General features: G+C 44.7%; 193 protein-coding genes and 3 pseudogenes (1 of these 196 only partly in view). 104 read left to right on the forward strand and 92 right to left on the reverse strand.

Annotated features, from left to right (window positions below; genetic code table 11):
- Both DPF91_RS03305 and DPF91_RS03310 read left to right on the forward strand, forming a co-directional pair.
- Positions 1-527: the 3' portion of a LysR family transcriptional regulator gene (locus tag DPF91_RS03305; RefSeq protein ID WP_117232998.1), read on the forward strand. The gene continues 346 nt to the left of window position 1, outside the view; only the last 527 of its 873 coding nucleotides appear in the window; the start codon falls outside the window, past its left edge; the stop codon is at positions 525-527.
- Between the two features lie 111 nt (positions 528-638).
- Positions 639-1742 carry an alkene reductase gene (locus tag DPF91_RS03310; RefSeq protein ID WP_117232999.1) on the forward strand — a complete coding sequence of 368 codons (1104 nt, stop codon included), beginning with the start codon at positions 639-641 and terminating at the stop codon, positions 1740-1742.
- Between the two features lie 83 nt (positions 1743-1825).
- On the opposite strand, the gene DPF91_RS03315 is transcribed toward DPF91_RS03310, so the two are convergent.
- From DPF91_RS03315 to DPF91_RS03330, 4 genes are all read right to left on the reverse strand, one after another.
- Positions 1826-2320, reverse strand: a complete 495-nt coding sequence (locus tag DPF91_RS03315) for a peptidylprolyl isomerase (RefSeq protein WP_117233000.1) — start codon at positions 2318-2320, stop codon at positions 1826-1828.
- A gap of 116 nt (positions 2321-2436) precedes the next feature.
- Positions 2437-3021 (reverse strand): GNAT family N-acetyltransferase, encoded by a 585-nt coding sequence (locus DPF91_RS03320; RefSeq protein ID WP_117233001.1) that lies wholly within the window; start codon positions 3019-3021, stop codon positions 2437-2439.
- A gap of 20 nt (positions 3022-3041) precedes the next feature.
- Positions 3042-3764 carry a class I SAM-dependent methyltransferase gene (locus DPF91_RS03325; protein ID WP_117233002.1) on the reverse strand — a complete coding sequence of 241 codons (723 nt, stop codon included), beginning with the start codon at positions 3762-3764 and terminating at the stop codon, positions 3042-3044.
- 83 nt (positions 3765-3847) lie between these two features.
- Positions 3848-4384 (reverse strand): dihydrofolate reductase family protein, encoded by a 537-nt coding sequence (locus tag DPF91_RS03330; protein WP_117233003.1) that lies wholly within the window; start codon positions 4382-4384, stop codon positions 3848-3850.
- Between the two features lie 98 nt (positions 4385-4482).
- On the opposite strand from DPF91_RS03330, the gene DPF91_RS03335 reads away from it, so the two are divergent.
- The 4 genes from DPF91_RS03335 to DPF91_RS03350 all read left to right on the forward strand — a co-directional run bounded on the left by DPF91_RS03335 (position 4483) and on the right by DPF91_RS03350 (position 7946).
- On the forward strand, positions 4483-5067 hold the full coding sequence (locus tag DPF91_RS03335) for a TetR/AcrR family transcriptional regulator (RefSeq protein ID WP_117233004.1): 585 nt from the start codon (positions 4483-4485) through the stop codon (positions 5065-5067).
- On the forward strand, positions 5054-5914 hold the full coding sequence (locus tag DPF91_RS03340) for a helix-turn-helix domain-containing protein (protein ID WP_117233005.1): 861 nt from the start codon (positions 5054-5056) through the stop codon (positions 5912-5914). Before DPF91_RS03335 ends, DPF91_RS03340 begins: the two co-directional genes overlap by 14 nt.
- Positions 5915-6000: 86 nt before the next feature.
- Positions 6001-7341: an MATE family efflux transporter gene (locus tag DPF91_RS03345; RefSeq protein ID WP_117233006.1), complete on the forward strand. Its 1341-nt coding sequence runs from the start codon at positions 6001-6003 to the stop codon at positions 7339-7341.
- 146 nt (positions 7342-7487) lie between these two features.
- Positions 7488-7946 carry a DUF302 domain-containing protein gene (locus DPF91_RS03350; protein ID WP_117233007.1) on the forward strand — a complete coding sequence of 153 codons (459 nt, stop codon included), beginning with the start codon at positions 7488-7490 and terminating at the stop codon, positions 7944-7946.
- A 107-nt stretch (positions 7947-8053) separates the two neighbouring features.
- Here the strand turns inward: DPF91_RS03350 and DPF91_RS03355 are convergent, their stop codons facing one another.
- The 3 genes from DPF91_RS03355 to DPF91_RS03365 are packed head-to-tail and all read right to left on the reverse strand — an operon-like array spanning position 8054 to position 11977.
- Positions 8054-8899: a dimethyl sulfoxide reductase anchor subunit family protein gene (locus DPF91_RS03355; protein WP_117233008.1), complete on the reverse strand. Its 846-nt coding sequence runs from the start codon at positions 8897-8899 to the stop codon at positions 8054-8056.
- 1 nt (position 8900) lies between these two features.
- Positions 8901-9521 carry a DMSO/selenate family reductase complex B subunit gene (locus DPF91_RS03360; RefSeq protein ID WP_117233009.1) on the reverse strand — a complete coding sequence of 207 codons (621 nt, stop codon included), beginning with the start codon at positions 9519-9521 and terminating at the stop codon, positions 8901-8903.
- 11 nt (positions 9522-9532) lie between these two features.
- Positions 9533-11977 (reverse strand): DmsA/YnfE/YnfF family dimethyl sulfoxide reductase, encoded by a 2445-nt coding sequence (locus tag DPF91_RS03365; protein ID WP_117233010.1) that lies wholly within the window; start codon positions 11975-11977, stop codon positions 9533-9535.
- 199 nt (positions 11978-12176) lie between these two features.
- Here DPF91_RS03365 and DPF91_RS03370 point away from each other — a divergent pair, with 199 nt between their 5' ends.
- From DPF91_RS03370 to DPF91_RS03380, 3 genes are all read left to right on the forward strand, one after another.
- Positions 12177-12755, forward strand: coding sequence for a molecular chaperone TorD family protein (locus tag DPF91_RS03370; RefSeq protein ID WP_117233199.1), 579 nt, complete (start codon positions 12177-12179; stop codon positions 12753-12755).
- Positions 12739-13251, forward strand: a complete 513-nt coding sequence (napF, locus tag DPF91_RS03375) for a ferredoxin-type protein NapF (RefSeq protein ID WP_117233011.1) — start codon at positions 12739-12741, stop codon at positions 13249-13251. Before DPF91_RS03370 ends, napF begins: the two co-directional genes overlap by 17 nt.
- A gap of 172 nt (positions 13252-13423) precedes the next feature.
- On the forward strand, positions 13424-15130 hold the full coding sequence (locus DPF91_RS03380; RefSeq protein ID WP_117233012.1) for a hypothetical protein: 1707 nt from the start codon (positions 13424-13426) through the stop codon (positions 15128-15130).
- Between the two features lie 63 nt (positions 15131-15193).
- Here DPF91_RS03380 and DPF91_RS03385 read toward each other — a convergent pair whose 3' ends face one another.
- The 3 genes from DPF91_RS03385 to gloA all read right to left on the reverse strand — a co-directional run bounded on the left by DPF91_RS03385 (position 15194) and on the right by gloA (position 17711).
- Positions 15194-16051, reverse strand: a complete 858-nt coding sequence (locus DPF91_RS03385; RefSeq protein WP_117233013.1) for a DMT family transporter — start codon at positions 16049-16051, stop codon at positions 15194-15196.
- Between the two features lie 135 nt (positions 16052-16186).
- Complete coding sequence (locus tag DPF91_RS03390; RefSeq protein WP_117233014.1) at positions 16187-17284, reverse strand: alkene reductase; 1098 nt, start codon at positions 17282-17284, stop codon at positions 16187-16189.
- Positions 17285-17330: 46 nt separating this feature from the next.
- The gene (gene gloA / locus DPF91_RS03395; protein ID WP_117233015.1) at positions 17331-17711 is read right to left on the reverse strand and encodes a lactoylglutathione lyase; all 381 of its coding nucleotides are present in this window, start codon (positions 17709-17711) and stop codon (positions 17331-17333) included.
- 296 nt (positions 17712-18007) lie between these two features.
- Here gloA and DPF91_RS03400 point away from each other — a divergent pair, with 296 nt between their 5' ends.
- The 10 genes from DPF91_RS03400 (at position 18008) to DPF91_RS03445 (ending at position 30569) form a co-directional block, all read left to right on the forward strand.
- Positions 18008-18922, forward strand: a complete 915-nt coding sequence (locus tag DPF91_RS03400; RefSeq protein WP_117233016.1) for a LysR family transcriptional regulator — start codon at positions 18008-18010, stop codon at positions 18920-18922.
- A 151-nt stretch (positions 18923-19073) separates the two neighbouring features.
- Positions 19074-20051 (forward strand): LacI family DNA-binding transcriptional regulator, encoded by a 978-nt coding sequence (locus tag DPF91_RS03405; protein WP_117233017.1) that lies wholly within the window; start codon positions 19074-19076, stop codon positions 20049-20051.
- A 210-nt stretch (positions 20052-20261) separates the two neighbouring features.
- Positions 20262-21503 carry an extracellular solute-binding protein gene (locus DPF91_RS03410; RefSeq protein WP_117233018.1) on the forward strand — a complete coding sequence of 414 codons (1242 nt, stop codon included), beginning with the start codon at positions 20262-20264 and terminating at the stop codon, positions 21501-21503.
- Positions 21504-21516: 13 nt separating this feature from the next.
- On the forward strand, positions 21517-22611 hold the full coding sequence (locus DPF91_RS03415) for a carbohydrate ABC transporter permease (protein ID WP_117233019.1): 1095 nt from the start codon (positions 21517-21519) through the stop codon (positions 22609-22611).
- Positions 22604-24016 (forward strand): carbohydrate ABC transporter permease, encoded by a 1413-nt coding sequence (locus DPF91_RS03420; protein ID WP_117233020.1) that lies wholly within the window; start codon positions 22604-22606, stop codon positions 24014-24016. Before DPF91_RS03415 ends, DPF91_RS03420 begins: the two co-directional genes overlap by 8 nt.
- Positions 24017-24033: 17 nt before the next feature.
- Positions 24034-26373 (forward strand): glycoside hydrolase family 65 protein, encoded by a 2340-nt coding sequence (locus tag DPF91_RS03425; RefSeq protein WP_117233021.1) that lies wholly within the window; start codon positions 24034-24036, stop codon positions 26371-26373.
- Entirely contained in the window at positions 26366-27007 is a 642-nt protein-coding gene (pgmB, locus tag DPF91_RS03430) for a beta-phosphoglucomutase (RefSeq protein WP_117233022.1), read from the forward strand. The genes DPF91_RS03425 and pgmB overlap by 8 nt, the downstream gene beginning before the upstream one ends.
- Before the next feature lie 9 nt (positions 27008-27016).
- The gene (locus DPF91_RS03435; RefSeq protein WP_117233023.1) at positions 27017-28156 is read left to right on the forward strand and encodes an ABC transporter ATP-binding protein; all 1140 of its coding nucleotides are present in this window, start codon (positions 27017-27019) and stop codon (positions 28154-28156) included.
- Between the two features lie 30 nt (positions 28157-28186).
- Positions 28187-29869 carry a glycoside hydrolase family 13 protein gene (locus tag DPF91_RS03440; RefSeq protein WP_117233024.1) on the forward strand — a complete coding sequence of 561 codons (1683 nt, stop codon included), beginning with the start codon at positions 28187-28189 and terminating at the stop codon, positions 29867-29869.
- Between the two features lie 139 nt (positions 29870-30008).
- Entirely contained in the window at positions 30009-30569 is a 561-nt protein-coding gene (locus DPF91_RS03445; protein ID WP_117233025.1) for a sugar O-acetyltransferase, read from the forward strand.
- A 66-nt stretch (positions 30570-30635) separates the two neighbouring features.
- Here DPF91_RS03445 and DPF91_RS03450 read toward each other — a convergent pair whose 3' ends face one another.
- Together DPF91_RS03450 and glgX are read right to left on the reverse strand one after the other, a co-directional pair.
- Complete coding sequence (locus tag DPF91_RS03450) at positions 30636-32432, reverse strand: sensor domain-containing diguanylate cyclase (RefSeq protein ID WP_206355534.1); 1797 nt, start codon at positions 32430-32432, stop codon at positions 30636-30638.
- 163 nt (positions 32433-32595) lie between these two features.
- Positions 32596-34554, reverse strand: coding sequence for a glycogen debranching protein GlgX (glgX, locus tag DPF91_RS03455; protein ID WP_117233026.1), 1959 nt, complete (start codon positions 34552-34554; stop codon positions 32596-32598).
- A gap of 486 nt (positions 34555-35040) precedes the next feature.
- On the opposite strand from glgX, the gene DPF91_RS03460 reads away from it, so the two are divergent.
- The 3 genes from DPF91_RS03460 (at position 35041) to DPF91_RS03470 (ending at position 38653) form a co-directional block, all read left to right on the forward strand.
- Positions 35041-36369 (forward strand): carbohydrate porin, encoded by a 1329-nt coding sequence (locus tag DPF91_RS03460; protein WP_117233027.1) that lies wholly within the window; start codon positions 35041-35043, stop codon positions 36367-36369.
- A gap of 67 nt (positions 36370-36436) precedes the next feature.
- Positions 36437-37291 carry a MalM family protein gene (locus DPF91_RS03465; RefSeq protein ID WP_117233028.1) on the forward strand — a complete coding sequence of 285 codons (855 nt, stop codon included), beginning with the start codon at positions 36437-36439 and terminating at the stop codon, positions 37289-37291.
- Between the two features lie 276 nt (positions 37292-37567).
- Positions 37568-38653 (forward strand): tetratricopeptide repeat protein, encoded by a 1086-nt coding sequence (locus DPF91_RS03470; RefSeq protein WP_164684020.1) that lies wholly within the window; start codon positions 37568-37570, stop codon positions 38651-38653.
- Between the two features lie 75 nt (positions 38654-38728).
- On the opposite strand, the gene sstT is transcribed toward DPF91_RS03470, so the two are convergent.
- The 7 genes from sstT to malT all read right to left on the reverse strand — a co-directional run bounded on the left by sstT (position 38729) and on the right by malT (position 47902).
- Positions 38729-39949, reverse strand: a complete 1221-nt coding sequence (sstT, locus tag DPF91_RS03475; protein WP_117233030.1) for a serine/threonine transporter SstT — start codon at positions 39947-39949, stop codon at positions 38729-38731.
- 235 nt (positions 39950-40184) lie between these two features.
- Positions 40185-41246 carry a ribosome small subunit-dependent GTPase A gene (gene rsgA, locus DPF91_RS03480; protein WP_117233031.1) on the reverse strand — a complete coding sequence of 354 codons (1062 nt, stop codon included), beginning with the start codon at positions 41244-41246 and terminating at the stop codon, positions 40185-40187.
- A gap of 380 nt (positions 41247-41626) precedes the next feature.
- Positions 41627-42145 carry a copper chaperone PCu(A)C gene (locus DPF91_RS03485; protein WP_241033748.1) on the reverse strand — a complete coding sequence of 173 codons (519 nt, stop codon included), beginning with the start codon at positions 42143-42145 and terminating at the stop codon, positions 41627-41629.
- Positions 42146-42217: 72 nt separating this feature from the next.
- On the reverse strand, positions 42218-42835 hold the full coding sequence (locus DPF91_RS03490; RefSeq protein ID WP_117233032.1) for an SCO family protein: 618 nt from the start codon (positions 42833-42835) through the stop codon (positions 42218-42220).
- Complete coding sequence (locus tag DPF91_RS03495) at positions 42832-43269, reverse strand: hypothetical protein (RefSeq protein WP_117233033.1); 438 nt, start codon at positions 43267-43269, stop codon at positions 42832-42834. Before DPF91_RS03495 ends, DPF91_RS03490 begins: the two co-directional genes overlap by 4 nt.
- A 156-nt stretch (positions 43270-43425) precedes the next feature.
- Entirely contained in the window at positions 43426-44340 is a 915-nt protein-coding gene (locus tag DPF91_RS03500) for a polyprenyl-phosphate transporter (protein WP_117233034.1), read from the reverse strand.
- Between the two features lie 853 nt (positions 44341-45193).
- Entirely contained in the window at positions 45194-47902 is a 2709-nt protein-coding gene (gene malT / locus DPF91_RS03505; RefSeq protein WP_117233035.1) for an HTH-type transcriptional regulator MalT, read from the reverse strand.
- Between the two features lie 501 nt (positions 47903-48403).
- Here malT and DPF91_RS03510 point away from each other — a divergent pair.
- The 7 genes from DPF91_RS03510 (at position 48404) to DPF91_RS03540 (ending at position 59097) form a co-directional block, all read left to right on the forward strand.
- Complete coding sequence (locus tag DPF91_RS03510; protein ID WP_117233036.1) at positions 48404-50857, forward strand: glycogen/starch/alpha-glucan phosphorylase; 2454 nt, start codon at positions 48404-48406, stop codon at positions 50855-50857.
- A gap of 146 nt (positions 50858-51003) precedes the next feature.
- Positions 51004-53184 (forward strand): 4-alpha-glucanotransferase, encoded by a 2181-nt coding sequence (gene malQ / locus DPF91_RS03515; protein WP_117233037.1) that lies wholly within the window; start codon positions 51004-51006, stop codon positions 53182-53184.
- A gap of 147 nt (positions 53185-53331) precedes the next feature.
- On the forward strand, positions 53332-55509 hold the full coding sequence (glgB, locus tag DPF91_RS03520; RefSeq protein WP_420855566.1) for a 1,4-alpha-glucan branching protein GlgB: 2178 nt from the start codon (positions 53332-53334) through the stop codon (positions 55507-55509).
- A 108-nt stretch (positions 55510-55617) separates the two neighbouring features.
- On the forward strand, positions 55618-56979 hold the full coding sequence (locus DPF91_RS03525) for a DUF1800 domain-containing protein (protein ID WP_117233038.1): 1362 nt from the start codon (positions 55618-55620) through the stop codon (positions 56977-56979).
- 44 nt (positions 56980-57023) lie between these two features.
- Positions 57024-58133, forward strand: coding sequence for a DUF1501 domain-containing protein (locus tag DPF91_RS03530; RefSeq protein WP_117233203.1), 1110 nt, complete (start codon positions 57024-57026; stop codon positions 58131-58133).
- A 43-nt stretch (positions 58134-58176) separates the two neighbouring features.
- Positions 58177-58563, forward strand: coding sequence for an MAPEG family protein (locus tag DPF91_RS03535; RefSeq protein WP_117233039.1), 387 nt, complete (start codon positions 58177-58179; stop codon positions 58561-58563).
- Between the two features lie 6 nt (positions 58564-58569).
- Positions 58570-59097 (forward strand): DNA mismatch repair protein, encoded by a 528-nt coding sequence (locus DPF91_RS03540; RefSeq protein ID WP_117233040.1) that lies wholly within the window; start codon positions 58570-58572, stop codon positions 59095-59097.
- 57 nt (positions 59098-59154) lie between these two features.
- Here the strand turns inward: DPF91_RS03540 and DPF91_RS03545 are convergent, their stop codons facing one another.
- From DPF91_RS03545 to DPF91_RS03570, 6 genes are all read right to left on the reverse strand, one after another.
- Positions 59155-60207, reverse strand: a complete 1053-nt coding sequence (locus DPF91_RS03545; protein ID WP_117233041.1) for an acyltransferase — start codon at positions 60205-60207, stop codon at positions 59155-59157.
- A gap of 228 nt (positions 60208-60435) precedes the next feature.
- Positions 60436-62118 (reverse strand): alpha,alpha-phosphotrehalase, encoded by a 1683-nt coding sequence (treC, locus tag DPF91_RS03550; protein WP_206355540.1) that lies wholly within the window; start codon positions 62116-62118, stop codon positions 60436-60438.
- Positions 62119-62214: 96 nt separating this feature from the next.
- Positions 62215-63639 (reverse strand): PTS trehalose transporter subunit IIBC, encoded by a 1425-nt coding sequence (gene treB, locus DPF91_RS03555; protein WP_117233043.1) that lies wholly within the window; start codon positions 63637-63639, stop codon positions 62215-62217.
- 209 nt (positions 63640-63848) lie between these two features.
- Entirely contained in the window at positions 63849-64796 is a 948-nt protein-coding gene (treR, locus tag DPF91_RS03560) for a trehalose operon repressor TreR (protein WP_117233204.1), read from the reverse strand.
- A gap of 190 nt (positions 64797-64986) precedes the next feature.
- Positions 64987-66909, reverse strand: a complete 1923-nt coding sequence (locus DPF91_RS03565) for a PTS fructose transporter subunit IIABC (protein ID WP_117233044.1) — start codon at positions 66907-66909, stop codon at positions 64987-64989.
- A gap of 232 nt (positions 66910-67141) precedes the next feature.
- Positions 67142-68173, reverse strand: a complete 1032-nt coding sequence (locus DPF91_RS03570) for an NHL repeat-containing protein (RefSeq protein WP_117233045.1) — start codon at positions 68171-68173, stop codon at positions 67142-67144.
- Between the two features lie 105 nt (positions 68174-68278).
- Here DPF91_RS03570 and DPF91_RS03575 point away from each other — a divergent pair, with 105 nt between their 5' ends.
- Entirely contained in the window at positions 68279-69079 is an 801-nt protein-coding gene (locus DPF91_RS03575; protein WP_117233046.1) for a phytanoyl-CoA dioxygenase family protein, read from the forward strand.
- A 115-nt stretch (positions 69080-69194) separates the two neighbouring features.
- On the opposite strand, the gene DPF91_RS03580 is transcribed toward DPF91_RS03575, so the two are convergent.
- The gene (locus tag DPF91_RS03580; RefSeq protein ID WP_117233047.1) at positions 69195-69881 is read right to left on the reverse strand and encodes a GntR family transcriptional regulator; all 687 of its coding nucleotides are present in this window, start codon (positions 69879-69881) and stop codon (positions 69195-69197) included.
- A 258-nt stretch (positions 69882-70139) separates the two neighbouring features.
- Between DPF91_RS03580 and DPF91_RS03585 the strand changes: the two genes are divergently transcribed.
- Positions 70140-72452, forward strand: a complete 2313-nt coding sequence (locus tag DPF91_RS03585) for a pyruvate formate lyase family protein (protein ID WP_117233048.1) — start codon at positions 70140-70142, stop codon at positions 72450-72452.
- A 67-nt stretch (positions 72453-72519) separates the two neighbouring features.
- Positions 72520-73422 (forward strand): glycyl-radical enzyme activating protein, encoded by a 903-nt coding sequence (locus tag DPF91_RS03590; protein WP_117233049.1) that lies wholly within the window; start codon positions 72520-72522, stop codon positions 73420-73422.
- Here DPF91_RS03590 and DPF91_RS03595 read toward each other — a convergent pair.
- The 4 genes from DPF91_RS03595 to DPF91_RS03610 form a co-directional block, all read right to left on the reverse strand.
- The gene (locus DPF91_RS03595) at positions 73419-74507 is read right to left on the reverse strand and encodes a lipocalin-like domain-containing protein (RefSeq protein WP_117233050.1); all 1089 of its coding nucleotides are present in this window, start codon (positions 74505-74507) and stop codon (positions 73419-73421) included. The two genes, DPF91_RS03590 and DPF91_RS03595, sit on opposite strands and share 4 nt — an antisense overlap.
- The gene (locus DPF91_RS03600; RefSeq protein ID WP_241033749.1) at positions 74507-76984 is read right to left on the reverse strand and encodes an ABC transporter permease; all 2478 of its coding nucleotides are present in this window, start codon (positions 76982-76984) and stop codon (positions 74507-74509) included. Before DPF91_RS03600 ends, DPF91_RS03595 begins: the two co-directional genes overlap by 1 nt.
- Positions 76971-77678 (reverse strand): ABC transporter ATP-binding protein, encoded by a 708-nt coding sequence (locus DPF91_RS03605; protein ID WP_117233052.1) that lies wholly within the window; start codon positions 77676-77678, stop codon positions 76971-76973. The genes DPF91_RS03600 and DPF91_RS03605 overlap by 14 nt, the downstream gene beginning before the upstream one ends.
- Before the next feature lie 85 nt (positions 77679-77763).
- The gene (locus DPF91_RS03610; protein ID WP_117233205.1) at positions 77764-78660 is read right to left on the reverse strand and encodes an AEC family transporter; all 897 of its coding nucleotides are present in this window, start codon (positions 78658-78660) and stop codon (positions 77764-77766) included.
- A gap of 211 nt (positions 78661-78871) precedes the next feature.
- On the opposite strand from DPF91_RS03610, the gene DPF91_RS03615 reads away from it, so the two are divergent.
- From DPF91_RS03615 to ppnP, 3 genes are all read left to right on the forward strand, one after another.
- A complete protein-coding gene (locus DPF91_RS03615) occupies positions 78872-79507 on the forward strand; it encodes a TetR/AcrR family transcriptional regulator (protein ID WP_117233053.1) in 636 nt (211 codons plus the stop codon).
- Between the two features lie 11 nt (positions 79508-79518).
- Positions 79519-80376, forward strand: coding sequence for an alpha/beta fold hydrolase (locus DPF91_RS03620; protein ID WP_117233054.1), 858 nt, complete (start codon positions 79519-79521; stop codon positions 80374-80376).
- Between the two features lie 133 nt (positions 80377-80509).
- On the forward strand, positions 80510-80791 hold the full coding sequence (gene ppnP, locus DPF91_RS03625; RefSeq protein ID WP_117233055.1) for a pyrimidine/purine nucleoside phosphorylase: 282 nt from the start codon (positions 80510-80512) through the stop codon (positions 80789-80791).
- A 117-nt stretch (positions 80792-80908) separates the two neighbouring features.
- Here the strand turns inward: ppnP and DPF91_RS03630 are convergent, their stop codons facing one another.
- The 3 genes from DPF91_RS03630 to DPF91_RS03640 form a co-directional block, all read right to left on the reverse strand.
- Positions 80909-81316 (reverse strand): hypothetical protein, encoded by a 408-nt coding sequence (locus DPF91_RS03630; protein ID WP_117233056.1) that lies wholly within the window; start codon positions 81314-81316, stop codon positions 80909-80911.
- Positions 81317-81487: 171 nt separating this feature from the next.
- Complete coding sequence (locus tag DPF91_RS03635; protein WP_117233057.1) at positions 81488-82336, reverse strand: pirin family protein; 849 nt, start codon at positions 82334-82336, stop codon at positions 81488-81490.
- A 127-nt stretch (positions 82337-82463) separates the two neighbouring features.
- A complete protein-coding gene (locus DPF91_RS03640) occupies positions 82464-83384 on the reverse strand; it encodes a LysR family transcriptional regulator (RefSeq protein WP_117233058.1) in 921 nt (306 codons plus the stop codon).
- Positions 83385-83531: 147 nt separating this feature from the next.
- Between DPF91_RS03640 and DPF91_RS03645 the strand changes: the two genes are divergently transcribed.
- The 7 genes from DPF91_RS03645 to DPF91_RS03675 all read left to right on the forward strand — a co-directional run bounded on the left by DPF91_RS03645 (position 83532) and on the right by DPF91_RS03675 (position 90501).
- Positions 83532-84815: a purine-cytosine permease family protein gene (locus DPF91_RS03645; RefSeq protein WP_117233206.1), complete on the forward strand. Its 1284-nt coding sequence runs from the start codon at positions 83532-83534 to the stop codon at positions 84813-84815.
- A gap of 64 nt (positions 84816-84879) precedes the next feature.
- Positions 84880-86007 (forward strand): DUF917 domain-containing protein, encoded by a 1128-nt coding sequence (locus DPF91_RS03650; RefSeq protein WP_117233059.1) that lies wholly within the window; start codon positions 84880-84882, stop codon positions 86005-86007.
- A 4-nt stretch (positions 86008-86011) separates the two neighbouring features.
- Positions 86012-87589: a hydantoinase/oxoprolinase N-terminal domain-containing protein gene (locus tag DPF91_RS03655; protein WP_117233060.1), complete on the forward strand. Its 1578-nt coding sequence runs from the start codon at positions 86012-86014 to the stop codon at positions 87587-87589.
- Between the two features lie 181 nt (positions 87590-87770).
- A complete protein-coding gene (locus DPF91_RS03660; protein WP_117233061.1) occupies positions 87771-88280 on the forward strand; it encodes a hypothetical protein in 510 nt (169 codons plus the stop codon).
- A gap of 111 nt (positions 88281-88391) precedes the next feature.
- A complete protein-coding gene (gene yjeH, locus DPF91_RS03665; RefSeq protein ID WP_117233062.1) occupies positions 88392-89642 on the forward strand; it encodes an L-methionine/branched-chain amino acid transporter in 1251 nt (416 codons plus the stop codon).
- Positions 89643-89745: 103 nt separating this feature from the next.
- Entirely contained in the window at positions 89746-90126 is a 381-nt protein-coding gene (locus DPF91_RS03670) for a VOC family protein (RefSeq protein ID WP_117233063.1), read from the forward strand.
- 78 nt (positions 90127-90204) lie between these two features.
- Entirely contained in the window at positions 90205-90501 is a 297-nt protein-coding gene (locus DPF91_RS03675; RefSeq protein WP_123766748.1) for a hypothetical protein, read from the forward strand.
- Between the two features lie 38 nt (positions 90502-90539).
- On the opposite strand, the gene DPF91_RS03680 is transcribed toward DPF91_RS03675, so the two are convergent.
- Positions 90540-91931: a glycoside hydrolase family 1 protein gene (locus DPF91_RS03680; RefSeq protein ID WP_117233065.1), complete on the reverse strand. Its 1392-nt coding sequence runs from the start codon at positions 91929-91931 to the stop codon at positions 90540-90542.
- A 195-nt stretch (positions 91932-92126) separates the two neighbouring features.
- Between DPF91_RS03680 and DPF91_RS03685 the strand changes: the two genes are divergently transcribed.
- Complete coding sequence (locus DPF91_RS03685; RefSeq protein ID WP_117233066.1) at positions 92127-92420, forward strand: hypothetical protein; 294 nt, start codon at positions 92127-92129, stop codon at positions 92418-92420.
- 6 nt (positions 92421-92426) lie between these two features.
- Here DPF91_RS03685 and DPF91_RS03690 read toward each other — a convergent pair whose 3' ends face one another.
- Entirely contained in the window at positions 92427-92756 is a 330-nt protein-coding gene (locus DPF91_RS03690; protein ID WP_117233067.1) for a 2Fe-2S iron-sulfur cluster-binding protein, read from the reverse strand.
- A 91-nt stretch (positions 92757-92847) separates the two neighbouring features.
- Positions 92848-93201: an alternative ribosome rescue aminoacyl-tRNA hydrolase ArfB gene (gene arfB / locus DPF91_RS03695; RefSeq protein WP_117233068.1), complete on the reverse strand. Its 354-nt coding sequence runs from the start codon at positions 93199-93201 to the stop codon at positions 92848-92850.
- Between the two features lie 171 nt (positions 93202-93372).
- Here arfB (DPF91_RS03695) and DPF91_RS22315 point away from each other — a divergent pair.
- The 9 genes and pseudogenes from DPF91_RS22315 to DPF91_RS03730 all read left to right on the forward strand — a co-directional run.
- A pseudogene (locus DPF91_RS22315) lies at positions 93373-93741 on the forward strand (recombinase family protein); the annotation flags it as partial.
- Positions 93742-93759: 18 nt separating this feature from the next.
- Positions 93760-94911 (forward strand): recombinase family protein, encoded by a 1152-nt coding sequence (locus DPF91_RS03700; RefSeq protein WP_277392889.1) that lies wholly within the window; start codon positions 93760-93762, stop codon positions 94909-94911.
- Positions 94912-95221: 310 nt separating this feature from the next.
- A complete protein-coding gene (locus DPF91_RS03705) occupies positions 95222-95938 on the forward strand; it encodes a hypothetical protein (protein WP_123766749.1) in 717 nt (238 codons plus the stop codon).
- Between the two features lie 507 nt (positions 95939-96445).
- On the forward strand, positions 96446-97003 hold the full coding sequence (locus DPF91_RS03710) for a recombinase family protein (protein ID WP_117233071.1): 558 nt from the start codon (positions 96446-96448) through the stop codon (positions 97001-97003).
- A 325-nt stretch (positions 97004-97328) separates the two neighbouring features.
- Entirely contained in the window at positions 97329-97469 is a 141-nt protein-coding gene (locus DPF91_RS22015) for a hypothetical protein (RefSeq protein ID WP_164684026.1), read from the forward strand.
- 19 nt (positions 97470-97488) lie between these two features.
- Positions 97489-98460: an AAA family ATPase gene (locus tag DPF91_RS03715; RefSeq protein WP_164684027.1), complete on the forward strand. Its 972-nt coding sequence runs from the start codon at positions 97489-97491 to the stop codon at positions 98458-98460.
- Complete coding sequence (locus DPF91_RS03720; protein WP_117233073.1) at positions 98457-99023, forward strand: hypothetical protein; 567 nt, start codon at positions 98457-98459, stop codon at positions 99021-99023. The genes DPF91_RS03715 and DPF91_RS03720 overlap by 4 nt, the downstream gene beginning before the upstream one ends.
- 226 nt (positions 99024-99249) lie before the next feature.
- Positions 99250-99471: a hypothetical protein gene (locus DPF91_RS03725; protein WP_117233074.1), complete on the forward strand. Its 222-nt coding sequence runs from the start codon at positions 99250-99252 to the stop codon at positions 99469-99471.
- A 68-nt stretch (positions 99472-99539) separates the two neighbouring features.
- The gene (locus DPF91_RS03730) at positions 99540-99728 is read left to right on the forward strand and encodes a hypothetical protein (protein WP_123766750.1); all 189 of its coding nucleotides are present in this window, start codon (positions 99540-99542) and stop codon (positions 99726-99728) included.
- A gap of 86 nt (positions 99729-99814) precedes the next feature.
- Here the strand turns inward: DPF91_RS03730 and arfB (DPF91_RS03735) are convergent, their stop codons facing one another.
- The gene (gene arfB, locus DPF91_RS03735; protein WP_117233076.1) at positions 99815-100225 is read right to left on the reverse strand and encodes an alternative ribosome rescue aminoacyl-tRNA hydrolase ArfB; all 411 of its coding nucleotides are present in this window, start codon (positions 100223-100225) and stop codon (positions 99815-99817) included.
- Entirely contained in the window at positions 100218-100355 is a 138-nt protein-coding gene (locus DPF91_RS03740) for a hypothetical protein (RefSeq protein WP_117233077.1), read from the reverse strand. The genes arfB (DPF91_RS03735) and DPF91_RS03740 overlap by 8 nt, the downstream gene beginning before the upstream one ends.
- Positions 100356-100512: 157 nt before the next feature.
- On the opposite strand from DPF91_RS03740, the gene DPF91_RS03745 reads away from it, so the two are divergent.
- Complete coding sequence (locus tag DPF91_RS03745; protein WP_117233207.1) at positions 100513-100887, forward strand: VOC family protein; 375 nt, start codon at positions 100513-100515, stop codon at positions 100885-100887.
- Positions 100888-100957: 70 nt separating this feature from the next.
- On the opposite strand, the gene DPF91_RS22235 is transcribed toward DPF91_RS03745, so the two are convergent.
- On the reverse strand, positions 100958-101422 hold the full coding sequence (locus DPF91_RS22235) for a phytanoyl-CoA dioxygenase family protein (protein ID WP_338116856.1): 465 nt from the start codon (positions 101420-101422) through the stop codon (positions 100958-100960).
- 174 nt (positions 101423-101596) lie between these two features.
- Entirely contained in the window at positions 101597-101929 is a 333-nt protein-coding gene (locus DPF91_RS22240; protein WP_241033751.1) for a phytanoyl-CoA dioxygenase family protein, read from the reverse strand.
- Positions 101930-102107: 178 nt separating this feature from the next.
- Here DPF91_RS22240 and DPF91_RS03755 point away from each other — a divergent pair, with 178 nt between their 5' ends.
- Positions 102108-102977: an AraC family transcriptional regulator gene (locus tag DPF91_RS03755; protein ID WP_117233078.1), complete on the forward strand. Its 870-nt coding sequence runs from the start codon at positions 102108-102110 to the stop codon at positions 102975-102977.
- Here the strand turns inward: DPF91_RS03755 and DPF91_RS03760 are convergent.
- Complete coding sequence (locus tag DPF91_RS03760) at positions 102974-103552, reverse strand: DUF1349 domain-containing protein (RefSeq protein ID WP_117233079.1); 579 nt, start codon at positions 103550-103552, stop codon at positions 102974-102976. The two genes, DPF91_RS03755 and DPF91_RS03760, sit on opposite strands and share 4 nt — an antisense overlap.
- Positions 103553-103674: 122 nt before the next feature.
- Entirely contained in the window at positions 103675-104337 is a 663-nt protein-coding gene (locus DPF91_RS03765) for a response regulator transcription factor (protein ID WP_164684028.1), read from the reverse strand.
- Between the two features lie 417 nt (positions 104338-104754).
- Here DPF91_RS03765 and DPF91_RS03770 point away from each other — a divergent pair, with 417 nt between their 5' ends.
- The 7 genes from DPF91_RS03770 to DPF91_RS03800 all read left to right on the forward strand — a co-directional run bounded on the left by DPF91_RS03770 (position 104755) and on the right by DPF91_RS03800 (position 114586).
- Complete coding sequence (locus DPF91_RS03770; protein WP_117233081.1) at positions 104755-105339, forward strand: hypothetical protein; 585 nt, start codon at positions 104755-104757, stop codon at positions 105337-105339.
- Positions 105340-105364: 25 nt separating this feature from the next.
- Positions 105365-109660, forward strand: a complete 4296-nt coding sequence (locus DPF91_RS03775) for a beta strand repeat-containing protein (RefSeq protein ID WP_117233082.1) — start codon at positions 105365-105367, stop codon at positions 109658-109660.
- A 57-nt stretch (positions 109661-109717) separates the two neighbouring features.
- A complete protein-coding gene (locus DPF91_RS03780) occupies positions 109718-110407 on the forward strand; it encodes a C39 family peptidase (RefSeq protein WP_117233083.1) in 690 nt (229 codons plus the stop codon).
- Between the two features lie 10 nt (positions 110408-110417).
- Positions 110418-111110: a hypothetical protein gene (locus DPF91_RS03785; protein WP_117233084.1), complete on the forward strand. Its 693-nt coding sequence runs from the start codon at positions 110418-110420 to the stop codon at positions 111108-111110.
- Positions 111111-111205: 95 nt separating this feature from the next.
- Positions 111206-112606, forward strand: a complete 1401-nt coding sequence (locus DPF91_RS03790) for a transporter (protein WP_117233085.1) — start codon at positions 111206-111208, stop codon at positions 112604-112606.
- Between the two features lie 29 nt (positions 112607-112635).
- The gene (locus DPF91_RS03795; RefSeq protein WP_117233086.1) at positions 112636-114024 is read left to right on the forward strand and encodes a sigma-54 dependent transcriptional regulator; all 1389 of its coding nucleotides are present in this window, start codon (positions 112636-112638) and stop codon (positions 114022-114024) included.
- 58 nt (positions 114025-114082) lie between these two features.
- Positions 114083-114586 carry a hypothetical protein gene (locus tag DPF91_RS03800; protein WP_117233087.1) on the forward strand — a complete coding sequence of 168 codons (504 nt, stop codon included), beginning with the start codon at positions 114083-114085 and terminating at the stop codon, positions 114584-114586.
- On the opposite strand, the gene DPF91_RS03805 is transcribed toward DPF91_RS03800, so the two are convergent.
- Complete coding sequence (locus DPF91_RS03805) at positions 114583-116325, reverse strand: sensor domain-containing diguanylate cyclase (protein ID WP_117233088.1); 1743 nt, start codon at positions 116323-116325, stop codon at positions 114583-114585. The two genes, DPF91_RS03800 and DPF91_RS03805, sit on opposite strands and share 4 nt — an antisense overlap.
- Positions 116326-116621: 296 nt before the next feature.
- Here DPF91_RS03805 and DPF91_RS03810 point away from each other — a divergent pair, with 296 nt between their 5' ends.
- Positions 116622-118982, forward strand: coding sequence for a Lon protease family protein (locus DPF91_RS03810; RefSeq protein WP_117233089.1), 2361 nt, complete (start codon positions 116622-116624; stop codon positions 118980-118982).
- 68 nt (positions 118983-119050) lie between these two features.
- Here the strand turns inward: DPF91_RS03810 and DPF91_RS03815 are convergent, their stop codons facing one another.
- Positions 119051-119785, reverse strand: a complete 735-nt coding sequence (locus DPF91_RS03815; protein ID WP_117233090.1) for a flagellar brake protein — start codon at positions 119783-119785, stop codon at positions 119051-119053.
- Positions 119786-119912: 127 nt separating this feature from the next.
- Here DPF91_RS03815 and DPF91_RS03820 point away from each other — a divergent pair, with 127 nt between their 5' ends.
- Together DPF91_RS03820 and DPF91_RS03825 are read left to right on the forward strand one after the other, a co-directional pair.
- Positions 119913-120194: a GNAT family N-acetyltransferase gene (locus DPF91_RS03820; RefSeq protein WP_117233091.1), complete on the forward strand. Its 282-nt coding sequence runs from the start codon at positions 119913-119915 to the stop codon at positions 120192-120194.
- Positions 120195-120198: 4 nt separating this feature from the next.
- Complete coding sequence (locus tag DPF91_RS03825) at positions 120199-121188, forward strand: phosphotransferase (RefSeq protein ID WP_117233092.1); 990 nt, start codon at positions 120199-120201, stop codon at positions 121186-121188.
- 49 nt (positions 121189-121237) lie between these two features.
- Here DPF91_RS03825 and DPF91_RS03830 read toward each other — a convergent pair whose 3' ends face one another.
- Entirely contained in the window at positions 121238-121729 is a 492-nt protein-coding gene (locus DPF91_RS03830; RefSeq protein ID WP_117233208.1) for a GNAT family N-acetyltransferase, read from the reverse strand.
- Between the two features lie 184 nt (positions 121730-121913).
- On the opposite strand from DPF91_RS03830, the gene DPF91_RS03835 reads away from it, so the two are divergent.
- The gene (locus tag DPF91_RS03835) at positions 121914-123104 is read left to right on the forward strand and encodes an MFS transporter (protein WP_164684029.1); all 1191 of its coding nucleotides are present in this window, start codon (positions 121914-121916) and stop codon (positions 123102-123104) included.
- 52 nt (positions 123105-123156) lie between these two features.
- Complete coding sequence (locus DPF91_RS03840; protein ID WP_117233093.1) at positions 123157-123639, forward strand: GNAT family N-acetyltransferase; 483 nt, start codon at positions 123157-123159, stop codon at positions 123637-123639.
- 56 nt (positions 123640-123695) lie between these two features.
- On the opposite strand, the gene DPF91_RS03845 is transcribed toward DPF91_RS03840, so the two are convergent.
- From DPF91_RS03845 to deoD, 9 genes are all read right to left on the reverse strand, one after another.
- The gene (locus DPF91_RS03845) at positions 123696-124535 is read right to left on the reverse strand and encodes an energy-coupling factor transporter transmembrane component T family protein (protein ID WP_117233094.1); all 840 of its coding nucleotides are present in this window, start codon (positions 124533-124535) and stop codon (positions 123696-123698) included.
- Complete coding sequence (locus DPF91_RS03850; protein ID WP_117233095.1) at positions 124532-126271, reverse strand: ABC transporter ATP-binding protein; 1740 nt, start codon at positions 126269-126271, stop codon at positions 124532-124534. Before DPF91_RS03850 ends, DPF91_RS03845 begins: the two co-directional genes overlap by 4 nt.
- 6 nt (positions 126272-126277) lie before the next feature.
- A complete protein-coding gene (locus DPF91_RS03855) occupies positions 126278-126826 on the reverse strand; it encodes an ECF-type riboflavin transporter substrate-binding protein (RefSeq protein ID WP_117233096.1) in 549 nt (182 codons plus the stop codon).
- A 206-nt stretch (positions 126827-127032) separates the two neighbouring features.
- On the reverse strand, positions 127033-128163 hold the full coding sequence (locus DPF91_RS03860; protein ID WP_117233097.1) for an HlyD family secretion protein: 1131 nt from the start codon (positions 128161-128163) through the stop codon (positions 127033-127035).
- A complete protein-coding gene (locus tag DPF91_RS03865) occupies positions 128163-128576 on the reverse strand; it encodes a DUF3302 domain-containing protein (protein WP_117233098.1) in 414 nt (137 codons plus the stop codon). The genes DPF91_RS03860 and DPF91_RS03865 overlap by 1 nt, the downstream gene beginning before the upstream one ends.
- A 184-nt stretch (positions 128577-128760) precedes the next feature.
- Entirely contained in the window at positions 128761-130338 is a 1578-nt protein-coding gene (locus DPF91_RS03870; protein ID WP_117233099.1) for a GGDEF domain-containing protein, read from the reverse strand.
- 2 nt (positions 130339-130340) lie between these two features.
- A complete protein-coding gene (locus tag DPF91_RS03875) occupies positions 130341-131801 on the reverse strand; it encodes a hypothetical protein (protein WP_117233100.1) in 1461 nt (486 codons plus the stop codon).
- A gap of 242 nt (positions 131802-132043) precedes the next feature.
- The gene (locus DPF91_RS03880; RefSeq protein ID WP_117233210.1) at positions 132044-133528 is read right to left on the reverse strand and encodes an IS1 family transposase; all 1485 of its coding nucleotides are present in this window, start codon (positions 133526-133528) and stop codon (positions 132044-132046) included.
- A 23-nt stretch (positions 133529-133551) separates the two neighbouring features.
- Positions 133552-134262, reverse strand: a complete 711-nt coding sequence (deoD, locus tag DPF91_RS03885) for a purine-nucleoside phosphorylase (protein WP_117233101.1) — start codon at positions 134260-134262, stop codon at positions 133552-133554.
- A gap of 289 nt (positions 134263-134551) precedes the next feature.
- On the opposite strand from deoD, the gene DPF91_RS03890 reads away from it, so the two are divergent.
- The 4 genes from DPF91_RS03890 to DPF91_RS03905 are packed head-to-tail and all read left to right on the forward strand — an operon-like array spanning position 134552 to position 138716.
- On the forward strand, positions 134552-135502 hold the full coding sequence (locus tag DPF91_RS03890; protein WP_117233211.1) for a YbgA family protein: 951 nt from the start codon (positions 134552-134554) through the stop codon (positions 135500-135502).
- A 14-nt stretch (positions 135503-135516) separates the two neighbouring features.
- Entirely contained in the window at positions 135517-136335 is an 819-nt protein-coding gene (locus tag DPF91_RS03895; protein WP_117233102.1) for a MerR family transcriptional regulator, read from the forward strand.
- Positions 136332-137774, forward strand: a complete 1443-nt coding sequence (phrB, locus tag DPF91_RS03900; protein ID WP_117233103.1) for a deoxyribodipyrimidine photo-lyase — start codon at positions 136332-136334, stop codon at positions 137772-137774. The genes DPF91_RS03895 and phrB overlap by 4 nt, the downstream gene beginning before the upstream one ends.
- Before the next feature lie 3 nt (positions 137775-137777).
- The gene (locus DPF91_RS03905) at positions 137778-138716 is read left to right on the forward strand and encodes a L,D-transpeptidase family protein (protein WP_117233104.1); all 939 of its coding nucleotides are present in this window, start codon (positions 137778-137780) and stop codon (positions 138714-138716) included.
- Between the two features lie 56 nt (positions 138717-138772).
- Here DPF91_RS03905 and DPF91_RS03910 read toward each other — a convergent pair whose 3' ends face one another.
- The 13 genes from DPF91_RS03910 to malK form a co-directional block, all read right to left on the reverse strand.
- Positions 138773-139795, reverse strand: coding sequence for an acyltransferase family protein (locus DPF91_RS03910; RefSeq protein WP_117233105.1), 1023 nt, complete (start codon positions 139793-139795; stop codon positions 138773-138775).
- A 39-nt stretch (positions 139796-139834) separates the two neighbouring features.
- On the reverse strand, positions 139835-140875 hold the full coding sequence (locus DPF91_RS03915) for a glycosyltransferase (protein WP_117233106.1): 1041 nt from the start codon (positions 140873-140875) through the stop codon (positions 139835-139837).
- Positions 140876-140929: 54 nt separating this feature from the next.
- A complete protein-coding gene (locus DPF91_RS03920) occupies positions 140930-141316 on the reverse strand; it encodes a VanZ family protein (protein ID WP_117233107.1) in 387 nt (128 codons plus the stop codon).
- 3 nt (positions 141317-141319) lie between these two features.
- On the reverse strand, positions 141320-142618 hold the full coding sequence (locus DPF91_RS03925; protein ID WP_117233108.1) for a lipopolysaccharide biosynthesis protein: 1299 nt from the start codon (positions 142616-142618) through the stop codon (positions 141320-141322).
- The gene (locus tag DPF91_RS03930; protein WP_117233109.1) at positions 142611-143648 is read right to left on the reverse strand and encodes a glycosyltransferase; all 1038 of its coding nucleotides are present in this window, start codon (positions 143646-143648) and stop codon (positions 142611-142613) included. Before DPF91_RS03930 ends, DPF91_RS03925 begins: the two co-directional genes overlap by 8 nt.
- A 14-nt stretch (positions 143649-143662) precedes the next feature.
- On the reverse strand, positions 143663-144478 hold the full coding sequence (locus tag DPF91_RS03935) for a putative capsular polysaccharide synthesis family protein (protein WP_117233110.1): 816 nt from the start codon (positions 144476-144478) through the stop codon (positions 143663-143665).
- Between the two features lie 18 nt (positions 144479-144496).
- Positions 144497-145678 (reverse strand): O-antigen ligase family protein, encoded by a 1182-nt coding sequence (locus tag DPF91_RS03940; RefSeq protein ID WP_117233111.1) that lies wholly within the window; start codon positions 145676-145678, stop codon positions 144497-144499.
- A 7-nt stretch (positions 145679-145685) separates the two neighbouring features.
- Complete coding sequence (locus tag DPF91_RS03945) at positions 145686-146474, reverse strand: putative capsular polysaccharide synthesis family protein (RefSeq protein WP_117233112.1); 789 nt, start codon at positions 146472-146474, stop codon at positions 145686-145688.
- A gap of 14 nt (positions 146475-146488) precedes the next feature.
- Positions 146489-148678: a GumC family protein gene (locus DPF91_RS03950; RefSeq protein WP_117233113.1), complete on the reverse strand. Its 2190-nt coding sequence runs from the start codon at positions 148676-148678 to the stop codon at positions 146489-146491.
- A 21-nt stretch (positions 148679-148699) separates the two neighbouring features.
- Positions 148700-149233 (reverse strand): polysaccharide biosynthesis/export family protein, encoded by a 534-nt coding sequence (locus DPF91_RS03955; protein WP_117233114.1) that lies wholly within the window; start codon positions 149231-149233, stop codon positions 148700-148702.
- A gap of 10 nt (positions 149234-149243) precedes the next feature.
- Positions 149244-150473 (reverse strand): outer membrane beta-barrel protein, encoded by a 1230-nt coding sequence (locus tag DPF91_RS03960; RefSeq protein ID WP_117233115.1) that lies wholly within the window; start codon positions 150471-150473, stop codon positions 149244-149246.
- Complete coding sequence (locus DPF91_RS03965) at positions 150463-151875, reverse strand: undecaprenyl-phosphate glucose phosphotransferase (RefSeq protein ID WP_117233116.1); 1413 nt, start codon at positions 151873-151875, stop codon at positions 150463-150465. Before DPF91_RS03965 ends, DPF91_RS03960 begins: the two co-directional genes overlap by 11 nt.
- Positions 151876-152472: 597 nt before the next feature.
- Positions 152473-153585: a maltose/maltodextrin ABC transporter ATP-binding protein MalK gene (gene malK / locus DPF91_RS03975; RefSeq protein ID WP_117233117.1), complete on the reverse strand. Its 1113-nt coding sequence runs from the start codon at positions 153583-153585 to the stop codon at positions 152473-152475.
- A gap of 645 nt (positions 153586-154230) precedes the next feature.
- Between malK and malE the strand changes: the two genes are divergently transcribed.
- The 3 genes from malE (at position 154231) to malG (ending at position 157979) form a co-directional block, all read left to right on the forward strand.
- The gene (gene malE, locus DPF91_RS03985) at positions 154231-155415 is read left to right on the forward strand and encodes a maltose/maltodextrin ABC transporter substrate-binding protein MalE (protein ID WP_117233119.1); all 1185 of its coding nucleotides are present in this window, start codon (positions 154231-154233) and stop codon (positions 155413-155415) included.
- Between the two features lie 89 nt (positions 155416-155504).
- Complete coding sequence (gene malF / locus DPF91_RS03990) at positions 155505-157076, forward strand: maltose ABC transporter permease MalF (protein ID WP_117233120.1); 1572 nt, start codon at positions 155505-155507, stop codon at positions 157074-157076.
- 12 nt (positions 157077-157088) lie between these two features.
- A complete protein-coding gene (gene malG / locus DPF91_RS03995) occupies positions 157089-157979 on the forward strand; it encodes a maltose ABC transporter permease MalG (RefSeq protein WP_117233121.1) in 891 nt (296 codons plus the stop codon).
- A 314-nt stretch (positions 157980-158293) separates the two neighbouring features.
- Here the strand turns inward: malG and DPF91_RS04000 are convergent, their stop codons facing one another.
- Both DPF91_RS04000 and DPF91_RS04005 read right to left on the reverse strand, forming a co-directional pair.
- Complete coding sequence (locus DPF91_RS04000) at positions 158294-158545, reverse strand: hypothetical protein (protein ID WP_117233122.1); 252 nt, start codon at positions 158543-158545, stop codon at positions 158294-158296.
- 377 nt (positions 158546-158922) lie between these two features.
- Positions 158923-159408, reverse strand: coding sequence for an acyl-CoA thioesterase (locus DPF91_RS04005; protein ID WP_117233123.1), 486 nt, complete (start codon positions 159406-159408; stop codon positions 158923-158925).
- Between the two features lie 156 nt (positions 159409-159564).
- Here DPF91_RS04005 and sbcD point away from each other — a divergent pair, with 156 nt between their 5' ends.
- The 4 genes from sbcD to yghU all read left to right on the forward strand — a co-directional run bounded on the left by sbcD (position 159565) and on the right by yghU (position 166156).
- Positions 159565-160821 carry an exonuclease subunit SbcD gene (gene sbcD / locus DPF91_RS04010; protein WP_117233124.1) on the forward strand — a complete coding sequence of 419 codons (1257 nt, stop codon included), beginning with the start codon at positions 159565-159567 and terminating at the stop codon, positions 160819-160821.
- Positions 160818-164579 carry an AAA family ATPase gene (locus DPF91_RS04015; RefSeq protein ID WP_117233125.1) on the forward strand — a complete coding sequence of 1254 codons (3762 nt, stop codon included), beginning with the start codon at positions 160818-160820 and terminating at the stop codon, positions 164577-164579. The genes sbcD and DPF91_RS04015 overlap by 4 nt, the downstream gene beginning before the upstream one ends.
- Positions 164580-164650: 71 nt before the next feature.
- Positions 164651-165172, forward strand: a complete 522-nt coding sequence (locus DPF91_RS04020) for a GNAT family N-acetyltransferase (protein ID WP_117233126.1) — start codon at positions 164651-164653, stop codon at positions 165170-165172.
- 123 nt (positions 165173-165295) lie between these two features.
- A complete protein-coding gene (yghU, locus tag DPF91_RS04025) occupies positions 165296-166156 on the forward strand; it encodes a glutathione-dependent disulfide-bond oxidoreductase (RefSeq protein ID WP_117233127.1) in 861 nt (286 codons plus the stop codon).
- A 58-nt stretch (positions 166157-166214) separates the two neighbouring features.
- On the opposite strand, the gene DPF91_RS04030 is transcribed toward yghU, so the two are convergent.
- A complete protein-coding gene (locus DPF91_RS04030; protein WP_117233128.1) occupies positions 166215-166790 on the reverse strand; it encodes a class I SAM-dependent methyltransferase in 576 nt (191 codons plus the stop codon).
- A 3-nt stretch (positions 166791-166793) separates the two neighbouring features.
- Positions 166794-167591 (reverse strand): Cof-type HAD-IIB family hydrolase, encoded by a 798-nt coding sequence (locus tag DPF91_RS04035; protein ID WP_117233129.1) that lies wholly within the window; start codon positions 167589-167591, stop codon positions 166794-166796.
- 261 nt (positions 167592-167852) lie between these two features.
- On the opposite strand from DPF91_RS04035, the gene DPF91_RS04040 reads away from it, so the two are divergent.
- Positions 167853-168389 carry a GNAT family N-acetyltransferase gene (locus DPF91_RS04040; RefSeq protein WP_117233130.1) on the forward strand — a complete coding sequence of 179 codons (537 nt, stop codon included), beginning with the start codon at positions 167853-167855 and terminating at the stop codon, positions 168387-168389.
- Positions 168390-168531: 142 nt separating this feature from the next.
- Here the strand turns inward: DPF91_RS04040 and DPF91_RS04045 are convergent, their stop codons facing one another.
- Positions 168532-169494, reverse strand: a complete 963-nt coding sequence (locus DPF91_RS04045) for a LacI family DNA-binding transcriptional regulator (protein WP_117233131.1) — start codon at positions 169492-169494, stop codon at positions 168532-168534.
- Positions 169495-169819: 325 nt separating this feature from the next.
- Here DPF91_RS04045 and DPF91_RS04050 point away from each other — a divergent pair, with 325 nt between their 5' ends.
- From DPF91_RS04050 to DPF91_RS04075, 6 genes are all read left to right on the forward strand, one after another.
- A complete protein-coding gene (locus tag DPF91_RS04050) occupies positions 169820-171091 on the forward strand; it encodes an ABC transporter substrate-binding protein (RefSeq protein ID WP_164684030.1) in 1272 nt (423 codons plus the stop codon).
- Between the two features lie 127 nt (positions 171092-171218).
- Positions 171219-172094, forward strand: coding sequence for a carbohydrate ABC transporter permease (locus DPF91_RS04055; RefSeq protein ID WP_117233133.1), 876 nt, complete (start codon positions 171219-171221; stop codon positions 172092-172094).
- A gap of 3 nt (positions 172095-172097) precedes the next feature.
- Positions 172098-172910, forward strand: coding sequence for a carbohydrate ABC transporter permease (locus DPF91_RS04060; RefSeq protein ID WP_117233134.1), 813 nt, complete (start codon positions 172098-172100; stop codon positions 172908-172910).
- A 79-nt stretch (positions 172911-172989) separates the two neighbouring features.
- Complete coding sequence (locus DPF91_RS04065) at positions 172990-174114, forward strand: ABC transporter ATP-binding protein (RefSeq protein WP_117233135.1); 1125 nt, start codon at positions 172990-172992, stop codon at positions 174112-174114.
- 9 nt (positions 174115-174123) lie between these two features.
- Complete coding sequence (locus DPF91_RS04070; protein ID WP_206355535.1) at positions 174124-176463, forward strand: beta-glucosidase; 2340 nt, start codon at positions 174124-174126, stop codon at positions 176461-176463.
- Positions 176463-177989: an MGH1-like glycoside hydrolase domain-containing protein gene (locus DPF91_RS04075; protein WP_117233136.1), complete on the forward strand. Its 1527-nt coding sequence runs from the start codon at positions 176463-176465 to the stop codon at positions 177987-177989. The genes DPF91_RS04070 and DPF91_RS04075 overlap by 1 nt, the downstream gene beginning before the upstream one ends.
- 105 nt (positions 177990-178094) lie before the next feature.
- Here the strand turns inward: DPF91_RS04075 and DPF91_RS04080 are convergent, their stop codons facing one another.
- The 3 genes from DPF91_RS04080 to DPF91_RS04090 form a co-directional block, all read right to left on the reverse strand.
- On the reverse strand, positions 178095-179636 hold the full coding sequence (locus DPF91_RS04080; RefSeq protein ID WP_117233137.1) for a glutamate synthase-related protein: 1542 nt from the start codon (positions 179634-179636) through the stop codon (positions 178095-178097).
- 206 nt (positions 179637-179842) lie between these two features.
- Positions 179843-180637, reverse strand: coding sequence for an SDR family NAD(P)-dependent oxidoreductase (locus DPF91_RS04085; RefSeq protein ID WP_117233138.1), 795 nt, complete (start codon positions 180635-180637; stop codon positions 179843-179845).
- Positions 180638-180762: 125 nt separating this feature from the next.
- Positions 180763-181425, reverse strand: a complete 663-nt coding sequence (locus DPF91_RS04090; protein ID WP_241033752.1) for an endonuclease III domain-containing protein — start codon at positions 181423-181425, stop codon at positions 180763-180765.
- Between the two features lie 226 nt (positions 181426-181651).
- Between DPF91_RS04090 and DPF91_RS04095 the strand changes: the two genes are divergently transcribed.
- Together DPF91_RS04095 and DPF91_RS04100 are read left to right on the forward strand one after the other, a co-directional pair.
- Positions 181652-182524, forward strand: a complete 873-nt coding sequence (locus DPF91_RS04095; protein WP_117233140.1) for a B12-binding domain-containing radical SAM protein — start codon at positions 181652-181654, stop codon at positions 182522-182524.
- 155 nt (positions 182525-182679) lie between these two features.
- Entirely contained in the window at positions 182680-183930 is a 1251-nt protein-coding gene (locus DPF91_RS04100; protein ID WP_117233141.1) for a DEAD/DEAH box helicase, read from the forward strand.
- 92 nt (positions 183931-184022) lie between these two features.
- Here the strand turns inward: DPF91_RS04100 and DPF91_RS04105 are convergent, their stop codons facing one another.
- Positions 184023-184928: a LysR family transcriptional regulator gene (locus tag DPF91_RS04105; protein ID WP_117233142.1), complete on the reverse strand. Its 906-nt coding sequence runs from the start codon at positions 184926-184928 to the stop codon at positions 184023-184025.
- Between the two features lie 113 nt (positions 184929-185041).
- Here DPF91_RS04105 and DPF91_RS04110 point away from each other — a divergent pair, with 113 nt between their 5' ends.
- Both DPF91_RS04110 and DPF91_RS22020 read left to right on the forward strand, forming a co-directional pair.
- A complete protein-coding gene (locus DPF91_RS04110) occupies positions 185042-185989 on the forward strand; it encodes a LysR family transcriptional regulator (RefSeq protein ID WP_117233143.1) in 948 nt (315 codons plus the stop codon).
- Positions 185990-186241: 252 nt separating this feature from the next.
- Positions 186242-186400 (forward strand): hypothetical protein, encoded by a 159-nt coding sequence (locus tag DPF91_RS22020; protein ID WP_164684031.1) that lies wholly within the window; start codon positions 186242-186244, stop codon positions 186398-186400.
- Between the two features lie 103 nt (positions 186401-186503).
- On the opposite strand, the gene DPF91_RS04115 is transcribed toward DPF91_RS22020, so the two are convergent.
- The 3 genes from DPF91_RS04115 to DPF91_RS04125 form a co-directional block, all read right to left on the reverse strand.
- Positions 186504-188288 (reverse strand): ABC transporter ATP-binding protein, encoded by a 1785-nt coding sequence (locus tag DPF91_RS04115; RefSeq protein WP_117233144.1) that lies wholly within the window; start codon positions 188286-188288, stop codon positions 186504-186506.
- Positions 188282-190045 (reverse strand): ABC transporter ATP-binding protein, encoded by a 1764-nt coding sequence (locus tag DPF91_RS04120; RefSeq protein ID WP_117233145.1) that lies wholly within the window; start codon positions 190043-190045, stop codon positions 188282-188284. The genes DPF91_RS04115 and DPF91_RS04120 overlap by 7 nt, the downstream gene beginning before the upstream one ends.
- A gap of 89 nt (positions 190046-190134) precedes the next feature.
- On the reverse strand, positions 190135-190755 hold the full coding sequence (locus DPF91_RS04125) for an AraC family transcriptional regulator (protein WP_117233146.1): 621 nt from the start codon (positions 190753-190755) through the stop codon (positions 190135-190137).
- 214 nt (positions 190756-190969) lie between these two features.
- Here DPF91_RS04125 and DPF91_RS04130 point away from each other — a divergent pair, with 214 nt between their 5' ends.
- Positions 190970-192076 (forward strand): 1-acyl-sn-glycerol-3-phosphate acyltransferase, encoded by a 1107-nt coding sequence (locus tag DPF91_RS04130; protein ID WP_117233147.1) that lies wholly within the window; start codon positions 190970-190972, stop codon positions 192074-192076.
- 94 nt (positions 192077-192170) lie between these two features.
- On the opposite strand, the gene DPF91_RS04135 is transcribed toward DPF91_RS04130, so the two are convergent.
- Both DPF91_RS04135 and DPF91_RS04140 read right to left on the reverse strand, forming a co-directional pair.
- Positions 192171-192692 (reverse strand): hypothetical protein, encoded by a 522-nt coding sequence (locus tag DPF91_RS04135; protein WP_241033757.1) that lies wholly within the window; start codon positions 192690-192692, stop codon positions 192171-192173.
- Positions 192693-192841: 149 nt separating this feature from the next.
- A complete protein-coding gene (locus tag DPF91_RS04140) occupies positions 192842-193138 on the reverse strand; it encodes a DUF406 family protein (protein ID WP_117233148.1) in 297 nt (98 codons plus the stop codon).
- A 516-nt stretch (positions 193139-193654) separates the two neighbouring features.
- Between DPF91_RS04140 and DPF91_RS04145 the strand changes: the two genes are divergently transcribed.
- Positions 193655-194116 carry a TetR/AcrR family transcriptional regulator gene (locus DPF91_RS04145; RefSeq protein WP_117233149.1) on the forward strand — a complete coding sequence of 154 codons (462 nt, stop codon included), beginning with the start codon at positions 193655-193657 and terminating at the stop codon, positions 194114-194116.
- 90 nt (positions 194117-194206) lie between these two features.
- On the opposite strand, the pseudogene DPF91_RS04150 reads toward DPF91_RS04145, so the two are convergent.
- Positions 194207-194419 (reverse strand): annotated as a pseudogene (locus tag DPF91_RS04150) (substrate-binding domain-containing protein); the annotation flags it as partial.
- On the opposite strand from DPF91_RS04150, the pseudogene DPF91_RS04155 reads away from it, so the two are divergent.
- Both DPF91_RS04155 and DPF91_RS04160 read left to right on the forward strand, forming a co-directional pair.
- Positions 194420-194803 (forward strand): annotated as a pseudogene (locus DPF91_RS04155) (sodium:solute symporter); the annotation flags it as partial.
- A gap of 71 nt (positions 194804-194874) precedes the next feature.
- On the forward strand, positions 194875-196245 hold the full coding sequence (locus tag DPF91_RS04160) for an L-serine ammonia-lyase (protein ID WP_117233151.1): 1371 nt from the start codon (positions 194875-194877) through the stop codon (positions 196243-196245).
- Between the two features lie 117 nt (positions 196246-196362).
- Here DPF91_RS04160 and DPF91_RS04165 read toward each other — a convergent pair whose 3' ends face one another.
- The 6 genes from DPF91_RS04165 to DPF91_RS04190 all read right to left on the reverse strand — a co-directional run bounded on the left by DPF91_RS04165 (position 196363) and on the right by DPF91_RS04190 (position 201290).
- Positions 196363-197175: a heme ABC transporter ATP-binding protein gene (locus DPF91_RS04165; protein WP_117233152.1), complete on the reverse strand. Its 813-nt coding sequence runs from the start codon at positions 197173-197175 to the stop codon at positions 196363-196365.
- Positions 197175-198218, reverse strand: coding sequence for a FecCD family ABC transporter permease (locus DPF91_RS04170; RefSeq protein WP_117233153.1), 1044 nt, complete (start codon positions 198216-198218; stop codon positions 197175-197177). The genes DPF91_RS04165 and DPF91_RS04170 overlap by 1 nt, the downstream gene beginning before the upstream one ends.
- 20 nt (positions 198219-198238) lie before the next feature.
- Positions 198239-199105: a heme/hemin ABC transporter substrate-binding protein gene (locus DPF91_RS04175; RefSeq protein WP_117233154.1), complete on the reverse strand. Its 867-nt coding sequence runs from the start codon at positions 199103-199105 to the stop codon at positions 198239-198241.
- Positions 199106-199300: 195 nt separating this feature from the next.
- A complete protein-coding gene (locus DPF91_RS04180) occupies positions 199301-199714 on the reverse strand; it encodes an ExbD/TolR family protein (protein ID WP_117233155.1) in 414 nt (137 codons plus the stop codon).
- 23 nt (positions 199715-199737) lie between these two features.
- A complete protein-coding gene (locus DPF91_RS04185) occupies positions 199738-200454 on the reverse strand; it encodes a MotA/TolQ/ExbB proton channel family protein (protein WP_117233156.1) in 717 nt (238 codons plus the stop codon).
- 2 nt (positions 200455-200456) lie between these two features.
- Positions 200457-201290, reverse strand: a complete 834-nt coding sequence (locus tag DPF91_RS04190) for an energy transducer TonB (RefSeq protein ID WP_117233157.1) — start codon at positions 201288-201290, stop codon at positions 200457-200459.
- A 223-nt stretch (positions 201291-201513) separates the two neighbouring features.
- On the opposite strand from DPF91_RS04190, the gene hutW reads away from it, so the two are divergent.
- The 4 genes from hutW (at position 201514) to DPF91_RS04210 (ending at position 204402) form a co-directional block, all read left to right on the forward strand.
- Positions 201514-202881, forward strand: a complete 1368-nt coding sequence (gene hutW / locus DPF91_RS04195) for a heme anaerobic degradation radical SAM methyltransferase ChuW/HutW (RefSeq protein ID WP_117233158.1) — start codon at positions 201514-201516, stop codon at positions 202879-202881.
- Between the two features lie 32 nt (positions 202882-202913).
- A complete protein-coding gene (gene hutX, locus DPF91_RS04200; RefSeq protein ID WP_117233159.1) occupies positions 202914-203423 on the forward strand; it encodes a heme utilization cystosolic carrier protein HutX in 510 nt (169 codons plus the stop codon).
- 87 nt (positions 203424-203510) lie between these two features.
- Positions 203511-204041, forward strand: coding sequence for a heme utilization protein HutZ (gene hutZ / locus DPF91_RS04205; RefSeq protein WP_117233160.1), 531 nt, complete (start codon positions 203511-203513; stop codon positions 204039-204041).
- An 82-nt stretch (positions 204042-204123) separates the two neighbouring features.
- Positions 204124-204402, forward strand: a complete 279-nt coding sequence (locus DPF91_RS04210) for a peptidylprolyl isomerase (RefSeq protein WP_117233161.1) — start codon at positions 204124-204126, stop codon at positions 204400-204402.
- Positions 204403-204493: 91 nt separating this feature from the next.
- Here DPF91_RS04210 and DPF91_RS04215 read toward each other — a convergent pair whose 3' ends face one another.
- On the reverse strand, positions 204494-205036 hold the full coding sequence (locus tag DPF91_RS04215) for a porin family protein (RefSeq protein WP_117233162.1): 543 nt from the start codon (positions 205034-205036) through the stop codon (positions 204494-204496).
- A gap of 484 nt (positions 205037-205520) precedes the next feature.
- Here DPF91_RS04215 and DPF91_RS04220 point away from each other — a divergent pair, with 484 nt between their 5' ends.
- From DPF91_RS04220 to DPF91_RS04235, 4 genes are all read left to right on the forward strand, one after another.
- Positions 205521-206954 carry a pilus assembly protein TadG-related protein gene (locus DPF91_RS04220; RefSeq protein ID WP_117233163.1) on the forward strand — a complete coding sequence of 478 codons (1434 nt, stop codon included), beginning with the start codon at positions 205521-205523 and terminating at the stop codon, positions 206952-206954.
- Between the two features lie 15 nt (positions 206955-206969).
- Positions 206970-207470 carry a TadE/TadG family type IV pilus assembly protein gene (locus DPF91_RS04225; RefSeq protein WP_117233164.1) on the forward strand — a complete coding sequence of 167 codons (501 nt, stop codon included), beginning with the start codon at positions 206970-206972 and terminating at the stop codon, positions 207468-207470.
- Positions 207471-207472: 2 nt separating this feature from the next.
- Positions 207473-207913 (forward strand): TadE/TadG family type IV pilus assembly protein, encoded by a 441-nt coding sequence (locus DPF91_RS04230; RefSeq protein ID WP_117233165.1) that lies wholly within the window; start codon positions 207473-207475, stop codon positions 207911-207913.
- A gap of 428 nt (positions 207914-208341) precedes the next feature.
- Complete coding sequence (locus tag DPF91_RS04235; RefSeq protein WP_420855568.1) at positions 208342-209745, forward strand: alpha-amylase family protein; 1404 nt, start codon at positions 208342-208344, stop codon at positions 209743-209745.
- A gap of 72 nt (positions 209746-209817) precedes the next feature.
- On the opposite strand, the gene DPF91_RS04240 is transcribed toward DPF91_RS04235, so the two are convergent.
- From DPF91_RS04240 to DPF91_RS04250, 3 genes are all read right to left on the reverse strand, one after another.
- Positions 209818-211689, reverse strand: a complete 1872-nt coding sequence (locus DPF91_RS04240; protein ID WP_117233166.1) for a methyl-accepting chemotaxis protein — start codon at positions 211687-211689, stop codon at positions 209818-209820.
- 356 nt (positions 211690-212045) lie between these two features.
- The gene (locus DPF91_RS04245; protein WP_117233167.1) at positions 212046-213416 is read right to left on the reverse strand and encodes a YjiH family protein; all 1371 of its coding nucleotides are present in this window, start codon (positions 213414-213416) and stop codon (positions 212046-212048) included.
- 190 nt (positions 213417-213606) lie between these two features.
- Entirely contained in the window at positions 213607-214005 is a 399-nt protein-coding gene (locus DPF91_RS04250) for a GFA family protein (protein ID WP_117233168.1), read from the reverse strand.
- A 75-nt stretch (positions 214006-214080) separates the two neighbouring features.
- Between DPF91_RS04250 and DPF91_RS22025 the strand changes: the two genes are divergently transcribed.
- From DPF91_RS22025 to DPF91_RS04265, 4 genes are all read left to right on the forward strand, one after another.
- Positions 214081-214242, forward strand: coding sequence for a hypothetical protein (locus tag DPF91_RS22025; protein ID WP_164683974.1), 162 nt, complete (start codon positions 214081-214083; stop codon positions 214240-214242).
- Positions 214243-214335: 93 nt separating this feature from the next.
- Complete coding sequence (locus tag DPF91_RS04255) at positions 214336-215658, forward strand: peptidoglycan DD-metalloendopeptidase family protein (RefSeq protein ID WP_241033753.1); 1323 nt, start codon at positions 214336-214338, stop codon at positions 215656-215658.
- 16 nt (positions 215659-215674) lie between these two features.
- Positions 215675-216025: a hypothetical protein gene (locus DPF91_RS04260; protein WP_117233169.1), complete on the forward strand. Its 351-nt coding sequence runs from the start codon at positions 215675-215677 to the stop codon at positions 216023-216025.
- A 169-nt stretch (positions 216026-216194) separates the two neighbouring features.
- The coding region (locus DPF91_RS04265; RefSeq protein WP_206355536.1) for a transposase at positions 216195-216401 on the forward strand (207 nt) is incomplete at its 3' end.

Consider the following 216401-nt stretch of genomic DNA (forward strand, 5'->3'; position numbering starts at 1 on the left):
AGTCCTATCCGAAGTTATTACCTGAAATCATCAGCAGTGATGAGCAGCTTGATTTTTATGAGCATGATATCGACTTAGCCATTCGCGTTGGAACATCGAAAGACAGTAACCTTAAGCAGCGTCGATTGGGGGCATTTAAAGATGTGTTGTGTGCGAACGCAACGGTTAAGCGTGCTGAAATTTTGCCGTACATCGCGAATGCATGGCAGGGAAAGCACATTGTCCATCTGTTCAACTCAGAAAATGGCGATCAAAAGCAATTTGAAGCAGAAGCCCGCTGCGTAACGAATTCATTTCATAGTTGTTTGTCGCTGATTCAGTCAGGTGTGGGGATGGGGTTAGTGCCTGATTTTTATTTGAACAGGGTGGGTTCCAGTTTGCAGCCAGTCTTTCCTGGTTATCATTTGCCGAGTAATCCGGTATATGCCCTGACTCCATTTAACAATCATATACCTTTGTCGGTAGAGGTGTGTATTCAAGTCATTGAGACCCAGTTAATGGAGGTTATGGGCAGTGCTCAGCAATAGGCTGAACTCTAACCTTTGCAAAAATGACAAAAATCTTTTGTGATTTTCTCTCTCAATGATCTTTGTTTGAATCGATAAAATGCCTGCAACAGAAATAGAGAGGGTAATCCCATGACAACTGCATTATTTCAACCGATTCAACTTGGTGACATTACTGCAACCAACCGTATTGCAATGGCGCCGATGACACGCTCGCGTACCACTCAGCCGGGTGATGTGCCAAATGAGATGATGGCGACTTATTATAAGCAACGCGCAAACGCAGGCTTGATTGTGACCGAGGGTTCACCAATCTCGGCAGTTGGTCGTGGTTACTCAATGACTCCAGGTATCTATACTCAAGATCATATCGATGGTTGGAAGAAAGTGACGTCTGCGATCCATGAAGCAGGCAGCAAAGCGTTCATCCAGCTATGGCATGTGGGTCGTCGCAGCCATTCAACAATTTCAGGTGAGCAACCGCTAGCACCTTCAGCAATCAAGGTGCCGGATCAAGTGTTTGGTCCACTACCTGAAGGTGGTTTTGGCATGATTGAAACACAAGAGCCAAAAGCAATGACACAGCAAGATATCGACAATACGATTGCTGATTTCGTTCAAGCGGCGAAGAACTCAATCGCAGCGGGCTTTGATGGAGTGGAGATCCATGCTGCACATGGCTACTTGTTCGATACCTTCATGCGCCTTGAAAGCAACCAACGTGATGATCAATACGGCGGTAGTCAAGAAAACCGTATTCGCTTTCTGAGCGAGACGCTAGAAGCAGTGTGCGACGCTATTGGTAGCGACAAGGTAGCGGTGCGTGTGTCGCCACACGTGATTGAAGGCTTTGCGGATGAAGATCCAGAAATCATCGAGGTGATTCTTAAAGCACTAGAAAAAATGCAGCCGATGAACCTAGCCTATGTTCACTTTTCAGAACGTATCTCTCGTTATGTTGAGGTGCCGGAATCATTCCGTAAGCAAGTGCGTGAAGTGTATTCAAACCGCATTATGGTTGCAGGTAAGCTGACTAAAGAGAGCGCGGCGACGCTGCTGAATAATCAGTATGCTGACCTAGTGGCATTTGGTACACCTTATGTGACTAACCCTGACTTGGTTCAGCGCTTCTCAAATGATTGGCCTTTGGCTGAGTTTGATGCCGATGCGCGTCTGACTTTGTACGGTGGTGATGAGAATGGTTATATTGACTACTCAGAGTACCAACCTGCGTAGTCGTTGAATCCCTGAAACAACAAAGCCCCTAAAGTGTCCTTCACAGATCGCTTTAGGGGCTTTCTTTATTCTTAGCGCTGAGATTAGTCGATGATCGTCACCTTGTTGATCTTGATTGTATCTAACGGTACGTCTTCATGTCCTTTCTTCTTGCCCGTCATTGCTTTACCAATGTTGTTCACCACTTCCATACCTGCCGTTACTTTACCAAATACAGCATAGCCCCAACCTTGATTGGTTTTTCCTGTGTAATTAAGGAAGTCGTTGTCATCTAAGTTGATGAAAAACTGAGAGGTTGCGGAATGCGGTGCATCAGTACGTGCAAAGGCAATGGTACCCGTTAGGTTCTTCAAGCCACGGTTTGCTTCATTCACGATAGGAGCGTGTGCCTCTTTCTCGGTCATATCTTCCGTATGACCACCACCTTGAATCATGAAGCCATCAATCACGCGGTGAAAGATCGTGTCTTCATAAAAGCCTTCTTGGCAGTAGCGTAAGAAGTTTTTTGAGCTCACTGGCGCTTTGTCCAAGTTAAGCTCAATTTCGATGTCGCCATAAGTGGTCGATAGGATGATCATGAAGTTATCGCCTCTAAAATGTGGGATTAGGGTAATTTGATGCTAAGTGTACCCTACACCTTGGCAGCACGCACACTTGGTCTAGGTTTACACTGTAAATGATGGGTTGTATGAGATTAACGGTCGAGTTTATGCAGCAGGCTTTGTTTCACAACTGGCCACTCAGAACTGATGATCGAAAAAATGACCGTATCTCGATAGCCACCATTCGGCATCTTTTGGTGATTGCGTATCACACCGTCTTGTTTGGCACCTAAACGATCAATAGCGGTTCGTGAAGCTTGGTTGTGCCAGTGAGTGGTGAATTGCACCGCAATGGCGTCAAGTATTTCAAAGGCATGGGTGAGTAGTAGTATCTTGCATTCCGTATTGACCGAAGAGCGCTGGTAGCTTTTTGAATACCAGGTATAACCAATTTCTACACGTTGATTCTTACTATCCGCAGTGCAGAAACGCGTAGAGCCAATGATCTTTTGGCTCACTTTGTCGACCACAACAAAAGGTAGGGCAAGTCCTTCGCTTTGCTGTCTTAATGCTTCATCAATATACGCATGAACGTTATCTTGATGAGGTACAGAGGTATACCAAAGCTTCCATAATTCACCATCACTTGCTGCTCTCACTATATCGTCAGCATGATCTTTCCGCATAGGTATCAGTTTGACTGAAGTGGACTCCAACTCCGTTTCTTTTAACCACATGTTCTTTCCTTAGATTAATTTTACAAATTGGGCTTTTCAAACAAGTAAAAACCGTAGCCCATGGTGTCTCGTCCCCACTTTAAGTAGCCATCTAACCAGCGGTCAATGTGCGTCTTTCTTGCGAGCAATTGATCATTGTTTGGGGATTGCTGTAATAGCTTACGGTTCTTAAGTTTATGACTCCACTCAAAGTTATCCCATTCGTCTTGATTACTTGAGGTGGCGTATATCAACTCGAAGCCGTGTTCTTTTGCTTGCACCACATTGCCTCGAAAGTCGTGATAGACGCCAACTGGCTCGCCAATAAATGCTAAGTACTCATCGCTCGGTTGCTGTTTCCAAAAACCTTCGCCAATCAGGAGTAACCCACCTGGTTTAAGTAGATCATAGGCTTTCTTAAGCGTGTTCTGGTACGCATCACGGCCACTGCCAAGCGCATGAGATGAGCCATTACAAATCATAAGGTCGTAGTGATTGGTAGCAAGTTCAGTGTTGTTGATGTCTTGCGCTAAAAACTGTGCTTGAGTGTTGTTAGGTAGAGACTTGGCTTGCTCAATAGCAAGCTCAATGAGTTCGGTATTAAGGTCAAAGCCGACACCTTGAGCCTGATACTTATCGAGGATTTTGAGTAACAACTTACCATTACCACAACCGATCTCTAGCACATTGGCGTTGTGAGGAAGGTTGAGGATTGAAATGAGAGTTTGTTCTTTCTCTGAGCCAAGGGGGCTGTTGTATTCCATTAATAGAGGTCTCCATGATTATCTTGTGCCAAGTTGGCATTATTTGTTGAGCACGGCAACCTCTACCTAGAAACAATATGATATTAATCTCGCTTGCGCTTAAATGTGCTTTGCACCATCTGTCCTAGCAGTACTTCGCTCTTTTCTAGCTCAAAGTTAAGTGGCTCAACAAGGTTGCCAAACAGTGGCGAGCCTCCGCCTAGCAAGGTTGGGATAGTCGAGATGATCAACTCATCAATCAGATCTTGTTTGAGGAAGTTTTGAATCGTTACACCACCATCGATGTAGAGCTCTTTGTAGCCTTGCTGGTGGATCTGATTTAACACTGCTTTAAGTTCACCGTTAACTAGATAGATCTTGTCCTCGTAACCTTCTGGAACTTCAGTAAGAGTATTGCTGAGTACGAATACAGGTTTTGGATACGGCCAGTCGACATCAAAACTGAGAATAGTTTCTAGCGTGTTTCTCCCCATTACGAGAGCATCAACGCGTTCAAGCAATGGGCCAAAGCCGGTGTCTTGATGATCAGGATTTGGAATTGCATGGAGCCAATCAAGACCACCCTCTTTATCCGCAATATAGCCATCTAAGCTGGTGGCGATGAAAACGATATTCGACATGGCAACTCTCCTGAAGAGTGAGATTGGAATCTGAATGAGTATGAATTATAATTTATTCTACAATGTAGAATATCTTTAGATTCTAGCGAGAGGAACGAATGACTGTCAAGACGAAAAAGCGTGGGCGACCGACTGCGGATAAACCTGCTTTGTCTATGGAGAAGATCTTGGAACAGGCGAAGATGTTGATGCAAAGAGAGGGAAAAATACCCAGTATCAGGAGGTTAGCTTCAAGTCTTGAGGTCGATGCAATGGCGATTTATTACTATTTCACTAATAAAGCTGAGTTGCTGGAATCCATCACTGTTTCTCTGGTAGAAGATATTTATGAGCCATACACACAGATTCAACGATCATCATGGCGACTTGAATTGCAACGCTTGTGTGAGAGTTATCTGGGGCTTTTACAGCAGTATCCTGGATTGCTGGAAACTCTCCTTTCGATGGAGTCGTTAGGTCCTGCGCAAATCTTCACTCAACGCTTTGAGCAAGTCATCTCACCATTGGCTCTGAGTCAACAAGACAAAGACAATGCTATTTCTTTGTTGGCTGACTATCTTCATGGCTATGCGTTGGCGTTAAACTGTCAAAAAGCGGGTGCGACATTGACGTTGGAGCACCTAAAGGGACCATTAGAACTGTACTGTACGGGATTGGAAGTGAAGAGCGATGAATCAGATTAAAAAGTTCTACCCCGTTAAAGGCCAACCGTGTGAGGTTATCGATTTTGTTAAGCAACACGACGAAGCAGGCCCTTATGGAGAGCCTTATCTAGGGCCCCATCGCCACGAATATTGGGAACTGGTTTGGTGCTTGGACGACACAGGTGAGCAGCAGATTGATTTTATCGACTACCCAAATAAGAGAGGTCGTATATTTACCATCGCTCCAGGACAGGTGCATCAATCGGCGGATATGGGCAATCAGGTCCGCTTGATTTCGTTTACACCGGGCTTTATCGAGACAGATCACCGCAGTACTCAACTAGTGGAATCTACATTTGGTGTGCACGAAGACCGCCTCCCTTATTTGGATTGCAGCGAAGCCGGTATCGAGTACTTGTCACCTATCTTTAAAATGCTCATTGATGAAAGACAGCGAGAGGATTGTGACTGGAGTTTGGTTGGGTCACTCGTACACTGCTTCTTACGTTATGTATTGCGATTTTCTGTTTCTGAGATTTCCAGGTTAGATAAGAAAGACGCCCGTGTCTCACAGCTTATCAGTTTGATCGAACAGCATTACAAGACACATAAAAAGTGTCAGTTTTATGCTGATGAGCTGGCTTTAACCAGCAAGCGTCTTAACGAGATCGTAAAAGCAGACAAGGGTAAGACCGTCACTCAACTGATTCATGACCGTCTGATTCTTGAAGCCAACCGCAGGCTAATTTTCTCTACCAAAACCATCAAACAAATAGCCTTTGACTTAGGCTTTGACGATCCAGCCTATTTTAGTCGTTTCTATCGCGGGCAAATGAACGAAACCCCCGCTGAATTTCGCTTTAGATGTGCAGATAATGCAACATAACGGGCGGATAATCCCTTTCTTGTGGTCGTTTAGGTGAGGATAATACCCGTCGATTTTATGGTATTGTCCTACCTGAGTAACCAATAATGACGATAAACCTCAAAACTGACCCGGTTTCCAAATCTTTTTATCAATACTTGTGGCCCGCACTGACGGGGATGGTGATCAAATCACTGTTCATCATGGGTGATGCTTGGTTTATAGGCCAAGGGGTTGGGGCAGATGGCTTAGGGGCAATCTCTTTAACTGTACCTGCGTATTCTATTTTCACTGCAATAGCGATGATGATAGGTATTGGTGGGGCAGCCTTTATGTCGATTGAGGTGGGCAAAGGTAACCTTAAGGTAGGCCAAACGTTACTCACGCAATCTTTGCTGATTACAGCTGTGATTACCTCGATTGGTGTTGCTTTGGCTATGTATAACCTTGATGCGATGTTCGCGATGATGGGGGCGAGTGGCAACATCGCAGCGCTGGCGACGGAGTATTTGTCAGTGATGCTACAGTTTTTCGTGCTGTATGCATTGGCATGGGTACTCTCTTGTTTCGTTCGCAACGACGGTAACCCTAAATTGGCCACCTATGCGATGTCACTCGGTGCGATTCTCAACTTAGCCCTGGACTACCTATTTGTACTCGAATTTGGCTGGGGGATGGCTGGTGCGGCATACGCGACCGGTATTTCTCAGCTCGCGATTGCTGGTATCTTATTGAGCCACTTTGTGCGTCAACAGGGACGTCTCAAGCTTGTCTTGGAAGGGGTAGGGTTTAGCCAAACACGCAATATTCTTCAAATTGGGTTGCCAATATTCTTTATTGAAGTGACTTCAGCAATGACCATTGTTTTGTTCAACTATGTGCTACTGCACTACTTCAGCGAGAATCATGTAATTGCTTACGGCATGATGCTAAACGTTGGTGTGTTAGCCTTGTTTGTGATGGTAGGGATCTCCCAAGCTTGTCAGCCAATTATCAGTTTTAATCACGGTGCGAACCGTCCACATCTTGTGGATGAAATTCTGCGTTTAGGGCTCAAAGCAGCAATAGGCAGTGGTGTAGTTTTTCTTGTGGTGGTGTGGTTGTTTTCATCTAATATCGCTGCGCTTTATTTAGGTGAACAACCGGAATTGATTGCGCTCTCTGCAACATCGCTGAGTTTCTACTTTTTTGGTGTGCCATTAATGGGTTTCAATATGGTGGTGGCGAACTTATTTCAAGCGACTGCAAAGCCGATGCAAGCGACGGTGATATCACTGGCTCGTGGCTTTATCTTCGTCGCAATAGGTATTGTTACACTACCTCTATTCTTTCCTGAGGACGGCGTGTGGGCGAGCGTCTTGTTTGCTGAGGCTGTCACGGCTTTGATGAGCCTTGTCATGCTGAGAGCCTATCAACGTCAGAATAACTATCAACCAGCTGTCGCCTAAAGTTTCTAACGCGATTTCTTAAATATCGAGGTTGGAGTAAGAACACGCTAGGTTAGTAAATTTCATATTTGCTTCTACATTAATACTCATAGCCATGCTGAAAAATCAGTATGGCTTTTTATTTACGCCATTACATTTAAGGATAAATGATGAAGAAGTATCTGATTGCGATCTTAGGTTGCTTAGTAATGAGCTCCTTTTCCGCCATTGCCAGTGAGAGTCTGGTTCGAGTCGAGAGCCCATATTCTGTCGACGAGACGGTGAATCGATTTGAAGAGATTGCTCAAAGCAAAGGCTTGAGTTTGTTTGCTCGAATTAACCATCAAGAAAATGCTAGCAAAGTCGATCTAGACCTAAGACCCACTCAGGTGATCATCTTCGGTAATCCCAAGGTCGGGACACCGCTCATGCAGTGTGCTCAAACCATGGCGATAGACCTGCCGCAGAAGGTATTGGTTTATGAAGACGCAGAAGGCAAAGTGTGGCTCTCCTACAACAACCCTGAGTACCTCAAAGAGCGTCATTCAATAGAAGGGTGCGATAAGGTGATAGGTAAGGTTTCTGGCGTGCTGAGTAAGCTATCACAAGCCGCTGTAGCGAAGTGATGAATCGCTGAGCATTACGACTACAATTACAATCTTAGAAATAAAAAACGGCTTGGTGCAAAACACCAAGCCGTTTGTCGTTTAGGGGATTTGTATTTAACCCAAACTTACAGGCCGTAAGTCATGTGCGTGCTGTAGAACAGAGCGCGACCGATGAGCTCAGAAGCCAGTACAAGTACTAGCGCAACCGTTAAGTTGATAGGGTTCACTGTTGATTTGTTAATCATTGGTAGTGCCCAAATCAGTAGGCCCGCCATCAATAGAGCAACCTGAACACCAAGGTACATACCAAGTCCATCAACAAGCTCAGAAGCCTTCACTACTGATGTTTGGATGTCACCTAGTAGGTTTGCTTTGCCCATAGTTACAACAAGGCTTGCCGCCACAGCGATAACCGCAATCATCATGATGTTGCGGTCAACTGAGAAGCGTGTATCGTCTGCCGATACAATTACAAGCTGAGAAAGCAGCAGACCAGCTACAACCATTGTCATGACAAAGCTCATAGGCGTGTAGATGTTGAACCAAGTTGGAACAGTATCAATCATGTATACGCTCACCATCGCATGCATGAAGATAGCACCGAGCACCATGGCTACTACCATGAGTAGTTTTTGGATGCCTGCACCGCCTTTCTTCAACACAGACAGTAGCCACTGAAGACCACCCACCGCAAAGAATGCCGCGCCGAAGAACACTTCGTTAGACAGCCAAGCTGTTCCGAGTTGATTGAACGCATTGAATGCACGCAGAGGCGAACCTAGGTGCGTGGTAGAGAACAAGAAACCCAAGCCCATGATCGCCCACAGGAAGAACATCGGTACTTTGTAGCTGTTGATCTGCTCTTCATCGTGACCTTTTACCAAAGCACGTGCGCTCACTAGTAAGTAAGCACCTACTGCAGTTTGCGCGAATACCGTAAAGAAGATCAAAGAATACTCATGAAAAATCATCTTAAACCTCCTTAGGGTTTGCTAGGAAGCCACTAGTATCACCAGTAGGCTTAGAGTTTTTGTTTAGCTTTAGAACGATGTTTGGCAGCGTTAGGTTTGATGATGGCAGTGGAGCCACATCGGCTGTTGAACCGTACTTCTCGCGCAGTGTATTGATTTCACCAAACTCAAGTGCACGCAGTGGACAAGATTCAACACAGATAGGTTGCTTACCTTCAGCCACACGCTCGTAACAGCCGTCACACTTAGTCATGTGACCTTTCTCTTTATTGAACTGTGGCGCGCCGTAAGGACAAGCATTCGCACAGTGTTGACAACCGATACACACCTCTTCGTTAACCACAACCAAGCCGTCTTCGTCACGCTTGTGCATTGCGCCTGATGGACACACTTTCACACACGCAGGTTTGGTACAGTGGTTACACGCGATAGAAAGGTAGTAAGAGAACACATCTTTCTGTACCCAAGTGTCACCATCTTGTACAAAGCCACCACCTGCGTATTCATATACACGACGGTAGTTACGCTTCACGTCGAGGTCTTTGTAGTCTTTACAAGCAAGCTGGCAAGTCTTACAACCTGTGCATTTACTTGAATCAATGTAAAAGCCGTATTGTTTCATTCCAACCTACCTTATGCTTTCTTAACTGCTTTGATTTGAACAAGGTTCGTATGCTGAGGGTTACCCTTAGCAAGCGGACTTGGGCGCTGAGTGGTGAGTACGTTGATTGAACCACCGTGGTCAACCTTTTTGCCATCTGGCGCGTACCATGCACCTTCACCCAAAGCCACAACGCGCGGAAGAATACGCGGTGTTACCTTAGCTGGAATATGAAGCTCACCACGGTCGTTGTAGATCGCGACCATGTCGCCGTTTTCGATGCCACGCTCGGCTGCATCGATTGGGTTTATCCAGACCTCTTGACGAGCAACGGCTTTGATTTCTGCAACGTTACCGTAGGTTGAGTGACAACGCGCTTTGTAGTGGAAGCCCGTCAATTGCAGTGGGAACTTCGCTGTAAGTGGATCGGTGTGACCTTCTTTTGATTCCACATAGATTGGTAGTGGGTGAATCACGTCGCCCTCTGGTAGAACCCATTCTTTCGCGATGTTTGCTAGCGCTTCAGAGTAGATCTCAATCTTGCCACTTGGAGTTTTCAGTGGATTTGCTTCCGGGTCTTTGCGGAATGATTCGTAAGCAATGAAGTGACGATCGTATTGACGCTTGTAAATGCCAAGCTCTTTCATCTCTTCGAATGTTGGCAGTGATGGGTCTTGCTTGCGAGTTTCAGCGTAAAGGTGCTCAATCCACTCTTCTTGTGTGCGACCTTCTGTGAACTCTTGCTCTACGCCCATGCGCTTCGCAATTTGAGAACACATCTCGTAGATGCTCTTCGCTTCAAACTGAGGCTCAATCGCTTTTTGTGCGTAGATGAAGTAAGGCGCATTCGATGCCTTAGTATCCATTGCCCAGTCATCTTGCTCAGACGTTGTTAGGTCAGGCAGGATGATGTCTGCGTATTTCGCTGAAGAGGTCATGTGGTTATCAATCACCACAATCATTTCACACGCTTTGTCATCTTGTAGGATGTCATGCGTACGGTTGATGTCTGCATGCTGGTTAATCAAACAGTTACCCGCGTAGTTCCAGATCATCTTGATTGGGTTTTCTAGACGCTCGGCACCGCGTACACCGTCTGTCTTGTCTGTCATCTCATGGTGACGGTGAATAGCGTCAGTCCATAGGAACATAGAAATAGAGGTTGATACTGGGTTTGGAACCGTTGGGAAGCGAACAAACGGAATGTTGATGTCACTTTCACGAGCACCTGTTGAACCACCAGAAACGCCCACAGAACCAGTTAGTAGTGATAGCATCGCGATTGCGCGAGAGGCAATTTCACCATTGGCAGTACGTTGTAGCCCCCAACCTTGGTGGATCGCACATGGCTTGTTGTTACCCATTTCACGAGCCAGCTTCACAATGGTATCCACTGGGATGCCTGTGATCTTCGATGCCCACTCTGGTGTTTTCACTACGCCATCTTCACCTTTACCTAGGATGTAAGACTTGTAGTCGCTGTTTGCTGGCGCTGAACCTGGAAGAGTCTTCTCGTCGTAACCAACACAGTATTTGTCTAGGAACGGTTGGTCGACCAAATCTTCCGTGATCATCACGTAAGCAAGGCCAGCCACAAGAGCAGTATCTGTAGAAGGACGAATTGGGATCCACTGATCTTCACGGCCACCGGCTGTATCGGTGTAGCGAGGGTCAATGATGATGGTTCTTACGTTGGACTTGTTCTTGCTCTCAACGTAGTGGTGAATCAGACCGCCACCAGACATACGAGTCTCGGCAGGGTTGTTACCAAACTGAACATTAAGCTTTGCATTTTGTAGGTCAGAGAACGAGTTGTTAGCTGCCCAACCACCATAGGTGTAGCTCAAACCTTTTGCGATTTGTGCTGTAGAGTAGTCACCGTAATGGTTTAGGTAGCCACCACAAAGGTTCATAAGGCGTGCAATCAGCGTCGCTTTTGGCGGCCAAGACTTAGTCACTGTGCCACCTAGCGTACCTGTACCGTAGTTTAGGTAGATAGAGTCGTTGCCGTAATCCTTGATAAGACGTTGCATCGTGCCAGAAACTTCATCGTAAGCTTCTTCCCAGGTAATACGCTTGAATTTACCTTCACCACGTTTACCGACACGCTTCATTGGGTATTTTAGACGGTCAGGGTTGTAAACACGGCGGCGCATTGAGCGACCACGCAGACAAGCACGAACTTGCGTGTTTTCACCGTAAACATCGCTACCGGTGTTATCGGTTTCGACGTATTTGATTTCACCGTCTTGTACATGCATACGCAGTGGGCAGCGAGAGCCACAGTTTACGGTACATGCGCTCCATACGACTTTCTCGTCGCTACTCATGCTCTCAGCAGCGGAAACCGGTTTTGATTTGAATGGTAAGCTAATCCCGCCCGCTAATGCGGCAGCGCTACCTACTGCCGAAGATGCTTTGATAAAGCCTCGGCGAGTTAGGTTCATCACTCCAGATGCATTTTTATTTTTAGTCATACAAAGATGCCTTTTATGTTAGTTATAAACGGCACTCTATAAGCAATGGGTTACAGTGCGCTAACCCTAAAGGATAGGTAGTTGATAAAAATCAAATTAGCGATGAATATAATTATTACTTGTTGTGTTTGTGGGGTAATTAATGGTTTTTTACGTGTAACAGAAATAAAATATATGAAATACTAAGATACAAATGAAAATGATTATCGATTCTGCAAAATTAATTGGTGCGTTATTTTATCAAAAATGTACAAAGGCGGATTTATTTGAATTAACGTCAGCATTAATTGATGAAAATATACTCACCAAAGACACATTAGATTCTATTTCTTCCCTCGACGATGAACAATTAGAGCAAGATTTTTCTATCCTGTTTGAAGGCATTGGCGACATGCCTGTACCGCCTTGGGGCTCTGTATACTTAGATCGCGAGCGAGTACTCTTTGGTAGCTCAGCGGTTGAATACCGCCACTTCTTGCAACGCAATGGTGTCGAATTAGATACGGGCTTACGCGAACCGGAAGATCAATTTGGACTCATGTTGTTGGCATTTGCATACCTGATGGAACAGGGTAAAAATGAGCAAGCAACTGAATTATTAGAACAGCATTTATTCCCTTGGGCTCCAGTTTATTTAAATCAATTAATTAATAAGTCGCCGAATTTGTTCTATAAAAACCTTGCAAATAATATATTGGCTTGGATTGAACGATTAATTTCCGAACAAATGTTAAACGTGGTAGAGAAAAAAATATATCTCAATGACGGAATCGATTAATAACAGTCGCCGAGGATTTTTAACTCGCTTATCTAAGCCTGTTCAAAGCATTCAGCAAGAGCCAGAAAGCACGCCTCGAACTGAGCCTCGTCCACCTCGTGCGGTGGATGAGGCCCTGTTTTTACGCCTGTGTGATGGATGTGGTGAGTGCCAAAAGGCATGCCCAAACAGCGTGATAGATATTCATGAAGGTGCTGCTCGCCTGAACCTCGAGTTTAACGAGTGCAGTTTATGCGGTGAGTGTGTCAATGCTTGCCCAACCGACGCGCTCCATTCCGCTACGCCAATCAGCATCAACTTACGCCCAAGCTTTTCTCAGGGTTGTAATAACTATCTACAAATCGATTGCAAACAGTGCCAATTCGGCTGCCCTCAATCTGCCATTACCGTTGAAGAAGGCGAGTTACCCAAACTCGATATCGAGAAGTGTAATGGCTGTGGACAGTGCCGCAGTAGCTGTTATATGGGTGCTATTTCAATGGAGTTTGTGGCTTAACCTTAATATCAGTTTCTTTTCCAATACCACTTACCTCGCGTCATTTCTATGCTGCAAGATATTACCTTGCTAATGTCTTATAGAAGCATATTGAATCCATTGATAAGTAAAATTGCTTGGCTTTAAAAACCTATATAAAACAATTACTAACCAATGTGAGGAAATACGTGTTATGAACAAAAAGAGCTTATTAGCGACGGCTGTCGCTTTAGTTCTAGCTGGCTGTGGAAGTGATGATTCAGGCTCTAGCTCGTCTAATCCATCGACACCACAGTTACCGACAACAACCAACAAGTTCATCGATGCTGCTGTTGAAGGCATTTACTATTCTACAAGCTCTGGTTTAACTGGCGTTACGGATAGTGAAGGCCAGTTTAATGCTCGCCTCAGCGATACAGTGACTTTCTATATTGGCGGTGAAAACGGTCTGAAAGTAGGTGCAGCATCAAATCGTGATGTTCTAACACCATTCGAAGCGGCAGGTAAATATGATCGAGCAGTTAACCTAGCTATTCTTCTACAGTCTCTTGACAATCAATTTGGTAGCGCTTCAGATGATATTCTGACTATTCCTGAAGGCTTCCGTAACCCAGACCCTATTTCATTGGCTCAGTTGAAAGATCTTAGCTTAGACGATCAAGATAGTGTTGAAGCGTTTCTTGAAGAGGTTGGTGTAACTGCTGAAAACATTGTTTCTGAAGAGCATGCTTTAACTCACATGGATGAGGCATTTGGTTCAATGGAGCGTGGGGTTGCTCAAAGTAACCCATTCTTAGAGATTGGAAAGTATGTACGCTACATCGACGTTACTCAAAATATTGATGATCCATATTCAGGTTATTCTACATATGTGCATGCTGATTTAATGATGGAAGATGAGCTGTTTGAGCGTACGCGTGGAATGACCGAAATGACGTTTTTAGTAAATGCTGAGGATTCAGTAACAAAGTTAAAAGGGTCAAATGATTACTCAATTGCCGATAGTCGAGCGGAACAGTATCTGGCTTGTGTAGCTGAAAGTTTGGAGTGGGATGATGATGAAAAAGTGTGTGAATCGATCCCAAGCAATCCAACAGCTTTTGGCCTAATGGACCACACGAATAATAAATTTGCATACAAACTTCGCGATTCTAATAAATCTTCAAGTGAAGACAAATTATACATTGGTTCTGATATTGAAGGCTGGAAGCCTTTTGATGCAGAAAATGTTTCTCAATTGAACCACTACGCCCCCAATAATGTTTGGAATGATGGGAGTTCGGAGCAACCTAAGTGGATTCGAGACACCACTTCAGGTTCTTATGATCCGATTACCGAGATTTACACTGAAATCGTTAAAAAAGAGATCCTGGAAGATGAAGATAGTGTTGAAGCTTCACGCACGACAGAGAGAGTTGCTTACTACTATGAAGTTGAGTCGGCAAGTCAAGAGCGTTATGTGGATTTTACCGGTACATGGAAAACGACTGGCTACTGTGACAATGGCGAGATTGCAACTTTTACTATGACATTTGATGATACTGGTGCGGTTCTTGACGGTGATGAATGTTCTGGAAACCCTACGGTTCCGGAGAGAATGGAAGATTCAGGTACTCACTACACGTTTGCAGAGTTGAAAGGAGTAGATTATTGGTGGTTTGCTCAAACTGGTCGCGAGTCAAAGGCGACATTAACGGAACTGAATACAGTAGTTCGCTTCTGTGATCAAAGTTCTTATGATGCTGAAAAAGACAACTGTAATGATTACAACGAGTACTTCGTTAAATGGGAGTACCAACCTGCAGGTTCCAACTGGGACGAGGGTCTACTAATTCGCCGTAAGATGGATCGTATGGGCTCAACTGACGGACGTGTCAGCATCATGCAGAAAATTGATTAGAAAATTCATTTGTTTCTAAATATATGATTTGATGAGGCTATCTCAACCGAGATAGCCTCTCTCTTATTTTATTCGATTCGATAACCGTATATACGTCACCAGCGACAACACAATTACTCCGCACCCTAGCAGCTTCTGCATTTCTAGAGATTCACCTAGCCACGTCATGCTAAGTATCAAAGTAAATACCGGTTCGAGAATCATGATCAGCGATGCGGTTTCTATCTTTACCGAAAATTGCCCTAAGGTTTGGGTTAGATAGCGAATGGACGTCGCGACTAACGTTGAAACCGTGAACCAGAAAATTGTGGTTTTGCTAATCTCAAAGTCGGGTAAGGTCTGAGTTGAGGTGTAAAGAAGTCCACTGACACCGACGACGAACAACTGCACGCAAATTGAGGTCAGAGGTGTAATGCCACTTCCCGTTAGGATACGTTTGTTGAGCACAAAATGCAGAGACGCTAAGACCGAAGAGAGTAGGAACACCAGTTGGCTTACTTCCATTGTCCAGCCATTGGTCAGTGTTAATAACATCATGCCCAAGATAGCGATAGGCAGTGAGATCCAGAAAGCCTTGCTTGGTCGGTTGCGAAATAGCGCCCATGCCGTCATAGGAGCAATCAGCATGGCTAGGCTCATGATAAATGCACCCTCAGCTAGTGAGGATGTTATCGAAACAGCAGCAACCCAAGCCTGCAAACATGCAGACATAATCAGCCCCATTCCCGACAAAGCAAGTAAGTGCTTCTTCGACAGCTTGATGACGCGCTTCCAGCAAAATGGTAGCAAGATTAAGCTGGCTAACAAAAAGCGAGTTCCGATAAACAGCTCACCAGGAACGTCAAGAACGACCATTTTAGATGCACCCCACCCAAGGGCTGCGAGAATGGTTGTGAGGACTAAATACAGTTCACCGCGCATGGTGTGCTCTCGTTAGGTTTGTAAGTTATGGAACGACATGGACAATCGTTTTATAAGATCAAATAACCCCACTCAGGGAGCGGGGTTATTTATTATAGACTTGCTTTTTCTTTTATAAAGAGAGACTTTATAAAATTATGCTTGGTACTCAGGGTAGTCTGTTAGACCTTTCTCTGCGCCACCAAATAGCGTGTCAGGGTCGTGCGCTGCTAGCGGGTAATCGTTTTGAATACGCGCTGGTAGATCTGGGTTTGATACGAATGGACGACCAAAACCAACCATGTCTGCTGTACCACCTGCTAGCGCGTCTGCCGCTGTGTCTGCGTTGTAGCGACCAGCCCAGATCAGAACACCTTGGTAAGCTTCGCGTACTGCTGCTTTAAATTCTACAGGTGTGCCCGGTGCGTCATCCCAATCCACTTCTGCAAAGTGCACGTAAACCACGTTTAGTGTGTTTAGTAGTGCCGCTGCTGCAGTGTAAGTCTCAACAGGGTTTGCATCTACCGCGCCGTTTAATGTTGTGAACGGAGCAAGACGAACGCCGACACGGTCAGAGCCAATTGCTTCAGACATTGCCGTAACCACTTCACCTAGGAAACGCAGACGGTTCTCAACTGAGCCGCCGTATTCGTCGGTACGGTTGTTTGCTTCAGAATCGATGAACTGGTTCACAAGGTAGCCGTTTGCAGCGTGTAGCTCGATGCCATCAAAGCCAGCTTCGATTGCGTTAAGCGCCGCTTGACGGTATTGCTCAACAACGATCTTGATGTCTTCTTTGGTCATTGCACGTGGTTCTACAACGTCAACGAAACCCGGAGCGTTGTTGCCATCGTCGATGAATACTTTCACGCCTTCTGCTTTCAGCGCAGAAGATGAAATAGGCTGCTCGCCACCGATGTTAGCAGGGTGAGTAACACGACCTACGTGCCAAAGCTGTGCGAATATTTTGCCATCTTTCGCGTGAACAGCGTCTGTCACTTTTTTCCAACCGGCGATTTGCTCTTCAGAGTAGATACCCGGAGTCCAAGCGTAACCTTGAGCGTTCGGTGCGATTTGCGTACCTTCCGCAATGATTAGGCCAGCCGATGCGCGCTGAGCGTAGTATTCCGCCATCATGTCGTTCGCAGCATTACCAGGTTGAGTCGCACGAGAGCGAGTCATTGGTGGCATTACGATACGGTTTTTAAGCGAAATTGAACCAAGTTGAAGCGGTTGGAATAATGCGTCTTTCATCTTCTATATCCTCAATAATGACTAACTAAATTTGACGGGAATCGTCTTATTTCTCAAGCTGGATAAGCTCGATAGCGTAGCCATCAGGGTCTTTAACAAATGCGATGTGAGTTGAACCACCAAGTACAGGACCAGGTTCACGAGATACGTTACCACCGCGCTCTTTGATTTCTGCACATGCAGAGTAGATATCTTCTACACCAAGTGCTAGGTGACCAAACGCGTTACCCATGTCGTACTCGTTAGTATCCCAGTTGTAAGTTAGTTCGATCGTTGTGCCACCTTGTTCGTAACCAACAAATACAAGTGTGTAACGATATTCAGTGTTCTCGTGACGCTCAAGCTCTTTCATACCAAGTACTTTTGTGTAGAACTCGATTGACTTGTCTAGGTCCGCAACGCGGATCATCGTGTGTAGAAATTTCATATCTTACCTATCTATTTGTGTGTGTTGGCGACAAGGTCGTCAGCATCAAATTGAGTGACGCAAATCGACGCGCAGGTCGTTTGCTGATGGTGCTAATTTATCCGCTCTTGATGGGAAAGAAAAATTATTATTGATTATGGTTTTTATAATGAAGTGTTATGAGCTTAAGGCGATTATTACTTATTGATGATTCCCTTAATAGGTATAAGTAAACTGATAACAGTCATCAGTAGAGCCTATATATAGGTTCATGTTATAAAGCGCACGATTTTATAAGATTAAGTGATTTTTGCTAAATGAAGCCGTCTGAATACGCCCTGATCCCCACTTTTGTCGCGATTGTTGAAGAGAAGAACTACACCAGAGCGGCCAAGAAACTAGGGGTTAGTCAATCGGCGGTTAGCCAGAGTGTTAATAAACTCAGAGAACTGTTTGACGATGTGTTGTTCATTCGCAACCGTCACGGTGTAGAAATCACGCAATACGCTCAAGATATTTATCCGAGCTTGTCACGTGCCATAAAAGACATCGCTTTATCGCTTCCAAGAAATCAGCGTTTTGACCCAGCAACGTGCAATAAAGAGTTCACCATTTCAGGTTTAAGCGTTCTCAATAATTCATTTCTCCCTAAGGTTATGCAGTACCTCTCTGAGCATGCACCCATGGTTAAGTTATGTGTATTACCGTTAGAAATGGAAGAGGTTGCACACAAACTGCGGTTACAAGAATTTGATTTTGTGCTCGAAGGGGACTTGGGTCAGCATAACCAGCTGCAATCCGCGAAATTGTTAGATGAGCAACTGTGTGTGGTATGCCGACCTGATCATCCTCGCTTGACGGGGGATGCGATTACTCAAGAGATGTACCTATCAGAAAAACACATAGCGTATACGCATCAACATGTGAGTGAAAATTACTTTTCGGATAGAGATTTAGGAATGATTAAAACACTCGAAGAACGTAATGTTGTCTTGAGAGTGAGTAATGCGGTTGATTTAGTGAACATGGCGAAAAGTACCGACTGCATTGCATTGGCGCCACGCAAGGCTCTATCGGCAATCTTAGACCAATATCAGTTAGCGATACTGGAGCCTGACTTTCTCAAAGAACCTATCCCCGTTTCTCTATTCTGGCATCCATCTCGTAACAACGAACCTCACCACCGCTGGTTCAGAGAAGTCTGTCAGACTATCGCTCAAGATATCTATTAGTTAACCATATCATTCATTTTGTTGCTCAATCGCACATCATAAGCGTTATGTTGTGATTTAACTCTTACTTTGTTAGCAATACTTTACTTGAATTTACGTCATTAATACTTGAGAATTAAACGTAAATTTACGTAACTCAATAGGCTTTTTCGTGGCTAATAAAGAAAATCATGCGGATCTAAAAAAGGCAACAATTCATGAGGCTGCTCGGATTGCTGGTGTTTCTATCGCTTCGGTCAGTCGTGCTTTGAATAACAAACCGGGAATCAGTGAGAAAACCCGCGAAAAGATCCTGTCTATCTGTAAAGAGCTGGGTTACGTACCGAGCTCTTCTGCACGCGAATTGTCTGGAAATCATACCAATACTATTGCCGTTTCAATGGGACCTAAAGGTAAAAGTGCGTCCCGTTACCTGGGGATGATTTGGCCTGATCTAGCAAACACACTGCGTATTAAGGGTAAGAACTTACTCTCTGCTGAGCTTGAAGACCTTGATACCAACAAGTTAGGTGGTGTGGTCTTGCTTGGCGTAGAAGAAGGTGACGAGCGCATTGAATTTTGTAAGCAACATGAAGTGCCTTATGTCTGTATCGGTATGGTTCAAGGTAGTTTTTGGGTGGCGCCTGATGACTTTTTAGGAGCTCGGCTTGGGGTTGAACATCTCGTTAAGAAAGGGTGTTCTAAAGTACCTTTTGTCACCTCTACTCACTTTGGTGGCGGCTATCGTTTTAGATATCAAGGCTATATGTCAGCAATGGCCGAAAAAGGATTATCAATCAGTGAGATAGATACTGGTTCCGATCCTGTTGTCGAGATCGCAGCGTATCGTCATTTCCTTTCTATCCCTAAAGAAACGCTTGAGTACTACGACGGTTTTATCTGTGAACGTGATGAAACGGCAATCGGCATCGTTGCCGCGCTCAAAGACCGTGGTTACAACATCCCTAGCTCGTTTAAGGTTGTTGGTTACGATGGATTACCTATGATTTCGGATGATCTGACAACTATCGTTCAAGATGCTCGAGGCATCGCCCAACAGGTTTGTGATTTGTTAGAGGCTGCTATCAAGCGTGAGCCTCAAAGAGGTGTACTTGTGCCTGTGGATTTGCGATTAGGTAAAACAAGTTAATATTTACGTAACCATAACAACTTAACCATAGGCCAGCTGATATGCTGGCTTTTTTGTCCCTAAAATCCGCCCGGATTCTATCATTTTGTGATCGAAATTAGGTTTTTTGACTAAAAATGAATCTGATCTACGTAATGTGATCATAGTTACGTAAGCGCTTACGTTGTTGCGTTATTATCTGCCTCGTGAAATAACGAAAAGGATAACAAAATGAAACGCAACACTCTTACCTACGGTATGCTTGCTTCGGCAATTGCTGCTTTTTCATGTTCTGCTATCGCGTCATCTGATGTGACCTTTACTGATAAAGGCGGCAATGACGTTGTGACTATGAATAAGCTCATCAACAAGACGTTAGCGAAAGACTTTTCTGACAACAATTTAAACGTTTCATACTCCCCAGTTGAAGCGGATTACCCTACTTATATTATTAATGCACTTTCTGCTGGCACCGCTCCGGACGCGTTCTTTGTTGATGTCTTCCAATCTTACACTTTAGCGAAATCAGGCAAGGTACAACCAAACGAAGGTAAGCTTGCTGAGCTTCAAAAAGACATTATTCCTTCCTTGAACGAAGCGTTTACCGTTGATGGTGTTCAATATGGCGTACCACGCGACTTTAATACGTTAGCGCTGCAATACAACAAAGATATCTTTGATGATGCCGGTGTCGATTACCCGACTAATGACGATAGCTGGGATGACTTATTAGTTAAGCTTAAAGCGGTTAAAGCGGAGCTTGGTGACGAAGTCTCTGGCATTTGTTTGGTTCCTGATTACGCTCGCTTTGGTCCTATCGCGATGTCAACAGGTTGGGTTCCATTTAACGATCAAGGCAAAACGGTTCTTGATGATGACTTTAAACGTGCATTTAAGTACTACACGGGACTGAAAGAAGAGGGCGTTGCGATTCTAGCGACCGATATCGGTCAAGGCTGGATGGGTGGTTGTTTTGCGACAGAAGAAATGGCTGTGAACCTAGAAGGTTACTGGGTAAGTGCATACCTTCGTGATGCAGCACCAAGCCTTCAATACGGCTCGACTATGTTGCCAATGGATGGTCAGACTGGCCAACGAGCAAACCTACTGTTTGCCGCTGCATGGGGCATCAATGCCGATGGTAATGTTGCTGCAACTGAGAAAGCAGTTGAGTTGATGCTGAGTGAAAAAGCTCAAATGTCAGTACTTGAATCTGGTTTGGCGCTTCCTAGCCGCAAAGCTCTGAACCGTGAAGAGCTGTTTACGGGTTCTCCGCAAGAAGTTGAGCTGGCAAAAACCGTGTTTGAAAGTGCCAATACCGGCACCATCCTTCCATACTCATTCCGTAGCTACGGTGCTGCATGGATGGATCCAATCAATGAAGCGCTGAGTGCTGTAATGCTTGGTCAATCAACGGTTGATGAGGCGATTGCAACTGCACAAGCAAAATACGATGACATGGTGAACAACTAATATTGGTGTTGGAATGAACTCAATGCGACTTCGACACCAAATGTATGGGTGGCTCCTTGCGGGGCCATTTGTACTCACTTTGTTGGTGTTCTTTATCTACGCCTTAGTGCGAACATTTTACTTTAGCTTTACCGATTACAACTTGTTTAGTGAGGCTGTTTGGGTTGGATTTGCCAACTTCTCGGCACTGTTGACCGACAAGCTATTTATCAAGTCTTTCTTTAATACTATTGGCTTTTCGGTGGTAGTAACAACGATTCAAACGGTGTTAGCACTAGCTCTAGCTATTTTGGTGAACTCTAAAATCCGTGCGAAAGGTTTCTTCCGTACGGCTTATTATCTGCCAAGCATTATGTCGAGCTCGGCTGTAGCGCTGATTTTTATCTGGCTATACCAAAAGAATGGTTTTTTGAACGGTATGCTTACGTCTTTGGTTCAGAATCAACCACACCTTGTGGTGGCTGTTGCGACATTTGTCATCGTACAAACGGCTTTGTACCTAAATGATAAACGTAAGGGCTACCCGATTAGCTGGTTTGACCCAGCATGGGCAATTCTATCGTTATTAATTGCCGGTATTGCGGCATTTGTATCGTCGTCAATGGGCTGGACAATTACGACTCAAGAAACGGTTGAAATTATCTGGCTTGATACGCATCAGCAAGTAGGTCCTTTACCGTTAACGCTTTGGGCTATCGTGATTCAGAACATCTATACCACGATTCCAACCTACATGTTGTTATTCCTTGCTGGCCTTCAAGGTGTACCGGGTGAACTGTATGAAGCTGCCGAGATCGACGGAGCAAATTTGTGGCAAAAGCATTGGAATATCACCGTTCCTCAACTCGCTCCTGTGACGTTTGTCGTGATCACTTTCGGCATCATCGGCACATTGCAGATGTTTGACCAAGTGGCACTACTGCAAGGTGCAGCGCCTCTTGAGTCGCGTATTACTCTTGCTTACTTTGTTTATCACAATGCATTCCCACCGGGTGGTACACCAAACATCGGTATGGCAAGTGCTGCAGCGTTGATTCTTGCTGTGATTACTTTAGTCGTGGTTTATATCCAGAAATGGCTTGGGGTTGGGGAGAAGGCAAATGTCTGAGTTAGCAGTACAACAACCAATCAACAGCAAGCGTGTAGATACTGAAGCGCTATCTCGCTTCCACCAAAAACGCCGCTGGGCGAAAGTGGCTTGGGTCTACACCACTCTAATTATGATTGCGACCTTGATGCTCGGAACCTTTGCGGTTGCATTCCTTGCGAGTATCAAGGATGACCCGCTTGAGCATCCATTTACGTTTAACTTCCCACAGGTGCGCCCTGCAAACTGGGTAGCAGCCTACAACCTTGGCGGGCAAGGGGGTAACGACTCTTTGTTTGGTGGTTTCAAACCAGGTGCTGAGATGACTTTTGAGGTGACTTATGCTGTCGAGGAAGGGGAGAGCTTTACCACACCAGAAATCGTCGTACCTCACCGCCGAGCGGGTACGGGTATGGCCGCGGCAGTCTTTACTGATTTTGCAGCAGACTACGCGCAAGTCACGGATGTAAAGGTTATTGGTCAAACTGAATCGGTTGATTATCAGGTTAAACGTGGTCGTAAGGTTGAAGAAAAATCTGGTCATGCACAAACCTGGCAGTTCAAGGTGAAGTATCAGGGTGATGGTCCTGAAATCAATCATGTACCGTTAACTGTGCAAGCACCGCGCAACCAGATATTGATCGACAGTACGCTTGAGCCAACAAAAATGGAGCGTCGTGGCCGTGTGGCTTCATGGGACAACATCTCTCCTGGGGTTATTGGTTATGTGTTCAAGAGTTACATTCGTGTTTACCAAGAAGCAGTAGATTTGGACACAGGTAAGAGTTTGTTCATGAGTTGGACAATCAACTCTATGCTGATCGCCATTGGTAAAGTGATTCTGACATTGTTCTTAGCTTGTACTGCTGGATTTGCACTGGCACGACTCAAGTTCACAGGTTCACGCGCTGTCTTTGCTTTCATGCTGTTGAGTATGATGGTTCCAGCACAGGTAACCTTTATATCTAACTATCTGATCTACCGAGATATTGGATTGCTTAATACACCATGGTCGGTCATTACGATGATTATCGCTTCGGCCCAGGTTCTGATCATGAAGCAGTTCTTTGAAAGCATTCCGAAAGAGGTTGAAGAAGCGGCAATCATTGATGGTGCTAATCCCATTACTATCTTGGTGAAAATTTTCATGCCGTTAGCGAAACCTGCCTTGATGTCGGTGACGATTCTTGGCTTCCAAATCGCTTGGAATGACTTCTTCTGGCCATTAGTGGCTTTGAACAATCCGAGCAGTGCACTGACGTTGCCAGTGGGTCTATTGAGTCTTCGTAACTCATATGGTCTCGCAGGTGACTGGAACCTGATATTGGCAGGCGCATTCCTGTCGACAATTCCAGTGTTAATCATCTTTATTATTTTCCAACGTTACTTCGTCGGAAACGATATTTCTTCAGCTGTTAAAGGCTAGTTTAGAAGGGTTTTATTGTGACTATTTGCTATGACGCTCCAGATAGAGCGGGATGGGTCGTACGTGAGACGGAATTCCGACCTGAATTTCAAGCTAAGTTTGAAACGATTTTTTCTCAAGGAAATGGCTATCTTGGTGTTCGCGCGGCGACAGAAGAGAAGTACATAGGGCAGACACGTAACTTATTCGTCAATGGAACATTCAATAAGTTCGATGAAGACGAAGTAACAGAACTGCCGAATATCGCCGATTTTACTAATATCGATATCTTGGTTGATGGTGAGCGCATGACGTTGACCGAAAGTAACTGCCAAGATTATGAGCGTCGTTTGGATATTGAGACTGGTGAGCTCAAGCGCAGTTTTGTTTGGTCGTCAAAAGCAGGCAAGCGCGTTAGATTTGAGTTCAAGCGCTTTGCTTCCTATGCCGACAAGCACTTGTGTGGAATGCAAGTTCAAGTCACTCCTCTTGATTCAAGAGTCGTGGTATGTTTTGATTCCGGTTTGGATGCTCAGGTGACTAATAGCGGTGCGCAACACTTTCATGAAGGTGATAAGCGTATTCATGACAAGACATACCTGGAGTTATCGCAATCGACTACAGAGAGTCAGGTCGATATCACCTCAATGTCTACTCACGAGCTTAAGGTTGATGGCTGTGTTGTTGATATTGAACCTGCACTCAATATGGCAAGACGAAAAGTAGGCGTTAGCTATCAGCTAGAGCTTGAACCACAAAGCATGGCTGAGTTATCGAAGCTTTGTGTCGTGTTTACTTCTTTTGATGCCGATATTGCTCAGCGCATCGAGGCATCATCTGATGAAGCTCCGCTACGCGCGATTGCGCTAGAGCACCTGAACAAAGCGAAACACGCAGGTTATCAAGCATTGTTTGAAGCGTCTGTAGCGGCGTGGGCCAACGTATGGACTGACATCGGTATCGAAATCGAGGGCAATAGCTTTGACCAGTTAGCGATGCGTTTTGCTCACTACCATATGCTGGTATGTACGCCTGATCACGATAATCGTTTGGGCATTGGTGCAAAAGGTTTATCAGGAGAAGGGTACAAAGGTCACTCATTCTGGGATACAGAGATCTTCTTATTGCCATTCTTTATCTATTCGCAACCTGAAGTGGCTCGCTCTCTTCTCGAGTATCGCTTTAATACGTTAGAAGGAGCGCGTCGAAAAGCGCAACACAATGGTTACCAAGGAGCCATGTTCCCATGGGAATCAGCGGTGACTGGCGACGAAGAAACACCAGAGTTTGCTATGGTGGATGTTGTTACGGGTAAGCCAACGAAAATCTGGTGTGGCATCATCGAGCAGCACATCACCGCAGATATTGCGTATGCAGTGTGGCAATACTTCAAGATCACCAGCGACGAAGACTTCATGCAACGCTGTGGCTATCAATTGTTGTTTGAAACGGCGACTTTCTGGACCTCTCGCTTGGAGTGGTTAGAAGACAAATCTCAGTGGGGAATCTTAGATGTGATTGGCCCTGACGAGTACAAAGAGCATGTTGATAACAACGCCTACACTAACTACATGGCGCACTTTAATATCGAGACTGCGATTTCATTCTTTGAAAAACTAGAAGCTGTTCAGCCAGAGCTGATAACGCGTCTAGATGAAAAGATTGATGTTGCTCGTCAATATCAACTGTGGAAAGAGAAAGTGGGTCAAATCTACTTACCTCAGGTAAGTGCAGAGACAGGTATCCTACCACAGGATGATACTTATCTTTCTAAGCCTCATATCGATCTTTCTCCATACAAAGACCAAGAAAAAGTGGCGTTGATTTTCAACGATTACAACTTCGAGCAAGTCAGTGATATGCAGGTGTCCAAGCAAGCGGATGTTCTGGTATTGATGATGTTGCTTGAGCATCAGTTTGGTCGTGACGTGAAGCAAGCAAACTGGGATTTTTATGAGCCAAGAACGCTGCATGATTCTTCGTTGAGCTACGCTATCCACTCTGTCGTTGCCAGCGATATTCAGGATACTGAACGTGCTTACGAGCTATTCAACAAGGCTGCAAATATAGACCTTGGCCCTAAGATGAAAAGCTCTGATCTCGGTATGCATATCGCTTCGCTTGGCGGTATCTGGCAGTGCGTTGTGTATGGCTTTGGTGGTGTTCGTATGGTCGATGGTCAACTGCGTATCAACCCGGCATTACCGAAAGCATGGAACAAACTGAGATTCCCGATTCACTGGCAGGGCGAGCGTTTGGATATCACGCTGGGCTCGTCTTCTATCAAGATTCTACGCGATAGCCTGAAACCATTAGATATCATCCTGAACAATCGACCTGTGACACTGCTAAGCCAAGAGGAAACATTCAATGTGTAAGGCTTTTATTTTTGATTTAGATGGTGTCATTACCGATACCGCAGAGCTGCATTTTCAAGCTTGGGATCGCCTCTGCCAAGAGCAAGGCTGGTATTTTGACCGTGAAATCAACGAGCAATTGCGCGGCGTTTCTCGTCAGGACTCACTAAAGATCATTCTTAATGCTCGTGAGGTTGATGAAGAGACATTTGAACGCAGCCTAAAACAGAAAAATGACTACTATCTTGAGCTTCTTGGCGGCATCACCAACAAAGATATTCTGCCTGGTATCGAGACCTTACTGCTTGAGCTAAACGCAAAAGGTATCAAGGTGGCGCTTGCTTCTGCGAGTAAGAATGCCCGCTCGATTCTGCATAAGTTAGGTTTAACGGCGTTGTTTGATGCGATTGGTGACGGTTGGTCTGTGAATCGCTCTAAGCCGGCTCCAGATGTGTTTATTCACGCGGCTGGCCAGGTTGGAGTGAATGTGAATGAGTGTGTCGTGGTCGAGGATGCGGAAGCAGGCGTTGAGGCTGCGCGCAGTGCCGGAATGAAGGTTATTGGTATTGGTCCCCAAGAGCGTGTGGGTCAAGCTGATTGGGTCGTACCATCGACCGAACTTGTCACTCTGTCTTTAATCAATACAACACCTTAGGAGCTTGTCATGGCGCAATTAACTTTAGAAGGCATCAACAAGGTTTATCCGGATGGTGCGCATATCATTAAGAATGCGAACTTACATATTGAAGATGGTGAGTTTACCGTGTTTGTTGGCCCGTCGGGTTGTGGCAAGTCCACGATGCTGCGAATGGTAGCCGGCTTAGAAGAGATTTCTTCTGGTGATATGAAGCTGGATGGGGAAGTGGTCAATAATCTTTCTCCCAACGAGCGCGGCATCGGCATGGTTTTCCAGTCTTATGCCTTGTACCCGCACATGACGATCTACGAAAATATCGAGTTTGGTCTGAAACTAGCTAAGAAGCTGAGCAAAGAAGAGATTGAACAAGCGGTGAACCGAGTTGCTGAAATGCTGGAATTGACTCATCTGTTGGGTCAAAAGCCAAGCCAGCTCTCTGGTGGTCAACGTCAGCGTGTTGCGATTGGTCGAGCGATTGTTCGTAACCCAACCTTATTTTTACTTGATGAGCCATTATCTAACCTAGATGCTGCACTGCGAGTTCGCATGCGCCTGCAGCTTGCGGATTACCATAAAGAACTTAAATCGACGGTTATCTACGTCACTCACGATCAGGTAGAGGCGATGACATTGGCTGATAAGATTGTCGTTCTGCGAGATGGCATCGTAGAGCAAGTGGGCTCTCCGCTGGAGCTATACCACTTCCCACAAACCTTGTTTGTTGCTGGCTTTATTGGGTCACCAAAGATGAATCAGCTCGCGGGTACCGTTATCAATGCTGACGCACAACACGCTGCAGTCGAAATTGAAGGTTGTGAAGCTCATGCTCAGGTAGATGCGAGTCTACTAAACCAAGGCGAATCCGTGACATTAGGAATTCGACCTGAGGATGTTGAGCTTGCCAATGATGGCTTGCCTGTTCGCGTTATTAGTGTAGAGCAGCTAGGCACAGAATCTTTGCTTTATACCCAGATTGTCGATAGCGACCAAGAGTTATTGGTTCGAGTGCCGGGTACCATGGCCGCAGAGCGTCATGCTGTTTTACGCGTTCAACTACCGAGTGATAAATGTCACTTGTTCGATAGCAATGAAAAAGCACTAAAACGAAATATTAAGATGGAAGACCTAGTAGAACTTCCACCTCAATTAACTACTGAGACAAATTAAGTATCCACTGAGACAAATTAAGGTAGCCCTATGTTCTGTATTTCTAGTGATCCAAAGTGGTGGCATAACGCCGTTGTATATCAAATCTATCCACGTAGCTTTAATGACTCAAATGGCGATGGTGTGGGGGATCTACAAGGGATTATCCAAAAACTTGATTACATCAAGTTACTTGGTACGGATGTGATTTGGTTGAGCCCAGTCTACAAATCACCAATGGATGATAACGGCTATGATATCGCCGATTACCAAGATATTGCGCCTGAGTTCGGTACCATGGCGGATATGGATGAGCTGATTGCCAAGGCTGCAGAGCGCGGCATTAAGATTGTGATGGATTTGGTGGTTAACCATACCTCAGATGAGCACCCATGGTTTGTTGAATCTAAAAGTAGTTTGGACAACCCAAAACGTGATTGGTACATCTGGAAAGATGCGAAAGAGGATGGTACGCCTCCGAATAACTGGGAGTCTTTCTTTACTCCTTCGGCTTGGGAGAAAGATGAAACCACGGACCAGTACTATCTGCATTTATTCAGCAAGAAGCAACCTGACTTAAACTGGGACAACTCAGAGGTGCGTGAAGCTGTCTATGACATGATGCACTTCTGGTTGAAGAAGGGGCTAGGTGGCTTCCGCATGGACGTAGTAAACATGATTGGTAAGCCCCAAGACTTCCCTGATGCAACCATCTTTGATGAGGGCGTAGCAGGATGGGAGCATTGGGCGAATAACCTTCTAACTCACCAATACATGCGTGAGATGAACGAAAAAGTCCTTTCTCACTACGACTTATTAACCGTCGCAGAAACACCGTTTGCGACTCCATTAGATGGTCGTTACTACTCGCATCCAAGCCGCAATGAAGTGAGCATGATCTTCCATTTCGAGCACATGTCAATTGACCGTGAAGAGCACAATGCGCGCATCAAACCGTTTGATCTCGTCGCACTAAAACAAACCATGTCTAAGTGGCAAGATGATCTGCATAACAAGGGTTGGAATAGCCTTTACTGGAACAACCACGATCAGGCTCGTGCTGTTTCTCGCTTTGGTAACGACTCTGAAGAATTCCGCGTGATCAGTGCCAAGATGCTCGGTACTGTGCTGCACATGATGAGCGGTACCCCTTATGTTTATCAAGGTGAAGAGATTGGTCTGACGAACAAGGTCTTTACTGATATCGAGCAGATTGACGATTGCATGTCTCGATTCCATTACAGCAAGATAATCGGCCGAGGCCAGCCTATCTCTGATGGTTTGGATTACATCAATCACTTCTCTCGTGACCACGCTCGACTGCCAATTCCATGGGATGGAAGCGAGAAAGGTGGCTTCACCACAGGCTCCCCGTGGTTAGCTTTGAATGATAATACTCAAACAGTGAATGCTGCCCAGGCGTTAGACGACCAAGGCTCGGTTTTCTATCACTACCAAGCATTGATTGCTCTGCGTAAATCTGAGCAATACGGTAAGGCGATGACTTATGGTAAACATGAGCTGTTGTTTGCTGAGGATAGCGAGTTGTACGCCTACACTCGTCAGTTTGAAGGTAAGACTTTGCTAGTATTGGCAAACTTCAGTGACCAAGCGATCGAACGTCCACTGGATTTCTTCATTAAAGAAACGGTAATTAATAACTACGACTCGTTGATAGTTGAAGATGGCAAAGTGCGATTGCAGCCATATCAAGCCGTAGTGCTGAGTGTGTAATCTTTATGTGAATTTCCTGAATCTGCTCTAGCAGTTCGAAAAGAAATCATCAAAATGAAAGCGTTGGTTGATCTAGCCAACGCTTTTTTGTGTTTTAAACCGTTAATCTACGGACAATACCGATAACGAGAAACTAATAATGAGAACAGAAAAAGAGAAAATGCTGGCGGGAGAACCTTATCTTGCTTGGGATAAAGAGCTTTACGCTGAGCGAATTGAGTGCCGTAAGGTTTTACAAAAGCTGAACAACAGTATTCCAGATACAGAAGAATGGCGTGAAGCGATTGATACGCTCATTCCTGATTCTGAGGGAGCATATCTAGAGCCACCTTTCCGCTGTGATTATGGCTCGAACATCAAGGCTGGTAAAAACTTCTACGCAAACTTTAACTGCGTGATTCTGGATGTAGCCGAAGTAAATATTGGTAACGATGTATTGTTGGCACCGAATGTCCAAATCTATACGGCGGGACATCCTCTAGATAAGAAAGGTCGCGTGGATGAAGGTGTTGAGTTCGGCACCTCGATTACTATTGGCGATAATGTGTGGATTGGTGGTGGTGCGATCATCTGCCCTGGCGTCACCATTGGTGACAACAGCGTGATTGGAGCGGGCAGTGTCGTTACTAAGGATATCCCTGCTAATGTGGTTGCTGCAGGTAATCCGGCACGAGTTATCAAGTCAATTGATAATGATTAGGTAGCCTTATATAGAATGACAAATCCGAGCCATGTGCTCGGATTTTTTATCTTTTCTGGAAGCGATTTACTGAGGCTCGTACAGCATTACCAAGTTCTTACCCATATTCTTGGCGCGATAGAGCGACTTATCGGCATGCCCAATGGTGGCGTGTTGGCTCTCCAATATCGGTGTTACCCCAGCGCTGGTGGTAAAACTGATGGAGTGCTCTTCAAACTTCACAGGACTTGCCTCGATGAATCGACGTAGCTCGTCGACCTGCTTTTTGGCATCTTGTGGGTTGTTGGCATGGAAAAGGATACAGAACTCCTCACCACCATAGCGTGCTAGGCTGACTCCCTTTGGTCTTGGAAAGCTCTTCTTCATCAATGACGCCATTTGGTAGATCACGGCATCGCCACACAGGTGCCCATAGGTGTCGTTGATCTTCTTGAAGTTATCGATATCGAGAATCGCAAAGTAGGTATCACTGGCAATACCATTGGGTGTTTGTTGCTTCACTGCTTCATCAAGCATGGCACGAACCGTTAGCTTGTTATCTAAGCCCGTCATTGGGTCCTTACGCTTTAATTGATGGTGCAGCAGTAGATTGGTTAGGGCGACCTCTGAATAGTCCCTCACCATGCGTAGGATGCTCTTATATGTCGGGAACACCGACGATAGGTAGATAACGGCAATCAACTCCTCTTTGTCAAACAGAGGAATGGTGTAATGGCGCTGAGTGATTTTAAGTCTCTTCGCTAAAGGGTCTCGGTATCGCCCGTTTACATAACTTAAAGAGTGTGGGGAGAACCTATTCGACAGATCTTTATCTGTGAGTACTGGGGTTTTATTACCGTGGTAATCAACCGTGCTGAAGGTGTGTGTTGAGCTGTCATAAAGGCAGAATTGCAAGCCTTGATGAGAGCAAAATCGATCAAAGACGTGGCGTAATTGCGCCTTAAAATCAGCAATAGAATCGAAGCGGTTGAGCTCAGACAGCGAAGCATTAAGCTGGTAAGTAAGGTAGTTCATGATGACTGCAAGTAGCAGCAATGATGCAATTACGGTTGCAGTCAGTGAGAACTGATAAGAGGTCGAAAGAATATCTGCGCGATCGGTACCTGAAACAAACACCCAATCCATCGGGTTGTCTGCATCAAACACAGATAGCTTGAAGTTGTCTTGATAGTAGTATTCGTGGCGTCCTGCCATCAAGCCTTGTTCAATCAAGGAGCCAATACCACCATGGTAACTGACCGAGGGAGTTCCGATACGCGATGGGTCTGGATGAAAAACAAGACGCTCGGTTTCTTTATCTACAACAAACACATAGCCGTGATTTAGAGTTTTCAAATCTCGTAAATACTGGGTGGTATGGAGGAGATCAAACTCTATCCACACCTCAAACAGCTGCGACATATTGCGGTGTTTTACGGCAAATACCCAGCGTCCTGGTGTTTTTTCATAAATTGAAGAGATCGAGAACTTAGGAGCCAACTCACTGAGCTGTGCCCATTTAATATCTTGGAGCGTTTCCTTGGAGATCAGCGTGTTGCTCATGGAGCGGTAGCGCTGACCAATCGGTGAGAACTGTATGATGTCTGCGTAGATCGGCGTATCTGCCAGCATTCTCTCACTTAAATTCATGAAGTGAGAGAGGTCGTTTTCTCTCCATGAGTTTTGCAGTAAGTAAAACTTCCCTAGGGTGGCTTCAATTTGCGCTTGGATAAGAGCTGTTGCGGTTCGAATATTCGAGTGAGACTGCTGGTAGGCCGCTTTCTCAGCATTGTGCAATTGCTGATACGCCAGATAAACCATAACGGCTGTCAGGATGACAAGATAAGGTCGCAAAAAACGAATGAGAACTCTAGGTAAAGCCATGTGCATCCCTACTGACTAAAAAGTGGCTGCATCTTAATAAGAATTTAGTAGCACATCAATAGTTATGGTTTATTTGGAAGTCATTGAAATTAAAAAGCCTCACTTACCGAGTAAGTAAGGCTTTATGATAACTAGATAACTAGATAACTAGATAACTAGATAACTAGGCTTTTGGTGTGAAATGCAAAATAGCCATTGAGGTTGGCTGTAGCAGCATTTCGCCTTGAGCTGGCAGATATTCAGCGTTACGCAGGTTGGTATCACAGATCGTCACCCACTCTTGCTTGCAATCGGTAGGAAGTTTAAAGCGCGCAGGAGCGTTGGTTTGGTTGATTAGGTAAAGCATCTCAGCGCCATCCTTCTCAATACCAATGTGCAGTGCGACCGAGCTCAAGCGGTTCCAGTCTTCATGTTGCATCAGCTCGCCGTCAGTTCGACGCCAGAAGATGCGGTTGTTGTTGCGCTTTTCACCACTGAATGCACGAATGAATGGCACCATGTACTTGTGACGTGCTGCAATCATCTCAGATAGCCATTGGCTAAAATAGGCTTTTCGCTCAGTCGGTTGCCAGTCGATCCAGCTTGTCTCGTTGTCTTGACAGTAGGCGTTGTTATTACCTTTCTGCGTTTGTGACATCACGTCCGGCGTTAAGATGTGTGGGATACCAAACGAGAACAGCAGCGTTGCCATAAAGTTACGCTTTTGCTTTTCACGAGTTGCTTTGATGACAAGGTTTTGGGTCGTGCCTTCTACACCATAGTTTTCAGAGCGATTATCGCCGTGACCATCATGGTTGTGTTCACCGTTCGCTTCGTTGTGCTTGTGCTTGTAAGACACCAAATCTTGCAGCGTAAAACCATCGTGGTAAGTGATGTAGTTTACCGTCAGTTTGTATGGCCAATTGGCTGCACTATAGATATCGCGAGAACCCATAAGGCGAGTTGCGAACTCTTTTAGGTAGCCGTGATCGCCACGCCAGAAGCTGCGAGAAATATCGCGTAGCTTGTCATTACATTCGTTCCAACCAAATGGGAAGTTACCAACCTGATAGCCGTTTGGACCAATGTCCCAAGGTTCTGCAATCAATTTGGTTTCACGAAGAACAGGATCTTGAGCGACCGCTTTGAAGAAGGCGGACTCGCGGTTGAAGTCATCACCATTACGACCAAGTGTGGCAGCCAAGTCAAAGCGGAAGCCATCTACCTTAAACTCTTCTACCCAGTAACGCAGTGAGTCCATCACTAGGTTAAGTGTCGGCTGGTGAGTTAGGTCTAAGGTGTTACCACAGCCAGAGAAATTTGCGTAATGGCAGCCATGCTTGATGTAGCTGTTGTTATCCAGAGCTTTCAGGTTAAAGGTTGTTGGGCCTTCTCCGCCTTCCGCTGTGTGGTTGTAAACCACATCCAGGATCACCTCAATACCGTTGCGGTGTAGCTCACGAATTGCGGTTTTCAGTTCAGTGACGGCATCGGTATCTGCATAACGAGGATCGGGAGCCATGAACACGTAAGGGTTATAACCCCAGTAGTTCACCTTATCCATATCCAAGAGGTGAGGCTCGTGCATGCACGCTGCGATAGGGAGAAGCTGCAGCGTGTTGATGTTCTGCTTCTTATAGAAAGCGAGCATCTCATCGCTCACTAGGCCAAGGTACTTGCCTTGCTCTTGTGCTTTAAGCTCTTTGTTGAGCTTAGTGAGACCTTTAACGTGAGTCTCGAATAACACCGTTTCTTCGCGAGGAATACGTGGGTAAGTCGTTCCCTGCCAATCAAATTGGGTATCCGTGACGACAGATTTACTCATGCTAAAGCTTTTCGCTGCAGAGTAAGGTGTTTCGTAGTGGAGTGGTTTATCCAGTGCTTTTGCGTATGGGTCAGAAAGTAGAATCGCTTCGTCGTTTTGTTCAACGATAAAACCGTAGCGTTGGCCAGCTTTGATGCCTTCTACATAGATGTGCTTGATACTTGCGTATTCGTTTTCTAACTCGTAGGAAGTGTACTCGCCATTCTCTTCAAACAGAGCAAGGCTGATTTTGTCGCAATCCGGTGCATGAATCGAAAAATTACATCCACTGTCATCTAAGGTTGCGCCCAGAGGATAAGGGCGTGATAGCGTTTTCATAGAGTATGATTTTCTTTTTATTTGTCTGTCCTGACGCCGAACGTAACGTCAAAGCAGTTGAAACTTGCTTAAAAGGTCATCAGACCTCCTGAACTTCTAGTAAAAAGCTTTGTCATACTCAGGTCAAGAGCCTTATCACAATTATTAGACTGTAATTTTATTTCATTTTGGTGACAGTTCTAGACAAAACTATGACATTGGTAACCTTTTGTTAAGGCAATGACAGATCAAAACCCGTCATCTCCACCTCGTTTTAGTGATCACTAACTCAGAAACGCCGTTCGGTTATTTTTCTCCTCCTTTCTCATCCCCCCTAAATTTAGGAGGGGCGGAGGAAGTGCGCCTACTACAACCCGCTTAATATCGATTCCGTTGAAACAACCGGGAGCCTTGGCTTCCATCTTACCTCTCTTTACCTCTGCCTACTGCCTGACAGGGACCTAAGAGAAAGTAATAAGAATAAATAATTACTAAACGGAGTTTAGAATGAAAAAAGTAAGTTTAATCGCTGCTGCAGTGGTATCGACTTTAGCTGCTGGAACCGCATCAGCTGTAGAGTTTGATTACCATGGTTACATGCGTGCTGGTTTCGGTGGCAACGTCGATGGTGGTGCACAGGTTTGTTATGGTAATGGTGGTCCATCGGCTCACGTAGTTGGTCGCTTGGGTGACGAATGTGATCTATATGCAGAACTAATACTGAATGCTAATAACGTTTGGCAGAGCGCTGAGGGTGATTCATTTAATATCCATACTCTATTGGCCTACGGTACTGAAGAAGATCCAGGTCCAATGCAACGAGATACTCGAGGTGCAGCATTCCAGGCGGTAGGTACTTCTGCAGACGACCCATGGAGTGGACAACGTGCTTCGATGCGTGAAGCATGGGTTGACTACACTATGGCTAATGGCATGTCTCTTTGGGCTGGTAAACGTTACTACGCTCGTAAGGATATTCATATTTTGGATATGTATTATATCAACACATCGGGTGATGGTATCGGTGTTGAAAATATTGATGCTGGTCCTGGTAAGTTAAGTGCAGCAGTATTTCAACGTGACTGGAAAGCACCAATACTTGATGAAGATGGTACTGCCGTAGAAGATACACAACTTTACTCTCAAGCTTATACTCTTGACTTACGATACAACGGTATTCAGGCAAATAAAGATGGTTCATTCGATTTCGCATTGATGATTGGTCAGCCTTCTAAAACTGAAGCTCAAGATGATGCTATCGACAATGAACTTGGTAACTTTGGTGATTATGGCTTAGATGAAACTGGCGTTTCTTTTACTGCTGAACATACTCAAGGAAACTTCTTTGGTGGTTTCAACAAAGTAGTTGTTCAGTACTCTACGCAAGGTTTCGCTTGGGATACCTATGGTGTGAATAGCCATATGGGTTCAGGCTATAACATGGAATTAGGCCAAGAAGATCGTAAGGTTTGGCGTTTCATCGATTGGGGTGTTATTGAGCAAGACCAATGGAACCTTGGTTACTCATTTATTTACTCTCAACTAGACGATCCTAACAATGGTAATGGCACTCGATGGAATGCCGTTGTACGTCCAGGATACAAATGGTCGGAAACAATGAGTACGATTTTAGAGATGGGTTACTACGTACAAGACGACCCTTGGATGGATTCTTCAGAAGATTTAAGCAAAGTGACAATTGCTCAACAATGGCAAGCTGGTTCTAACTTCTGGGCTCGTCCAGCAATCCGTGTATTTGCAAGTGCATACAGTGGAGATATGGCTGTAGATAACAACGACTTTATGGTCGGTGCTCAAGTTGAAGCATGGTGGTAATTGAAGCAACCTAGCTTTTTGTAAGATAGTCAGCCAGTGCTGGCTATCTTAATTACGGAGAATAAAAATGAAAAAAATAAGTTTAATCGCTTCTATGAGTTTATTGGGTCTACTGGGGTGTTCTTCACCGGCGGTAGTAACTAATGAAGTCCAACAGTCTCATCTGCAAAGCACTAATCAGGTTTCTGATATTTTGTGGAATGAAGTAAACGTTCCAAGTGTCTTTTCATTTTCGTTCTCAGGAAAAACTCAAAGATTTGAATCAGAATTAATCAATAGCCCAGTTGCGGGGTTTGCCTTAAACAATGTGGGAAAATCTATTGAAATTGAATTATCAGCACCTATTTCAGATGGTGTATTCTTTGCACCAAGCCTAGCTTTATATGATGAAAATTTGAGGTTGATTCGTAACTTCGATTCTAGTTATTTCACATATGATAGAAACGATTTTATCGCTGGTGAGGTGATTGAAGGTGTTGTTGAGATTTCACTACCTCTAAATATTACGAAGTTTTATGCCGTCATTTACACAACAGAGGAAGATGTTGACGGTACAACAACAGTGATACATCCAGCAAAAGCTATGGCTATTGCTAAACGTAACGAACCACCTCGAATAGCAGATCCTGTTGTAGAACACTCTTGGAATGGCCAAGTTAATGTTGAAGTATCATACAAGTCTTCTTTCAATCCGTTTGTTAAAGAGACAAAACCTGCGGCTATTTCAAATGTACCAAGTGCTAGTGAAACCCAAATAGCTGTCAAACCACTCGATGATACTAAAGACTATTACTTTAATGCTATTCAATCTGCGGTAGAGGCAAACGAACTTAACAAGGCTCTTGCTTTACTAGAAGAAGCCAAAGCACTAAACATCGAAGGTGCTCAAGAGGTGTTCATCAAAGCAGTAAACGCTAAGTAATATAGAGTAAATGAATTTCAAAAAAGGGAAGCTTCGGTTTCCCTTTTTTGATTTACATTGTAAATCTTTGCGACAACTTAGATAGGGTGGGTTAGTTTTGGTTATCATGCATCTCAAGAAAATAAGGTTGTCTTGAACAGTAGATAGTGAGTTAATTGTTAATATCACTTCTGTTTAAAGGGATTGTCATTCTGTATTATGCCAATCTAGGAAGATTAACTTTACATCGTTAGATGCATGACTCTGAGAAGGGGAGTGCGAACTGAAGAAGAGTCCATGGATACTTTAGTTATTGCAATTGCTGCAACCGGTTTGTCGCTGATATTAGTGTTTGTTTGGATGGTGTCGCTCTCGTTAAGAAAGAAGCGCATTCAAGAAGAAAGAAAAGCCAAGGAAGTGGCTTATCGCCGCGCGATCGAAAAAGCTCGCAAGCAAGAGCAGGAAGAGCGTGTGTATAAGGCGGATACCGGTCATATCCCTTCTATTCTTGTGCTAGCCAAAGAAGCTGAGCGCTCGAATATACGTGAGGCATTGTACTGGTATGAGAAAGCAGCGCTGCTCGATAACCGTGCGGGTATGACGGGCATCATTCGTATTAGTGAAAAGCGTCGAGACGACATGGTATTAAAAGGCCATGCCAATTTTTGGCGTACCTGTATCCAAGCTCTCGATGGAAACATTGATGCGAAGTTTGAGATGGGTAAAGCTTATGCGATTGGTCGTGGCGTTGATAAGCAACTGTCGAAAGGCCTTATCATCATTCGTGAAGTAGCGAATGAAGGTTACTCTTCCGCGATGATTTATCTCGGTGACTGGGCGTTAAGTGTCGACAACCCAAATAGTAACCCTGAAGAAGCCGCACAGTGGTTTTACAAAGCGGCACTGGATGGAAATGCAGAGGGTAAGATCAAGCTAGCAGAATGCTATCAGACGGGTAAAGGTGTGCTTCAAAGCCATGTTCGTTGTAGTTATTGGTTAGAGAATGCGGCTGAGAAAGGCTCTTCTGAGGCTATGTACAGAGCCGGTTTAGCATGGGCAGAACGCTCTGGTGAGCAAGCAAAATCGATTGCCTATATTTGGCTGTTCTTGGCATCGCAGTTTGGTAGTGAAGAGTCGAGGTCGGTGCGTGATAAGGTGGCACATGGTTTAGGCATTGATTCGGTAGTTGGTCTGCAAGCGCTAGCAAAACCTATTCTTCAGAAGCTGAATAGTGGCACCGTTAGCAATCACTCGATCATTAAGGCGTTCAATAAGCTCTACAAACGAGAGAGTTATTTTCCTGATAGAGATGGTCATGAGTTTGCTGAGAAGGATGAAGCAGTAACAAAGACCGATGAACAAACGACTGAAGCGTCGTCTTAGTTATCGATAATGAACAAAAAAACGGGAGAGCATATGCTCTCCCGTGTTCGTTTTGAGTGCGAGTAATTAAAGCAATTATTGGTTTGCTTTAAGCTGCTCTGAACGACAAACCGCCGCTGTGAATACCACGTCCGTAGAGCTGTTTAGTGCCGTCTCAGCGGAGTCTTGTACCACACCGATGATAAAGCCAACAGCTACTACCTGCATTGCTACTTCATTTGGAATACCGAATAGGCCACACGCTAGTGGGATGAGAAGTAGTGAGCCACCTGCCACACCTGAAGCGCCACATGCCGATACCGCAGCCACAACGCTGAGTAGTAGGGCAGTAAGTAGGTCAATTTCAATACCAACAGTGTGCACTGCTGCTAGCGTTAGTACCGTGATAGTGATCGCTGCACCAGCCATGTTGATAGTTGCACCCAGTGGGATTGATACTGAGTAAGTATCTTCGTCCAGTTTTAGCTTCTCACACAGCGCCATATTTACTGGAATGTTTGCCGCACTTGAACGTGTGAAGAAGGCAGTCACACCACTTTCACGTAGGCATTGGAATACAAGCGGGTATGGGTTTTGTTTCGTTTTGATGTAAACGATCAAAGGGTTGACTACAAGCGCAATGACAGCCATTGCGGTTAGTAGGACAAACAAAAGTTGTGCGTAACTTGCTAGAGCAGCAAAGCCCGTTGTTGCAAACGTTGATGATACAAGGCCAAAGATACCGAAAGGTGCTAGGCGGATGATAAAACGAACGATCTGTGACACACCGTGGCTTAGGTCTTCAAATACCGCTTTAGTGGTTGCCGAAGCGTGGTGAAGTGCAAGACCAAGACCGATAGCCCAAGCAAGAATACCGATGTAGTTTGCGTTCATTAGGGCGCTCACTGGGTTATCAACCAGCTTAAATAGCAGAGTGTGCAGGACTTCTAAGATACCTTGTGGAGGTGTTGTGCCTTCCGCGCCAGCAACGAGAGTGAGTGTTGTTGGAAATGCGAAGCTCAGAACCACAGCTGTTAGTGCCGCAGATAGTGTACCAATCAGATATAACACAATGATTGGGCGCATATGGGTATGCTGGTTTTTCTTTTGATTTGCAATCGATGCCGCGACAAGAATGAATACTAAAATGGGAGCGACAGCTTTAAGAGCACCAACAAATAGACTACCAAGTAGTCCAGCGCTTTGTGCTGAATCTGGTGAAACGAGGGCTAATACGACACCAAAGAGGATACCTGCAAGGATCTGCAGGACGAGGTTTCCGCGTGCGAAGCGACCTACTAGTGAGTTGTTTTGCATATGTTGTGTCCAAATATATTTATAAATTTATGATGGCCCAATAAAAAACTGAGCGCCTATAAGCATAGCGCGGCGGAATTATGTGTCTATAACTTATTTAATGTCAGTGAGTTTTGCTGATTTATGTGATTGAATTCTTAACTTAGTGTTATTTTTGTGTGTTTTTAAAGATAAAAATAAAGAGCCTTTCGGCTCTTTATTCCATTCATAGATTTAGATAAGTGCAACCGTGAGCTTAATAACCCTTTTTACGCTGTCGGCTACCCGATTGAACGGTGCGATACATTTTGCTTAGCTGCTTATTGTTGGCGCGCTGCTCAGCGAGTGTGGCGCCGTTTCTCGCTTGCTCTCTTAATAGTTTCTGATAATTGTTAAAGCGTCGCTCCTCGATTTCACCGTTTGCCAATGCCGCTTGAATGGCGCAACCAGGCTCGGAGCCATGCTGACAATCGGAAAAGCGACACATCTCAGCAATGATTTCGATGTCTGAGAAGGTTTCACTGACACCATCGGCACAATCTGCGAGCTGAAGTTCGCGCATTCCCGGGGTATCGAGAAGTAAACCGCCCTCAGGGATGATATGCATCGATCGCGAGGTCGTTGTGTGGCGACCTTTGCTATCGTCTTCGCGGATGCCACCCGTAGCTTGAGCGGTGCTCTCCATTAAGGTGTTTACCAAGGTCGACTTGCCAACACCTGATGATCCCATAAAAGCAACAGTTTTACCCATGCCACACCATGACCTCAACACCGCGACACTGCCATTATCTAGAGAGTTGACTGTTTCGATCATCAGCATAGGGTCAAGTGCTTGAACCTGCTGACGCTTATTTTCCACGTCGTCACATAAGTCGGCTTTGGTTAGGACAATAACAGCCTCAACCTCTGCCTCATTAGTCAAAGCAAGGTAGCGTTCAATACGGCTTAGATTAAAGTCGTTGTTAAGTGAACAGACGATAAATACGGTGTCGATATTTGACGATATGTATTGCTCTTCGACTTTCGAACCAGCAGCTTTACGACTGAACAGAGAGCGCCTTTCAAGGAGACGAACAAAGCGTTGTTCATTGTCGAGGACTACCCAGTCACCAACGGTCATCTTGGGTTGGTCATTATGAATAGCGAGTTTAATCTCACCGCTTTCGCTGGCTAGTAAGTATTCACTTCGGTGATGAGCAATGATGCGAGCAAACTGTCGATCTTCATAGTCATCAAGAGTGAGTTGTTGTTGATAATGTGGTTGCCAACCCAGTTGGTTTAAAGGGATTGGTTGCGTTAAATCTAGTTTAGAACTCATGTCTTTTTACCCGACATAACTTGCAGATTTTGGGCACATGCATAGTTACGCTTCAATTTATTATGTAATTAGAGTGGGGCAAATACAGCCCGGCGTAATAACCGGTATAGGAAGGTAACGCGATAGATAGAGGTTCCAGCCAAGTTTGAAGCTCGCTAAGAACGGAGGTCTATTATTTTGATGAATTAAGACATTGTCTATTCAGGCTACGATTTCTGTACCAGTGTTGGGTTCATTACAATCATCTTGTTCTCCTTATTTATTTTATTTAATTATTCAGAATCAGCTTGCCGGGCAAAGAATAGCAAAAAAGCGCGAATTACTCGCGCTTTTTGAACAAAATCAGAGATTATCTGACGGCGTATGCCTATCTTCGTCGATCAATGTGAGTGCTTACTCATGCCGTTCATCGCTTTCATAATAGGTACGGTGAGCTGATGCGTTGTACCATCGTCAAAGTTTAGTGTGAGCTGAACGTTCTCACCTTCGTTAAGCGATTGGGTTAGGTTGAACAGCATAATGTGCAGAGAGCCAGGTTTTAATTCGGTGTGAGATTGCGCTGCAATATCGATTTGTTCAATCTGACGCATCTTCATGACTTCACCTTCAATAACGACATCATGCAGTTCGGTTTTACCTGCGATGTCCGCTGAGGCAGAAATTAGTGCAATGTCTTTATCTTGTTGATTCATCAGAGTAAGAAAAATTGCACTCGTTTTGGCACCAGGTGGCGTCGCTCTTGCGTAGGCATCATGCACCATGATCTCTGTGTTTTGCTGCATTGCTTTATGATGATGGTGTTGATGTTCATTGGCGAATGCCGCCGTGGTAAACAGAGCGCCGCTAAGTGAAACACAAGCAAGGGCAAGTGAGCCGAAACGGTTCAATTTTACAGTCATAAGGGAGTCCTTATCCTTCTACGTAATGTAATAGTTATGAATAATTAAAATATTGGGTATTAATAAATAGACTTACTGTGCTGCTAAAACTTCATTGAATGCTGCCACAATCGGTGCCGGGTTAAGGGTGTGTGGCACTTTAGTGATCAGCTCTCCATTCGGTTTTAGGAAGTAAAAGTAAGAGCTGTGATCGACGGTATAGTTCAACTCTGAGTTCTCTAACTCTGTCTTTTTAAATATCACACCATATTGACCTGCAAACTGCTGTGTTGCGGAAAGGTTGCCCGAAGCGCCTTCCAAGGTTGGGTGAAAATACTGAGCATACTGGTGAGTTGTGATGCCATCATCGCGCTCTGGATCTAAGGTAACGAAGATCGGTCGAAGCTGGTCTAGTTGCTCTTGAGGAATCTGTTTAAGGGCGCCTGATAGCATGGCTAATGAGGTCGGGCATACATCAGGGCAGTGGGTAAAGCCAAAGTAGACAACTCGAACGCGTGGGTCGTTTTCATCAAATATTTTGATCGGTTTGTTTTCCACACCAGTAAATGAAAGACCTGATAGTGAAAGGTTTTGAGCAACGCCTTCTGTCATGCCTTGCTCTTCTAGAGCATTTTGTGCGTCAAGGTAGCTCTTCGCACCAAACCCCATTACGAATGCTGCTATAAGAGCCAGAGACCAGTTTTTACTCATCGTTCCATCCTCAATGATGTGTTGACTGTCAGATTGCCATCGGTCAGTTCACCAACCCAAGTCATTTTGTCCATCGTGCATACTGGTAGCAGAACCTCCCCAACATAGTGACCTTGTTCAGCAGGTGTGAGCAGAATTTTTACACTACCCATTTCCATTTCTAAACCTTGTAACGTTAACATCAGAGATTCGGCTTGATCAGGCCATTCAACCATCAACTTAGAAGGCAACAAGGGTTGCGCTTTATCATGCTCAAGGGTGAGCTTAGCTTCATTTTGAACGCAAGTCGCAGTCGATAGCTGGCAGTACTGGTTCAGGTCGATAGACGATGCTGAATGCTTGGTATGTGATTGAACCTTTTCAAGGATAGAGGGCGCTAAAAAGCCTGCGCCTAATGCTAATCCGAGTAAGGCAAATTTCGCGAGAGGGTGCATAAGTCCATTTGCATTTATAAAAACCACTGAATACTAACATAGCTCGTTAGTGCTTTAGCTAGAGGGGAAAGGCGAATCTTGACAAAAATTTCGCTGAGTGTGATTCAGATACAGAAAGAGCGCCAATGTGGCGCTCTTTTTAATCAGTTTTAATGATTATTCCTTGGAGCCTAGCTTCTCAAGACCAAGCACGAGGGCAATCGCCACGAACATCATCACAATCGCAACACCAAGCTGTGATGGTTGAGAGTAAAGTTGCTCGAAGCCGTCAGGAGTAAGGTTGGTTTGCACCAGTGGAACTTGCTCACCTTTGGAGTTCGTGCGCCAGCTGATGGTTTCTTTCCAAGGCCAGATCTTAGGCAGTGTGCCAATCATTAAACCAGTTAAGAAGACTAACGTGAAATCCCTAAAGCGGTTTAGTAGCCAAGAAAGCACATGAGAGAAGCTCAATAAGCCAATGACACAACCCGCGACAAATAGCATTAACACATCGACTTGCAGTGACTTAGCCGCGCCTAAGATCGGTGAGTACATCCCGATGAGCAGCAAGATAAAGCTACCAGATATGCCCGGTAGGATCATCGCACAGATTGCAATGGCACCCGCAATGACAAAGTTAAAGCCTGTAGGGTCCATGGTCAGTGGTTTTAATACCGTAATGCTGTACGCGAAGCCTACTCCTAATAATAAGAAGAGGAATCGCTTGATATCTCGCGTTTCAACTTGCTTGAGAATATGGAACACCGATACCAGAATTAGGCCAAAGAAGAATGACCAAAGTGGGATAGGGTGGGTGACTAGGAGCCAAGAAATAAGCTTGGCTAGTGTTAGAATGCTACCAATGATGCCACCGAACAGCGTAATCAAGAAAAAGCCGTTGATATGGTTAAAAGCAGCTTTAATACCGTCCTTACGTAAAATTCCAATTAAGCTTGGGTTTACACGGCGAATGCTCTCTAAAAGGGTGTCATAGATACCGGTAATAAACGCGATAGTACCGCCTGATACACCCGGTACCACGTCAGCTGCCCCCATCGCGATACCTTTGAGAAAGGTAGTGAAGTAATTCATATTGCCAATTCAATTATTAATAGACTGTACGCAGTATACTGAATTTAGCGTGGAAAAAGTATGAACGTATGATGAGACTGCTTTTACGAACCCCTGCTTGAAGATGAGCAGAACGTTAAGCTTTTAACTGATATAACTCACAATAAATGTAATCTGTTTTATTGAAACAAAGCGCATAGCATATTGATGTGTTTTTGCGTAATGCAAATTGCAATATGCAAATTTAATGTAAGGGCTAATGCAAATTGTGCAAAAAAGTGTGCTTTCTGTTCCATTAATTAGTGCTTTGAAAGTTGGCACGCTCTCTGCATTAGTATGTTTGACCCTTATTAAGCCGAGGGTCACCTAGCCAACTGACGTTGTTAGTGAATGTTCATTGTTCACACCATATATAGACCAATCGCCTTGATTTGCGGTTGGTTTTTTTTTGCCTGTCGTTCAGGAAGAGGCTAGATCGCTGCGCTTTTTAGATTGATTTTCAACGAATGTTGAATGTCTTTTGCCAATGAACTTGAAGAGTGTCATCCCCTAAAGCGACAACGGAGCATAGTAGGGGATCTTTGAGTGCTCGATGATCGGGGTCTTGAGTATGACTTTAAGACTAATGAGCTCATCATATAGTCTTTAAATAGGCTGATTATTTTAGGGCGCCACCTAGAACAGTTTCCCTATCGCGTTCGTGCCTCCATGTAGGGAATGGCAGTGGGTAAGTTTTGTGGTGGTACAAGTAAGAAAAAGGGTTGACGCACCAACGCCAACCCCTCAATTTTTCTCTAGCTCTCTAGCTCTCTAGCTCTCTAGCTCTCTAGCTCTCTAGCTCTCTAGCTCTCTAGCTCTCTAGCTCTCTAGCTCTCTAGTACCCCATCAGCTTCAACAAATTCTCAGCGGTACTGATCGCTTCCTTACGGTTGGCGATGTTTAGCTTCTGATACAAGTTTCGGATATGAGTCTTAATCGTCGTTCCTGCAACATCTAGTTCTTGAGCGATCTGCTCATTGCTAAAACCAGAGTAGATTAAACCGAGTACCTGCCATTCACGTTGTGTGAGAGGACTGGTACGCACTAGCTCTGGGATATTCGGGTGATTGACTAGCTTTTCAACGAACTCTTCATCGAAATGTACAGAGCGACTGCGTTGAGTGCTTGAGATATCCTTCATCAACTGCTGAGCACGGTGACGCTCTAGGTCACCAAGTTCTACCTTGTTGGTCAATTTCTGCAGCATTCCGCCAATGGTTGCGCCATCGACGAGGAAGTTTCCGATCATCCCCGTTTGGTTGGTCATGCTTAGAGCACTCTTTAATTGCTCTTTCGCTTGATCCTTATCCTCCGTCACGGTTGAAAGTACCGCTTCCACAATCAGGTTGCGGTTAAGGTCGGTGATTAACTCAAAGCGCTCTGACTCTTTATGAAGAAAGCTTAATGTTGCTTTTGCTTCTTCCGATTGGCCAATGGCGATTTGAGCACGAGCGATGTTACGCCATTGAAGCTGAGTAAAGTGGTTGCACGCTTCTTCAGGGCGGATTGCGCTGTTTAACCAGTGTTGGATTGAGTCTGTATCTCCACGCGCTTGCCAGTAGAGTAGTAGTGATAGCGATGCATTTGCTGTCCAGTCTACGTGGTAAGTTGATTGGCTAAGTAGATGCAGGATGTGATCAATAAACTTACTTGCTTTGTCGATCTCACCGCGGCCCACCGCTATACGCGCCAACATAGAGTAGCTGTGTAAGTGCTTACTTGGCTCGTGGCTACCTAGCACATCAATACCTTTGTAAGCACACTCTTCGGCTTCGTCCAAACGGTTCCAACACCACAATACTTGTGCGCGAATACGCAGCAAGAACTCATGCAGTGGAAGTTGCTCTAGCTGATGTTCTTCAATCAACTTAAACGCATTGTCTTGCACTTCATACGCCGCTTGTACAAAGCCCTGTGCAATCAGAATTTCACTTTGTTGTAGCAGTGCCCACAGTGCTTGGTGGTAAACATGGTACTGACGAGCAAGCTTCTCGGTTTGCTGCATCATAGAGAGTGCTCGAGAAAGATTACCCGTTACGTGATGCACCTCACCAACCACAGACGTTGCCACAATACGGCCACGATAGATGGTGGTATCGAGCTGGCTCAGGGCTAGCTCTGCAAGCTCGAGTGCTTTGTCAGGATCGTTCTGGTTGATGGCAACCTGTGCACGTAGCGCATTGAACTGCCCTTGCTCTGAGCTATTGATGGTGATGTTACGCGCGCTGTGCTCGTGCTCGGCTTCGGCAAGTAGTTGACCGACTTGGTTATAACGGTGTTGGCTCTGAGCCAACCAAGCACGAAGCATAGACAGCTTAGGGTTGCTGAACAATTGGTCGCGAGAGAGCAACTTAATCGAAGATTCGAGTGTCTCAAGAGTCCCTTCGTTAAACATCGCCCAGCCTGATTCCGTTAAGATGTCGGAGACAAGTTGACCGTCTTTCGCTTTGGCTGCGTGGCGTAGCGCTTGCTGCGGAGAATTTTGTTTGCTCCAAGCTAATGCAGCTGCATGATGCAGTTCGATTTCTTGCTGTGGAATACGTGCCTGACGTTCGTGCGAGAGAAACTCAGCGAATAAGTTATGGAAGCGATACCAATTGTGTTCGCCATCTAACGGATAGATAAATAGGCCGTAGCGGTTGAGTGACTCAATCATACTCAGGGCATCATCGCGACCAGTTAATGCGGTGACTAACTCATCATTGAAGGTGTCTAAGACCGAAACCTGCATTAAGAATTGCTTGGTTTCGCTATCGAGTAGGTCAAACACTTCTTCAACCAAGTAGTCCCACAAGTGAGCATGGTTGAACTGAGAAACAGATTCCGCAGATTGCTCTAGCGTGCGTTTTTGATGCTGAGCCTGTAGGGCAATTAATTGAAGTGCGGAAGGCCAGCCCTCAACATAGGTACGCAGGTTATTTGCGGTGGTATCGTCGATACCATCGGCTACGCGTTGATTGAAGAAACGAGTGGTCTCTTCGGTGTCGAATGCCAGCATGTCGTTGCCAATCTCGATCATCAGATCGCGCACACGCAGGTTAGCGGTACCCAGAGGCGGTGTTGCACGACTGGTGACGACTAGCGTGAAGTTATCTGGCATGTGCTTGATGAAATAACGCATTGCTTCGTGAATTTCATCGTTGGCAATGAGATGGTAGTCATCCAGAACGATGTAGCATTCGTGATGAATTTCGCTGATCTCTGCAAATACTTCACCAAACAGTGAGTGGAATGAAGAGTATTGACGACGCTCGGCCATGTTCTGAGAGCGTGGGCAAGATTGATCTGTGGCCTTGTTGATTGCCATGATTAGGTAGTTGATGAAACGGAATGAGTCATTGTCGTTATCATCGAGACTAAACCAACCAACATGTGGCTTATCTGATAGCCACTGTGCTGCCATCGTCGTTTTACCGTAACCTGCGGGAGAACGAAACAGTACCAGCTTATAGAAAGGGGCTTGCTGGAGAAGGTCCAGAACGCGAGGTCTCACAATAGCATTGTGCAGGCGACCTGGGCGAGTCAGTTTAGATGGAATCCACATACGTCTATAGTTCCTTGATGTTCAACCTGTGGGATCTTAGTTGAGCAGTTCTTTTGCAACTTTGATCCAATGCCTAGATGCTACTCATTTTGTGAATTTCTGGGAAACTACGCCCTTGATTTGTGATTCTTGTCACGCGAAGTACTGTTTCAAAATGACAATAGGATTGTCATTGCACCGATTTACCCCTTATTCACCACTTTGAAAACAATATGTGTGTGAGCCACCCCCCATTTTTGTCAATTTATACCATTGATTGAAACCTTGCTTTCATAGCCAAAGGTTAGCTTGGGTGGATGGGTTTGTGTGATCCGAATCACTGGATATCGCATGCTATGAGCCAATAAATGCGATGGTCATCAATAAATGTTGATGTCCTACACCCCTACGCCCTCTTCTCTCATCCTCAAAGGTGTAGGGGGTGGGAGGATGAAGCGATCTGCTTCTACAGGCACGATGTGTAACAGATAGAATTAACCCAACGAAGAGATTTCAATAACTATGAAACCTACTCAACAAAAGAAATTCGACAAAAAAGCTTTTCAAGCAAGCGTAAAGAATCACCTAGCGACAACTTATGCTCGCACTGAAGAAAACGCAGATGCACGTGCATGGTACCTAGCAATGGGCCGCGCACTAGCAGAAATGACAACCGTTGACCTGCTAGAGACTGAGCAAGACCCTAAAATCCAGCAAGCAAAAAGCGTTAACTACCTATCACTAGAATTCCTAATCGGTCGTCTAACGGGTAACAACCTAATCAGCATGGGTCTTTACGAGCAGATCACTGAAGCAATGGCTGAACTAGGTCACAACCTAACAGACCTTCTAGAAGAAGAGCGTGACCCTTCTCTAGGTAACGGTGGTCTAGGTCGTCTAGCAGCATGTTTCATGGATTCTTGTGCTGCACAAGAATACCCAACAGTAGGTTACGGCCTGCACTATGAATACGGTCTATTTAAGCAATCTTTCAAAGAAGGTCGTCAACAAGAAGCACCAGATGCATGGCGTGGTGTTGAAGGCTACCCGTGGGAAGTTGCTCGTCCAGAACTAGCACAACAAATCGGTTTCTACGGTCACGTTGAAGTTGAATACGTAGACGGTCGTGAAGTACGTACTTGGGTTCCAGGTATGGAAGTAAAAGCAATGCCTTGGGATCTACCAATCGTAGGTTACGAGTCAAGCACTGTTTACCCGCTGCGCCTATGGGAATGTCAAGCAATCGCACCATTCTCTCTAGCGAGCTTCAACAACGGTGATTACTTCGAAGCACAGCACTCACTAATCGATGCTGGTAACATCACCAAAGTTCTATACCCGAACGACAACCACGAGAAAGGTAAAACTCTGCGTCTAATGCAGCAGTACTTCCACTCTGCAGCGTCAGTTCGCGATATCCTACGTCGCCACGAAGCGGCAGGTTACTCTCTAGCAGATCTTCCTAAGCAAGAGACTATTCAGCTTAACGATACGCACCCAACAATCGCGATTCCAGAGCTAATGCGCATTCTTCTTGATGAGAAGGGCCTAACTTGGGATCAAGCATGGGAAATCAGTGCTCACACGTTCGCGTACACGAACCATACACTACTTCCTGAAGCACTAGAGACATGGCCTGAGTCGCTAATCCAGCGTCTACTTCCACGTCACATGGAAATCATCTTTGAAATCAACCACCGCTTCCTACAAGAAGTTCGTAAGATGTGGCCTGGTGATGGTGAGAAGCAAGCTAAGCTTTCTATCATCCAAGAAGGTTTCAACCGCATGGTTCGCATGGCTAACCTATGTGTAATCGGTTCTTATAAAGTAAACGGTGTAGCAGCGCTTCACTCTGAGCTAGTTAAGAAAGACCTATTCCCTGAGTTCAACGAGATCTTCCCAGGTAAACTGACTAACGTAACGAACGGTATTACACCTCGTCGTTGGTTGAAGTTCTGTAACCCAGGTCTATCTAACCTAATCACAGAGAAGATTGGTTCTGAGTGGCCAGCGAAACTTGAGCAGCTTGAAGGCATCGCTCAGTACGCAACGGATGCGAAATTCCAAAAAGCATTCATGGCTGTTAAGAAAGAGAACAAACAGCGCCTTGCTGATTGGGTTCAAGAAAACATGGGTATCGAGCTAGATACTAACGCTATCTTCGACGTTCAAATCAAGCGTCTGCACGAGTACAAGCGTCAGCACCTCGACTTGCTACACATTCTATCTCTATACCATCGCATCCTAAACGAGCCTGGTTTTGAGTGTGAGCCACGCGTATGTTTCTTCGCGGCGAAAGCAGCGCCGGGTTACCACCTAGCGAAAGAAATCATGTTCGCAGTGAACAAGGTTGCAGAGAAGATCAACAACGATCCTCGCATTGGCAACAAGCTGAAAGTGGTATTCATTCCTGATTACCGTGTGAGCATGGCTGAGATCATCATCCCAGCAGCAGATGTTTCTCAGCAAATCTCTCTAGCGGGTAAAGAAGCATCTGGTACGGGTAACATGAAGATGGCTCTAAACGGTGCTCTAACTATCGGTACGATGGATGGTGCGAACGTTGAGATTCGTGAAGAAGTGGGCGATGAAAACATCTACATCTTCGGTCTTGATGTTGAAGGTGTTAAAGCGGTTAAAGCAGCTGGCTACAACCCTTACGACTACTACAACGCTGACCACCTACTGAAAGCGTCTCTAGACCTACTCGCTGGTGAAGAGTTCACTCCAGGTCAGCCAGGTCTACTACGTGCAACGCTTGATAGCCTGCTTGATGGTGGTGACCCATACCTATGTCTTGCAGACTTCGCATCTTACGTACAAGCGCACGAAGACATGGGCAAGCAGTACAAAGACCAAGCTGGCTGGGCTAAGAAAGCAATTCTTAATACAGCACTAGTTGGTAAGTTCACATCTGACCGCTCTATCCGCGACTACGTGAACAATATTTGGAAACTAGAATCAGTTTCTCGATAATTTAGCAAACTAAGCCGGGGCACAATGCTCCGGCTTCATACCAACCCCAATAGAGACTTTTACCACAGAAAATAAGCGCCTATTGGAGTTGGTATTTAACCCTACGAAGACTATGAAGGTTTAAGCAGTACCTTCGGAGAAAAGCGATGACAGAACAAACAGTATTAAAACAAGTCGCTGAAATGGCTCGAATTGCAGATAGCTATGTCAGTGCTTGGGGAGATGAAGCAAAGGTAGAAGACGAAACGATCGTTCGTCTTTTAGCATCACTGGGTTATGACACCAGCAGCGATGATGCGCTTCTCAAATCGGCGGAAAAAATGCACAAGAAAGATGTGTTAGCAACAGTACAAGTGGTTCGCGATGAGCAGCCGGTTGAAGTGGAGCTAAACCTAGGTGTAAGTGCTCGTGAAAGCGAGTTTTCTTGGCGTCTAGAGACAGAGCAAGGTGAAGTATTTGAAGGTTACCTACAGTCTCAAATCGTTCGTGATGAGCGTGCTGAGGGTGGTCCACTGGTATTTGCTCTTCCTGCTGATCTACCTTGGGGCTACCACACTCTACAAGTGATGCGTAAGCGCCGTAAAGCTCCTTATGAGATGTCTCTGATCATCACGCCTAAAGCGTGTTTCAAACAAGACCAAATCAGCCAAGGCAAGAAGCTTTGGGGGCCAAGTGTTCAGCTGTACACACTACGTACACAACACAACTGGGGTATCGGTGACTTCGGTGACCTAAAACAACTCGTGGCTGACATTGCAGCTCGTGGCGGTGACTTCGTAGGACTTAACCCGATTCACTCGCTATTCCCTGCGAACCCAGAAGGCGCAAGCCCATACAGCCCGTCTTCTCGCCGTTGGTTAAACGTTCTGTACATCGACGTTAGCTCTGTTGCAGAGTTTGCCTTGAGTGCACAAGCACAACAAATCGTTGGTGGTGCTGAGTTCCAACAACGTCTACAAAAAGCACGTGAGTCTCACTGGGTGAACTACACAGAAGTCGCTGAGCTTAAGATGAGCGTACTGCCTCTTCTATTCGAAGAGTTCAAAGCGCGTCACCTAAGCAAAAACACAGAGCGTGCGAAGAACTTCCTAGATTTCGTTGAAATCGGTGGTGACAGCTTACTGCATCAAGCTGCGTTTGATGCTATTCACGCTGAGCTTCACGCAGAAGACTCAAATGTTTGGGGCTGGCCTGTATTCCCTGAGAAATACCGTCGCTTTGAAAATGCAGCGGTACAGAAATTCATTGCTGAGAAGCAAGAAAAAGTACAGCTTTACATGTACCTACAGTGGATTGCTGATGGCCAAATTAATGAAGCCCAAGCACTAGCGGAAGAGAAAGGTATGGCGGTCGGCCTATACCGCGACCTTGCGGTAGGTGTGGCTGATTCAGGTTCTGAAACTTGGGCTGACGAAGGCAACCTGATCTTGGATGCAAGCATCGGTGCTCCACCCGATATCCTAGGTCCACTCGGTCAAAACTGGGGCCTACCACCGCTGAACCCACAAGTTCTGCAGAAGACGGGTTACGATGCATTTATCAAACTTCTTCGTGCGAACATGAAGCATTGTGGTTCTCTGCGCATCGACCACGTTCTTGGTCTTCTACGCCTATGGTGGATTCCTAAGGGTGAGAACGCGACGAAAGGCGCTTACATGTACTACCCAGTAGAAGATATGTTGGCAATCTTGGCGCTTGAGTCACACCGTTACCAATGTTCTGTAATTGGTGAAGACTTGGGTACTGTACCTGATGAAATCGTTGATATCCTGCGTGATGCTGGCGTTCACTCATACAAGGTATTCTTCTTCGAGACATCGGAAGAAGATGGTGGCTTCATCTCACCAAAGCACTACGCTGAGCAATCAATGTCTGCACTATGTACGCACGACATGCCAACGCTACGTGGCTTCTGGCACTGTGATGACCTGAAGATGGGTAAAGAGATCGGTCTGTACCCAGACCAAGAGCAACTCGATGGCCTTTTCGATGACCGCTTAGAGTGCAAGCAAGGTATCCTAGATTCTGTTGCATGGCACGGTTACCTGCCTGAAGGTGTTGGTCGCGATGCTTCTCAAGTACCAATGGATTCTTACTTGAGTGAAGCGCTTCAACTGCACGTTGCTGCGGGTGCATCAACACTGTTAAGTGTTCAGTTGGAAGACTGGTTAGAAATGGACAAGCCAGTTAACATTCCAGGTACGGTTGATGAGTACCCGAACTGGCGTCGTAAGCTGTCGATGAACCTTGATGAGATCTTCGCTCAAGAAGCGGTAAATCGTATCGCTACGAACTTGACTGAAGTTCGCGCAAAAGCAAGTAAATAATGGCGTGAATGACCTAGGCAAAGAGTAAAATCAAGCCTAGGTCACTCAAATATGATATCGATTGCGTTATCATATCCGACGCTAGTCATACCCGCATTTAGCGGGTTTTTTTTTAACTATTTTGTAAGTTGGTTATAGGGAGAGAGCGTGATTAAAACTAAAGAAAAACTTGAACACGCATACAACCAGTTGTCGGAAGCTTCGTTTGCAGACCCATTCGCATTTCTAGGTCCTTTTGTCGATCCAAAGCAAGGCGCATTACGTGCATGGGTGCCTGGTGCAAACAAGGTTGAGCTGGTTATTGAGGGAGAGTCTCGCGTTGCACTTGAGCGCGAGCAAGATTCTGGGTTTATTCTTAAACAAGAACGCGATCTGCGTTTTATACATTATCAATTAGCAGTTGATTGGGATGGCACTGAGCAATTAGTGGATGATCCATACCAATACCACGCACTTTATGCTTCTTTCGAAGAGCTCCATACGCCAAAAGAGATGTACAAGCACATGGGTGCTCAGTTCATTACGCTTGAGCGCGATGGCAAGCAGATTTCGGGTACGCGCTTTTTGGTTTATGCACCACATGCTTCTGCATGTAGCTTAATCGGTGATTTTAACCAGTGGGATGGTCGCCGCACACCAATGCAGCGTCTGGACTACGGAATTTGGGGCATCTTCATTCCTAACTTGGCTGAAGGTTCACAATACAAGTTTGAGCTTAAAGGCCCGAACGGTGAAGGTCTACCGCATAAACAAGACCCTTGGGGTTTCTACTCTGAGCAGTACCCATCATTTGCTTCGATCACTTACAACCAAGATCGTTATCAGTGGCAAGACAGTAAGTGGCAACGGCGCCCTGTTACTCAAAAGCGCAAAGAAGCCCTTTCTTTCTATGAGCTACATGCGGGTTCTTGGAAGCGTAATGCTGAAGGTGAGTTCCTGACTTACCGTGAGCTTGCTGAAACACTAATCCCATACCTAGTCGATATGGGTTACACCCACGTTGAATTGATGCCAGTTTCAGAGCACCCGTTCTACGGCTCTTGGGGTTACCAGCCTGTTGGCCTATTTGCGCCGACTAGCCGCTTTGGTTCGCCAGATGACTTTAAGTTCTTCGTTGACCAATGTCACCAAGCGGGTCTTGGTGTGGTACTGGATTGGGTTCCTGCACACTTCCCATCGGATGATCACGGTCTGGCTAACTTTGATGGTACGCCACTGTTCCACGATCCAGATCCACGTCGTGGTTGGCACCAAGATTGGAACTCGTTTATCTACGATCTAGGCCGAGAGCATGTTCGTCGTTTCTTAGTATCGAATGCGCTTTACTGGTTCGAACAATTCCATATTGATGGTATCCGTGTGGACGCGGTTGCATCGATGCTGTACCTAGATTACTCGCGTAGCCATGATCAGTGGATTCCAAACCAAGATGGCGGCAACGAAAACTACGACGCTATCTCGACGTTGAAGTGGATGAACGAAGAAGTGTACAAGCACTTCCCGAACGCCATGACAATCGCTGAAGAGTCAACGGCATTCCCTGGTGTGTCTGCACCAACATTCATGGGCGGCTTAGGTTTTGGCTTTAAGTGGAACATGGGTTGGATGCATGACTCTCTGTCTTACATTCAAGAAGACCCAATTAACCGCAAATACCATCACGATACCATCACATTCCCGCTTGTTTATGCACATAGCGAGAACTACGTACTGTCGTTGTCACACGATGAAGTGGTTTACGGTAAGGGCTCTATTCACAATAAGATGCCTGGTGATGAGTGGCAGCAAACAGCCAACCTGAAAGCTTACTTGGGTTACATGTATGCTCAGCCTGGTAAGAAGCTTAACTTCATGGGAGCAGAGTTCGGTCAAACGGCGGAATGGAACCATGATGATCAACTTCAATGGTTCTTGCTAGATTTTGAACGTCACCAAGGTGTTCAAGCCGTCACTCGTGACTTGAACAAACTATACCGCGAAGAGCTGGCAATGCATGAGTTGGATTGTGAGCCGCGTGGTTTTGAGTGGCGACTTCAAGACGCTAAAGACGCAAGTATTCTTGCTCATGAGCGTATTAGTGAAGACGGTGAGCGTATCTTGATCGTCTCAAACTTTACGCCAGTACCGCATGAGCGTTTCCGTCTTGGTGTACCTAATGCCGGTCGCTACGAGCTTCTACTTAACAGTGACGACACTAAGTACCACGGTAGCGATTTCAATGCCAAAGCCATAGTGGAAACAGAAGAAGTAGAAAGTGAAGGGCTTGAACAATCTCTAGAGCTTTCTCTACCGCCACTGTCGACGGTATTCTACAAGCTGAAGTAATCGTTTGAACTTCTACTTAATTAAGCCCAGCCATCGTGCTGGGCTTTGTTTTACAAGCTATTATCAGTTGTAGAAACAAACTTATTTAATTGAAAGTGGTTAGCAAGGATGCCGTATTATCCCACCCAAGAAATCTTACGTGACCAACGCTTTGGCTTAGGGGCGAGACTTGGTTCCCCAACGTCTATGCCTTTGGAAGAACAGTTAAAGGCGGCTTCTTATCTACATAGTTCGATTCAATCTCTACCGTCGACCGATGGTCTATTGCTGAAAGTCGGCGAGTTTCGCCAAGCTCGCGCCAAATTAAAAGGCGACAAAGAAGGGTTAGCAAAGCTTCGAGATGAACAGAAAGCGTTTGCCAGAAATGCGTACCGCCAACAATCTCATGCTCGGATGTTGCAATCTATTCACACTCCTTTGGGGTTTCAAGAGCGTTTGATTCAGTTTTGGAGCAATCATTTTGCGATCTCTGTTGATACTCGCAGAGTATTTGCCTTAAGTACCACCATTGAAAATGATGTCTGTCGGCAGTATTGGGATCAAAGCTTCTCTCAGATGCTTCTGGCGACGTGTCAGCACCCAGCTATGCTGATGTATCTAGATAACGTTTCTTCAATAGGTCCCGATACGGTTGTCGGAAAGAGAAGGAGCAAAGGATTGAATGAAAATCTTGCGCGTGAAATCTTGGAGCTTCACAGCTTGGGTGTTACTGGTGGCTACGATCAACAAGATGTTCAAGAGCTGGCGAAAGGGATCACAGGCTGGAGCGTACGAATGAAGCCGAATCAAGTAGGCTACTTTTACCACGACAAATCTCATCAGCCCGGTTCAATCACTGTATTGGGTAAGCGATATAACCAAGCTGGAGAGCAACAGGGGAGGGCCATTCTTGAAGAGCTTGCACGACACCCTAGTACGGCTCGACACTTGGCAGGTAAACTTTGTCAGCATTTTATTGGTGATACGGCAAAGGTGCTGGTCGATGAGATGGCACAGGCCTATTTGAAATCCGATACTCAGCTTCTTCCAATGTATCAAATTTTGATATCGAGCAGCGAAGCCCAAAATGCTGACGCGTGTCGTTTTCGAACGCCGAATGAGTGGCTGGTTGCTTTACTACGCAGTGTTGATGTTGAAATCAATGAATCCCAGTCGTTTAAGCTCTTAACTCGTCTAGGGCAACCACCGTTCTTGTCACGCTCACCTGCTGGTTGGTCTGATGATGATAGTGACTACAATAGCCCCTCGGCATTGGTGCAGCGGATTCAGATTGCTGGGCAGCTTGCTGCCATGGTGATTAAACAAGCGAAACAAAAGGAACAACCAACTAAGCAGCTGGCTGATGCAATAGTTAAGCACCTCTATGGCGAGCACCTAGATGAACATACTCAATTGGTGCTCTCCCAAACGGACAAGGCTTCTATGCAGTTGTCTCTTGTTTGGCTAAGCCCTCAGTTTCAATATCGTTAGGGAGATAAATTGTGAAGTCTTCAAAACGCTTCTTTCTTAAATCGATGGGCGCAGTGTCTATTTCGAGCTTGCTGCCTATACCTATTTTTGCCAAAACGTCATCGCCTAACATCTTTGTCTGGATAACGCTTCGAGGGGCTATGGATGGCTTGAGTGTGGTTATCCCACATGCGGATCCTGATTATGTTCGGCTACGTCCCAATATTGCTATTAAATCGAGCCAGCAACTCCCTTTGAACAACCAATTTAGTCTGCACTCATCACTAAAGTCGATACATCCATGGTTTAAGCAGGGCCAACTCAGCTTTGTTCATGCGTGTGCAACGCCGTATCGCAAGCGATCGCACTTTGATGGTCAAAAGATACTGGAGAACGGCACTGAAGACCCGACTGCGACATCAGGATGGCTGAATCGCTTTATCGCATTGAGTAAAAGCGACAATCAAGGAGTAGCTATTGATGCCGGCTTACCATTGATCATGCAAGGCGATGAACCTATCGTGAGTTGGTACCCGAACCGATTGAAGAATCGTAATAAGCAACAAGAGCTGCTCACTCAACTATTTGAAGGTGACGCCACGCTCTCTATGCACTACCAAAGCTTGCAAGAGGTGAATGCAATGGTGAGTAGTGAGGGGCAAGGGAAGGCGTTTAAGAGTTTATGTGCCAAAACAGGTGAGCTGTTAACCGCAACAAATGGTCCGAACATTGCTGCATTAGAATTAGGTGGTTGGGATACTCACGCTAACCAGTCGGGTCGTCTATCGATCCAGCTGAGAACCTTGGACACCGGCCTAGCATCATTGAAAGTATCCCTAGGAGAACAGTGGTCAAACACCGTGGTGATGGTTGCGAGCGAATTTGGTCGCACCGCAAAAGAGAATGGCACTAAAGGGACTGATCACGGCACGGGTAATGTGATGTTACTTGCTGGGGGAGGACTTGGGAGCCTTGGAATCAACAAGGCTCAAGTATTTGGGCGATGGCCGGGTCTATCGAAACAAGCGCTTTATAAAGAGCGAGATCTGATGCCGACGACGGACATGCGTTCAGTGATCAAAAAGGGACTTGGCAATCATTTATCGGTGCCTGAAGCTGTTTTAGAAGAAGTTTTTCCAAATAGCACTATGATTAAACCTATGTCATTCTCCTGATCCTTTACACTGTAAATCATATAAAAACTAAAAGGTTACATTCATGGTTACTGCGCTATACGCTGCTTTTCTTTCATTGCTGATTATCTACCTCACTGTGCAAGTGATTAAACAACGCCGAGCGAATTTGGTTTCCTATGCAGATGGAGGGGTGGAAGAGCTACAAATAGCACGCTCGGCTCATAGCAATGCCGTAGAGATGATTCCTATCACTTTAATTATGATGGGCTTTGCTGAGTTTAATGGTACGCCGCTATGGCTCATTCATATTGTTGGGGTAGCATTTTGCATTGGTCGAGTTATGCATGCCAAAGCTGTGTTGGCACAGACTTTTAAGTTAAGAAAAATCGGTATGATCCTGTCCTTCTTGTGCTTAATTGTCCTGGCGGTTGCTAACGTCGTTTATCTGCCTTGGTCAAACTTCTGGTAACTCATTATGTCATTCGCTAGCCGTTTTCGTTCTACACCACCTTGGATATTGGTGTTTACAGGACTAATCTTGAACGTGCTAGCGATTATGATTACCAGTGTAGTGCTAGATGAGATGTCTGCTGAACTGGCTGCTCTCAATGAGCAAAAAGCCGATAATATTTATTCGATTCAACTGACATGGAATCAGATTGAATCAATTGAACGAAAGCGTGACATGTTGCTGCTCCATTCACATCTCAAGACTGAGTTCTCACCTCTTATTGCTCAAGAGTTACAAAGCGATCTCAATAATTGGACGGGGAAAACTATCCCATCCATCACAGAGCAAACATTTCCTCAAGTACTTGATATCTTATCCACGACTCAACAATCGTTGCGTGAAAGAATTGATACCTTTTATTTAGATAACATTACGGCGACCGAAGTGATTCAGCATCAAAGTGAACGCATGGCCTTTTACAAGAGTATCGCACTCTTTCTACAGATCTTTGGTTTAGCGCTGATTTTGGCTAGAGATTTAGCGAGAAAATAAAGATAGCAATGAGGTGAGCACTTGACTCACCTCATTTGTTTTTAGCATAAGGGAAGGTTAGCGCAGAAGAATCTTAGCTAGCGGTGTTTTCTCAATACCTTTCACAAACAGCAGTGCCAGGATCAAAGTACCAATAATGACGGTGAGATCCTTGCTAGCACCGTGTAAGCCATTGATGCCGGCCACGTTGTTCATGATGATGACAAATAATAGGTGACTGACATAGATTCCAAGTACACTCTTCGCAATGTTAAACACCCATGCTTGGTTACCAAGGTTAGGTTTAGACAAGAACCATAAAAAAGTACCTGTCCCCCAAATAGCGGTACCAAACAAGAAGTCGTGGATGTTAAAAGCAACATCGAAATGCGTTAACCACAGTGCTTCACAGAAGTGCATCAGCAGTCCCAAGAACGCAATAGCCATTGCAATACCTGACTTAAACTGGATATTCTTCTCACGAACCATGAAACCAATCGCTACCATTAACAAGCTGAAGAATGGGCCATTACGCGTGAAGATTGGTGACCAGATCTCGGTGAGATTGACATAGCTTCCCGCCAGTACACCATAGACATACAAACCTAAGCCAAGCGGGAATATCCAAGAAGCTTTTTTGCTGTTTAGCAAAACGGCCATGATACCCACCGCGATAATCAATGCTGGAATAAACCAAAGGTGTACTAATCCACCTTCAAACAAGGTATTGACTGGCGTTTGCATCAGGTAACCCCAATAACCTTGGCGCTCAGCTAGGTAGCCATGTTCTGCGACGACACCGAGGTTAAAAGGCATTGCGAGGCTGATGACGCTCCAAACGAGCCAAACTTTAAACAGTGGCTTTGAGTAAGACTTAAAGGTCTCAATCGGAGCTTGAACCAACTTAGGTTGGATTAGGAAACCAGAGATCAAAAAGAAGCACGGTACCGCAAAGCGTGTAATTTGATTGAAGATATAGCCGACCCATGGCACTTCATCGAACTGCCAGTAAGTGAGCATCATTTGGCAATGCATAGCAATGATTACTAGCATAGAGAGGACGCGAAGCAGTTCAATGCTGGCGATTTTTCCTTTTTGAGACTGGGGTTGAGTTGATTGGTTTTGTGTCATGTTAGCGCACTCTATAAATAACTGTGCGGCAACATATCAGACAATATTTTTGATGAATATCACTACATTCTGAATTGTTGATTCCCAACGTTTCAAAGTGTTGCATTCCCACGCACTTCACATTATTGAAGAACTCATTGAGGCGGCAGTTCAGGATAGAAAAACGCCTACATCAGTGCAAACTGATGTAGGCGTATTATTCACGGGATCTCAGTGATGGTACTTAACTTAGCTTTCAATCAGCAAAATGCGCGTCTCGTATGGGCGTAACACTTGCTGCTTAGTAACAGCCAGCTCTTGGTCTTCATAGTTACTGAGTAGTACCTTAGCCTTACTCAGTTCGGTGCCGACCGGCAACGTACACTCTGCTTGGTCTGCGTAGAAGTTGTTTAAGCAGATAAGGGTTTGATTCTCGCTCTGGCGCTTATAACCAAAGATTGCTGAGTGCTCAGGGTAGAGGTCTTGATAATCACCGGTGGTGATGACGTCTACGTCTTTACGCAATTGAATCAGTTGTTTATAGAAGTAGAACACAGAGTTTTTATCATCAACTGCTGCCTCAGCATTCAATGCAGGGTAATTGCTCGCAACTTCTAACCAAGGTTGTGCTTTAGAGAATCCTGCAAACTCCGAAGCATTCCACTGCATTGGAGTACGTGAATTATCACGCGACTTCTGAGCCAAAATCGCAATCATTTCATCGTGGGTAACGACTTTGTCACGATTAACCATGATGTCGTACATATTGGTACTTTCTACGTCACGGTATTGTTCAATCGATGTGTAACCAGGGTTGGTCATACCGATCTCTTCGCCTTGGTAGATGTACGGCGTGCCTTGCATCATGTGTACCACCGCGCCTAACATCTTCGCCGATTCCACTCGATACTCAGAATCATTGCCTAGACGGCTGACAATGCGAGGTTGGTCGTGGTTACACCAGAATAGCGCTCCCCAGCCTTTGCCGTTTAGACCCGTCTGCCAGTGGTTAAAGATCTCTTTTAGCTGAGAGAAATTGAATGGTGCTTTAGTCCACTTCTCACCGTTCGGGTAATCGACTTTAAGGTGGTGGAAGTTAAATACCATCGACAGCTCTTTGTTATCGAGAGAAGAGTACTGCTGACAGTGCTCAAGCGTGGTTGATGACATCTCGCCGACCGTCACGCTGCCATATTTTTGGAAAACCGCTTCGCTGATCTCTTGTAGGTATTGATGCACCTTGGGACCGTCAGTGTAAAAGCGGCGACCATCACCAATATCATCATTCGGGAAGTCTTGTTGCTTAGATATTAGGTTGATGACATCTAGGCGGAAACCATCGATCCCTTTCTCTGCCCAGAAGCTGATGACGTCTTTGACTTCTTCACGAACTTTCGGGTTTTCCCAGTTAAGGTCCGCCTGCTCTTTGGCAAACAGGTGTAGGTAGTACTGGCCGGTTGCTTCATCTAATTCCCAAGCGTTGCCACCGAATTTTGATTCCCAGTTGTTTGGTGCTTCACCATTGATGGGATCTTTCCAGATGTAGTAATCACGGTATGGGCTGTTTTTATCACCCAATGCCGATTGGAACCACTTGTGCTCGGTTGAGGTGTGGTTAACCACGATGTCCATGATGATGCGAATACCGTGCTCATGTGCTTCTGCCAGTAGCTGATCGAAATCCGCCATGGTGCCAAAGTCTGGGTTGATCGCGTAGTAGTCAGAGATATCGTAGCCGTTATCGATCATTGGCGACTCGTAAATGGGAGTCAGCCAGATGGCATCAATGCCGAGATGCTTGAGGTAATCTAACTTAGAGATAATACCTTGAATGTCACCGGTGCCTTTTGCACCACTGTCACAGAAACTCTTTGGGTAAATTTGGTAGATAGACGCTTTTTTCCACCACAGTTTATCAGCTGATTGAGTCATTAACGTTGTCATGGTACTTACACTTAAAAATAGAAATCAAAAATCGAAAAAATGAAAGGGGAGCAGTCAGGCCTGCTCTCCCTTGGGGGTTACGAACTACGCGTTTGCGACTTCCAGTTCGCCTTTACCCTGTGCTCGCTTGTATAGGAATAGCGTTAGCATTGCAGGGATAAAGATGGCGACGAGCATTGCGATGCCATAGATGCCCCAATATTGCGGTTGGATAGATAGGATGCCAGGTAGACCGCCTACACCGATACCATTTGCCATCACACCTGCGCTACCACACAGCGCTGCTGCAATCGCACTGCCCACCATTGCGCTAAGCATTGGGAACTTGTATTTCAGGTTGATACCGTACATCGCAGGCTCTGTTACACCTAAGTATGCTGAGATTGCCGCTGGTACAGAGATGTCACGTTCACCATGTTTCTTGCTGATGATGATGATTCCAACGACTGCCGATGCTTGCGCGATATTAGATAGTGCAATAAGAGGCCAGATTGGTGTGCCACCCAGTTCCTGCATAAGTTGCAGGTCAACGGCGTTGGTTGTGTGGTGAATACCTGTAATAACCAATGGAGCGTATAGGAAACCAAAGATCATCGAACCAAGGACTGCAAAATCACCCGTCATTGCGGCTTTTGCTGCTGTCGCTACGCCATCACCTAATAGACGACCAAATGGACCGATGATTGAGTGCGCAAGGATTACCGATAGTAGGATTGAAACAAACGGCACAACAACTAGGTATAGGTAAGATGGAGTAATACGTTTAAGGTTCGTTTCAATAAAGGCCAGCGCCATACCCGCTAACATGGCAGGGATCACCTGGGCTTGGTAGCCGACTTTTTCAATCACGAATAGGCCAAAGTCCCATACTTCCGGTACTTCTTTACCAATCAGATAAGCATTCATCAACTGTGGTGAAACCAAGGTCACACCCAAAGTAATACCCAGAATCGGTGTGCCACCCAGCTTCTTCACGGTTGACCAACATACACCCACCGGTAGGAAGAAGAATATCGCTTCACCAATCAACCATAGGAATGAGTGTACGGTTGCCCAGAACTGACTGATTTGTGTCAGCGTCTGGCCATCAAACATCTTGATGTCGCCGATAACGTTACGAAAACCAAGGATCAAACCACCGGTAATGATTGCAGGGAGAAGGGGTACAAAAATTTCTGCAAGGTGGGAGATGCCGCGCTCAACGATGTTCATGTTTTGGCGAGCAGCGAGCTTTGCATCGTCTTTCGATGTTTCACTCTTACCAGCTTGCGCTATCAGCATCTTGTATACTTCATCGACTTCAGTGCCGATAACGACTTGGAACTGACCAGCATTGGTGAAGCAGCCTTTGACCAGTTTCAGTTGTTCTAGTGCTTTTGCATCGGCTTTGTCAGTATCGTTCAGTACGAAGCGAAGACGGGTTAGACAGTGGCTAACACTTGCAATGTTGTCGCTACCACCGACTTTCTCGATGATTTGTGCAACATCTTGTTTTGCAATCTTGCTCATTGGGATGTCCTTAGTTTCTGAATAGGGTTTATCTATTTTTTATGGGAATGTTCCCATTTGTTGTTGAGTATAATGCCGATAACTGAATAAAGAATAAATGGGAACATTCCCATCATTTGAGAACGATCACAAATTAATTTTAGCGCGTGTGAAGGGTAACGAGCAGGTTATAAAGGGCAAAAGGACCTCAAACCCTTATGCTAAAAGCTCTAGAGTGAAATAGGCTCTTGGGTAATGTGGGTTTGTTGATACTCACCATTGAGCTGGCTCATTAGTACCTGCGCAGCTTTGTGGCCCGCTTGCTGATACCCAGGGTCAATACTAATGGTTTTTGGGAACAAGAAGGAGAGTAGCTCATTGCCACCTACTCCGGTCACGATGACGTCCTCACGACCTAGTTCTTGTAAGCGCTTAATCACTCCCATAGCCAACGTATCACTCGCGCAGACAATGGCTTGGGTTTGATCTGTGATGACGTTAGCGCAGTTTTCGTAAGCACTTTCATGGCTCAACTGACCGGTTTGATAGCTTGGTTCTTGCCCTGTTCGTTCACACCAATCTAGATAGGCGTTGAGACGCAGCAGACCTGTGGTTTTATCGCTAGGGTCAACACCAACGTAAGCGATATTGTTGAGGTTTTGCTCGGTAATAGAGGCGATAGCCTGACTAATGACACCCGCATTATCGTAATTGATCGAAGAGACCTCATCGGTGTCCATTGCGATAACTACAGCGCGGTTGTCCCATTTCTTGAGTGGTTCGATATCGCAGTCACTGAAACCAAACACAACCACACCATCGACATTGCGACGCTGCAAAACCTCCAAATGCTCATTGGTCTTCTCTCGACTGAACTGACTTTCCATGATCACTGCGTCATAGCCATTGGCGTAGATCACCTCAAGGATGCTACTGACTGCTTTGTTTTCTGACGGAGAATCAAGACGAGAGATAATAATTCCAATAACTTTCTGGCTACCACCACGCATTGATTGTGCTGATTTGGAAGGGACATAACCAGACTCTCTGATCACTCTTTCCACTTTTTCTCGGGTTTCAGGTTTAACCTTTGGATCGTTGGTCAGTACACGTGACACAGTGGATTTACCGACGCCAGAGAGTTTAGCGATATCGAGGATGGTGAGTTTTTTGCTCATGAGTAGGTTTAGGTTTCTGGTTATTGTTTCAATGAATGCATAGCCATATGCGTTGAACGCTAAAGGTAGAGGGTTTTGCAGTGGTTGTAAATGCGGGCGATCAGAAAAAGAAGCCATTTGCTAGTTATAACGAAAGCCCCTCAAAACTGAGGGGCTTGATATAGAAAGTGCTTTATTTAGCTGTTGTAGCTTAGTTAGTCGCTAGCTGAGCTTGTTGGTTTTTCTTTGCGCGGTTTAAACGCATCTTCTTAAGCGTGATAGCGACAAATGCTGTTGTTGCGACACCGATAGCCATTGCGATTAGCGCTAGAAGCGGCTTGTTGAATGCGCCAAGTAGTACAACGATAGGACCACCGTGAGCAACGTTACATGTTAGGCCGAATGAGAAGCCTAGCACACACGCTACTGCTGAGCCGATCATGTTGGCTGGGATGACCGCAAATGGGTCGCGAGCTGCGAATGGGATTGCACCTTCAGAGATACCTACCATACCCATAGCCGTAGCCGCTTTCGCATTCTCAACTTCTTCGCCTTCGAATAGGTTCATTTTGCTACCGATGAATGCTGCGAGTGCCATACCTAGGGGAGCAACAGGGATTGCAGCCGCTTGTGCACCCATGAACTGAGTTTGACCTTCAGCAATCAAGCCGACACTGAATAGGAAAGCTACCTTGCCGAAAGGACCACCCATATCGAAGCCTTGCATCAAACCAATCACGATACCGATGATGATCACGTTACCCGTCGATAGGTTCGCCAGTACGTTGTTCATGGTTTCCATGATGCCAGCGATCGGTGCACCGATGATGAAGATGAACACTGCAGCAATGAAGAGCGAGCCAGCAATTGGCGCGATCATGATTGGTACAAGTGGCTGAATCATCTTCGAGTAGTTGAAGCTGACAATCCACTTAACGAAGTAACCCACCAATAGACCAGCAATAATGGCACCAATGAAGCCTGTACCCGCACCAGCGTCATAGAAAGAGCCATTGTTTGCGATCCAACCACCAATCAGACCCGGAGCAAGACCTGGACGGTCAGCAATCGCATAAGCAATGTAACCAGCAAGGACAGGAATCATCAAGGTAAAGCCAACCACACCTACGTCGAGAATCTTATTCCACAGACTTCCTTCTGGAATCGCAAGTCCACCTGGCGTTGGCTCACCTCCGATCGCGAGGGAAAGGGCGATCAAGATACCGCCGACCACGACGAATGGGATCATGTGAGATACACCATTCATTAAATATTTGTAGAGGTCTTTACCTGAACCACCAGGGCCAACCACATTCGCATTCTGAGTAGAAGCTTTGCCGTCACCTTGGTAGATTGGCGCTTCAAGTGCTTGCTCAATCAGCTTATCTGCTTCTTTAATTGCGGCTTTAACGCCGGTGATAATGACTTTCTTCCCTGCAAAACGGTTAAGATCGACTTGTTTGTCACAAGCGACAACAATCGCGTCTGCACGCTCGATATCGGCATCAGTCGGAGAGTTGCGTACACCGATAGAACCGTTGGTTTCAACGCGGTGCTCATAGCCCATCTCGGTTGCGGCTTTTTCAATAGATTCAGCAGCCAGATAAGTGTGTGCCACACCCGTTGGACAGCCGGTTACACCAATGATAAAGCCTTTGCTGATGGCATGTTTTGGCTTTTCTTCTTCGTTGCTTGCTGTGATCAGCGCCAACGCTTCTTCTGCCGTTTTTGCAGCTTTAAGGTTTTCAAGGAACGAAGGCTCAATGATTTTAGATGAAAGATTAGCGAGAACTTCAATATGGAAATCCGAAGCCTGTGCAGGAGAGGCGATCATAAAGAAGATGTCAGATGGCTGCCCATCTTCTGCTCCATAATCAATCCCTGTTTTACTGATACCTACAGCGATGGCAGGTGATGTGACTGCCGCGCTTTTTGCGTGAGGAAGGGCGATGCCGTCTTCAAATCCTGTGTTTCCTGTCTCTTCTCGTTCCCATAGGTCACGAACGAATAGCGCTTTGTCTGAAACCTTACCTGCAGACGCTAAAACATCAGCAAGCTCTTGGAATACAGACTCCTTGTCTGTCGCAGTTAATTCAAGTTTGATTAGCTGCTCATTGAGGATCTCTTTCATCATAATGCGGATCTCTTTGTTATTTGTAGGGTAACGTAAGCTTAATTTATATATGTATTTACAAATCAGATTCTATATTAGGAGGGGATTGGCGGTGTTAAATTGACCCTAATCATGTTTTTTAATAGAGGATAGCTCAATTTAGCCGCCTATTGTCCAAACTGTGAACTGGTTAACGCTGATTAACCAAACTTACGGAAACTCCCCTTATTGACATTTTTGTTATGTCAAATATCTATAAATTCTTGGGTTGTATCCGGTAAGGTAACGTTTGATGACCTCGCCATTGACTGATGAGCATTGAACCATCACTGAGAGGTAATACGTCATGAATGTGTGCAAACGGCGAGTCACTTAAAGCGTTCAGTGGTTGTAAGGAATCGTCGATATACTCAGGTTTTTGCGCTCCAATCGCCTCCACGACTCTCCCTTGCTTGTCTAATACGATGACAAACCCGCTTTCATCAAGTCGGTTAGCGTAGTTGGTTAGGTCATCATCACTCACTATTGGGCCCGACCAGCATACTCCTGAATATAGGTGGTCACCGTTTATCACAGCTCGGCAAGGATAAGCCCCCGGTAAATGGGTGCTGTGAACAAACTCACCCGTTAAAGTGAAGTGTTTGAACTTGGATTGTTTTCTCGAAGACACAACGAGTAAAGGGTTGCCGTTTATGTCGGTAAATCGTGGGTCGATAGTAATACCATGCGGATTTATAAGTGAAGCGTTATCTGGTGCTAACTCACTACCACCAAAAGAGAATTGATACTCACCCTGTTGGGTGAAACTATGTATGTAGCTTGCTCCATAACCGTCTGCGATGTAGATGTCTCCATTTGGAGCAACACAGGTTTCGGTCGGGTTATAGGTCAGCTCATCAGGATAAATTCCTAGTTCAAATGGATTGGCAAACGTGTGTAGAACATTACCTTTTAAGTCGGTTTTTACCACCTCGCCTAGGCCTTTTTTAACGATACCATCGATCTCCGTAACTCCTGTCTGAGTAATCAACAAGTACTCATGTTCACCTTGTTCGAACAAGGTTAAACCGTGACATCCATCGTAGCCCAAGGTCCAACTCTCAAGGAAGTCGCCCTCTGGAGAGAAAATGATGATGTTGTTGTCTGGGTGATCGGCGGATAGAAAAATGCGCCCATCTTTGCTCTGTGCCAGCTCGTGGCAGTTATCAATCTTGATATGCTCAGGAACGCTAGCCCACTGATTATCAACAATAAAATTGTCTTTGGTTGTCGGAGTAACAGGCATCTTTCTTCCTCTAGTAAAGAGATGATTTCACGTTTGTAACGAATTTGTAGTTGCACAAGATAACAAATTTGTTTAATTTGTAAATACAAATAAGGAGAAAGATCAATGGCTACTTCAACTATCGAACCATGCTCAACCCTAGACCGCCCATCCGAGAAAAAGTTAGAGACGCTTTACGACCAATATCGTAAAGAGGGCTTCGTACTGCCTAAGCAACCACTTTTTAGTGAGCCAGACTTTGCTGAGCTAAAAGCTATTTTTGAGTCACTGCTAGATGGTAAGGGCGATATGCGTGCGGACGAACTGAACCGTCCTCACTATGAAGACCCGCGTTTGTTCAAGTTCTTAGCATCTGAGCCTGTGCTTGATTTAGTAGAGTCGATTATTGGTCCAAACATTGGGCTATGGAGTAGCCACTTTATTTGCAAAGAACCCTTCACCGGGCGCAAGACACCATGGCATGAGGACTCGAAATACTGGGAAGGCCGTATCGACAGAATGGATAAGCTCGCAACCATATGGCTGGCGATTGATCCATCTAAAAAAGAAAATGGTTGTATGCGAGTGATCCCTGGAACACACGTACGTGAAGAAAATTTTGAGTATGTATCAGTCGATAAAGCGACGCACACCTTCTCAACAGAGCTGCACGGTCGTTACTTTAATGAGGAAGATGCGGTTTACTTTGAGCTTGAACCAAATCATTGCTCTATCCACGATGGACGTATATTCCATGGCGCTTTGCCGAACACGAGCGCCATGCGTCGATGTGGCTATACAATGCGTTATGTCTCTTTGGAGTGTCAGATCAATCAAGACCACCCGGACAATGAAACGCACCGCTTATATCACCTGCGTGGTGAGAACGTTGCTAATAATAAGGTTGAGCAGCCACCGAAGTTTTAATTTTTTATGTTTTACACTGCAAATTCAATGGTTTGGAGTGCCGATAACTGATAGCAAAAACGGCGTGACTTTAATTGACTCACGCCGTTTTCGTATGTGAAGCAGAATATTAGGCTTAACGAATGGACACGGTTGTTAGCTCGTTAGAGGCTAAGGTCTCGATTGTGTATTGTGCTAATACTGAATGCAGCAGATATACGTTGTGTTCAATCACGAGTGTCACGTGGTTAGGTTCAACGCGCAGTAAGAATGCCTCTTTTTCGTTAACGATTTTGCCAGATACGGTTTTAGCGTCGTGACTGATATTCTTACCCGCTTCATTCTCGATATAGCTCAAAACAGAATGCTCACAATAGGCTTCTTTAAAATCAGGGAAAAGACTCACAGGCATCCACGTTTCTTCTAGCATCGCAGGTTCACCATTGATAATTCGCATGCGTTTATAGTGGTAGAGCGTGGTGCCTGCTTCGAGCTTGAACTTCTTCGCTAGCTCAGTATTTGCTTGAACTTGGGTAAACTCGAGGACGATATTTTTGAGATCGGTTTCTTTATTGATGCGCTCGGAAATACTGGTCAGGTTGTTGTCTTGGTAGAATTCTGGTGGGTTTACAAACATCCCCGAACCCTGGCGAGAGTGAACAAAAGACTCTTGCTTCAGCTTTTCGATTGCTTTACGTAATGTTGGGCGACTCACGCCAAACTTGTCCGCAAGCGCATGCTCACCATCCAATTGTGACCAAGCAGGGTAGATATTGTTGACGATATCTGACTTTATCGCTTGGTAAACCTCTACATATTTCATATCAATCGTTTCTTTCTTTTCTCTTAACAGTCACTTATCTGCTTAAGTCAGCTGTTAACACATATTTCTCATTGAAGCGTAAAGATAGCTTCATTTATTTGTAACATGCTATCAGATAACCCTTTTTCAGAGTAGTGAAAAGGAGCTGGTGTTCAATTTATGATCGAGATCATCAATGAAGAGTTTGCTGTTATATTTGTATTTACATATTTTTAGTGTGGGTTTATCTTGGCTACATAGCTTCGAGAGGAACCCACTATGCCAGATACAATCGATAATAAGTCAGCAAAAATCGACAATAACCCAAGCCAAGTCGACGTAAATAAGAAGATCCCATGTGAAAAGGATGCGCTAACTCAGCTACAGGTGATGGAAGCCTATACTCATGCACACCAAAGTGAGTTGGATATTTACCAGCGTGAAGTGAAATGTCTTGAGCAACTTTATCCTGTTTTGTTTAGACAAATTGAGGATGAAGACTGTGTTGTAGGCCGTGTTGATGCGTTGACGATCGGTTTTGGTAGTGTGACATCAGTGGGTGGCGTGGGGCACTACTGTAACTTTGACAAGCTGGAATCGTTCAAAGCTGAGTTAGAAGAATCTGAGCATCAACGTGTTGATGCGCTGCTCAAATACTGGGAGACCAATGACACACGCTCTATCTATTTCCGCCAAACATTGAATGACTCGACTCTCGGTAAATTCGTTGATGTAAATTACCCAGCAATCGCAACGGCTCGCTTAAGTGGCATGTATTTGGATTACAACAAGCTTATCGACAACGGCATTACTGGTATGCGAGCAATGATTTCCGATAAGCTCGCAACAGCGAAAGCGGCGGGTGACGAAAAGGCCCAATCACTGCACAAGGCGTTCTTAGGGTGTTTTGATATCTTGGAGCGAGTGATCGATCACCACATTATGCTTTGCGCTAAAGAGTTAGAGGCAACAGAAGATTTGTCACGCAAGCACCAAATGAACGATCTTATCGATGCATTGAATGCGGTTCGCACTGATAAGCCGCAGACTTTCCTTCAAGGTATTCAGCTTTCTTGGTTATTCAGCATGTGTGCGGGTGTAGTGAACTACGGTCGTATGGATGATTACTTGGGTGATTTGCTGGTGGCCGATCTCGATGCAGGTCGAATCACAGAGCGACAAGCTATTAACTATATCCGTTCTCACTACCGACTGATCGAAGCGCGCAAGACGACAGTAAACGGTCGTGTTGTGGTTGGTGGTAAAGGTCGCCGTAATCCTGAAACAGCCGACGTGTACTGTCGTTTGTCGATCCAGGCAGTACGTGAAAACCAAGACACAGAACCACAATTTACGCTACGTATTTTCAAAGGCATGAACGAAGACGTTTACCAAGATGCGCTTGATGCTATCGGTGAAGGCCTGACTTACCCGATTCTGTACAACGATGATGTGAACATCCCTGCAGTGATGAAGTCTATGCAGATTTCAGAGCAAGACGCGGAGCATTACGTGCCGTTTGGATGTGGTGAGTTTGTTCTTTCTGGAAAAAGTGTTGGTACGCCAAACACCTGTATTAACATCTTGAAGATCTTAAATATCTCACTAACCGGTGGTATTGATTTCTGGGATGGCAAAGACAAGAGTGGCGGTACGGCACTTATTCAACCTGACCAAGTATCAAGTTTTGAAGACGTGATGCAAAACTACCGTGACCTGCTTGATTACTATATCGAGTTAACGTCCAAAGCTCAGGCGTTCTCTTACGAAGTGATGAACCAAGAGGTAGGCTTCTTGTTTACGAGCATCCTGACGGATGACTGTATTGGCCGCAGCAAAGCGTTGCTAGACGGCGGTGTTTACAAGCTAGGTGGTACCAATGAGACTTACGGTAATACCAACGCGTATGACTCATTAACAGCAATTAAACGCGTCATCTTTGAAGAGCAAAAGTACAGTTACCAAGAGTTGATTGAAGCCTTACGCGTCGATTTCGACGGCTACGACCGCATGAAGTATGATCTGATTCAAGCGCCTAAATTTGGTAACGATGACGCTTATGTTGACGATATCGCTGTCGAGATGCATGAATACATCTGTAATGGCATCAAAGATTCAGCTGCAAAGGTTGGTATGGATAGCTACTTGGTTGTGATCATTAACAACCAAGTAAACACAGAGTGGGGACGTGCAACCAGCGCCTCTGCGGATGGTCGTCACCAAGGTGTTTACATGAGTAATGCCAACAATCCTCAAAGTGGCGCGGATAAAAATGGCCCGACAGCGATGTTGAATTCGCTCGTGAAACTAAAAGCAGATGTTCATGCTGGCTCCGTTCAGAACATGAAGTTCAGTAAGAACATGTATCAAGACAAACGCATGATTGTCGAGGCATTGCTAGATGGGTATTTTGAGCAAGGCGGTCCACAAATCATGGTGAGCGTTGTCGGTAAGGGTGAGCTTGAAGATGCGTATCACAACCCAGAGAAGTACCCGAACTTAGTGGTACGTGTGGGTGGTTTCAGTGCGCGCTTTGTCAATCTTGACCGTGATGTTCAGCTCGAGATCTTGAATCGTACTCTTAACGACTAATCTACTAACCTAGCGATGGGGCTGCTTGTCAGCCCCTTTTTGCTTATTCTCCTTCAGGTAAATCACCATGCACGGCATAGTTTTCGATATTCAAAAGTTCAGTGTCAATGATGGCCCCGGCGTTCGTACCGCGGTGTTTTTAAAAGGCTGTCAGATGAAATGTGTCTGGTGCCACAACCCTGAATCTTTGAGCGTTAAACCACAACTTTCTTTTTCAAAGGATAAGTGTGTGGGCTGCCGAGAGTGTGAAAAGGTTTGCCCTAAAGGTGTTCATTCGTTTGACGAACAAGGCACGCATAACGTTAACTTTGAAGATTGCGATGCTTGCGGGTTGTGTGTTGATGCTTGTATTCACAATGCACTAAAAGTGTATGGGAAAGAGCAAAGTGTCGATGATGTGTTTGCTGAGGTTATGAAAGACAAAATCTACTTTGATAAGTCTGGTGGCGGTGTGACGTTATCCGGTGGTGAGGCATTGAAGCAGTTTGATTTCTCTTTGGCACTAGCCAAAAAGTGTAAAGAAAACGGACTCCATGTGTGCATTGAAACCAATGGTGCCTCCAAGCCCGACCACTATCGTCAGATCGCCCCTTATGTAGATTTGTTCTTATTTGATTACAAGGCGACAGGGGAGAAAACGCACAAAGAGCTAACTGGGCTATCCCGAGACTTCGTACAACAAAACCTTGCTTTACTTAATGAAATTGATGCTCAGGTGATATTACGCTGTCCTATTATCCCTGGGTATAACTTGTCTGAAGAACACTTGGCAGCCATCGCAGAACTTAGCTGCTCTATGCCTAATATCCAGAAGGTTGAAGTGTTGCCTTATCATAATTTTGGTAAAGGTAAGGCTGAAGAGATCGGTCGTGAATATGCAGTGGATGCTGAAGTGCCTGAAGGTGAACAGATCGCCGCATGGTTAGATAAAATTAAAAGCTACGGTTCAATCAAGGTGACATTAACTTAATACCCAGTGAGTTCCATGTAACCTTTGCCAGAATGTGTGCCTTTAAATAACACCGGGCCCTCCCAATAGGCTACATTGAGGGGCATTTTTGCTTTTGAGTTGATAGCAGAGAGTTCTATCTGAAGCTCTTGTGAGGGAATCGCTAGCCGCCACTCGGTTGGGTAACTACGTCCTTCAACGTTGGTGTTTTTTATGGGTTCCAACGCCATTTCATTTGGTTCAATATCTAGGTGATGGCCATCTCTGTACATGATTCGCGCGTGGTTATAGCTGGCTTTTCCTGACTTAGAATCCCTCAGCTGGAAAAGCACCATGGTCGTATCTTCATCGAGCCTTAACGCGAACCAGTCCCAACCTTGTTGAGAGTCGAGTAAAAACTGCGAGCTCCATTCTCTATCAATCCAACCATCACCAGTAACTTGATGGGTCACTCCATCGATAGTGACGGTTCCTTCTACACTGATAAAAGGCTGGCTATAGTAATGGGAGGCCACACTGCCATCGGCACTTTTCTCACTATAGCCTTGATTACCTTGTTTTTGATAAGGGGCATCGCTGGTTAACACCAACTGATAGCCAAACTGGTCTGAACTCGCTTCAAGTGTTGCGGGGAACATATCTGTAGAACTTGAGCGCCATTGCCAATCATCAAGAAAGACTCTAAATGGCTCACTCTCGACGCCGGCAAGTTGTTTCTGACCGCGCGACCACTTCTCATCGGCATAATGTACCTGCGCCGTCGTCACCGCACTGTGTGCCATGTAGACTTGCTGGCTTCTCCATGCATTAGATTTTTTCGTGCCGTCTTTGGGAGGGGCGACGGCGAAACGAAATTGAGTCCATTGCATACCGATGTCTTTGCCATTTTTATCGGTCAGGTTGGCGGTCAGGTACCACCATTCGTGACGATATTGATTATGGGCTTGATGGTCTTCTGGGAAGCTAATTTGAGTGCTTGGTTTGACTTGTGAATACTGAGTGTCGCTTTCCCCCAATACTGTCCCCATGCTTTGGGGCGTGGTTTGATCACAACCGACAAGGTGCATAAAAGAAGAAGTGAGTAACAGGGCGAAAAGTTTGTTCATTACAACACCTCACTTTGTAGGCTTGATACCACAGGCTTTCTCACTAATCGCCATAAAGGGATCAAGGTAGCCAACACAGCAACCAACAGGGTTGAAAATGAAATGACAAACACGTCACTCCAGCTCCACGCAAAATTGAGGCTCCATCCAAACGCTCTCAGTGTCACGATATCCGTCAGTACATAACCCACTAAAGTCCCGAGTGGTAAAGCAATGAGTAGGGTAAAAATAACCAGCGAGGCGATCTGTCCTAGGTTCATTGCGAGTAACCTGATACGACTGACACCGAGTGCATGCAACCTGGCAATCGCCGCTTTTCGGGCATCGAGCAACATAAAACAGGCGGTAAACAAACCAATGACCGCGACTAATAACGTCACAGCATTGAGTGCTTTGGTGATCGCGAACGTCTGAGTAAAAATATCCAATGCGATGGATTTGATCTCTGCTTGGTCATAGAGCTGGCTTGAATGAAGGTTGAGCTGCGCTTTGAGTTGCTGGTAAACCCTGTCCTTGTCGCCCAAGACCTTGAGCCCCAAGCTTGATGGAAGGTTGGTAAATCCAGATTCTTGCCACAACTGCGGAGATATCAGCACCTCTCCATTAGGTGAGCCGTAGTCATAAAAAATGGCGCCGACTTTTAGGTTGGAGCTTATGGCATCAAGAGTGATTTCATCGCCGAGATCCAATTTGAGTTTGATACTAGTAGGCTCACTGATTGCAACCATATTTACACTGTAAAACTGTTCCCAGAAGTTGGGTAATTGAGAGTGGAAAACCAGGGTCTGTTCTAGTGTGGCTTGGTCCTTGGTCCCGAGTAAAGTCGGTAAGCCTTGAAGTTGAATATCAACGTAAAATTGTTTGTAGACCGTTTCAACATTGGGAAAAGACTCTAATTGTTGTTCGACATGACGCATCTCACCTTGTGATGGGCTGACGTAGATATCAGCATGCAGCCTTTGTTCAAGCCAAGATCTTAATGTGGATTCAAAGCTGCCAACCAGGGTGTTCATTCCTATGTTTGCAGCGACAGCCAGTAGTAGAGCCATCATTGCTAGCGATAGTGGAGAAATGAGCTCTTTTAGTTCTGCAAACAAGTACTCAACCAGCCCAGGTTTGGTTCTACTGAGGCTCCAATCTGACAACGCGCTGAGAGTCTTGGGTAGGTAAAGAGGAATAGATATCACTAATACACCCAACCACAGCATAGTGAGGCGATGGTGTTCACTGAACCAAAGCCCAAGCATTGCCACGATGGATAGGCAGATGCCAGTGACGAGTAGTCTTTTCTCGTTGATGGAATCTGGAGCGCTGTAAAACCCGCCATGTGACGACAAAGGTTGGTTTACTCTTTGTTTGAAATGCTGCCAACAAGCAAGCAAAGTTACCACTAAGGTAAATACCAATGCTTGCAACCACCACTGCCACAACCAAGTGCCTGGTAGCAAAGTCGCCCCATATAATTGCTCTAAAGTTAGGGGGACGGTTGGATGTAACCAATGACTGAGCTGAATGCCTAAGATGAACCCAAGCGATGAACCAAGGGTGACCAGGATGCTGAGTTCTATCAACAAGCTGGTGAATACGATATTGGCACTGACTCCAGATTGCTGCATTTGTACCAATAAGCGGTTGCGCTTGAGTAAGCTGTATTTCACGCCGTTGTACGCAATGAATAAACCCACTAAGAAGGCAAGCAAACTCATCGCAGTTAGGTTGAGATGGAAACTATCTGTGAGGGAGCCTAAGTCTGCACTTTGGGTGTTTTCAACCCATTGAGCTCTACCTTTGATGATTGGTGCCCATCTATCTTGTTGTGTACTATTGCTTGAGAGAACCGCGATATAACTGAGCTGTGAAGGCTTGTTGAGAAGCTTTTGAGCAAAGCCAATATCCATCAACATTCGACTGCCGAGTTGCCAACCATCTGGAAGCGCGACTACCTGAGTTTCTATGTTGTCTAGGGTAAGGGTTTCAACGTCATTTAGGGCTTGATGTTGAGCGTGACTCATCATCACAATCGGCTCACCGGTCAAAAGACTGGCAAGAGGAATAGCAGGATCATCCAGTTGTATAGCTTGTTGCTCATTAGTGCTATTGAACTGCGAAGTTAATGCGGCAATCAGCTCGCTGCCTTGAACGGACCAACGCCTTCCCTCTTCATCTCGAACGCGTCCTTCGATAATAGGCAGCGCTTGACTCAATCCAGCTTGTCTCAGTTCGAAATATACCGCTTCGGGCAAATAACGCTGCCCAGGTAGAGGAAGAATGAGTGTTTGGGCTTGACCGCTCAGTTGTTCTGTCGATTCCGCATAGCTGCGTTTGGCGTTGAGGTTGATGGCTTGAACAGCCACGAATAATGTGACGGCGAGAACAATACCGATCAATATGGCAGCAGCCTGCAACGGGGCTTGTCGATAGTGCGCGATATAGAGCTTTAATGACAGCCTCGCATGTGACCAATTAACTCGTTGCACAATGCAATGCCTCACGCTCTATTTTAGTTGGAGTTAGTTGACCGTTTTGGAGGTGAAAACCATGCTGCATGAACTGAGCGCATTCTTCACTGTGGGTGACCAAAACTATCGAGGTATCAGCCTGTTGCGATAGTTCGGTTAGCAGCTTCATCACTTCCAAACCTGAACGTTGGTCTAGGTTACCGGTTGGTTCATCGGCGAGCAGAATTTTGGGCTGATGAGCAAGCGCACGCGCTATGGCGACTCGTTGCTGCTGGCCTCCAGATAAAGCGGAAACATGCCTGTCTAATAGAGAGCTAATACCCAAAGCCTCTGTTAGGTGATCACACCAAGCATTCCATTTGAGGTTATTGAGATGCAATGGGAAGGCGATGTTCTGCCTTACACTGAGCGGCGTTAACAAGTTGAACTGTTGGAATATGACACCAAGCTTTTGATGGCGGAACTGGCTCCACTGAGGGTCTTTCCATTGGTGACTGTCTTCACCGCATAAGATTAGCTGACCAGAAGAGAGTGGTTCAAATCCCGCAATAATGTTGAGAAGAGTGCTCTTTCCGCTTCCGCTTGCTCCAGTCAGTGCAACACTGGTGCCCCGCGTGAGTGTGAAGTCGATGTTATCTAAAACTTGATGTGATTCTTTTCCATCGACAAAGCTTTTCGTGGCATTACAAGGCTCAACAATGCATTCGTTCATGGCATTCCTCTAATTGGTGCACGCATCTATTTAAAGTATATGCATGAACCACTTAGATGGATTAAAAGTGATGACTATTTGTGGGCTAGATCAGCTGCATGGATGAAAGCAAAAACAGCCCAAAGGTACAGGTAACAAGGGAAGCAACCGTCGTTAAAGCGATGATGTTTGCCGCCAGTTTAGAGTTGCCTCCCATAGCACGAGCCATAACGTAGCTCGCAGCAGCAGTAGGTGCTGAACTCATAAAGAAGATGATACCTAAGTCCAGTCCTCGAAAACCGAAAACGTAGCCACCCAAGGTAATAAAAAGCGGACAAAGAACGAGCTTGTAACCGGTGGCAAACCAGGCCGGTGCTTTTTCTGAGCGCAGCGCGCTGACATCGAGTGAACCACCGGTGCAAAGAAGGGCAAGTGGCAGTGTCATGTTGGCAAAATAGCTGCCTGCATCGGTGATCATTTTAGGCACAGGGATAGAAAGGGTATAGAACACAACCCCAGCCAAAATTGAGATGATCAATGGATTTTTAGTGAGGGTTTTCGTCATGATTGCGAGTGCTTGTTTACCACTGGTTTCCCCTCGAGGGCTTAAAGCGACGACAGCTTGAATATTGTAGAGGATGGTTGTGGATGCAACGTAAACCGCCGCCAGTGCAACCCCGGTTTCACCATACGCGTTAGCGACGTATGCTAGGGCGATGATCGCGGTATTGGCTCGAAAACCGCCTTGCAGAATAACACCGTTATCCTCGCTGTTTTTGAAAGCAAACTTGGTGGAGAACGCGGTAAAAAGGAAGAACAGGAGGTTTGCGACTAGTCCATACACCACCAAGTTGGCCGCCGCAGCGAAATCATGCTCACTTTGAATGATGCTGAGAAACAGCATTGCTGGCAGGGATACCTGAAAAACCAGCTTTGAAGCCACATCGATAAAGTTTTCATTGATCAATCCGATGCGTTTTAGTGCCACGCCAAGAAACAACATTAAGCAGATTGGTCCGGTCACGGATGCGGAAAATAATAACTGGTCAATGAATCCGTTCACGTTAACTTCCTATAGGAATCAATGGGCTGAATATTTGTATGATTATTACATATTCATTTAAGAGTGAGAATAGATTTGCAAAATAGAACGGTCGTGCTAAAAATATAGAGCGTCAATTAGAAACCACATTGAACATGGAAGCGACAGATTAATGAAGAAAGGAAGACTCACCAAAGAGCATATCCTGCAGCACGCCTTTTCTATTGCCAGTGAATCTGGGCTTGAGAGCCTATCTTTTGGTTCGCTTGCCCAAAAATGTGATATGTCAAAAAGCGGCTTGTATGCCCACTTCCAATCAAAACAGAAACTGCAGCTCGATGTAATTCATTATACCAATCAGGTGTTTGCTCAGAGAGTCATTGAGCCAGTTAGAGAAAAGCAGCTCGCTTCTTATCGCCAAAAAATAGCGCAGTTATTTGAACTATGGCTCGATTGGAATCACTCCTTTCAAGGTCGCTGCATGTATCTGGATGCTTGGAATGACACCCAAAAAGAGAACGACCCATTGCAGCAAGCGTTGAAAGAGTCAGTCTCAATCTGGATCGATTATCTGTCCATCCAGCTGACGAAGGCGCAACAATGCGGTGAGTTGAAACCCGAAGTCTCACCTAAGCAAGCGGCCTTCGAACTATATAGCTTCTATCTCGGTGCGAATCTGTTTTATTCCCTGCATGGGCAAGATCAAAGCCGAGAGCATTTTTGGCATAGCGTTAACAGCCGACTCAATGTGTGGCTGACTACCGAATCCTCAACCTCAGCAACGAATACGTCTGACGGTCATCAATAAGTGAAAATATCATGAGTGAAAAAATCTATTTTAATACGTCAGGCAAGTTCAGCTTAAAGCGCAGCTTGGTCAACATGTCGACTCGTTTACACCACACGGTTGCTCCTAAGCATGCGCGCAATACTGCACGTAAGTTGCTACTTACCCCTGTGCGAACGCCAGCAAAGAACGATGAGCCGAAGGGGTTGATTAAGGCCAAAGTGCAATCGACAGAGGGTGAGCTAAGCACATATTCACTGGGTGAGGGGCCAACTTGGGTACTGACGCATGGTTGGTCTGGAACCGCGAGTCAGTTTTTTCCGTTAATGGAGCATATCGCAGCAAAAGGGTTTCGAGCCCTAGCGTATGATCATCCTGCTCATGGGCAAAGCCAAGGTACGCAAGGTCACATCCCAGCATTTATCGCCGGTTTAGAAGCGATTCTGGATACTGCTGATGAGGTCGCTGGTATTATCGGACACAGTATGGGAACGGCTTCAACCTTGGAGTGTCGTCATGCTAAGGCAGAGAACTGTCCGTTACTACTTATTGCCCCTGTATTGAACTACGTAGAGAATTTGTTTGGCAGTGTGGCGCGCTCAGGTTACTCGATGAAGCTCTTCAGTGAAGTAGTGAATGAGATTGAGGTGAAGTACAACTTCCCGATTCAATCTATTGACCCACTGAAGCGCCTATCTCAACGTGAACACCAGACGATTATTGTTCATGACAAAGACGACAAGTTTACTCGCTTCGACGTGTCAAAAGATGCTTCTGAGTCTATCGAACGTGCGGCATTAGTGGCGACGACGGGTCAGGGACATGGCCGAGTCATGAAGTGTCAAGAGGTGATGGACAGCTTTGATAAGTTGATTACTGCGAACCGTTAATCGACCCTAGTCACTGATTTGGGTTGATTTATCGTCTATCGTTCTAGCTTGAATGGATGTAAAGATTGAGTTAAAACAGTTGAGTACCACATTTTATTAACGGGCGCTTAGTCCGGGTAACTAAGGAAAGACAATGATCAAGGAAAATAGCTATTTTGAAGGCGGTGTGAAATCTCTAGGCTTTACACAAGAAGATGGCGATAGCAGTGTCGGTGTGATGGCCGTCGGCGAGTATAACTTCGGCACTGCGGCCCCAGAGCGTATGACGGTTGTTAAAGGTGCTTTGACAATTAAGCGTCAGGGCGAAGAAGAGTGGTCGACGTTTAAAGCTGGTGATTTCTTCGAGGTTGCGGGCGACTCTTCGTTTGACGTAAAAGTTGAACAGCAAACCGCGTATCTGTGTGAGTACCTATAACGCTGCAACTGCTGGCTAAAGCCTACTGTTAAAATGAAAAAAGCTAACAGCTGTCATGAGTCATGACTCATGACAAAGGCTCGTTAGCTTTTTGCTTTCTTCGAGTTATTGAATATTCTACTTGTTGTATTCAGCGTCCAAACTTAAGAACCAATGATGAACTGACCCGTCTGGTTTGGTGATCCACTGGTCATTATCGAATGCTTTTACTCGGCCTTTTAACTCCACCTTTAGCTTGTTTTCTTCTTCGCTGGTTCTTTCAACCTTGATGAACATATCCGAGGTGATCAAGAAGGGTTCAGCGTCTTTCACATCACTGCCTTCCGCAATCAAGAAGAAATGATTCAGCTTTCCGTCTTTCGGTTCGGTTGATACGGCTTTGTACCCCACGACTTTAAAGCCATCACCAATTGATTTATTGAGGATCTCACTACTCAGGCGAACATGGGTTGGGATAAATACATACGCTAGACCCGCAGCGGCTACGAGCAATAAAGTGAGGATGGAAAGTTTAAGTTTTGACATCTTAATGGGGTATTAATGAGTGTATGGAGCAAATTATACGGCGAAGTTTGTCAATTACTCTAATTTGAAATCAAAAAAAGCACGCATAGTGTATGCGTGCAAAGAAAAAGACCTTAGCGAATTCGAATTGGCAGTGGAATTACAGGTCTTGGGAATCAGGCTAAACAGGGTTTAATAGGTATTAAATACACCTGAGTTGTAGTCTTGAATCGTTTGTTCGATCTCTTCCATGCTATTCATCACGAAAGGACCGTAGTGAACCACAGGCTCGTCGATTGGTTCACCGCTGAAGATGAGAGCCCCGCTATTTTCTAGTGCTTGTAAGTACACACTATCACCCTTAGTGAGCATCGCCATGTCGCCTTGATTTATCGTTGTACCTTCAATATCGATAGAACCTTGGTAGACGTAAATCATCATATTATGATTTGCATTGTTTTGTAGCGAGACTTGGTTCGATTTATTTGAACGCCAGTCGGCGACAGCAGCGGGTACGCCCGTTTTAGTTAGCGGCCCAGTGATTGCTTGATCATTGATTGTGTATTGACCAGACAGCTGACGCCAAAGTCCTAGCTCATCAGAGCTTAGTTCAGTGATGGTTTCTGGTTGAAAATCTTTGTACTGCGACGGCTTCATTTTGTCGCGTGCCGGTTGGTTAATCCAAATTTGAAAGCCGTGCAGTTGGCCGTCTTCCATAATTGGCATTTCACTATGGATCACTCCACGACCCGCAGCCATCCACTGAGCACCGCCACTGCGAAGCTCACCGACGTTGCCCATTTGGTCTTTGTGTTGGAAGTGACCGTTCAACATGTAGGTTAGGGTTTCAATACCACGGTGAGGATGTGGAGGGAAGCCACCTACGTAATCCTTACGTTCATCAGATTTCAGTTCATCGACCATAAGAAACGGTGAGAAAGCTGCATTGTTGAACCCAGCAATACGCTGGATTTTAACGCCATCACCATCTGAGGTAGGTCGTGCAGGGATAATTTGCTGTACTGTTCTTGATGTGTTCATGTTAACTCCTTGGTTGAGTTAACTGTAGGTCAGAGTTAGGGCTGGATTAATAGGGTAAACCTGACGCTCTTGTTCAAAATTTTTGATGTTGTGTCAGGTTGCTCCTTTTATACCGTTTTGACTGAGGCTACATAGCATCACTGAATGTGGAAAGCTCCTCAAAGAAGGCCTGTGCTGCTGGAGATAACGTATCTAATGGCTGTTTCATCACAGTATAGAATTGACTGGTGAGGAACCACTTTTCAGGTTGTAGTGGTACCAAGGATTGGTCGTAATGACCACGGTCAATCAAGTGAGAGGGCAAGAAGCTTAAGTGAGTCCCTGCCAGGGTGAGAAGTACACCAGACTCCACATGCCATCCATCGTAGGGCTTAACTGAGTCATATTGTTGGATGTTAAGTAGTTCAAACATTTCGTCCTTAGCGTAGCCGCCCATATTGATACGGCAGCCATCAAGGGAGAAGTCTTGGTCCATGATTTTATCTGCAAGATCGCGGCGTGCGTAGAGATAACTTCTTTCGTCAAACAATGGGTAACTATGCTTGAAGGCGGGTTTTTGATGCGACCCCAATACCACGATCATCATATCAATTTGGTTTTTTCCGAGCTTTTCGTTGAGTTGAGTGAAATCACCCACTTCAATACTGACTTCGACGTTATCGCTGCGTTGATAAAATGACTCAACCGCTTTAGGTAATGGGTTGTTGGGGAGTGTCACGGTGTTGTCTAAACAGCCAATACGAACATGACCAGAGAGCTCAGTTTGTACACCGCGTAGTTTATAAGCAAAATCAGTCAGCGTGGATTTTAGTTGATTTGCATATTTATAGACTTTCTCACCCTCGTGAGTAAGTTTGAATCCCTTCCTTCCACGTTGGCAAAGTGTTAAATCTAGGCTCTTTTCTAGCGCAATAAGCTGATTACTAAGCACGGGTTGGCTAAGTCCTGTACTGGCAACGGCTTGGTTGATACCTCCTTGTTCAACAATTTCACAAAAAAGCTCTAATCTTCGTAGGTCACGCTTATCTAAGTTATTGTTTGAATTCATATTAACCAATACATTTTGTTTTTGTTATGTTTGTATTTGATTATATTCATTTAATAATAAGAAATACATCAGTATGATTTATTCAGGGTTATGGAATAACAATGCAAAGGATGCAGCATGAGTAAAGACACATACGTGGAAGAAGATATGACGCAGCTTAACCAAGCTGCTCAGACTCATAAGAAGATCGATGACTTCGAGCTAGAACCAGTGCCAGAAAAAGCCAAGCGATCTTGGTGGGTGATTAGCTTAATTTGGTTAGCGATTGGTATCGATATCTCCGGCCTTTTCTTGGGTTCTATCCTCAGTAGCGGCATTGGCTTTGAAGACGCTCTCATTGCAACCTTTGTTGGTTCTGGTCTTCTCGCTGTGATTGCCATGCTGTGTGCCAACATTGGTTTTCAAGCCGGTGTCTCTACGCCATTAGTGAGCAGCGCGGTGTTTGGTCGCAATGGCGGTAAGATTCTTGGTTTCATCAACGGTATCTCTCTTATCGGTTGGTTTGCATTCCAAGCGGATTTCTTTGCATTCATCCTGGTTGATGCCTTGGCAAAATATGAGATTGTGGTTTCTCATCTCACTGCGCTGATTGGCGGCAGTATCTTGATGATGGCAACGGCAATCTATGGTGTCCGTGCTTTGGGTAAGTTAAGTACTTACTCTGTTCCTCTTATGGTCACATTAATTACTCTTGGCTTGTTCATGGCGGCGGATTACCAAGGAGGCGGCGCTCCTTCAATCACTGATCCGCTGACGATGGGCCAAGCGATCTCGTTCGTTATGTCTATCTGGATCCTAGCGGCAGTCGCTGCACCAGATATTGCTCGCTACGCTAAGACTCGTAAAGACGCGATTCTAGGTGCGGGTATTGGGTTCCTTGTTGGTAACAGTGCCATCATCCTTATCGCTCTTATTCTGACAAAAATCACCGGTACCGATGACCTTGTCGAAGTCTTCTTTAGCCTAGGTTTAGGCATGGCTGCCATCATCGTATTGGTCTTCGCTCAATGGACGACTAACAGTAGTAACCTAACATCTGGTGGCCTTTGTATGTCGATGGTACTGCCAAAAGTGCCGCGTCCTATCCTAGTTATTCTGATGACGGTGGCGGGTATCGCAATTGCTCAACTAGGCATGGTCGACCGGTTTACTGAGTTCCTGATGCTGCTGAGTGTCACTATCGCGCCTGCAGCCGGCGTCTACATCGCCCAGTACTACGTATTGGATTCGAGCAAAATGAGTTTTGAGAACATTCAACAAGTGCCGGATTGGATGCTGAAAGGCTTGGCATCTTGGGTGTTTGGTACGGTGTTCAGTGCTTGTACGGCTCCAGAGTTCTTCGACCTATTCTCGCTAACGAGCATTTCGGCGCTTGATGGCATCATTGCTTCAGGTGTGTTCTATCTTGCCCTGATGAAGCTATTCAAATAGTAAAAGCTATCTAATTAGCAAATCTTTCTAAGTGATTGGATATTAAGTAATAAGGAAAGTTGTAGTGATTATTACTGAACAGATGATTGATGATATCGCTCTTGGTGCCACGGTATTGGGCACTGGAGGTGGTGGTGACCCTTATAGTGGCGCACTTATGGCAAAGGTGGCGATTGCAAATGCTGAGCAGCCTGTGCAATTGATCGCTCTAGATGAAGTGCAAGACGACTGGATGACGGTACCTTCGTCGATGATTGGTGCACCCACCGTTGCGGTTGAAAAGCTTAACTCTAAAGACCAAATGCTGGTGGCGTTTGAGGCGATGGAAAAAGCGCTAGAAACCGAGATAGCGGCGACATTCCCGATTGAGGTAGGCGGTTTCAACTCACTCATTCCTATCTTAGTGGCGGCAAAAAAGAATATCCCTGTTGTGGATTGTGATGCGATGGGACGCGCTTTCCCTGAGGCTCAGATGGTGACCTTTTTCCTTGATGACTTGCCATCGGCACCCAATACCTTAGCTGATGAACGGGGCAATGTGGTCACGCTCTATCCGGTCGATGGCATTTGGTCAGAAAAGTTTGCTCGCCCAATTACTGAGCAAATGGGGGGATCTGCGGCAATGTGTGATTACCCAATGGATGGTAAAAATCTTAAGCGCAGTGCTTTACCAGCGACTCTGACTCAGGCAATGAAGATTGGTGAAGCGATTCGCCAAGCTAATGAGAGCAACCAAAGCGGTACTCAAGCGGTGCTAGATATTGTCGGTGGTCATATCCTAATTAGCGGCAAAATTGTTGATATTCAGCGTGAAACTGATGGTGGTTTTGCTACGGGTGGGGTTGTCATCGAGAAGCTAGCCCAGTTTGAAGACACAGGTGTGGATTCGGTGTTCGTCCAATTTCAGAACGAACTCTTACTCGCGCACAAAGGTCGCAGTAAGGCAGATATGTCACAGCAGAACTTGTTGGCATCTACCCCCGACCTTATCTCGATCCTTGACCATGAGACAGGTAAGCCAATTACGACAGAACAACTAAGATATGGTCAGCGTATCGATCTCATTGCTTATCCTTGCGATCCAAAGTGGCGCACTGCAAAAGGGATTGAAGTGGCAGGGCCGAAGTACTTTGGTTATACCGTGGACTACCAACCTATCGAACAATTGAAATCGGCGCTAAAAGGGGAGTAATAAGATGATAATGAACACATTAGATTACTGCCGTTTGGGCATTGATGTTGGTGGTACCAATACCGATGGTGTGCTGCTAGATGCCGATCTCAATGTGATTGCGAAGATAAAAACCGCAACCACTCATGACATTTCAACCGGTATCGATAATGCGATATCAAAGCTACTAGAGCAGGCGAACATTGATGGTTCGCAAGTTAAGCATGCGATGCTTGGGACGACGCAATGTACCAATGCGATCGTTGAGAAAAAAGGGCTCGACCGTGTTGGTATGATCCGCCTTTCTTTACCTAGCGGTGATAGCGTTCCGCCGTTATGTGGTTGGAGCCAATCATGGCAAGCAATGCTTGGAGAACACTTTTATCAAGCGCATGGTGGCTATGAATACGATGGCCAGCTCATCGCAGAGATACAGGAACAAGAGATCCGCGAGATCTGCCGCAAAATAAAAGATCAGGTAGACTCGATTGCGATCTGTGGTGTGTTTTCCCCGGTTAATGGTGATCAAGAGTTGCAAGCGGCTGAATGGGTGGCTGAAGAACTTCCTGGCGTGAATATTTCACTATCTCACAAGGTTGGAAGCCTAGGGCTGCTTGAGCGTGAAAATGCGACGATCTTAAACGCAGCACTCCAAGGAACAGCGAAACGCTTTGTCGATGGTTTTTGTAGCGCTCTAGTTAATCACAGCATTAAAACCACGCCTTACTTTGGTCAGAATGATGGCACATTGATGTCACAACAGTTTGCGTTGATGTACCCGATCCTGACGGTCGCTTGTGGTCCTACAAACTCAATTCGAGGTGCGAGTCACCTTACTAAGCTCAAAGATGCGATTGTGGTCGATGTGGGTGGCACGACCTCAGATATCGGTGTGCTTACTCACGGCTATCCTCGCGAGTCGAGCCTTGCAGTCGAAATCGGCGAAGTGCGTACCAACTTCCGTATGCCCGATATTTTGGCTCTGGCGATTGGTGGTGGCACTAAGGTCGCGTTTGAGCAAGAGCGTATCACTCTGGGCCCCGAAAGCGTGGGGCATACGCTGACTTCTACGGCTCGCAGCTTTGGTGGCGATGAGCTTACGTTAACGGATGTTGCGTTGAAGACAGGTAACATGCAGTGGCAAGCCGAGCACTCTTTGATGGATAACATTGGTATCAGTCAGCAACAGGCCGGTGCTGTTTACCAACAAATGGTGCTTGATGTGGAAGAGGGCATCGATAAGATGAAAACTTCCGCAGCCAGCGTACCTGTGATTATGGTAGGCGGGGGTAGTGCGCTATTCCCAGATCACTTCGAGGGTGTGAGCCAAGTGGTTCGCCCTGAGCATTTTGAAGTTGCCAATGCGATTGGTGTTGCTCTTGGTGAAATTTCAGGTCAATTCGATAAGATTGTTCCAATTGAGCCAAGCTCACGTGAAGAGGCATTGCAGACGCTAGAGGAGCAGGCAAAGCAGCTGGCCATTGAAGCGGGTGCGTGTGATGAAAACGTCGCAATTATCGAGCGTAGTGAAATCCCACTGAGTTACCTGCAAGGCAATATGGTTCATGTGAAAATCAAAGCCGCTGGGCATATTAAGATGTAGAGCTTACTTAGTCTCGGATTAGAAATTAAGCAGCTTAGAAGAGCTGCTTTTTTATTGCGATGAGAAAAATGAGAACAACAATAATTGATATCTGATTTTGACGAACGATTCATTCTGGTCTTTGCTTATTGAGCTATTCGTAAACTAGATGCGCAAATATCATAAAAAGTGGAGCTCTAATATGAAATTAATAACGTCGGTTACTTTCCTTTCCATCGCGATTCTCGCGGGTTGCCAATCTACATCTTCTCCAGAAGAGCAAGCATTTAAATCGAATCTCTGTACTACAGGTGATGGGTCTGGGGCTAAATACACACAAGAGATGTTTGAAAAAGCAGTAATGGATTGTGGGGGATATGAGATCTTCACCGATGATATGGTGATCAATCAAGAGTTGGTATTTTCGTTTAATAAAGGCAAGAAAAAGCGCCAAATGATGCTAATGGACGACGGTACCGGCAAATACACTAAATTAGATAAAGGAACATCAGAAACCATTAAGTGGGAATTCCAAGATAATGGGAATCTTCATATAGCATTCGATGATGGTTACCAGTGGGACTGGAAACTAATTGAAGAAAAAGGTGCATATTGGGCGGTGAAATCACACGGTTATGGTGAAGATGAGGGTGATCGTGATGTACTCTCCATGATTGTCGTAAATCAAACAGCGCTACTGTCGAACCAATAAAAAAGTAATTAAATCTATAACAGGCAGTGATTATTGAATCACTGCCTTTTGCTATTATAAGGGCCTTTAATTACGGTATCTGAGCTGTATTGATAAATAGTATGGAGCGCTATGTCTTCACTTAAAAAAGAAATCACGTTAATTGGCGGTATTGGCCAGATGTCGACCACATTGCTCGGTACTGGCCTGTTTATGGTGCCTGCTATAGCCGCGAGCCTTGCAGGGCAACAAATGCTGTGGGCGTGGTGGTTTTTATTGGCAACCGTGTGTCCGATTGCTATCACTTTTGCCTTGTTGGGAAAGCGCTATCCAAATGCGGGAGGCGCGTCCTATTTCGTTCGTCATGCGTTTGGTGAACGATGGGAAAAGGCGATCGCGCTGTTATTCCTTAGTGTCATTCCTGTCGGTGTCCCTGCTGCCATTGCTATTGCTGGTGGTTTTGCTCAACAGTTTTTACCTGACTCGCTCTCTTCCCCTATTCTGGCACAACTGCTGACTGTTGCGCTTTTAATGGTTGTGAACCTTTCAGGAAGCAAGGCATCAAGCCGTTTTCAGACCATGATTGCGATTGGTATTTTAGTCTTGGTTGGTGTGTTTGCCTGGAAGGGAGAGGTGACGGTTGGTGACGCTCTCCCACATTCATCACCCTTTAATGATATGGGCGCCATTGGACAGGCTATCGCTGTGATGTTTTGGTGTTTTGTGGGTATCGAAGCATTTGCCCATATGGGGGAAGAATTTAAACGCCCTGAACGAGACTACCCTGTTGCTATCATCGTTGGCTGTCTGGTCGCAGGAGCGGTTTATTATCTATTTTCTACCGTTGTTCTAAAGCATCATGCCTATGGTAGCGCAGAGCTCAACGTCGCATCGGTGCCTTACCTTACTGATCTATTGTTTGGTGCTAAAGCGAATTGGATAATTGGTGTTGTTGGATTCCTTGCGTGCTTCGCGACGATCAACCTGTATACACAAAGCCTTTCACGCATGGTGTGGGCGCTCGCTCGTGAGTATCGACCACAAAGCTCTATTGCCAAGGTATCGGTCTTCGGAGTGCCTGTAAGAGCAACCTTGATGGTAGGTGCGACACTGGCGTGTTCTTGTGTTTTTGGTGTGTTATCTGGAGTTGACATCGAAGTGTTCCTCACCTTGGCCAATGGCATCTTTGTCGTCATATACTTGTTCGCCATGTGGAGCGCAGTCCGTTTATTGACAGGGGCTGCTCGTAACTTGGCTATGATCTCTATGCTGTTGTGCTTGTTGGTGTTTGTCTCAATTGGCTTAGCAATGATTTATGCTCTGGCTGTACTCGCACTTATCTGGATGTGTGTGCCCAAGTTTAAGATTCAACCAGAAGCCTAGCCTTATTCCTAAAAGAAATCGTGGTGATGGGTTGTTTTTACTTCGCCGTCGCCCAACGTAAATAAGATAAACAATCGATCTAAACACCTATGAGGAGAATGGAATGTTCACACACGTGTTTCTGGGAACCGATGATATTGAGAAGTCGAAGAAATTTTATGATGCGGTGATGTCAGTACTTGGTTATGGTGAAGGCATCATTGATGACAACCGCCGTATTATCTACCGTACTCCAACAGGAGTGCTAGGTTTAACCAAGCCAATCAATGGTGAAGATGCGCATCAAGGTAACGGTCAAACAGTTGGTTTTGCCGCACTAAGCCCAGAAGTTGTCGATAAGTGGCATGAGGTTGGTTTAGCGAATGGTGGCACCAGCATTGAGAACCCACCAGGGGATCGTGGCAATGAGGATTTTAAGCTTTACATGGCGTACTTAAGAGACCCAAGCGGCAACAAAATCTGTGCAACGCACATATATTCATAAAGAGTATCAGGGAGAGTTTCGACTCTCCCTTTTTAATCTCAGGAAATCTGAACACAACAGGATAACTATGCAATGATCATGAAAACTGTAAATGAAGCCGAACAGCTCCTTTCCATATGGGGAGCGAGTGCACAGCAAGTCACCACTATCCTTAGTAAATCGGATGCTCTCCAAACTCGCATTAATCTTTTATTTTCTATTCACGATTGTTTGCAGCTGTTAGTTAGAGACGAGAAAGAACGCAATGGTTATATGCTGAAGAAGCATTCCGGGAGTTATTTTGACGGTCGCAAACCTCTAGAGATCATTGCATCAGGAAAGCTGGAAGATCTACAAGATGTTCACATGCGAACTCGCAATATGGTGTGTATATAACAAAGCACTCCGACTGGAGTGCTTTCTAACATTTGAGGTTATTCAGTCAGCGACGCACCCTGCGTCTGAATGACTTCTTGGTACCAGTGGAAGCTCTTCTTGCGCTTACGCTCAAGTGTGCCTGAGCCGTCATCGTGACGATCCACATAGATAAAGCCATAACGCTTTTTCATCTCTGCCGTTGAGTTGGCAACAAGATCAATTGGTCCCCAGCTTGTGAAGCCCATAAGTTCGACGCCGTCTAGCATTGCTTCATGTGCTTGCACTAGGTGGTCGTTCAGGTATTTGATGCGGTAATCGTCCTGAATCTCGCCATTCTCATCCAGTTCATCAATCGCACCTAAGCCGTTCTCTACTATGAAGAGTGGCTTTTGATAACGGTCCCATAGGAAGTTGAGCAAAATACGCAGTCCTTTCGGGTCAATTAACCAGCCCCACTGGCTCTTCTCAAGATATGGGTTTGGTACGCTATCAACGATGTTACCGACTTCTTTCTGTTTTGGATCCGCACTTGCACAACCGCTCGCGTAGTAGCTAAATGAGATGAAATCGACCGATGCAGCTGCAATCGCTTCTAGATCTCCGGCTTCCATCTCAATGTTGATGTTGTTTTCGCGGAAGTAACGCAGCATATAGCCTGGATACTTCCCACGAGTTTGCACGTCGCCAAAGAACAGCCACTTATTGTTTTCATGCATCGCTGCTATGACATCGTCAGGGTTACAAGTGTACGGATAGTTAATTGCGCCGAGTAACATGTTACCAATCTTGCCATCTGGAATGATGGTTTGGCATAGTTTCACTGCTTTAGCATTCGCCACTAATTGATGGTGAATGGCTTGGTAGATTTCTTGCTCTGTTGCATTTTCTTGCAAGCCAACGCCAGTAAAAGGTGCATGCAAAGACATGTTGATTTCATTGAAAGTTAGCCATAACTTCACCTTATTCTTGTAGCGTTCGAATACGGTGGTTACGTAACGCTCGAAGAACTCAATAAGCTTGCGGTCTGCCCAACCGCCATAGTTCTCAACCAGCGCGTATGGCATTTCATAGTGAGAAAGCGTGACAAATGGTGTGATGTCGTATTTTGCGAGCTCATCGAAAATACGCTCGTAGTAGGCAAGGCCTTCTTCATTAGGCTCTTGATCATCGCCATTCGGATAGATTCGCGTCCAGGCAATCGAAAGTCGTAGACAGTTGAAACCCATCTCATCAAAAAGAGCGATATCTTCTGGGTAACGGTTATAGAAATCGATCGCAATATCTTTGATACCCGGGGTGCGTTCTTCGCGAGTTTGGTGTGGGCTAAGGATGCCTGAAGGAAGCATATCTGCCGTAGATAAGCCTTTACCAGCGAGTACATGAGAACCTTCAACTTGGTTAGCCGCAATTGCGCCACCCCATAGGAAGTCTTTTGGGAACTGAGTCATAACAACCTCGATTATGTAATTAGTCTCAACGAGTATGGTTGTAATAGTATTCCCAATGCGGCAGAGAAAAAGAGAGCAGAAACATAAATTTTGTTCCTCTTTTATTTTCAACGTTATCTTTCGAGATTACGGAATACAGCAATTCGTTAATGGTGACATATACTTAGGTAAGTAAAGGTGATTTTGGGAGGTAGTATGATGGTTCAGCGTAAACATAATGATGTTCACAAGCCTTATGATCCTCAGCTCGATTTCACATCCGATCAACGCCATCGCTATACCCAAGTCGCGAACGAAGCTGTTGAGCGCCGGCGAAATCGTCCAGAACCCAAAGAGGTTTTTAAAGCGGTAAAAGAAAAAGCGCTTACCCCACTTGGCAGGGCAAGTAAGTTGCGTGCAGAGCAGAAACAACGCGATAAAGTGCGTTATGCAGCTTGGACAATTACTCTGCTCGCTTTTTGGTTGTGGGTCATGTACATGACGAGCTAGAAGGGCTCAACAAGAGCAGTCACAGGCATCCGTGTTTCCGTCCTTTATGTTTTGTTTGTACTGCTTGATGGACGTTTTTCTTATGTTATCAAGTTCTTTAGTGCGTACCGTCACCTTCATTCCCGATTTGGGTTTGGTGGAGCAGGCATAATCACGTTTACCATCAATCTCAACCAAGCATGCTTTACAGCATCCATCCCGTCGTCTGTTCTTTAAACAAGGCGCAGGAATGTTGATCTTTAGATGTTGAGCAACCTCAACTAAATTGTTGTCAGCGGCATTAATGATGGTCTGTTGACCATCAACCTCGATGCTCGAAAAAGAAAATAGGCCCATATTTATACTCAATGGGGCTTTACTGGATAAGACGATCGAGTTTGGATAAAGACGACAAATTAATTCGAGTTCAGCTAGAAATCTTAGAATTCTAGTAAGAAATCTTGCCACGCATCGATTTTGTTTGAGACTTCATACCTTTTGCCTTTAATCGGCGCTCTTTTGATGCCCTAGTTGGCTTAGTCGCTCGACGTTTCTTTTGCTCAACCATGGCGGAACGAATAAGCTCCGCAAACCTGTTCAACGCATCTTCTCGATTCTGTTCTTGGGTTCGATACTGCTGAGCCTTGATAGTGATAACACCCAGCTTAGAGATCCGACTGTCACTCAGGGCCAGTAATCTTTCTTTGTAAACTGCTGGCAACGTAGAGTGTTTGATATCAAATTGCAGGTGTATTGCAGAGGAGACCTTACTGTCTTGCTTACTATAACCCCGAAAGATTATAGCAGGCGTTAAATGGTAATTTTCTTCTTTACCAACGTGCTATAAGAGCTAAAACACCAAGAGAATATAGCAATGATAGCCTTTTCCTATAAGCGATTCAGTAGTAAGCAGCAAGCTCAAGGCATGAGTATCGAGCGACAAACAAAGTTGGCCTAGGACTATTGCCAAAAACATGGTTTGGAGTTGAGTAGCCAAAGTTTCGAAGATCTTGGTGTCAGTGCTTGGACAGGGAGTAACTCAAAAGAAGATGCTGGATTGGGGCAATTCAAGTTGGCTTGTGAGCAAGGAAAAATTCCAAAGGACGCTGTGCTATTGGTGGAGTCTTTAGATCGGCTTAGCCGAGAAAATATGAAAACAGCAATGATGCAATTGTGGGCGCTTCTAGATTACGTAGATGTTGTTACGCTGGTTGATAATCGCAGGTATTCCAATGACAGCGAATCTGAGTTTACTGACTTTATTATTGCGGGTGTTACCATGCAGCGCGCAAACGAAGAGAGTCAGACCAAATCGAAGCGACTACAGGCTGTCTGGGCTAAAAAGCGTGCTGAGAAATCAATGCATAGCAAAGCACCATTTTGGCTTGATAGAACTAATGACGGCTTTAAAAGTAATCAGGATGTGGGTGTTGTACAGCGTATCTTTGACTTGGCTGCTGAGGGGCTAGGGCATTACTCGATAACAGGTTTGCTTAACAAAGAGCGAGTAACAAGTCCAACAGGTAGAGGTTGGAATGGTTCAACAATTAGCAAGTTGTTGAGAAGCCGCAGTGTCTTAGGTGAATACCAACCTAATACTGTTTCAAACAAAATTGCTACTCCTATCGGAGAGCCTATTCTAGATTACTACCCTCGAGTTATTGATGATGATCTCTTTAGTCGAGTTCAAATCCAGATAAATCAGAGGCTCAAAAAATACAAAACCCAAAAAGGTGGTTCTACTACAACGCATCGAAACATACTAAGGGATGTAGGTAAGTGTAGTTGTGGTAAGTACTTAAGTTTGGTCAAAAAGCGTCAACGATTTTACTTGCAGTGTATTGGGAATCGAAGCCAGTTGTGTTCGCAGAGAGCCATCCAAATGGATGCTTTTGAAAAATGGTTAAAACAGTACTTTCTTAGCCCCATGTTTCACTTGCACTGGGTGGATCCGAACGAGAAGAATGCTGAAATTGATAAGCAAATAGAGTCTATTCGTGCTGATGTTGAAACTGATAAAAACGCTCTGGAGAGCTTGCTTAGTATAAATGAAGATTTATCTAACCCATTGGTATTAAATAAAATAAATCAATTGTCAGAGAACCTTGTAGAGCACAATAATCGTATTAAAGAGCTCGAAAGTAGTAAGGGTTTAGGCAACAAGCGGCAAAGTATGGATGAAACTCTAAAGTTGATCGATTTGGCTTTTTCTAGTGGAGACTTACAAGAGAATATCTCTGCTCGAGTTGAACTTAAAAACATTATTAACCAAACCTTTGATTACTTTGAAATGACTCGAGTTGACTCTGAAAATGGTAAGGTTCTGCATTACTTTATAGCTCTTGGCTACCAACAAAGTAAGTGCATGTATAAGAGCATTGATGCGCCTACTGCTTTACAAAATACCAACAAAAGGCACATTTGGTTTGCTTGGTCAGATGAACCAAAAATTGAACTTACACCAGCAGAGAAACTAGCTTTGATAGAGCAGTATAAAGTCACGAGAAACTAGCGATTGTCCGTATTAGTAGTGTGGTTATTTTTATTCTTGGCGTGAAATGATAAGTAAATAAATTCATTCCCAATTAAATTTCTCCAGAATTTTTAATCTTAGGGATGAACTAGTGAAAAAGGTAAGTTTTGCTTTATTGATGTCGATGTCTTAATTTGGATGTGGCGGTGGAGATAGTGGGGGAGGCAATGAAGAGTATAAAGACCCCAATATCACTTTTTCTGTATTTGGGTATGGATTAGAGAAGTCTATCACCCCCGAAGTTACTATTGGTCAATATTGCAGCGAATACGATTATATATGTTTGAGATTGAACGATTTTTGGGTAAAGGTTAATGCTACGAATAATAGATTGTCCATAATACAAAATAGAATAGATGAAGGATCTGAACACGGTTATTGGGAAGATTCCCTTTTAGATTTGAATTATACGGCATACCATGATTTTTATTCTGAAGAGTACTCGGTCAATACAGATGAAGGTGATACTTATTTTTACGCAAATAAATATAGCTATCAGGAAGACCCAAACGCAACACCTGCTGTGAGCTGGTCAACTGTCACTCCTGTTGTAGGTAAGCAGAAAGTGTCATCTGGTGAGAACCAGATTTTTCTTACAGACATGGGTATACCATCTGATTATGCTGTTTTCACCCTTGTTGCTAATCAAAGTGTAATTGATGCGGGTTATTACTTAGAAAAGACCGTGTTGACAGGTATTGATTCTAAATCAGGTCATACTCTTACGGCAGAAACTCACTATTCAAACGGTGTACCTGTCTTTAATGAAAAGGGGTTTGAGTATACGACTCATAACTATGAGTTAACTAACACTGATTTGGTATCTCTAAAAGTTGTTTATAAAGATCAATCCGGTACTACTTACGAGGATGTCTTTGATTCTACTGATGCTTTATTAGGTGGGGTAGAATGGAAAACCGGAGAGCACTTTGTCATCTATTACGATTTTTTATCTAGAAATAATACACTAAATGGAACTTTGGAATTAGCTAAAAGCAAAGAGTAATTTGCCATTTTGTAAACCGTCGAAAGGCGGTTTATTTGTTTTTGTATGTTTCAAATAGATTTGGGGTTTCAGGGTGTCGGAGATATAGCGTAAACGCTTTAGCTGAAAAAGGGGAAGTGCTCTTAGCGCTTTTAGCTGTGAGAAAATCGAAGATGTGATGGTGAGACGTAAGTTCAAATCTGTAATTTGTGTAAGAGCTAACTTTCTATTGGGCTTTTCCTAAAAAGATAGGTAAACCACACTCTATAACTGGTTACGCAGTTACGTATCAATTCTTATAGGCGTAATGCTTTGCGTAATTCCAAATACGTAGTAGAAAACGGTATTAAAAGGTGTCATCAACTTACATCTAAATGCCCCCTAAATTTGATAGCTGAAAGAGGTGTTAACAACATAGTATTTGATTGTTAATGATACCTTGCTAAAGTGGACGGTATCAATATGACACCAAAGCAGAGAACTTGAAGAGCAAAGGGCTTTGTCGAACAGCTAATGGAGAGCGATAGCATGAGAAAATTTGGGTATGGTCGAGTTTCAACAGTCGAACAGGATTTGGAAGTGCAGACCGAACAGTTAGCTGAACAAGGCATAGAGCAACATCGAATTGTTTGTGAAAAGGTGAGTGGTGCTGTTTGTGCCAAAGACCGTTCTGGTTTCCAAGAGTTGCTGATTAAGATGGAAGCTCAAGACCAATTGGTGGTGATGAAACTAGACCGCCTAGGGCGAGATATGATTGATGTCATGAGCACGTTGGAACTTCTAGCTGAAAAACAGATTAGTGTTGTCTCGGTTGATTTAGGCTTGATGGATTTGAATAGTCCAGCTGGTAAGTTGCAGGTTCAGGTGATGGCTGCTGTTGCTGAGTTCGAGCGTAACCGAATAGCTGAGAGATGCGAGGAAGGCAGAGCAAAGGCAAGGGCAGAGGGCAGGAGTCTAGGCGGTAGGCCTATTGCTGTTGCTACACGCTTGATGGTTCAGGAAGCAAAACAAAAAGGCTTAACACAAGTCGAGGTATCAAAGCAGCTTGGGAAGAGCCTGAGCACGATCAAAAGACACTGGAATTAGAAATCAAATATCCAATTGACGGAAATCTAGCTGTTCAACGGGGTTCTTACTAGAGCCCCTTTTTTGTGCCTATGTTTGGGTATTACGCAATTACGCACTAATTCTTATAGGCGTAAAGGCTTGCGTAACGATTTATAGAATGGCTTTTTTTATTAGCTGAGGTTGGGTGTGGTAAGTCCTGGAATTACGTTTATTGGCCAACTGACTTTGAGTGTTAATTTCAGGGTTAATGGCATACAAATTTACGTCACTATTGGTGTGTAATTAGTATCATGTTCATATAAATAAAAATCATTTAAAACAAGGATTTAATTTGAGAATAGCAATGAAGCCAGATTTGGCAGAAGTGATTTCGAAACTGGCAACAAACAAGAACCAAACACCGAGCAAAGTAGTCAATGACCTACTTTCTGAAACTCTAAAACCCCAACAGCGAGGTAACACCAATGGCAACAACACTCAGTAACATTTTCAAGAAAACCAAGATGAGCACTATTGTAGCTGGAATGACAGAACGAGAGCCACTAGTCGAAGGACTATGGGACAAGAACGAGACAATGATGGTCTTTGCTGGCTCAGGCGTTGGTAAGAGTTTATTTAGCTACAACCTGGTAGAGGCCCTAGCCACCAGCAAAGGAGAGTTTCTAGGGCAGAAGGCAGCAACAAACCAGAAGGTTTTGTATCTAGATGGTGAGATGAGCACTAATTCGATTGGCTCAAGAGTTGACCCTAATGAGGTCAGCGAGCTTGGGAATATTGATTACATAGCAAGTGAGGTCAACGAAGAGGTTATTGATTTGACGGAAGCTGAACAGCGGGCACATCTTATCGAAATTGCTCGAGATTATGATCTTGTTGTGCTTGATTCAGTTCGTGTCCTTTTTGGGCTGGTGGATGAGAATTCCGCTGAGAGTTGGAGAGATGTCAACAAGCTGGTCGTTGCTTTGAGAAGTGTTGGTTGTTCAGTGCTTGTTATCCATCATGCTAACAAGAGCGAAAGCGAAAACCCTACTTACTCAGGCTCAACAAATGCGATTACGGTTTTTGATAGAACCATAGGGATTAGCGGAAGTGAGTACAAACAATTGCATGGTATGAAATCTAGAAATACTGCTTGGGGTGATTGGGTTCAAGAGTGTGTTTTCTACACTGCTGAATACGGCAAGCTGCAAAGAATGACACAGGCAGAAAGAGATCAAGGCAAGATGAATGCGGTTTATGAAATGCTGAGTGCTGACAGACGTAGAGACGCAACAGGCAAGCGTGAGAAGCGTTTGAAGATTAACAAAATGGTCGAGGCAGGGTTAGGCAACAACGTTACGAATCGAAGATTATGGGATGCTTGTGAGTATCTGTTTGATGGGTTCTGGACACAGGAAGATTTCAACAACGCGATAGCTGGTAACTGGGAAGATTTAACCCCTGTCTTTGGTGAACTGGGGAATGCTGCTCAATGAAAAATTCAAATTCAACAAACTGGAACAGTGCTGGTGAGCAAGCGTTCGCTGAAAAAATGGGGTTAGTCCAGAACACTGAGAGAATGGATAGCAGCTGGAAAGATACCGATGAAAACGGGAAGGGAGGGCACGGGGTTGTGCCTGACCACGTTGTTATTGATTGGGACGGTAACTATTGCCTGATTGAGTACAAGCACGGTAACAAGCTGAATACGGACGGTGCAAGGGGTGGTAAGCAAGCAGCCGAAAAGAAGAAAGCGGACTATCTAGCGAGTAGCTGGGGAAATGCTAAACAGCGTGCTGCTTATGCTGCTGCAACGATGGGCTGGAATCACTCAGTTTACAAAATGATAGGTATGAAAAGTCACTATGACCGTGTTGTTGTGGTTGACCCTAAACTGGACAAACACGCTATTGATACGGACTACCAACGGAAAGTCTTAAATAAAGGCAAAGCAAATGGGGTTGAGTTTATGACCGTTACAGAATTTGAAACTGCTTTTGAAGGCTGTTTAGATGTCTCGGTTGAGTATGTCGACAACGGTGAGTATGAAGAAACCTAGCAACTGCTTAGCATTACGCACTTACGCATTAATTCTTATAGGCGTAAAGGCTTGCGTAACGGAACTGAAAAACAATAACTTGCTCCCACGAATTTGGGTGGTATCAATATAATAACTTAATGCCGTGAGGCAGGGAGAAAATATGCAATACAACGATCAAGTAAAACAACGCATGACGCGCGTTATTCAATAACTAGCGGATGAGTACCAAGTCAACTTCGAGCAGATGCGTGAAACGCTCTATAAGGATACTGGCGATTGGGTAACTGTTGAAGATTATCCGAATTATGAAGTACATACGTCTAGCCAACTGTATCGAAACAAATCAACACATGTAATCCTACAGCCCAACAAACAAGGCATCATCGCTTTGCGTCACCAAGGCAAGCGCAAATCCGTAAGATTGCGTAAGACCGCTCTAGCTACTCTGGAGGTGCAAAATGATTAATTACGAGTTAGCAGAAAAAGCCATCGAAAGCGTCATTGCTCTTGTTACTAAAAGACGATTTAATGCCTATGCAGGAGTTGAAAACGCTTTACCGTTCAACTGAAGATGACAAGGTTAAGTTCTCGATTCTCAAAGAAATGTTAAGCTTTGGAAATGACAAACAATACATAGAATCTGAGGCTACTACGCCATCGAATGAGTCAAGAGAAGATCTTGAAAAGGCGCTATTTGATGCGTTGAAAGACAAATTTGATTAACGCTATAAGCCCGCTATATAAGCGATAAAGGTAAGCAAATTACAAATAATCCGCGTTAGAATAGGGAGCCTTGTTGCTCCCTTTTTTTATTGCACCTTACCTCTTAAAGATTTGGTTTGAGATTTCCGTTTCTTTGCGTCTACTCTGCGCTTCTGTGAGGCTCTTGTGGGCTTGGTTGGTCTACGTGTTTTCTGTACTACAGTAGCTGACAATATAAGCTGTTTGAGGCGCTCTAGTGCGTCTTCTCGGTTCTGTTCTTGGGTTCGGTACTGTTGGGCTTTGATTATGATAACGCCGTCTTTGGTGATCCGAGAGTCGGTCAGAGCCAAGAGTCTCTCTTTGTAGAATTGAGGTAAAGTAGACCGCTTGATATCAAAACGTAAGTGTATGGCTGTGCTCGTTTTATTTACTTTCTGTCCACCAGCGCCCATTGCTCTGATAGCCGTTAGCTCAATTTCCCATTCAGCTAGTTCAACGTTGTTTGAGATTTTAAGCATGAGTAGTTCTTTGTGGTTCTAGTATGGAAAAGATGTTGTTGACGTTCTGACCGCCAGCACCTTGGGCACGTATTGCGGTTAGTTGGATCTCCCATGCTTGCAGAGTGATTTTGTTGGAAATTTGCAGCATTGGTTGATCCTTTGAGGTTGAAGAGGTGCGATCTTAGGTAACTTTAGGCTTAATGACAACGGATAAAATAGGTAATGTCGCAGCTTCCTGACAGCCAAAACTCACATCATGAGCTAGCTTTATAGGTGTTAATGATAGTAAGAAGGGGCCACTTATGATGAATCCAGTTGGATGGTTTGAAATCTACGTTGACGACATGCCGAGAGCGATCAATTTTTACCAAACCGTTTTTGATACCAAGCTAGAGTTACTTGAGAGTGATGGCAAGATGGAAGTGGAGATGTGGCTATTCCCATCTTCTATGGAGAGTTATGGAGCGGCCGGTGCCTTGGCAAAAATGGAGAATGTGTCAGCAGGTGGCAACAGTACTATGGTCTACTTTTCCTGTGAAGATTGCAGTGTTGAAGAGGCGAGAGTTGATGGTGCTGGAGGTCAGGTTGTGCATCCCAAATTCGCCATCGGTCAACACGGCTTTATCTCGGTTGTTGCCGATAGTGAAGGGAATATGATTGGTCTTCACTCTATGGCTTAAATCAGAAGAAAAATGCCTCTTGCATTGGTTATGAATGCAAGAGGCCTTGTTAGATGAAGTTCAAGTTCGTTTACGCTTCTTCAGCTACCTTCCATTTGGTTAATCCGAGTAGTTTCTCACCCAGTTGTGTTAGTTCTGCACGTGGGTATTTATTTTGCTCCCAGTTTCTAGGGTCACCAGGGAACGCAAACCCCTCTGGTGCGAGCCTTTCTTGCCATGACTTCACGCGCCAATCACGAATGGTATCGTTGTTTTCTTCAGCTGGCACCATGGAAATATACTGAGCCATGCGAACTTGATTCGATTGGTTTGGGCGAATACCGTGAGGAAGTAAGCTATTGAAAATCAATAGGTCACCAGCTTTCATTTCGATGAACTCCACATCAAACCCGGATAGGTCGGGTACATAAGGGTCGCGATCTTCCGGTTGTGTTTTGCGCCACTCTTCAAGTTGGCGGTAGAGCTCTGGTACGCACTGAAACCCACCCGTTTGCGCGGCTTCATTAGTATCTGATAGAGCTAACACTCCTTGCACGTTGACGGGTAGCGGATCTAAAGACGAATCCGCATCCCAATGAATGAAACCACCAAACTCACGACCTGATTTATTTGGTGGGTTTAAGTTCGCTCGGTCTATCGTTACCCAAAGCTCTTCTTGGTCCCAAATATCGGCGAAGGTGTTGTAGACATTCTCGTTCTGGCGGTTGTCCTACAATACTTGGTTGTTGTAACACTCAACCATGCCAGAGTTGTTTAGCTCTACCATCGCGTGGTCTCGGCGCTGTGCTTGATACCAAGTCTCGGGGTTATTCGAATCCATCTCTTGGAACTCCCACAAGAAGTCTTGTGAGCGTTTTACAGCCTCTGGAGAAATGATCTGTGGAATCACCAGGTAGCCATTGTGCTGCCAAAAGTCGAACTGCTCTTGGGTTAGCTGTTTAAGTGGTAGCTGCTTTTTAATATCTTTTAATTGTGCTGAATTGATATTGGAGACACTGTTGTTGCCAGGAGCATTGTCACCAAAACCGTATTTATTCTTCATGTGGAATCCTTATGTAGGGCTGATTTTTATAGTTATAAATAGATAGAGTTATAAACAGACGAGCTTTCTGCTTGATCACATTCTGGCAACAAATATAGGCGTTTGGTGATACAAGTTGAGCAATTAATGATACTTTTTGGTCGAATTTATGTATTTGTGTAGATGGTTTGTATTGTTAATGAAGGCGCAGTTTGAAAAAGTAGAGTACGACAAAGACAGTTCGTGGCAGTTACTGATACGTCGTTTAGAGGAGATCCCATTCGAATGGCACTTCCACCCTGAGTTTGAGTTAACGCTTACTTTAAACAGCGTAGGAGAGCGTTATATCGGCGGTACAGTTTCTGAGTATGCCGATTTAGATTTGGTCTTGCTAGGGCCCAATATACCGCATACTTGGCAGTCTCGTGTCAGTGTCAATCAACAAAAAAGGCAGAAGGTTTATGTCTTGTGGTTTGATATGCAGTGGTTAGATGATGTCACACGATTATTTCCTGAGTGCAAACCGATTAAGCCAATGATGCAACTGGCAATGCGAGGGCTGCATTTCTCTCCGCAGGTCGCGAAAGACATACTCCCTCTGTTTTTACAGCTAGACGAGGCATGTGCGGCCAAGCGGTTGGCGCTGTTGTTACAAATATTGGATAAACTTAGGCAGCAACTGGATGCTGAACCTATTTTAGCTGAACAAGCTCAGTATTCGTTGGACAATGATAAACGCGAACAGCGGTTACTTGGTTCTTTACTTGAGCGAATTCACGCTGGCTATACTCAGAGCATCATGCTGTCTGATCTAGCAGAGTTAGTGGGGATGAGCGAAAGCACTCTGCGGCGCTTTTTTAGAAAGACGATGGGGCAGAGCGTTAGCCATTACATCACTCAGGTACGCTTGGGTAAGGCATGCTCACTGCTAATCCAATCCGATAAACCTATTGCACTGATCGCGGAGATGTCTGGGTTTAGCAATTTGTCGAACTTCAATCGTCTGTTTTTAAAGTATAAACAGATGAAACCGAAGGAGTTTAGGACGAAGTTCGAAAGAGCTTATTAACTCGAAACTCTCAAATCTCTGAATACCGCTTCGTTTGGTTGGCTCTTATCACCACTAAAGGTATACAGCATCAAGCCTTCCTCTTCTCCTGCTAGCGCATCGACAGATTGAATAGTGATCCATTGAGAATCTTTGTTTGTGCGATAAAAAGCGGTGACTTTCCCGTCTGACTTCTCTAGCTTTATATCAACGCTTTCATCTTGATAATCAATACGTTGGTTCACCTTTGGAGAACCTTTTTGTTCAGTCACAAAAACAAGAGATAGCTTGCCATCGAACAGTTCTTTACTGATCTTGATGTAGTTGGCGTTGTCCCAATAGATACCGAGACCAGCCTGTTCGAAGGTGAGTCTTGGCGTCAGCGTTACATGAATTTCAGCGCTGTATTGCCCGGAGATATGTGGATAGACAAACGTGTTGCAGACTTCTTGGTACCAGCCTCCCCAGATGTTCCCTTCCTGAACACACATATGCAGAGCACCATCAACGATAGACCAATCTTCTTTGACCTCTGATTTGATCGTCCAGTTAGAAAGGTTTGCGCAGTGTGCATCAGAAGAGTGAAGTGAAAACATAGGGTTGCCTCGTATCAATATTGTGTATTGATACTAAAGCATTTTGATGCGTATCGGTATTAGGCAGGTGCAAGAATGATTCTCAAATCATTTTTGAGAATAACATGATAAGGACTAATCTTTTAAAGTGATTCGGGATGTATGGCATAAACGTCCGCAGATTCATGTGCCCGAGATACGTAAGAAATCGCTTCGCTTCGCGAGCTAACACCAATCTTTTTGTACAGCTTATAGATATGGGTTTTGACTGTGCTCTCTGCCAGAAAGAACTCACTCGCAATCTGTTGATTACTGTAGCCAAGGACAAGCTTATCTAAGATTTGCCTTTCGCGTTTAGTCAGCATGGATACTGAACTTTCATAAGGCAACGAAACCTGTCGGTAGCGTTCGAGTTTTGCGTTCAAAAGTTCTCTCGGTAACCACATACCGCCATCAAGCACCTCTTCTACCGCTTTGTTTAGGTGCTCAGCTGGTGAGCTCTTGAAGAGTAAACCTTTGATCCCGCGCCATTGGACGAACATTCCCAATGAAGCATTCTTAGGAACGTTGTAGACAATATGTTTATGCCTATCGATGCATCTCAAGTCGTTAGGTATCAGATTATGGATGTCTGAGTAATCCAAAAGAATTAAAAACTCTTCTTCCAATTGATAAAAGCTTGGTAGCTCTTTGGTTGACTTAAGAATGACATCTGTCGAGCTTACTTGTTTAAGTTGCTGCTCTACTAAGCGTGTAACCATACTTTCTTCGCCAAGAAGTAGTATTTGATGTTGAGTGTTAATCATACGACCCATTCCATTGGTATACCCCCTTCATGAGCCTAGCAACAAAACGACACTCTTCCATTGTTACTGAGGTGCTCTTTCTATAAATGTGATATGGACCAAGTGCGATAAATAGTTAGTTTGTTGATTTATATGAAAAATAATTTTACTTTATTGAAAAGTAGTATGAAGAATTACTACTTTGAGCTCTCACAACACTACGTTTTATGGCTTTGTTCTGAAGATTGAAAGCCACATTAAGGGAGAAAAAACTAATACCGTATGTCGCCCTTGTCTCATGGATTGAGACACTCTCTGTATCACTTGAGACATTCAATCACTCTAAAGTTAAGTTAACTTATTGATTAATCGTTAGGCAACTTCTGGCACATCGTTTGCGTTAACCATGTTCGTGAAAAAACAACGATGGCTAGTTGAATGATAATAACTAAAAATATTCGCCTAGGGCTCACGTGTTCAGTCATTTGTGCTCTTACTACTGCTCTTATTTCTACAGAGAGCTTCGCTTCTGACTTGGTCACGCTGGGAGAAAAGGCTTTCTCTCAAACCGAGGGAATCGTTGCGGTTAACGTGGCGGCTGGGAATAACAACAATCAAAGCTCAAACTTTGTTCACTCTCAGGGCAAGGCACGTCAGTTGGTTGTTGTGGTGAATCAAGGTGTGTCGCAACAACTAGACAGCGCCAAAGTAGAGGTTCAAAGCCAAGCCTTTAACGATAGTAGCGGTTATATCAGTATTCAGTTGGCTGCAGGTGACGCCAACAATCAGCATAACGTTGTGATGTTTAGCCCCGACAGTTTGGCGGGCTATGTATCGTTCGACTTGAGTGACCAAAGGGCATCTGCCTCGGGTCAATCTCCAGCCATATCCCAAGAAAACCTTTCTGTTGAACTCTCTCCAAATGCTTTAAGTGGTGCATCAGGGGTGGTTCAAATGAGCCAAATCGCCGGTTCTGGCAATACCGCGCGAAATACCTTTCAAATGCCAACAACCCTAAATTGATCTCTTAGAGATGAGGAAGATTACCATGGAAAAACAATGGAATAAGGTGCCCTTAGCCGTCGTGATAGGTGCGATATTGTCGTCGCCGGCTTATGCGGCTAGCCTGGACGTGAAGGCTGAAAATATTCAAGTTTCTGCCGATAATAATGTCAATATTAACTTTAAAAATATCGAAGGTACCAACATCGCCAATGAGGCTGAGGTCTCTGGAAATGCATTCAATGCAACCTCTGGTATTATCCATTCGAATACTTCGGCAGGTTATTATAACCTGGGCAGCAACAATGCTTCTATTGCCGCACGTCTTGAGTCTTCAGGTGCAAAGAAAGATGCGAGTGTTAGTGCTCAATCTTTACAAGGAAGCTCAGGCGAAAACTTGACGTCAACAAGAGATAAAGGGGGAGATGGAGATAATACAGCGCAAATTGTTAGTGTAGAAAATAATAATATTGTTAGTTCGCCATTTGCGAGTGCGTCTGGTTTGATTGGTGTCAATGTCGCTGCAGGTATATCTAACCTACAAGCAAACAATGTGGCAATGGGGAATGCTGAAGATGCTGGTGTGCTGACCTTAGAGGCCCAATCGACCCAGCAGATTGGCGGCCTTAGTCGAAATGATAATGCGGATTCGGAAGGCAATAATATTAACTCTTTAGGTCCAGATAATGTGGCGAAAGTAGATGCAGCGTTTAATATTGGTGCTGCAGGTGTCATTGGTGTAAATGTTGCTTCAGGTATGGCGAACCAACAATCAAACTCTGTCGCATTAGCTAATTATGTAAGCGCAGATGCAAATTACACTAGTGATCCTAATGATCCTCTTGCGAATGATAATGTTGTAGTAGAAGAAATCGAAATAGGAGTTCCTTTAACAGAACTACCCAATAATACGAATGCTCAACAGTCGCTTGATGGGTTTACAGAAGCAACGGAGATTTCAATCTCTAGTAATAATAGCCAGAAGGTTGATGGCAATGTGGTCGTTGTAGATGGTAAACCAAGACGTTACCAGGATAACTCTGCTGACCTATCTAATTCATTTATCGGTGCAAGTGGTATTGTTGGTACTAACATTACTGCTGGTGATATAAATGCGCAAAGCAATAATGTGTCACTGGGTGTAGTTGCACTAGGAGTTGAAGCTACTAGTGATGACGTGGTTACTTCAGTGATTGTAAATTCTGATAGTGCTCAGACAATTCAAAATAATGATATTACCTACACAAACAATGTTGGTAATACCGAAAATGATCCAATCCCTGATCCTTTAAACCCTTCAGATAACACGGCATCTATCAATTCATCGAGCTTTGGGGACTTTAAAGGTATCGGTGGAGCCAACGTAACAGCTGGGCAAGCAAATACTCAAGCAAATAATGCTGCGCTATCTGTAATGGAGCCAAATGGCAACGGTCCTGTAGATAAAGTTAGTATCGGTGCAAACTCAGCACAGACCATATCAGGTAACAATCTAGTACAAACATACGGTTCCGAAATTCAGAACGGAGCTGACTATCCAGGGCAAGTACAAAATAACGCTAATCTTGAAGGTGGAGCCTTTACCGGTGCTCGTGGTGTTATCGGAGCAAACATTGCTGCTGGCCAAGCAAATGCTCAGTCAAACCAAACTGCGGTAGGTTATGTTGCCGGTTGGGTGGATGACCAAGGTAGCCAAGACACTATGGAAATGAATGAGATAGCCGCAAGTTCAACTCAAACGGTTACTAATAATTCGGTTAGTACTCTAACGGCAGATAGCGTTGATTTGGATGAAACTAATTCTGAAGGCTACTTCAATGAGAACAATGCAACAATAACGGGCAACTCATTTGAAACTGCGTCTGGTATTGCAGGGGCAAACGTGGCTGCAGGTCAAAATAACGCCCAAGCTAATAATGTCGTTGTAAGTAGAGTACTCGGTGATGCAAATACAACCACATTAGAGGCAGATAATACTCAAATTATTACTCTACAAAATAAGGAACTGCCCTCTGACGAGCATCAGCTTGGTGCTATCGACTTAACTTCAAGAGCTTCTATTGACACTAATTTTGCTGGAGATATGAAGGGTGTAGTTGGGGTTAACGTTGCCGCTGGGCAGTCGAACGCGCAAAGTAATAATGTGGCAATTGCAACTTATAGCGACCGTACGGAAGGCAGTACAGTAAGTGCTGGTGTGGAGAATAACCAAACTATATCTGAGAACATTGTACTCGCTTCAGAAGATGGGATGATTGATAACGACAGTAAAATCAATGGCTCGTTTACTAGTTCAGTGACAGGAGTGCTAGGTGTCAATATTGGTGCAGGTCAATCAAACGCACAGAGCAATAATGTTGCATTTGCAGATTATGAAGATGTTGGCGATGCTGATGAACTAGCTTTATCTGCCAAGAATACGCAAACAGTGCAACTCAACACTACAACAACAGGTGATGAATCGGATGGAGCCATAGATAACAACGCAATTGTGAGTGGTTCTTTTACTGGTAGTATTTCCGGAGTTGCAGGTGTGAACTCTGCCGCAGGTCAAGCAAATGCTCAAAGCAATAATGTTGCCCTATCAAATCATACGGTTTCTGGTACAGCTAATGGAATGCGTATTATCTCATCAGATAATACTCAGAATGTTGGAGGACGAAGCGCCCTAGGAAATGATGTTGTAATTGGTAACGGTAGCATGGTTGAGATAGTTAATTCATCTTCTATTTCAGGCTCTTTCAATGGTGGTGTGTCTGGTGTGTCTGGTGTGTTGGGAGCGAACAGCGTAGCAGGCCAAGCGAATGCTCAAGCAAACAACCTTGCTATCGGTGTCCAGGTTGATAATGCAGATTCTACAGCAGGATCGCGAAGTGCAGACGGTACAGGCTTAGGAACCGTAGAGGCAGTAAATACTCAACGAATTGTAAAAAATTTAGCTGGTTTGAGTTCCGAAGATGAAGAACAGCTAGGCTCAACGACTAACATTTCGGTTGTCGATAGCTCTTTCACTGGCGGTGTTTCTGGCGTTGTTGGTGTGAATAGCACTGCAGGTCAATTTAACGCGCAAGCAAACAATGTAGCCCTAACCAATTCTTCTGTAGGAGGTAGTGATATTTCCCCTTTAAACGTAACAGGCGTTAATGCATCCTCTGCAAACGTTGCTGGTGTGCTTGCAGTTAATGAGCAGGAAGTCATTGGTAGTGATGTTTTTTTGATTGGTGATGATGACACTGCAATGAGCTTTGAGAACACTACAAAAGTGACTGGTTCATTTAATGGTGTTACAGGTATTGTGGGTGTTAACAATGCGGCAGGTCAGGCGAATGCGCAAGCAAATAACGCAGCACTTGCTTCAGATTCCGATGCAAGTTCGACATTAGGAAGTGTAGCGACAGCTGCGCTCAGCCTTCAAGAATCCGATGGAGTAGATATCGCACTCTATGAATCATACAGTAACGAAGCGAGTATTACGGGTTCATTTAACAATTCTGTAAAAGGTATTATTGGTGTCAACGTCGCGGCTGGACAAGCTAACTTACAAGCTAACAGTGCAGCATTATCTGTTAACGAGTCAGCAGTAGAGTCTGTAGCGGTTGCTGGTAATGCTCAATTGATTGGTGCAAATTTGGATGAAGGAGCAAATGATGGTTCAAATCGTGGCCTTGGTACACCAATGACTGTAACGTTAGAAGATTTCCAAAATACTGCAAAACTTGATAATTCGTTCAATCAATCAAACGGTATCTTAGGTGTAAATATCGCCTCGGGACAGTTGAATGCTCAAACCAACAATGTTGCCGTCGCGGTTTCTGAAAACGATGCCTCAACTGCGTCAACAGGAGCGCTTAATATTCAACTTTCAGTCATCAATGAAGTTGACTACTCTGTCCCAGGGCAATATACAGCAACGCTCGGTGGTAATGTCTTTACAGGTGCTTCGGGGGTTATAGGTACCAATATCGCAGTGGGTGTCGGTAATGGCCAATCAAATAACGTAGCTATGCAAGTCACTAACGGCGATGCGACACTTGCTTCTGCGGCTAATGTCCAAGGTAGCTTGGCAAATGGAGCTGAAACTCGTCAAGACGCAGGTGCCGTGAATGTAAGTGGGCTTGAAGGCTTTACAGACTATAGTGTGGAAAGTGTTCAGTTAACTAATTTTGCTGTTTCTGATGTCAATGGAAGTGGTACTAATAGCCAGTTCCAAAGTTTGGGCAACTACGCTTCAATTGATGGTGGCTATATGGGTGCAAACGGTGTTATCGGTGTCAACGTTGCGGCCGGTGTAGGTAACCTCCAAAGCAACAATGTGACACTTGTTGCCTCTCGTGGCAACTAAACTAAGTAGTAAATCATTATGCCCTCTTCGGAGGGCATCTTATCAACAGGGTGTGTTATGAGAGATTATCTACTGACGTTGTTCGTGCTTGCTTCTTTTCAGCTATCGGCTGCTCGCGTAGTACTCGATGGTTTGGTACCGGGTGTGGGTTCGATGGAGAAAGAAGTGGTGAGTATTAAGGAGCGTAAGTTTCTTAATATCGTTAAGCAAGAAACGGATTTTTCTTGTGGTGCGGCTTCGCTCGCAACGCTTCTTCGTTATGGCTATAACTTTGATACCAATGAAGAGCAGGTAATGCATGGCATGTTTCAGGTATCTGATGCTCAGACTGCAAGGCAGTTAGGTTTTTCTATGCTTGATATCAAGAACTACGTCGAGCGTGTACTCGGTTTAAGAGTGCAAGGTTATAACATTCCTCCGGATAAGTTGGTTGAACTCCCTATTCCTACCATTGTGCTGCTAGATGTGCGTGGCTATCGTCATTTTGTTGTCCTTAAGCGTGTTGATAAAGATGGCAATGTTTACCTTGCCGATCCAGCACTTGGCAACTTGATTTTATCTATGGAGCAGTTTGAGCAAGGTTGGCAGGGCGTTGTGTTAGCGATTGTTGGACAAGGTTATGATCAAGAGTCTCCACTGACGATGCCTTCCCCTCCGGTTACGGTGCGATCACTTGATGATCAATTTGCACCGGTTACGGCTTCTAATTTAATGGATTTTGGTTTTACAGCAGCGGAGCTGTTTTAAGGAACCGATTATGAATTACAAACTATGGACGTTACTTAGCATTGTCTCTATTCCTAGTTTTGCGAGTGTTGATTGGCAATCGATGCAAGCAACCTTGGTTGAAGAACAGCAACTCTCTCATATGCGTGGTAAGTATCGCGCTTCCCAAGCCAGTGAAGACCTCTACTTCGGTGTTCAGATGTTAACGCATTGGAGTGATGGGCAGACCAACGGCTCTGCTGGAATGAATATCGCTATAAGTAAAAGTGCTGGAACACTGACACCGACGGTTGAGATAAAACCTAACGGTACACTTGGATCGACAACGCCTACTCAGGCTCATACACAAGGTGGTGGTATGGTGCAGTTGATACAAATTGAAGGGTACGGTAACCAAGGTGCAAATTACGCGGCAATTACGGATAATATTACGCAAGGCGAACAGTCGGTAAACGATGGCTCGAATGTTGATTACTATCAATCGATAGATGCGAGTCAGGGCGAGGTGAGAGTTGGCTATCAGGTCAATTTGAGCGAGAGCAGTGTAGCGATTCAAGAGATCAGAAGCCTTACAACATCAAAAGGTGCTTATCAGGGGATTCACCTCTCTGGGAATGACCTCGTGGTGAACAATTATATGTTGATGGAGATCGCACTACCCAAATCTTGGTCCAAAAATAAATCAATAGGCTTAAATCATTCATTACTAAAAGGTTTGAAGTAGTAAGAAAGAATTAGATACCCAGTGTCTCACTCATGAGACTGCTCATGAGGAAAGTAGCGTCTAATATTTAGCGAGTTTCATACATCGGAGTGAAAATGAAAAGGAATTCGCTAGTACTGTTCGGCTATACGCTGACAGGCCTTGCCCCTTCATTGGTATTAGCAAACACAGAAGGTGGACAGGTTCAAACAACGACAGTGGCACAAGAATTAGAAAGACAAAGACAAATAAACGCTCAACTACAGGCTCAAATTCAGCAACAACAGCAAGTTATGCAACAGGTGATTAAAGCGGTTAATAATCACCAACAAGTTTTGATTGATCATCAAGGTAACATCGAAACCTTAGTTAATAAGAACAATCGTGTTTCTGCTGAGATGCAATCGCAGTTGAAAGAGCAAGCTGAGCGTACGTCTTCTACAATTCCAGAGCCCGTTGAGGTCAATGCTCAACAAAATGTGACAGCGCCAACTCCGCCTCGCCCGGAAACTCAGGCTAATCAACCTCAAGTTATCGCAAAGAGGGAGCCAGAGGTTCAGGAGTCGGCCCCAAGGAGCCGAAGTGCTGAAGATGTTTATCAAGAAGCGGGTAATGTCTTCACCCGTAAGCTGACGGTCGAAACAGCTTTTCGCTATAGCTACTTTGATCGAAAAGATCTCACGTTAAGTGGCTTCTTAGCACTCGATTCAATCTTCTTGGGTGACATCAATCTAGATAGAGTCCGTTCAAATACCTTTAATGTTGATTTTACTGGGCGATACACGATCAATGATCGCTGGCAAGTAGAGTTAGTGGTTCCGACGATTTATCGCTGGACAGACTATCAAACGGTGGGACAAAACAACTCCAGTGATGGTTTAGAGTCCGGTAAGGTGGATAGTTCAGGGATCGGTGACATCAGCGCTGGTGTTTATTACCGACTACTCAAAGAAACTGAAGACTACCCTGACTTAGTTTGGAATTTTCGTGTCACCACTCCAACAGGGGAAGACCCGTACGGCATCGCAACCAGCAGTTCTGATTCTGGCAATCTCAATACACCAGACTCTTTACCGACAGGAAGCGGTGTATGGGGGCTAGGTACTGGAATATCCATCGTCAAAACTTACGATCCAGCGATCGTTTTCCTCAACCTTAATTACACTCATCAACTTGAACAAAAATTCTCTGATATCAGTAGCGCAGATGGTGATCAAGAAGGTTACGTTAAACTAGGCGATTCTTGGGATTATGGTATCGGTGTTGCTTTTGCGATTAGTGAACGAATGAGTTTAGCGCTGAACTTCAGTCAATCGATGAGTAAAGAGTCGAAACAACGTCTAAGAGGAGGTAGTTGGGTTGACGTAACAGGTAGTGATACCAATAACGCCACGCTGGGTATAGGTTCGACCATGGCACTTACAGAGAATCTCAGTATGGTGACACAGGTGAGCTCTGGACTAAGTGATGATGCTGCAGACTATGCTGTGAGCGTACGTTTTCCTTATCGTTTCTAATAACAATGAATCCAAAATAAGGCTTAACTATGAAACAAGACCGTTCGGTTTCAATCATTGTATTAAGCAGCCATTTCGCTCTTTGGTCTGATTTCCTGTGTAAATATGAATGGCGTTATAAGGTTTTGCCAGTACTGAGTGCCAATGAGTTGCCTATTCACCAAGCGGAGAGGTTGGTTTTGGTCATCGACTTTTCTTGTGACGTCCTTAACTTGACTCAGCTTGAAGCTATTGCGAGGCACCATCCTAGCTTGCGAATTATCGCTTATCTAGACAAAGAGCAACGTGCCAAGCTGACCACTCATGAATTGGGTTGTATCTCTCGCTATTGTGTCGACTTTTATACCAGCCCGCTTCCAGAATATGAATTGAGTAAGACTTTAGGTCATCAAGTTGGGATAGCTCAACTTGAAACGACAAGAGCAAAGCCCGGGACTTCATCAAGCTCTATTGAACACCAGGCAGGAGCTCTTAGTGGTCAATCTATTCCGATAGTAGCTTTGAATCGTCAGATATTGAGAGTAGCGCCGGCGGACGTGAATATACTAATACGTGGTGAGAGTGGTACGGGTAAGGAATTGATTGCACGTGCTTTACATCAAGCCTCTAAACGGAAGAATCACCCTTTTATCGCGGTGAACTGTGGTGGTTTGAATGAAAACTTGGTTCATTCAGAGCTGTTTGGTCATGAAAAAGGCGCTTTTACTGGTGCAAATAAAGCTAAGCCAGGGAAAGTGGCTTTAGCTGACAAAGGTACGTTATTTTTAGACGAGATTGGCGACTTGCCTTTGAGCCAACAGGCTAACTTGCTGCGCTTTCTCCAAGAAGGTGTGATTGATAGTTTAGGCAGCCATAAGTCTCAGAAAGTAGATGTAAGGGTGTTGGCTGCTACTCATGTCAATCTAGAGCAAGCGATTGAACAGGGTAAGTTCAGAGAAGACCTGTATTACCGCCTCAATGTCGTGACATTAACGTCGCCGCCATTGAGAGAGCGCGGTGACGACATCTTGCTCCTCGCCGAGCAATTTAAGCATCAGTTTGTTGAAGAGTTTTCTTCCTTGCCCTTAGAGTTCAGTGAGGAAGCCAAGTTAGTTATGCTCAAACATGGATGGTCTGGTAACGTTCGAGAGCTAATCAACGTTATTAAGCGCGCGGTATTGATGTGTGAAGGTGATTTCATTTCCTCTGAGCTTCTAGAGCTGAGTACCGTTGATGTTAATGCGCTATCGCACTCTCATTCCATTGAAAAAGAGCAATTGTTGAGAGCACTAAGGAATAGTGGTGGCACAGTGGTAGATGCGGCGCGGCTACTGGGAGTTTCTCGTGCGACTATGTATAGGCTACTCAAAAAGCATGACCTCAATACGGCTCTACAATACCTTCGCAAAAAGCCAAGCGACTTTGAATACCAATCTTAGGTTACCTTATGCTATATTGCGCGTTCTAACCCTTTAGAGTAGTCAGTGAGTAGTGGGTATGAAGCTTTTAGCAGATAAAACCGGTGAGCAATTTTTATCAATCCTTGAAGAAAATGGGGATGAACTGAAGGTTCAGTTTATTACTAATGAAGGTAAGATTATTGGGCAGCCATTCAAGGACTCGAAAGCGGGCTTATTTCTTACTGGATGGCGAGATAGAGAGACATCAACGGTTATCGGCTTAACCAAGTTTAGACAAGGTATTACTGAGGATGCTGAAGTCAGTTTTGCACTTCATCAACTCTATCCACTGGGTCGAAAGGTTAAGTTACCCTCTGGTGAGATATACCTCATTGCAAGCTATGCAAATACTCATACTGACGGATATTACATGTTCCTCAAGAAATCTTTGGATTCTGAATTGGTTCGCCTAAAAATGACGCCAGAGTGGGAGCTTCAGCCAAGTGAAAAGCTATTGAGGTTGCCGTACTATCCTGCGCCAAAAACTCAAGCAGAGCTCGATAATATTGATGAGTTTGATGCTTGGGCGGGTGGCTTTTAGTTCTCTTGTTCCAACTGCTGGAACAGCTCATCATTAATGCTTTGGTTGTAGAGAGCGTATTGTCCCTTTCTCTTTTGTTTAGCATAAGTGAGTGCCATATCCGCATGAGCCATAAGATCTTTCATGGTTAGGTTGTCGTTCGGGTAGACAGCTACTCCGGTGGTGACTTTTATCTCGAATGAGGTGTCGTTAATTACCATTGGCTCATTCAAACAACCGTTGATCATTTGAACATACGGCTCGATAGAGCTTTCTCCTTCTCGTTGGAAAGGAATGCTCCAAACAAATTCATCCCCCCCAAACCTCGCTACAATTGCGTTTACAGGGCAAACAGACTGAAAGCGTTTCGCCACCTGCTTGATGACTTCATCACCAACTTGGTGACCGTATTGATCATTGATTCTCTTAAAATGAACCACATCGACAAAGAATACGGCGACGTTGCCGGATTGAGCATGAGCGTGAAGAAGGTGCTGCTTGGCCACTTTTTCAAAACGAGTGCGGTTTGGTAGTTCAGTTAAGCCATCATGCTCAGCTTGATAACGAAGCTGCTCTTTTTGGCTTTGAAGCTGAGTGAAGTGCTGCGAAATCTGTAATTGATAGCTTTTAAATCGCTTACTTAGGTACTGACTTAAGGCAAAAGAGAACAGTGATAGTAGTGCTGCCAGTGGTAGCAAAATGAGCGTGATATTGATGATTTCGGAGTTGTGCTGTTTATGTAGTTGCTCAACTAAAAGATCCGTTTCTGCCTCAAGTCCACTAAGTTTGATACCAGAACCAATGATCCACTGCCAGGGCTCATCAAAAGTGACAAAGCTTAGTTTATCCTGCAGTTCTGTATTCTCACCAACGATTTCATGAATGTGACTCGTGTGTTGGATGAAGGCTGAGTTTTGCCCATTTTGTTCAATTTGTAGTAACGCTTTGTTGGCTAGCATTGGAAAGGCTTTACCAATGAATTCAGGCTGGCTGTGTGCGATCACTTTACCTGCGCGATCTAGAATAAACAGGTTGTCGTCGTGATCGTGATGAATGGTTGAAACCCAGTGGATGAGCTGTTTTTGAATTGCTTGCTCAACTTCGACAATATATTCCCCCGTTCCTATGAACCAATTGAAGGGTTCAAAGTAACGACCGTAGCCGATTTTTTCAAATTCACCTATTTCCCCAGGCTTAGCAAACCACCAACGGTAGAACGCAGAACCGTCATCTGATTGTTTTATTAGCTCGATGTGCTCTTTTAAAATCTCAACACCATGCGCATCTTTTGCTGAAAGACGGTTTTCTCCTTGGATATGAGGCAATAGAGGGTGCATTACATTGTTGCCTTCCATATCGAAGATAAAGAAGTAGCCTCGATTTTCATTGAAACGAATTGGCCTGAGTGCCTCTGCGATCATCTGCTTGCTGTCGGTGACCTGGACTAGACTATTCTGTTCGTAGAGTGCTTTAGCAATATTATGTGCTTCGTCGACACGCTGTTTGATCTCATTCTTTAAAACCGACTCTGTTTGCTTGCGCTCATAATCAATTTGATTAACGGTAGTTGTCACCTGTTGAGCAAGTTCAGATTTACGTGTTTCTAGTGTTTCTTCAATTAGCTTACTTTGGTAGCTCTCAAGTCGGCTTGATTGGTCACTAACATTTATAAAATAGAAAAGCGAGATAAAGAGAAGAACCAACAGAAAGGGAAGCGTTCTGAGGAGCTGCAAGATACGATGTTCAGTGTCGTTATTCATATTGATATTGAATAGATGCCGATTGATATGCAGATGAATGAGAGATAAGTTTGATATAGCCCCTCAATTTTTCCCAGTATCATCGCTCAGCAATGTTACCCCGGTCATGTTGTTGGCAATCAATGTTTATAAATGCGATACATGTTGCATAAATCTGCATCTTTATATTAGAAATTTTTGTCAACTTCGGTCGGTTAAAAGCTGAGCGATTGGAACCGTTTGTCTGATAAGTCACTAAAATGTAAATAGAAGTCATCTATAGTTAATGTAATTACCACCAAAATCGAGAGCAGTATATGGCGATAGAACAATTACACCCAGGCCAGCTTTATCATTCGGCTGAGCTAGAAAAGCTGCCATGTAAGTCGACAAAAGAGTTGCCACCTATCGATGAGATCGTCGGGCAAGAAAGAGCGCAAAAAGCGGTCGAGTTTGCGATGTCGATTAAAGAGAAAGGCTATAACATTTATGCCATTGGCCAAAACGGTTTGGGTAAGCGAACTATGATCCTTCGTTACCTGAGTCGACATGTGCACGAAAGTGACATGTTGTTTGACTGGTGCTATGTGGCGAACTTTGATGATATTCGAACGCCTAAAGTGTTAAAGCTTCCAGTCGGTGTTGGCTCCCAGCTAAAGAAAGACATCGATAAGCTGATTACCAAGCTGCTAAAAGCGATGCCTCTTGCATTTGATAACGAAATGTACTTCTCTCGTGCCGATAAGTTAAAAAATCAGCTTGTTCAGAAGCAGCAAACTGAGTTGGAAGTCATCAGTAAGGAAGCCGCAGAGCGTGGGATCAGTTTGACCCTAACAACTCAAGGTGATTATCAGTTCGTCGCGATGAACGGTGAAGAGCAGCATACTGAAGAAACGTTTGATGCATTACCGGAATCAGAGCAGGAGGCGTTTGGGAGTAAAATTGATGAGCTCGAAGTTAAATTGCGTGGCATGGTTCGTGAGTTAACGGAGTGGGAGGAGTTCTATAGTGAGAAGATTCAGAAACTGAATGATGAAGTGACGCTAGATGTCATTGCTCATTTTATTAAACAGCTCAAAAAGGACTATGCAGGTTACCCAGACATCAAGCGTTATCTCACTGAACTACAAAAAGATATTGTAGAGAATGCGGACATTTTCCTTGAAGAGAGTGGTGAGAATGCAGAAATCGCGACCGCCTCTTTAGACAAAAAAATGCCGCGTCGCTACAAGGTTAACGTTCTCGTTAGTCAAAAAGAGGAAGCCTTCCCGATCGTAGTGGAAGAGAACCCTAACTATCACTCATTATTTGGCTACATTGAAACGGCGACATTCAAAGGCACCGTGTTTACCGACTTCTCATTGATTCGCTCTGGTGCATTGCATCGAGCCAATGGCGGGGTGTTATTGATGGATGCAGTGAAAGTGCTTGAGCAGCCCTATGTTTGGGATGGGCTTAAGCGTGCATTGCGTTCGAGACAGCTTAGTTTTACTTCGCTTGAGAAAGAACTCACGCTGACAGGCGCTGTTTCGTTAGATCCAGAACCAATCCCACTCGATGTGAAAATCATTCTGTTTGGTGACTATCGTACCTATCAACTACTGCAGCATTATGATCCAGAGTTCAGCGAGCTGTTTAGGGTCACAGCTGATTTTGAAGATGAGATGATCAGAACCCCGGATTCAGAGCTGCATTACGCGCGCTTTATCTCCAGCATCGTGCACGACAATAAAATGCTGCATTGCGATAAAAAAGCCATTGCTCGCATCATTGAGCACAGCTCTCGCATTTCAGGAAACCAAGGTAAGATTTCGCTTCATTCAGCGCATATTGCGAATCTACTTCGAGAATCTAATTATGTCGCACGCAGCGCAAAATCAAACTTGATTCGTTCTAGCCATGTAGAGCAAGCATTATCAAATCAAGTGCTTAGGGTGAGCCGCTTACAAGACAGCGTAATGGAAAGTTTTACCAATGGCACGACGCTGATGCGAACCGAAGGAGAAGCAGTAGGACAGGTGAATGCATTGTCTGTACTCGCAACGAGCGACCATATGTTCGGTGCGCCAAACCGTATTACCGCAACGACCGCTTTTGGTGAAGGCGAAGTGATTGATATTGAGCGAAATGTTGACCTTGGCGGTAGCATTCACTCCAAGGGGGTGATGATTTTATCTGCCTACTTGTCATCTGTATTTGGTAAAACGGCACGTGTTCCGTTGACGACGAACATTACCTTCGAGCAATCGTACGGTGGTGTAGATGGTGACAGTGCGAGTATGGCTGAGTTCTGTGCGGTGGTGTCGGCGTTTTCGAGGCAGCCAAATCGTCAAGATATTGCGATTACTGGCTCGATGAACCAGTTTGGTGAATCTCAACCTATTGGCGGAGTAAACGAGAAAATAGAAGGCTTCTATGACGTGTGTGTTATCAAAGGGCGCCACGCTTCACAAGGGGTGATCATTCCGCGTTCTAATGTTCAGAATTTGATGCTGCGCGCAGACATTGTCAAAGCGGTTGAAAAAGGCGAGTTTAGTATCTGGGCAATCGACCATGTGACAGAAGCCGTGAAATTGTTTACGGGTAAAGAAGCTGGCGTGTCGAGTGATGAAGGAAGTTACCCGATTGATACCATCTTTGGAATTGCACAAGCGAAGCTTAATGCATTAAGAAAGTAGAACACCGACAAATAACAAGGCCGACGAATGTCGGCCTTGTTATTATCTGAGCGGTCTAAATAGATTAATCAGTTCGACTTTAAGGACAGCTTAGAGCCATCGAACTTGAGTCTCGCAAGCAGCTTTTTCGCATTTTCCAAGCCGTAGTCTTCAAACTTAATGCCGTAACGGTTGTAGTGATTCGAGCTCTGAATGTTACAAATTGAACCGGTAAGAGGAATCGAGACATCCGATTGCCTGCTGATAGAGATGTGCAACGAAATGTTGTCACCGACATGCATGGCTTTACTTAGGGTTGGTGTAATGAAACTGCATCCATTTTTGGACAAGTCACGAACCTCACAACTGAATCTGTTTTGATTGACCATGGCTTTAGCGGCGAGATTCACTTCAAAGCGAGGTTCTTTTCGTAGCTGAGCAACTTCCATCGTTGTAGGGATGGATATCATTACCATAGGAATTGGCGTGGAGATAATGTGTTGGATTTGGCTACGGAAGCGAATAATTGCTCCTTCACCTCGCTGTGAAAGTGCTCGAACGTTAAGCCAAAAACCAGCTTGAAAAAAGAACTGATAGTCTTCTTTCGACATCTCCGGTACTTCAATTAATATGAAGTTGTGTGAATGAGTACCGATGAATGCTGTCGTACCGGTAATATTGGTACCGACAGGTGTGGTTATCGAAAAATGTAATTCACTACCATGAGCCACCATTGCAAGTGCGTCGGTGCTGTTCATTCGAGTGGTTACTTTCTCCTGCATGGGTGTTCTTAGTTCACGAACCGGTGAACGAACCTGATTCATCCTCTAACTCCAAGACGTTGATTTATTTTATAAAGTAAAACGTGAACCGTTTTTAATTGTGATTTTATTCATTCGTATTCATACTTTCAATTTATAACAGTAATTAGAAAAGTTGGGGGATTAGATTATGGGAAATAGTGTGACACATGACACGGAATTACAGCAATATCGCGTGCATTTGCAGCAAGATTACTACGCATTGGTTAAATATCATATGGAAGGGAGTGTGATGGCGATTACTCATACTCGTGTACCTGATGAGCTTCAAGGGAAAGGGTACGGAAAAGTGATGATGGAAACTGTTTTGCCTCTTATTGAGAAAGATGGCTACAAGATCAACCCTGTTTGCCCTTACGTCGCTCACTACCTTAACAAGTACCACCAATACTCCCATTTACTTACCAGCTAAATCAATGACGAATTCTCGATATGATTGGGTCAAGGATTTCTTTGGCGCTGATAGGATTACATCTGTAGAAGTCCTGCAGACTTTATGGAGTGGTTACGGTGAGTTGGCTAGGGTTGCACTGACTGGGAAAGGTGGGACTATACCCAAGTCTATTATCGTTAAATATGTCGACTTGGAGTCGAGTGGGGAGCATCCAAGAGGATGGAATACTCAGCTTTCTCATTTACGTAAGGTTCACTCCTATCAGGTGGAAGCTAACTGGTATCAAGATTATTCCAAGTACAGAAAGACTCAATGCTATTGGCCAAAGGGTATGTATACCAAGAGTACAGGCAATGCCTTTTATATTCTGATGGAAGATCTGAGTACCGCAGGATATGAGTACACGACGGCGGTCGCTACTTCTCAACACTTAGCGGCTTGTTTGCGTTGGTTAGCTCATTTTCATGCTCGTTTCATATCTGTTGAACCTACAGGGTTGTGGGAAACGGGTACATACTGGCATTTAGATACACGCCCAGATGAACTGAATAAATTGGATGACGTAGAGTTAAAGCAATACGCTGCAGAAATCGATAGGGTCCTCAATAGCAGTCCATATAAGACCATTGTTCATGGCGATGCCAAGTTAGCGAACTTCTGCTTTGACGCCGACGGAACCAAAGCCGCTGCCGTGGATTTTCAATACGTGGGTGGCGGGTGTGCAATGAAAGATGTGGCTTTGTTCATGAGCAGTGCGGTCGAGCCTAAAGAGTGTGCAGATAAAGAGGTTTGGATACTAGATACTTACTTTTCTGAACTTAAGTTAGCGTTGCTTCAATATCACCCACATCTAGATAGTGAGGATGTTGAAAGTGCATGGCGCCCATTATTTTCTTTAGCTTGGGCTGACTTTCATCGTTTCGTTAAGGGGTGGAAGCCTGGGCACTGGAAAATCAATTTCTATACTGAAGCCTTAACCCAAAGTGCTCTAAGAACGCATTTTAAGATATAGGTTGAGCACCCTTACAGGACACTTGATCAAGTAAGGGTGTTTAGTGCGTTTATGCTTTGATTCGTGCCATGTAGTAGGTACTGACATACTCACCGTTGCGAAACACCGAGCACTTGGCTTCACCTTCAATTTCAAAACCAAATTTCTTGTAACATGCGATCGCTGCTTGGTTATCACTGTTCACTTCGATTTGTACTCGTTTCACTTGCAGCCAGTTATCTGCCAAATCTAGAACGGTTTCAATGAGCTTAGAGCCAATACCTAAGCCATGAAAGTCATCGTGAACTCCAATACCAAACGAAGCACAGTGCGACGTCCTTGGCCTTTGAGAGTGTTCAAATCCAATGTTGCCAACTACTCTTCCATCGACCTCTGCTACGTATGAATAGACGCCTTGTGGCATGTTTGATAGGCGCTGCTCCCACATTGCAGGTGAAGCATTTGGCAGTTGGAGGGTTCCGCTTAGTGCTTCTGGTTGATTGAAAATGTCGGCTAGTGCTGCAGCATCGGTTGGCTGCGTCGGCCTGACTATTACTGTGATGTTTGACTTATCCATCTTCCCTCCTGATAAATATCAACGACTTATGACACGCTAACATATTGAAAGAAATAGTAAATAGATCCGCTATACTTCAATACCTATGTTGCGATATTGATGAAAGGTTCGACGCAACTATCTCTCGAATTACTCAGAGTGTACACTTGCACTCTTGCTCATGGATTGGATGAATAAATTGAATACGAACTCAAAGGACTGGCGTACGCCTCAGAACTTTTTGGTGATCATATCGATCATTGTACCTATCGCCTTTTCCAGTTGGATGGCACTGTTGAACAACTTTGTTGTTGAACGAGCCAACTTTGATGGCTCTGATATTGGTCTATTGCAAAGTGTTCGTGAGATCCCAGGATTTTTGGCATTTACTGCCGTGTTTGTATTGGTCTTCATACGTGAGCAACGCTTCATGATTTTAGCTTTGCTAATGTTGTGTTTGGGCACAGCTCTGACAGGTTTTTTCCCATCGGTAATGGGGCTACTGATGACCACGTTCTTGATGTCAGTAGGTTTTCACTACTTTGAAACCTTGAAGCAATCATTGTCCCTTCAGTGGCTCAGTAAAGATGAAGCGCCAGAAATGTTAGGTAAGCTTATTTCCATTGGTGCATTAGCCTCCTTGCTTACGTACGGCGCTTTATGGGTGATGCTAGAGCTGCTTCATCTTGACTTTAAATGGGTCTATCTCATCTGCGGTGGCATTGGTTTGGTCCTTGTTGCAATTATTGCGTTTACCTTCCCACAGTTTGAATCTCATACACCGCAAAATAAGAAGCTGGTTCTAAGAAAGCGATACTGGCTGTATTACGCATTAACCTTTATGAGTGGTGCGAGAAGACAGATCTTTACCGTGTTTGCGGGTTTCTTGATGGTCGAGAAGTTTGGTTACAGTGCTGGTGATATCACGTTACTTTTCCTGATTAACTACCTGTTCAATTTCTTATTTGCTAAGAAAATCGGCAAGTTCATTGGTGTTGTAGGTGAACGAAAAGCATTGATGTTCGAGTATGTAGGGTTGATATTTGTCTTCGTTAGCTATGGTCTTGTGACCAGTGCAGAGTGGGCGGCGGCTTTGTATGTCATCGACCACCTCTTTTTTGCATTGGCTCTAGCAATCAAAACCTATTTCCAAAAAATTGCAGACCCGGCGGATATGGCTTCAACAGCAGGTGTTTCATTTACCATTAACCACATTGCTGCAGTCGTGATTCCAGTGACCTTTGGCGTTATTTGGTTGGTATCGCCCTCTGCGGTGTTCTTTATTGGCGCTGCGATGGCCGGTGTCTCGTTGTTACTTTCTCTCAATATTCCAAAAAAACCGAGTGAAGGTAATGAAGTCCGCGTATTGAGTTGGCGCTAGTTTAGAGATACGTTGAGTCTCATCAGGTGTTAGAGGATTGAAGTAGGCACTCATGGAAATGGTAATTGCTCCAGTGAGCAAAGAGTATGATGACGCTTTGTGTCATATCATACAAAGTGTAGGCGCTGAATATGGCGCAGTTGGCGAAGGTTTTGGTCCTTCTGATGATGAAGTGAGGGCAATGAGTCAACACTACACATTCGATAGAAAGAGCTTGTACTTGCTGGCCTTTGTGAATGGCAAGTTGATGGGGGGCTGTGGTGTTGCTCCTTTCAATGACCGTGATGATGTCTGCGAGCTTAAAAAGCTGTTTTTACTAAAAGAAAGTCGTGGTTTGGGGCTTGGCCGTAAGCTGTCAGAGCAGTGCTTAGAGTTTGCTTTAAACCAAGGGTTTGAGCAGTGTTATCTAGATACACTATCAAACATGACTGACGCCGTTAGCTTGTATGAAAGAATGGGTTTTAAGCATCTAACACAACCGTTTGAAGGAACATTTCACAATGGCTGTGATGTTTGGATGATGAAGTCCTTGTGAGATAGAGCGGCAGAAAATGCTATAAAAAACGCCTCTTTCGAGGCGTTTTTTCTTGTTTAGAATGGGTACCAGAAGAGCTGATCTTCGATAACTCGTTTTGTGACGGCGAGTACCACTATGGTGATAACGATGGCGATTACTGACCAGTCTTGCGTGGTTAGAGGTTTCAAGCTGTACCAAGTTCTCGACTTGTGACGACCAAACCCACGTAGCGTCATTGCGTTTGAGATCTCATCGGCTCTGTCCAAACTCGAGAAAATCAATGGACCAAGGATCTTGGCAACATTCTTCATACGTTCGACTAATGGCGCCTTCTTAGATAACTCTACACCACGTGCTTGTTGAGCATGCATGATGTTGACGAAGTCTTTCTTTACCTCGGGAAGGTAGCGTAAGGTCAGGCTCACAGCGTAGGCGATCTTGTAAGGCACACCAAGTCGATTCAAACTCGCAGCAAACTCTGTCGGATGTGTGGTAAATACAAATACCAATGCAATCGGGAACATGCTGAAGTACTTGAGTGTCACAGTCACTAAGTAAAACAGAGTCTCCTGAGTCAGCGAGTAGCGACCAGGCAGTTCAATCAATACATTCTCAGTGCCCAAGTACTTCGTCCCTTGGTCGGGGGCGAGCAAATACATGAATAAGGCATTAAGTGAAAGAACACTCAATGTACCGATTAGCAGCGGCTTATACACCTTGATAGGCACTTGAGTACTCTTTAACAGTGTTAATCCAACTAGGATTAATACGGTGATCATTCGAATATCAAATGTCGTCAGGACAACGGTGACCCAAGCCATGAACAAAACAAACTTGGTGATACCGTTTAGTTTGTGTAATGGTGATTGAGTATCGATGTAGTTGATACCAAAACTCATTTTGGAAGCTGTCATGCCTGAGCCTCCAAATTCATCGCTGGTGGCTGAGTGCGTTCAGCATCGCTCTTACGTTCATGAGTGATGTACTTTTGCATAAATGCTTGTGCTGAGTCGAGGTTCAATCTGTTTGCAAGCTCATAAAGACTGGTTGTCGTCAGGTTTGCTTTTGATAGTAACTCTGGTTGAGTGAATACATCCGTTGTGGCTTGATTCGCTAACAGCTTACTGTCCGAAATCACAATCGAGCGTGTCGTGTATTCGAGTACGAGATGCATATCGTGAGAGATAATTAACACAGTGATGCCTAACTTATCGTTCAGTTCTTGAATAAAGCTCAGCATCGAGGTGTAGTTACGATAATCCTGGCCAGCCGTAGGCTCGTCTAGGATGAGTAACTCTGGCTCAAGTACTAAAATTGATGCGATAGTTACTCGTTTCTTCTGACCGTAGCTTAGCGCTTCAACGGGCCAGTTACGGTATTTGTGTAAGCCGCACAGCTCAAGTGTAGAGAGCACTTTTTCTTTTATCGTTGTTTCATCTAAGCCGCGATTTCTTAGACCAAATGCCACTTCATCAAAAATCATATGATGAGAGATCATATGATTGGGGTTTTGCATTACCACGCCTACTTTCTGGCTACGCTCAAAGATAGTCAGTTCAGAAAGGTCTTGGCCTTCAATTGAAATGGTGCCTGCGTCAGGTTCGAGTACACCCATGATGAGCTTGGTGATGGTCGATTTACCTGAGCCGTTTTTACCTAGAATGGCGACAAACTCACCGCGCTTAACATCAAAGCTGATGTATTCAAGGGCATTTTTTTCACCATCATATGAGTAAGAAAGCCCGCGAATATCTAACAATGTTTTATCGCTAACAAAAGGTAATGACGCGGTACTCTTCTCGTCCCAATGCAGAATTTGTTCTTTATAGCGAATGACATCGAATTGATTGAGATTGGACAGTGATTGACTGTTAGACAAAGAACAGCCAGCTGCCTTCAGTGCGCTGATGTACAGTGGCTCTCGGATACCGTGTTGTTCTAGAAGTGGTGACGCTAGGAGTTCATCTGGTGTCAAATCAGCAACAATACTACCTTGTTCCATTAAGATGACTCGATCAACAGGACGGTGAAGTACATCTTCTAAGCGATGTTCAATAATGACGACTGTCTTTCCGCTTTCACGATGTAAATCATCAATGATCTCTATTGTGCGCTTACCTGTTTTAGGATCGAGTGCAGCCAGAGGCTCATCAAAGAGCAGGATGTCCACATCGTCGACTAGAATGCCTGCCAGTGAAACACGTTGCTTTTGACCACCCGATAGGTCATTTGGAGCTTTATCCAACAACGCCTCTAACTCAACCATTTTCGCAGTCGAGCGAACGAGCGGATACATTTCGATGTTCGAAGTGAGCTGATTCTCAAGCGCAAAGGCGATGTCTTCACCGACACTTAGACCAACAAATTGGCTGTCAGTATCTTGAAGAACAGTACCCACCTGTTCGGTGTAATCATGCATCTCGAGATTATTTGTCTCTTTACCAGCGATAGAGAGAGTGCCTGAGCACTCTCCCTTAATTGCGTGTGGTATAAGACCGTTTAGGCATTGTCCAAGGGTGGATTTTCCACTACCGCTTGGGCCGATAATAACGATTTTCTCTCCTTTCTCTATCCTTAGATTGATATGTTTTAGCGTCGGTTTATCCAGTGACTCATATCTAAAAGAGAAGTTAGAAAATTCGATTGTCATTATCGATTAGTCCTCAGAAAGGTTACTGCTTTGTTTGTTGCGCTTCGCTACAGAGTTCAAAATGAAGTAGCCCACGATTGCAATAAGAACCGTGTTACCAGCAGCGATAATGCTTAGCTGGGTGAAGACTTTAGTGAACGGTTCCGCGTATAGAACCGTATCTAGGAATGCTGAACAGCCATAGCCGAATACGTTACCCACGAGAGCAAGTACAACAAAGGTTGCGAAGTCTTTCATATCAAAATGGCCAGACTCGATACGTTTTTTGGTTAGCGATGGGAATAAGCCAATAACCAGTCCCACGATGCCTGAGCCTAGCACCCAAGTCAGCCATACACCCCAGCCAGCGAATAGATCCGTCACCCAGTGGCCGATAAAGCCAACTAGGAAGCCAACAACAGGGCCAAAAAGTACTGAGAATAATGCAAGTACTGCCATTGCTGGTTTTAGCGTTGTGTTTGCAAACACTGGTACGCCAAACATAGGCAAACCACCAATACCGTAAAGTGCGGCGCCAATTGCGATGACAACCACCGTTTTTGCTGTGAAGTTCATAGCTTTCCTCAAAATTATTCTATTTGCGATATCGCTTATAAAGTGTTCGAAAATAAAAGAGTTTGTAAGCGAATTTAAACAGGGCGCGCATTGTACATCACATTCGCAATATAGGGAATGCTATCTGTCTAGACGTCTATATTTTATTTTGCAAAAAAAATAGCCAATTATTCGAGGATAATTGGCTATTGATTCAATGGCTTCACTTAGTGATCTAGGTACAAGTAGTTCTGCCAACTCTTCATACGGATCAATACTTTACGCATGATTGATACATGAGTGAAGCTGTCAGAGTAGACCGCAACTTCGAAGGCTGTCCCTTGTGGCAGGTCGTATTCGCTCATGTCATCATTGATCCTCAGTGTCACGAACACGCGTCCGTTAGTGCGTAAAGCATCAGTACCGAGTAGTGAGCCTCTCGCTTGGAACTGACTCTCACCGATCGCTGGGATAACTTCGATAACTTCACCCTTAAACACCTTGCCAGGAATTGCGCGGAACATGAATTCAGCCTCAAAACCAGTTTTCAATCTCTGTAAAGAGTTCTGTCTGAATGCGGCAGTGTAGAGTTGTTCCTCCGTTGGAACAAACGTCATGACAGGCGCAAGAGGTAATGGCACAGCCATGACTCCAGGTCTCAGTGCAACTTGAGTTGCGTAGCCATCTGTTGGTGCTCGGACAACGGTTTGGTCAAGGTTAAACTCGGCAGTGCGTAATTGTGCGAGTAATCCTGCTACCGCGGTATTTTCGCCACCAATGTTAGAATCTAGTGCGATTTGGGATTGTTCTTGTTTCGCGACTGCAACCTCTAACGCCGCTTCAGCAGCTTTGTATGCTTGTCGTCGTGTATCAAGTTGTTGCTCGGTAAAAGCACCTTTATCAAAACCGCGTTGATAACGAGAAAATTCACGTTTTGCCTTATCTCTTTCAGCAACCGCTTTAATTCTGGCTGCTTCAGACTCTTTTAGGGTTGACTCTAGCCCTAAGACATCCTGCCCAGCTTCAGCAATATCAGCTTTCAGGCGATCCACTTCGGCTTGGAATGGGATTGGGTCGATACGGAACAGAACATCACCTTGTTGTAAGGGTTCATTTGGCTCAACCGGTACCTCGATTACTTTGCCACGTACCCCAGAAACGATCGGTGTGGTGGTATAAACCTGATTACCAATCTGAGTGAATGGATGGTTATAGTTCATCAGTAAGATCAGCGTACCGACGATCACGACACCGCCAAGCACAGCTGTCGGCACGGTCCATTTATTTAGTGGGATGTTGAAAATCTTAAATATAGCAACACACAGAGCGGCATAAGTAGCAATGAGTAGTAAATCCATTATGACTCTCCCTGTGCTGGCTTAGATTCTGTTGTCTCTTGCGGCTGAACCTGTTGATCTTTAGCCAGTGAAGAGGCCTGTACAGCACGAAGGTGTGATAGTTCTTTTTTTAGGTCTGATACTTGGTCAACAAGCTCTTCAACTCGGTGGTGAATATCTTTCTGCTCGGCTTCGAGTTTTTTGAAGCCCCAGCCGCGATCTTTTCGCCATAAGGTTGCCCATATCCATAGGAATGGCCAAATAGTGTGAAGTGTAAAAAGGCTAACCCATCCAGCGACATGAATGGCATCACAGTGAGGGTGGTCACGCTCTTTTGCGATTTCATAAGGAATATCGTGGATCACGATAATGCCGTAGAAGATGACCAGAGCCACAAAGACCAAAAGGCCCAAAGCAAAGTAGTCCAAAAACATAATCTCTTTCCCTAAAGATATAGATGTTCAGCGACCTATAAGGGATCCACTTAATCGTCGCTGAGAGCAAAACTAAGTTTAAGTATTTGTTATTCAACAATGTTTTGCAACAAACTTTTTACATTTTTGTTTAATTTAAGGGTGTTGTTTTAGAAGTATCGAAATCTCTTAAAAAATAGGGGCTTTAGCTTTCTGAACAGACCTGATTTCTGCCTTGCGCTTTTGCTTGATAGAGCGCTTTATCTGCTCGATAGAAGGTCTGTTGGGTGTTTTCATTCGGCCTATGCTCTGTTACTCCGATGCTCACCGTTAAGTTTCGATCTCCTAATATCGGTTCCCAGTTAAATTGCATAATTCGTTGTCGGTAATTTTCTGCATGCATGACAGCTTTTGGGACTTTGTGGTTTTCCAAGATGACGAGAAACTCTTCACCACCAAATCGGATGCATGAGGCACCTTTAAAGCGAAAATATTTGGCCAATTCAGTTGCTACAGAAGTGATCGCTTTATCGCCAACAAGGTGGCTGAGTTCATCATTGATAGACTTAAAGTGGTCTATATCAACGACTAAGAAGGTAAAATCATTGTCGTGCAAGATCAGATCTTTAAGCTTGATATCAAGCCAACGTCGATTGTGTAAACCTGTTAATGGGTCGGTATACACATCTTGTTTGAGCTTCTCTACCGCATCTTTCTGAGTTTCGGTGGTGACTTTAAGTTCTCTATTTTCTTGTTCTGAGAGAATGAGTTTTAACTGAAGTTCAAATCGAGCTAAGCGACGCAGTTGCTGTGGACCGAGATCTGAAATAGGCACGCGCTTTAGAAGGTCTGACTCGACTTGGTAGCTCTTCTTCTCGATGGCCAATGCATCTTTGAAGCGATCTTGATCGGCATAAATTTGGCTAATTGCTTGATAGAGTTTGTTTACCAGTAGTGGTGAGCTCAGTGGTGATATATGACGAAGTGAACTATGCAGTAGCATCATTGCCGCATCGATACGGTCAAGGCCGATGAGCGAGCGAGCTTTCTCTAGGTTTACCTGTGCTGACAACCAAGAAGACTTGTGTTGTGCGGCTAGGTTAGCTATTTGACTCAAACACTGCAGCGCTTCTACATAATGACTATCTGAACGCAATAGAATAGCCTGGTTTAGGATTACCTCTCCTTGTAGTGCTGGATCATTCACCATGATGCTCAAATCTTCACATTCTACTTGCATATCCCGTGCTGATGCATAGTGGCCTTGTCGCAAGTTACACGCGATGATGTGGAGTTTGTACTTTAACCGTAGTGCTCGATTCATGATGGCATGGTCGATACTTTCGATTTTCTGGTAGTAGCGAAGTGCACGAGTATCATCACCGTAGGCCTCACATAGCTCTCCCATCCCTAATACCGCACGCACATAGTGGTCGATAAAGCCATGTTCGATAGCAAGGTTAGTTAAATCGACATACTCATTGAGTGCTTGCCCATATTCACCGATAGCGATGAGCCTTTCACTCAGGGTTTGCTTTATATCGATTGTCAGCTCTGCATCAGAGTCTAGGTAACGAATCGCGCTGCGAAGCTCATCGACGGAAAGTCTCGGCTGGCCTAGGCGATGTCGCCATTCGGCAATCGCTAGATGGCAGTACGCTTTCTCGTGGCTGTTAGACGCAATATGCTGCTTGACGTGTTCCCAGAGTAGTAGCGCTTGTTCGTTCTTTGTGGAGGTAACGTCTATGCCTGAGTCTAGTATCTTGCTTATTAACTGTTCCATGACTAGATTTCCTCCTCTTCTTCAAGCTGCTCAATAGTGAATGGGAACTGGAGGATGCCATATACTCTTAATTTTGGCGGTGATGGCTCAAGACCTTTACGCTGCCATGGGTAAAGCGCCAGCATGGATTGCAGCGTTTGGCTGAGTAGTTGCGCATCATTGTCCTGATTGTGGATTAAAAATCCGACACGGTTTTCATTCAGACGTGAAATAGAATCGTCTTGGTTGCATAAGCAATGCGCCAACTCGATGGCTTTATCGAGGTAGTCTGGATTAGAGTGGTAAAGTGAGAAAACCGCGTAGTTTGATGCTCGAAGTTCAGTCTTGTAGACGATCAGTTGTTCCCACCACTGAGTCTCTGGTATTACATTGGTGAACTTCTTCTCTGGGTCATAATCGTATTGAGCGCGTATACGACTTACCAGCTTCTTCGCCTTTAGATCCAATTGACGCTTCGATTCATTGGCTTTATCCATACTGAGACGCTGACTCTGCTCATGCAGCATTCCAATGGAGTACTTACGATAATTCTTAAACGCGAGGTAGGCTTCTTTGTCGTTACCCATTGCTTCAGCCACAGCAGATTGCTGAAAACAGATTTGTGACAACAGTTCTCCGTTATCAAATCGCGAAGCAGCTTGTACAGCATGCTTGAGGTATTCAGAGGCAGTCTCATGGTTCTTGCGCAGAATCTCTAATCGAGCACGGCTGATATAAGAATGCGCCTTCATCCAAGCTAAATCATGCTTTTCAGCAAGTTGTTGCGCTTTGAGAGTTGCGGTATCGGCGTCATCTAACCGTTCTAGCCCAAGTAGAGCTAGGCCTCTAAAGTCCCAAATCTCAGCTTCCCAGGTTGGATCGTTATGAAACTTGAGCGCTTCAGTCGCATTATCAAGGACTGTCAGCATGCCGATGTAGTTGTTTTCTTGATAGTAATCCCAAGCAAGTAAGATGCTGGCTTTGCCCTCTAACCAATGAATTTGGGTGGCATTGGCGACAGTAAGTGCGACATTGTGTGCATCAATAGCATTCTTGTAATCGCTGACCATTCGCCAAACATTACCGAGACCAATCAAGCATTCAGTTTGAATGGTGGCGTTTTCAACCAAGGTGGCTTGCTCTAGGGACTGAATCCAGTATTGCTGAGCGGAGTAGTAGTTTGCCTGACCATAAAAGTTGAGGGCGTGGATATGTAAGATTTCTGGTAGTAGAGTATCTGACGATAGTTCGTTTTGGGCGATTAAGGCTTTTTTGGCGTATTTAAGCCCTTGGCCGTAATCCATAAGCGACCATTGGCAGCGGGACATAATCACCAATGCCAATACAATACTTCTTGTTGAACGATATTGCTCAGCTCGGATTAAGCACTGCTCCGCTTTGTGATAGGTCTCTAAAGGAGCCGCTTCAATTCTTTTCTTTAGTCGTTTTAACTCAGCCCTGAGTAACGCTTTGTTATTTTCCAAGATACCGCCCTTGGTGTGTTCAATCCTTTGTTTAAGCTCGTTAGAGTATCCCTGTCTAAAACCGTACTTGCCCTGTTTTTGCAACAGGAGCCATTTGTCTGAGGTTCGTGAGTCAGTTCAAACTTATAACTGCAACTAGTTAGTACTTTATCTCAATATAGAGAAAACCCTTCCGTAAATGATAGGAAAGGAGTCGAAAAGTTAGAGTTAATTCACGTTTGACAACTAAGACTAAGACCTGGTTAGGAGAGTAATTCTTTCAATGTCCAAGTTTTGTCGATGAGCTTTAGCTTTTGTGCGGCGGTGAGTCCAGATTTATCTTGGTAGCAGAGGTTATGCCAGGCTCTAAAAATGTCTAACAAAGGGTTGATGCCCGCAGGGCGAAGGCGTCTTCTTGGCTCGTTGACAAAGTCATTGAAAATGACTTGGAATCGACGTTGATAAGATGAAATTGAGCGTGTTGAAGCGGATTGCAACCAATGACTTGGTTGCTGTTTACCTGCTAATACGCAAATCGCTTTTTCAATCATCAATTCGACACGTTGATCGGACTCAATTGTGTTTTGCTGAGTGATTGCCCAGCGGTCTCGCCACCACCCCATATGCACAATATCGTGCTTGTCGACAGGTGTGGAGTTTTGCCAACCCTCGCTCTCTTCAACGTATACAATATCGATGCTTTCAGCCTTGATGCGCGGTAAGTAAACAGAAAGCGCGGCAGAACGGAGTAAAGGATCCTGCGGCATGAATATTGAGATCGGTCTATCAGTCTCGAGCTGCTGTTCTAGGTATAGATAATGCGCATAGGAAGTGTAGTGAGGGTGAATCAGCGTCCCTTTTAACGGGTAGTCTAATTTTGCTAAATTGCCTAACGGATCTTCCACATTGTCGCGTGCGAGGATTAGTTGGTATTTATTGTCTATTCTGGTTCGTATATCGGCTTGGGTATCCTCAAAAGGCAACTGAGCTTCAGGCGTGTAGCTAGTGCTTACTATCCTTGCCGTCGTAAAGTTATCTTGCGACTCCTTGAGTTCCTCTTCTGAATAGTTGGTGTGCTGAGCAACAATATACCCTGACTCGACTTCGCCACTAGCAATCCAAAATACGCCATTGTGACTGTTAGGTTGCAACGGCACAAACTGTGACGCTAGCGTATAATTGTCTGCATGCTTAAACCACCTTTCGTCAATAACCGATAACTTACGACGACAGCGTTTCGCGATTTGATTGAGATGATCGTAAAAGGTTTTAGGATTTATGGACAGGCGACGGCAAATTTCACGAACGGGGTGTCCAGTAAACAAATAACCTAGGATGCTTTCTTGGATTTGCAGCTTATGATTCGACTCTGACCACTGGTCGACAAAGGTTGATTGGCATGCTTTACAGCGATAGCGCTGCTTTTGGCCACTGTATCCAAATGAGTGATAGAGATGTTTATGGCTATGGACTGATAGCCCCAAGCTTTCGCATGAGGTATTTTTGCACGCGGGTAATCCGTCTGTTTGAGTTTGCTTGAGTCGTTGCAATTCATCTAGAACAGATTGGTTATTGAGTAAGGGGGGAAACGCACCACATTCACGACATACCATCGCAGGACGCTTAGGGTTTACGTGTTGCAGAACATACTTTTCTGCATCACTCAATCCAAAGTTGTCACACGCCAATGTTTTACAAAAGTTGAGTTGTAAACCTTGAGCCTCTTTTGGTAGTTTGCCGTTCGGCACGATCACCCCCTCGGTGTTATTCATTAAAGGTTAATAGCGGTCTCTAGTGCGACTTTCATCATGTCGTTAAATGACTTTTGACGATCCTCTGAGCTGAGCTTCTCACCGCGGATGATGTGATCCGAAACAGTCAGAATGGTAAGCGCTTTTGCTCCTAAGTCTGCAGCAACGCCGTAGATACCTGCAGCTTCCATGTCCACACCTAGGATGCCCAACTTTTCCATTTTCTGGAAAATGTCCGCTTCAGGTGTGTAGAACAAGTCCGCAGAGAAGACATTACCCACTTTTACTGGTACTTGTTGTGCACGAGCCTGATTTACCGCTGTTTCTAGTAGGCTATAATCAGCAATAGCTGCAAAATCATGGTCGTTGAAGCGAATACGGTTCACTTTTGAGTCTGTCGATGCGCCCATGCCGATGACAACATCCATTAGATTGACATCATCACGTACAGCACCACAGCTGCCCACGCGGATAACGTTTTTCACACCATACTCTGCAATCAACTCGTGAACATAGATACAGCAAGATGGGATACCCATACCGTGACCCATTACAGAGACACGTTGACCTTTGTAAGTGCCAGTAAAGCCGAACATATTACGTACATCACAAACTTGCTTTACATCTTCTAGAAAGGTTTCAGCGATGTATTTAGCGCGTAGTGGGTCTCCTGGCATTAGCACTGTTTCAGCAAAGTCACCTGGTTGCGCATTAATATGTGGTGTAGCCATGATATCACTCCATCAAGTTTTTACTAATTATGTTGAAACTGTGTTGTTTCGTTGATTGGAATGTTATGCCTTTGAATCTGGAGTTCATGAGATTTAGGTCACATAAATTATCGACTCTACATTAATATTCGCTAGTGATTACTATTTATGTTGAAAGCTCGAGCGCAATCGTTTAGATGCTAAGAACAGGGATATTTATTTGTACATAATTTTTTTTTGTACAAAGATTGGATTTCTTTCGTATACTTGTACATAACGTCATCTTGTACAAGGTAGGCTAGATATGGAAATCACAAAAAAAGTAAAAATCGGTGTAAGTGCATGTGTTATCGGTGAAAAAGTTCGCTTCGATTCAGGTCACAAAATGAACCGGTTTGTGGCAAACGAGATTAAAGAATATTTCGATTATGTACCTGTCTGCCCCGAGGTTGGAATAGGATTGAGCGTCCCTCGTCCGACAATCCGTTTAATGTACGATGAAGAGCGTATTGCGTTAGTCGAAACCAAGGATGCATCAAGGGACTACACCGACAAAATGCATGCTTTTTCTGATGCCAAAGTCGATGAGCTAATGGGTGAACAACTTTGCGGCTACGTTGTCTGTGCAAAATCTCCGACGTGCGGCATGGAACGTGTGAAGGTATATAAGAAGGGACATGCGGATACCAATGGTGTTGGACTCTACACAAAGACGCTAATGGAAAAAATGCCGTGGCTTCCGGTGGAAGAAGATGGACGCCTTCAGGACCCAATCCTCAAAGAAAACTTTATCACTCGCGCTTTCTGCCTTCATGACTTTTACCAGTCAATGGAAGGAGGGGTAACGGCGGGTAAGATCGTGGCTTTCCACTCCCGATACAAACTGACGCTAATGGCACATCGCACTGAGTCTTATCGCGAGCTAGGTCGCCTTGTTGCGAATGTATCCAAATATTCTATCGAAGAGTTTTTTACCCTCTATCGTCAAGGCTTGATGGATGCTTTGAAGAATCGTGCTGACAGAAAGAACAACACTAACGTTCTCATGCATATCCAAGGCTACTTCAAGAAGTACTTGGACAAAGATCAAAAAGCCGAGTTGAGTGAAATCATCCTCCAATACCGTGAGGGGGTGCTACCTCTATTGGCGCCGCTGACTCTACTGAAGCACTATCTGAACCAATACCCAGATGAGTACTTATCGCAGCAACAATTTTTTGCGCCATACCCGCAAGAGCTGCGTCTTCGTTACGGGTTGTAATTAGGGAAACGTGGATGTCTCAATCAGAAAAACTATTCGCTATTCGAGAAGTATCAGAGTTGACGGGGGTCAAGCCCGTCACTCTAAGAGCATGGCAGAGACGCTATGGATTGATCTCTCCTGCACGCACGGACAAGGGGCATCGTCTCTACACTCAGATTAATATTGATACCATTTTAGAGGTCAAACGGTGGCTTAACCAGGGCGTATCGATAGGTAAGGTTAAGCCTTTACTAGGAACTCAGCCAAGTGGCGAAACGCTGGGCTCTGGTTCAAAAGTCCTTCAAGATGTTGAATTAGTGCTTTCTTCTTTAGCTTTGCTCAACAAAGGCAAGGCGGAAAGCATTGTTAGCAATGTTCTTAAAGAGTATCCAGCAGATATGGTGGTTGAGCAGTTTATTCACCCTACTTTTGAAGCGTTAGAACTTTTGAAAGGTTCAGTGAAAAGTCTTCAAAGAGGCTTGTTTCAATCACTCGTGATTACACGTATTAGTGCAATTTTAGAAGCGGAAAACAAGGCTGCAACCAAAGGAAAAATGCTCTTTGTTAGCTTAGCTCCCGTAGGTGATGTCAGTGCTTGGTCGCGAATATTGGTACTCAGTGAAAAAGGTTTTGATATTACAGTGCTCGAAAATGTGGATGATTTTTCTGGTTTAGTTAACGAGATTGACCTCTCTAAGTTCGTTGAGCTGCAGCTTCACTCTCACAAAGCCTTGCTCGATAGGCAGCTAACTTGGGCTCAAATGCTTGTTGAAGATGATTCTCTGCAATTTGGATTATCTCCGATTATCCAAATTCTGCACCAAGACGATCTGAGTGAGGCTGCTACATGAAGCTAGTTTGGTTTCGCAGAGATTTACGATTAGATGACAACCCGGCTCTTCATCACGCAATTGAAGATGCAAGGGCGCAAAATGAACCTGTTGTGGCGCTCTATGTTGCGACGCCAATGCAATGGGAAAAGCATGGCCTCTCATCAAGACAAGCCGACCTCATCTTTCGCCGACTTGGCGCGTTGCAAAAGGAACTGTCAGACATTGGTGTTGCTTTGTTTTATCATCAATGTTCATCCTTTCACGATGCCGCTGAAGCGGTCATTAAGCTTGTAGACTCGAATGGTGTCACAGGCGTCTACTACAATAAAGACTACGAAGTTGATGAACAGCAACGTGATACTTACCTGCAACAAGCACTCTCGAACCACGCCTGCCATATTGACGTGATTGCGAAGGATGGGAAATGTGTGCTACCCCCAGGCAGCATTCTTAACAAGCAAGGTCAATACTTCAAAGTTTTCACTCCTTTTAAGCGAGCTTGGTTAACACGGTTCGCAACCGGTGGAAATCGGCCTCTTTCACCACCAAGCAAACAGCTTGTCGCGGTTAACCGCCTGATTAGTGATGATTTCGTTCTTTTTCATCCAGATATCGCTTTTGATTACCCACGCGAATCGAGCGAGCGATGGGATGCTTCTGAGTATGATATTCACAAAAAACTACAACAGTTTTGCCACGAACACCTTGATGACTATGAGGAACGTCGTGACATACCGAGTACCGATGGTACGAGTACGCTCTCCGCTTATTTGGCTATAGGCGCCTTGTCTGCGCGTCGGTGTATACAGGAAGCCAGCTTGGCCGCGGATATTGAGCATATTTCTCAGGGGGCTCAAACGTGGATAAGCGAGCTTGTGTGGCGCGAGTTTTATCAGCATCTGATCTACTTTGAACCTCGTTTGGTAAAAAACGAGAACTTTTTGCTTTGGGGCAACCGCCTGCAATGGCGTCAAGATGACGATTGGTTTGAAGCGTGGTGCACTGGCAATACAGGCTATCCTATTGTGGATGCCGCCATGAAGCAGCTCAATACAACGGGGTGGATGCACAATCGCTTGCGTATGGTTGTTGCGAGTTTCTTGGTTAAGGACCTACAGATCGACTGGCGTAAAGGCGAACATTACTTCATGAGTAAACTGATTGACGGTGATTTCGCAGCTAACAATGGAGGATGGCAGTGGTGTGCCTCGACCGGTTGTGACGGACAGCCCTATTTTCGCATCTTCAACCCTATCTCTCAGGGGGAGCGCTTCGATGCAAAAGGTGAGTTTGTCCGACAATGGTTACCAGAACTTGAAGGTGTTCCTGATAAGTTTGTTCATGCTCCATGGAACTGGCCTCAGTTTGATTCGCTTAACTATCCATCGCCAATGGTTGATCACAAGGAGCAAAGAGAGATAACCTTAGCGTTATACAAAAGAGCAAAAGATAGTTAGTCCATGCATTATCAGTCTTCAAAAATCAGTCGCAGTCTCAGTCTACTCTCTCGTTATGTCGGGTTGGGCCTGGCTGCTCTTGGTTCAAGCGTAGCGCTAGCTGCCACCTACCCTTTGCCAGAAGATGGCAGCAATATGGTGGGAAAAATCCAAAGACATAAAGTTGAAGCGGGGGAGACGCTTGCCAACATTGCTAAGTCTTACGATGTCGGCTTCCTTAGTTTGCTCGCAGCAAACCAAGGTGTTGATCCTTTTCTTCCTAATGAGGGGCATGTACTCACGATTCCATCGCAATACATTCTGCCAAATACGATTCGCGAAGGTATTGTGATTAACCTTGCTGAGCTCAGATTGTATTATTTTGAACCTGAGTTAAACCAAGTTCATATCTTCCCGGTTGGTATTGGACGTGTAGGGCGTGATACTCCTGAAATGGTGACCAAGATTAGCCAAATGCGTGAGAATCCAACGTGGACACCGACTCAGAATATTCGTAATGAGTATCTAGAGAAAGGCGTTGAGCTGCCACCTGTTGTGCCTGCGGGGCCGGATAACCCACTGGGCCTTTACGCAATGCGATTGGCTTATGGGATAGGGGAGTATCTTATCCATGGCACCAACAAAGATTTTGGTATTGGCTTAAGAGTGAGTTCGGGCTGTATTCGTATGGAGCCAAAAGACATTGAGTGGTTGTTTAGTCAGGTTGGCCGTGGTGAGCGTGTTCAGATCATCAATGAACCGATAAAGGTGAGTTTAGAGCCTGATAGAAGTGTCTTTATCGAGGTTCACGAACCTTTGACTCGCAGCGACGGTAGTCAAAAGCGACTTGAACTGCCGATGGAATTAAGCTGGTGGATGGAAGAGTTTGCGGTTTCGGATCGTAAAGCTAAAGCGGCGGTAATGGTTCAAACGGGACTCCCAACGCTAGTAGCAACACCCTAAAGTAATGCGGCCAATGGGCCGCATTTTTTATCTTCCTAACTTTTTGGGCACTTTTTCTATTGCGCACGACGATGAGAGCTAGCGAGGTTTAGAGGGCTTATGAGAATCTGACTCATTGGCGCTGAGAATACGAAGGGTATCGCGAGCTTTTTGATAACGATTAACCCTATTAGAGGAAGAATGATCCCCAAAACGGTTCCCAAGAAAGCATGAACATAAATGTCTTGGATATGCAGGATCTTAGCGAGTAAAACTCTCACGCCACTTCCTGCCAAAATATGCATTAAGTAGATAGCCATTGAAGACCGACCAATAAATTCAAGCACTGGGTGGGAGTGTTTTGATAGCTGTTGAGAAATAGATAAGACAACCGTTATACCACTGATAGCCAGTACAAATTCACTTAAATTAATGGATATGTTCGAGTCTAATTCAGCTGTACCAGATAGGTAGTAAAGTACACCAAAGGTCAGCAAGCTAATGAACGTAGCGTAATTTGGTAACGTGTTCGATTGAAGCCTTGAGAAGACAACCCCTAGCATTAGAAACACCATGTTATCGGTGACATAGTGGAGATTTAATAGATCGGGTTGACCTGTTAAATATGCGCCGAGACATAGTGCACTCCATACGTATAGTCGAGTTCGATTACCTATCATCAACATAGAGATAATCGAGATAAAGAACAGAGCATATAAGAACCAGAATTGTGCTCTAGGTGCCCATAAAAACGAGAACACAGCCTGAAAGTCGACGCTACCATTGGTGTAATTGGATAAAGCGACCTCAATGCTTCCTTGCAGTATCGACCACAGCAAATAGGGATAGAAAATAGTGTCTAACTTGCTTCGTAAGAAAGATACCTTCCCTTTCCTTTCTAGAGAGTCATAAATAAAGAGCCCTGAAAGAAAGAAAAATAGTGGCATGTGGAAGCTATAAATTAAGCTATCAATGAAGACAAAAGAGTCTTTGTTAGTCCATATTCCTGCCTTCTCTAAGCCTCTCATTCCATGGCCATAGACAACCAATACAATGCCTATTGCCTTGGCTATATCGACCCATTCCTTTCGTTGTTCCATAACAAAGTGACCTGTAAGCGTGTGTCTACTTCCAATTTATTAACTAGCTTGGTAAATCTCGTCATAAGCTTGGTAATAACCCGTAATGAAGTTGGTTAGCGCAAAATCTTGGCATCGGTTTAGGCTATATTGACTCCAATATCTGTATTCTTCATCTGACTCACACACCGAAAGAATCACCTTACTCAATGCTTGAGGATCGTTTTGCTTGAACAACATTTGATCACGACCAATGACCTCATCAAGACCGGGTACCCTGGAACCTATCACAGGTAAACCGGAAGCCATTGCCTCAACAGCACCTAAGCCAAACCCCTCCACATTTGAAGATTGTATATACACATCAAGGTCGTCCAAAAAGAGTGGAACCGTGTCGATCACACCGTGAAAATGCACACGCTTCTCTACGCCGAGTTCGAGCGCAAGTGCGGCGAGCTCCTGTTGCGTTTCTCCTCCTCCGGCCAAGTGGAGTTGGTACTTTTCAGACAATGACTTCAGAGAACGAATGATAGTTTGTTGGTCTTTGTATGGATGAAGCCGGCCGACCATTCCAAGTTTGATGATGGATTTACCGCAGATGTTGTTTCGTTGTCTTTGGCTAAATTGATCAAGTTCAATGCCGTTGTATATAGTGGTGTATTTCTTGGTGAAGTAAGGCATAAATCGTGTCAGCTCTTCTTTGACCTTATCAGTGATACAAATGGTTTGGTTGAATCTTAAATACAGCAAGAATTCGAAAGGCTTCATGAACCATAAGTCACGACGTCGATTGTGAGAGTTATGCTCGGTTTGCAGTAGTTTGGATTTGCAAAACAATAACGAAAGATAAATTGAGGGTGATAAGTGAGCGTGGACAATATGTGGCCAAACAAGCAGGGATAGTTTTTGTTTTAAGTTAAGCTCTTCAAGGTAAAAATACTCAATGCCCAGCTCGCTCAATGTCTCTTGATAGTCATTGATCTTGTCGATAAGTAACAGTGATACATCAATATCTTGAGGTTTGTTACTAATGAGATCGATGAGAAACTTCTGAGCACCACCATTTCGAGATAAATCATTAATAATATGTAATATTTTCATATGTGCTCCCTTGAAATGAAACGCTCGAATCCGTTGAGCGTGGCCGATATTGAATTAACGTTGAGTAAATACGAGGATTAACTTTCGAACAAAATAACCAGAGGTTAAACCAACCCAGTTGAGAGTAAGATCACTCAGTGAAAAAGAGCGATTTGCAATGAAGAGTTGTGAAAACTCTTCACCAGAAACCAACAGCAGAAGAAAAAACAGCCAGCGGATTCCTAAAGGGTCACGAGGTTCATCGCTTTGGGTTACGAATATGCTTGCGGCAAAAAAGCCAATAAGAAAACTGAGCAGGGTATGGAGAACCATAGAGCCTCCGAAATACCATTCAAATGCCTGATATTGTTCGAGGTTATACTCAGAGCTCTTCCACAGAGTGAGCGAAGCAGTACTAAGTATGATTGACAGAAAGAAAAAACGATTTAGTGCTAAAGACATGGCTCAACCTATCGGATAAAAACCAAGGTGTCGCTTTGATGCTCTCAAAGCAAGAGCATTGCTAACAATCATACTTAGTGCCATTGCTAACGCTGCTCCAGTCACACCCCATAACCAACTGAATGACGTCAAGCATATAAGATTGACGATCCCTGAAATGATGGAAATAGTCTTAAATTCGTTCTCATGCCCACTCATTATGAGTAGGTAACCAACGGAGCCTGTTGAGATATTTATGAGCTGACCAAATGTCAGGATCATTAATAAATTGGAGCCATCGAAAAAATCTGGTCCGAACCATGTCATTACCCAGTCTGGATAAAGAAGAAATAAGGCGCTCGGTATCAAACCGATGGCTAAGCTAGACCGGAAAATAAGTCGAGATACTCGGATTAGCTCATTGATGCGGCCTTCCTTGTAAAGGGTCGAGAAGGTAGGTGCGACAACGAAGTTAACCGTAATTAAGACAAAGCCAATGAGCAAAGATGCACGTTGTGCAGCAGAAAGTAGCCCAAGGTCTGCAGCGCTCACGAAGAATCCTGCAATCACCAATCCTCCCCACTGCGTGAGGTTGGTAATCGTGTTACTTATCCATAACTTTTTGGCGCTACTTTTAAGGTCTGGATTTTTCAAACCAAAAGGAGAAATGGCAGTGACGCCGCTATTGCGCCACCATTGATAACTAGAGAAAGCAGCAAAGATTAGAGAGGCTGTGAGAAACCCCGTTAATAAATCTCCTGAATCTATGACGTCATGGTTGTGAAAGATCAGCAGCATTAAAATTAGCAGAGAGCTGATACCCAACTGCATACTCAGAACGGAAGAAATGATCTTACTAATAGATTGTAAGCAAGCTGCATGGAACAAGCTGAATGTGAGGAGCGGTAAAGTATACGCGGCCAGTTGCAATCTCTCTTTGGTGACGACAGATGAGCTTATCCACTCATTAAGGTGAGGTGCCGTAAGATATATAGCAATCGATAGGGTCAGTGAAAGAAATATAACTCGAGCTAAGGCGTAGCTGTAGTGAGACTTCAGCTGTGCTGAGCTCTCTTGTTTGTATGCAATGGCGTTAAACTTTAACAAAGAAACGTTGAACCCTCGCATCGAGAACATAGCCAGCAAGAAGGTCAAGTTATAGATGTAAAAAAACTGCCCAGTCGACTCCGCTCCAACCGTATTGGTGATCATGAAGGTCAACAAGATCGTTGCTAAAGCCGAACTGAGTTTAAATACCCCGGTGATTACGCTCAGAGAAATTAAACGGCTTACTTGGGGCGAGGTTGTTAAAGCTCTAAGCATAGATTTCTCTTAGTGCATTGCACTGCTGCTCTTCGCTGAACTGATTGTTAAGCACGTTGCAGTAGTAATCGAAGGGTATGTCATGATATTGCTCAATGCAGTGTTCAACTTGGATTGCCATTTCTTGTGGCGTTGTTGCAAGGAATGGATACTCGAGGTGCTGTGTAGAACTGATTTTTCTCAGTACCATAGGTAAACAGACTTTAGCTGCTTCGAGTATGGTAAGCGGCATTCCTTCCCAGGCTGCGGTATGAATATATAGGTGAGCTTGTTGAAGCTGTGTTAGCACCTCATCTCTGGGCAACATGCCAGTGACCTCAATGCCCGTATCACGTAATCGTTGCTCCAACTCGGCATCGCCCCCACCAATCCAGCGAATTCTTACCCCTCGATCCTGGATATCACCGTTGAGGTTCTGAACCATATCAATCAAGAACTCAGGATCTTTTTGTTTCGACACTCGACCGAGTACTGTAATGATGAAAGGGGTTTGATTGTTCATATCTACTCGATAAGAGGGGATATCGAGGTTTACATAGTTGTTGAGAAGCGTGGTATGTTTTGCTCCTAGCTTCAGCGCCAACTCACATTCTCTTTGACTGCATCCAGCAATAATGTCGATACGTGACAAGAGAGTTTTCTCGAGAGTTTTAAATACCAATGCTTTTGCTGGTGAAATATCTTGACGTTCAAATGCGTAACAATGGGGCGTATAAATGACCTTTACACCGTTTTTCTTAGGTAAGAAACGACCAAGGAAACCCGCGAAGCTAGAATGGAGATGAATGATATCTGGGTCGAGTGTTTTGACTAACTGACGGCACTCCTTAAAAAATCCAAGTAAGCTGTTGTATGAGCGTGTTTCAGATGCAAAATTTTGGTCACTTTGTTGCTTTGTGTCATCTGCCTGCCTTACCTTTGCTAGCAGGTGATGCTCAAAGCGTTCATTTCGTGATGATTTTACGTAGCTGTATAGGGCAGTTTGAACTCCGCCACCAAACGACTCTGTAATATGTAGTACCTTTTTCATGCCGACCTCCTTGTCTAGGCGTTCGCCCACTTAGTTTTCAATAGTTCAATTTCGTTACTGGAATAAAAATGTTTGTACAGTGGTAAGTCATAAAGGAAGAACAATTTTGAGAAGTCATATTTGGACTTAAAGTCTTTGTAGATCTCTGAATACCATTTGTTCTTGGCTTCATTACTGTTAGTGAGCACAAACTCGTCGAGTTCTAAAAAATCACAAAGTTCCTGCTCGCATTGGCTTAGCTGTTCACACTTGATCAACAAGATATCTAAGCTGTCAGTGCTATAGGTGAATGCGCCTTGTTGGTTGTTGATGTCTTGAGTGAGAAGATTGATCTTGAAATTACGTTTCATCTCTTCATCGAACCAATCAGAGAAGTAGTGGTAGTTGAGGTTATGCTCAAAGGCATTCACTAGGTGTTGATAGGTTGCCTCCATATCTTTGTGGATGGCTTCATTCTTCTTTCCTTCGATAAATTGAATGTGCAAGTCCTGAAAGAATCGCGATAACACGGTTGCGACGGGATCTCTCACCAAGGTTATGATTTTTAGGTGCTTTCTTGACGCTAAAGCTTTACGTCTTTGATTGAGTAAAAATCGGTAGCCCATGCGTTTTGGCTGGTCGAAGAACTTGGCGACATCGGCGCTGTTTTTATACATCTTGAATTCTTCGTAATCATCGAAGGTATGAATGTGATAATTGGGGATCTGATAGGTATCGAGAGACTTTTCAATCGATGAGGAGCCAACTTTTCCCATTTGATAGATGAGAACAAAATCTTCTCTTTTGAAAATTTTTTCTTTGTTTATCTGACGTTTAATTTCTTTAATCATTGTTCTTCCCTGATGAAATTAGTGAGTCCTGCTCATTACCAGAGGCAGTAGGAATATAAGGATAACGGTGGTATTTACTGCGACGAAAAACACCATCACAAGGGCATATATGCCCAATAAGAGGGCGTGGCGATTGAGTGAGATAAGGCTTGCTGACTGAATGAAGAACTTTGTATAAGCCAAGCCAAGCAGGCCAATGCCGACTAGACCATATTCAATTGATGTGTCGAGTAAGAAATTGTGAGAATAAATAGCCAGTTCGCTGTAGGTAAAGTAACTCTCCATATAGCTAGGCAGCATTTTAGCTCCTACGCCAAACCAAGGGTGTTGTAAAAAAATGTCGATACCGTTAGCTAGCAGGAGCTTTCTGTGTAAGTTAGACACCCAGCGAGCAGAGCTTTGATCAGCAAAAGCAATGTCTAGAGGGGCAAACTCTGCAGTGTAAAGGAAGTGGTCGACTCCAAAGTAGACAACTACCATGCATGCGCTGCAAAGTGCGAAGATTAGGAGCCCCAGTATTGGGGTGAATCTTGAATTGGAGACTTTGTTATTGTGGTTGAATTGCTTAACATACAATAGATCTGCAGCAATAACGCACAAGAATCCGAGCATGGCTTTTCGCTCGAGAGAAAAGATTAGCAATGCACACCCTACAGCGAGTATCCAGTGTGCGAACTTCACTTCTTTGCGATAGATATAGGTTAAGGTGCAGAGTAATCCGAAACTGAATTTTGTTGCCCCGAGGTATTTAAATCCATCATAACCATGTGCGATGTGCCAAGCCGCGGTCATCAAGGCGACAAGTAGCAATAGATAAATGAACTGTTGTATGACTTTAGTGTTGTTGAAGCATCTATAAGCATGGAATATCGCAAGCATAGCAATGATGGATACCCACTGTATGGCATCAACAATGGCATAACTGAGCCTCGAGGTGGTCAGCAGGGCATTTAAGAATACATACAAGGCGAAAAGGCAAATTAAGGCCAAGTTGCCATGGGCAAGTGTACGGATATGACCGTTCACCGTCGCGATAATGGCTAAGCCTAGTGCGACAAGACTGATTACATCCGTTGCCTTAATGCCTGCAATTGAGACTGAATAAGGATTAAAAAACAGAGCCAAGCACCAGGGTGCCACTCGAGTTACAAGCCTAGAGATGTAATGTTCTTCACTCTCGAGCAATAGATTGGATTGCATAGGACTATTACTCTACGTAGAGCTCAGTATATTTATCGCTAAGGGCGTTTATCTCACTCTCGGAATAGAAATGGGTTGTTAATTTTGACGTCAACATTTCATTTAAATAATGAGGAGTGAGTGACAATGAGCTATTGAAATCGGCAATAAGTGGCTGATACCACTTATTGGAAGCTTGGTTGTCTTTGCTGAGTTCGATTGGGCATCCAACAAAGTCTTCAATGACTTCTCTACTTTCCCCTATTTTATCAAGGCGGATCACCAATAAATCGAAGTTCTTATTCTGATAGCGCTGAGAACCTTTCACAGAATCGAAAGGAGTCTGAAAGACATCGATACCCGTTAGTTTTTTTATCTCTTTATCAAACCAATCAAGCGGGTATTGATGATTGAGACATTCAACATAGGTTTCAGCTAAGAGGTTCTTTTTCTCTTCACGTACTGCTGAATCATCAATTAAATATTTATTACTTAGCCAAAATGGTAGGGCTTGAAAGTACATCGAAATATTTCGGCCGACGGGTTCACGCACCAGAGAAATCACTTTGACTTTGTTCTTAGATTTCAGCATGCAAGGTACTACATGCCTTTTGACTAGCCTTTTCATGTATTGCGAGTTTGGTTTGTGTACGCGTGCTCGAACCGGAGAAATTAAACTTTCTGACGAAATCGACATTAAGTCATGTAGGTGTACAGAATCTGGGATTGACTTTTCTAGTGCACTCGAACCCACTTTGCCCATTTGATAAATCAAAATTGGGCTTTTTGACTGCCAAACCTTTTTAAGTAGTGTCATTGAAATATCCTCACTTACGACGAGTAGGCGTACTGCTGTTCATACAGGTAAGCTTTGGCTTTACCTTTTGCCTGATTCACCACAACACCGAGAGACGGCACGTCATGCTGGAGTTGCTTCTGCAATGCATAATTGACTAAAGGTGTTTTGGTCGACTCTGATTTAACGACCGTGATCAACCCATTGGCTTTTTGCCCAATAATCAAGGCATCACTGACAGATAGCAGTGGTGGTGTATCGATGATTATGCGGTCATAGCTCTGCTCTAGCTGAGCAAGTAACTTGGAAAACTTGCTAGATTGGAGAAGTTCTTGGGCATTTGGCGAGCTCAAGCCACTCGTGATCACCTCAAGTTTTGAATCTTCATGGCGAACAATGCATTGTTCGACCGGCATATCCATTGAGAGAATCTGTGACAACCCTGGTACTGATTTAGCAATGTCAAAACGAGCTGCAATAGAAGGTCTTCTTAGGTCGCAATCAATCAGCAGTACTCGTTCCATCGAAGCCAGAGAGGTAGCCAAATTAATTGACGTTGCGGTTTTTCCTTCGCCTGGTATTGCAGATGTAACGGCAATGAATTTCTGTTTTTTGTTTGTTAGATGTAATAGCAGCGAGGTGCGTAGAGAACGGCATGCTTCACTGTATGGAAGGTGTTTTTCTCTGTCGTGATAAACAGAGTACGAGATACCTCTATTTCGTAGCTTGGCATTCTTAATGTAAGGAAGTACTCCTAGACATTTTGCTCCCAGTTTATCTTCCACATCTTTGTAGTTGCTGATGGTGTTTCTGATGATTTCTAAACACACCACAATGACTGAAATAAAGACAAAGCCCAAAAACGCAGCGATGAATGTTAGTTTTACTCGTTGCGGCGCTACAGGGAAAAGTGGAATCATTGCTCTATCAGTAAAGCGCGCGGTGACATTTTGGTAATCGCTGGTGGTATCTGTCTCTTTCTCTCGATTTAACAGGGCTTCGTAGAGTTTCTTATTAGACTCAACCTCGCGGCGTAACTGATCGTACTTTGCACGTTGAGAGCCTAGATCCTGAAACTCACCGCGCTTGCGTTTCATCTCTTTAAGCAACAGCAATTCTTGAGTTCTAGCGGTATTGAGGTCTTGTTGCATGCTTGAAGACAGGTCGCGAATGCGGCTCTTAGCTTTGGTGCGAATAGCCTCTAACTGCGCATTCGCCTGGATCATTTTATCGTGCTTGGGTCCATAGCGCTGAGAGAGCTCACTCACCAACTTTTCAGCATCGATCTCTGCAAGCTTTAGGTCTCGGATCTGGGCTTGATTGGCAAATTCGTCCATCGATAGCAGGCTATCTAGATCTTGAGAGGCTTTCTTTCTAAGTAAGCTAACGCGTGTCTCGGCTTCAATTCGACGGTTACGTATTTCACTGATTTTTCTTGATAAATCTTCTATCTCGCCCGCGTAAATATCATCGATGCCATTTAGGTCGACTAAGCCTTCCTGTTGTAGGTAGTCTTGTAGCCTTTGTTCTGAATCGTTGAGTTGTTGTTTCATTTTGGCTGCATTGTCTGTTAGCCAGTTCGCAGCATTCTGGGTAATAGAGAGTTTGGCTTCGAAGTTAGAATCGATATAGGCCTGCCCAACGCGATTGGCAATTTCTGCCGCTAGTTTTGGGTCTTTAGCACGAAAACCAATTTTGACTAATTGTGTATTTCTTACAGGCTCTATCACCAGGCGGTTCTTGAACTTATTGAGTGTGGAGTAGTACCCTTTTTCATAATCATCGGTTCCATCAGGAGTCGGTTGAACACCCAATAAGTCTTGCAACAATGGAATAGATTTGAGTTCTTCGAGCTTTGTTTTAATTGAGCTAGCTCCTTTGAACTCATTGTGATATTCAAGCCCCATATCAGCGATGACAGTAGAAGCGATATGGTTTGATTTCAGTATTTCAATCTGAGTTTGAAAGTACTCTTTTTTCGTTGTATCGACGCCGTAAACTTCATCAATGGAAAGGGCACTTTTCTGCTGGTCTTGAATCAGTAGAGTTGCATTAGCCTGATAAATAGAGGGCTTACTGTAGATATACATCGCCGCCGTTACACCGAAGATGATCGTAAATGCAATAATGGTGAATGCGTGACTCTTCAGTGTGAGTAAGTGACCTTTTAATTGAAAGATGTCACCCGTCATTGGTTGAGTCGTTGAGGTATGAGTTTCGTTCATTGGATTATCCCTTGTTCAAAATTAAAAAAAGCTTTGGTCGACAAAAATGATGTCGCCGGGATAAACCACGTGGTTCATGCTTGCTTTGCTTACATTTTTTCCAGATTTGTGGCGGGTGATTTTGATGTTGCGCAGCGATGCGCGGTCGGTAACACCACCTGCAACCGCGATGGCCTTTTCTAACGTAAGTCCAGGTTGGTATTCAAACCCCCCAGGTTTACGTACTTCACCATTCACGTAGAAAAGGCGGAAGTTGATGATGTTGACCATCACCTTAGGGTTGATGAGATAGTCGCCTTTGAGCCCACCCTCAATCTCATAACGTAGCTGTTTTGGTGTTTTACCAATGGCTTTGATTCGACCCAGATAAGGAAAGTCAAAGTAGCCATCTGATGTGATGAGAATTGAGTCGATACTTAGGTCTTTTTCACCGTAAATCTGGACACTGATGCTATCGCCAGTGTCTAGGGTGTAATTCTGTTCGTCATTGGACAACGCGGGCAGAGAAACAAGTGAGACTAAAATGAATGAGAGTAAGTGGAATAATGGTTTCATGCTGCATATCCTAAAGTGTTGCGTATACAGATAATCCGAAGATGTTCTGCTGATATTCATAGCTAGAGTTGGATGACTGATTGTTTTCAAATTGGTAATAAGCGGATAAACCGAGCCAGCGTTGAATCTGGTAAGTGCCTTCAACGCCCAGCGATAGCAGTTCTTCATTCCTCAGTCCATTGCTATAGTCATCAAGGGTGTAGGTGGTGTTGAATTGCGAAGATAGCTTGGAGTTCCAATCCTGTATTGCTTCGAATGCAAAGGTCGTTTGTAGGTTGTAATCACCTTGCTGATCTGGGTCGATTGCGGCCTGTGAAGTTCGGAAAGCTATCGTTGTCTGTTCTTGAGGGAGCCAGTTAAGCTTTACGTTCCAGCTAAATCCTTGAAAATCATCTCGACTGTTAGAGTCAAAAGATTTCTGTTGGACACCAAACTTTGCCACTCCCTCTGTTTTACCGGTCAATGACCAACTAAAACCGGTGTAGTAGAAATAGCTATTGCTGTCTTTGTTTGGGTTATTGTCTGCTGCTGTTGACGGTCTTTGATGTTGGTACTCTTTAAGTAAGACTCGTGAGCCCAGTAGCCAATAAGTGACTGGAGACAAGCGCAGATAGAACTCACCGTGTCCCGTGACGGAAGAGAAGTCGTTGAAGCGACTGCCTTCTGAGTCACTGATGTCGCGAAAGTTCTGATAACGTTTATCACGGTAGTTCGCTCCTGCTTCAATACGACCTTTTGCGCCCTGAGAGCCGTAGATGTAGTTAAACCCAATGTCATGAAAAGTATATTCAAGCGGCTCGTCGAGTAGGTTAGAAAACGCGTCACTTGCGGTTAATCCTGTACCGCGCTCTTCATGTTGATTGCGAAAAAGATAATTCACGTTGAGGCGGTTACGAGAATTGAGCTCAAATTTGTTGCTTGAATCGAACTTCTGATCGATATAGTCGTTTCTACCATCACTCGAATCCCCAAGAGATAGGGCATACGTGTGCTCTCCCAGGTAACGATTAGTTTCCACTTCAAAAGCCAAACCACCGTTTAGTTCAGTGATTTCAACGCGATCTGTGTCTTCAGAGGCTCTAGCTATGTTGTCGTTGGAGCGATATTGAATGCCTAGGTTCGGAAAGAGCTCAATCCCAGAATCAAACTTGTAACTCAGCGGCTCTCCCAGAGCGGGAGCTACAACAGTGGCTAATGTTAGTGCATACATCACTTTCATTCGTTCAATCCTAATAGGCATTTGAGCCAGTAAATCCTTTGAAGAAAGTAAGGAAGATGATTTTTACATCCATCCAAATGTTCCAGTCATGGATATACTTCAAATCGAACTCAACACGTTTCTCCATTTTCTCGAGCGTGTCTGTTTCACCTCGGAAGCCGTTTACTTGAGCCCAGCCCGTGATGCCAGGTTTTACCTTGTGACGGAGCATGTAACGGTCGACGATTTGGCGATACTCTTCGTTGTGTGAGATGGCATGTGGGCGCGGGCCAACGATTGACATCGTGCCTTGTAAAACGTTGAAGAATTGCGGCAGCTCATCTAATGAAGTGCGACGTAGGAATGAGCCAAATGGCGTGATGCGAGGATCGTTCTTGGTGGCTTGTTTCACATCTGAGCCTTGTTCCATGGTTGTCATTGAACGGAACTTCCAGACCTTTATTTTACGCCCGTCTAGGCCGTATCTATCTTGCTTGAACAGTACCGGACCTGGTGACGTCAATTTCACTCCAGCAGAGATAACCAACAAGATAGGAGAAATACACAACAGGATGATGGAACCAATGACGATATCTTCTAAGCGTTTCAACCAAGAGGCTGCGCCTGAAAATGGGGTATCGAAAACACTCAGGGTTTGCACTGAGCCAATTTGGTTCCAACGAGAGTGGAGCAGGTTGTAAGTAAAGAAGTCAGGAACTAAATAGGTTGTTGCCGTGGTATCCGAGAACTTCTTGAGGAATAGGGAAATTCGGTCATTGGCGAACATTGGCATAGCAATGTAGACGTAATCAATCTCACTATTTTTGGCTCGCGCTAAGGCGTCAACTAGGCTTCCCTTTATCGGGTATTGTTGTTCCCAATCTTCACGCTTTGAGCCGCGTTCATCGTAAAATCCGTCGAGAATAACGCCATGCTCGTTGTTGGTTTCAATCTCTTTCGCAAGGCGAATACCGAGTTCAGTCTGACCGATGATGATCGCCCTACGAGTATTGAAACCGCGCTGGCGGACATGGTTTAGTGCCAATCTAAAACCGATTCGCCACAAAAGTAGCCCTGCTAGAGCGACACCTAGCCAAGTTAGGATGAGAGAAGGCTGAAAGGCATTGCTCGCGTTAGCAGCTAGCAGCACCAAAGTCATAACGATATATGTGAAAAGCCAAACCACCGTGGTCTGAAAGAGTTGAGTCTTTAGTTTATTAGTGCGCCAAGAGCGATACAGGTTGGAGCTTTCCGCTAACACTAAGAAGACTAAGCATGCTGAAGAGATAAGTATAAGGTCGTCTTTTCTTAATCCTTGTTCAAAGAAGATGCTCAAAGTGAAGAAGGCAACGAAAATCGCTGTGATATCGACAATGCGATACATAAAAGCAAATTCCGTCTCATGAGAGCGTATAAGCCCGCTCGGTTGTGGTTGATTGTCCATAATCCAAATCCCTTTATATAGAAACTGATGGCTCATATAGAGCGTCATTGCAAGCGAATCTATATCCGTATAGAGGCTGACGTTATGGTGAAATTCTATTTTTTTTAAGGTGGGGATTTAGTGGAAATAAGGATGAAAATTAGACTTTGGTCACTAGTTCAAATATTCATTATCTAGTGCAACTTTGCTCTGTAGTAAGCAGGAAAGTATGAAGAGTCTGTATGAGCTAAGTTGATATTTTCTAAACAAATAGCACTTAGTGACTAGGGCCTGTTGACGTTTCGAGCTGGTTTTTGCAGCAGTTTGTGGGAAATTTCTACAAGGCAGAGGCTTTGATGTGTAGCTAGCCTACATGAGAAGCCGATAACGCAGTAGAAATGAAGCACAAACGCTGCCCGAAGGGTTCGGCTAAAATCGTTTTATGCTTTGTTAAGGGGTATTTACTTAGAATGACTAGGCTACACACCCCTTGCCGCGCCTAAAACGATTTTATCTCGAACAAAATTTAACCTCGAAACGTCAACAGGCCCTAATACAAACAAAAAGCCCTGAGCGTGAACTCAGGGCTTGGATTTCGTCGTTTAATTGTGAGAGCTATTACTCAACACCGTACTCACGATACATGCGTTGGCACGCGCGACCATCGCTGTGGAATAGGTGACAGCGGTGAGCTGGGATACCGATAGCAAGTTTGTCGCCAGGCTCAACGGTTAGTGTATCTGGCTGACGGTAGATAACGTCTGCATCTGCACCATCAAGAGATAGGTAAACCTGAGTTTCGTTGCCTAGTTTTTCAACAATGTTCACTTCACCTTCGATGCTCGCATCACCTGCTTCTGCTTTTAGAAGGTGCTCAGGACGTACCCCTAAAGACATACGGCTACCACGCTCAACTGTGCTGCCATCCACTGGGATCCAGAATGAATCACCATTAGATAGCTGAACTTTCACGCGTTCTGCTTCAACTTCATCAATAAATACGCTCATGAAGTTCATCTTAGGAGAACCGATAAAGCCAGCGACAAAGCGGTTTTGTGGGTAGTGGTATAGTTCTAGAGGACGACCAACTTGAGATACGTAACCACCATCGAGTACTACGATCTTATCAGCCATTGTCATTGCTTCAACCTGGTCGTGCGTTACGTAAATCATCGTACAGCCAAGTTTGCGTTGTAGCTTAGTAATTTCAGAACGCATTTGTACACGAAGCGCAGCATCTAGGTTAGATAGAGGCTCATCTAGCAGGAACACATCAGGTTGAGATACAAGAGTACGACCGATAGCAACACGTTGGCGCTGACCACCAGAAAGGGCTTTTGGTTGACGCTCTAGAAGGTGGCTCAGTTGCAGGATTTCTGCAGCATGTTCAACACGGCGGTCTGTTTCTGCTTTATCTGCTTTAGCTAATTTCATGCCGAAAGACATGTTGTCGTATAAGTTTAGGTGAGGGTATAGAGCGTAAGATTGGAACACCATGCCAACGCCACGCTTCGCTGGTTCAACATCGTTCATGCGCTCGTCACCAATGTATAGATCACCTGAGGTGATATCCTCTAGGCCAGCAATACAGCGTAGTAGTGTTGATTTGCCACAACCTGATGGACCTACAAATACTACAAACTCGCCTTCTTGGATATCCAAGTCAACATTCTTAGAAATTAGTACGTCGCCGTACGCCTTGCATACATTTTTTAACGTGACACTCGCCATCTAGCTCGTCCTCGATCAAACAAATTTTTACTGCCGCTCATCTTATATGAGTTATCGCGCGAGCGGCAACAGTAGGAAATGGGTAAGGTGCTTAGTAAGAAAAAAGGTGCTTCTTCTCAACCAAGAAGAAGCACCGCCAAAGCCAAGGTAAAGTCAGCCTCCCCCGACACAATGTTTCTCTACTCTAAGTGAACTCACTGAATACAAACGATTGTGACTACTGACCCTCCGGCAATGCAAGCCAGTTGAGATGTTAAACTACATCGACATCTGGTTAAGGGTTCTTACCATCCACTCTTGGATGACTGCAGTTTGTAAGATTGGTGTCGTCTCTACATCCTCCTAAGCGTTTTTTTTACGGGGGGAGTAGTCAGGGAGGAGGGGGTAGAAGCATAAAATTGGCTATAGAGATCTAGTTCAAATTATTTCGCTGATTTCGTGTGATGCTATGCACAATTGTTCATTGTTTTGTGATCTTGCTCTTAGTGTTGAGGGGATTGAGATCACGAAACTACGCCATAATAGCAGGGGCGTAGAATGTAGGATGATGAGCGCAGAGTGGATATTTAAGATGATAGCTGACGAAATATGGCAATCCTCTGAGATCGCCCTACATTCAGAAAATAATATAAAAAGGATATGAACATGAAAAAAGCTCTAAGCACTGTAGCTCTAGGCACATTAGTTGCTCTAGGTTCTTTTGGTGCAAACGCTGCTATCGAAGAAGGCCAACTAACTATTTGGGTTGGTGGTGACAAGGCTTACCAGGGTATGGCTGAAGTAGGTAAGCGTTTCGAAGAGGACACTGGTATCAAGGTAACAGTGGCATTCCCAGACAAACTAGAAGAGAAATTCCCACAAGTTGCAGCAGCAGGTGACGGCCCAGATATCATGTTCTACGCACACGACCGTTTCGGTGGTTACGCAGAAGCAGGTCTACTAGCTGAAATCAACCCATCTAAGGAAATCAAAGATGGTATCGTAGATTTCGCATGGGATGCAGCAACTTTCAAAGGCAAGACAATTGCCTACCCAATCTCAGTAGAATCAGTGTCTCTGATCTACAACAAGGCACTCGTACCTAACCCACCTAAGTCTTGGGAAGAAATCCCAGCACTGAACGCTGAACTACAAAAAGACGGCAAAAAAGCAATCATGTGGCCTCTACGTGGTGGCGCATACTTCACATGGCCTCTACTTTCAGCTGACGGCGGTTACGCATTTAAACAAATCTCTGGTGGCTATGATGTAAAAGATGCAGGCGTTGCACAACCAGGTGTTCAGGATGCGCTTAGCTTTATCAATACTATGGTTAAAGACAACGTGATTTCGGCTGATATGGACTACTCTGTTGCAGAGTCTGAGTTTGTAGCTGGTAACGTTGCAATGACAATCAATGGTCCATGGAGCTGGGCAAACGTTGATAAAGCAGGTATCGATTATGGTGTTACAACACTTCCTAAGTTTAACGGTCAAGCGTCTAAACCATTCGTAGGTGTATGGGTGGGTGGTATCAGCACTGCTTCGCCAAACAAAGACCTAGCGGTTGAGTTCCTAGAGAACTATGTACTAACTAATGAAGGCCTTAAGAGCCTGAATGATGACAAGCCACTAGGCGCAGTTGCTCTTAACTCTTTCCAACAGCAGCTAGACAGCGATGCTCGTATTGCAGCAACAATGGATAACGCGATGAACGGCGAAATCATGCCTAACATCCCTCAGTTCACTACGTTCTGGTACAGTATCGAAGAAGCACTTGGTAACGTAGTTGACGGTCGTCAAGGTGTGGCTGAAGCACTGAAGACAGCTGAAACACGAATGACTAAGTAATTGCATTAAGCAGTTTCAAAAAGCAATACCCTTTTAAGGAGGGGGTAACCCCTCCTTACTTTTCTATATTATCGCTAGCAGGTTCCACTATGCAGTCAGTTCAAGGTTCTGAAGCGCTTCAAGCTTCATCAAGCCTACCAACTAGTAAGAACGTATTTATCAAATGGGCTTTATTAGCCTCGGTTGGTATCGTTAATGGCTACGCTACAATCCTAATGTATTCTCGCGGTGAGCTCTCTTTTGCATTGCTTACTGTGGTTCTAACGGCTCTAGCACTTTACATTTTTGGTAGTAAGAAAACATACGCACACCGTTATATCTACCCAGGTATTGCGGGCATGATCCTTTTCATCATTTTCCCTTTGATCTATACCATAGGTCTCGCGTTTACTAACTACAGTGCTAAAAACCAACTCTCACTTGAACGGGCACAAACGGTTCTCTTAGATAGAACTTTCCAAGGTGGTGATAGCTACGGTTTCGATCTTTATCAAGTTGATGACGGCCATCAACTGGTTGTGAAGAAGAACGGTGATCTTCTAGCGAGTCCAGTATTCACAATGGGTGAGCTCAATGGTCAAGAGTTCAATCTGACTAAGATTGCTGAAGCAACAGGTTCTAAAGAGAAGATCAAAGCGATCATCCAAAACCGTAGTGCACTTTCAAGCATCGATTTAATCACGCCATCTGGTGAAGAAGTTCGTATGAGCGGCCTGCGTAAATTCGCATCTGTTGCTCCTCAATATACGCTTCAAGAAGATGGGGAAACGCTACTTGATAACCAAACAGGTGGCTACCTAAAACCAAACATGGAAGTGGGCTTCTACCAACCCGTTGATGCCGATGGTAACTTCGTTGGTGACACGCTATCTCCTGGCTTCGTGGTTGAAATTGGTACTGCTAACTTTGAGCGTGTTTGGAAAGACGAAGGCATTAAAGAACCGTTCATCAGTATCTTTATCTGGACAGTAGTATTCTCTGTTCTGACAGTTATCTTCACACTTGTCATTGGTCTAGTTCTAGCAAGTGTTGTTCAATGGGAAGAGCTTAAAGGCCGCGCGGTATACCGAGTGCTGCTGATTCTTCCTTATGCGGTACCTGCGTTCATCTCGATTCTTATCTTTAAAGGTCTCTTCAACCAGAGTTTTGGTGAGATCAATATGATGTTGAATGCGATGTTCGGTATTGCGCCAAACTGGTTCTCTGACCCGTTCACAGCGAAAGCTATGGTGCTTATCGTGAACACATGGTTGGGTTTCCCTTACATGATGATTCTATGTATGGGTCTGCTTAAAGCGATTCCTGATGACCTATACGAAGCGTCTGCGATTGATGGCTCGAACTTCATCGATAACTTCCGTCGCATCACGTTCCCATTGATGATTAAACCACTGACTCCTCTATTGATTGCGAGCTTTGCGTTTAACTTCAACAACTTTGTAATGATTCAGCTGTTGACTAACGGTGGTCCAAACATGATCGGTACCTCTGAGCCAGCAGGTTACACCGACCTACTTGTGAGCTACACCTACCGAATCGCATTCGAAGGTGGCGGCGGTCAAGACTTCGGTCTGGCAAGTGCGATTGCAACGCTTATCTTCCTATTGGTTGGCGCGCTGGCACTACTAAACCTTCGCTTCACTAAGCTATCTCAAGATTAAGGAGTAACGACAATGGCAATGGTACAAGGCAAATCCTTAAAATACCGTGTATGGGCGACCCATGCTGCTCTTTGGGCGTTCCTATCACTGATTATCTTCCCACTACTGATGATCATTGCGATATCATTCCGTGAAGGTAACTTTGCAACGGGTAGTCTGATTCCAGACAACCCATCGCTTGAGCACTGGAAACTGGCGTTAGGTATCGCAGTAACCAATGCAGATGGCACAGTAACACAGCCTCCTTTCCCAGTATTAACCTGGCTATGGAACTCAGTAAAAGTTGCGGGCATTACGTCAATTCTGATTGTTGCGCTTTCAACCACGTCGGCTTACGCATTTGCTCGTATGAAGTTTAAAGGCAAGAACACTATCCTTAAAGCGATGATGATCTTCCAGATGTTCCCAGCAGTACTCGCTCTTGTAGCGCTTTACGCTCTATTTGATAAGTTGGGTCAGTACATTCCGTTCCTAGGTTTGAACACGCACGGTGGTCTTATCTTCTCTTACCTAGGCGGTATCGCACTGCACGTTTGGACAATCAAAGGCTATTTCGAAACGATTGATAACTCATTAGAAGAAGCAGCAGCACTAGATGGCGCAACACCATGGCAAGCATTCCGCCTAGTATTGCTACCACTATCGGTGCCGATTCTAGCGGTAGTATTCATCCTGTCGTTTATCGGCGTGGTGGGTGAAGTTCCGGTAGCATCTCTACTGCTTTCTGATGTAAACTCGTACACATTAGCGGTAGGTATGCAGCAGTACCTATACCCACAAAACTACCTGTGGGGTGACTTTGCTGCGGCAGCTGTACTGTCTGCAATACCAATCACAGCTGTATTCTTGTTGGCACAACGTTGGCTAGTCGGGGGACTTACTGCCGGCGGTGTGAAAGGATAAGAATAATAAGGCGACCTCTTAGGTCGCCTATTATGTTGTATCAGCACTTAACATTTGGTTTGGCCGCCGATCGGTTAAGTTGCCACAACACTGGCGTTACGCATAGCTGGCTGTTAAGCAAGTTCCTTACTAACTCATTGACTAACAGTTTTTGTAACCAAAACCCGAGCTTCTGCTTGGGTTTTTTTATACCTGTAAATCATCGTTTTGGGGAGAAGAACGCATCAGGATGCGATTGAGTGTTGAGAAATGAATGCAAGCGATGAGGTGTTTGCATAAAAATTGATATTGAAAAAGCTTTTATAGAAGGAAGTTTAAAAAGAGCTTAGAGTCTCATGGTTAGACGGAGCACAACCGACGTACTGTAGCAGGATATAAACACTCTCTTGAGACATAGCAACACGCCTAAAGAGATCAGCAAAGGTCTCGTCCCCGCCAAAGCATGCACGAATGTAGTGATTGATTTCTTGTTCGTTGTAGCCTTCAACATACATGGTTCTTACCCATTGGTATTCTACCGAGCTCGTATCTTTGAGTGCCTGAGTGTTAAGAGTGATCTGCTCCAAAGTCCTTCCTTAAATGCAGAATTACGGGCTTTCCCGAATAACTGCATGGCATTAGAACAGATAAAAATGAAAAAATGATGACAGCGACTCTAAGAAAGCAAGATCACTCTGCGTATGGATTACTAGACCACTTCGTTGCTGGAAAACTAGATATCTAGATTCAAGTTATCTTTAGATGTTAAAAAGGGTTGACGTGTTGGCGCCAACCCTCAAAACTCTAGCTCTCTAGCTCTCTAGCTCTCTAGCTCTCTAGCTCTCTAGCTCTCTAGCTCTCTAGCTCTCTAGCTCTCTAGCTCTCTAGCTCTCTAGCTCTCTAGCTCTCTAGCTCTCTAGCTCTCTAGCTCTCTAGCTCTCTAGCTCTCTAGCTCTCTAGCTCTTTACTTCAAAAACTTAACGTGGGCTTCCATCTCTTCACCAATCTGCTTGCGCATGTTCATGAGTTTGATGGCGGATTCGCGCAGTTTTATGTCATCTTCCGTTTCTGGAATCCACTCCGGAACTGGGGTTGGTTTACCTTCTTCATCGACAGCAACCATGATAACAATACAGTGCGTGGTGAGACGGTTTTCAAGTTTTTTCGGATCGCTGGCTTGCACATCAATGGCAATGTGCATCGAGCTTGAACCGGTGTAGATGACCTTGGCCGTAACTTCGACCATATTGCCTACATGAATAGGGGCAACAAATCTGATTCCCCCAGCGTAGGCGGTAATACAATACTTGCCACTCCATGCGGCTGAACAGGCATAAGCGGCCAAATCGATCCATTTCATCACGGCTCCACCGTGAACCTTTCCACCAAAATTCACATCGCCCGGCTCAGCTAAAAATCGTAGTGTGACTTCGCGTTTTTCTCTTCCCATGAGACATCCCTTATTATTGTTTTCATAGACTCTTGTAACAAAATTCAAACAAATAAGACAGTGAAATTAGGTGGTTAAAATAATTCGCTTTTCTCATCCTCCTGAAGTTGGCAGAATTATCGGGTACCTCACACTTATCTAGGACGATAGCACCCGATGCGATTACTCCACACCTCAGACTGGCATCTTGGCCAAAACTTCTTTACCCAAAACAGAAAATCAGAACATCAGGCATTTACTCAATGGCTGATCCAGCAAGTGGAAGAACGAAATATTGATGCCGTGGTGATCGCGGGGGATGTGTTTGATACCGGAACTCCACCAAGTTATGCACGTGAGTTGTATAACCAATTTATTGTTAATTTGAACAAAGTAGGTTGCCAGTTGGTGGTGTTGGGAGGAAACCATGACTCGGTTTCAACCCTTAATGAGTCCAAGCAGCTGCTCGCACAACTCAACACCCAGGTTATTGCCAGTACGAGCTCTGAGCCGAGTGAACAAGTTGTCGAGCTCAAACGCAATGATGAGGTCATAGGATTAGTGTGCGCCATTCCATTTGTGCGTGCTCGTGATGTGATGTCGAGTCAAGCCGGAGAATCTGGAGTAGAAAAGCAACAAGCCCTAGGTAAGGCAATCGCAGAACATTATCACCTTGTTTATCAAGAAGCTTTTAAACGTCGAGAAGAGCTAGGTAAGGAGATTCCAATTATTGCCACGGGGCACCTTACGGCGTTAGGTGTGAAAACGAGCGAATCTGTTCGTGATATTTACATTGGTACATTAGATGGCTTTGATGCCAATGGTTTCCCTCCAGCAGACTACATCGCCCTCGGCCACATTCATCGCCCACAAGTCGTTGCAAAACAAGAGTATATTCGTTATTGCGGTTCACCAATTCCTTTGAGCTTTGATGAGCTCAAATGGCAGAAGCAGGTGATTGTGGTTGAGTTTGATGGTACTGATCCCACAATTGAACCGATAGAAGTTCCCCGTTTTCAAGCGATGCAGGCGATCAAGGGCGACCTTGAAAGTATTGAGAAGCAGCTTAGCGACCTCGATTTTGAACACTCAGAAGTGTTGTGGCTCTCCATCGAAGTTGAAACACAAGATTACCTCACCGATCTGCAAGAAAGAGTTCAAATTCTTCTTGAGGGGACGTGTTGGGAAGTGGTTCAGCTGCGTCGCGCTAAAGGTGTACGAAATCATACAATGCAAGCCCAAGAGAAGATTGAACTTTCCGAGCTCACACCGTTTGAGGTGTTTGAGAAACGTCTTGATCTGGAAGCCTTCGATAGCGATGAGTTGAAGCAAAGAAAACAAAGAATTACTACTACGTTCAATCAAATAGTTGAGGGTGTTGAGCTAGAGGCCGCTCCTCAAACGCCACACATCGAAGGAGAGAAGTCATCATGAAAATTCTAAGTTTAAGCTTCTCGAATTTAAATTCATTGAAAGGGGATTGGAAGGTCGATTTTCGACAATCTCCTTTTGCAGACAATGGCTTGTTCGCCATTACCGGCCCGACTGGCGCGGGTAAAACAACGCTACTTGATGCTATCTGCCTTGCCTTGTATCACAGTACTCCACGTCTTGGTCAATTGTCGGCTACCAGTAACGAGATTATGACTCGCGGTGAGTCTGAGTGTCGTGCCGAGGTTGAGTTTGAGGTTCAAGGTAAGGCGTATCGCGCTTTTTGGAGCATGCGCCGCTCTCGCGGAAAAGCGGACGGAAAACTTCAAGCAGCACAAGTTGAACTCGCTGAAGTTGAAAGCGGTAAAATTTTAGCTAACCAAGTAAAGCGAAAGAATGAGTTTATTGAGTCTATTACCGGCTTGGACTTTGGGCGTTTCACCAAGTCGATGATGCTTTCTCAAGGACAATTTGCAGCGTTCCTAAATGCCAAAGAAGGTGAGCGCGCCGAGCTGCTTGAAGAGCTGACGGGCACCGAGATCTATGGGGCGATATCAGAGCGTGTACACGAACATTATACCGAGGCTAAGTCAAACCTATCTCAACTCGAAGCGAGAGCACAGGGCGTTCAACTGCTGTCTCATGAAGAGTTAGCTGCACTCGTAAAAGAGCAATCCGAACTTAAATTAGAGACTCAATCAACGCGAAGTTTACATGATGGGCTTTTAAAGCATCAACGCTGGTGGCAAAAGGTCTCTGAAAGCGAGAGCGATATTGAACAAGCGACAGTGCGTTTGAGCTTAGCTGAGCAGGCTCAAGAGGAAGCTCAACCAAAACTGGACAAGCTAGTCACGGCAGAGCCCGCAGAGGCGTTGCGTTCAACATATATGTTGATGAATGATGCGAAAAGTAATGCTGAAAAAGCGCAAGCTCAGCTCAATACTAAGCGAACAGCGTTAGACAGTGGTGAGATTGAACTAAAGGCAAAACAATCATTGCAACAAGCGACTCGACTTGAGTTTGAAAAGCTGCGTGAATCGGCGAAACAACAAGAGGCATTGATCGTCAATCAGGTAGCACCGCTTGATAATAAAATTGAACAGCAGACCGTTAAGTATTCAGAGCAGCAACAACTCGTATCGCGCATAGAACAGCAAAGAGCAGCGCTAACTGGCGAGAAGGAACAACTCGAACAGCTGCAAGATAATAGATCGGCTCAGTTAAAAATACTTGTTGAGGAAGTAGAGCAGTTAGACGGTGAGAACTTAGATAAGCAGCTTCCAACTTGGCAGCAACAGTATCAGCAGATACTTAAAGCCGCTGAGCAAGCTCAGCAAGCTTATAAGCAGTTAACCGAGCTGAAGAATCAGTCAGCTTCTCTGGAGCAAGAAAAGAACGTCTTGCAACTGGCTGTTACTGGATCTGAAGAGCGTCAAACTGAACTTAAGAAAGAACTCGACGTTGTTGTCGCTAAGCAACCGAAGGAAGAGCACCAACGCAGCCGTGAGCAGGTTGAGCTTGCATTAAGACAGTCACATCAAACGGTAACTAACCTTAAACAGTTGAAGCTTACTCAGCAGCAATGGCTAGAAACAAGTCAAGACATCACTCAAAAGCAGCAGCTAAGTAAAGATATTCAACTTCAACACCAACAACTGATTAAAGAGCGAGATAGCCTGCGAGAGCAGTTCGCAACTTGTCGTCAGCTCGTTGCATCGCTGCAAGCCAATATCGGTTTAGAGGAACAGCTTGCTCACTATCGCAGTGAGTTGGTCGAAGGCGAAGCTTGTCCACTATGCGGTTCAAAAAGTCACCTACTCTCAATGGAGCAAGTTCCTTCTGTTTCACAAATTATGCAACAGAAAAAGGAAGCGGAGACGCAGCTCAGTAAAGTCGAACTGCAAGGCAAAGAACTGAGCGTTCAAGTCGATTCGCTTAACCGTCAGTTGTCTGAGATTGGCACAGCTTTAGCGCAGCTTGAACAGAAAAAACAGCAGCTAGAAACTCAATTCTCGACTGAGTATCAAAGTTTAATGGCTAGCCAGAGCTTGCCTAGATTAGATAGCTCAAGCCCATTAGTGATTGAACAGTTGGAACAACTCGACGGTCTGCTTAATCAAACTATCAAACAACAAGCTTCAATGACTCAATGGTTAGATGCTTATACTGTTTGGGAAGCAAGTTTTAAGCATGCTGATGGAGCGCTACAAGAGCACTTGAAAAACGCTCAGCAACAAGCACATCAACTAGAACTGGCAACACAAAACCTAGTCAACTTAGAACAGCAAATTGAGCGTGCAAACCAAGCGCAGCAGCAAGTGAATGAGCAGCTCGAGAACGACAAACGAACGCTTTCTCAAAGCCTTGTTGAGTACGACAAATCCGCAGAGCAGATACTTAGACAATCGAACCGAGAGTTTGAAAGCTATATCGGGCAGCTAGCCACTAAGGTTTCATCGTGGAAGCAGTCAAAACAACAACAAATCGACTTAGCTCAGAAGATCGAAAAGGATGCCGTGATTCTTGAGAACCATACAAAGAGACTCACTGAACTTACCAGCGAACTTGATACTAATACCACCTCCTTACAAGCAATATTGTCTGAGCTAACAGCAAGTAAGCAGCAAAGAGAGTCGTTGTTTGGCAATCAGTCGATAGCGGATGTACGTGTTGACTGGCAGCAAAAGCTCACAACACAAGAAGGTCGCTTGAATGCCATCGTTGAACAATTCAATCAACTGAACAGCCAGCAAGAGTCGCTGCGTGGTGAAATCTCTAGCTTGGAACAAATCAGTGTTGATTTTGCCGTTAAGTTAGAGAGGCATCAAACCGAATGGTTGAATAAGCTAGAAGATAGTTGCTTTGATGATGAAGAAGCGTTCATCAATGCTCTTATTGATGGTGAAGAACTAGAGACATTGCGCAAGCTCAAGCAAGATTTGGCTATGCAACTCAAAGAAGCACAAGCGCTAAAAGAGTCTAAACAACAGGTTCTGAATGCTCTCAGAGAGCAGTTTGAGGCACAAGAATGGCAACAAATGGCTTTATCTGAGGTAGAAGCTCAGCTTACAGAGGTGTCCGCTAAGCTCGAGCTGATGCTTAGCCGAGATGGCGCAATTCGCCAAGCTTTGGAGTCGGATCAAGCTCGTCGCGAAGGACAGCAAGCTCTGTTTGAAGAGATTGAACGTTACCGAGAGCATTATGATGATGCACAGTACCTGCACTCGCTGATTGGTTCTAAGTCGGGGGACAAGTTCCGTAAGTTCGCTCAAGGATTAACGTTAGACAACTTGGTTTATTTGGCCAACCAGCAGCTTGAACGACTGCATGGCCGATATTTGCTAAGCCGACGTAGAAACAGTCGCGATGAGTATGACGGGCTTGAATTAGCCGTGGTTGATACCTGGCAGGGGGAAGCGGTGCGAGACACCAAAACTCTATCTGGTGGTGAAAGTTTCTTGGTGAGTCTAGCATTGGCATTGGCCCTGTCTGACTTAGTGAGCCACAAAACCAGTATTGATTCCCTATTCTTAGATGAAGGCTTTGGTACCCTTGACGCTGACACGTTAGATATTGCGCTTGATGCGTTAGATAACCTTAACTCAAGTGGTAAAACCATTGGGGTAATTAGTCACGTTGAAGCAATGAAAGAAAGGATTCCTGTACAACTCAAAGTGACGAAAAAGAGTGGATTGGGAGTGAGTATGCTCGAGCCGCAATACAAAGATATTAGGTCAACAGACCCAAGAGTATCTTCATAAGTCGATCTCCTCGACATTAGTTACGTATCTAAATCGATACCCTAGGGCAAAGTCTGTCTTAGGGTATTTTTATGCTGAAAGAACCAACCTATCTTGAAGATCATCAAGTAGATGAATCGCTCGACTCAGAGCTACGAGGATTGCTGAGCACGTGTTTTGTGAATGGTGATGCTGCAGAGGTATTTCGTTGCCAACGTTTTTTTAAGGATAAACCTCAACATCGATATATGCGTTGGCACCAAGGGCAATTGATTGCGCATGTTGCGGTGCATGAAAAGCAGGTCTTAATCGACGGTGTATCTAAGCCAATATGTGGTATTGCTGAAGTCTGTGTGGCTGAGGATTATCGAGGCAAGGGTTTAGTGAAAGAGCTACTTGCAGAGATCCATCAACAGCGTGCAGAAGCAGGGGATGAGTTCTCTGTTCTTTTTGGTGACACTGAAGTCTACAGTTCTAGCGGTTATCAGGGTGTTGGCAACATGAGTTGTAGTTTTGATGGAGAAAGTTGGGTCAAGGTTGATCACGTTATGGTGAAGAGCCTCAATCAAGAATGGCCGAATCAACCTGTAAAACTCATTGGTATTCCGTTCTAACGGCTTTAATTGGTCTCAACCCTTGAATACTCATTCAAGCGTTCATATTGTTTACTAACACACTAAAAATTCGAGTCCGGTAAGTGTCGAACTTTGGCTCGAAGTAACCTGTCAGGAGTGACTATGGCTAACGAATATACCCCACCAAAAGTTTGGACAATGGAAGAAGAAAATGGTGGTCAGTTTGCAAGTATTAACCGCCCAGATTCTGGTGCTCGTCATGAGAAAGAGCTGCCAGTTGGTGAACACCCAATCCAGCTGTATTCGATGGGGACGCCTAATGGTCAGAAAGTGACGATTATGCTTGAAGAGTTGCTTGCTCTTGGCGTGAAGGATGCGGAATACGATGCACACCTAATTTCTATTCTAGATGCAGATCAATTTGGTTCGGGCTTCGTTAATGTAAACCCAAACTCAAAGATCCCTGCTCTGGTTGATAACTCATTCCTTGAACCAATTAATGTCTTCGAGTCTGGTTCGATCCTCGTGTATCTGGCTGAGAAGTTTGGCTACTTCCTGCCAAATGACTTTGCAGCACGCGCTTCAGTGATGAACTGGCTATTTTGGCTTCACGGCTCGGCACCATACCTTGGTGGTGGTTTCGGTCACTTCTATGCGTACGCTCCCGAGAAGTTTGAGTACCCAATCAACCGATTTACCATGGAAGCGAAACGTCAATTAGATGTGTTGGACAAGCAACTCGCTAAGACAAAGTACATTGCAGGTGATGAGTACAGCATCGCGGACATCGCGATCTGGCCTTGGTATGGCGCAACCGTACTTGGCCGTATGTATGATGCAGCAGAGTTCCTAGACGTAGAAAGTTACAAGAATGTGAGACGTTGGGCAGAACAAATTGACCAACGTGAGGCAGTCAAACGCGGTCGCATTGTTAACCGTAAATGGGGTGAGGAGTGGGAGCAAGTTGCCGAACGCCACTCAGCCGCTGATATTGATCAAGCTCTAGCGAAACGTCCAGAGTAATGTGTTGATACAGTTAGATTTAAGCGCACCTCGGTGCGCTTTTTTGTGCAGGGTCAAGTCACTTCCAGGCCAGTATTCCATAGTGATACGGGCAGCTCTCTTCAATGGAAACAGGTTCAATCTTGCTAAACCCTGCTTGCTTCATCCATTCGATGCTTTGTTTAGGTGTTGGTCGAATATCCAGTGATGGCCCTCTTGGGGTTGGGATATCACTTCGCCAATGAATGACGGATAAACAGCCGCCATCTTCGAGACAGCGGTACGCTTCCTTTAACAATGCGACTGGGTATTCAAGGTGTAAAAGGTTGTAGATCATCACACCTTGTTTGCTACTAGGTGCAAAGCCAGTGCCTTCTGAAATCACGTCACGTGATACAGCTGTTACGTTAGTCAAACCTTGCTGCTTAATATTGTGTGTCAGGTTTTTAACCATTTCAGGTTCGATATCAAACGAATGCAGATGCCCTTGGATTCGACTTGCAGCCGGCAGACTAAAGGTTCCGTAACCACAGCCAATCTCAAACCAATCACCAACTAAGTTCGACTCAGGGAGAAGGCGGGTAATGGCTTTGTTTGTATCAAAGAAACTTGCCCAGTAACTCTCTTCAGGCATCCCGCTGTCACGGACCTTCATAAACTACAGAACCTTTTCTTTAATTACTTTTAAAACGCCAGAGTCTGTATTGCTTGGTGCACTAAAGCGAGCGACTTCCTTTACCTTTGGATGAGCGTTATCCATTGCGTACGAATGGTAGCTGACGTCAAGCATCTCAAGATCGTTGAGATAATCACCGAAGCTCATGGTCTCTTCTACGGTAAAGCCTAATGTGTTCTGTAGATGAGTAATCGCAGCGCCTTTTGATGCTTGAGCATTCATTAGGTCTAGCCAGATTTTTGCACTGACCACCACTTGATGACTTTCACCAAATTCTTCATTCATCTTCGGAAATACCAGCTCTTCTGTACCACCAAAATGACAGATGGCGACCTTGATAAACTCATCATCGACCTTAAGTAGGTCGTCGACGTACTCACAACGATGGTAGTACTTTTGGAACTCTTCCAGTGCGTGTTGATGCTTGGTTTCAATATAAGCAGATTTCTTACCACACAATACCAAGTGAGCGCCTTCAATTTCACGCGCTGACTTGATGATTTCATGGATAGACGGCGTGTCGATAGTACAGCTGTATATCTCTTTTCCTTGGTGCATAACGAGGGTGCCGTTCTCAGCGACAAACATCATTTTGTCTTTCACGGGGGCAAAGGTGTCTATCAGGCTGTAATACTGGCGTCCGGAAGCGGCTGCGAAGATGATGCCTTTATCTTGTAGCTGATAAAAAACGTCATAAAAATCAGGGTTTAGGCGGCTGTACTCGTCGAGTAGTGTGCCATCCATATCAGAAGCGATGAATTTGATGTTTGTTGAGGTCATTGACTATTTTCTCTGTAATCAGGGCGGCTATGCAGCCTTATTATTATGCAGTGATTTTTATCACAAAATTTGAGCTCTAAACTACCTGATATCGGTCTTTTTTCAATGACTATTTCTATTAATTCCTTTCCTCTTTTAATTCCTTTCTTTTTTACTTTAGGGTTGACCTGTCTATTACTTCACAGTTTAAGCTGCGCTCATTGAATACATAGTGTCACCGTTGAGATAGCAAGTTCGGATGACCAAGCTTAGGAATGAAAAATGAACTACCAAATGTATAAAGCGGAACAACTTGAAGAATTAAAGCGACTATTTACTCAAACTTTTTCTGATTCAGAAGGTGTTGATGAGGGTAAAGTTCTCGGTGAGTTGGTTGAAAGCCTTGTTGCGACAACACCTAAAACGGATATTCGCGTCTTTGTCGCAATGGATGGCAACAAAATGGCCGGCGCTATTTTATTTACTCATCTGACGTTTGAATCGGATAAAACAGCCTTCTTACTTGCCCCAGTAGCGGTTCTGACTGAATACCAAGGCAAGGGTGTTGGCCAAGCATTGATTAAACATGGCTTAGAAGCTATGCGTGCGGAGGGTGTGTCACTCGCTTTCACTTACGGTGACCCGCAATACTACACACGTGTTGGTTTCGAGCGTATTACAGAAGAGCAGTTTAAAGCGCCTCAGAAGCTAAGCTACCCTCACGGCTGGTTGGCACAGTCACTAACAGAAGAACCGTTAACTGCAATCGCTGGTGGCTCTGAATGTGTCGAAGGTTTTAACAAGCCGGAGCTATGGTAACAAGCAAATCGCTGCGCTGCAGGAAAACTAGATACCTAGGTTCTGTAGCCTAACGCACTAAAAAGGGTTGACGCACTAACGTCAACCCCCAATATCAGCTCTCTAGCTCTCTAGCTCTCTAGCTCTCTAGCTCTCTAGCTCTCTAGCTCGTCTTCCGTCGAATTACTTCAACCTGACTAATCACACTATAAGGCGTCTCGCCAACACGTGCTTGATCTAGCAGTTCCACCGTTTTTGAGGCGATATGCTCGAGATCTTGTCGAATAGTCGTGAGCTCATTAGCCACAACAGGTAAGTCATCAAAGCCGGTGATAGCGATGTCTTGAGGCACTTGAATCTCTTTGTGGCGAATTACTTCTAACACGCCTAAAGCAATTTCGTCGGTATTACACACTAGCGCATCAAGTTCGGTCAGCAACTCGGGGTGACGATAGAAGTGAGAGCAGGCGTGCATCCCTTGAAAATGACGACCTTCGAACACGATAGAGCGTTGAGGAAGCCCGGTACTTTGTAGCGCATTTACGTAGCCTTGGTATCGAGTGTTGTGGCTGACATCATCGATGTCTTCTGCAACAACAAAACCAATACGTTTCTTGCCTTGGTTGATTAGATCGAGCGTGATTTGACGAATACCCATAAATTCATCTGGTGCGACCCACCAACCCTCGTTTTGTTTGCCTATGGTGACGTAAGGGATCTGCATCTCTCTAAGGATAGGAACTCGAGCGTCATTCTGTGTTGCTCCGATAACAACACAAGAGGCTGCAATGTTTGGGATTGATTGAATATCTTCTTGCTGAACGATCTCCGGTACTAAACCGCGTTTTTGCAGTTCACCTAATAGATGTTTGTAGATCAATGTTACGTAAGGAGAAAGCTGCGAGTCGTTATTGCTCAATAGAATCGCTACCGATGCATCCTTACCTGAGCTTAACTTACGTGCAGTCATACTTGGGTTGTAATTGAGCTTTTTACACGTCTCTAATACCTTTTGCCTCGTAGCCTCACCCACGCCGTCTTTACCATTGATGGTGCGGCTTACAGAGGCAACAGATACGCCCGCCATCTCTGCGACTTTCTTGATGTTGATTGGGTTACTGCTCATAGAGTTCTAGTTCTTATAGTAAATGTAGATGTATTGGAACGAGCATTATTGTGTCTCTTTGTAACCGGTTACTCAATGATTAAGCTCACATTTCTGTTTTTTGTTCGTTTTTAGAGGTTTTTGGGTGGTTTGTAGGTGGGTTAATGTGATCGGTGTCATGTTGAATTTGATATTTACGTAACCGGTTACGTAATTGTCGAATTGATCACAGATCCTAGTCAATGGGTTCTGTTAACTTAAAAATGAACCAAGCTGATGAGGCTTGAAAAACTATAAGTAAACCGGCCAATATGAGACCGGTAACGACACAATGACGGAGCCAACAATGAAAAAAGCCCTCGCCCTACTTATCCCAGCTGTATTACTGGCTGGCTGTGGTAACGATGATTCCGCAGCTGCAAACACAACTAGGGTAACCATCCTAGGTACTATAAAGGGTGAAATTGCACCTCAGTTCGAGGATGCGATGACTGCATACAATGCATCTCAGGATAAGTATGAGCTTGTTTCTCTACCAATTGATGGAAATGCTTACGAGCGAATGACCGCGCTATATGCGTCGAACAATGCCCCTACGATTATGGTAATGGGTCAAGAAGCGCAAGAGTTGAAAGATAAACTGATGGACTTTAGCCAATCTGAACTGATTGAGAACGCTTACCCAGGTACTTATGAAGTCGTAAAAGATGGCGAGCGAGTGCTAGGCCTTCCTATTACTGTTGAGTCATTCGGTTTTATCTACAATAAAGCGGTACTTGATCAAGCTGTTGGTGGTCAGTTTGACCCTGCGAGCATCAATACACAGGCTGAGCTAGCAACGCTATTTGACCAAATATCAGCGCTTGAGAATGTTGATGCAGTCAGTGTTTCACCAATGGACTGGTCTTTGGGCGCACACTTCTCAAACGTACTCTTCGCTAACCAAGGTTCTGACTTAGGTTCCAACCTTGAAGCACTGGAAGCAATCAAAGCGGGTGAAATCTCACTGCAAAAAAGCGACGTATACAACGGTTGGGTTGATACGTTTGACCTTATGAAAAAGCACAACAAATCGAAGCGTTCACCACTCGCACCGACCTATGATGAAAGTGCGATGGCTTTGGCATCGGGTGAAGTCGGCCTTTGGTTTCAAGGCAACTGGGCGTACACCATGCTTAATGAGCTAAATGCAGAAGGTGAGTTCGGCATCCTACCTGTACCAGTGAGCAACGATGAAAGCTTTGCGGGTAATAACGCAATCTCTGTTGGTGTTCCAATGTACTTCACTATCGATTCTGCTCAATCAACAGAAGCAGAGCGAGCGGGTGCTCAGGACTTCCTGAACTGGCTATTCACGTCAGAAGCGGGTACTGATGCATACGTCAACCAAATGAACTTTATTCCTGTTTACGACAACATCGAACAGCAGCCAGCGGATGAGCTTTCTCAAGCTATCTTAGCGAAAATGAAAGCGGGCGAGACATTAAACTGGGTGAACATGTACTACCCAGGTGATGCTTTCCCGTCTATGGGTGCATCAATGCAGAAATACTTGGGCGGAGTTATTGACCGCACCGCTCTTGCAGGGGAATTTGAGAAGTACTGGACTTCTAAATAACCCACAAATATCAGTTTGAGCATGTGTTTGTTCGAGAGTTGCTCAAACGGATATAAATGGCGGGCAGGCTGGTCTGCTCGCCATCATCACTTAGCGAACTTCCCACGCTAGATTTAGGAAACACATTATGCTTCTTAGCACCGTACGAAAAGATGGTGTGAAGGACTTCTTCACCTTCGCATTTATCCCGTTATTTGCCTTTACCACGGTATTATTTATTCCGTTTATTATGGGTATTGTACTTACCTTTACTAATTGGAATGGTTTTACTATTGGTGAATTTGTTGGCTTTCAAAATTATATTAATGCATTCAGCGATGAAAACTTTTTAACTATATTTTCAACCACGCTTAAGTATGTGTTTTATTGTTTAGTACTTACCAATGTACTGGGTTTTGGCTTAGCACTGTTAATTACTTCTGGTATTAAAGGTCAAAATGGACTGCGTTCAGCCTTTTTTATGCCGAACCTAATTGGTGGTATTCTTCTAGGTTTCATTTGGCAGTTCATTTTCAACCGTATTTTCGTAACGGTCGGTGATATTACAGGTTTTGAACTCTTCCTTGACCCATGGCTATCTGATCCTGATAAAGCATTCTGGGCGTTGGTTATTGTAAGTGTTTGGCAGCAATCCGGTTACATGATGCTGATCTACATTGCCGGCATTATGGGCGTGCAAAAATCTCTGCTTGAAGCGGCGAGTATTGACGGTGCTAGCAAGGCGCAGATTCTACGTTCAATCAAGATTCCAATGATGATGCAGTCTTTTACCATCTGTTTGTTCTTAACGCTCAAGAATGCATTCATGATGTTCGACGTGAACTTAGCCTTGACCAAAGGTGGTCCGTACCGTTCAACAGAGCTTCTAACGCTGAATATCTATAACGAAGCTTTCCTATATCAAAACTACGGAACAGCTCAAGCGAAAGCAATTATTCTATTCCTAATCGTAGTTATTGTTGCGGTTGGACAAGTCTACTTCACCAAGAAGAAAGAGGTGTAAGAGATGAAAAATAAATCTAATGGATTATTTGTTGTTACCTTGGTGATGGCTCTGCTTTATGTATTTCCATTTGCCATTCTTATTATTAACTCACTTAAAACTAAGTTTGAAATTTTAAAAGACCCACTCGCACTTCCAACAGAACTGATGTTCGATAATTTCGTTGAAGCCTTTGTTCGAATGGATTTCTTGAATGCAGTGAGTAACTCATTAATTGTCACCATTTTTGGTTTAGCGGTACTGACTATTTTCCCTGCGATGTTGGCGTATTACCTAGAGCGCGAACCGAGCAAGTTTAAGAGCGTTATCTTTTATACCTTGGTGGCCTCGATGATTATCCCATTCCAAGCGGTGATGATCCCGTTTGTGAGTATCTTCGGCAAGATTGGCTTCCTAAACGGCAAGCTACCTCTTATTTATTTCTACCTAGGATTTGGTGTGGCGTTGTCGATGTTTATGTACCGTAGCTTCATCGCCAAAATTCCAAAGTCTTTGGATGAGTCGGGAGCGATTGAAGGCGCGAGTAAGTTTACCATTTTCTGGAAGATCATCTTCCCGCAACTTAAGCCTATCACTGCAACCATGTTGGTACTGAACGCGCTGTGGTTGTGGAATGACTACTTATTGCCATCTCTGACCTTGTATCAAGAGGACCGCACATTGCCACTGATGACGTATAGCTTCTTTGGTAAGTACACCAGTAATTACGGCTTAGCAATGGCAGGCCTGGTGTTATCCATTGTACCAATCATCATTTTCTATCTTGTCATGCAACGCCAGATTGTCAGCGGCATTACTGATGGCGCAGTGAAATAAGCACTGAGTAGATAACTCAATTACGAATTTAATCGTGCTGCTCGTGGCGGCACGCAGAAAAGAATTTATAGGTAACACTATGGCAGCAGTAACCCTTAAGGGCATTGAAAAACAATACGACAACGGCTTCAAAGCTGTGCACGGGATCGATCTCGATATCAAAGAAGGTGAGTTTATGGTGTTTGTCGGTCCATCGGGCTGTGCAAAATCTACCACACTTCGCATGATTGCAGGCTTAGAAAGCATCTCTGGCGGTGACCTACATATTGGTGGCGAGCGCATGAACGATGTGCCGTCAAAAGATCGTGGTATTGCGATGGTATTCCAAGACTATGCGCTATACCCACACATGACCGTGTACGACAACATGTCTTTCGGTTTAAAGGTTGCGAAGCTTCCAAAAGACGAGATTGATCAACGCGTTCGTGAAGCGGCTGAAAAGCTGCAAATCACAGACCTTCTTGATCGTAAGCCTGCAGAGATGTCTGGAGGTCAGCGTCAGCGAGTAGCGGTAGGTCGTGCAATCGTTCGTAAGCCGGATGTATTCCTGTTCGATGAACCGCTTTCAAACCTTGATGCCAAGCTGCGCGTTTCAATGCGCGTCCGTATCACCAATCTACACAAAGAGCTAAAGAGAGCAGGGCAGCCAGCCACCATGATCTATGTGACTCACGATCAGGTTGAATCCATGACTATGGGTGATCGCATTTGTGTGCTTAACCAAGGCCGCATCATGCAGGTAGATACACCGATGAACCTATATAACTTCCCAGCAAACAAATTTGTGGCAGGCTTTATTGGTTCTCCTGCAATGAACCTACTCAAGGCAGATCTTATTCAAGAAGGCGACAGTGTTATGGTTCAGGTTGGATCTGATCGTTTCACTCTGCCACAAGAAAAAGCACAAAAAGTGGTATCTCAGGTGGGTAAGTCTATCTGGTTTGGTGTTCGTCCTGAATACATTGGTAATGCTGAAACTCACCCTGAATGTACAGCGAACAGCTTCAATTCTGAGGTGATCACGCTTGAACGCATGGGCTTTGAGGAGAACATCTACTTTGAAGTAGACGGCCAACCATGCAGTGCACGTATTCCACATGAGAAAGCAGGTGAGAGCGATGTGGGCAACAACTACCACTTCTGCATCGACATGAACAAGTGCCATATCTTCGATATGGAATCAGAATTAAACATCTCTCTGTAAGGGCACAACATGAACCAAATTAGCAACTCCCGTGACCCAAAGAATGTTCGTGACTTAGTGATGGAACAGCAAATCGAGCAATGGTTAGAAGAGCTCACTATCAGTGAGAAATGTTCTCTACTTTCTGGATCTGGCTTTTGGCACTCACAAGGCATCGAGCGCTTAAACATCCCAAAAATGATGTTAACCGATGGACCACACGGTCTGCGTAAACAGGGTGAGAAAGAAGATCACCTTGGTCAAAACGAGAGTGTACCAGCCACATGCTTCCCGTCAGAAGCCGGTCTTGCCGCCTCCTGGAACCGCGACCTTGCTTACGCGCAAGGTCGTGCGATTGGTGTTGAGTGTCGTGCCGAAGATGTAAACGTCATTCTCGGGCCTGGTTTGAATATTAAGCGTTCACCGCTATGTGGCCGTAACTTTGAGTATCTATCAGAAGACCCGTACCTATCATCACATCTAGGTGCGGCGTACATACAAGGTGCTCAGTCTGTTGGGGTGGGGACCTCTGCGAAGCACTTTGCTTGCAATAACCAAGAGACTAAGCGCCTAACCATTAACGCAAAGGTCGATCAGCGTACATTGCATGAGATCTACCTTGCGAGCTTTGAAACGGCAGTGAAAGAGGCCGACCCGTACACGGTAATGTGTTCATACAACCAAGTGAACGGTGAATATGGCGCAGAGAACCAGTACCTGCTGAATAATGTGCTTCGCAAGCAGTGGAACTGGGATGGCGTGGTCGTGACAGACTGGGGCGCAACTAATGATCGAGTAAAAGGTCTTCTCGCAACACTCGATCTGGAAATGCCATCGTGTAACGGCGTGAATGACAAGAAGGTCGAAGCGGCGCTAGAAGGGAATCCAGAGGTTCTTGAAGCATTGAATGAATCCGCTCGCCGTGTGTTGAAACTGATTGTACGCACGACTCAAAACCTTCCTGAAGTTGAAGGCTTTGAGGCAGAAAAACACCATGAAATCGCACGTAAGATTGCTCATGAAAGTATGGTACTACTGAAGAACGACCAAGCGGCACTGCCATTGAACGCAGACGAATCGGTTGTGGTATTTGGTGCCTTTGCTGATACGCCACGCTACCAAGGTGGCGGCAGCTCTCACACCAATCCAACCAAGGTCACTAATACGTGGTATTCGATGCAGCAATACTCGAATAACCTAGAGTTCTTCCAAGGTTTCGGTGTGTACGATGAGGTTGTGGATCTTGAAAAGCTTGAGCAAGCAAAATCGCTAGCACAAGGCAAAGATAAGGTAGTGATCTGCGGTGGTCTGCCAGAACGTTATGAAACCGAAGGTATCGACCGTACTCACTTGAGTTTGCCGAAAGCACAGGTTGAGTTTATTCGAGAAATCGCGGCAGTGAACTCTAATGTGGTCGTGGTTCTCAACAATGGCGCACCCGTAGAAATGCCGTTTGTTGGTGATGTGAAAGCGATTCTTGAAGCTTACCTTCCAGGACAAGCGGGCGGTGAAGCGGTGGCTGATGTACTGTTTGGTGTAGTATCGCCAAGCGGTAAATTGGCCGAGACTTTCCCACTAAAGTTAGAGCACAACCCAAGCTATGAGTACTTCCCTGGTGAGGGGTATGAGGTGGCTTACCGTGAAGGTATTTACGTAGGTTATCGCTTCTTTGAAACCAAGAAACTTCCGGTGTTGTTCCCATTTGGTCATGGTCTGAGTTATAGCCGCTTTGAGTACAGCAATCTATGCGTATCTGAGCCCTCGATAAATGATGGTGAAACGGTCCAAGTGTCGCTAAATGTCACCAATATTGGTGACATTGATGCAAAAGAGGTGGTGCAGCTATACATCTCGGACAAGCAATCAGAAGTGTTGCGCCCAGAGATTGAATTGAAGGGGTTTGAGAAGCTCGACCTAAAAGCAGGAGAAACACAAACAGTGCACTTCATATTGGATAAGCGTAGCTTCGCTTTCTACGATGAGAAGCTCTCTGATTGGCGTGTTCAAAGTGGTGAATTTGAGATCCGTATTGGTAGTTCGTGTCAGGATATACAGTTGAGAGACTCAATCCGTGTTGAATCGACGACTAAGTTGCCTTTCATTGTCCACACTAACTCAACTTTTGGCGAACTGCGTGGCCATCCTGCTACAAAAGCGTATGCGGATGAGTTAATTGAATACTTTATTGAGCACTCGGGTATTGATTTTAACTTGGGTGACAATGATGAGAACTTCGCAGAAACCGTGATTTCATTCTTCCCAATTAAGAATATGGTGTTGTTCTGCAAAGAGAAGTTTACTGAGCCAGAGTTAGACGAAGCGCTGACGAAGCTTTGCCAACAAGTTGCAGAATACGAGGAGTGTGCATAATGGCATGGGCCGATAATATGCTTGAAGGGGCGGCAATCGTCCATGAAGACAAACGCAATGAATTCATTGAGATTTACGTTGACCCGGAAGTAAAGGGTGAGAACGTCTTTCTAAACAAATCGGCAGAGGATAAGCCTCTCCCTAGCTTCGAAGATATTCAATCTCAGCTGCCACAAATTGAGTGGTCTGCAAATCCAGATGCAGTAGCGGGATACCTAAAAACTTGGCAGATTGCGTTTGGCAATTTGCGACAGCCAACGGCTGAGAATGGGTTTGTCTCGAACTTTATTGATACGGCATTTAACAACCATTTATTCATGTGGGACAGCGCGTTTATCACCATGTTCGGAAAGTTTGCTCATCATATTTTCCCGTTCATTGGTACGCTAGATAACCTGTATGCGAAACAACTCATCGATGGTTTTATTGGCCGAGAGATCTCGATAACAACCGGTGAAAACCATTTTCACCGTCATGATCCAACGTCAACGGGACCAAATATTCTGCCATGGGCGGAATGGCAGCATTACGAGCAAACAGGTGATAAGCAACGCCTTAGCGATATCTTCGTACCAGTCTTAGCTTTGCACCGTTGGTTTGCCGACAACCGTACTTGGAAAGACGGTACTTACTGGGGATGCGGTTGGTCATGTGGTATGGATAACCAGTTGCGAGTTGACAAGAAGAAGTATGACTTCTCGCACCATAGCCACTCTTCTTGGATTGATGTGACTTTGCATCAATATCTGTCTGCAACCTTATTGTTAAAAATGCAGCAAGAACTGGCAACGGATGAAGACCTTTCCGACATCGAAGCTGAAGTCACTAATCTAAAGAAAGTCGTGAACGAGAAGATGTGGGATGAATCGCGTCAGTTCTACTTTGATACTTTGCGTGATGACTCTTTCTCGACGATTAAATCCATTGCCCCTTATTGGGCGTTGCTGACGGACATGGTGCCAGAACAAAGAATGGAGCCTTTCTTGGCGCATTTGGAAGATGAGAACAGCTTCAAGCGTCCACATCGAGTTCCAACCATGTCTGCAGATTGTGAACACTACACAGACAATGGTGATTACTGGCGTGGTGGTGTGTGGGCACCCACCAACTATATGGTATTGAAAGGATTGGAGCAGCATGATCGACATGACCTGACCTTCGATATCGCTTTGAACCACGTTCAACATGTCGCTAAGGTGTTTGCCGAGACGGGAACCATCTGGGAAAACTATACACCGGAGCTTGGCCGTCAAGGTATCCCTGCGAAGAAGGATTTTGTGGGCTGGGGTGGTTTAAGCTTGGTGAGTATCCTGATTGAGTTTGTGTTTGGTATCAAGATTGATGTACCAAATCGTAAGCTTACTATTCATACAAAACTGCAAGATGCTTATGCGATTAAACAGCTTCAATTTGGCACCTTAGGCCAAGTGAATATTGATGTTGCTAGTGCGTCTGATAAGCAAGGGAAAGAACGCGTCACAGTAACGACAGATCTTAATTTAGCTATCGAAATTGTTGAAGACTAAACGACGTGTTGTACACGTGATTTTGAAGTGTCGGGTAAACAAATATTACTGAGGAGAGACCAATAGGCAGCCAAAATTGGCTGCCTATTGAGTTTTTATCGCGGATTACTTTTGATAGAAACCTGAGTAACGGATCCCAGAAAGCTTCGCCATTTCCTCATTCCAAGTAGCAAGATCTCGATGCTCAAACTCGCTTAAGTGATGATGCCCACACGCTCTAGCCATTACCTGCATTAGCTCGGTAGATGCTTCAAAGAAGTTCTTCAGTTGGTTGGATGCTTTATCAACATTGAGCCTTTGTCTTAGGTCTTTCTTTTGCGTCGCAATACCCGCGGGGCAGTTGTTGGTGTTACACATACGAGCCGCGACGCAGCCAATGGATTGCATCGCACTGTTAGATATGGCAACACCATCCGCACCAAGTGCCATGGCCTTCACAAAGTCCATAGGTACGCGTAGACCACCGGTAATAATCAGAGTTACTTTGTCTGACATTCCTTGTTCATCCAGATAACGACGAGCTCTGGCAAGGGCTGGGATTGTCGGTACACTGATGTGATCACGGAACATTTCTGGCGCAGCACCGGTACCGCCGCCACGACCATCAAGAATGATGTAATCAGCGCTCGCATCGAGGGCAAACTGAATGTCTTCTTCAATGTGATTGGCACTGAGTTTGAATCCTATAGGAATACCGCAAGTTACTTCACGAACTCGATCAGCGAATTGTTTAAAATCCTCTGCTGTATGTAAATTTTTAAAGGTCGGTGGAGAGATTGCTGCTTCGCCCTCTGGAATGCCTCGAACTTCGGAAATTTTACCGATGTTTTTGTTGCCAGGCAGGTGGCCACCTGTTCCGGTTTTCGCACCTTGTCCGCCCTTAAAGTGAAAGGCTTGGACGTTCTTGAGCTTGCTCTCATCAAAGCCAAATTGCGCGCTAGCGAGTTCGTAAAAGTAGTGTGAATTGGCCGCTTGTTCCTCTGGCAGCATTCCTCCTTCACCAGAGCAAATACCGGTACCGGCCATCTCAGCACCTTTGGCGAGGGAGATCTTAGCTTCTTCAGAGAGTGCACCAAAGCTCATGTCTGACACAAACAGTGGGATTTTTAATTTAAGCGGCTTTTTTGCGTTCGGGCCAATAATGAGTTCAGTGCCAACTGCGACATCTTCCATCAGCGGTTTAGTGGCCATCTGCGCCACCATAACTTGGATATCATCCCAGTGTGGCAATTGATAACGGGGTACCCCCATGGAGGTCATCGGACCATGGTGACCGAGTTTACTTAACCCTTCACGGGCTAGCTGGTGGATAAATTCGACAGTCGGTTCTTCTTTAGTTGCTGATGCGGTTGGGATGGTAGCTGCTTGTATTTGAACACCTGGACCTTCTTGGCCTACTTGTTCATTCGTAAACTGTTTGTGTGAGCCATCACACATGGGTAGCGCGTGACTGTGTTTACATTGGCAAAGGAAGGCATCACCGCTCTCTTCGGCTGTGAAGGCTTTAGGTTTGAACTCTGTTCCTGCATGTGAACCATCACAGAAAGGTTGGCTGTTCGATTTACCACAGGTACAGAAATAATATTCCTCCCCCTTGGTTAACTCGACTTTTATAGGCCGGTTATCCGCTATTACTGGTTTGCTCATCGTTGGATTTCCTTATGCTTCTCATGTGTATGCCTCAATCGAAGGTGAAAACGTTGAGGTTTGATAGCCATTCTTTGATGACCTGTTGTAAGCAAAGTGTTGATGAGAAAGTGAGGCTTCGCCAGTTGATAGCTAAATTAGAGCGAAGAAAACAAAATCCCCGCTACGAGAGCGGGGATTGCATTATTGAGTTTCGTTGTCAGATACTAAGCGATGAGCTTCTCGATGGTATCGATCACCTCACGACATTTGGCATCGTTCAATGCGTCTGGATGAGGACGAGCAAATGCGCCAATATCATTATCAAAGTAAGCGCCATGACGGCCGTTAAACTCATCTGAAAGGGTTGCGCGGAATAGGATATCAGCGCCGATCGTTAGGTCACCACCCGCAATGCCGTAGGCATCTTTTACCATTTTACTGCCTAGCAGTGATTTCGGGTTTACCGATACAACAAGTGGGCCACTGCCTTTTAGCTCTTCACCTACAACTCGTGACCACATCGTGATAGCAAGCTTGCTTTGTGCGTAGGCATCACCGTCACCTAGACGTTTGTTACCAAGCAGTGCGTCAATGCTCACTGTACCTTGAGCAGCAGAAGAAAGGTTCACAACACGACCACTTTCGCTCATCAATGGTAGTAGCTCTTTGGTCAATAGGTATGGAGCCAGAGTATTGACCACAAAGCGGATGTCTTGACCGTTAGCCAGAACAGGCGTTGGTGTGTTGTAGACACCCGCATTATTGATGATCACATCAATCGAAGTGTATTGTTCTTTGATGTTTGCTGAGAGTGCACGCACATCATCAAGGTTAGAAAGATCAGCAACGAAAGTCTTTGTGGTTGCATTTGAGATGCTAGCAAGCTCTTGCTGTACTTTGTCTAACTTAGCTTGGCTACGTCCGTGAAGTAGTACTTCATGACCTTCATTTACCAGCATTTTTGCTGTTTCAAAGCCAATACCGTCTGTAGAGCCTGTTAGTAGAATAACTTTTTGCATCTTGTGTCTCCGTTATTGATGTTTCATATCATCATTGCGATGTATTGATACTATGCCGACCTATCTCAAGACGCAATGTTGCTGTTCTTTAAACAGTTTTTAGTTTTCGTTGATAATGGTTTTAGTTATTCAATATTTTGCTGACAGTGTTGAGCGATCGGGCATTCTTCGCACTTGGGCTTAGGATTGCAGTAGCGGCCACCATGTTCCACCATCAACCCATGATAGTAGCCATATTTATCTTTAGATTTTGGAAAGGCTTGTTGCATCAGTTTTCGAAAGTTCTCATAAGATTTAGGTACCTCTATGCCAAAGCGAGAAGCGATACGCCTTGCATACGCATCGATAACAAAAGACGGTTTACCAATTGCGTAGGTGAGGATGACATCTGCGGTTTCTCTTCCAATCCCTCTAACTGCAAGTAGCTCTTTTCGTAGATGACCTAACCCTTGCTGCCTTACCTTTTCAATATCGTAGTCGTACTTCTTAAACCATTTGATGAGTGCTTTGAGTTTAATCGCCTTTTGATTGTAATAGCCGCTAGAGCGTATCTTTTGTGCCAGCTCATCGTGCTCCATGATTTCTATTTCATTTGGTGTTATGCCTCGCCCGAGATTATCTAACGCTTTATCTGCATTCCGCCAATTGGTGTTCTGTACCAGAATCGCACCCATCATGATCTCGAAGGCGTTTTCTGTTGGCCACCAATCAAACCAGCCATAGTGCTCCTCAAGCACGTGGAAGAGATGTTGTGATTTATCTTTCTCTATTGTGGTTTGATCAAACATGTTCCTTCCTATTTCTATTCTTTCTTCATGTGAATGCGATTGTTCTATATGAAGGGGGACTTCATCTGTTTCAATGGTTTGATTATATAGTTTTTAAAGAAAGTGATTGTAGATTAACCTCTATTATCAAGTTAATCAGCAATTGCTAATCTTCTCGGCATCGAAAAGAGCGCCTAGACGCCAGTTCATTGGAGCGTCTAACAGCGCATAAGCGGAGAAATAAATCATGCAATACGAAGGTAAAGTATATCGTCCTTGGCCAGAAGCACGCAGCATTCTGATCCAAACCACACTAGGATGTAGTATCAATACCTGTACGTTCTGTAGCATGTTTGATGACAAGCGTTTTAAAGTTCGTGATATTGAAGATGTGTTTAAAGATATTGAACAAGCGCGTCACATCTATCCATTCGTTGACTCGATCTTTTTGATTGATGGCAACGTAATGGCGGCACGTACCGATTATCTAATAAAGATTCTAGACAAGCTTCGTCATACTTTCCCTGAAGCGACGAAAATCTCAATGTATAGCGGGCTCAACGATTTCCGCCGTAAGACGGTTTCTGAGCTAAAAGAGATTAAAGATGCCGGTCTTGATATGTGTTACTCCGGCCTTGAGTCTGGCGACCCACTCGTGCTTGAGAACATTAAGAAACGTATGACCCGTGAGCATGCTATTGAAGGTATGGCACGAGCAAAAGAAGCGGGTATCGAGACCTTGCTATCGTTTATTTTTGGTCTTGGTGGACGTGAACGCTCTCGTGAACATATTGAAGCGACAACTGATATCTTGAACATCACCAAGCCTGAGCAGATTGCACCCATGGCGTTGGCAATTCAGCCTGGTACGGTTATGGAGCAAGAAGTTCAACGCGGTGAATTTTTAATGCCGACTCAGATGCAGGTGTTGGAAGAAGAGAAGTACCTGCTTGAAAATCTAAATATCGACACTTTCTATTGGGGTGACCATGGTAACAACTTGGTGCCACAGAAAGGCTTCTTATTGGATTCTCGTGAAGAGTTCTTGGGTAACCTAAATCGCGTGATTAAAGCCAACCCAATGGCAAAAGAGAACATCATTCAAACGTTTTCTTGGTAAGAAGGCCATTTAGAATCGATGGAAAGCGGAGTGATCATAGATTGCTCCGCTTTTTTATTAGCAAACTCACGCGAGTTAGTTCAGCCTTTGATAGCAGTTTGCTCATAAAACGTCTAATATAGCGGACCTTTTTTGCCACTGAGCCGCCCATATTCATGACTGATGATAAACTGAACCAATCTTTTGCTGACCTAGGTCTTATCCCAACGCTGGTTGAACGACTTACTGAGCTGGAATACACCAAGCCAACCCCAATTCAATCTCACACTATTCCAGTTGTATTGGAAGGTCGTGACCTCATTGGTGGTGCAAATACCGGTTCTGGAAAAACAGCGGCGTTTTCTTTACCAATTTTGCAGAAAATCTGTCAGCAAGATAAGCAGCGCTCTCGTCATGGCAATATCGTCTCTCACCTGGTTTTAGTTCCAACTCGTGAACTGGCTTCGCAGGTGGCATACAACATCAAGTCTTACTCTTATCATTTAAGACACGAGATCAAAACGACGTCAGTATTTGGTGGTGTTTCCGTCAACCCGCAAATGCAGGCACTTCGAGGTGGCAGTGATATCGTGGTCGCGACACCTGGTCGATTGCTTGACCTTGTATCCAGTAATGCGATTAAGCTCAATCAAGTTCAAACTTTGGTCCTTGATGAAGCGGACCGTATGCTGAGCCTTGGCTTTACTGAAGAGCTGAACAAGATTCTTGCGCTACTACCAGAGCAAAAACAAACGCTTCTATTCTCTGCTACTTTCCCTGAAAAGGTGGCGAGCCTAGCAGAAAACTTACTCAACGATCCCGTTGAAGTTCAACTACAAAGTGCGGAAAGCAGCACACTGGTACAACGCGTGTTCAGTGTGAACAAAGGGCAAAAAACAGCAGTACTAGCGCACCTAATCAAAGAGAACCAATGGCGTCAGGCCTTGATTTTTGTGAACGCTAAAAATGCGTGTAACCACCTAGCACAAAAGCTGTCAAAGCGTGGCATTGCTGCAGAAGTCTTCCACGGCGACAAGGGACAGGGCGCTCGTACACGCGTATTGGAAGGATTTAAGTCGGGTGAGATTCAAGTGTTGATCGCAACCGACATCGCGGCACGTGGCTTAGACATTGAGAAGCTACCGGTTGTTATCAACTTCGATCTGCCGCGCAGCCCAGCAGATTACATGCACCGTATTGGTCGTAGTGGCCGTGCCGGTGAAGTGGGTTTGGGTTTATCACTGATTGACTACGACGATTACCACCACTTTAAAGTGATAGAGAAGAAGAACAAGCTGCGACTAGAGCGTGAGCAAGTGGCAGGTTTTGAGGTTGAAGATGATCAAAATGAAGCTTACTTCGCCCCGATGAAACCAAGAGCTAAGCCTGCTGGCACAGGTAAAAAGAAGAAAAAGCGCCTTCAATAAATACTACGCGCAATCGTGAGGCCATGGGCTTCACGATTGCTTAGCTGTATCTCTAATTAGCTTCATATCTAGATAGGCTCTTTTATCGCTGGCTATTTGTCACTTGGAGTATCCCAGTAAGGTGGTGTACCAAAGTACTCAATAAAGAAGTCAATAAATGCGCGAACCTTTGGTGGAACCAGTCTAGAGCTCGGATAAACCGCCCAGATGGCTGAGTTTGATACCAATGGAAAATCTTCTAAAATCGGTACCAGCTCTCCGCGTTTAAGATGTTCATGGATACACCAGGTAGAGCTTAAAGTCACACCGAGTCCGTGAACACAAGCATCTCTCACCGCCTCGCCATTATCTGCTTTGAAGCTGCCTTTAGGCTTGATAGTGAGTTCACCCTCTGGGGTATTAAACGTCCACGATTCAAATCCTGCCAACAATACCGCATGATGCTCTTCAAGATCTTTAGGGTGCGAAGGCTTACCGTACTTTATCAAATATTCAGGTGAAGCGACGAGGATACGATTATCCGTAGTCAGCTTGCGAGCGACTAGGCTTGAGTCCTTCAACTCTGCATTTCGAATCGCAATATCAAAGCCCCCTTCGACAAGGTCTACAATAGAGTCCGATAAGCGGCAATCAATCTTCAGCCCTAAATGGCTATCCATAAACTCCTGCAGCGCTGGTATCAGGTGCATACGACCGAAAGAAGCGGGAGCTGACACTCTTAATGTTCCAGTGGGTACTTGGTTGCCCACACCCACTGAGGCCCTAGCTGCTTCTACCGTTCCCAGAACCTCCTCAGCGTGAGGCAGAAAAGCCTCACCTTCTTCGGTAAGGGAAACCTTGCGGGTCGTTCGATGTACCAAACGGACACCTAATGCGGTTTCGAGCTTATTGATGTGTGCACTCGCAACGGCAGGAGATAACCCAAGCTCTTGGCCAGCAAGGCTGATATTGTGCGTTGACGCGAGTCGTACGAAGAGTTTTAGGTGTTCTATGTTCATAATTATCAATGATAGCTAGAAGCTGAAGCTTAGAATGATTTGATTATCAAAAACATAACGCATAATTACAACCATTCTGTATACTGTTCGTGAGATCGAAGAGAGGATTTAATATGTCGGTGACTCATCAACTCACACTGTTTATGGATGTTGTGCAACAGGGCTCTTTTACTAAAGCAGCGACACTTCACGATATGGACAATTCCTCTTTGTCTAAGCAGATAAAAAAGCTTGAGGCGACGCTGGGCGTACAGTTGTTGAATCGCTCGACGCGGTCATTCTCACTGACTCCTGCGGGAGAGGAGATCCTTTCTCAGACCCATATCTTGTTAGATACGTTGAATAACATCCACAGTATTGCGGATTCTTATCAGTCTGAGCCAAAAGGTATCTTACGAATTACATCCCCTGTATTTTTCGGACAGGTCTATCTTCAGCCTGTTATTTCCCAATTTATGCAAACTTACCCGGAAGTGAAAATATCACTTTCATTGGACGATAAGAAAGCCGACATTATTGCCGATAAGTATGATCTAGCAATTCGAGTGGGAAAACTGGCTGAGTCAAACCTCATCGCAAAGAAAATAGCCAAGACGCACTTCGCCCTAATTGCCTCAAAGTCGTTTGTGGAACGCTACGGAAAACCATCAACACCAGAAGAACTCGTGCAGTTGCCCGCTGTGGTTTATAGTAATTTCGATGTCAGTCTGGATCAGTTCCGAATGAGTGAAGCTCCAGGGAGCGATAGCTTCAAAAACTTCAAAATGGACGGTAACTACAAAGTGAGTGATGTTCGAATGATGGTTGATGCAGTTAAAGACGGGATTGGTTATGCGCTGGTGGACCTGTTTAACCTTGAGCACAGTGTGGAAGAGACAGGGTTGGTACCTCTACTGACCGACTACGGTCTTTCAACAGTGGATACTGGTATTTATGCTATTTATCCACACCGAAAACAAACACTGCTTGTGAGTGAGTTCATCAAAGCGGTACAGGATTACATTGGCACTCCACCTCTCTGGGTGCGCAATATGCCTAACTACAAAGACTATTATCGCTAGCCAAAGTTAAAATAGTCGACAACAGAACAAATGCTTTGTCTAAGTCATTGATTTTAATTGCTTATATTTTTGGTTAGAATAGTCTGGCTGCGAATAAGGGAGAGGAGTACAACCTGGTCGTACAGATATGTAATCTGAAACTTGTGTAAAGCGCTGAAAATACCTCTTAAGTGGTGTAATACAAAAGTAGATCTAAGTCACACTTTAAGTATAATGCTGCTCACGATTTGATTGAAAGCCAAGGGTTTAACTATGGAAAACGTAATTAACGGCAATAGTTGCACGCAAGAAAACAATCAAGGAATGAAAAACAGCGGCATGCTTAATTGGAAAGAGCTAGTAACTCTACTTGGGTTATTTGGAGCTGTTGCTACTTACTTGCTACTTGTCACTCTTACCTGGGTGAATTAGTACAACGGCAGTAGCCAAGGTTACAAAGAATAGTAAAAAGTCGCCAAATGGCGACTTTTTTCGTTTCAGAACATGCATAAATTAGTTATCTAGCTCTCTAGCTCTATGCTGTCATCGGGGCATTTTCATCTGGTTGCTCGATCGTCTCATGAAGCAGCCCAGCGTAGATACCACTGTGCTCGATTAATTGATCATGATTGCCGCGCTCAACAATTTCACCTTGCTCTAAGACGAGGATCGTGTCTGAGTGTTTAATCGTACTCAAGCGATGAGCAATGGCGATAACAGTTTTCTCTTCGAATAGGCGATTCATCGCTTTCTGAATCAGGTTTTCGGTGACAGAGTCGATGGAGCTGGTGGCCTCATCCAACATCATCACTTGACCACCTTGAGCGACAGCACGTGCAAAGGAGATGAGTTGGGTTTGTCCGACAGACAAGTTTGCGCCATTCTTATCCAGCATGAAATCATATTGATTAGGCAATTGTTCAATGAAGCTATCAGCATAAACATATCTGGCTGCTTGCTTGACTTGTTCTGATGTAATATCGGGCTTACCCAGTGCGATATTAAAATTGATGCTTTCTTCAAATAGATGTACATCCTGCATCATCAGAGAAAACAGATGTGCTGAATGATCATTGGATAGCTCGGAAAGTTCGATTCCGTTGAGTAGGATATTGCCTTCATAATCCTGATAAGTTTTCGATATCAGGCGCAAGATAGTAGATTTACCAGAACCAGTAGAGCCGACTAAAGCGATTTGGTGCCCTTTCTCAAGTTTAAACGACACGTTTTTAAGTACGTAAGGTGAATCCTTCCGATAGCGGAAGCTGACGTTTTTGAACTCCAAGCAAGTGAACTCTTTTAGTTGCTCTTCGATAGATTTTTTTGCGAGAAGCTTTCTTCCTTGTTCTTCTGTTGGTTCCGTAAATAATTCTTCAATGTGGTCAAATGCTGCGAATGAGCTTTGAATAGACGCGATCTGTGAGGTAAAGTCACGAATTGGAACGAATACTTTTTCGAGGGTATTGATGAACGCAATGAGAACACCAAGTGTGAGTGCGTCTTCCAATACTAGCTCAGAGCCATACCAAATCATCACTGCAATCGTGACTGAAGTAATCCCAGAAATGAATGAGAATAAGATGGCGTCATACTTGTTTATCTTCTTTTGAGCGCGAAGAAATTCGTCCGTATAGCCTTTGTATTTCTTTTCGACTTGCTCTTCGGCTCGATAGAGTTGAACCGTTTTGATACCCAGCAATACCTCTTGTAAGTAACCAATACCGCGACCAAGTGCAGTGCGAGTCACCAAATGCATTGCTCTTAGCTTGTTACGAACGTACATGGTGAGATACATCACTGGAGGCATAATCACAAGCACAACAAGCGTCAGTTTCCAGTCGATCATCAGCATCATGATTAACAAAGCGATGGTGTTGAGGCTGTCTTTTACTAACCCAACGACGGATTGAACGAAGGTTTCGCCAATGGTTTCGAGATCACTGGTGAGTCGTGACAGAGTGACCCCGATTGGTGTGTTATCAAAGTAGCTTCGCGGTAGCTTGAGTACACGATCAAACAACACCGCGCGCATGTCAGTGATGGTTTGCTGACCGGTTTTTCTAAGATTGTAAGAGTAGGTCGTTTCCACAATGTAGCTCGCAATGAGAACGAGCACGAGGTAAAACACGTACTCAAGCAACCCATCCATATCCCCTTGGGTCAGGTGCACATCGATCACCTGAATGATTAGCCATGGGAACAGTAGACTGGTCACGATCGTCAGTGGCAGCATTGCAATACCGATGAGTGTTGTACTGCGATACTTATTGGCAAACTTAAAGAAGTGCTTGAGATATTTAACGTCGACGCCTTTTAACATGCTGCCGCCTCCGTTTCATTTTGTTGTAGCTGCCAAGTCTCGAGATAATACGGGCAAGTTTTGAGTAAGGTTTTGTGGTCGCCTTGAGCAATGATTTTACCTTCGTTTAGCACGATGATGTCATCCATGTACTCAAGGGCATTAACACGGTGCGAAACGACCAATACCGATTGATTTTTGAGTCGTGAGAATAGCCCTTCTAGGATCTTACGCTCTGTGTCGTAATCTACTGCAGAAAGGACGTTGTCCATGATGATGAGATCTGCCGGTTCAAGCAGTGCTCGAGCAATACTCAGGCGCTGTTTTTGACCACCGGAAAGCATGATGCCTTTTTCACCTACAAGCGTTTGGTCGCCCTTTTCGAAACGTGCGACATCCTCAGCAAGTTGGCTCAGCTCTAGCACCTCATCCACTTGAGCTTTGGCAAGTTCATCGTCTCGACTACCAAAGCGGATGTTCTCTTCTACCGTTGCAGAGAACAGATAAGGGTCTTGAGTGACGGTTTTGACATACCGTCTCAAATCGCTGCGAGATAGATGGGTAATATCTTGTTCACCGAGATGAATAGAGCTTTCAGGCACATCAAGGTGATGGTTTAGGCAGTTAACCAATGTCGTTTTGCCTGAGCCGATACCTCCTAATACGCCTAACTTCTTTCCGGCTGGGATATCAAAGCTAATGTCTTGCAAAATTGTACGTTCTTCACCCGGATAGCGGTATGTGAGATTGCGAACGGAGAAGGTTTTGCCTGAGAGAGAGCGAGACTCAATTTGAGTCAGTTCTTTGTTATCTGTTTCCGGTATATCGGCATTAAGGATGGTTTGTGCGCTTTGAATGCCCACCATTCCACGTTGGTAAATCGTAGCGATACGACCAAGCTGCATTAACGGCATTGCAAGAAGTACCGAATAGGTCAGAAACGCGGTGATTTCGCCTAAGGTCAGAGACTGCTGCATCAACATATAGCCACCCAGCCCAAGAATAATGATCTTCATAAGATCATTGGCGTAGTCGAGCACAGGCATAAAGAAGACTTGAATACGGGTGATCTGCATGCGGCAGCGTAAAAGCTGTTGGTTGAGTGTTTCAATCTCATTCTTAACCCAGGGAGACATCTGCTGACTCTTGATGAGGTCGATACCGGATAAGTAGCTCATTAGTTGTGCTGACAGGTTTTGCAGGCGACGCATGTGCTCAAGGTGAAGGTCTTTCATCTTTTTAAAGCCGATACGAAAAATCACAAACGCAATACTAATTGGGATGATTGAGTATAGGGTGAGTTCTGGAGAGATACGCCACATCCAAAGTGGGGTCAACGATAGAGCAAGTAAGGCATTAAAGAACTGTAAGAAGCCGACACCAAACATCATTCGTATGCCATTGAGGTCATTGTTGATGATTGAGATGAGCTTTCCCGAGGCAAACTTATCGTGAAAGCTATTAGGTAGACGGTTGAGCTTTTCGAGCAGCGTGCCTTTGAGTGAGGCTTCAGTAATTCGGCCTGGGTTGAGTGCATAAATACGAGATAAAATGCGTACCACAACCATTGCAAGAGACATCGCGACTACCATACCGACATAGGTTTGAAGTTGCTGGTGGCCTACAGTTGACGCATCATCGATGAGATCAATCGCCAACTGGATGTATCGGGGGATTTCCACCTGCAACCAGTTAACGAGAAAGATAAAAATAATCGCAAGTAGGTAAGACTTGCGATTAAGGCGCAGATAATGCGCGATAAATTGAGTTTTAGTCATGTGACTCTTATTGGAAAAGGTGTTTTGCAAAGGTGGTCGTTTGACGCACGCGCGAGTCTATCCTCTTTACTAGCAATTATCTCTCTCGTTTACAGTGTTTTACCATACACAAGTAAGCACAGCTGCTCGAACTCTTCTTGGTTACCTGCAAATAGGTCTTCAACGACCTGTTCAATCTTCTGGCCTGACAACAAACGCTTATTCGCTTCACGCAAGGATAATACCAGTAGTTGTTCTTGGTTTAGGTCAGACTCTTCTTCTACGCTCCAATCAGACAGTTTTGCACTTAAATTAGATAGTACTAACTTTGGTTGCAGGGAAACCATTTCATCTTGGATGACAGAGTAAAGATTTGCACGGTGATCATCAGACACCTTCTGTGTCACTAATTTATTCAGAATGACTTCTGTCACTGCGGGTAATTGGACATAGCCTGGTTTAGTTGGGAATGGTGTCATTAAGCGCGAAGAGAACGTCACTTCACTGACCGTTGAGTTAGGGAAGTAAGTGATCGATGTTAGACAATCAAACGGTACCCAGAACGCTTCACCAGGTTCTAGCGCGTACTCGTGTTTACCTATTTTTACCAGAACCAAACCTTGTTGCACTAATAGCAAACTGTTTTTGATTACCTTCTTACGAGGGGTGGAACGAAGGTAAGGGGTATTCGCATGAGAAAACTCGATAGCGTGGTTGGTAGCAAGCGTCATTTAAGGTCTACTTTGGGATGGAGAAATTACCTTTAAGATTAACGGTTCAGCTCTCAAATTCCAACATTCGCAAGGGTTTACCAGCAAAATTTATGGAATTCTGGTCTGACCTTGTCATTATTGACACAACTTTGGCTGCGGCCAGGTTTAACTGCGAGTAGAATAGCCGCAATTTTTCTAATGAAGTAGAAGCTTTTTCTAAGTTGTATTGATAATGAGCACTAAGACTGACCCGTATAAAGATATTCGCCCTTACCAAGATGATGAAATCCCTCAAGCGCTGGATCGCCTGATTAACGATAACGAATTTATCGACGCGATTTTGGATTACCGCTTCAAGAGCCACGCGACTTGGTTCAAAGCATTGATGACGCCAATGGTGAAGGTATATCTCAAATATAAATGGGCAAAGTTCACCAGTGTTGAAGCGATTCAAATCGAAGTAGAGAAGTTTCTGAGCAAAACGCTAAAAACGACGACTCAGGGCGTGAACTACTCCGGTTTAGACAAGCTAGATAAAGAAACAGCCTACCTATTTATTTCTAACCATCGCGATATCGCCATGGACCCAGCATTGGTTAACTACGGTCTTCACCACTCACAGCATCAAACTGTGCGCATCGCTATTGGTGATAATCTGCTTAAAAAGCCGTGCGCGACTGAGCTGATGAAGCTCAACAAAAGCTTCATTGTAAATCGCTCGGCAAAAGGCCCACGTGAGATGATGAAGGCGCTTGGTCAGCTTTCTTCTTACATCAAGCACTCACTCGATACCGGCAACTCGATTTGGATTGCGCAAAAGGAAGGTCGTGCGAAAGACGGTAACGACTTCACCGATCCTGCTATCTTGAAGATGTTTCATGTTGAAGGCCGCAAGCAGAAGATCGCGTTTGCTGATTACATGAAAGAGTTAAAGATTGTTCCAGTTGCGATCTCTTATGAAAATGACCCTTGTGATATTGCTAAAGCGAATGAGCTTTATCAAAAAGCGTCAAAAGGCGAGTATGAGAAGGGTGAGTTTGAAGACATCGAAAGCATTATCCAGGGCATCATTGGGGAGAAAGGCCGTGTACAGGTTAACTTTGGTGATGTAATTGATGCTAACTTTGATACACCAGAGGCGCTGGCTGAAGAGATCGATCGTCAAATTCATAACTTATATGAGCTCTTCCCTATCAACTTGTATGCTGCTGGAATCGAGCATGAGTCGGTAACAGAAGAGGTGAAGGCAACGATGAAAGCGAAGCTGGAACAACTGCCTGGTGATGCGCATCCGTATCTGATTGATAGCTACGCAAACCCAGTGAAAAATCAGTCTTAATTGGTATAGCGATAAAGCTAATTTTTGAAAGGAAAGCCACAGTGCTTTCCTTTTTTATTATCTGCAATTTGAACCTTGTTTCAGGTGTAACGCCTTAAGGTGCAACAGCTCCGCCAAGGGTGAGATTGTCTGGCCACTTTTGGATGCGATTACCGCCCAAGAAAATATTGCCATTGACAGTCATTGTGTTGGGAAACTCAGTGAGAGAGGAGCCACCAATGTACAGGTTACCTTTGACCACTAATCCTTCGGGTAAGGCCGTGAGAGGAGTGCGAATCACGCTGAGATCGCCATTCACTACAAGGCCTTGAGGCAAAGATTGTAATGGTGTGTCGGTGAAGTTAAGAAAACCACCTACTTTGACCCCTCGTGGCCACTGACGGATTTGAGAGCCCAGCAGATTGGCGTAGCCTCTAATTGAGCTCTGTCTCCCCACTCGTGCAAGTTGGCTATTGCTTGCATCCAGACTACCATTCACCTCTAGTCCATTGGGTAAACGCTGAATACTGGTTTTTGCAATAGAAAGGTTCCCTTTCACTACGAGACCATCGGGGAGGGAAGTGTAGGGCTTATTTCTAAGGTCAAGATTGCCATAGTTGTCTAGGTGATTGAGCATATCGTAATGACCAAGCTCTTGGCCATTGACTCCTAAAGAGAGACACCCGATTAACAGAGCGTGAGTGAGCTTTTTCATCTTGTTGAGGCCTATAAACAAAAAAACGAGCATCGCTGCTCGTTTAGTGACAATCTTTTTTAGTGGCTAGCTTAGCGCGAGATTGAACGAGATTTAAGTTCGAATATCAGTTTTTCTGCGCTTACTTCAAACTTGATGCGAGCCGTTAGTTCACTGTTTGCTTCGTTTTCAGATGTTTCAAACTCAATTTCTTTTGAAATCTGCTTAGCAAGGTCAATGTACTTGTTTAGCTCTTGTTCACGTGCATCTTTTGAATCAGCGATCACTGTGACTTCAGCAACATCATCACCTTCTTTGATGATGAAGCCCATCTCACCTGATACACCACAAGCTTCACAAACGCCATTTTCTTCTACTTCAAAACTCATAACGAATCCTCTTACAAATAATGCGGCTATTTTATCGCGCGGGATAGTAGAGCGCTACCGATATCTTGATGAGTGAAGAATGTGTTTTATTTAAGTTATAAGGAGTGATGAAATCTTATATAAGCAATTCAGTGAATCATATGGCATACAATGGTCGATTGTTGATAGGTAACTGGTTGCTTTTTGGGTACAGAATGTATGTCAGTATCTTGTTAGAATGACGTATTGCGCATTGATAAATGCTTATTTTTATAAGATTATACGTCTGGTACGGTTAATTTAGATATTCATCTCCCTAATTATCCATTTGGTATTGATTTGCGTCAGTTATTTGTAATAACTTTGTTGCGTAACTACTAATTAGGATGTAGCTTTAAGTTTACGCATAGCATACTGCTATATGTAATACGAAGGCTTGAGTTATGTTCTGTAAGTAACATAATGGGTAAATGGTTCTCATTTGGCATCGCTGCTTGAAATGAGGTAGATGGATTTACAATTTGAGAAAAATGAAATATGCCAAAGCGTAGTAAAGAAGATACTGAAATTACCATTCAGAAGATCATGGATGCCGTGGTCGACCAGCTGTTAAGACTGGGCTATGACAAAATGTCATACACGACTCTAAGTCAACAAACTGGAGTATCTCGTACCGGTATCAGCCACCACTTTCCTAAGAAAACAGATTTTACTGCTGCACTAGACGGCCGTATCTTTAAACTCTTCATGGAAAAAATCGATCTTCAAGGCGATCTAGCGTCTTTCCAAGACAGCTGGATTAAGTCTTTAGAAGACGAGCAGTTCCGCGCAATTCTGCGTCTGCTTTTCCACCATATCGTAACGTCTGAGAACGCTCACGAGTTTGCAGCAAACGGTATTGACCGTCTGTATAAGCTAGTTGAAGCGCAGTTCGGTGAAGGCTCTGAGAAAGAGCTTGAGTGGCTAATCGGTAAATCGCTGATTCGCATGACTCAATAATTGAGAACCAAAAGAATTAGAAAACGCCAACTCATTGAGTTGGCGTTTTTTTTTAACTGTGTTCGAGATAGCTATTTTCGAGTTGTCGTATTAAAGCGTCGTATTTCGCTCTATGAGCTTCACCGGAACCATAAGCTTCACTAGGCTGCTGTTATTATTGTTGATTTGATTAACGATGATTTTCACTCTCTCGCGTGCAAGTCGCTTAAAATCCTTACGGAAGGTGGTTAGCTGGTAGGTCAACCTTGGGGTTTGTGGAATGTTATCGAAGCCAATAACCTGCAAACCTTCCGGTTTTTTTATATTAAGACAATTGCAAATCTGACATCTATATTTGTAGGTATCAGGTTAGATTCGTTTGTGCTGGGGCTGTTTTTTCCTCAAGCCAATGAGAAAGGGCTCATTGTCGGTAGTATTGCGAGTGTGATTGCTGTATATATCTGCCGTCATATGGATGTGTCGTGGCCTTGGTATGCACCAGTGGGCACCGTTGTCTTTCTCTTTATTGGTGTTGTAGCAAGCCGAGTTATCGGCAGTAACACCGCAGAGCAAAGAGTTTTTATTGATAATCAGCGAGAGCTATTCGTTAAACCAAAGGCAAGTCATTATGGCTTACTGGTGTTTGCGGGTATCACCATTCTTGCTTGTTTTGTTATTCCAGACTGGCTTCAACAGGCACTCGCGTAACCTCGAATACTCGGGTTTATTTGCTGTCACCTTAGTCGTCATCTGGAAAAGTTGTAACGAGAAAACATTTCATGCTGTCTATATTTGATATCTACAAAATTGGTGTTGGGCCTTCTAGTTCGCATACGAACGGTCCAATGATTGCTGGTTACCAATTCACTCGTCTGATTGAAGACAAACTTGAATCGGTGGTACGTGTACAGGTTGACCTTTATGGTTCGTTGTCATTAACGGGGATTGGTCACCATACCGACCGTGCAACGATCTTGGGTCTTCTAGGCAATAAACCAGACACCATTAAGATCACCAGTGCGAACGAGTTGATGCGTCAAGCGGTGGAAGAGGGCAACCTTGCTCTTGATGGCCGTCAAGACATCACGTTCAATTACAAAACCGATATGTTGTTCCACGAAGAGAATCTACCGCTACACGAGAATGGTATGACGATCTCTGCATTCGATGCGAGTGGTGAGCGTATTGGCTTCGAAACCTATTACTCGATCGGTGGCGGTTTTATCGCGACCGAAGATGAACTGCAAAACGGCAGCTCAACCAAGTCTGCTGACGTTCAATTCCCGTTCTCAAGTGCAGACGAGATGCTCAAGCAAGCCGAAGAAAACGGCATGAGCTTGGGTGGAATGATCCTACAAAACGAAACTTCATTCCAAGATATGGAAGCGATTAATCAAAAAGCTGAGCAAATCTGGCGTGTGATGACTCGTTGTATGGAGCGTGGCTTTGAAACGGAAGGTGTACTTGATGGTGGTCTGAAAGTGACTCGCCGTGCTCCTAACTTGTTGAAAAAATTAGAAGCAAACGCAGCGATTGAAAACGATCCAATGGAAATCATGGATTGGATAAACCTGTTTGCTTTTGCGGTAAGTGAAGAGAATGCGGCTGGTGGCCAAGTAGTGACGTCGCCGACAAACGGCGCTGCAGGCGTTATTCCAGCAGTACTGATGTACTACCATCGTTTTATCCGTGAGCTAGATACTCGTCAGCTGAAAGACTTCATCGCGGTATCGGGTGCTATTGGTATCCTTTACAAAACCAACGCGTCGATTTCTGGTGCCGAGGTAGGGTGTCAGGGTGAGGTAGGCGTATCTTCTTCAATGGCAGCTGCGGGTTTAACTGCGCTACGTGGTGGTAGTAACGAGCAGGTCTGTATCGCTGCAGAAATCGCTATGGAACATTCCCTCGGCATGACCTGTGACCCAATTGGTGGCCTAGTGCAAGTGCCGTGTATTGAGCGAAATGCAATGGGCGCAATGAAAGCGATCAATGCATCGCGCATGGCGCTTAAGCGTAATAGTAAGTGTTTGATCTCTTTGGACAAGGTTATTGAGACCATGTACCAAACCGGTAAAGACATGAACAGAAAGTACCGTGAAACATCACTGGGTGGTTTGGCGCTTATCCACCTTGCGCCACCGTGTGAGTAAGAACGACTCATTAAGCCTGATCCAGTCATCCCCTACAGTGAGGCGTGAACGAGGTAGGGGATCTCGCTTTTAAGGTTTCAATTGTGTTTACTTATACTTGTTTATAATGACAGGCAGTTAAGCAGCGGCGTGCACCATAGGGAAACCAAGGGTAGGATGGGGAGCAATCAATGATTGATAGCCATAAACCTGCTCGATGATCTCCGAAGATAATACATCATCGGGTTTTCCATCAGCCACTAAACTACCGTCGCTGAGCATCACTAAACGGTCTGAATATTGTGACGCTAAGTTGAGGTCATGAAGCACCACAATGACCGCAGCATTGTGATTTTTGGCCATCTTTTGCGCTAACTTCAAGGTGTTATGTTGATGAGCTAAGTCGAGTGCTGATGTCGGCTCGTCTAACATAAGTACACACTGGTCCCCAGCATGACTCAATTGTGTGAGTACTCGGGCTAAATGCACGCGCTGTTTCTCACCGCCCGACAGCGACGGGTATAAACGGTCGTGCAGGTGTTCAACCTCTGCAAATGCCATGTTCTCTTTAGCTAATGCTTTGAGTTGCTTAGAGGGTAAGTTGAGTGGTATCGCGCCAAGCTCAACCACCTCTTCTGCAAGGAATGGAAAAGTCAGGGTACTGTGCTGAGGAAGTATTCCTACATGCTTGGCTAATTGACTTTTCTTCCAAGAATCTTTGCTTTGGCCGAAATATTCAATTTTTGATTCGGACTCAATCTCACCAGATAGCAGTTTCAACAGAGTACTTTTACCTGCGCCATTAGGGCCTAGAAGTGAAGTCACTTCACCACTTTTTATCTCAATATCTACATTCTTGAGTAACTGACGAGAGCCGAAGTTGATATTCAGGTTCTCTGCTTTTATCGCCGCTACGTATTGTTGAGATGTGTTTGTGCTCGGGGATGTCATTATAAAATCTTCCCTTTTTGTTGAAACAGTAGGTACAAGAAGAAAGGCGCACCTACAAGTGCAGTCACAATACCAACCGGTAACTCGGCAGGCGCAACGGCAACACGAGAGAACATATCTGCGACCGTCAGCAACATCGCTCCAAGTAGTGCGGAGATTGGTAGTAAGGTGCGGTGATCGGGCCCAGCTAACATTCGACCTAGGTGTGGAATCACCAAGCCAATGAAACCAATCATGCCCGATAAGCTGACCGTTACACCGACGCCAATAGCCGTCAGGATAATCAGTTTACGTTTAAGCTTTTGAACTGGGATACCTAAATGACTTGCTTCCGACTCACCAAGCAGTAGTGCATTTAGAGCCAGGGATTGGCGTGAAAAGAGGGCGTACAAGATGGCAAGCGTGACCGTTGCTAAGCCGATGCCACCCCAGGTTGCGCCTGCCAAAGAGCCCATTGACCAGAGTGATAAATCACGCAGCATTTGATCGTCTGCGACAAAATTCAAATACCCAATTCCAGCGCCAGAGATGGCACTGATTGCCACGCCGGCAAGCAGCATAATGGTGACAGAAGTACCAAATTTGCTGGTTCCCAGCTTGTAAACCAATACTGTCGTGATTGCTCCACCAAAGAAGGCAAAAACTGGAACGGCTGCCATCGACATCAACTGAGGGTATTGCGCAGCAAAGCCAGAAAACATCACGATAGCCAGTGCAGCACCTAATGCCGCTCCGGCGGAGACGCCAATAATACCCGGCTCCGCTAACGGGTTACGGAATAAACCCTGCATTACCGTGCCACAAAGTGCGAGTATTGCGCCCACAACGAGACACAGCAAGGTCCGTGGTAAACGGATCTCTTGAATCACCATTTGAATGTGTGGCGCAATTTCATTTGAGCTCGATGTTGGAAGTATCACACTCAGGCTATCACTCATCGTAATGTTCATTGGGCCAACGGTTACTGAGTAAACTGCTACGAGAGCCAACAATGCACCAAACGATAGGATGATGGCTTTGAGTGAAAAATGACGTAAGAACATAACTATTCGCGCTTTCGTGGTTAATCAGGGTAAATAACTTGGTTTAAGCGATGTGCTTCGTTCAAACTCTTGAGGCCGAGTCCTCCCACCAAAGCATGGCCATCGATGGTAATGATTTGTTTGTTTTGACCAGCGGGTGTCGCTGCCAGCATTGGCAGAGCTTTCATAATTTCGTCTGCGCCGCCTAGCTTGTTGTAGCTGCGACCACTAACAAGTATTACGTCCGGCTGCATTTCCACTAATGACTCCATCGATAGTGGTTTGTATAAGTTCAGTTTGTCCGCTGCTGGATTGATACCTCCGGCGAGTTTGATGATTGCATCTGGTGTTGTTTCGCTTCCAGCCACATTGGTTGGGCGCCCCTCATGTATGAGTAGGAACAACATTTTCTTCTTATCGCTTTGTTGTTTAGCCGATTGTGCTAGAGCTTGCGCTTGCTGAGATACTTGTTGCTTGAGTTCTACCGCTTTGTCTTCGGTATGCGTTAGAACGGCAATCTGATCGATACGTTCTAATAGTCCGTTGATAGATGAGGTTGTATTAACAACATCAACTTGAACCCCCACCTTTTTAAGTTGTTCAATAGCCGTACCTGGTCCCATTTCATCTGAGCCAATCACTTGGGAAGGATTCATTGAAAGCAGGCCTTCTGCAGAGATACGGCGATGATAACCAATTTGAGGAAGTGGCATATCGGCAGGTAGTTCACTGGTCACATCGACAGCGATTAATTGTTCTTGCGCTCCAAGAGCGAGAATCAGCTCAGTCACCGCACCTCCGGCACTAATGATGCGTTGGTCCTCAGGATTTGAAGAGGCAAATGAAGGCAAAGATAGGCTTGCAGAAAGCAATCCAGCGGTAAGCATGATGGTAGATAGTCGTTTCATAATTTCCGTTCCTAAACGAGCTTGTGACTCTCAGGCGTTAATACTGTTATATCTTTCATACTTGAAGCTGCAGCTTTGTTAACTGCGCCAATTCACCGGATCGCCGGCCGCCCAAATCACATAGAACACCTATGCTCAAAGGGCTGAATTGTCTTGTTGCCGCGCTGCAACTCCAATTATTTTGGGTATAGTTATTTATTGTTCAGTGAGAAGCTGGGTCGCTTCAATTGAATTCTCTTGCAGGAATGAAAGCACCTTAACCAAGTGCTCTACGTCTGCTGTCTTATCCGCACCGATGACGATTGGTCGTTCGGAATCAGCCTGATGCTGTTCTAGCACTGCTAAAGTGAAGTTTTCCCAATCGATGTAGTTTTTCCCTTCAAGCGCCCAGTAAGGTTCTTGATTGAGGATATTGATAGTCATCGACTTATTTTGTACGTCAGCGGGTTCACTGATTTCTGCGCTCGGCAGGGTGACATCAACCGATTCAAGCTTCACAGAAGCCGTGAGAAGCAGGAACACCATGACGATAAAAATGATGTCGAGAAGTGGTGTCAGATCGGGCAATAAGCTCGGGCTATTGGCAGCGTTGTTATTTGCATTAATCATGGTTAAACCTATACAGCGCCAAACTAAGCAGCTTGTTTATTGCTATGGAGCTGTTCATCGTAAACAGAGTGGTTAGCTTCCAAAACCTGATGCTTACCGTGACCTTGTTGAGGCATATTCATACCCTCTAGCCATAGGTTGACGTAATTAAGTGTATGCTCGAGCTTTGCAATCACTCTATCTGCCCACAAACCCAATAGTTGAGCACCAGCAATCGCAGGGAGAGCGATGATCAGGCCTGCGGCAGTAGTACGCATTGCTAGACCAAGACCATCGGCGAGATCGCTTGGGCTGATGCTACCAGTCGTTGCAGCTACCCCCTTAAACATCTCAATCAAACCTAACACCGTACCTAGGAGGCCGATCAGCGGACTGAGCACACCAATCAGGCTGAGAAGTCGAAGACCTGAACTCAACTGGTGTTTTTTCTCCTGTAGCCAGACACTTGCCGCATCTTCACGTAGTGATTTTGGGAAATCATGATGCGCAAGTACCATCGCGACACCGCGGTAAAGCAGCGGTCTTTTCCCTGACATATCCTTAGCCATGCTTTCAATTGCTCGGCTGTCAGTCGCTGAAATTGATTTGAGTTGCTTGCTGATGGCTCTTTTGCCAACACCAAGACTAATCAAAACCTGAAATAGGCGTTCAATGACGATCATTGCTGTTAATGCTGAACAAATGATGAGAGGCCAAGTCATAAGGCCAAGTTGTTGTTCAAGGTTTACTATTTGTTCCATTACTAATCCAACTTAAAACGAACTGGGATTTTTACTCGGTGGGCAATTGCCACACCATTTACAATATGAGGGGAAAATTGCCATTGTTTGATGGCGTTAAGGGCGGCTTTGTCGAGCATTAATGCACCAGAGGATGTCACTAACGCCTGACGAACTTGCTTACCTTCTTCGTCTAACCAAATCTCATAAGTAGCGACACCTTGGATACCCCGCTTTTTTGCCAAGCGCGGGTATTTAGGGGCAGTAGGTCGAGCGACAAAAGTGGGCTTGGAAACCAGAACCGGTTGACTGCTTGCACCTGCATTAACTGGCTGACTTTGCGCAGGTTTTTCGGTCGTATCTTGAGGTTTTTCGGCTATATCTTTAGGTTTTTCTTCTACTGGTGTTGGTTCTTTCTTTACGACTTTCTCTGTCGGCTCTTTTTTCTCGAATTGTTTGGGCTTGTCACTTTGTTTAGGCTTCTGCTCTACCTTTTTTGTCACCTTCTTGGTTTCAGGCTTCTTCTCAATTGGCTTTTTAACCGGAGTTTCTGCGGGCGTAACCGTTTTTTTAGGCGCCGCAGTGACGTTTTGTTCAGTAATTGCTTTTTTTGATTGTGGTGCTTCTACAACTGTTTCCTCTACAACCGGCGCTTTCTTTTCAACAACCGGCTCTGGTTGAACAGGTTGAGGCTCTTCAGCAGCAGGTACAGTCATTGCCTGAAAGTTTATAGACACAGCATTAGATGTTTGACCAGCAGGCATTGCGAAGGCTTTGGGTTCCTTTGCTACGAATAGAATCGCTCCGTGAATCAGTAGCGATAATCCACCCGCGACTGCATATCTTGGCAAGTTCAATTGTTACTCCTACGTGTACCTAGCCACTAACTCTTTGGTTACTGGTCTTTATTCGCTCATCTTTAGAATAATGCTGACAAGCTCTGTTATCTGAGCGGCGATTATTACTTAGATTGTAAATAAGATCAATTATCAATTGCATTATCATTTGTGAGTTATTACCATTCTCATTGTCGTATGAATTCACAGCCGAGAAAATCTTGTCGGCCTATCGAGAAATACCATGTCATTCCAATTAGAAAATTATGACTCTAGTGTCATTGGGATAGCCTCACCTGACCCGCTGAGATTTGCTTTTGCAAAGAAGACTTCAGCACATGCTGGTGGTATGGCGAGACCTATTATGGGTGAGCAGCAGCAAGCTATTTACACTCAAGTGCTTACACAACCTGATACCTCCCGAATTAATAACAAGCGTTGCTTGTATATCCATATTCCGTTTTGCCGCGTGCGATGTACGTTTTGTAACTTCTTTCAGAATGCGGCGAGTCGAAAGTTGGTTGATCACTACTTCAGTTCTCTAATGACAGAGCTGAAGCTGAAAGCAAAACAGCCTTGGACTCAGCAAGGGCGTTTCCATGCGGTTTATATTGGTGGAGGTACACCAACAGACTTATCACCCGATCAAATACAGCAACTTGGTCAAGCTATTCGTGACTACTTCCCGTTAGAGACTGATTGTGAAATCACCTTAGAAGGTCGTATTAACCGATTCTCAGATGAGATGTTTGGTAAAGCATTAGAAGGTGGTTTTAACCGTTTCTCTTTTGGTATCCAGAGTTTTAATACCCAAGTACGTCGCAGTGCGAAGCGTCTGGATGATCGTGAAGTCGTGTTAGAGCGCGTATCTAGCCTTGCGACTACGGATGCTGCCCCAATCGTTTTGGACCTCTTGTTTGGCTTGCCGTATCAAGATCTAGAGGTATTTGAGCAAGACCTCAAAGACTTTATGAGCACAGGAGCACACGGTGTAGACCTGTATCAACTGGTTATCGGTGGTGATGCACCAATGTTGAACCTAGTAGAAAAAGGCAAGATCCCACCACCTGCATCGACGCCAGATAAGGCGAGCATGTATGAACTAGGCTCAAACTTCATGTCAAAGCACTACGTGAAACAACTCAGCTGTAGCCATTGGGCTAGAGATAATCGAGAGCGCAGTCAATACAACAGTCTTGCGAAGACGTATGCAGAAGTACTACCTATTGGATGTGGTGCCGGAGGCAACATTGGTGGTTATGGCTTAATGCATCACCGCACGCTCGATGCTTACAACGCGTCTATCGAAAAGGGCGAGCTACCGGTTGCAATGATGACTAAACAGCATGCTCAAGCCGACATGTTTGCTCAAATCAAATCTGGATTCGATAGCGGAATCATCCGTCGTTCTGAGCTAGGTTTGATAGAAGGACAAGATCTGTTTGATTGGTTCAACCCATTGTTTAAGCACTGGCAAGGGATTGGTCTAGCAGAGCTAGAAAGCGACTTTTTGGTGCTTAATCTAGCAGGCCGTTTCTGGTCGGTGAGCATGGCTCAGGCAGCGATTCAGATCCTACAAACAGAGTTACAGCAGATGCTCAAAGCATCGTAGAAAAGAAAACAAAAAAGCTTTAGAGAACAGATATGACAACACAAACCGAGTTATTTATCCAAGTTGCAGCGGTACTTGAAGAAGACCCAAAATTACTGCCCGCTGCTATTGCTGAGAAGCTAAATATTTCAGAGAAAGAAGCGGTCGCGCATTTACCCCAAGGTATGGCAACCATGGTTGATGGCAGCCAAGCGCAAGAACTTCTTGAAGGGCTAGTCATGTGGGGTCCAGTCACGACTATCATCCATTCATTTGGCTCTATTTTTGAGGTGAAAGCCCCATTCCCGAAAGGCAAGTTCGCTCGCGGTTACTACAATTTAATGGGCAAAGAAGGTGAACTTCATGGGCACCTGCGACTTGATTTAGTGACGGATATTGCTCTAGTCAGCAAACCATTTATGGGCAGTGAGAGTCACTACTTTGGCTTCTTTGACGAGACCGGCCATAACATCTTTAAGATCTACTTGGGCAGAGATAAAAAGCGTCAGCTGTTGCCTGAACAGCTAGACAAATTTGCAGCGTTGAAGGCCGCATACGCTTAATTAGATACACATAAACACAATAACAATGAGAGGTGGTTTAGCCACCTCCAATTTTTAAAGTCAGCAAATTTTAGGAGAATTAAAACAATGGATAAGCAAGTTAAGCAAGAGCGTCTGCAAGGTCGTCTAGGTCCAGAAATCAAAGAGTTTCGCCAAGAGCGTAAGACGATTCAACTTGCTACGGTAGATGAAGAAGGCCGCCCAAACGTGAGCTATGCTCCGTTTGTACAAAACCAAGAAGGGTACTTCGTTCTTATTTCTCAAATTGCTCGCCACGCTCGTAACTTGTTACAGAACCCAAATGTGTCGCTCATGATGGTGGAAGATGAAACCGAAGCTAAACAGCTGTTTGCTCGCAAGCGTTTGACCTTTGATGCACAAGCAACGGTTGTAGAGCGAGATAGTGAACTGTGGGTTCAGGTTGTTGCTCAGATGAAAGAACGTTTTGGCGAGATCATTGATGGCCTTAGTCAGCTTGAAGATTTCGTATTGTTTAATCTAAAAGCTGAGCAAGGTTTGTTTGTAAAAGGCTTTGGTCAAGCTTATCAAGTATCGGGTGACGATTTGGTTGATTTCGTGCACCTGCAAGAAGGTCATAAGAAAGTTTCAAACGAGTAGCCTGTTGAGGGCCCTGCGCCTAGCTTGTATCTCGAATGGGCGATCAGTTACACTAGCGCCCATTCAGACTTTGAGGTGATTTATGGCTCGCACAGCGCACGCTCTCCATATTTTGGTGAAGCACAAAGAACAAGCAGAAGATATCATTAAGCAACTTAAGAAAGGCGCTAAATTTCAAACGCTTGCTAAGAAATACTCAACTTGCCCATCAGGCAAAAAAGGCGGCGACCTAGGCGAATTTCGCAAAGGCCAAATGGTACCGCAGTTTGACAAGATCTGTTTTACGGGTGAAACCCTTGTCCCTCATCTAGTAAAAACCAAATTTGGTTGGCATGTGGTCAAGGTTTTATGGAGAACGTGATTTGGTGCTGTTTTTGATGTGAACAGTATGGGAGCTGTAGGCAATTAACCTGGGCTCCCTTAACTAGTTGATGACTTCTAATTAACCGTAGTTATAATCGATAAATAAGATTCAAGTTGAATCCATCAATCTCTAGGTCGTTATCGTCATAGAGCTTCATCCACTCTATTTGCAGTTCAAGCTCTGCACCCTTGTTTACAGCTAATCCAATCCCATATTGAAAATCGTCATCCGTGTCAGATATAGACACTCCGTTTGCTGACAAGCTTAACTTGCTTCTTCCGTAACCTAGTGAACCGTAAAAATCAAAATATTGCCCTAAAGGAATTATCCCTTTTGCAATAACACTAAAGCTGTTGTCTATCTCTGTCGTTACACCCAGCAGTTCGTCGTCAGAAATGCTACCGTAACCTCTTACTTCAGCCGCAAAGTTAGGGTGAAAGCGGTGTCCTAGGACTAGACCCAGTAGTGAACTATCGAAAGAAAAGGAACCAAGCGGTGCAATATCCACGTCTGCGTTAGCGGCGGTAAAGCCTAAACCAAAATAACTATATTGCTCTGAGTAATTAGCTTGAGAATTAGCTGTAAACAATAGGCCTAGCAGTGACATTGATTTGATTATCTTATTATACATAACTACTCCATGTTTTTAATGTTGCTTAATTACTATTGATGCTGCTCATGGAGTTGCGTAGTTGCATATCGATATGTGTGAAACTAATCACATAGTTTATTTTTTGGTCAGCTCAAATAAAACTTTATGACTACTGAGTAAGTCATTCCTTACACGATTGATTTGGGTAATTGAAAAAGAACCAAGGTTTTGTATCGTACATGAGTTGATTAGAAATCTACTCAGAGATTGTAAATGCAGAGAGTGGCATTTTAAACAAATCGTTTGGGTTTGATTTGTAGTGCAATGTGTACGTTACTAAGGTTTTATACCGCACATAAGCTAACTTATTGAATAACAAAGCCAGTGGTGAACGCTACTGGCTTTTTTATTACTTCAATGTTTATTTCCTACTACTTTTCTCCTACTTTTTATATATGGTCAAAAAATTGGCTTTCACTGTTTTATTGATGGTTTGAATGTCATTTACACACGGAGCTGAATCATGCGAAGGAATTGCAAGGGTTCGTTACCGCAAAGTTCATTTAAACAGAAAGGTATTGTTGCCATTCTATACATAGCTTCTTTGCTGGGTTTGATTGCGATTTGTGGATTGGCGGTTGATGTTGGTGTTGCCCTTTCGAGTTATCGGCAGGCTCAATCCGCGGCAGATGCAGCGGCACTTGCTGCTGCTCACGAGAAATACTTAGGACGTGATGACATAGTTGCTACCGCTTACGGGTTATCGGAAGCAAAGAGTCATGGATTTGAAAGTGGTCAAGATGACGTTGTAGTCACCATCAGCATGCCCCCTACTAGCGGATACTATACAGGTAGTAGTGATTTTGTTGAGGCGACCGTTTCAAATGAATCTCCAATGTTTTTCTTATCAGTTATTGGGTTTAGCGGTCTGAATTACACTACTCGAGCGGTTGCCAACAGTGATTTTGGTGGGGGTGATAGTTGTATATACGCGTTGGGCTCGGAGTATATCAAAGCGTTCCACGTTAGTAGTGGATCGAGTTTGTATGCAAATTGTGGCGTTTCAGTAAACTCGACCAATAGTGAAGGGCTTTATGTTGACGGCTCAAGCTTAACTGCCTCTGAAATTACGACGGCAGGGGGAACTAACAGCGACAATAACCTTAATTGCTATGATGGTTCTGAAACGGAGGATTGTTTAACTAAAAATGCAGCTCCGACTAATGACCCGTTGTCACACTTAACTCCTCCGACCGTGGCCTATGATGACTCATCTTGCGCGAGCGCAGAAAGCTGTGAGTCTGGTGTGGGGTGTAGTGGCGAACGAGATAATAATCGATACAAACCTTACACAGTTGAAGATAGCACTGAAACTATATCACCGGGATTATACTGTGGTGGTTTGTTTGTCAAAGGAACCGCGGATGTAACCATGGAACCGGGCACTTATATTATGCGAGGTGGTGGTCTTGTCGTTGATGGTTCTGATGCGAGCCTAGTTGGCGATGGTGTGTTTATTTACAACACCTGCGAGTCTGGTTGTGATGGAAATGAAGATGACCCATTAGATTATTGGCCTTTGGATGTTAAGTCCGGAGCGACTATTGGCCTGACTTCATGTTCACAATCAAGCCAAACAAGTTGTGAAGGTTTGATAGACGATGATTATCAAGATTTATTCTGGTATGCCGACCCTGAAGGCCCTGCAACCGATGAACCTCAAAACGATCCTAAAAACCTTATCGCAAGTACATCAGATGCGACGCTTGCCGGTACTTTTTATGCACCGAACCAATTACTTAATGTAGCCAGTGGTAGTGGGTTAGCGACTTATGATGTTACAAACTCAGTTTTTGTCACTAAATTCATGCAGGTCGATAGTGGAACGACATTTAACGTTATCAATGACTCGTCTAGCAGTTCCAGCCCTTACACCCGAATTACATTGGTAGAGTAGGAGTAGGGAGTGAATATGCGTAATATTGAAAGATATAGTAAAGGCTTAGCTGCAGTCGAAATGACGTTGATTCTCCCGGTCATCTTATTATTTGTTTTCGTTGCCTTTGATTTTGCTAGAGTGACCTACGAATCAGTAGTCTCGACTGGAGCTGCGAGCCGAGCTGCACTGTATGGGGCACAATCTGATACGCATGCGACCAATACGACAGCCATTACTACTAGAGCCCTAAATGAGACTTCGGGTCAAATGGCTTCCTCAACAGATCCCATTGTAAGTGTGGCACGAGTTTGTCGTTGTTTTGATCCTGACTTATTTGAAAATGTCTCTTTAGCTAATGCAGGGGCGGTGAACCTCCCAAAACCAACAGCCGCTGCATGCAGTGCCAGTTGTGATACCAATCTTGAGGTCTATGTGGAAGTAGAAACCGCCCATACATTTGAGTCGTTATCGAAATACCCTGGTATACCCTCGGATTTTGCTATAAATCGTATTTCGAGAGTGAGGGTTGAGTAGTTATGGTTAGCGCAAGGTTTTCTCGTCATCGACAATCAGGGGTAACGATAGTTGAGTTCTCGATAGTCGCACTCGTGTTCTTTCTACTTCTGTTCGCTACTGTGGAGGGGGCACGCTACATCTATTCTCAGACTGCGGTCGCTCATGCCGCAAGGGAAGGGGTTCGTTACGCCATTGTTCGTGGTAATGATGCGGCGAAAGATTCACTGCGCGCAGATGATGCTCCAGCTAGTAAGGACCAAATAAGCAGTTTTGTTAATCAACGATCTTCCTTAAACGGATTAACCGTTACGACGACATGGAATTTGGACTCTGATGATGTTCCGATTAAAGATTCTGGGCAACCCGTAACTGTTTCCGTTTCTTATCAGTTTCAATCGGCAGTTCCGTTTATTCCAAGTGCGAACTTAACCAGTGCATCTACTGGTGTAATTTACTTCTAGTTTGCTGGTTTGACAGTGATGTGTACTAGCTCTTGTCTTTGTTTATAAGCTCATACGAAAACCGAAGTATCATCAAGATACACTCGGTATCTCATTCATAACACTCTGAAATAGGCGGTTATTTGTATAAGGCAATGTCTAATTAAGATGTTGCCTTTTTTATTGCCTGTATTTTGAGTAGTTGAAGATTGAATGGCTTCTACGCCTACATATTGTGATCGGATTCGCTTTTTGACTATGTCTGGACTGATTAAATGTCCGCTCTTGCAAAATTTGATGGAAAATCAAGGTGGATAGGTCGTTATCTGTATTTCGTACTACGCCCAGAATCTCCCCCTAGGCTCTTAGGAGTAGGGTGGATTCCTTTGTATCGGGAAATTTTATAATGATTGCAGATTTACGATAGGAGCATTAACTAGGGATCAGCTATGAATACTGAACTGGACATGCAGCTAACTAGTGCCGACGCTAACATTAGATCCAACCACAAAACTGATGTGATTCTACATGCGTTTGACTGGCCATATGACCTAATACGCGAACGGGCAAAAGAGATCAGTGAACTCGGGTATAAAACCGTATTGGTATCCCCGCCGATGAAGTCTTTAAAGACAGACTCCGGCACTCAATGGTGGCAGCGCTATCAACCTCAAGATTATCGTGTTATCGATAATCAGCTAGGTAATACCGTGCAATTTAAAGCTATGGTTGAAGAACTCAAAGCATATGACCTACGCGTTTATGTGGATGTGGTTTTCAATCATATGGCCAACGAATCGAGTATTCGAGACGATCTTGAATACCCAAATCACAATGATTTGCGAGATTACGCCAAACATAAAGCGTATTTTGATAAGCAAAAGCTATTTGGTGAGCTTAGTCAGCCACTTTTTACAGAAGATGACTTTGAAGAAGCCTTCGGTATTGAAGATTGGAAGGATAAGTGGCAGGTACAGAGTGGTCGTATATCTGGAGGCCCAAGTGACCCTGGTTTACCGACCCTAAGAGCCAACGCTAACGTAGTAAAACAGCAGCAGAACTACTTGTTAGCACTAAAAGATATGGGTGTTAAGGGTTTTCGAATCGATGCAGCCAAGCACATGACCCTTGAACACTTGGAGTTGGTTTGGACGGAAGAGATCACCGAGGGTGTACATATCTTTGGTGAGATCATCACCGATGGTGGCGCTACGGCCGAAGAGTATGAGATTTTCCTTGAGCCTTACCTTAATCGAACTCGATTGGGGGCTTATGACTTCCCGCTGTTTAATACGGTATTTGAGGCCATGGCTGAAGATGGCAGTCTTGAATCTCTGATTAACCCATATTGCTTTGGCCAAGCACTGTCTCGAATGAGGGCTATCACCTTTGCGATTACTCATGATATTCCAAACAACGATGTGTTTATGGACTTGGTCATGGATGAGGAGATGGAATGGTTAGCATATGCATACATCATGGGCCGCGATGGAGGTGTCCCGCTTATCTATACAGACCTTGATACCAGTGGTATCAAAGATGAGGCTGGGCTTCCTCGTTGGAAAGACGCATGGCGCAATCCGAAAATGGTTGCCATGATTGCGTTCCATAACTCGGTACACGGCGAAGTGATGGAATCTATCAGCGCAACCGAAGACACTCTGCTCTTCTCGCGAGGAGAGAAAGGCTATGTCGCGTTGAACAAGGCAGATAAAGGCTGTGTGTTTGAGGTGAAGTCAGAACAGCCGTTGTATGATTGTTTATCTGGTAAGACTTACCAGAGTCTAAATGGCATGGTTAAGGTGAACGTCGATAAGAAAAGTAGTGCAATGTTGTTAAGCCTGATTACTTGAGCAAACTTTACGACACGGGAAAACAAAAAGGGCGAGTCATCATTGACTCGCCCTTGCTTTTTTTAAGTTCGGTTAAACGATGAACTTGTTAAGCAATTGGTTTTGCTTGTTCACGTTCTCGTTTTGTTGCTGCATTGCTTCGTTTGCATTGATAGCAGCGTCAGATACCTGAACAGAGATGTCTTTGATCTTCACTGTGTTGGAGTTGATCTCTTCAGCTACGAGGCTTTGCTGTTCAGCTGCTGTTGCGATATGGATGTTCATGTCGCTGATGTGCTGAATCGAAACACGGATGCGCTCAAGTGCGTCATTTGCTTGTTGTGCGCGCTCTACCGCTTCACTTGCTGTGTCTTTGCTTTGGTTCATCGCGTTAGATACAGAGCTTGCACCATTTTGAAGTTGCTCGATCATGCTGCGAATTTCAGTGGTCGACTCTTGAGTACGTTGCGCAAGGGTACGTACTTCATCTGCAACCACGGCGAAGCCACGACCCGATTCACCCGCACGTGCCGCTTCGATAGCTGCGTTTAGCGCAAGTAGGTTGGTTTGATCTGCGATGTCGTTGATAACTTTTAGAATCGTCTCGATGTTCGCGGTTGCACTTTCTAGTACCTGAACCTCTGCGACCGCTTGGTCAATACGTAGCGACAAGTTGTCAATTGCGCCCGTTGTATCACCCACGATAGATGTACCAGCAATAGTTGCTTCATCCGCTTCGCGCGCTGCTGTTGCTGCACCTTGAGCGTTATTTGCCACTTCTGTTGCTGTTACCGTCATCTCGTTCATCGCCGTTGCGAGTTGCTCCAACTCTTCAAGCTGAGTGTTCATAGCTTGAGCTGATTGAGCTGCGTTCTCTACCGCAAGGTCAGTGCCGTATTTGATGTCAGAGCTGATTGCTTTTGACTCAGTGATCTGTGCTTGAAGGTTCTCTGTGAATTTATTGAAGCTCTTAGCAAGGCGAGAGAACTCTGCATCAGTATTTGTGTCTAGACGCTTAGTTAAATCACCTTGACCAGACGCCACATCTTCAATCGCCGTGTTCAGCGTATCTAGTGGACGAAGAAGAACACGCATTAGGAAAGTCAGAGCTGCGATGCTCAGGATAAGGGCAAAGATGATCGCGATGAATGAATCAGTACGGAGATCGTTCACTGTGCCTAGCACGATATCTTCAGACAGAGCAGCACCCACATACCAGTTTTCAGATGGGATATGCGTGAAGTTAACTAGGTAGTTTTGACCGTTTAACTCGATGTTTTGTTTGCCTTCCTGGATCGTTACACCTGGAAGGTAAGCACGCATATTTTCACCGTTGAACTTTGAGTCAGGGTGAGCAATTGTCGTTCCGTCTGCCGTTACGATGAACATTTCACCCGCATCAAGTAGGTTAATTTGGTTTACAAGACTCGCAAGACCAGCCAGGTCAACGTCGAAGAACATTCCTGCTACGTGTTGACCACGCTCCTGCACAGGCATACCAACAGAGATGATCACTTTTTGGGTTGATGCATCAACATAAGGGTCAGTGACGATCAGTTGGCCTGCACGCTTTGATTCTATGTACCAAGGGCGTTGACGAGGGTCGTAATTTGCATCTTGAGACCAGTTGTCGTCGTTCTCAAGTAAAATACCATCAGATTCGTATCCTAAGCCTACAGTGATAAAACTCGATTTTAGCTTTGCTGTCTCGAGCACTTCTTTTACATAAGTTCTGTCGTTTGGGTTAAGTGCTAGATACTCAGCAGTGGTTTGAGCCAGAGAGCGGTTAGTGTTCATCTCTGCAGTTACAGTGTTTTTAACACCGTTCACCATCTCTTGGATACTTGTATTCGTCAGTGATTGAACCTCTGAACGAACCGTCATTAATTGTTTGGCAGATAGCAGTACTACAGTCGTCAAAAGAAGAGTCGACGATGCAGCAATAATTTTGTGGCTAAACTTCATATGCGTCCCTAAAAAGCCAAGGTGATTCTACTTATGGTTATTAACGACCAGTATGCCCAAAACTTTAATAGAATGTAATACCGTTTGACTTGAAAATGATAACTTTTTTGTAACTTATACTCTATTGGTCGAATAAGTGACTGTTAGAATTGATAAAAATATTAATAGGGTTTTTGTAAATTAATTTATAAATTATTTTTATTGTGTTGATTGGTGTAACTGGTCTGAGCAGGAAGGATTAGTTGGATAGGCTCCAATATGGAGAATAGAAAGTTAACGGTAAACAGGACATATAAAACGAGCTGAGTATTAACATAGTAAAACTCAGCTCGTTGTTAGTTTGTTACTCAATTGTATTAAAATATTAAGTGTGCTACACCCGTGATAACTGGAAGTGTAATTAGTGTACGCAGAATAAAGATGATAAATAGTTCAGCAATATTGACTGGAATACGACTACCAAGTAGTAGTGCACCAACTTCTGACATGTAGATAAGCTGAGTGACCGACATCGCTGCGATGATAAAGCGTGTCATGTCGCTCTCAATCGATGCTGCAAGTATCGCTGGTAGGAACATATCAGCAAAACCTACTACGATGGTTTCTGATGCAGCAGCAGCCTCTGGGATGTTCAATAGCTCAAGGAATGGGATGAATGGTTGACCCAAAATTGAGAACAGAGATGTGTACTCTGCAACGACCAAGGCGATCGTACCTAAGCCCATAACAACAGGTAGTACGCCAAACACCATATCTACTGCATTCTTCACACCTTGGACCAAAACGTCTTTAGGTGATTTAACTTGGCTTGCTTTGTTTAGTGCTAACTCTAGACCCCAGCTGAATGTAGAGTGACCTGCAGGGGTTGCATCTGCATCTACGTCAGGTTTTGAACCATCAATAAAGGTGTCTGCTTTGCGGCTTAGTGGTGGCAAGCGTGGGATGATAATTGCAGCAACGAAACCAGCAAGACAGATAGCCGCGTAGAACGGTAGGAATAGGTGCTCTAATTCTACCTGCGCAATCACGACCAAGCTAAAGGTAATCGATACAGCTGAGAATGTTGTACCTACAACCGCTGCTTCACGTTGAGTGTAGAACTTATCTTCGTACTGCTTACTCGTCATCAAAATACCAACACTGCCGTCACCTAACCATGAGGCCATACAATCGATTGCACTACGACCCGGAAGGTTAAATACAGGACGCATGATTTTGCTTAGAAGCGTTCCGAACAGTTCAAGAAGACCGAAGTTCAGTAGCAGAGGTAGGAGGAGACCAGCAAAAATGAATACCGCGAATAGCGTAGGAAGCAAGCCTTCTAGAACCAAGCCACCGGTGTTCTCTTCCCAAACTGATTCCGGACCAACTTGGAAGAAGGTCATCAGTACTGCGATGCCACCAATAAGGCGAACAGCAAACCACAGCGGTGTTGGGTTAAACAGCGCATCTAGGAAACTATTGTTATTGATAAACGCAGGCTTAGTAATCTTAATTACCGTTGTTGCAACTGCCATAAATGCAATGATTGCAGTCACGATCGCAACAAGGTGATCGCCGAGAACAGCTTGAAGTGACTTAGCGAGAACCGCTACAGGGATAGTGAGATCACCCTGGTAGCTGATCGGAGCCATAAACAGAAATAGGCCGATAATTGATGGAATGAGAAACGTTAAAAAGTTGCTTTTAGAAGTTGTTGTCTCAGACGCCGAAGGCTTGTTATTCATTTTAAACTCAATGATACGTTAATTATAATCGCCATATCCGTTGGCATAACTATGCATTAAACATCCGTATCTAATCATTGAAGCGTAGAATACTCATCTAACAGAACCATCGCAACAATTTTATGCGCTCAAACTGCATAAAATTTTACTCAGTTAGCGATGATTAGACTAACTATCTGAATTGATGGGTTTATGCATAGCTTTCTATTTGACAATCAAAGGTCACCCATCCCTGTTTGTTCTCCTCATAGATAGAGAAGCTTGGGATTGGGAAGTCGCTTTCCTTGAACAAGCCAACAGGTACCACGAGCGCGTCAGGCGCCGCGCTCAATTGCATGAGCATGGTAGTTCCGCAGCATGGGCAAAAGGAATAAGTGACTTGGTGACCGCTATCCGCGATTCGAGTAAATTGGGTTGTCTCGCCATTGAGCGAAACCTGTTCTTTAGCGAACCGTGCTTGAACCCCAAAAATACTGCCTGTGCGTTTTTGACATTCGAAGCAGTGGCAAACGGCCGTTCTCAAGGGTTCACCCTGGCATACTAAGGCGACCTTGTGGCACTTACACTCTGCGGTACGGACTTTGTTCATTAATAAGGTTGCTCTATTTCCGAAATGCTTTACCTGTTAGTCTAGTGCATTCTTTGCAAAACGATAAGGACTGTCATGGCGCGCCGTCGATTTCTTCCTATTCCTCTTATCTTATTGATCCCGATAGTGTTATTGATCATTGTTGTGGTTGCAGGCGTTTATCGCTTCAGTTTATCGGATGAAGAGATCCTACAAAAGCAAGGTCTTATCCAAGTGTCAGAAAGTGACACGCCTTGAATGTTGACAATCATATGATGCTTAAACATTGAAAAATCGGTAATCTAACGATTCGCTTTGCGAACCTGTGTTAATCAAAACTAGCTCAACTTCATGTATTCATCTAAACAAAAACAACCGATGCAGTCCAAGCGCTTTAGAAAAGCGAGCTTCATTGCATTAGGAGCAATAATCGCGTGTACTGCGTCAGCGTATGCAGTAACCGCCAGCGATAGCCGTAAAGTGGTTCCTCTTAACCTAACGGCTGAATCTATTTATGCGAGTAATCGCGTTGATGAGCTCTCCGACAAGACTGTCGATACTCCGCCTTCTTATCGGTATCAAATTGCAAAAGGCGATAGTCTGAGCAAAATCTTTGACAAGCTTGGCTTTGGTTATTCTGAGCTTATGAGTGTTATGGAAACGGACCTCAACTTCTTAGCCCTTGATACCTTAAAACCGGGTAACACCCTGAGATTCTGGCGTGATGAAGAATCTCAAAAGCTTGCCAAAATGGAAATTGAGTTCAATCTTGCAGAGAAAGCTCAATATGTTCTTCAGGACGATGGCTCTTACGAGTACAAAGACGTCTCCGTTGAAGGAGAGTGGAAGCAAGTTGCGATTGTTGGTGAGATCAACGGAAGCTTCTCTGGTTCTGCAAACCGTGCCGGTGTCGGCAATACTCAAATTGAAGAGATGGTTTACCTCTTAAAAGACAAAATGAATTTTGCTCGCGATCTTCGTGCAGGTGATCGATTTGAAGTGGTTGAAACTCGTCAATTCGTAGAAAACCCAATGACGGAGCAGCTTGAAGCGACAGGCAATGTTGAAATTCAAGCGATTAAAATCCATAACCGTGGTCGGGATGTTACCGCTTATAAACATACTGATGGTCAGTACTACGATAAGAATGGCGACAGTTTGCAACGAGCCTTTCAGCGCTATCCTGTTCGTCAGGGGACTCGAATCAGCTCCAGTTTCAACCCTAATCGTAAGCACCCAGTGACAGGCCGCGTATCACCTCACAACGGTACCGACTTTGCGATGTCTGTGGGTAACCCAGTTTACTCTACCGGTGATGGCAAAGTCATTCTGGTAAGAAATCACCCTTATGCGGGAAAATATGTCGTTATTCAACATGATTCCGTGTATAAAACTCGCTATCTACATCTAAATAAGATCTTAGTGAAAAAAGGTCAGAGCATTTCGCGTGGTCAACGAATTGGTCTTTCAGGTAAAACGGGTCGAGTTACTGGTCCACACCTGCATTATGAATTGATCGTTCGTGGGCGTGCTGTTAATGCAATGACAGCGAATATCCCTATGGCGAGCTCTGTGCCGAAAAGTGAAAAGGCGTCATTTATTGCTCGTAAGAACGAGCTGGATGAGCTTATAAACCAACATAGTCTACAGCTAGCGGCGAACACCGAGCGGTAGAGAAAGAGATAGAACAATGGATCAAAAAGAATTCGAACAACTAGTCAAAACGTTATGTGAACAAACTTCTTTGCCACAAGCGCTAGATTTATTAAAACAAAGTGCTGATGAAGAGGTGGCGGCAGCTGCTGAATCTCTCACTGGCCAGTTCGCATTGGCAGAAGTTGAAGGTGAAAAGCGTATCTATCATGTAACGCTAGAAGCTGATGACAATGGAGAAGAGCAAGAGTATCTAGAACATGTGATGAACGAGGGTGAACACGTTATCAAGTTCGTTGCGTGGTTCTTCGATGCGCAGTTTGGTATCAAACAAAAGGATACTTACCAAGCGGCAGGTAAGACCTACCAGCAACCAAAGCGCAAGTAGACCTGTAAGAGCTTAGATAGCCAGATAACTAGATCGCTTCGCTGCTGGAAAACTGGATATCTAGATTCTTCCAAACTGACGAAATAGGGGGTTGACGTGTAAACGTGAGACTGTCTTAAATTCTGTGTAACTGTCTAAACTTAAAGCCGTAATGGCTAAGGATAGGCACATGGATAAGAAAGCACTTGAAGCTTTTGCTAAAGAAGCTGCAAAGGGAATTAAAACTCCCGAAGACTTAACTGAATTCAGTCAGATGCTCAAAAAGATCACTGTTGAGGCTGCTCTCAACGCTGAAATGGATGAGCATCTTGGCTATGAAAAACACCAACCTTCTAAATCCAATAACAGCCGAAATGGAAAGAGTTCCAAGAGTGTA

The organism is Vibrio maerlii (assembly GCF_003415655.1).
GTDB lineage: Bacteria > Pseudomonadota > Gammaproteobacteria > Enterobacterales > Vibrionaceae > Vibrio > Vibrio maerlii.

Coding starts and splice junctions, on each gene's coding strand:
- DPF91_RS03770 (WP_117233081.1), top strand. CDS start 104,755: ATGATAATAACTAAAAATATTCGCCTAGGGCTCACGTGTTCAGTCATT.
- DPF91_RS04140 (WP_117233148.1), bottom strand. CDS start 193,138: ATGAGTTTTGAAGTAGAAGAAAATGGCGTTTGTGAAGCTTGTGGTGTA.
- DPF91_RS03335 (WP_117233004.1), top strand. CDS start 4,483: ATGACTGTCAAGACGAAAAAGCGTGGGCGACCGACTGCGGATAAACCT.
- DPF91_RS03315 (WP_117233000.1), bottom strand. CDS start 2,320: ATGATCATCCTATCGACCACTTATGGCGACATCGAAATTGAGCTTAAC.
- DPF91_RS03860 (WP_117233097.1), bottom strand. CDS start 128,163: ATGGATTTACTACTCATTGCTACTTATGCCGCTCTGTGTGTTGCTATA.
- DPF91_RS03805 (WP_117233088.1), bottom strand. CDS start 116,325: ATGAATAACGACACTGAACATCGTATCTTGCAGCTCCTCAGAACGCTT.
- DPF91_RS04225 (WP_117233164.1), top strand. CDS start 206,970: ATGCGTAATATTGAAAGATATAGTAAAGGCTTAGCTGCAGTCGAAATG.
- DPF91_RS04035 (WP_117233129.1), bottom strand. CDS start 167,591: ATGACCTCAACAAACATCAAATTCATCGCTTCTGATATGGATGGCACA.
- DPF91_RS22240 (WP_241033751.1), bottom strand. CDS start 101,929: ATGAAGAATAAATACGGTTTTGGTGACAATGCTCCTGGCAACAACAGT.
- DPF91_RS03745 (WP_117233207.1), top strand. CDS start 100,513: ATGAATCCAGTTGGATGGTTTGAAATCTACGTTGACGACATGCCGAGA.
- DPF91_RS04210 (WP_117233161.1), top strand. CDS start 204,124: ATGGCTCGCACAGCGCACGCTCTCCATATTTTGGTGAAGCACAAAGAA.
- DPF91_RS04005 (WP_117233123.1), bottom strand. CDS start 159,408: ATGGGAAGAGAAAAACGCGAAGTCACACTACGATTTTTAGCTGAGCCG.
- DPF91_RS04020 (WP_117233126.1), top strand. CDS start 164,651: ATGCTGAAAGAACCAACCTATCTTGAAGATCATCAAGTAGATGAATCG.
- DPF91_RS03380 (WP_117233012.1), top strand. CDS start 13,424: ATGAACAAAAAGAGCTTATTAGCGACGGCTGTCGCTTTAGTTCTAGCT.
- malF (WP_117233120.1), top strand. CDS start 155,505: ATGCAGTCAGTTCAAGGTTCTGAAGCGCTTCAAGCTTCATCAAGCCTA.
- DPF91_RS04215 (WP_117233162.1), bottom strand. CDS start 205,036: ATGTATAATAAGATAATCAAATCAATGTCACTGCTAGGCCTATTGTTT.
- DPF91_RS03640 (WP_117233058.1), bottom strand. CDS start 83,384: ATGAATTCAAACAATAACTTAGATAAGCGTGACCTACGAAGATTAGAG.
- ppnP (WP_117233055.1), top strand. CDS start 80,510: ATGATCAAGGAAAATAGCTATTTTGAAGGCGGTGTGAAATCTCTAGGC.
- DPF91_RS04070 (WP_206355535.1), top strand. CDS start 174,124: ATGAACCAAATTAGCAACTCCCGTGACCCAAAGAATGTTCGTGACTTA.
- DPF91_RS04135 (WP_241033757.1), bottom strand. CDS start 192,692: ATGCTCAATCACCTAGACAACTATGGCAATCTTGACCTTAGAAATAAG.
- DPF91_RS03535 (WP_117233039.1), top strand. CDS start 58,177: ATGGTTACTGCGCTATACGCTGCTTTTCTTTCATTGCTGATTATCTAC.
- DPF91_RS04045 (WP_117233131.1), bottom strand. CDS start 169,494: ATGAGCAGTAACCCAATCAACATCAAGAAAGTCGCAGAGATGGCGGGC.
- DPF91_RS03635 (WP_117233057.1), bottom strand. CDS start 82,336: ATGAACACATCAAGAACAGTACAGCAAATTATCCCTGCACGACCTACC.
- sstT (WP_117233030.1), bottom strand. CDS start 39,949: ATGCAAAACAACTCACTAGTAGGTCGCTTCGCACGCGGAAACCTCGTC.
- DPF91_RS22025 (WP_164683974.1), top strand. CDS start 214,081: ATGGCGCGCCGTCGATTTCTTCCTATTCCTCTTATCTTATTGATCCCG.
- DPF91_RS04085 (WP_117233138.1), bottom strand. CDS start 180,637: ATGCAAAAAGTTATTCTACTAACAGGCTCTACAGACGGTATTGGCTTT.
- DPF91_RS03850 (WP_117233095.1), bottom strand. CDS start 126,271: ATGACAATCGAATTTTCTAACTTCTCTTTTAGATATGAGTCACTGGAT.
- DPF91_RS04185 (WP_117233156.1), bottom strand. CDS start 200,454: ATGGAACAAATAGTAAACCTTGAACAACAACTTGGCCTTATGACTTGG.
- DPF91_RS03615 (WP_117233053.1), top strand. CDS start 78,872: ATGAAGAAAGGAAGACTCACCAAAGAGCATATCCTGCAGCACGCCTTT.
- DPF91_RS03310 (WP_117232999.1), top strand. CDS start 639: ATGACAACTGCATTATTTCAACCGATTCAACTTGGTGACATTACTGCA.
- treB (WP_117233043.1), bottom strand. CDS start 63,639: ATGAGCAAGATTGCAAAACAAGATGTTGCACAAATCATCGAGAAAGTC.
- yjeH (WP_117233062.1), top strand. CDS start 88,392: ATGTCTTCACTTAAAAAAGAAATCACGTTAATTGGCGGTATTGGCCAG.
- hutW (WP_117233158.1), top strand. CDS start 201,514: ATGTCATTCCAATTAGAAAATTATGACTCTAGTGTCATTGGGATAGCC.
- DPF91_RS03355 (WP_117233008.1), bottom strand. CDS start 8,899: ATGATTTTTCATGAGTATTCTTTGATCTTCTTTACGGTATTCGCGCAA.
- DPF91_RS04240 (WP_117233166.1), bottom strand. CDS start 211,689: ATGAAGTTTAGCCACAAAATTATTGCTGCATCGTCGACTCTTCTTTTG.
- gloA (WP_117233015.1), bottom strand. CDS start 17,711: ATGAAATTTCTACACACGATGATCCGCGTTGCGGACCTAGACAAGTCA.
- DPF91_RS03370 (WP_117233199.1), top strand. CDS start 12,177: ATGATTATCGATTCTGCAAAATTAATTGGTGCGTTATTTTATCAAAAA.
- DPF91_RS03525 (WP_117233038.1), top strand. CDS start 55,618: ATGCCGTATTATCCCACCCAAGAAATCTTACGTGACCAACGCTTTGGC.
- DPF91_RS04095 (WP_117233140.1), top strand. CDS start 181,652: ATGCAATACGAAGGTAAAGTATATCGTCCTTGGCCAGAAGCACGCAGC.
- DPF91_RS03950 (WP_117233113.1), bottom strand. CDS start 148,678: ATGAACGAAACTCATACCTCAACGACTCAACCAATGACGGGTGACATC.
- DPF91_RS03910 (WP_117233105.1), bottom strand. CDS start 139,795: ATGGAACAACGAAAGGAATGGGTCGATATAGCCAAGGCAATAGGCATT.
- DPF91_RS04245 (WP_117233167.1), bottom strand. CDS start 213,416: ATGAATAACAAGCCTTCGGCGTCTGAGACAACAACTTCTAAAAGCAAC.
- DPF91_RS04180 (WP_117233155.1), bottom strand. CDS start 199,714: ATGATTAATGCAAATAACAACGCTGCCAATAGCCCGAGCTTATTGCCC.
- malE (WP_117233119.1), top strand. CDS start 154,231: ATGAAAAAAGCTCTAAGCACTGTAGCTCTAGGCACATTAGTTGCTCTA.
- DPF91_RS03350 (WP_117233007.1), top strand. CDS start 7,488: ATGATGAAGAAGTATCTGATTGCGATCTTAGGTTGCTTAGTAATGAGC.
- DPF91_RS22015 (WP_164684026.1), top strand. CDS start 97,329: ATGAAGCCAGATTTGGCAGAAGTGATTTCGAAACTGGCAACAAACAAG.
- DPF91_RS22020 (WP_164684031.1), top strand. CDS start 186,242: ATGGAAAACGTAATTAACGGCAATAGTTGCACGCAAGAAAACAATCAA.
- DPF91_RS03460 (WP_117233027.1), top strand. CDS start 35,041: ATGAAAAAAGTAAGTTTAATCGCTGCTGCAGTGGTATCGACTTTAGCT.
- DPF91_RS04160 (WP_117233151.1), top strand. CDS start 194,875: ATGCTGTCTATATTTGATATCTACAAAATTGGTGTTGGGCCTTCTAGT.
- DPF91_RS03545 (WP_117233041.1), bottom strand. CDS start 60,207: ATGACACAAAACCAATCAACTCAACCCCAGTCTCAAAAAGGAAAAATC.
- rsgA (WP_117233031.1), bottom strand. CDS start 41,246: ATGAGTTCTAAACTAGATTTAACGCAACCAATCCCTTTAAACCAACTG.
- DPF91_RS04015 (WP_117233125.1), top strand. CDS start 160,818: ATGAAAATTCTAAGTTTAAGCTTCTCGAATTTAAATTCATTGAAAGGG.
- DPF91_RS03670 (WP_117233063.1), top strand. CDS start 89,746: ATGTTCACACACGTGTTTCTGGGAACCGATGATATTGAGAAGTCGAAG.
- DPF91_RS03365 (WP_117233010.1), bottom strand. CDS start 11,977: ATGACTAAAAATAAAAATGCATCTGGAGTGATGAACCTAACTCGCCGA.
- DPF91_RS04130 (WP_117233147.1), top strand. CDS start 190,970: ATGAGCACTAAGACTGACCCGTATAAAGATATTCGCCCTTACCAAGAT.
- DPF91_RS03345 (WP_117233006.1), top strand. CDS start 6,001: ATGACGATAAACCTCAAAACTGACCCGGTTTCCAAATCTTTTTATCAA.
- DPF91_RS03630 (WP_117233056.1), bottom strand. CDS start 81,316: ATGTCAAAACTTAAACTTTCCATCCTCACTTTATTGCTCGTAGCCGCT.
- DPF91_RS04175 (WP_117233154.1), bottom strand. CDS start 199,105: ATGAAACGACTATCTACCATCATGCTTACCGCTGGATTGCTTTCTGCA.
- malT (WP_117233035.1), bottom strand. CDS start 47,902: ATGTGGATTCCATCTAAACTGACTCGCCCAGGTCGCCTGCACAATGCT.
- DPF91_RS03610 (WP_117233205.1), bottom strand. CDS start 78,660: ATGTTGTTTCTTGGCGTGGCACTAAAACGCATCGGATTGATCAATGAA.
- DPF91_RS04075 (WP_117233136.1), top strand. CDS start 176,463: ATGGCATGGGCCGATAATATGCTTGAAGGGGCGGCAATCGTCCATGAA.
- DPF91_RS03920 (WP_117233107.1), bottom strand. CDS start 141,316: ATGTCTTTAGCACTAAATCGTTTTTTCTTTCTGTCAATCATACTTAGT.
- DPF91_RS03725 (WP_117233074.1), top strand. CDS start 99,250: ATGCGTGAAACGCTCTATAAGGATACTGGCGATTGGGTAACTGTTGAA.
- DPF91_RS03930 (WP_117233109.1), bottom strand. CDS start 143,648: ATGAAAAAGGTACTACATATTACAGAGTCGTTTGGTGGCGGAGTTCAA.
- DPF91_RS03575 (WP_117233046.1), top strand. CDS start 68,279: ATGGCTACTTCAACTATCGAACCATGCTCAACCCTAGACCGCCCATCC.
- DPF91_RS03605 (WP_117233052.1), bottom strand. CDS start 77,678: ATGAACGAATGCATTGTTGAGCCTTGTAATGCCACGAAAAGCTTTGTC.
- DPF91_RS03450 (WP_206355534.1), bottom strand. CDS start 32,432: ATGGCTTTACCTAGAGTTCTCATTCGTTTTTTGCGACCTTATCTTGTC.
- DPF91_RS03820 (WP_117233091.1), top strand. CDS start 119,913: ATGGGAAATAGTGTGACACATGACACGGAATTACAGCAATATCGCGTG.
- DPF91_RS03935 (WP_117233110.1), bottom strand. CDS start 144,478: ATGATTAAAGAAATTAAACGTCAGATAAACAAAGAAAAAATTTTCAAA.
- DPF91_RS03340 (WP_117233005.1), top strand. CDS start 5,054: ATGAATCAGATTAAAAAGTTCTACCCCGTTAAAGGCCAACCGTGTGAG.
- DPF91_RS04170 (WP_117233153.1), bottom strand. CDS start 198,218: ATGTTCTTACGTCATTTTTCACTCAAAGCCATCATCCTATCGTTTGGT.
- DPF91_RS03445 (WP_117233025.1), top strand. CDS start 30,009: ATGAGAACAGAAAAAGAGAAAATGCTGGCGGGAGAACCTTATCTTGCT.
- DPF91_RS04040 (WP_117233130.1), top strand. CDS start 167,853: ATGAACTACCAAATGTATAAAGCGGAACAACTTGAAGAATTAAAGCGA.
- DPF91_RS03845 (WP_117233094.1), bottom strand. CDS start 124,535: ATGACAGCTTCCAAAATGAGTTTTGGTATCAACTACATCGATACTCAA.
- DPF91_RS03530 (WP_117233203.1), top strand. CDS start 57,024: ATGGGCGCAGTGTCTATTTCGAGCTTGCTGCCTATACCTATTTTTGCC.
- DPF91_RS03330 (WP_117233003.1), bottom strand. CDS start 4,384: ATGTCGAATATCGTTTTCATCGCCACCAGCTTAGATGGCTATATTGCG.
- DPF91_RS03955 (WP_117233114.1), bottom strand. CDS start 149,233: ATGAAACCATTATTCCACTTACTCTCATTCATTTTAGTCTCACTTGTT.
- phrB (WP_117233103.1), top strand. CDS start 136,332: ATGAAGCTAGTTTGGTTTCGCAGAGATTTACGATTAGATGACAACCCG.
- DPF91_RS03800 (WP_117233087.1), top strand. CDS start 114,083: ATGAAGCTTTTAGCAGATAAAACCGGTGAGCAATTTTTATCAATCCTT.
- DPF91_RS03510 (WP_117233036.1), top strand. CDS start 48,404: ATGAAACCTACTCAACAAAAGAAATTCGACAAAAAAGCTTTTCAAGCA.
- DPF91_RS03965 (WP_117233116.1), bottom strand. CDS start 151,875: ATGGACAATCAACCACAACCGAGCGGGCTTATACGCTCTCATGAGACG.
- hutZ (WP_117233160.1), top strand. CDS start 203,511: ATGGATAAGCAAGTTAAGCAAGAGCGTCTGCAAGGTCGTCTAGGTCCA.
- DPF91_RS03765 (WP_164684028.1), bottom strand. CDS start 104,337: ATGATTAACACTCAACATCAAATACTACTTCTTGGCGAAGAAAGTATG.
- DPF91_RS03385 (WP_117233013.1), bottom strand. CDS start 16,051: ATGCGCGGTGAACTGTATTTAGTCCTCACAACCATTCTCGCAGCCCTT.
- DPF91_RS04220 (WP_117233163.1), top strand. CDS start 205,521: ATGCGAAGGAATTGCAAGGGTTCGTTACCGCAAAGTTCATTTAAACAG.
- yghU (WP_117233127.1), top strand. CDS start 165,296: ATGGCTAACGAATATACCCCACCAAAAGTTTGGACAATGGAAGAAGAA.
- DPF91_RS03775 (WP_117233082.1), top strand. CDS start 105,365: ATGGAAAAACAATGGAATAAGGTGCCCTTAGCCGTCGTGATAGGTGCG.
- DPF91_RS03790 (WP_117233085.1), top strand. CDS start 111,206: ATGAAAAGGAATTCGCTAGTACTGTTCGGCTATACGCTGACAGGCCTT.
- DPF91_RS03905 (WP_117233104.1), top strand. CDS start 137,778: ATGCATTATCAGTCTTCAAAAATCAGTCGCAGTCTCAGTCTACTCTCT.
- treC (WP_206355540.1), bottom strand. CDS start 62,118: ATGACTCAATCAGCTGATAAACTGTGGTGGAAAAAAGCGTCTATCTAC.
- DPF91_RS03840 (WP_117233093.1), top strand. CDS start 123,157: ATGGAAATGGTAATTGCTCCAGTGAGCAAAGAGTATGATGACGCTTTG.
- DPF91_RS03420 (WP_117233020.1), top strand. CDS start 22,604: ATGTCTGAGTTAGCAGTACAACAACCAATCAACAGCAAGCGTGTAGAT.
- malK (WP_117233117.1), bottom strand. CDS start 153,585: ATGGCGAGTGTCACGTTAAAAAATGTATGCAAGGCGTACGGCGACGTA.
- DPF91_RS03570 (WP_117233045.1), bottom strand. CDS start 68,173: ATGCCTGTTACTCCGACAACCAAAGACAATTTTATTGTTGATAATCAG.
- DPF91_RS03740 (WP_117233077.1), bottom strand. CDS start 100,355: ATGCTGCAAATTTCCAACAAAATCACTCTGCAAGCATGGGAGATCCAA.
- DPF91_RS04055 (WP_117233133.1), top strand. CDS start 171,219: ATGCTTCTTAGCACCGTACGAAAAGATGGTGTGAAGGACTTCTTCACC.
- DPF91_RS03780 (WP_117233083.1), top strand. CDS start 109,718: ATGAGAGATTATCTACTGACGTTGTTCGTGCTTGCTTCTTTTCAGCTA.
- DPF91_RS03585 (WP_117233048.1), top strand. CDS start 70,140: ATGCCAGATACAATCGATAATAAGTCAGCAAAAATCGACAATAACCCA.
- glgX (WP_117233026.1), bottom strand. CDS start 34,554: ATGAAAACGCTATCACGCCCTTATCCTCTGGGCGCAACCTTAGATGAC.
- DPF91_RS04120 (WP_117233145.1), bottom strand. CDS start 190,045: ATGACTAAAACTCAATTTATCGCGCATTATCTGCGCCTTAATCGCAAG.
- DPF91_RS03565 (WP_117233044.1), bottom strand. CDS start 66,909: ATGATGAAAGAGATCCTCAATGAGCAGCTAATCAAACTTGAATTAACT.
- malQ (WP_117233037.1), top strand. CDS start 51,004: ATGACAGAACAAACAGTATTAAAACAAGTCGCTGAAATGGCTCGAATT.
- DPF91_RS03895 (WP_117233102.1), top strand. CDS start 135,517: ATGTCTCAATCAGAAAAACTATTCGCTATTCGAGAAGTATCAGAGTTG.
- DPF91_RS03415 (WP_117233019.1), top strand. CDS start 21,517: ATGAACTCAATGCGACTTCGACACCAAATGTATGGGTGGCTCCTTGCG.
- DPF91_RS03400 (WP_117233016.1), top strand. CDS start 18,008: ATGAAGCCGTCTGAATACGCCCTGATCCCCACTTTTGTCGCGATTGTT.
- DPF91_RS03540 (WP_117233040.1), top strand. CDS start 58,570: ATGTCATTCGCTAGCCGTTTTCGTTCTACACCACCTTGGATATTGGTG.
- DPF91_RS03485 (WP_241033748.1), bottom strand. CDS start 42,145: ATGACTGTAAAATTGAACCGTTTCGGCTCACTTGCCCTTGCTTGTGTT.
- hutX (WP_117233159.1), top strand. CDS start 202,914: ATGACAACACAAACCGAGTTATTTATCCAAGTTGCAGCGGTACTTGAA.
- deoD (WP_117233101.1), bottom strand. CDS start 134,262: ATGGCTACACCACATATTAATGCGCAACCAGGTGACTTTGCTGAAACA.
- DPF91_RS03645 (WP_117233206.1), top strand. CDS start 83,532: ATGACGCAGCTTAACCAAGCTGCTCAGACTCATAAGAAGATCGATGAC.
- DPF91_RS04255 (WP_241033753.1), top strand. CDS start 214,336: ATGTATTCATCTAAACAAAAACAACCGATGCAGTCCAAGCGCTTTAGA.
- DPF91_RS03785 (WP_117233084.1), top strand. CDS start 110,418: ATGAATTACAAACTATGGACGTTACTTAGCATTGTCTCTATTCCTAGT.
- arfB (WP_117233076.1), bottom strand. CDS start 100,225: ATGCTTAAAATCTCAAACAACGTTGAACTAGCTGAATGGGAAATTGAG.
- DPF91_RS03680 (WP_117233065.1), bottom strand. CDS start 91,931: ATGACTCAGTTCCCAAAAGACTTCCTATGGGGTGGCGCAATTGCGGCT.
- DPF91_RS03810 (WP_117233089.1), top strand. CDS start 116,622: ATGGCGATAGAACAATTACACCCAGGCCAGCTTTATCATTCGGCTGAG.
- DPF91_RS03865 (WP_117233098.1), bottom strand. CDS start 128,576: ATGTTTTTGGACTACTTTGCTTTGGGCCTTTTGGTCTTTGTGGCTCTG.
- DPF91_RS03760 (WP_117233079.1), bottom strand. CDS start 103,552: ATGTTTTCACTTCACTCTTCTGATGCACACTGCGCAAACCTTTCTAAC.
- DPF91_RS04235 (WP_420855568.1), top strand. CDS start 208,342: ATGAATACTGAACTGGACATGCAGCTAACTAGTGCCGACGCTAACATT.
- DPF91_RS04110 (WP_117233143.1), top strand. CDS start 185,042: ATGTCGGTGACTCATCAACTCACACTGTTTATGGATGTTGTGCAACAG.
- DPF91_RS04030 (WP_117233128.1), bottom strand. CDS start 166,790: ATGAAGGTCCGTGACAGCGGGATGCCTGAAGAGAGTTACTGGGCAAGT.
- DPF91_RS03325 (WP_117233002.1), bottom strand. CDS start 3,764: ATGGAATACAACAGCCCCCTTGGCTCAGAGAAAGAACAAACTCTCATT.
- DPF91_RS03710 (WP_117233071.1), top strand. CDS start 96,446: ATGAGAAAATTTGGGTATGGTCGAGTTTCAACAGTCGAACAGGATTTG.
- DPF91_RS04145 (WP_117233149.1), top strand. CDS start 193,655: ATGCCAAAGCGTAGTAAAGAAGATACTGAAATTACCATTCAGAAGATC.
- DPF91_RS04125 (WP_117233146.1), bottom strand. CDS start 190,755: ATGACGCTTGCTACCAACCACGCTATCGAGTTTTCTCATGCGAATACC.
- treR (WP_117233204.1), bottom strand. CDS start 64,796: ATGAGCAAAAAACTCACCATCCTCGATATCGCTAAACTCTCTGGCGTC.
- DPF91_RS03490 (WP_117233032.1), bottom strand. CDS start 42,835: ATGAGTAAAAACTGGTCTCTGGCTCTTATAGCAGCATTCGTAATGGGG.
- DPF91_RS03470 (WP_164684020.1), top strand. CDS start 37,568: ATGGATACTTTAGTTATTGCAATTGCTGCAACCGGTTTGTCGCTGATA.
- DPF91_RS03755 (WP_117233078.1), top strand. CDS start 102,108: ATGAAGGCGCAGTTTGAAAAAGTAGAGTACGACAAAGACAGTTCGTGG.
- DPF91_RS03360 (WP_117233009.1), bottom strand. CDS start 9,521: ATGAAACAATACGGCTTTTACATTGATTCAAGTAAATGCACAGGTTGT.
- DPF91_RS03440 (WP_117233024.1), top strand. CDS start 28,187: ATGTTCTGTATTTCTAGTGATCCAAAGTGGTGGCATAACGCCGTTGTA.
- DPF91_RS03620 (WP_117233054.1), top strand. CDS start 79,519: ATGAGTGAAAAAATCTATTTTAATACGTCAGGCAAGTTCAGCTTAAAG.
- DPF91_RS04260 (WP_117233169.1), top strand. CDS start 215,675: ATGGATCAAAAAGAATTCGAACAACTAGTCAAAACGTTATGTGAACAA.
- DPF91_RS03675 (WP_123766748.1), top strand. CDS start 90,205: ATGAAAACTGTAAATGAAGCCGAACAGCTCCTTTCCATATGGGGAGCG.
- DPF91_RS03835 (WP_164684029.1), top strand. CDS start 121,914: ATGAATAAATTGAATACGAACTCAAAGGACTGGCGTACGCCTCAGAAC.
- DPF91_RS04090 (WP_241033752.1), bottom strand. CDS start 181,425: ATGTTTGATCAAACCACAATAGAGAAAGATAAATCACAACATCTCTTC.
- DPF91_RS03685 (WP_117233066.1), top strand. CDS start 92,127: ATGATGGTTCAGCGTAAACATAATGATGTTCACAAGCCTTATGATCCT.
- DPF91_RS04105 (WP_117233142.1), bottom strand. CDS start 184,928: ATGAACATAGAACACCTAAAACTCTTCGTACGACTCGCGTCAACGCAC.
- DPF91_RS03660 (WP_117233061.1), top strand. CDS start 87,771: ATGAAATTAATAACGTCGGTTACTTTCCTTTCCATCGCGATTCTCGCG.
- sbcD (WP_117233124.1), top strand. CDS start 159,565: ATGCGATTACTCCACACCTCAGACTGGCATCTTGGCCAAAACTTCTTT.
- DPF91_RS04050 (WP_164684030.1), top strand. CDS start 169,820: ATGAAAAAAGCCCTCGCCCTACTTATCCCAGCTGTATTACTGGCTGGC.
- DPF91_RS03815 (WP_117233090.1), bottom strand. CDS start 119,785: ATGAATCAGGTTCGTTCACCGGTTCGTGAACTAAGAACACCCATGCAG.
- DPF91_RS03465 (WP_117233028.1), top strand. CDS start 36,437: ATGAAAAAAATAAGTTTAATCGCTTCTATGAGTTTATTGGGTCTACTG.
- DPF91_RS04250 (WP_117233168.1), bottom strand. CDS start 214,005: ATGAACAAAGTCCGTACCGCAGAGTGTAAGTGCCACAAGGTCGCCTTA.
- DPF91_RS03435 (WP_117233023.1), top strand. CDS start 27,017: ATGGCGCAATTAACTTTAGAAGGCATCAACAAGGTTTATCCGGATGGT.
- DPF91_RS03945 (WP_117233112.1), bottom strand. CDS start 146,474: ATGACACTACTTAAAAAGGTTTGGCAGTCAAAAAGCCCAATTTTGATT.
- DPF91_RS03720 (WP_117233073.1), top strand. CDS start 98,457: ATGAAAAATTCAAATTCAACAAACTGGAACAGTGCTGGTGAGCAAGCG.
- pgmB (WP_117233022.1), top strand. CDS start 26,366: ATGTGTAAGGCTTTTATTTTTGATTTAGATGGTGTCATTACCGATACC.
- DPF91_RS03495 (WP_117233033.1), bottom strand. CDS start 43,269: ATGCACCCTCTCGCGAAATTTGCCTTACTCGGATTAGCATTAGGCGCA.
- DPF91_RS03690 (WP_117233067.1), bottom strand. CDS start 92,756: ATGGGCCTATTTTCTTTTTCGAGCATCGAGGTTGATGGTCAACAGACC.
- DPF91_RS04060 (WP_117233134.1), top strand. CDS start 172,098: ATGAAAAATAAATCTAATGGATTATTTGTTGTTACCTTGGTGATGGCT.
- DPF91_RS03915 (WP_117233106.1), bottom strand. CDS start 140,875: ATGAAAATATTACATATTATTAATGATTTATCTCGAAATGGTGGTGCT.
- malG (WP_117233121.1), top strand. CDS start 157,089: ATGGCAATGGTACAAGGCAAATCCTTAAAATACCGTGTATGGGCGACC.
- DPF91_RS03500 (WP_117233034.1), bottom strand. CDS start 44,340: ATGAATTACTTCACTACCTTTCTCAAAGGTATCGCGATGGGGGCAGCT.
- DPF91_RS03925 (WP_117233108.1), bottom strand. CDS start 142,618: ATGCTTAGAGCTTTAACAACCTCGCCCCAAGTAAGCCGTTTAATTTCT.
- DPF91_RS04100 (WP_117233141.1), top strand. CDS start 182,680: ATGACTGATGATAAACTGAACCAATCTTTTGCTGACCTAGGTCTTATC.
- DPF91_RS03825 (WP_117233092.1), top strand. CDS start 120,199: ATGACGAATTCTCGATATGATTGGGTCAAGGATTTCTTTGGCGCTGAT.
- DPF91_RS03580 (WP_117233047.1), bottom strand. CDS start 69,881: ATGAAATATGTAGAGGTTTACCAAGCGATAAAGTCAGATATCGTCAAC.
- napF (WP_117233011.1), top strand. CDS start 12,739: ATGACGGAATCGATTAATAACAGTCGCCGAGGATTTTTAACTCGCTTA.
- DPF91_RS03390 (WP_117233014.1), bottom strand. CDS start 17,284: ATGAAAGACGCATTATTCCAACCGCTTCAACTTGGTTCAATTTCGCTT.
- DPF91_RS03655 (WP_117233060.1), top strand. CDS start 86,012: ATGATAATGAACACATTAGATTACTGCCGTTTGGGCATTGATGTTGGT.
- DPF91_RS03700 (WP_277392889.1), top strand. CDS start 93,760: ATGCATAGCAAAGCACCATTTTGGCTTGATAGAACTAATGACGGCTTT.
- DPF91_RS03940 (WP_117233111.1), bottom strand. CDS start 145,678: ATGCAATCCAATCTATTGCTCGAGAGTGAAGAACATTACATCTCTAGG.
- DPF91_RS03595 (WP_117233050.1), bottom strand. CDS start 74,507: ATGAACAAACTTTTCGCCCTGTTACTCACTTCTTCTTTTATGCACCTT.
- DPF91_RS03855 (WP_117233096.1), bottom strand. CDS start 126,826: ATGAACTTCACAGCAAAAACGGTGGTTGTCATCGCAATTGGCGCCGCA.
- DPF91_RS03590 (WP_117233049.1), top strand. CDS start 72,520: ATGCACGGCATAGTTTTCGATATTCAAAAGTTCAGTGTCAATGATGGC.
- DPF91_RS03715 (WP_164684027.1), top strand. CDS start 97,489: ATGAGCACTATTGTAGCTGGAATGACAGAACGAGAGCCACTAGTCGAA.
- DPF91_RS03320 (WP_117233001.1), bottom strand. CDS start 3,021: ATGTGGTTAAAAGAAACGGAGTTGGAGTCCACTTCAGTCAAACTGATA.
- DPF91_RS03795 (WP_117233086.1), top strand. CDS start 112,636: ATGAAACAAGACCGTTCGGTTTCAATCATTGTATTAAGCAGCCATTTC.
- DPF91_RS04165 (WP_117233152.1), bottom strand. CDS start 197,175: ATGACATCCCCGAGCACAAACACATCTCAACAATACGTAGCGGCGATA.
- DPF91_RS03960 (WP_117233115.1), bottom strand. CDS start 150,473: ATGCCTATTAGGATTGAACGAATGAAAGTGATGTATGCACTAACATTA.
- DPF91_RS04080 (WP_117233137.1), bottom strand. CDS start 179,636: ATGAGCAAACCAGTAATAGCGGATAACCGGCCTATAAAAGTCGAGTTA.
- DPF91_RS04115 (WP_117233144.1), bottom strand. CDS start 188,288: ATGTTAAAAGGCGTCGACGTTAAATATCTCAAGCACTTCTTTAAGTTT.
- DPF91_RS03870 (WP_117233099.1), bottom strand. CDS start 130,338: ATGGAACAGTTAATAAGCAAGATACTAGACTCAGGCATAGACGTTACC.
- DPF91_RS04065 (WP_117233135.1), top strand. CDS start 172,990: ATGGCAGCAGTAACCCTTAAGGGCATTGAAAAACAATACGACAACGGC.
- DPF91_RS03410 (WP_117233018.1), top strand. CDS start 20,262: ATGAAACGCAACACTCTTACCTACGGTATGCTTGCTTCGGCAATTGCT.
- DPF91_RS04230 (WP_117233165.1), top strand. CDS start 207,473: ATGGTTAGCGCAAGGTTTTCTCGTCATCGACAATCAGGGGTAACGATA.
- DPF91_RS03730 (WP_123766750.1), top strand. CDS start 99,540: ATGCAGGAGTTGAAAACGCTTTACCGTTCAACTGAAGATGACAAGGTT.